Genomic DNA, 228406 nt, shown 5'->3' with positions numbered 1-228406 from the left:
CAAGATTGCGTCTTCTCTGCTGGCTCCACTTAACCGTAGCGGAGATGAAGAAGGCTGCCAATGGAATGAGGGAGTAGTCACAACGCCGAAGGGCTTCAAAGAGGCTTACAACACCTTTATCGAAGGTGGTTGGTGTGGGCTGGGCGGCAATCCTGACTTCGGCGGCATGGGGATGCCGAAGATGCTGGGCGCTCAGGTCGAGGAAATGGTGCAATCCGCTAATATTTCCTTCGGTTTGTACCCTATGTTGACTGCGGGAGCCTGTCTGGCGATTGACGCCCACGCAAGTGAAGATCTGAAGCAAACCTACTTGCCCAATCTGTATTCAGGCGTATGGGCTGGCTCTATGTGTCTGACTGAGCCGCATTCCGGTACGGATCTCGGCATCATCAGGACCAAGGCTGAGCCAAATGGCGACGGTTCGTACGCCATCACCGGCACAAAGATATTCATTACCGGCGGTGAGCATGATCTGAGCGAAAACATTATTCACTTGGTGCTGGCTAAACTGCCAGACGCTCCAGCAGGTTCAAGGGGTATCTCCTTGTTTCTTGTGCCTAAATTCAAAGTCACTGCCGAGGGTGGCGCAGGTGATCGCAATCCTGTGTCTTGCGGCTCAATCGAGCACAAGATGGGCATCAAGGCGTCGGCAACGTGCGTGATGAATTTTGATGGTGCGCAAGGCTGGTTAGTGGGCGAGCCGAACAAAGGTTTGGCCTGTATGTTTACGATGATGAACTACGAGCGCCTGGGGGTGGGCGTACAAGGTTTGGCCGCAGCCGAACGGTCCTATCAGAATGCGGTTGAGTATGCGAAGGACCGTATTCAAGGTCGTTCCGCCACAGGTGTGGTCGTCAAGGAAAAAGCGGCTGATCCTATTATTGTGCATCCTGATGTGCGTCGGATGTTGATGACCATGCGTGCGTTTATTGAAGGTAGCCGTGCTTTCTCCACCTATGTGGCTAAGTATCTGGATATTTCCAAGTACTCGGACGACGACGCCGCTAAGCAGCATGCTGAAGCGATGGTCGCATTGTTGACGCCAGTTGCAAAAGCGTTTTTGACGGATCGCGGTCTGGACAGCACTGTGCTTGGCCAGCAAGTATTTGGCGGCCATGGCTACATTCGTGAATGGGGGCAGGAGCAGTTGGTGCGCGACGTGCGCATCGCCCAGATATACGAAGGCACTAACGGCATTCAGGCGCTTGATCTGATGGGGCGTAAAGTTGCGATGAACGGCGGTAAGTTCGTTGAGTTATATGCTGGCGAAGTGGCCGACTTTATCGAAGCCAACCGTGACAACAATGAGCTGCATGAGTTTTTGGAGCCGCTGGCGGCTGTATTTGAGCGTTTGTCCGATGTGACTGAATACATACTTGAGACCGTTGGGCAGGACCCTAATGCGGTTGGCGCTGCAAGCGTCGAGTATTTGGATCTCTTCGGCTATGCCGCATTTGCGCACGTATGGGCGATGATGGCTAAAGTCGCACTTGAGAAGCAGGCGAGCGACAGCTCCGGTTTCTATGACGCGAAGCTGAAAACCGCACGTTACTATTTCCGTCGTCTTCTGCCGCGCACGGTATCCCTGGCGGAATCCATAAAGTCCGGTAGCAACGATATGATGGCGCTGGATGTGGCGCAGTTCTAAGTTGTACTGACTCTTCGTGTAAAAAGCCCGCTCAGCGGGCTTTTTTAGTTTGGGGGTGAGAGTCAGCGGTTTAACGTCACCCGTTCGGCGGACTCGGGGTGCGTAACAAAAGGATTACTGTTGCCTTGCAGTTTGTGAATCTGCTCGTCTCGCCTGATTTCTTCAGGGGTTGGCGGGTCGGCGCGATGCCAGCGTTTCAGTTGGTCCAAATTGCCATACAAAGGCAGGTCGTAAGTGGTGTGCATATAGAGGATGCTGCGGGCGATGTCGCCTTTTATATCGTCAGGAGGGTCGATAATGCCAAACACCTGACGGATGCCGCACTCATCCGCTTTTACTTCGTTGCCTAACTCTTCGAATTTGGCTGCGCGACGCTCCAACTCAAAACGGGCGTCTTCTGGATAGATATTGTGTAGATCTGAAGCCATGCGCTGATAGGCTTCGTTGTTCTCTCTGCACTGTCGGGGCGTTCCGCACTCCAGGTTGTCTCTGATCCAGAGAGTGGAATAGATATAGCTTTCAGTGACCAGAATGTTTTTCTTACTGAACTCTTTTTTACAAAAAAAAGTTCTTCCTCCGTCGGCGTAAAGTTTGCCCCAGAATTCTTCCTTGAGCGTTTGTTTTGGGTCGTTGAACTTGGTCTGGGCGTGGGTGACGTTAAGTATGCCCGCCATGAAAACTACCAGCAGGATGGTGACAGTGTTCCTCATTCGCGGACCCGTAATCTGATTGTTTTTATTCGGTGATTCGCAGGGCCGCTGATATGCCCATCAGGGCTAAGCGGACCCGATTACACCTATATTACAAATTGTCAGCAAAGTACAGTGCAAACAGAGCTGCTTCCGCTGATTGGGAAGAATGGAGGTGGCAGGGACGAGTTTTCGCCCCTGCTGGAGTTACTTGAGACGGTTTTTGATGCGTTGATAGCCGCTAAGCAGTTCTTCACCCATTTGCTTGGCGGTTTCGCTGACTTCCTTGCCGGTCTGCCCGGCTTCTTTGCCAGCCTGTTGAAGTTTGCCGACAAATTTATCCCATTCTTTTTCAAGGTCTTCCCATTCGTCGCGGACCTCTGCTTTGGCCAGATTAAGCTGGACCCTCAGCTCATCCCGCTCCTGCTTGAGTGAGTCTTTCAGTCTTTTGATTTCGTCTTGCAGCGTGCTCATAGTTCATCTCTCCCGATGATTTAGGTTCCATTAATCATAGACAGCAGCGGTGTTGGGTGGTTGATCTGCATCAACGCGATTGCGGTTTTTCGGCGCTGGCGATTGAATCAGGCGGAGGGTAAACCAGCCCCCGCAAGCTCCAATGCAGCGTAAGTCAGGGTAGACCAAACCGGGGTGCTATCCAAGCCCTTTATAGACTTGTCTGCGGCCTGACAAGCTTGGTGAATGTTTCGGAGGCGAGCGGCGTTAAAGCGAGGGATGAAGCGTTTATAAAGCGCCCAGCGATTCTTGAAAACCCTCTCTTTCTGCAGCGCTTGTTCAAGGCCCTGAGATGTCTGTGAATGCTTATACAGTTTGGCGATCAGGCGTACTTCGCGAGCAAGTGACCAGAGTACGATGGTTGGTTCGAAGGATTCAGCCTGCAATGTTTGCAGGACTTTTAACGCTTGTTTGGGGTTTCGCTCCAGGCAGGCGTCCACCAAGTTGAAGACGGTGAACTTATTGCTATTGGAGATGCCACGCAGAACCTGTTCTTCATCCAGATTGGCGTCGTCGGACAGCAAGCGTAGTTTTTCCATTTCCTGCCGTGCGGCAAGCAAATTGCCTTCAACATGATCACATAATGCTTTCACTGCGCCGGATGTGGGCGTGAACCCTAATTTATGTAGGCGTTGGTTGATCCAGTTAGGTAACTGGTCATGGCTGACCGGCCAAACCTGGACGTGCAGGCTATGTGTCTCAATGGATTTGAACCACTTTGTGTTAAGAGTTGAGGATTCAATACGGTCGCTGATGATCAGCATTAAACAGTCTTCGGGGGGGGTTTCACTGAAAGCGGCGAGACGTTTTTTTCCGCCATCATTTGGGAGGTTGTCCAGATGGACTTCCAGTAGCTTCTTCTCACCGAAAAGAGAGAAGGACTGCGTGTGCTCATCGAGGGCGCTCCAGTCGAAGTTCTTGGGAGCGTGGAAGACGATACGCTCGCTGAATCCCTGTTTACGGCTGTATGCGCGAATCTCATCGCAGGCTTCCTGACGCAGCAGTGGTTCATCCCCGCTCACCACAAACACGGCGGGGGGATGTTTATTCAGGCTGTTTTGCAGCTGCTCAGGTTTGATGCGCATAGAAGCTCAGTTTGCCGTCTGCGCTGAAGCTTGTTCGCTATATACGGCGAGGCGATTGAGTATTTCCGTGGCGAGCAGTTTATCCAGATCGTCTCGGATGCCGTCTTCTTCCTTCTCCTTGCCAAGCACGCTCAGCTTATCGTACTGGTAAGACTGGAACTGCTGTAACGATGTTGGCTGAATCAACGGCTCGCCCTGTGCGTCAGCCAGACTAAAGGTGACTTTGCGGGAAAGCTCGTATTCTGCTGCGTTGGCGCTGCTGTCCAGGCTGACTGCGCGGCGATTGTTTTCAATGCCGCCTATCGTCAATGTGGGAGCGTCAGCTTCTCCATCGCTAACTTGAACAGAAGCTTTTTGCAAGCGCTCGCGGATCTGGCCGCAGAGCGCTCTGGCGTCGCCCTCCGGGCAGCTCAAGTTGAGCGCCTGGAGGGAAGGGGAGAGTTCCATCTGGCCGCGCAGGTGAAATCCGCAACCGCTGAGGAGGAGGCTGGCCATCCCCGCCAGCACTAAACTGATACCGATTCGCATCGCTTACTTCACCACGATGTTGACCAGCTTCCCTGGTACAACGATGACTTTAACGACGCTTTTGTCTTCCATGAAGCGTTGAACGTTTTCATCGTCGAACGCCAGTTTCTCCAGCTCATCTTTACCAGCGCTGGCTGAAGCCTGAATGCGGGCGCGCAGCTTTCCATTCACTTGAACGACGAGCTCAATGCTGTCTTTTTCGAGTGCTTTCTCGTCCAGCTCTGGCCAAGTGGCGTTCATAACGATTTCTTCATGCCCCAGCTCGCGCCACAGTCCATGACTGATGTGGGGGACAATCGGAGCCAGCACCAGTACTGCTGTTTCAAGCGCCTCCTGTACAACCGCCAAACCTTGAGGCGAATCGTCTTCAAAGCGGCTTAACTCATTCAATAGCTCCATCACCATAGCGATGCCAGTGTTGATCGCCATGCGGTGACTAAACTCGTCCGTCATCTTCTTGATGGTTTCATGAGTCTTGCGACGCAGTGTGCGCTGAGCTTCGTTCAGTTCGGCCACATTCAGCGGCGCAGCCCCTTTCTTCTCAACATGGGTATGCACCAGTTTCCAAAGGCGGCGCAGGAAGCGATGCTGTCCTTCAACGCCTGACTCTGACCACTCCAAAGATTGTTCTGGGGGGGCGGCGAACATGGTGAACAGGCGGACTGTATCGGCGCCGTACTTATCGATCAGCTCTTGCGGGTCAACGCCATTGTTTTTGGACTTGGACATTTTCTCCTTGGGTCCAATGACAACAGGCTGGCCGTCTTCAATCAAAAAGGCTTTTTGAGCATCGGGCTCTGAGCGAACATCCTTGGGATTGAAATAGGTTTTCTTGCCGGATGGATCTTCGCGATAGAAGGTTTCCGCGATTACCATGCCTTGGCACAACAGCTTTTTGAACGGCTCATCGCTGTCGACTAAACCTTCGTCGCGCAATAACTTGTGGAAGAAACGTGAGTACAGCAAGTGCAGGATGGCGTGTTCAATTCCGCCTACGTAGTAGTCTACGGGCAGCCAGTAGTTGGCGGCTGCTGGGTCCAACATGGCGGTTTCCAGGTTAGGGCAACAGAAGCGCGCGTAATACCAGGAAGACTCCATGAAGGTGTCGAAAGTGTCCGTTTCCTGGGTGGCGGGCTGGCCGTTGTAGCTGCGCTTGCTCCAGTCAGGATCGGCTTTAATGGGGGATTTGACGCCGTCCATTTCCACATCTTCAGGCAGTCTGACAGGGAGATCGCTCAGAGGAACAGGAACTTCCGTTCCGTCTTCCAGCGTCATCATGGGGATAGGCGCGCCCCAGTAACGCTGGCGGGAAACGCCCCAGTCACGTAGACGATAGTTGATTTTTTTCTCGCCGATTCCCAGAGCGCTCAATTTTTCAGCAACTGCATCGAAAGCTTCCTGGGACGTCATGCCGGTAAACTCGCCGGAGTTGACCAGTATGCCTTTTTCGGTAATGGCTTGTTCCTGTATGTCCACTTCATCGGCGCCAATGACTGAGATCACTTGCTTGATGGGCAAGCTGTATTTCAGTGCAAACTCGTGGTCGCGTTGATCATGGCCTGGGACTGACATCACCGCGCCTGATCCGTAGTCCATCAAGACAAAGTTGGCGACCCAGATGGGCGCGGGCTCATTAGTCAGTGGGTGGATGACAAAGAAGCCAGTGTCCATGCCGCGTTTTTCCATGGTAGCTATGTCAGCTTCTGCGACCTTGGTGTTTTTGCACTCATCCAGGAACTTCGCCAGCTCGGGATTATTAGTGGCGGCTTCCAGCGCCAACGGATGTTGCGGCGCGATAGCGACGTAAGTGACGCCCATGACGGTATCTGGACGTGTGGTGTATACCTGCAAATCGCCATCGTGGTCTTTCAGTTTGAAGCGGAACTCAACCCCTTCTGACTTATTGATCCAGTTGCGCTGCATGGTTTTGACTTGTTCGGGCCAGTTTTCCAGCTTGTCCAGATCGTTCAGCAGTTGTTCGGCGTAGTCCGTGATCTTAATGAACCATTGCGGGATTTCGCGACGCTCGACATCTGCTCCGGAACGCCAGCCTTTGCCATCGATAACCTGCTCGTTGGCCAATACGGTCTCATCCACCGGGTCCCAGTTGACCGTGGACATTTTTTTGTAGACCAGCCCTTTTTCGTAAAGACGTGTGAAGAACCATTGCTCCCATTTGTAGTATTCCGGGCGGCATGTGGCTAACTCGCGATTCCAGTCGTAACCAAAGCCCAACAGCTTTAACTGGTTCTTCATGTAGGCGATGTTTTCGTAGGTCCACTTGGCTGGCGCGACGTTGTTTTTCAGCGCCGCGTTTTCCGCCGGCAGACCGAATGCGTCCCAACCCATGGGTTGTAGAACGTTTTTACCCTGCATCCGCTGGTAGCGGGAGATGACGTCGCCGATGGTGTAGTTGCGGACATGCCCCATGTGGAGCTTGCCGCTGGGGTAGGGGAACATGGATAGGCAGTAGAACTTCTCCTTGCCTGGCTCCTCGTTCACTTTGAATGCATCGGTTTCTTCCCAGAACTTTTGCGCTTCCTGCTCAACTTTTTTCGGGTGGTACAGTTCTTCCATCGGTCGTCTTTTTTCGCCTGATCGCTTTAATTAAGGTTTATCGCCCCGGATCAAAAACGTCGGCTTGCAAGCGTGACATAATCCGTACTGATGGACTCTGCGTCGGCAAGGCGCTGGGGCGTGTAAACACAATGGGTTAATGGCGGACTTTCCGCCATGAAAGCCGTTTATTCTAACCTAATAGTGTTGACTACAGATAGGGTTGGAGTAGGGTTGAAAACAAGATCTCGCATATCCGGGAGGTTAAGGTATGAAGCAGGAGGATAAAGCGCCTGAACATGTTGTGCAGGCGTACAACAATGTTCTGCAACGCGTTGAGAAGTCACTCGCTGACGTTGAAGTAAAGACATGGGAGACAGTTAAACAGGAGATTGATCAGGCTGTTGAGTTTGAGCAGGGACTGGCGAAACTGACCAGGGAGGAGTGGAGTCTGCTGGAGGCCTATGTCAAACGCGACATGAAGGAGCTTTACCATTTCGTCGCAGAAACTGGAAAGGGGCTACGTGAGTGGTTGCGGTTTGATCTTGACCTGATTGAGCAGCGCATCGGCGGCGCGCTCTTGTCCATCGCCGATAAAACCCTGGTGGATTTGGAAAAGCTGGACTATCAACTGCACCATGACCCGGGAACCTATGTCGCAGGAGAAGTCGCCTGCCCCGGCGTTCTTAAATGCGACCAGTGCGGCAAGATGGTCTGTTTGGTGGAAACCTCGCATATCGACAGCTGTCACCGGTGTCAGGGCATCTATTTTCAACGGCTTACTTCCCGATGGCCGTACGAGCCGGAACTTGACGGTGATGGTGTTGCCGAAGGCGGCGACTAACCCGCCTGCTCTGTAGCAATGGTGGGCGCGTGGGCCTGCTCGCGTCGCCCTAGGAGTAGCGCTCCAGCCAGTGTTAAGCAGGCGATGATCAGAATCGGCCAGGACCCCAGCCTGGAAAATGGAGTGCTTCCATTTCTCAGCGACACTTCTCCACTTAAAGTCGTGGCCTGAAATTGCGGAGCCCGTGAAACTATGCGGCCATGTGGATCAATAATGGCCGTAATACCGTTATTAGTTGAGCGCAGCATGAACTTGTCATTCTCCAGCGCTCTCATCTGTGCGTTCTGCAGATGTTGGTGCGGACCGATAGATGCTCCGAACCAGCTGTCATTGCTGACGGTCACCAATAGCTCAGGCTGCTGCGCCAGCTCGGCGACGAAGTCCGGGTAAACGACTTCATAGCAGATGAAAGGCATCAGGGTCGCGTCTCGAAAACGAATGGGGGCTTGTGTTGGGGAGCCTTTTTGCATGCTGGACATTGGCAAATTGAAGAAGTCAATGAGCCCGCGCAACCATGACTCTAAAGGAACATATTCACCAAAGGGCACCAGCTTTTGCTTGTTGTATACGCCTTCGCCCTGGCCTAACGCGATAAAACTGTTGTAAACGTTTAGTCTGGCGTCTTCGCCTCTTTCCGCGCTTAGAATACCCATCATCAAGGCGGCGTTCTCTTCTTTAGCTTGCTTGTCCAGCTGTTTGAGTAATGGCTCCGCCTGTCTGCGGAAATAAGGAAGCGCAGTTTCCGGCCAGATAATCAGGTCGCTACCCCAGAGTGGTTCAGTCAATGTCAGATAGGTGTCAGTGATGACTTCACGGTTTTCTTGTCGCCACTTTATTTCCTGGGCAATGTTCGCCTGCACCATGCTGACTTGTATCGGTTCGCCTCGTGGCGTTGTCCATTCAACCTGCTGCAGCAAGGCTCCTCCGCCCCAGACCCCGATGATCAGCGCAGCGCTGTAGGTCAAAGTGGTGAGGGATTTGCGGTTGTGATAACAGAGATTGAGTACGTGGCAGGTTGACAGTAACAGGAACGCCAGCCCATAGACGCCCAGTACCGGAGCCCAGCCAGCTAAAGGCGTTTCGATAAACGCGACGCCCAGGAACAACCAGGGAAATCCTGTAAGAAGCCAGGATCTGACCCACTCGAACAATATCCACATAGCGATGAATATCAGCCCTTCCAGGCTTGGCGATAAGCGCTGACGGGTTAAGCGTGCGGTCAGAAAGAATTGGAGTGTGGGAAACAGTGCGATGCCGGCCACGAAGACGGCGGTCAGGATAAACGCCAGCGCTGAGCTGGCGTTGCCGTGATCATGAATGCTTACGTAGACCCACGAGGCGCCAGATCCGAACAATCCAAGACCAAACGCCCAACCTTGCGCCAGGGCCTGTTTGACCTTGCCGAACTGGAAGACGTTCAGCAAGATCAAAGCCGCGGGAAAGGCGCAATACCATAGGTTGTACGGGGCGAAGCAAAGTGTGAACAACCCGCCTGCGGCGGCCGGAGCCACCCAGTTTCTCAGTAAGGCGGACTTCATGCCGTACGGCTGACCTGAATCAGGCGAATCTGGCGGCTGTCCGCATTGAGTATTTTGATGTCGAAGCCATTGAAGGAGACGGTTTCGCCTCGCTTCGGCAGACGGCCAAACTGTTTGATGACCAGTCCGCCGATGGTGTCGAACTCTTCTTCGTCCAGATTGGTGGTGAAGTACTCATTAAACTCTTCCACTGGCGTCAGTGCTTTGACGACATATTGATTGTGGCCGGTGCATTTGATGAGGCTTTCTTCGTCAAAGTCATGCTCGTCTTCTATTTCGCCAACAATTTGTTCAAGCACGTCCTCAATGGTGACGAGGCCGGCTACGCCGCCATATTCGTCCACCACAATCGCCATGTGATTGCGGTTTTCCTTGAACTCTTTCAGTAGCTGATTCAAGCGCTTACTTTCAGGAATAAACCATACAGGGCGGAGTATGTCCTGAACTTTGCTTTTGTTTAATTCGTTTTTCAGCGCCAGCCCGAGCAAGTCTTTGGCCAGTAGAATGCCGACCACTTCATCTTTGGATTCACCGATGACTGGGTAGCGAGAATGGGCGGACTCCAGAATTTCCTCCATGTATTCCTGCGGGCTCTGTGCGGCCTTGACGACGCTCATTTGGGCGCGAGGAATCATGATTTCCCGAACCTGCATGTCCGTGACCTGCATGGCGCCTTCTATCAGGCTCAGGGAGTCGGGGTCTATGATGTTACGGTTTTCCGCTTCCCGCATGATCTGCAGGAGTTCTTCCTTGTTTTGCGGTTCATCGGAAAAGGCCTGGGTTATACGGTCAAGCCATGAGCGAGAAATTTGCTGGCTACCCGAATGATCGTCACTCATTGATGTTGTGTTACCCTTCAGCTAACGAACTGTTGGTGGCGTAGGGAGGGGGAAAGCCCAGACTGGTCACCAGTTCTGTTTCGAGACTTTCCATAACCTCTGCTTCCTCGTCAATTATATGGTCGTATCCCTGTAAATGCAGCATCCCATGAATGACCATGTGCGCCCAGTGCGCGGCGGCGGTTTTTTGTTGCTCAACGGCTTCGTTGAACACTACCGGCGCGCAAATAACCAAGTCGCCCAACAGGGGCAGAGTTAGTCCAGGCGGGTTTTCAAAAGGGAAGGACAGGACATTGGTTGGCTTGTCTTTGCCACGATACTGCGCGTTCAGCTCCTGGCTTTCCTCCGTATCGACGATGCGGATGGTCACTTCACGGTCGCTGGTTTCGCGCAGGGCAGTCTGCGCCCACAGAATCAGCTGTTCTTCGCTTGGAAGGTCAGCCTCTTCCGAGGCTATCTGGATATCGACGTCGAGACTCATAAACTGCTTTATTTAGATGCGTTTGCTTCGTTTATATGGGCTTCGGCGACGATTTTCAAATGGAATTTTTGTTAAATGCTTCGTACGCATCAACAATTCTTTGTACAAGGGGGTGGCGTACGACGTCTTTGCTCAGGAATTTGGTGACGCTTACGCCTTTGACGTCCTCTAGCACCTTTAACGCTTGAACCAGTCCGGACGGAACGCCTTTCGGCAGGTCGACCTGTGTGGGGTCCCCAGTCACTACCGCGGTTGAGCCGAAGCCGATCCGGGTCAGGAACATCTTCATCTGCTCTGGCGTGGTATTCTGGCTTTCATCCAGTATGATGAACGCGTTATTAAGGGTGCGGCCGCGCATGAACGCCAGTGGTGCGATTTCAATCAGCCCTTTTTCCAGCAATCGATTGACATGCTCGAAACCGAACATTTCATATAACGCGTCGTACAGAGGGCGTAGATAAGGGTCCACTTTCTGCGCCAAGTCGCCGGGTAGAAATCCAAGTTTCTCTCCCGCTTCAACCGCAGGGCGCACCAACAGAATGCGTTTTACCTGATCATCGGCCAGGGCTTGCGCTGCGCACGCAACCGCCAGATAAGTCTTGCCTGTTCCAGCGGGGCCTACGCCGAAGTTGATGTCGTGCTGCAGTACGGATTTTACATAGTGAATCTGATTCTGACCGCGCGGCCGGATATGTAACTTGGGTGTACGGATAACAACGCCGCCAGAAGAGTTGCTGGCGTCGTCTTCTTCCTCTGCGCCAGACTCCCGAATAAACAGATGTACTGTGTCGGGTTCAATAGACGAGGACGCTTCTGTTTCTCTGTAAATGTGGCGAATGATTTCCGCCGCCGCCTGGGCGTTTTTTTCTTCCCCAAACAGGGTGAATGAGTGCCCGCGATAGGCGACGCGCACCTTCAGGCGGCGTTCAATTAAGCGCAGGTTTTCATCAAACTGCCCGCATAGGGCTTGCAGTCTGATGGGGTCAGCTGGTTCCAGCTTAAAGCTGATGGCTGGCTCGTTCAAAATTTACCGCCTGATAGTGTGATTCGGGCCTGAGACTTAATAGTCCAGGCTGTCAATGCGTTCACCACGTAGTGAATTGGGCAGGGCTGCGGTGATGGTGACATCGACAAAGCGCCCGATAATGTCATGATTGTCGCTACGGAAGTTCACTACACGGTTGTTCTCCGTGCGTCCCTGTAGTTCGCCAGGGTCTTTTTTGGAGACGCCTGTCACCAGAATGCGTTGGGTGGAGCCGACCATTTTGCGGCTGATGTCCTGGGCGAACTGCAAGATGCGTTGTTGCAGGATCGACAGACGCTGCTTCTTGGCCTCTTCGGAGACGTTGTCCTCCAGATTGGCGGCGGGAGTGCCCGGACGTGCGCTGTAGACGAAACTGAATGAGTGGTCAAAGCCTATCTCATTGATCAGGTTCATGGTGTGTTCAAAGTCTTCATCAGTTTCACCAGGGAAGCCGACAATGAAGTCCGAGGACAGGCTGATGTCGGGACGAATTTCACGTAGGCGGCGCAGTTTGTCTGTGTACTCGGCGACCGTGTGACCGCGCTTCATCAGGTTCAATATGCGGTCGGAGCCGCTTTGCACGGGTAGGTGCAGGTGGCTGACCAGCTTGGGAACGCTGGCGTAGACTTCGATAAGTGAGTCGGAAAATTCGACCGGGTGTGAAGTAGTGTAGCGGATGCGATCAATACCGTCGATTGAGGCGACATAAGTGATCAGCTCCGCCAAGTCCATGTAGTCGCCGTCGTGAGTCAGACCCCGATAAGCGTTAACGTTCTGTCCCAGCAAATTAACTTCGCGCACGCCCTGTCCGGCCAAATGCGCGATTTCCGCGATCACGTCGTCCACTGGGCGGCTGACTTCTTCGCCGCGAGTGTAGGGCACTACGCAGAATGTGCAGTATTTGCTGCAGCCTTCCATGATGGAGACGAAGGCGCTGGCGCCTTCGCTGCTGGGCATGGGCAGGCGGTCGAACTTTTCAATTTCGGGGAATGTGACGTCCACCATTGGGATCTTTTGATGGGCGACGGAGTTGACCATTTCCGGCAGGCGGTGCAGGGTCTGCGGGCCAAACACCATGTCTACGTAAGGCGCGCGGTCGCGAATGGCGTCGCCTTCCTGGCTGGCGACGCAGCCGCCGACGCCAATCAGCAGATTAGGATTCTTTTCTTTAAGCGTTCTCCAGCGGCCTAGCTGATGAAACACTTTCTCCTGAGCTTTTTCTCGGATAGAACAGGTGTTCAGCAGTAAAATGTCCGCCTCATCGGGGTTGTCGGTGAGCTCAACGCTATGACTCTCACCTAATAAGTCAGCCATGCGCGAGGAGTCATACTCGTTCATCTGACAGCCATAGGTTTTAATAAAGAGTTTTTGCGCCATTCAAAACCACCCGAAGAATCTGCGAACTTAAAAATTGGGACCGCGTATTATACGTTTTAGGCGGGCTCTAGTGTAGGGGGGCGTTCAAAAAGTTGGCAGTATGGGCTCCAGAGCCCGGTGGCGGCTGTGATATGATTGCGCCGGTTTTCAGCGTTTCCCCTTTGTTCTCAAGGCTTACGAGGGCGATACGGATAGTTGAGCGATTGAATTTACAGGTGTGTTTATGTCGAATAAGACGAGTAAAAAAGTTTTTCGGGTCGTTTACTTTAATCAGGATGAGGTATTCGAGCTGTACGCGAGTAAAGTCTATTCCAGCGAGCTGTATGGGTTTATTGAGGTGGAGAACTGGTTGTTCGGTGAGCGCTCACAGCTACTGGTCGATCCTGCGGAAGAGAAGCTCAAAGGGGAGTTTGCAGGGGTAAGCCGTTCCTTTATTCCCATGACCTCCATCATCCGTATCGACGAAGTGGAGCAGCAGGGAACAGCAAAGATCTCTTCCGGTAAGTCCGGAGGGACCGTGGCCAGCTTTCCCCGTCCCCCAGTGAAAACGGATCGCTAGCTCTGATGGCGGCGCCGTATTCCCGGCGCTGCCGCTATCTTCTTAAGCTTTCGTATCAGTCCCTAGTTTATTCGCCGTTGTCGTCCTGATTCTGTGCTTGCTCGTCTTGCGGGCTCAAATAGCGTTTTAACTGGGCTTTCAAAGACTTGGGAATTTCCATAATAATGAGGGCGTCTTTCTCGCTGTCGTAAATAATGCTTTCATTGATTGCTTCGGAAGAGAACGACAAGCTCATGCCGGAGCCTCTGCCTGCAAAGCGAACGAGCTGTTTCAGCTTGCGGCTGTCCGGGCGCAGCGCCGCTGGAGCTTCTGGTATGGCTTCACGCATAAAGTGAGCGAACTTGTCGGGGTTTTGTTCATCCATAGCGATGGACAGCTCTTCAATTTGTACCGCTTCCCCTAGCTTTTCTTGATCTGAGCAGAATTCAACCGCCTTTTTCTTCAGCTTGGCTGCGCTTTTCGGGTCCAGTGACTCCGCGAAGCGCTCCAGACCACTTAACACCACTTCTGTTTCTTTTGCGGTGTCCACGTGGGTAGCGAAACCAAAACTATGGCAGCCCGCTTCGCCTATTTTGCGCAGGTTGCGTTGTAGATAGACGGTGGCGCAGTCAGGCTGATTACTGGCGAATAGAGGATCAAGCTCGATACGCAGGGCGAAAGTGATGGCTTGCGGGTCCAGATGCTCAATGGGCTCGATTTGCAATTCGTTGGTGACGACATTGGTGACGCTGCTTTCCAGGACAAAAATATAAAGTGTGCGGGCGTCGCCCTGCTGGTCGTGAATCCACAATAAATAGCTCTGTGTGGTGAGGGGGATGACGTCCAGTTTTTCTTTGAAATCGGCCAGGCCTTTTTCGGTTAACTGTTGGAAGGACATTTTCCCTTCGTACCAATCTTTTAACCTGGGACCGAAACTTTGACCCTCGGCGTGAAGATTGATGCGGCCAAAAGCCTTACCGGTTTTGGCTGCGAACAATCGACGTAAAGTATGAAAAACGGCCTCATTGTCCGCGCCTGTCTTGGGCAGTTGTTGCGGAATTCGGGTCTGGCTGGCGTCGTCTTCGGAGAATTTTTCCAGTACCTGAATGCTGAGTTCGCTGATCGCCATAGTAGGTAAGCCTTAATCGAGCTTGAGTGTGCGGAGAGACGCCGGACGAAGCCGTGTCCTAGTTAAAGGCGGATTGTAATCGCCCCAGTAAAGAGTGCAAGGCTGCTGTGCGGACATTCTGAGTTTTACTCAGCAACCGTGAGATATGTTGCGTTGTCTTGTAGACTTCTTTTATCCATAACAATGAGTCAAGGAAACAAGCATGAGCACGGGCTTTACCATTCCCAAGCGGCTGCTACTGGGTCCCGGGCCTTCGAACACGCCCGCCAGCGTACTCGCGGCGATGTCGCAACCCACTATCGGACACCTTGATCCGGTCTTTATCAGTATGATGGATCAGATCAAGCAGATGTTGCAGGCGACATTCAAGACGCAGAATAGATTGACGATGCCTGTTTCGGCGCCGGGTTCCGCTGGCATGGAAACCTGCCTGGTTAATTTACTGGAGCCGGGAGATCAGGCGATTGTCGCAATCAATGGCGTGTTCGGCAAACGTATGGTGGAGAACGTCGTTCGTGCGGGCGGTGTGCCGATTGTCGTTGAATTTGAGTGGGGGAGCCCGGTTGATCCGCAGCGTATTGAGGAGGTTTTGAACGAGCACCCCAATGCGCGGCTATTAGCGTTTGTGCATGCGGAAACCTCCACAGGCGCGCGTTCCGACGCTGAGGCGCTCTGTCGTCTTGCGCATGAGCGTGGCGTGCTGTCTGTCGTCGATATGGTGACTTCCTGGTGTGGTATAGAGGTGGATATAGACGGTTGGAAAGCCGACGCGGTATACAGTGGTGCGCAAAAGTGTCTTTCTGCGGTGCCAGGTATTGCTCCAGTGTCATTCAGTGAAGCGGCGGCGGAGCGCATTCGCTCCCGCACCAAGCCTGTGCAAAGCTGGTTTCTGGATATGAGTCTGGTGATGGCGTATTGGGCTGAAGGCGGGCAGCGGGCGTACCACCACACCGCGCCGGTCAATACTCTGTACGCTATTCATGAGGCGCTGCGCCTGGTTTTGGACGAAGGGCTGGAGAATCGCTGGGCGAAGCATAAAACTGCGCATGAAGCCTTGGTGAGAGGCGTGGAGTCGCTGGGGCTGTCCTTTCTGGTGGAAGAGCCTTACCGTCTGCCCATGTTAAATGCGATTAAAGTGCCGGAAGGTGTTGATGAGGCGGCGGTGCGAACCAAGCTGCTGGCGGATTACAACATGGAGATTGGCGCTGGGCTTGGGCCGCTACAAGGGAAAATCTGGCGTATTGGACTAATGGGAAATAACGCTACGATAGAATGTGCGAATCGTGCGGTTAGCGCTTTGGGCGAATGCTTGCAGGCATTGAAATAACCGCATACTAAAAAGGCTCCAGGGCGAAAGTCACCCTGGAGCCTTTGAATTGACTAAGAAAGTCTTACACGAAGTAGTGCTTTTCCACCAGCTCACCGATGACACGGTTAACCTGTGTTGAAAGCTCTTTCTCATCTGCCGCGCTTACCGTCGCGGCGACTTCACCTTCGTATGACTCAATGCTTTGGGTGGCGATGACTAGCAGGCCGGCTTTTAGAAGAGCGGCTAATGTGGCTTCAGCCAGAGTTTCCTCAACAACCACTACAGACTTGCCGCGCTCAAACAGGTTGCGCTCCAGTGCGTACGCCAGTTTGTCCGCCAGCTCGCCTTCGACTTTAATCAGGCCAGGCTTGTGGCCGTTACGGGCTTCGCGTTCTGCGTCAGTAATGGGAGCGAAAGCAGCGATGTCCGCATCGTCAACAGCGCTTTCAATCATGCCTGCGCCGATGGTGACGTTGGTCAGACGGTCGATGATGATGAAGGCGCCGGTAGTGCGGTTGCGTGAATAGGGGTCAAACACCAGTGGCTGGTTGAGCGTGACTTCACAGGAGCCGATTTCATTCAGCTGCAGCGTGTCGGTTTCGCTCTTCTCCAGTGTATTAACATCGATCTGATGATGGATGCGGCTGACAGAACCGGTCGCCAGATGCGTAGCCTGCTTGATGTAGTATTGACGGCCAGGTAGTAGCGGCGCTTCGCTCATCCAGACGATATGCGCCCGCATCCGGTTGGATACGCAGGGAACATTGTCTGGGCGAACCAACACGTCGCCGCGGCTGATATCAATCTCGTCGGCTAATGTCAGCGTCACGGCCTGATCAGAGAAAGCTTCTTCCTGCTCGCCCTCAAAGGTGACGATGGACTTGACCGTACTGGTTTTGCGGGAAGGCAGCGCCATGATGGGGTCGCCTTTGCGGATAATACCCGAGGATACCGTACCGCTGTAACCGCGGAAGTCCAGGTTCGGGCGATTGACATACTGCACGGGCATACGGAAATCAGACAGGTTTTTGTCGCGGGAGATTTCCACTGTCTCCAGGATTTCCATCAGAGGCTTATCTTTGTACCAGGGCATCGTCGGTGCATTGGAGACCACGTTGTCGCCATCCAGTGCTGAAATCGGTACGAATTTCAGGTCGTGTAGAGTCAGGCCCTTAGCGAAACTCAGATACTCCTGCTTGATCTCTTCGTAACGCTCCTCGCTGTAGTCCACCAAGTCCATTTTGTTCACCGCCACCAAAATGTGCTGAATGCCCAGCAGTGAGGCGATGAAGGTGTGGCGCTTGGTCTGCTTCAAAACGCCGTGACGGGCGTCGATCAGGATGATGGCCAGTTGCGCAGTGGAGGCGCCGGTGGCCATGTTGCGTGTGTACTGTTCATGGCCAGGGGTGTCGGCGATGATGAACTTTCTCTTGGCGGTGGAGAAATAGCGATAAGCGACGTCAATTGTAATGCCTTGCTCGCGCTCCGCCTGAAGTCCGTCCACCAGCAGGGATAAGTCGAGCTTCTCGCCCGCATTGCCGGATTTGGCGCTGTCTTTTTTGATGGCTTCAAGCTGATCTTCATAGATCATCTTGGAGTCGTGCAGCAATCGACCGATCAGGGTGCTTTTGCCGTCGTCAACGCTGCCGCAGGTTAAAAGGCGAAGCAGCTCTTTATGCTCATGCTGCTTCAGATATTCAAGAATGTCTTCGCTGATTAGGTTTGATTGATGTGACATGGACCGTACTCAATTAAATTCTGCTAAATGAATGCTTCCCTGAGGGCGCTTCTTTTCTCGATAGATTAGAAGTAACCTTCGCGTTTCTTTTGCTCCATGGAGCCAGCCTGGTCGTGGTCAATAACGCGGCCTTGACGCTCAGAGCTGGTGGTTAGCAGCATTTCCTGAATAATTTCCGGCAATGTGGTCGCCGTAGATTCGATAGCTCCAGTCAGCGGGTAGCAGCCCAGAGTACGGAAGCGCACGTCTTTCATCATCGGGGTTTCGCCCGGCTTTAAAGGCATGCGGTCATCGTCCACCATGATCATCGTGCCATCGCGCTCTACAACTGGGCGTTTGGCGGAGAAGTACAGAGGGACGAGCTCAATGTTCTCCAGATAAATGTATTGCCAGATATCCAGCTCGGTCCAGTTGGATAGAGGGAATACCCGAATGCTTTCGCCTTTATTGATCTTTCCGTTGTATAGGTTCCACAGCTCAGGACGCTGATTTTTGGGGTCCCAGCGGTGGTTGGAGTCGCGGAAAGAATAGACGCGTTCTTTGGCGCGGGATTTTTCCTCATCGCGGCGGGCGCCGCCGAAGGCGGCATCGAATTTATATTTGTTGAGGGCCTGCTTCAAAGACTCTGTCTTCATTACATCGGTGTGTTTGGCGCTGCCGTGCGTGAAGGGGCCGATGCCTTGGCGTACGCCGTCCTCATTGATATGGACAATCAGGTCCAGTCCGAATTTGGCGGCCTGTTGATCACGGAAAGTGATCATATCCTGAAACTTCCAGGTTGTGTCCACATGCATCAAGGGGAAGGGCGGCTTGCCGGGAAAAAAGGCCTTGCGCGCGAGATGCAGCATCACCGAAGAATCTTTTCCGATGGAGTAGAGCATGACGGGGCGCTCAAACTCGGCGGCGACTTCTCTGATTATATGGATACTTTCAGCTTCCAGCTGTTTTAAATGGGTGAGGTTGTAATCAGTCATTTTTTCAACTGCACTCCTTAGTAAGGGGTCTCCGGTAAGGCTGATGTCCGAGGAGGATTGGGTTAAATAGCTACACTTACTATACCAAACACTTGGTGATTATAAGAAGAATGGCTTTTAGAAGAGTTTATTATGACGATATGGTTTTCTATGGCCTTTTAGTAGCTTCTGTTTCACGCAAGTAAGCGGCGCTGCTTATAGCTGGCTGTTTCTGGCGGACTTTTCGGGGTTCCATCTTACTTTGAGCCGTTGGCTCCAAACAGAAAGCTCAAGATGAAAACCTGGAAAATCCGGGCGGTGACTTCTAACGCAGTTTATTCTCGGCGATATACTGCTCAAGCTGGTGGGTTTGCTCTGGCGTCAATTCTTTAAATTGTAAGCCTACGTGGAAGGCGTTGCGAGCCAGTCGACGAGTGTAAATGACCAGCATTTCTGTCTCTACTTCAACAACATCTTTTTTGCCCATAGGCAGAGTGAAGCGAATGTTGATGCAGACCGGTCGTAATGGCGCGAAATTTAAGGCGTTTGGCGTCAATGTCTCCAAGATGCAGCGGTCGCACTCAAGCATAAGGCCTGTTCTGGAAATGTTGTGGATGGCCGCGTCGCATTCCCGTTGGTCGCGAGTGGTGATATGAGCGACGAAATCCGTTGGGATACGCAGGTGATGCCTCAGATTTCTTTGCATGACGCTTGGACTGCTTTGAATCATAATCGGTTAAGTAATGATACTAACATTCAACATGGAAGGCTAAGTGTACCAAATTGAATTTGATTTAAAATTAATCTTTTTGGCATAGAGAGCACGTTTTTTTTGTAACAGTGTGGTTATTTTGTTACCGATTGTAATCTTTGTTGCTGGTTGAAGTTTGAGCGATATTTGATCTATTTTCTCGGGCTGAGCTTAGGTAGAATGGCGGCCTTTTTCTGAATAGACAGGTGATGGTAGATGTCCTCTTCTAGCGGCAAAGTTGGTTTTGTTAGCCTTGGCTGCCCTAAAAACACAGTAGACTCGGAGCGCATTCTGACGCAACTGCGTACGGAGGGGTACGAGATATCGGCCAGTTATGAAGATGCGGATGTCGTTTTGGTGAACACCTGCGGCTTTATCGACAGTGCCGTGCAGGAGTCTTTGGACGCGATTGGCGAAGCGTTGCGTGAGAACGGCAAAGTTATCGTGACCGGATGTCTTGGCGCCAAAGAGGATGTGATCCGTGAAGTGCATCCAAAGGTGCTGGCGGTAAGCGGCCCGCACGCTTATTCGGAAGTGATGAACCAAGTGCATCAAGTGGCTCCGAAGCCTGAATACAACCCCTTCCTCAACCTTGTGCCCGATACTGGGGTTAAGCTCACGCCCAAGCATTATGCCTATCTGAAGATATCTGAAGGCTGTAACCACCGTTGTACGTTTTGCATAATTCCGTCCTTCCGCGGTGATTTGGTGAGCCGTCCTATCGGTGATGTGCTGGGCGAGGCGCAACGTCTAGTGAAAAACGGCGTCAAAGAGTTGTTGGTGATCTCTCAGGACACCAGTGCTTACGGGGTGGACACCAAATACCGTACCGGCTTCTGGGAAGGGCGTCCGGTCAAGACGCGTATGAAAGAGCTTTGTGATGAGCTCGGGCGCATGGGCGTTTGGGTGCGGTTGCACTACGTTTACCCATATCCTCATGTCGATGACGTTATTCCGATGATGGCGGAAGGTAAAATTCTTCCTTATCTGGATATTCCTTTTCAGCATGCCTCTCCGGCCGTGTTGAAAAATATGCGTCGTCCAGCCCATGCAGAGAAAGTGCTGCACAGAATTGGCAAATGGCGTGAGCAGTGTCCGGATATTACTTTGCGTTCGACCTTTATTGTCGGCTTTCCCGGAGAAACCGAAGAAGACTTTCAGACACTGCTCGACTTTCTTGAGGAGGCGCAGTTGGATCGTGTTGGGTGCTTCAAATACTCTCCGGTGGAAGGCGCGACGGCGAACGAGCTGCCTGATCCTGTTGAAGAAGCGGTCAAACAAGAGCGCTGGGAGCGCTTTATGGAAGTGCAGCAACGTATCAGCGCCAGTCGTCTGCAGGCGAAAATCGGCAAGCGCATGGATGTGATTGTGGACGAGGTAGTGGAAGAAGGGGCGGTTTGTCGTTCCAAAGCGGATGCGCCGGAAATCGACGGACAAGTATTTTTAGATAATCAAACTCATCTGAAGCCGGGCGATTTAGTTTCGGTAGAGATAGAGGATGCGGACGAGTATGACTTGTGGGGGCGTCCAGTATAACTGACGCATGCAGCCGGTATGAAAAAGAGCCCGTTTAGGGCTCTATTATTGGGCTTAACTCAGCTTTTTGGCGAGTATTTCGTTCACCTGTTGTGGGTTGGCCTTGCCTTTTGAGACCTTCATTGTCTGACCGACAAAGAAACCGATCATTTTTCCGCGTTTGGCTTCATCTGCAGCTTTATATTGTTCGACCTGGGCGGCGTTATTGGCCAGGACCTCATCAACAAAAGCCTCAATAGCGCTGTCGTCAGTAACGGATATCAGGCCTTTCTTCTCAATGATTTCATCGGCTTCGCCTTCGCCATTCCACATGGCTTCAAGTACATCCTTGGCGGCTTTGCCGTTGATAGTGTTGTCTTTCAGACGCAGCAGCAGCTTGCCAAGCCCTTCAGCCGTGACGGGAGATTGAGAGATATCCAGAGAGTTCTGGTTCAGGCGTTTGGCCAGTTCTCCCATCACCCAGTTGGCTGTCAGTTTGGCGTCGCCGACGATTTTTGTTGCGGCTTCAAAGTAGTCCGCTTGCGCGCGGGAGCTGGCCAGTACGCCTGCGTCGTAGTCAGACAAGCTGTACTCTGAACAGAAGCGGGCCAGCTTTTGTTCCGGTAGCTCTGGGAGGGCGTCACGAACAGCTTCTATGTAGGCTTCGTCTATTTCTATGGGCAACAGATCAGGATCTGGGAAATAGCGGTAATCGTTGGCGAATTCCTTGCTGCGCATGGAGCGGGTGTTGTCTTTGTCCGCGTCATACAGGCGTGTCTCCTGTGTGACCTTACCGCCATCTTCTATTAGGTCGATTTGCCTTTCAATTTCACCTTGAATGGCTTTCTCGACGAAACGGAAGGAATTGACGTTTTTAATTTCGGTGCGAACGCCAAACTCTTTCTGACCTTTCGGGCGAACGGAAACGTTGCAGTCGCAGCGCATGGACCCTTGGGACATGTCGCCGTCGGAGATGCCCAGGTAGGTAACGATAGAGTGCAGCTTCTTCAAGTACGCGATGGCTTCTTTGGCGCTGCGCAGTTCCGGCTCGGACACAATTTCCAGCAGAGGCGTACCGGCGCGGTTCAAGTCGATGCCTGTCATGCCATGAAAATCTTCATGGAGACTTTTTCCGGCGTCTTCTTCCAGGTGGGCGCGAGTGATGTTAATTGTCTTCTTCTCGCCATTTTCAAGCTGGATGTCCAGTTTGCCTTGCTTGACGGTAGGGTGATCCAACTGGCTGATTTGGTAACCCTTGGGTAGATCAGGGTAGAAATAGTTTTTGCGGTCGAAGACCGAGCGTGTGTTGATTTCGGCGCCGATGGCCAGGCCAAACATCACCGCCATACGCACGGCTTCTTCATTCATTACCGGCAGCATGCCAGGCATGGCCAGATCTACAGCGCAAGCCTGAGTGTTTGGCTCTGCGCCAAAGGTGGTGGCTGCGCCGGAGAATATTTTGGATTTGGTGGCGAGCTGAACATGAACTTCCAGCCCGATAACCGCTTCCCATTCCATGATATGACCTCTTCGCTAATGGTTGCGTAATCTTTGAGTAGTGCGGGTGGGCTTATTCGCCCAGGGCCGGACTGCGTTTATGCCAGTCAGTGTTCAACTGATATTGATGTCCCAGGTTCAATAACCGGGCTTCAGTAAAGTAGTTGCCGATCAACTGCATCCCAACGGGCAGACCGCCCTTGAAGCCGCAAGGCAATCCAAGCGCAGGCAGACCAGCCAAGCTGGCGGGGATAGTAAAGATGTCCTCAAGATACATCTGTACTGGGTCTGACGTTTTCTCGCCCAGTTTGAAGGCGACATCGGGTGTGGTCGGGCATAACAGCGCGTCGACTTCGTTCAGCGCGGACACGAAATCGTTTTTGATCAGGCGGCGGATTTTTTGCGCCTGTCGATAATAGGCGTCGTAGTAGCCTGCAGACAGTGCATAGGTTCCGATTAAAATGCGGCGTTTTACTTCGTCCCCGAAACCTTCGGATCGAGAACGTTGATACAGGTCTTCGAGATCTTTGGGGTTCTCGCAGCGATGGCCGTAGCGAACGCCGTCGAAGCGCGACAGGTTGGTCGAGCACTCCGCGGGGGCGATAACGTAGTAAGCGGGTACGGACAGCTCTGTATGGGGGAGGGAGACCTCTTTAAAGGAAGCGCCCAGCGACTCATACACTTTTATTGCTTCCTGCAACGCTTTTTCAAGCTCTGCGTTGAGCTGGCTGCTGAAGTATTCTTTTGGCAAGCCGATAGTGACGCCAGTCAGCGGTTGCGCCAGCGCTGAAGTGTAATCTTCAGAGGGGTTCTGGGCGCTGGTGGAGTCCATGGGGTCGTGTCCGGCCATGACGTTCATTAGCAGCGCCGCATCTTCCGCCGTGCGGGCGAAAGGACCGCCCTGATCCAGACTTGATGCGAAAGCCACCATGCCTAGGCGAGATACGCGTCCGTAAGTTGGCTTGAGTCCGGTCAGGCCGCAAAATGCGGCAGGCTGACGAATCGATCCGCCTGTATCCGTACCGGTCGCCGCCGCGCAAAGTCCGGCCGCAACCGCTGCTGCGGAGCCGCCTGAAGAGCCGCCGGGCGCGCGCTCGGTGTCCCAAGGGTTACGTACCGGGCCAAAGTAGCTGTTCTCATTGGATGAGCCCATGGCGAACTCGTCCATGTTGGTCTTGCCCAGTGTGACGGCGCCTGACTCCATAAACTTGCGGGTGACGGTGGACTCGTAAGGGGGAACAAATTTCTCCAGCATTCTGGAGCCGCATGTCGTCGTCACGCCTTCAGTGCAGAAGACGTCTTTGTGCGCGAGAGGTACGCCATTCAGAATCGAGGCTTCTCCTGCATTGAGACGAGCGTCGGCTTGTTCCGCCTGAGAGAGAGCCAGATCTTCAGTAATGGTGATGAAGCAATTCAATTCTGGATTGAGACGTTTGATTCTGGTCAGATAATCCTGGGTGATTTCACGGGATGAAAACTGTTTATCCCTGAGTCCGCTTATGATCTCGCTAATAGTATGTGGCAGCATGCGTATCTCTTACTTTTCTATAGCCGGCAAGGCGTTCGCAATAAGTTCTTTGGGAGGCGGGCGTTCCAGTTGCGTCAATCGATGACTTTGGGAACCAGGTACAAACCATTTTCAGTGGCTGGCGCGATGGCCTGAAATTTTTCACGCTGATTACTTTCCGTCACTTCGTCTTTGCGTAGCCGCTGCGTCATTTCCAGCGGATTGGACAGTGGCTCGACGGCGCTGGTGTCCACTTTCTGCATCTGTTCGACGAAGTCCAGAATCTGGCCCAGATCGCGGGTCAGTTTCGCCACTTGGTCGCCGGGCGTTTCCAATCTCGCTAGCTTGGCGATGGTCTCCAACTGTTCCGACTGGATAGTCACATTATTCTCCTGCTGGGCGTTGCGGTTGGCTTGATTCGGATCTGATCCGATAATTCGATGTTGAATCCGGGCTGGCGAACGCCATTGCAGCGCTCCTGATCGCACCAGAAACTAAAGAGGGCTATTATAAGAGGGTTTGCGTACAGTCTGTAAATGAATTGGCGATTTTTTCCCTGTAAAACGCCCTAAAACAGGCCTTTCTGATGACAATTTTTTAATGGCTTGCGGCTAGGCGCGGGCGGGGCTAAATGATTCTTGCCCTGACCCCTCGCCACTGTTAAAGTTGCCGCAGCATGCCTAACCCTAAAAAGAATACGGATTCAAACGTTCAATGTTTAAACGATTACGTGGTTTGTTTTCCAGCGATCTTTCGATCGATCTGGGGACCGCCAATACTTTGATTTATGTTCGTGGAAGAGGAATTGTGCTCAATGAGCCCTCTGTGGTCGCAATTCGTAACCAGGGCGCACAGAAAAGCGTTGCGGCGGTAGGCGCCGAAGCGAAGAGGATGCTGGGACGGACGCCGGGCAACATTACCGCGATCCGACCTTTGAAAGATGGCGTCATCGCCGACTTTCACGTTACCGAAAAAATGCTCCAGCACTTTATCCACAAAGTGCATGAAAACAGTTTCATCACCCCCAGCCCTCGTGTACTGGTCTGTATTCCCAGCCGATCCACTCAAGTTGAGCGTAAAGCAATTCGAGAGTCCGCCCTTGGCGCGGGCGCCAGAGAAGTATTTTTGATTGAAGAGCCTATGGCTGCGGCGATTGGCGCCGGTCTGCCTGTTGAAGAGGCGAACGGCTCCATGGTGGTGGACATCGGTGGTGGTACGACGGAAATCGCCATAATTTCCCTGAACGGCATAGTTTACGCTGACTCGGTGCGAGTTGGCGGAGATAAGTTTGACGAGGCGATTACCGCTTATGTGCGCCGCAATTACGGCAGCTTGATCGGCGACGCGACAGCAGAACGTATCAAGCAGGAAATCGGTTGTGCATACGAAGGCTTGGAGCTGCGTGAAATCGACGTGCGCGGCCGCAACCTCGCAGAAGGGGTTCCCCGTAGTTTTACCCTGAATAGCGAAGAAATCCTTGAAGCGCTGCAAGAGGCGCTGGCTACCATCGTACAGGCGGTGAAGAGCGCATTGGAGCAGTCGCCCCCCGAGCTGGCGTCTGATATCGCCGAACGGGGAATTGTATTGACGGGCGGCGGCGCCCTGTTGCGTGGCCTGGATAGTTTGCTAACGGAAGAAACTGGCTTGCCAGTGATCGTCGCTGACGATCCGCTTACCTGTGTCGCAAGGGGTGGCGGACGTGCATTGGAAGTTATCGACAAACGCGGCAGTGGTCTATTCTTTATGGAATAACAACTCTTTAACGGAGTTGGCCACTTGTTTTCGCCATGTTTTATGGTAGCTTTCTGTGTTTGTAGATAAATTCCTTTCCGGACTGTTGGGGAGATTGCGACATTAAAAATATCTTCGTTGAAGGCCCATTTTTAGGCGCACGAATGATATTGGTGGCTGTGCTCTCCATCGCCATCGGATTTGCGGATTATCACCTCAATCTCTTATCTTCGTTACGCGAAACGCTGGCGACTCTCGTCGCCCCTGTGCAATGGGTTGTCAGCGCTCCTTCCGACGTGGTCGACTGGACTGAAGACGCGGTTAAATCGCGCCGCGATTTACAGCAGGAAAATGATGCGCTGCGCAACAGGCTTTTGATTCTTGAGGCGAAGTCGCAGCGTCTGGCGTCTTTGACTGCTGAAGTTAATCGTCTGCGTGAGTTGCTGAATGCTTCGTCTGTGGTGGATGACTCTGTGCTGGTGTCCGAGATCATCGGCATCAACCCTGATCCATACATGCATGAGGTGGTCGTCAACAAAGGTTCTGACGATGGCGTTTATGTCGGGCAGCCTATGCTCGATTCGCAGGGGTTGATGGGGCAGGTGACGCAAGTATCGCCCTTGACCTCCCGTGTTCTTCTGATTTCCGATAGCAACCATGCCGTGCCGATTCAGGTTAATCGCAACGGTGTGCGCGGCATTCTCGTCGGCTCTGGCGTATTGGACCGACTGCAACTGATAAACGTGCCCGATACGGCTGATATCGTTGTTGGCGACTTATTGGTGAGCTCCGGCTTGGGTGGAAAGTTCCCGGCAGGCTATCCCGTAGCAAAAGTGACTGCGGTGGTGCATGACCCGGGTGAACCCTTTGCGCGAATCGAAGCGCACCCGTTATCCGAATTAAACCGCAGTAGACACGTTTTGTTAGTATTCAAGAAGAAATCGTCGGAGGTGGGAGACAGGGTTTCCGACGAACCTTCGCCTGAAGAAACTCAGTAGGCCTTATGCCCAGAGATGAGTTTCGTCCAGTCTTGTTCGTATTCACCCTGTTCCTGGCGTTTTGCGTCAGTCTGATTCCTTTGGGTGGATACGCAGCTTACTTTAGGCCTGAGTCCATATGCATGGTGATGTTTTACTGGACGTTGAAGCATCCCGGCGCGTGCGGCATTCTAGTCGGATGGTGCGTGGGACTGTTGTGGGATGTGTTGATGGGAAGCACGCTGGGGGTGCATGCCCTGGCGTTGGCGCTACAGGCTTATCTGGTGCTGAAGATGTTGCAACGACTGCAAATGTTCCCTTTGATTCAGCAGTCTTTTGTTGTGTTCATTATTGTAGGCATTGTGCTGATGCTGTTTCGCTGGATTAATGGCATGCTCGCCCAGCCCGCGACGGATATGGCTTATTTATTGGGCGCTCTGAGTTCTGCGCTGCTGTGGCCGCTGTTTTCGCTACTAATGGAAAAACTGGAAAATGTTTGACGGTAACCCTGGTGGGCGGCGCCTTGTGCTGGCGTCGGGATCTCCGCGTCGGCGCGAAATGATCGCCGGGCTGGGGTGTGAATTTTCTATCGCCAGTGCGGATATTGATGAAAGCGTTCTGCCTTCTGAGGCGGCGGCGGATTACGTGGAGCGCCTCGCCAGAGGGAAAGCGAAAACAGTATTTGAAGCGCGTAAGGATCAACAGGATATAGTGGTGTTGGGCGCTGACACTACTGTTGTGGCGGGAGGCGATATTCTCGGCAAGCCGGTTGATTTTGAAGACGCCCAGGCCATGCTGCGCAGGCTGTCAGGGACATGGCATGAGGTACTGACCTCAGTTGCGTTAGTGGCTGCGGATGATTGTAAAGTGACGACTACCCTGAGCAGAGTGCGATTCAGGGAGTTGTCTGAGCTGGAAATTCAGCGTTATTGGGATTCCGGTGAGCCGGTCGATAAGGCGGGCGCATACGGCATTCAAGGGTTGGCCGGGAGTTTCGTGGAGCGCGTAGAAGGCAGCTATTCATCCATTGTCGGGCTGCCTCTTTGCGAGACCGTCGTGCTGTTAAAGGAATTCGGAATCAAAGTCTGGTCGGATTAACCGCATGAGTGAAGAAATCTTAATCAACGTGACTCCGGTGGAAACTCGCGTTGCTGTCGTTGAAAACGGCATGTTGCAGGAAGTCTATATCGAAAGAAGTCAACGGCGAGGCATTGTCGGCAATATCTACAAAGGCAAAGTCATCCGAGTCTTGCCGGGCATGGAAGCGGCGTTTATTGATATTGGGCTGGAGCGCGCGGCTTTCATTCATGCTTCAGATGTGACCACGGTGAACCCCAGCGAGGAGCGCAACGGCGGTAATAAGCATCCCGATATCAGTTCTCTGCTGCGCGAAGGTCAGTCTCTGGTGGTGCAGGTCACCAAGGACCCGATTGGCGCCAAAGGCGCGCGTCTGACCACTCAGTTATCTATTCCATCCCGCTATTTGGTCTACATGCCGGATAACAACCATATTGGGATTTCCCAGCGCATTGAAGACGACGCCGAGCGTGATCGCTTGAAAGAGCTCATTCAGCTTTGCGTCACCACGGAGGATGCGAATTCTGCTGATGGCGCAGGATTTATCATTCGCACGGCGGCGGAAGGCGTTGGGTCAGAAGAGTTGAAGTCCGACATTCTGTTTCTGCAAAAGCTTTGGCTTTCTCTGCGGGAGAGGATCAAGACGTCTCCAGCGCCGGGTCCAATATATGAGGATCTGCCGCTTTACATTCGCACCTTGCGTGATCTGGTGCGGCCTTATACGGAGAAGATTCGAATCGACTCTAGAGAAAGCTTCCATAAGGCATTGAAGTTTGTGGATGAGTTTGTCTCTGAGATTCGCAACAAGCTGGAGTACTATCCCGGCGAGCGCCCGATTTTTGACTTGTACAGTGTTGAAGATGAGCTGCAGAAAGCGTTGAGTCGTAAAGTACAGTTGAAGTCCGGCGGCTACCTGATTATCGATCAGACTGAGGCGATGACAACCATTGATGTCAACACTGGCGCCTTTGTCGGTCATCGAAACCTTGAAGAAACTATCTTCAAAACCAATCTTGAAGCGGCGCGGGCTATCGCGCGACAACTGCGGCTACGTAACCTGGGTGGAATAATTATCATCGACTTCATTGATATGGAGGACGAGGAGCACAAGCGTCAAGTGTTGCGAATGCTGGAAAAAATGCTGGAGCGGGATCACGCTAAAACCAAAATCAGTTGCGTGAGTGAGCTGGGGTTGGTGGAAATGACGCGCAAGCGCACCACTGAAAGTCTGGGGCAAATGCTGTGTGAGCCTTGTCCCGCCTGCGATGGACGCGGCGCTGTCAAAACTGCGCAAACCGTATGCTATGAAATTTTTCGAGAGATTTTGCGCATTAATCGCACTTATGACGCGCAGGGGTATTTGGTATTGGCGGCTCAGACCGTGGTGGACCTGTTGCTGGATGAGCAGTCCGACAGCGTTGCGGACTTGGAGACCTTCATCGGCAAGCGTATCCGTTTTCAGGTGGAGGTTATGTACACCCAGGAGCAATTTGATGTTGTTCTGCAATAGATTGCAGCGCACACTTTCTGTAGACGTTACCCGCCGACGATAACTCTGAACTTTGTCGTCGGCGCAGATTAATCAAGCATAGACGTATATCGCCGGCGGCCCGATCCAGTCATGACCATCAAATCCGTGATAATCAAGTTCACACAGTGGGTATGGTACGTGGCTATCGCATTGCTGGTCCTGGTGGCGACATACTTGTCGCTGGGGCGCAACTTTTTCGACGCCGTGTCCGTGTTCAAGGAAGACCTGGAGCTGCGTCTGTCTGAGTCCCTGGGCGCGACGGTCAGGATGGATGCGCTGGAAGGAAGCTGGGATGGATTCGATCCGGTCGTCACCCTCAAAAACATCACCCTAACTGACCCGAACAAAGTCGATAGCGCAATGACGCTGGACTCCTTGGTTGTTCAACCGGATGTCATTAAATCGCTGTTCTCACAAAAACTGGCCTTGCGTCGGGTGGAGATAGGGGATGTCTCCGTCAACCTGGAGCAGAGTTTGAGTGGCGGATGGCGTCTCCCGGGGCTGGAGCGGCAGGAGAGCGAGGGCGGCGTTTTGGATTGGCGGCGGCTGGCTGATTATATGGCCTCCCCGGTGTTGGAGTTTCGCGAGATCCGGTTGCACTGGCGTTATCGTAACAGTCAGGTGGCGGGCTGGTTGATTCCGGTGTTGACGATCAGGGTTGAGAATAATGATGTGGCCGCATCGGGGCGTATTCTTCGAGCCAGGGATCAAGCTGACTTGGGACTCTTCTCCGTCAAGGCGCGTGAATTGTTGAAATCGGGAAGGCTGAATGGCGACGTTTATTTGAGCTGGCGGAGAGGTGAGGCGCTGGACCCGTTGTTAAGCTTGTTCCATGACCAGAATGTACAGGCTACGGACATTGACGCGTCGGGCGCGATCTGGCTGAGGTTGAAGAATAATCGCGTTATCGATGTTACAGGAGACTTTGGCGTTTCTCGGTTGGCGTGGGCGAGTGAGCAGACCACTATGGCTCCTTTGCAGAACATCAAGGCCCGGTTTCACGCTGCACTAAATGATCAGGGCGGCTGGCGGGTGACTGGATATGATCTGGGGCTTGATTGGGCGGGAGAAGGCTGGAGCGATGCGCGAGCGATTATAAATATCGACTCAACGGGCGCTGTTCAGGTTGAGTTGGACAGTCTGAACTTGGGGCTTCTCAGCCGTTTGAGCGTCGCCACCGGTATGTTGCCCAGTGACGCATCAAGGCGCCTCGCCAGTTACCAGCCGGAAGGCATGTTGCGCAATATTGGATTCGACCTTGATGCTGAGGGGCGGTTTGAGCTGAATGGGCAACTGGATCAGGTCCGAGTGACCCCGCACGGCGGGGCTCCGGGAGGGGCTGGCATTGATGGCCTGCTTCAGATTCGCAACCATGGCGGCAAGGTAATTTTCAAAGGCGCGGGGATGCAGTTGAACTTCCCTGAGTTGTTCCACTCTGGTTGGACATTCGGCTTCAGTGAGGGGCGCGTAGAGTGGAGAAGCAACGATGAGTTTGTGTATGTGTTTGGAAATGGCCTGCGATTGCAGGGCGTTAATGATATGCAGGCGAAGCTCAATGGCGCATTCAGCGTGCTGTTGCCTCACGATGGAAGCCGTGAAGTCAATCTGGAGTTAGCGATAGGAGTGGAAAGCGCCGACGCCAGAGTGGCCCCATTGTTGGCGCCTGGACATGTTATTCCACTGGAGCTTGATCGCTGGTTGCGGCAAGCGGTCAAAGGCGGTCAGGTGACGACCGGCGGCTACTTCTATTCTGGTGTGGTGGGGCCTTTGGCGACCGCCGCCAATCATCGCTCACAGATGTTTTTCAATTTGAAAGACGGACGTTTGCATTATGCAGACGGCTGGCCGGAGTTGGAAAATTTTGACGCGCGGCTCGCTATCATTGGAGGTGAGTTGAGCGCCATCGTTGGAGAAGGAACGGTCGCAGGAACTCGGGTTAGCTCGGTGAAAGTGAAGCGGGACGGCGGTGACAACGCTGATTCGCTGCTTCATATCAGCGCAAATATTCGCCCGCAGAAAAGTGACTGGGATTATTGGCTTAAGAAATCACCCATTGCTGACGTAACTGCGCCGGTTGTGGAAGACTGGTCTGTCAGTGGGAGCAGTTCGGGCGTACTGGACTTGACGTTAAACACAGTTGGCGCTGGTGCGCCACGCGTGGACCTTAAACTGAAGGCGGCGGGTTTGAGCTTGCGATCTGATCGTAACGACCTGGCGCTGACGGGGCTGCGGGGGAACCTTTCTTTCAGCACGGTTGACGGCATCCGCGCGACAGGCATGCAAGGGGCGATATTCGGAAAGCCCGCGAATCTGGATGTAACGACTTCAAACTGGTCTGAGCAACGCAAAACGCTGGCGTTAAAGTTGGCGAGCAAGATTGAAACCCCTGCGCTTCTGGAGTGGCTCAATGTTGAGCGTGATGTGCCGTTATCAGGACAGTTACCCTATCGCTTCGTCTTAAACCTGGATCACACAGATAAAAGTCGTTTCCGGTTGCGGTTGGACAGCGAGTTGTTGGGAGCGAATATTCAGGCGCCGGCGCCTTTCGGCAAAACGATTCAGGATAGTGTTCCTTTGTCGGTCGTGCGCGACTGGGAAACAGAGGGAAGTACTGAAAACTGGTCCGTATCCGTAAAGAATTTGCTGAAGGCGCGTTTTGAGGTCAGCAAGGGAGCGGTCAGCCGCGGGGCGCTGGCGTTTGTATCAGGGGATCGAGCGCCGGAGGGGCTTGAGCTTCCTGAGCGAGGCGTTAATGTGTCTGGGCATTTGTCGCGGCTGTCAGTAACTGAATGGCGCACGTACTTGCAAGAGGCGCTGGATGCGGGCTATGGGGGGGCGTCAGCTGGCGCGCCGGACTGGCTTAATCGGGTCTCCATGCAGGTTGGGAAACTGGAAGTCGCTGGTGAATGGTTCAGTCAAGTGGATGTCCGCCTGAACAAGCGTTTGGGGAGCGTTGATATTGCGCTGGATGACGGTGAGAGGCTGACGGGAACTCTGACGATCCACGATGACCCGAATAAGCCGCCTTTCGCAAAATTCCGGCGCTTGTACATTTCCGACAGCGCCACGTCAGTAGTAGAAAAACGCATGACGCCTGCGGACGTGCCCTTTGCGCAGGTGGACATTGAAGACCTTCGTTTGGGGGGTAAAGAGCTTGGGAGTTGGGCGTGGGTGACGCAGCCGCGGGAAGATGGCGTGGTGTTCAGTAATATGTTCGGTCGTCTCGCCGGGGCCACTGTGACCGCCAGACTGAGTTGGCTGATGGATGCTCAAACTGGTCACCAGACATCGATTCTCACGGGAGACTTGAAAGGCGCCAACTTTGACCGTTTCTATGAAAATCTGGCTGAAGAGGCCCCGCTGACCGCCGAGGATTATCGTTTTAATACCGGTATTGTCTGGCAAGGCGGCCCGACGGAGTTTCAGTGGAAAGACGTAACAGGGCAAATCAGTTTCAAAATGAGCAATGGCGTTTTCCGTGAGGCGTCTAACTCCGCCAATATCTTCCGCGTTTTCGGTATTCTCAATACAGACTCCATTACTCGGCGGCTGCGTTTGGACTTTTCCGATTTGTATCGAAAAGGCCTGGCCTATGACCAGATTGAGGGTGGGGCGCGCATCGAAGAGGGCGTGATGGACTTTGAGAGCCCGCTCGCCATCCAGACGCTTTCCAGTGGGTTTAAAATTACCGGTAAGACCAGTCTGGTGGATGACAGTCTGGATATGCAAATGGTAGTGGTGTTGCCGGTAACGAAAAATCTGCCGCTGGCGGCGGTGTTGGTGGGAGCGCCTCAAGTAGGGGGCGCATTGTTTCTGATCGACAAGCTGCTGGGTGATCCGCTCAGCAGGATGACCAGCGCCACATACAAAATCAAAGGTACACTGGATAATCCAGAGGTCAGCCTGCAGCAAATCTTCGATAATAGCAGCGGCGGGACGGCCTCTCAGAGAAGGAGAGCGGATTAATGAGCGAGTTTAAGCTTGCGGTGGTGCAGCTGGTCAGCACCAGTGATATAGAGCAGAATCTGGTCCGAGTGGAACACTGGGTGGCGGAAGCGGCTAATGGCGGTGCGCGGTTGGTGCTACTGCCGGAGAACTTTGCTTTGTTCGAAAGCAAGCGTTCGTTGGATATTGGCGCTGCGGAGGCGGACTCAGAGGGCCCAATACGTCGGTTTGTCGCTGGATTGGCGAAGCGTTTTGGGGTGTGGATTATTGCGGGATCGTTGCCCTGTGCGCGACGTCCTGACGGCGCTCCCATTGATGGGCGCGTGCGCTCCGCCTGCTGGGTGTTCGACGATAGCGGGGCCACGGTTGCCCGTTACGATAAGATTCATCTATTTGATGTGGATGTAAAAGACGCTTACGGCGCCTATCGCGAGTCCGCAATCTTTGAGCCGGGCGAGAAAGTCGTTGTGGTTGAGACGCCCTGGATCAGGATTGGACTGTCGATTTGCTATGACTTACGCTTTCCCGAATTGTTTCGGGCGATGGCGGAGCAGGGCGCAGAGCTGGTGACAGTTCCCTCTGCATTCACCTACGTCACGGGAGAGGCGCACTGGGAAACATTGTTACGGGCGCGGGCGATTGAAAATCAGGTGTTTATCGCCGCGGCCAATCAGGGAGGGCGTCATTCGGAGTCCCGACGCACATACGGACATTCCATGGTTATCGATCCCTGGGGTAAGGTCGTGGAAGGAATGGAAGAAGGAGAAGGTGTTATTTTCTCTACTTTGGATAAGGCGGAGCTGCAGGAAGTACGGACCAGAATGCCCGTACTTGCACATCGCAGACTCAAGTAGGTTTCTTCACTCAGGCGTCGTCGACGACTTCTTTCAAATAGCGATATAGCTTTTTAGCGGCGCCGCGGTTCTTGTTCTCTGTAATATCTTTTTGCGCGGCGCGGATTAATTGACGTAAATGCTGCGCTTCACTATTGGGATACTGATTCATGAACTCCGTCACCGCCTGATCGCCTTCGGCAATCAGCGACTCTCGCCAACGCTCAAGGCGATGGTGTTCCGCCGCCTGTAATGCGGAACCCTGGTCGAACTTGTCGAGAAAAGTACGAATCTCTTCTTCGTCCACATCCCGCATTAACTTACCGACAAACTGAAGCTGTCGACGCTTGGCTTCATGGCTGGCTATCTTATTGTAGGCCTGTATCGCTTCATGCAGGCGTTCAGTGAGCGGAACCTGACTGAGCTGATCGGGTTTGAGCTCCGCCAGCTTTTTGCCCAGCTGCTGCAAGGCTTCCATCGCCCGTTTACGACTGGATTTACTGGGCGGAAGGTCTTCTTCGTCGTAATAATCGTCTTCGAATTCGTCGTCGTGATGTGAATGGTTCATTGAAATGCTCAAATCAATTCTCGGAAACTAAAATAGTAACACAGCGCTTAAGTAAGATAAGAATAGTCAGGCATTCGCCATTGCGCATGGTCAGGCGTAGGCGATTGTAGCGAGCCCTAGAAATGACATGAATCCAACAACGTCTGTGACGGTGGTCAGAATGACGCCTCCAGCCAGGGCAGGGTCTATTTTCAGGGTCTTTAGTATCAGTGGTAAGGCGGTGCCGGCGATTGCCGCTACCGTCAGGTTAATCAACATCGCTGAGGCGATAAGGACGCCAATTGTGACGTCGTTGAACCAGACCATGGCGGCTGTCGCGACCACAAAAGCCCAGAGTACGCCATTAAACGCGCCTACCAGAAACTCACGGTTCATCAGCCAGCGAATGTTGTTTGAACCGACCTTGCCCGTCGCCATCCCTCTGATTACCAGCGTGAGCGCCTGGCTGCCTGCGATGCCGCCCATGCTGGCGACAATAGGCATCAATACGGCCAGAGCGACCACCTTTTCAATGGTCGCTTCAAAAATACCAATAACTGCTGAAGCGAGAAATGCGGTGATCAGGTTTATTCCCAGCCAGACCGCCCGGCTCTTGGCGGTTTTCATAATGGGGGCGAACATGTCTTCTTCTTCGTCCAGACCCGCCATGCTTAAGATTTCGTGATCGGCGTTTTCACGGATAACGTCAACCACGTCATCGATGGTGATACGGCCTACGAGTTTGCCTTTGTCATTGACGACAGGGGCCGAAACCAGGTCGTGGCGCTCGAATAGAGTTGCGACCTCTTTGTCGGAGACGGTCGCTGGGATCGGCTCCACGTCTGTCCGCATGATTTCGCGCACCGTCGAACTCAGACTGGACACCAGCAAAGTGGTCACAGGAAGTACGCCTATGAAATCGTCTTTTCGGTTTACCACCAGCAGGCTGTCGGTCATGTTGGGCAGGCTTTTGTGGCTGCGCAGATAGCGAAGCACAACATCGACGGTAATATCCGGACGCACGGTAATCATGTCCGTGTTCATCAGGCCGCCGGCGGAATCCTCAGGATAGGCCAGGACTTCTTCCAGACGCTGACGGTCCTGGGCGTCCATGGTCTCCAGAACTTCCTGGATGACCGCTTCCGGTAGCTGCTGCAGTAAGTCAGCGAGGTCATCGACCTCGAAATCCTCGGCGATCTCAATAACATCCTGTGCGTTCATTTCGCTCAGGAAGTCAGAACGGATTTCGTCGCTCAGATATTGCAGGACTTCGCCGTCCAGCTCGTCATCGACTAACTGCCAGAGTAACTTCCGCTCGTTGGGCGGTGATGACTCCAGTAAGTGAGCAATGTCGCTGGGGGAAAGGCCGCCGTTCAGTATGCGCGCGACCTGCTGTAAAGATCCGCTTTCGAGCGCTTCCGCAATGGAGCGCATACGGACCTTGGCAGTGCTTTTTTCGGTCGCTTGAGGCATAGATTACATCCGCGTTTGGGGCGGCCCGCAACGGGCAGCGAAGAAATTGCCGGATTTAAATTACAGAGTCGGACTCTGCGCCGTTGTGGCGCCAGTATAAGCGAGCCCAATATAAAGTGTAAGTTAAGACGAAAATTAGTCTAAGGAAAATCAGGGAATTGTCTTACTTTATTCAAGCGGTTTGTATTGTTTGAGAGGTTTGATGAGATGGGGCGGGACGCCCCGAAAGCAGTGAGGGGTTATTCGCCTTCTCCGAAATAATCCTCGATCAGAGTCTTGATGGCGTTAAGCGCCTCTTCTTCGTCGGGGCCGTCTATTTTTAAAGTAAGAGGGGTTCCCTTGCTGGCGGCGAGCATCATGACCGCCATTATGCTTTTTCCGTCAACTTCCTGGCCTTCTTTGGCTACTCTGATCTTACTGGCGAATCGGCCGCTGGTGGATACGAATTTGGCCGCCGCTCGGGCGTGCAGGCCAAGCTTATTAATAATAGTGACTTGTTCCTGGATCATGGGGCGCGATGAGCATAAAAGATTGAAGTTTCCTGAATGTTGGATTCAGGCCGGTTTAATTGTTAAGCGACTGTGGCTTCTTATTGTTAAAACCTTATTGCGCCAGCTCTTTGTGGCGCACTTGGACATTATCATATTTTTTCTTGAAATGCTCTCCCAGGCACTCGCAGATATAGACCGAGCGATGCTGCCCGCCAGTGCAGCCAATGCTGATGGTCATGTAGGTGCGGTTACTGTTCTGGAAGTGTGGAATCCAGGTCTCAAGAAAACTGATGATGTGTTGCAGCATCTGTTCCGGTTCCGGATGCTGTTTTAGGAACTCAATGATTTCCTGGTCGGTGCCTTTGTAGCCGCGCAGCGCTGTATCCCAGTAGGGGTTGGGGAGACAACGAACGTCGAACACCATATCTGAGTCTGAGGGCACGCCGTGTTTGAAGCCGAACGATTGGAAGAGTAGGGCGAGTTCCTGGGTCTTGTGCCCGATAACTCTGATTTTGACCTGATCCCGTAGTTGGTAAATCGAGAGATCGCTGGTGTCTATATAGAGATTCGCCAGTGTGGCGATTGGCTCCAGCAACTGCTTCTCTTTGGCGATGGCTTCCTTCAGGGACGTGCTTTTGCTGCTAAGCGGATGCTTGCGGCGCGTCGCATGAAAGCGTTTGATCAAGGTGGCGTCATTAGCGTCAAGATAGATGATTTCCACATCGATATTGTGCGCTTGCAGGGTGGCGTAAATGGACGGAAAATCTGATAAATCCCTATAAAGATTTCGTGCGTCTATGCTGACGGCGAGTTGCTGATTTTGGGTTTTTCCCTGGTCCAGCACCTCTTGGGTGAGAGGCGAGAGGAGACCGATAGGCAGGTTATCAATGCAGTAATAGCCCATATCCTCCAGGACATGGAGCGCCGTACTTTTTCCGGAGCCTGAACGACCGCTTACGATAATCAGCTTCATGTCTTCCTCTTTCCATCGAAGCTGGATTATTTTTCCAGCACCCTCCTGAACAGGGTTTCGTCGTTGTCGCAGTCGCGCAAATGTTCGCAGAAGCGACGATCATTGAATTTCTGGGCCAGCTGGCTCAGCAGGTCAAGGTGTTCGCTGGTGGCTTCCTGCGGAACGATCAGAACGAACAGCAGATCCACGGGTTCATTGTCGATCGCGTCAAAAGGAATTTTATCCTTCAGTGTAATCAGGGCTCCTATGATGCGATCACAATTTTCCAGGCGACAATGGGGTATCGCTATACCTTGGCCGATACCGGTGCTGCCGAGTCTTTCACGGCATATCAGGTTGGTAAAAATGGCGTTCTCGTCCAAAAATGGAAAATGCTGCGCAATCAGATTGGCGATATATTCAAGAACGCGCTTCTTACTCGAGCCCGACACCCCACAGCGTGTGAGGGCGGGCGAGATAATGGACTCAATAGTTAGTGTGGTTTGGGCCATGTTCTGTTATCTGGCGGATGCGCCATGCATCCGATCAACGTGCTTCTCTTTATGTTTGAGGATCTGGCGATCTAGTTTGTCCACCAGTGCGTCGATTGACGCGTACATATCTTCGTGTTCAGCATTGGCATGCAGGTCAGCGCCGCTAATGTGCATGGTTGCTTCCGCAATCTGGCGCTGTTTTTGAATGGAGAGCGTTACTTGGACATTACTGATGCTGTCGAAGTGTCGTTCGAGCTTGTCGAACTTGTTGTTAACGTAGTCCTTCAGTGCTTCAGTTAACTCGACTTGATGTCCGGTGATGTTCATTTGCATACTTTGCTCCTAATGCCAATATACGGTGCATTATGAATTTTGCACTTCCATGAAAAATACTAGCACATCCATTTTGTGACTATTTGATTTAAGTCTTATGCCTGTATTCCTCCTTTTAAATTAGACGCTTACGTTCGTTTGAAGGCGGAATGGAAAGCGCCTCCCGGTATTTTGCGATCGTACGTCGGGCGACATTGATGCCCTGGTCGCCAAGCAGCGCAGCAATCTTGCTGTCGCTCAATGGTTTTTTTGGTGACTCTGCTGCGACTAACTTCTTGATAATAGCTCTAATGGCGGTGGAAGAACACTCGCCGCCGGTGTCTGTGCTGACATGGCTGGAGAAAAAGTACTTCAACTCAAATACGCCGCGGGGAGTGTGCATGTATTTTTGCGTGGTCACCCGTGAAATTGTTGACTCATGCATCTCCACAGCCTCGGCTATATCGTGCAGCACCAGCGGCTTCATCGCTTCCTCGCCATACTCAAGAAACCCTTGTTGATGTTCGACTATTTGTGAGGCGACTTTCAATAGGGTTTCATTACGGCTTTGCAAGCTTTTGATAAACCAGCGCGCTTCCTGTAACTGATCGCGTAAATAAGTGTTATCGGAGCTGTTGTCCGCGCGTCTTACCAAGCCGGCATAGCCAGGGTTAATGCGGATTTTGGGGGCGATTTCCGGGTTGAGCTCCACCAGCCAGCGACCGTTGGCCTTCTTGACGATTACGTCAGGAACGACATATTCGGTATTGCTTTCCTGAATGCCTTCGCCTGGCCTTGGGTTCAGGCTCTGGATCAGTTTGAGAACCTCCCGCAGGTCGTCCTCCTTCAGGCGACTGCGGCGCATCAACTGTGCGTAGTCGCGATTGCCAAGCAAGTTGATGTAGTGGCTGACCACCAGTTTGGCCTGCCCCAGCCAGGGGGTGTCTTTGGGCAACTGATTCAGCTGGCTCAGCAGGCAGTCCTGCAGATTGCAGGTTGCGACGCCTGGCGGGTCGAATTGCTGAATGCGTTTTAGCACCGCACGCACTTCGTCCAGTTCTATCTCTTCTTCGCCTTCTGTCTGCAGGCCGCTGTGAATTTCGTCAGGCGTAAGGGAGAGATAACCGTCGGAGCTGACCGCATCAATGATCGCAACGGCGATCATACGGTCGATATCGGACATGGGGGTGAGATTCAGTTGCCAGAGAAGGTGGTCTTGCAGGGTCTCGCCCTTGCTGTTGCGGGACTCGAAGTCGTATTCGTCATCCTCGCCTCCGCTGTAGCTGCCTGAGCTGCTCTGAAACACGTCATCCCAGGCGGTGTCTACGGGCAGGTCGTTGGGGATTGAATCGGACCAGTTGTCCTCCTCGGCGAACCCTCCCTCTTCCATGCCCGACTCTTGCGTCCTCTCCTTGCTGGAGTTGTTGGCGAGCATGTCGCTGATCGTATCATTCTGAACGTGATTGGGAGACTCGTCCTCTTCTGACACTTCCAGCATAGGGTTGGACTCAAGCGCTTGTTGAATCTCCTGCTGCAAATCCAGTGTTGAAAGCTGCAAAAGTTTTATTGCTTGTTGCAGTTGCGGGGTCATGGTCAGTTGTTGACCCAGCTTTAACTGCAATGAAGTTTTCATAACCATCTGATGCTTACCACCGATTCAGGCACAGATCTTGTGAGTTTTTCATAATTATTAAGTGCTTTTATCCTAAGCTCTTGAGCCTTGAGGTCCATCCGGGATGGAGGCCGCCGGTTAAACTAAAGTTTGAACTGGTCACCCAGATAGACCTCCCTAACCTTTGGGTTGGCAAGAATATCACCTGGCGTGCCGCTTGCGATAATAAATCCTTCACTGACAATATAGGCGCGTTCACAAATATCCAAGGTCTCGCGCACATTATGGTCGGTAATTAAAACGCCGATGCCGCGTTTCTTAAGGTGCTCGATTATCTGCTTGATATCGTTGACGGAAATAGGGTCTACCCCGGCGAAAGGCTCATCCAGCAAGACAAACTTTGGTTCAGTGGCCAGTGCGCGGGCGATCTCGACGCGTCGGCGTTCGCCCCCGGACAGGCTCATGCCAAGGCTCTTGCGGATGTGGGTAATGTGAAACTCCTGCAACAGCTCTTCCATCTTTTGCTTGCGCTCCTTGCGGCTCAGATCGGCTCTGGTCTCAAGGATAGCGTATATGTTGTCTTCCACTGACAGCTTTCTGAAAACTGAGGCTTCCTGCGGCAGGTAGCCTATGCCCTTGCGCGCTCTGCCGTGCATGGGTAAAGCGGTGATCTCCGCGTCGTCAATGTATACGCCGCCTTTGTCGCTGGGGATCAATCCCACCACCATGTAGAAGCAGGTGGTCTTACCTGCGCCGTTAGGCCCGAGAAGTCCGACAATCTCGCCGCTGCGGATTTCGACGGACACGTCTTTTACTACTGACCGTTTCTTGTAGGCCTTGGCCAGATTTTTGGCGGTGAGGGTGCTCATTGTTTATTAGATTTGGGCGGATGGTAGATGATTTCAACCTGTTCGGCCTGATTGCCTGAGGTTGCTCCCTTCGCTGTCACCAGGCGTTTGTCAGTGAAATAGATGATTTCTTCTCCTTCCACGGAACTGTTGTCCTGCAGAATCCGCGCATGGTTGCGCATGATGACTTTACTCTGGCTGCGATCATAATCCATGCTTTCTGCGTAAGCGTGAGTTTCAGTTTGTTTTTCTGCGTCAAACTGCACAAGGTGGGCGGGCTTGCCGGTTGCTTGAAAACGACTGATGCCTTGATCGTCAGTGTAAAGGACGACTTTATCCGCTTCGATACTGGATTTGCCCTGAGTGATGACGACATTGCCGATATACGTGTCGATGCCTTTCTGACCGTCTCTCTCCCAGCGTCCAGCCTTGATGCGTACCGGTTCGTCACTACCGTTAAGAAGGTCCAGGGCGTAGCTCAGCGGGGCGAACACGATGCCCAGCAATAACGTCACTGTGAATAGTTTACTTGGGTTGCGCATAAACACCGATTACCTGAGAAAGTAAGACAATAAGCTTTTTATCAATATCCGCCTCCATTCCGACAGCGGTTAACTGATTGATATTTGAAGTTATCTTAACGGGTTGATCTGTACTGATAAAGCGTGACTTGTTGTTGTAGTCCAGTGCTTCCGTTTGCATGAGGATTGGCGCGCCATCATTGGAGGCTCCGTTGACCTTTACATCGCCGCGGAGTTTCAGAGTGTCCTGCTTGATGAGCAGCTCGCCTTCGAGGGACTCCACGCGCCAGCTTTTTTCTCCTTGTTGATATATCTCCAGATAGGGTTGGGTCAGTACGCCGGTATCCGTATCTGGATAATGCTTGGCCAGTTGGCTTTGCAGGCGGCTGGTGAGCGCGCCCTCTTTGTTGTAAGTGGTATAAACGGCATTAATGACGAAAGCGTCGGGCTCATCCTTCAGTAGAGGCTCTTCCTCGAAAAATGGGACAGCCCCGTCATCCTGGTAGGCGACCAGATAAATGACCAGGAACGCCGCCAAAGCGGCGTAGATCCATTTGCTATATTGTCGGAGCAGATCTGTCATGAGGTTATAGGTAGGCTTCCAATGAGGCGTGCAGCACACCTTTGGCGTCTAGTATCATATCGCACACTTCTCTCACTGCGCCTTTTCCTCCGTGCGCGGATGTGCAATAAGCCGCATGCTGGCGAACATACCAGTGACCATTGGGAACGGTGACGCCAAAGCCGCAGCTGCGAATGGCCGCCAAGTCGGGCAGGTCATCGCCGACGTATGCGCACTCACTGAGTTCCAGACCCAGCTTATTGCGAATTTCATTCAGACCGACAAGCTTGTCTTCTCTGCCTTGCAGTAATTCAAGGATGCCCAGGTCGCCAGCTCGTTTGGCGACCATGGCGGATTTGCGTCCTGTAATGATGGCGACAGTGACGCCCGCTTTTTGCAGGAGTTTGACGCCAAGGCCATCGAGTATTGAGAAGGGCTTGAATTGTTCCCCTGACTCTCCGAAGTAAAGGGCGCCGTCTGTCAGGACTCCATCCACGTCCAGCGCCAACAGCTTAATCGGCGTCAGTGCTTGCAATTGTTGTTCGGTCAATGAAGGCGACATTAAATGACTCCCGCGCGCAGCATGTCTTGAGTATTGAACGCGCCAATGACCCTTTTGTCTGCGTCAACAACAGGGAGGGCGTTGATTTTTTTCTCCTGCATCAGGCCAAGAGCTTCGGCGGCTAGCATATCTTTGGTCACAGAGCGGCAGTTGGCGGTCATTACTGTGTCTATGGTGCAGTTTCGTATATCAATATTCTTGTCCAATGTGCGGCGTAAATCTCCGTCAGTGAATACGCCTAATAGCTTGGAATTCTGGTCAACTACACAGGTCATTCCCAGTCCTTTTTGGGACATTTGTAATAAAGATTCGCTTAGAGATGCGTTTTCTTTGACGACAGGGATGGATTCGCCTGTGTGCATAATATCGGACACTTTTAAGAGTAGTCTGCGACCCAAGGCTCCGCCGGGATGAGAAAAAGCGAAATCCTCCGCTGTAAACCCGCGAGCTTCCAGAAGAGCAATAGCAATAGCGTCTCCTAGCACCAGGCATACTGTAGTGCTGGAAGTTGGGGCAAGGTTAAGCGGGCAGGCTTCGGTGGAGACGCTGGCGTCAATATTGGCTTCAGCAATTAGAGACAATGTAGAGTTCGGATTGCCTGTCATGCTGATCAGCGGCACACCCATACGTTTGAGAAGCGGTAGTATAGTGACAATTTCCGCTGTATTTCCTGAGTTGGAAATTGCTAAAACTACATCTTTAGGCGTCACCATACCCAGGTCGCCATGGCTGGCCTCGCCGGGGTGCAAAAAAAATGAAGGCGTTCCTGTCGATGCTAGAGTGGCGGCAATTTTATTTCCTATGTGGCCTGACTTTCCCATGCCTGTCACGACAACCCGGCCCTCACACTCAAGCATTAAATCACATGCTTTTATAAAGGCCTCATCTATGCGATTGCTTAACGCCTGAATCGCTTCAAGCTCCATTTCTATTGTGCGCTTAGCGGCTTTTATATACTCGTGATCGTGGTGGCTCATTAATGCAGCGTTCCAGAGTCTGTTTCTAGGGGTATCTGCTTGCAGCAGACAGGGTATGGTGTTGAGTCCAATGCTCTGCGGCGAGGCCAGCGTATTATACGACGCTCAAGGCCTGCTGCAACTTGCCGGGAAAGATGTGGGCAGTTAAAACATCTTCTGATATATTCCGCACCTGTTTAGGCTATTTTTGGCAAAACGCCAAAGCCGCCGTAAGGTTATGTTTTTAGGATACTTAATGCTTCCGGGAAGGGGGCGTTTACGCTGGCTGGGCGATTAAGGTGATTTCAGATGACGCAAAACCCCTCCAATTACGTGGAAGTCAGGGGGCTTACCTTCGCCAGAGGCGACAGGCTCATCTACGATAACGTAGACATCGATATACCCAAAGGCAAGGTCACCACCATCATGGGGCCCAGCGGTACGGGTAAGACCACGCTACTGAAATTAATCGGCGGCCAACTGAAGCCCGATAAGGGCGATATCTGGGTGAATGGGTTCAATGTGCCGAAGCTGAAGCGCAAGGAGCTATATGAGTTGCGCGAACGCATGGGGATGTTGTTTCAATCCGGTGCACTATTTTCTGATCTCAGCGTCTTTGAAAATGTCGCATTTCCTTTGCGCATCCACACACAACTACCCGAAGCAATGATTCGCGACCTGGTTTTAATGAAGCTTCATGCGGTAGGTCTGCGCGGCGCTCGTGATTTGATGCCTAGCGAATTATCTGGCGGCATGGCTCGTCGTGTGGCGTTGGCGCGCGCTATCGCCATGGACCCGGAAATGGTTCTGTATGATGAGCCATTTACTGGACAGGACCCCATCGCAATGGGCGTTATTGTCCAGCTTATCCGTTTGCTTAATGACGCCTTGGGGCTGACTAGCGTGGTCGTGTCCCATGATATTCAGGAATCATTGAGCATTACGGATCACTTGTGCATAGTCGCTGACGGCAAAGTGATGGGGCAGGGTAGCCCGCAGGAGCTGCGCTCCAATGGAAATGCTTTCGTCAAACAGTTCCTCAATGGCTTGCCGGATGGGCCGGTGCCCTTTCACTTTCCCGCAACAGACTATGCGGAGGATTTATTACGGGGAGACCAGGATGCTGGATTTTCTGCAAAGGCTTGGTAGGAATGGCCTGTTGTCGCTGGGCGCACTAGGCCGGGCGGGAATGTTTCTGGTGGGGGCGCTGGTGGGCGCGCCGCGTATGAAAGGCCTGCCGCTCTTGCTCAAACAGCTATATTCAGTTGGCGTCCTGTCGCTGGTGATTGTTGTAGTCAGTGGTTTGTTTATAGGCATGGTGCTCGGGCTTCAGGGCTACAATATCCTGGTGGATTATGGGTCGGAGCAGGCCATAGGTCAGATGATCGCCCTGACGCTGGTGCGTGAGCTGGGGCCGGTGGTTACTGCGTTATTATTTGCAGGGCGCGCTGGTTCGGCCTTGACGGCTGAAATTGGCTTGATGAAAGCGACTGAGCAACTATCCAGCCTGGAAATGATGGGAGTCGACCCTTTGCGGCAGATTATAGCGCCGCGGCTTCTGGCTGGTTTTATTGCTATGCCTATGCTGGCCATGATCTTTAGCGTGGTGGGCGTTTGGGGCGGTAAAATGGTGGGCGTGGAGTGGCTTGGCGTCTACGAAGGCTCTTTCTGGAGCAATATGCAGGCGTCAGTGGACTTTTCCGACGATATTCTCAACGGAATAATCAAGAGTATTGTTTTTGGCGTCGTATGTACCTGGATCGCCGTGTTTCAGGGGTATGATTCAGTTCCCACCTCTGAAGGCATTAGCTCTGCGACGACTAAAACGGTGGTTTACTCATCGCTGGCTGTCTTGGGGCTGGATTTTATTTTGACCGCCGTAATGTTTGGAGACTTTTAATATGCGGATTCGTACGCTGGAGATATCTGTAGGGGCTTTTATTGTCGCCGGCATTGGGGCGTTGTTCTTGTTGGCGCTTGAAGTGAGCGGATTGTCGTTGAGCCCAACGCAGGATACATACAAATTGTATGCGGAATTTACTGATGTAGGGGGGCTGAGAGTGCGGGGTAAAGTGTCCCTGTCAGGCGTGACTATCGGGCGCGTTAACGGCATCTCGTTAGACCCCAAGTCGTCCAAGGCGGTTGTTGAGATGGATATCGACTCGGATGTGAACTATTTGAGCGCAGACAGTGTCGCAGTTATTAGTACCGCAGGCCTTTTGGGCGAAAAGTATATTAACGTCTCCATTGGTGGGGACGAGGAAGCTCTGAAGGACGGCGACTTCTTTTACAGTACGCAAAGTGCGCTGAATCTGGAAAAGCTGATCAGCGACTTTGCAACCAGTAAGTAAGCGGCGGTTGGTTCTGTATTCAAAGTAAAGCTGTGTTTTTTGGGGTTTGAAAGTTATAAGGTTAAAAAGTTAGGCGAAGAATATGATGTTAGCGATGAAGAGTTTAAGGCGTTTGCTTGCAACGATGGCGTTGCTTGCTTTCGCTGTCATGGCGCAGGCCAATGCGCAGCAAGATGTTTTCAACGTGGTGCAAGACAGCACCAAAATGCTGGTTTCCAAACTGCAGTCTGAAAAGCAAACCTATTATGAGAACCCGCAAAAGTTCTACGGGGCGATGGAGGAAGCGCTGCAGAATCTTGTGGACTTTGATCGTATCGCTGCTCGTGTGATGGGGCGGTATCGCAGAGATGCTAGCGATGAGCTTAAAACGAAGTTTGTAGGCGTGTTCAAAAAGAGCTTGTTTGACGCTTATGGTAAAGCGTTGGTGGAAAGCGGTGAATTCAAAGTTAACGTATTGGCCGCAACCGTTAATCCAAGAGACGACGGGCGCGCAAGCGTGGATTTGGAAGTGATTTCCGCGTCTGGAAACAAGTATCCGGTAATCTATTCAATGTATAAAAATCGCGATAACCAATGGCTGCTTGAGAATGTCATTGTTAATGGCGTGAACATAGGTCTTGCATTCAAAGACCGCTTTGAGCAGCAAGTTAACGTGCATAAAGGCGATATCGCCAAGGTTGTAGATAGCTGGTCCAGTCGGATTGAAGAAGGTGAATTGACTGGCGAGGCGAAATAATGTCGGCGAGATTGACCTGCGCCAAGGATGCGCAATCCAGAGAGGTGGCGCTCAGTATTTCGGGGGCGGTTGATCTCTCTAATGTGGTTGGCTTGTTGGCCGAAGGCGAAAAGGCGGTGCAGGCCGCCGACGCGGCTTTACCGCTACGCATCGATGTCTCTCTTGTCGAAAATGCGCTAAGTGTGCTGATATCGCTGCTACTGCGTCTGGTTGCTGCGGCGGAAGCCAAAGGCTTGAAAGTCAGCGTTTCAGGTCTGTCTGGAAAGATGTTTGATATAGCGCGGGTCAGCGGTGTTGAGACTGTCCTGCCTTTGGCGGATGAGGCGGTCTAGCCCATAAATGCTCCACTGAAAAGCCATTTGCGGTAACCACTGCAAATTGTTTCCAATCGATAACTTGGGCCCGGCGCCGGCTTGGGTTAAAATGCTTCGTTTAGTTCAGCCAACGAATAACGAGGAGTGGGCGCATGCAACCCGAAGCATTGCAAGAAATTTTGCAAGAAAAGCTGTCCGACTGTGAGGTCCGAGTAGAGGGTGACGGCTATCATTATCAGGTTGTTGCCGTCGGTGAGCGTTTCGCCGGCCTTTCTCCCGTCAAAAAGCAGCAAACCGTGTACAGTTGTATCCATGATCTGATCGCAGATGGCACTGTGCATGCTGTTTCCATCAAAACATATACTCCCGATGAGTGGGCCGCCGCGAATAAATAATTCGTTTTCCAACCCAGGTAAGTTTAATGGACAAATTATTGATCGGCGGCAGCAAGCCGCTTAATGGGGATATTCGCATCTCCGGTGCGAAAAACTCCGCATTACCAATTCTTGCTGCAACATTATTGGCGGATGAGCCCGTCACTATCGGCAACCTGCCGCATCTTAACGACATCACCACCATGATTGAGCTGTTAGGCCGCATGGGCGTTGAGCTGATGATCGATGAAAAAATGTGCGTGGAAGTGCACGCTAATACTATCAAGCATCTGACTGCGCCTTATGAGCTGGTGAAGACTATGCGGGCCTCCATTCTGGTGCTGGGTCCGATGCTGGCCCACTTTGGCGAGGCGGAAGTTTCCTTGCCGGGCGGCTGCGCCATCGGCAGTAGGCCCGTCGATCTGCACATTCGCGGTTTGGAAGCCATGGGCGCTGATATTCTTGTCGAAGGCGGCTATATCAAAGCGAAAACCAATGGTCGTCTGAAAGGCGCGCATATCTATATGGATACCGTGACGGTGACCGGCACGGAGAACCTTCTGATGGCGGCGACGCTGGCTGATGGTAAAACGGTAATTGAAAACGCCGCTCGTGAGCCCGAGGTCATTGATCTTGCTGAGTGTCTGATTGCAATGGGCGCTGATATCCGCGGCCATGGCTCTTCAACGATTGAAATTAACGGTGTGCCGCGTCTGCATGGTTGCCGCTACAACGTACTGCCGGATCGAGTGGAGACAGGGACCTATTTGGTCGCCGCTGCAGCGACCCGCGGTCGGGTTAGAGTGAAAGACACGCGTGAAGACATTTTGGAAGCGGTCCTGTTGAAGCTGGACGAAGCGGGCGCGCATATCAGCACCGGTCCCGATTGGATTGAGCTGGATATGAAAGGCGCAAGGCCCAAAGCCGTGAGCCTGCGCACCGCGCCTTATCCCGCCTTCCCAACAGATATGCAGGCGCAGTTCGTCGCTATGAACACCGTGGCCGAAGGCACAGGAGCCATTGTTGAGACCGTATTTGAAAACCGCTTCATGCATGTGCAGGAACTGCGCCGCATGGGGGCGAAGATCAAGCTGGAAGGCAATACGGCTATTGTGGAAGGCGTGGAATCTCTGACTGGTGCGCCGGTTATGGCGACCGACTTACGCGCCTCCGCCAGTCTGGTTATCGCCGGATTGGTGGCGGAAGGGGATACCCTTGTAGACCGCATTTACCATATCGACCGTGGTTATGAGTGTATTGAAGAAAAGATGCAGCTGTTAGGCGCGAAGATACGTCGGCTGCCGGGTTGAAGTAATTCACCAATATCCGGAATCCTGTAATGAGTGCGATCATCACCATCGCCCTGTCCAAGGGGCGTATCCTGGACGACACATTGCCGCTGTTGGCGGCGGCCGGTATTGAGCCGGAAGACGATATCAAGAAAAGCCGCAAACTGATCTTCACCACCAACCAGCCCAACGTGCGGCTGGTGGTGTTGCGCGCCACAGATGTCCCAACCTACGTGCAGCATGGCGTGGCGGATTTGGGCGTGGCGGGTAAGGATGTGCTGATGGAGCACGGCTATGATGGCCTCTATGAGCCGTTAGATCTCAAAATCGCCACCTGTCGTTTGATGACGGCGGCGATGAAAGGCGCAACGCCTAAGTCGGGACGTATCAAAGTGGCGACCAAGTTCGTCAATATCGCCAAGCGCTATTACGCAGGCAAAGGTATCCAGGCCGACATCATTAAACTGTATGGCGGTATGGAGCTGGCGCCGTTGATGGGGCTGGCGGATGAAATTGTAGATATTGTCGATACAGGCAATACCCTTGTGGCCAATGGCTTGGAGCCGCGCGAGAAGATATGCGACATCAGCTCAAGACTGATCGCCAACAGCGCCTCGATGAAAATGAAACATGCCAGTTTGCAGCCAATACTCGATAAACTGGCGCAGGCTGTGGGCGCAGAGTGATTTGATGAGCTCTTGATTTGGCCAAGGGCGGTGTGGGCGAACACTAATGAAGTAGCGGATGAGGCGAACTGCAGATATGCGTGAATTAGATAGCAGTCAGGCGGATTTTAGGCCGCAGCTGGAAGCTTTGCTGGCTTTTCAGGAAGACGATAGCGCGGAAGTGAATCGCGTTGTGGAGAACGTGCTCAAAGATGTGCGCGCTCGTGGTGATGAAGCGGTTCTGGAATATACAAACCGCTTTGATCATATGCATGCAGCCGCAATGAGCGCTCTGGAAATTTCGCACCATCGCCTGCAACAGGCGCTCGCCTCCATTAGTCCTGAGCTGAGAAGCGCTTTGGAAAAAGCCGCCGAGCGTATTCGCCGTTACCATGAAAAGCAGGTGCAGCCATCCTGGACTTATGAAGAAGATGATGGAACTGTCCTGGGGCAGCAAGTTGTTCCGTTGGACCGGGTCGGTATTTATGTCCCAGGAGGCAAGGCTGCTTATCCCTCTTCTGTGCTCATGAACGCGATTCCTGCGAAAGTGGCGGGAGTAGGCTCCATTATCATGACTGTGCCGACGCCACGCGGCGAAGTGAATGAATTGGTGCTCGCGGCGGCGGCGGTAGCCGGCGTTGATAAGGTGTTTACTGTCGGTGGCGCGCAAGCCGTGGCGGCATTGGCCTATGGCACTGAGACGGTCCCCAAAGTCGATAAAATTGTCGGCCCCGGAAATATATACGTGGCTACAGCAAAACGAATGGTATTCGGAACCGTGGGCATCGATATGATCGCGGGTCCCTCAGAAATCTGCGTGGTGTGCGATGGGGGGACTGATCCTGACTGGATCGCCATGGATCTGTTTTCTCAGGCGGAACATGATCAGGACGCACAGGCGATTCTGATTTCTCCTGACGCCTCTTGTTTGGCGGCAGTGAACGCGTCGATCGATAAACTGCTGCCGGATATGGAGCGTAGTGAGATTATATCCGTCTCCTTAAAGGAGCGTGGCGCTTTCATTAAGGTCGCAGATCTTGATGAGGCGATAGAGGTGGTTAACCTTATTGCTCCGGAGCATTTGGAGTTGTCAGTCGCTGATCCTGATGCATTATTACCCGGAATCAGGCATGCCGGCGCCATATTTATGGGGCGTTATACGGCGGAAGCTTTGGGTGACTATTGCGCTGGTCCGAACCATGTGTTGCCGACTTCTGGCACTGCGCGCTTTTCCAGCCCTTTGGGTGTGTACGACTTTCAGAAGCGCTCGTCCTTGATCAATTTCTCCAGTCGCGGGGCCTCAAACGCCGGGCGTGTCGCTTCCGTGCTTGCGCGTGGCGAAGGGCTGACGGCGCACGCTCGCTCTGCTGAATACCGCATAGTGAAGGAGTAGGCCTATGTCCGTCAAAGACAGAATTGTCCAGTGGGTGCGTCCAGAAGTGCAGGCGCTTTCCGCGTATCATGTTGCGGATGCTTCAGGTCTGATTAAGTTAGACGCCATGGAGAATCCTTTCGACTTTCCGGCTGCGTTGAGAGCTGAATTGGGCGCGGATTTGCGCGACGCTGCAATCAATCGTTATCCAGATCCAGATGCTGAAGCGATAAGGGCTGCTTTGCGGGAACTGTATGATTTGCCTGCCTCCGCAGATATGTTGTTTGGGAACGGTTCAGACGAAATTATTCAGATTCTCGCTATGGCGGTAGCGGGGCCGGGACGGACAATACTTTCCGTTGAGCCAAGCTTCGTCATGTACAAGATGATTGCAACCTTTATTGGTGCGGAATATGTGGGCGTTCCACTGAATGACGACTTTCAGATAGACGCTCAGGCGACGCTGGAGGCGATCAAGCGTCACCAGCCTGCGCTGGTTTTTATTGCTCAACCCAACAACCCGACAGGCAATCTGTTTGATGATGAAACGTTACGCCGGATTGTCGCCGAAAGTCCTGGCCTCGTAGTCATTGATGAGGCCTACACGGCTTTTACCGATGCGGACTACATGGGATGGATTGGCGAATACGATAATGTTGTGGTAATGCGCACGTTCTCCAAGGTGGGGTTGGCCGGATTACGCTTCGGTATGTTGTTTGGCGCGCGCGAATGGATTGAGCAACTGAACAAGGTGCGCCTTCCATACAATATCAACTGTTTGACTCAAGGCGCGGTGCTAACCGCAATTCGTCATTTTCCTGAATTTGTGAAACAAACCGAGGCTTTGAGAGAACAGCGTAGCTGGTTAAGCGCTCAGCTTGACGCATTGAGTGGGGTAAAAGTCTTTCCGAGTCAGGCGAACTTTATTTTGGTGCATGTTGAGCAGTCGGCTAAATCTGTGTTCAGTGAGATGAAGAAGCAGGGCGTTTTGATTAAGCTGCTGGATGGCGGACACCCGAAGCTCTCCGGCTGCTTGCGACTGACTGTCGGAAGTCGCGAAGAAAATGAAGCTATGTTAAGAGCCTTGATAGAAGCCTTAGAAATAGCGAAAGGCTAATTTGGCGTTAGCCTCCTTCATTACCTGCGCGCTGTTGTAAGGTGGCGGTTAAATTAACAGTTTGACCGCGCCTGAACAGAGTCAGCCTGATTTGAGCGCCAGGCTTGTTGTGTGAAACAAAGTCTCTGGCCTGTTGTGATGTTCTCATCGGCATATCGTTGATCTTTAAGAGGACATCACCTGCTTCCAATCCTGCTTTACTGCCCGGACTGTCCGGCTGGACTCCTGTGATCAGTAAGCCATTGGTGTCGGTTAGACCAAAAAAGTCTGCTTCATGGCGCGCCAACTCGTGCATTTCTACCCCCAAGTAACCGCGGATGACTCGTCCATATTGGATCAGGTCCTGCGCAATCGCCATAGCGGACTGTGACGGGATGGCGAAGCTGATGCCTTGATAGCCGCCAGTGGTGGAGAATACGGCTGTGACGATGCCCACCAGTTCGCCTTTGGCGTTGATCAATGCCCCGCCGGAATTGCCTGGATTGATGGCGACATCCGTTTGAATGTAGTTTTCGTAAGTAGCCAATCCCAGGTTTGATCTACCCAGGCCGCTAATAATGCCTTGCGTTACGGCTTGTCCGACGCCGAACGGATTGCCAATGGCAAGTACGATATCACCTACTCGGGGTTGGGAGTGGCTGACCGGGATTGGCTGAAGCCCGTTCTGTTTGGGTTTTAGCACTGCAAGGTCTGCTTCACTGTCCAGCCCCACGATTTCAGCAGGGGTTTCCCGACCATCGGAGAGCATAATTTTGATCAGCTCCGTCGACTTGACCACATGGTAATTGGTCAGAATATGGCCTTGGTCGTCTATGATGACCCCTGATCCCAGTCTACTTAGTGTGGGTTCGGGGGGCGTGATGTTTTTGGAGTAGCTCGAGAATAAGGGGTTCTTCCAAATGGCGTCGGACAGGGCGGGATTGGGTTCCTCGCTATAGATGTTGACGACAGAAGGCAGCGTTTGAGCAACCGCATCGGCGAATGAAGTTATCACCAGCTGCGGCTGTGCGGTGGGGGGCTTCATCAGGAAAAGGTAAGCGCCTGCGGCTAATAAACCAATTGCCACGGCGATTCCATAGGCTGCTAACTGTCTCATTTTTCTCGTTCTTTGGCGACACTGGCGCGGAATGTTAACATAACTGCAACGACTGAGGAGTAGGCCATGACTGATATCTCGACAATAATGACACTGCTGAATAACTGGTTACAACCGGATCGGGTCAGGGACTACTGTCCTAATGGTTTGCAGGTGGAAGGGCGCAAAGACGTGCGTAAGATACTGTGCGGCGTCACCGCCAGCGAGCAATTGTTGGATGCAGCAATCGAGCAGGGCGCTGATACGATTTTGGCGCACCATGGCTATTTCTGGAAAGGCGAAAATGCGACGATCGTAGGGATGAAGCGTAGGCGTATCGCTAAGTTGTTGCAGCACGACATTAACTTGATTGCATACCACCTCCCGCTTGATATTCATCCTGAGTATGGCAACAACGCAGCGCTGGCTGCGCATTTGGGGTTGATGGTTGAGAGTCGAGTGAAAGCGGGGGATGTGGATGGGCTGCTATGGTGTGGCGCTTTGGCCCGCCCAATGCCAGTGAGTGAACTGTCTGAGCATCTTGCTAATCGGCTGCAGAGAGCGCCTTTGGTTATTAGTGAGGATCCGGGCAGGGTAGTCAGCTCTATCGCGTGGTGTACTGGGGGCGCGCAAGGCTTTATTGATCAGGCTGTAAGTCTGGGGGTTGACGTTTACTTAAGCGGCGAGATTTCAGAGCAGACTGTTCACAGCGCCCGAGAGCAGGGAATTGTCTATGTGGCGGCGGGACATCACGCTACAGAGCGATATGGCGTACAGGCTTTAGGCAAGGCGCTGGCGGAAAGCGTGGATGTGGAAGTTGGTTTCTTCGATGGCGATAACCCGGTGTGACCGGATTATCGCCAATTGAGGGCTGGCGCTAGTACTTCTCGCTCTCAGACGTCGCTTCCGGCGAATTATTGTGGGAGCGGCTTTCGAAGCCATAATCCTCAGACAGAGTACCTTTTTGTTTCGGGTCTGCTTTGGGGGCGTAATCCCGGGGCGGCTCAAAGACCGTATCTTCTGCTTTATTTTTGCCCTCTTTACGCTTTACTGATAGCGAAGGAGTGGCGGACGACACCAGCGATTTGAACTCGCTGTCGCTGCACAGGCGCTCGGCGCCGACAGCCAGATGATTGAATATGTCGCGATAATTGGCGTTGAGTTTGCCCAGCATTTCGGCTGTGCGGGAGAAGTGTTCGGCGACTTCAGCCTGATAGCGGGTGTGTTGATCTTGCAGATGATCAATCTGGCGTTCCAGGCGCCGGTTTTTAGCGGTTTCAGAGTGCAACAACTTGTGCAGCAGAACGCCCAGGCCTAAACCGACCAGAAAAGTTACCGCCGCTATAACAATGGTAGATCCCATAATTCTTTCAACACTTAAATTTGCAAGGAATTGTGAACCGGAGGAGTGAGCTAGTATACCGATAAAAGCGCTCCGATTTCCATTGCCGACAGGTAGCTTTTGGTCGCACTGGACGCTGGGGCTGACGCGGTGGGAGAAGGTGTCGGGAATAACCCTTACCCATGTGGTCAATATGTGGAGAAAAAGGCAAAATAAGCGCGCAATTTCGACCAACTATAATCGTTGGCGACTTGAAAATCATTTATCAGTGAGGCGAGTCAGGCAGTGACGACTCCTATTGAAAAGTATAGACAAGATCTTGAGCGTCAGGATTTCTCCTATGATCCCGCTCAGGAAATGGCGGTTGAAAAGCTGCAGGTGCTGTTTGAGCGGCTGACGGCGGCGGAAAGCAAGCGTCTCCAGGCCAGTCGTATTCAGCGTCTGGCTCGGAAGATCGGATTGACGAAAGCAGATACGACTCCCGAGAAAGGCCTTTATTTCTGGGGGGGCGTTGGGCGCGGCAAAACGTATCTGATGGATACTTTTTATGAATGCCTGCCCTTTAAGCGCAAGATGCGCGTGCACTTTCATCGCTTCATGCAAAGAGTGCATCAGGAGTTAAAGCAGCTTAAAGGAGAGAAGAACCCGCTGGAGATTGTCGCTGACCGTTTTAGCCAAGAAGCACAGGTAATCTGCTTCGACGAGTTTTTTGTCACTGATATTGGCGATGCGATGATTCTGGCTACTCTGCTCGAAGCGTTGTTTGAGCGTGGTGTTTCGTTAGTGTGCACTTCCAATATCGTACCTGACGGACTGTACAAAGACGGCCTCCAACGGCAGCGGTTCCTGCCGGCGATCGCATTATTAAACCAGCATACGGAAGTGGTGAATGTTGATGGCGGAACAGACTACCGTTTGCGGACGTTACAGCAGGCGGAACTCTATCATTATCCGTTGGATGAAGAGGCTCAGCTCAGCTTGACGCAAAGCTATGAGAGGCTGGCTGTGGAAGCGGGGGCGCATCAAACGGGCATTCTGATCAATGGTCGAAAACTGAATGCGATTCGCCGCGCAGACGATGTTATCTGGTTTGATTTCAAGGAGCTATGCGACGGCCCTCGCAGCCAGAACGATTACATTGAGCTGGCGCGAGAGTTTCATGCCGTACTCGTAAGCAATGTGCCGCTATTGGAAATGAATAAAGAGGATCAGGCGCGAAGATTCATTAATCTTGTTGATGAGTTTTATGATCGGCGCGTTAAGGTGATTATTTCCGCCGCCGCAGCGATTAACGAGATTTACCAGGGCGAGCGTCTCAGATTCGAGTTTGAGAGGACGGAGAGTCGCTTGCTGGAGATGCAATCTCAGGAGTATCTGGCGTCTCCACACAGGCCTTGATGCTTCAAGGATTTTGCAAGGGGCCGCATGCGGCCCCTTCCTACATCAAGCCAATGAAGCTTTCTAGATAAGTTCGATGGCGACCGCAGTTGCTTCGCCTCCGCCGATACAAAGCGCCGCCACGCCGCGTTTCTTGCCCAAGCGCTTCAAGGCATGCATAAGCGTAATTATGATTCGGGAGCCGGTTGAGCCTACAGGATGTCCTTGGGCGCAGGCGCCGCCGAATACATTGACTTTGTCTTCAGCCAAGCCCAATTCCTGAATCGCCAGCATGGTCACCATGGCGAAAGCTTCGTTGATCTCAAACAGATCAACTTCATCTTTGGACCAGCCGGCTTTCTGCAGTACCTTTTGAATAGCGCCGATAGGTGCGATGGTGAATTCAGACGGCGCTTGAGAGTGCGTGCTGTGCGCGACGATTCTAGCGAAAGGCTGCGAGCCGCGGCGGTCCGCCTCTGCTCGGCTCATCAGCACCATGGCGGAAGCGCCGTCAGAGATAGAGCTGGAATTGGCGGCAGTGATAGAGCCGTCTTTCTGGAAAGCAGGACGCAAGGTTGGAATTTTTTCCAAGTTAGCGGAGCCTGGTTGTTCGTCATGCTCTACCAGGCTGTCGCCTTTGCGTGTCGATACCGTGACTGGGACAATTTCGTCCTTCAATGCGCCATTTTCAATCGCTTCCTGAGCAAGCTTCAATGATCTGATGGCGAAATCATCCATGCGTTTACGAGTGATGCCGAATTTTCCGGCGACTTCTTCTGCGAAGGAGCCCATCAAACGACCTGTTTTGGCGTCTTCCAATCCATCGAGAAACATGTGGTCTTTTACTTCGCCATGGCCCATGCGATAGCCTGAGCGCGCCTTGGGCAGCAAGTAAGGGGCGTTGCTCATGCTTTCCATGCCGCCTGCAATCATGACTTCGTTGGTTTCGGCGACGATCAGGTCATGAGCGAGCATAGTGGCCTTCATGCCAGAGCCGCAAAGCTTGTTGATAGTGGTGGCGCCAGTAGAGTTGGGGATGCCTGCGTCAAGCATCGCCTGTCTTGCAGGGCCTTGTTTCAAACCTGCGGGAAGAACGCATCCCATTATGACTTCCTGTATGTCGTCAGGTTGCAGATTGGCGCGGGAGATCGCCTCTTTAATGGAGGCCGTCGCCAGATCTACGGCCGTCAATGAACTCAAGGAGCCTTGAAAGCCGCCCATTGGCGTTCTGGCTCCAGACACAATCACTACCTCTCTCGCATTCATGTTTTTCTCCTGTTTTTGGTGTGCTTCTTTTGTTATTTGCTGACGGCGAAACCGTCTGACCTTGATTTCATCATGTCTCGCTTACGATGCAAATGCAACGTGGCTGCACGGGATACTTTTTCGTTAGGGCGAGCGTATAAATAGATTGAATACAGAGTGAGTAATGAGACCTGTTTAGCAATTCTTATATAACGTGAATACCGTAAAAAACACCCATGTAAAACCGGACCGAATTTGATAACTGTTTACGTCCTGAAAATCCTGGATAAAAGCCATAACTTTCTTATTTTTTCATAACTTGCGTTTTTTATTTAGACTGTTGGTGAATCCGGGCAATAGCGTCTATAGTGTATGAGACTTTCATCGTAGAAGATCCCGCCGTGTTTTCACGTCTTTTACATCTTCTAGGGGTCGACATTAAAACAAAAAATTGGGTTTACACAGAACGTCTTCCTGCATGGCATGAAGATCTAAGAAAAATAACGGAGTAGCGTTCGATGATAAATAAAAATAAACGTTGGCGTCAGTGGACAAAATTACCGTTGGCCGTCGCAGTGGCGGCGACAATCTCTGCTCCGGCACAAGCGTTTCAATTTTATCTGGGCGATATTGAAGGCTCGCTGGACACCACCATCACCGCTGGAGCAAGCTGGCGGATATCCGATCGCGATAAGAATCAGTTGAGTCCTGGCAACCAGGGGCTGACTCCTCCGCCAACAGGCTCCTATTCAAACGCAGCGTCTTCCCATAATAGTGATAATGGCAACTGGAACTTCAAACAAGGCGAGACGTACTCAAAAATAATAAAGGGCACATCTGACTTGATGTTGCGCTATGGCGACTACGGCGGCTTTACTCGTTTGCGTTATTTCTACGATAAGGAGTTGATGGATGAGGGGCGCGCTTATGATGAGGCTGGCCAGACACGCCCGATTAATAAACAGGGACTGGAGCAAGCTGGGGCGGATGTGCGCTTTCTGGATGCCTATGTCTGGGGGGACTGGTATGTGGGCGATACGCCTGTCAATGCACGTTTAGGCAGGCAGGTGGTCAGCTGGGGAGAGAGTACGTTTATCCTGGGGGGGATTAATATTATCAACCCTATTGACGCCGCGGCGGCGAGAGCGCCCGGGGCCGAAGTAAAAGACGTGCTATTGCCGGTTAATATGTTTTATATGTCGGTTGGGATAACAGAAGACCTGACTACTGAGTTATTTTATCAATTAGAATGGGAAAAAGCGGAAGCTGATCCCTGTGGAACGTTTTTCTCCAATAGCGACTCGGGTCCAGATGGTTGCGGAGGAGTCGTGACCACTGCGCAGTCGCCTGAGTCCGTAGTAGTCGACTTAGAAGAAAGGTCAGGGATTGATACAGTTAATGAGCGTTTAGCTGACAACGAGCCTGATAACAATGGCCAGTATGGTATTGCTGCACGCTGGTATGCGGCTGACCTTGGGGATACGGAGTTTGGCTTCTATTTCGTGAATTATCACAGCAGGTTACCCTATGCATCCTTTCTTGTTCAGGACCCCTCTACTGGACAGGGGGCGAAATACTTTGTTGAATTCCCAGAAGATATACAGCTGTTTGGCGTAAGCTTCAATACAAGTACTGATAGTGGCTGGTCTATTGGCGGGGAAATTACTTACAGGCCAAACCTGCCAATTCAAAAGAACTCTTTTGAGTTGACTGCAGCCAGTCGCCAGGCCCCATTTAGCGCTTTTGCCGATGAAGCCGTGGCTGGGCAGATTCTGCGCGGCTACGATGAGTTTGCGGTTACACAGGCGCAAGTAACGTTCATCAAGTTTTTTGATCAAATCATGGGCGCCAGCCGATTAACTTTTGTCTCAGAAATTGGCGCTGTCTTTGTGCATGACTTGCCTAATGACTCACGATATGGGCGCGACAGCACCTATGGAATTGGTCCTGTGAAGAATGGCTCCGGCTTAAGCTGTGAGAATCCCGCTGTAAACCTGAATCCCAGCTTTTGTGAAGACGAGGGCTATGTCACCGACTTCTCCGCTGGCTACCGTATGCGCTTCACGCTTGATTATCCCAACCTCTTTGCAGGGATTAACTTTGAGCCTTCTTTAGCTTGGAGTCATGATGTTAAAGGCTATGCGCCGGAACCTGGCGCGCCCTTCAAAGAAGGCTCGAAAGCAGTTGGCTTGACTCTTAAAGGCGTCTACCTGAATAAATATACCGCTTCCGTCGGTTATACCAACTTCTTTGGAGGCGAGCCGTACAATTACCTCAATGACCGGGACAACGTTTCTGCGAGCGTATCGGTGTCATTTTAGGGTTTAGTTAAGTTATTTAAGGTTTATGAGGTAGCCTCAATGAGATTGAATTCAATAATAAAACTCAGCGCTTTGGCGCTGGCGATATCTTCCTCTTTCGCCTGGGCCAAGGCGCCGGCGAGTGAGGTCGCTAAATTAGGCGATACTTTGACGCCTATCGGTGCGGAAAAAGCAGGCAATGCCGACGGGACCATTCCAGCCTGGGATGGCGGGCTGAAGACGATTCCTGCCGGTTACGACGGCATTGACTACATTAACCCGTTCGCCGCTGAAAAGCCCAAGTTTGTGATCAGCGCTTCGAATGCGGATCAGTACAAAGATAACTTGTCCGCTGGCCAGATGGCGATGCTGAAGAAATATCCGGGCAGCTATAAGATTAAGGTGTACCCCACGCATCGCACATCAGCCTATGAGCAGAAGATTTATGATGCGGCCAAGAACAATGCGACTTCCGTCGAGCTGGTGGCGGACGGCAACGGCATCACTGACTACCAGACTGCCGTCGCGTTTCCTATCCTGAGCGGCAGCTCTTCCGATCAGGCCAAGCAGATCATTTGGAACCATATTACTCGTTGGCGCGGAGGCTCATTGAGCAGGCGCGTGGCGCAGGTGACGCCGTTGGCGAACGGTGATTTCACGCCAGTTATTTTTTCTGAGCAACTGAGTTATGTCAGCTCGTTGTCTGATTATAAAAGTGGCGCTGATCCCAACGTTATTTTCTACTTCAAACAAGAAATAGAGTCTCCTGCGCGACTGGCGGGGAATGTTTTGCTGGTCCATGAAACGCTGAACCAAGTGAAAGAGCCTCGTCGGGCCTGGATTTATAACGAAGGCCAGCGTCGCGTGCGCCGGGCGCCTCAAGTCGCCTATGACGGTCCAGGTACTGCTTCAGATGGGCTGCGCACCACTGATAACTTTGACATGTTCAACGGCGCTCCGGATCGCTATGACTGGAAGGTCTTGGGCAAAAAGGAAATCTATCTGCCTTACAACGCTTATGATCTAAGCTCGAAGAAGGTGAAGTATTCAGATCTGGTGCAGCCAGGCCACCTGAATCAGGATATGGCTCGCTACGAGCTGCATCGCGTGTGGGTGGTGGAAGGCGTCTTGAAGTCCGGCTCCAGGCATATCTACGCCAAGCGAGTTTTCTATGTGGATGAGGATACCTGGCAAATTGGTCTGGCGGACCATTATGACGGTCGTGGCGAGCTGTGGCGCGTTGCGGAAGGACATCATGTTTACTTCTATGATCAGAAGATTTCCTGGTTCTCCGCAGAAGTGCTGTATGACCTGCTGTCAGGGCGTTACTTGGCCCTGGGCCTGACTAATGAGGAGCCGAAAGGATATGAGTTCAACCTGGAGGCCAGCTCTCAAGATTTCACTCCTGCGGCGTTGAGACGGTCGGGCAGAAAGTAAGCGTGTAAAGACGTCTTATAAGACAAGTATAGAAAGGAGGGATGCCCCTCCTTTCTTCGTTTTAAGTGTTGAATAATGTACGAAGTTCAGGAGGCGTATTGCTGGTGGAGACGTTCCAGCTGCTCGTCTTTCCTTTGCCAGAGTTGTGCGATCCACTCCTGAAACTCTGCGCGGAACGCCGCATCATTCATATAATCTCTGTTCAGGAACTGACTGGGGATGCGGATTTTTTCAATGCGGATAACTACCTTTTTGATTTGCCCTGACGCCAGTCCCCAAAAGCCCAATGCTTTGCCAGGATAGTGAATCGTGATGTTGAGCATGGTGTGAAGATGTTCTCCCATTGCGCCGAGCACAAACGCGGCGCCGCCCGCCTTTGGCTTTAACAGGTGTTTGTAGGGTGATTGCTGGTGGTCATGCTTGGCTTGAGTGAAGCGTGTTCCTTCCAGGAAATTAAAAACGGTGACAGGAGTATATTTGAACTTTTCACAGGCCTTTTTTGTGGTTTCCAGGTCTTTGCCTTTCAGGGCTGGGTTACGTTCTATTTGCTCCCGGGTATAACGCTTCATAAATGGAAAATCCAGCGCCCACCAGGCCACTCCGATCAACGGCACCCAAATCAGCTGCTGCTTAAGGAAGAACTTCAGCATTGGAACCTTACCATTCAGCACCCTCTGAACAATGGGAATATCAGCCCAGGTCTGATGGTTGCAGGTGACCAGATACCAGTCGTTGGGCTTGAGGTCATCATCGCCTTCCACATCCCACTGAATATCGTGAAGGAAATACAGCAGTCCGTTATTGATATTGATCCAAAGCCCGGCGATGCCTATCAGCGCAATGGTGCAGTATCTCCGCACAACGCTGATGGGTGTGAGCAGCTTGACGAAAGCCAGCGCCAGCACAAAAGGAAACAGGATGGAGGTGGAGAGCAGGATTAAGCAGATGGCTAAAACGCCTCTTAGCCAATGAGGAAGAAAGCTCAACATTACTTGAAATATCTCGTTTTTGTGTTTTCAGGAAGTCTGTTTATTTGTTGTTCAGGCGCATAACTGAAGCGCCCGGCGCTCTTGTCGGCGTTGAAGGCTCAGCGGACAGATGGCTCGCCAGAGACCTAAAGTGGGTGAATCAATTGGGTCTTGATACGGCTGTCAATCACTCCCTTGCTGAGGTGTGTCCTTATTCGCGGACTTAAACCACGTCGCTGTTTTTTCCTGCGCCCGTCGTCTGATCTCCGGTGTGATATGGGCGGCGATCGTCGCAATGGCCCCCGCCATGACGGCCAGATCGTCTGTATAGCCGAGAATAGGGGTAAGGTCGGGAATGCCGTCGACTAGTGAGATGAAATAACCCAGAGCGCCGTAAATGACGGTTTTACACCAAACCGGTGTATTGGGCGACGCGGCAGTGTAATAGAGCGTCAGTGCGTGCTCGACGGTCGTTACGCCCGCGGAGGCGGCGGCCGCCCCCAACTTTTTCCATAGCTGGGCCCCAGATACTGATGGGGGATTTTCCGTCTCAAGACGGGGTGGCTCGGAGAGGCGATGGCGGGCTAGATTGATGCTCATAGTTCGTCTCCTGGTTTAGATGGAGTCCTTTTCATTTTACGCAACACCACCGGGATTTTCTGAATTAAATAACGAGCGCTCACGTTTTAATCGTCAGAGTGTGGCGGCGTCAGTGGGCTGATCGTACCTTTCCAGACCATTGGCCCGTATCATGCCCTGTATTTCTGCAATATAAGCATGCCCCCGGCTGGAGTACTTCGCCAGACCGGGCGCCAGGCTCTGTCCTGTTACGGTGGCGCCCTGCGAGCGCAATTTCTCTCTGGTCTTGCGAAGCTCAATATAGTGCAGGTTCCGGTTGAGGTTGCGCATGTAGCTCACCACTGAGTGATAAACGGTGTCGAAGCGCGCCACTTCATGTTGCAGGTTGGATGCTCTTTGAGCGGGTTCAATGCCGCAGCCAGGTTTGAAACACCACTGTCCGAACAGGTTGTTGCCTTCACGGGCGAATCTGGAGCCTCCCCAACCGGACTCATTTGCCGCCTGCGCCAGCACCAGGGAGGGCGGAATGGTATCCACTCTGCGCAGCATGAGCTTGAAAAAGTCGTTATTGAAAGCATCATCAAACGGAACGCGATAAGTTTCCGCCAAGCGTTGTAAACGGGCGGTATTCTCAGTCGAAAAAGTGGTCTGTCGCTGCATTTTCGTGATGAACTGGCGCTCTTCTCTGATCTGCCGATTGGCTTGCTGCACCAGCGGCAACAGATAAGAGAAAAACGCTTCTTTCTTTTCGCCGACATCCTGGTAGCGGCTGAAATCAGGAAGTGGGGCGGCAGGAATCAGGTTGACGCTTTGGGACTTGCGCTCTTTTTTGTTTTCTTTGCCCACCAGAGCGTGCAAGTCATACCAGAGAGTAAACGTAAAAAGCCAAACTAATGCGCCGCTAAAGGCAATAACGGCATAACTGCGGTAATTCTTCATGTACTACCCATCGTTTTTGCTAGCAGATTTTATTTTGCGTATTTAGTTTAGCTGATTCAACACTTTGGTCTGGGCGGTGAGCGCGTGCTGGCCCCTCCCTTCGCTGGAAGAGCGCGGGGAGGGACAGTGAAGGAATGTTCTTAATCGGAGTTGGCGGTCAGCGCCTGGCGCTTGAAGCCGTATACCAATCCGATGCGATCGCCGTAGCGCACTAGTAATACCAGCAGGTTGCCGCCGCTGGCGGCGAAACCTTCCAGTGTCAGTGTCTCTCCGCCAGCAGGCTGAGGATCGCTGAAGTCCAGTTTGAGCAGGTTTCTGGCGGCGCCGGTATTGGCGGCTGGAGATGCCTGTGGCGTCAGAGAGTAATCCGCATCGTGATTTTCGATATCACTGAGGGTTTGGCTGCCAATGGTTTGCGTTACCCTGCGTTCGTTCAGGTGCAAGGTGGCGACAGACGCGTCGTCAAACGTCAAGGTCGATAGATTGTGGTTGCCGAACAAAGTGGCGCTTCCGCTGATGCTCAGACTGTTGCCGTACAAGACATAACTGGCGCCCGCATAATTGATATCCGTGTCAGAAAGCCTCACGGCATGGATGATGCCTTGGCCTTCTGTGTCGCTATCGATGTTGAATGACAGTACATTGCCGGAGGGATCGCTGACGCCGGTGGCCGCGCCGGCTTTAACTCTGCCGGTGTACTGCGTCTCATAGGTTTTATCTTTGTTGTTGTACTTGATCGTGGGCAGCCGCTCCAGCGGCAGAGACTCTGGGGCTTCCGTCGATACGCCCACGCCAGACGCCGAGCCGTCGGCGCTGCGGCTCATTTGATAGGTGTGATATATATCGGGATCGCCCGCAATGGGTGCAGGCTGGGTTTGCGCTATGTCGCCCGCCGTCGCTCGCCAGTGGTGAATCGCTCCGGTGACTGTCATAACCGGGTCTGTATCGAGCTCCTGGCGCAGACTGACTACGCCATAGTCGCCGCCGTCAATAACGGCGGTGCTGAAATTCGAAGATTGCAGGCTGTGGAAGAGCCAGCCGAAAGTATTCAGCTTTTCCAGCGTCTGCTCCCTACTGTATCCCCCCGTCGACTTGGCGGCCAGTTCTATCGCGAATCCATCGCTCAGGTATGCGGAAGCCATGGAGGGAGAGGATGAGCTGTCATCGTTTGTCGACTTCGTTGTGTAAAGCCGGGTATAGAATGGGTTGGTCAGCCAGCCGGATGGGCTGACGCTGTCCTCCCTCGTAATGTATTGAGTCTGCAGGCGCGCCATATCGAAAAAGCCGGCTGGAGACAGATAGGTCAGGGTTGAACCGACATGGGCGTTGATATCGTCTTCTTCCGCTGGCGCCCCTGGATTGTAAACATCATCCGAGACTTGCGTCAGGCTATGACGTTCCCAGGGGACTTGCTCTACGATAATGTTGTTGATGATGCCCAATACGGTCGCGGTAAAGCTGGCGATGGGGTAAGAATACGTCGTGACTTCTGCTGAAGTGTTGGTTTTGATAGTGGCGATGCGATTGGAGAACACAACGGTTTTGCTCCCATTGGGCTGCCCCTGATTCAGGCCAGCGGCGAATAAAACGGAGTTATACAAGCCTGCTCTGTTTTCCAATACGGGGGCAATGCTGGTTGAGGTTGTGCCGTCGATCTTTGTTTCGCGAATGGTGGCGATGAACTGATCGACAAAGTCGTTAAATAATACGTTTTCGCCAAGAAACGCCATTGTTTCTTCCAGATCTGCGCTATCTGGCAGGGTCACTTCAAAATCCTGCACCCCGTTCATCAACGCAGCCCAGTTCAGCATGCGCGCGGCCGCCTGTGAGCCACAGGAATCCGAACCGTCATTGCAGGGCATCATGCCGTCAAGCTCGGCCTGTGAACTCAGGCTGCTGAAGAAGTCCCTGACCGCATACTCTGACGCGGCGGTGATCAGTATCCCTTTGTTTGCGTTGGGCAGACCGGTGCGAATCACTGAGCCGTTACTCAGCTCCGCTGCAATAACCAAGTCAATTCTCTGAGGGATAGAGCCGTCGAAGGTGATGGTGTAGCTGCCGTCGCTAGAGCGATTGACGGAATAATCATTGCCTGAAATCACGCCGCCGGAAATGGCGTTGCCGCGATAATCCAGCTGTTGGACGCTCAGGTTAGCTGCAACTTTGTCTCCTGCGGAGATAGCGTAGGCCGAAGCCGGCAGGAAGGCGCCTAATATTTTTTGAGCAATTGTGGCTTCCTGCATGCCGGGCGTGGCGAGGACGGCGACGTTGACTTGTCTGGCGTCGATTGGGTCGGGAGGCGTTTCGCCACTGGCGTCGCCCGCAGGAGGATCAACTTTGTTGTCGTTCTTGGGGGGCGTATAGCCGCCGTTGCCATCGAGAGACTCATCACCGCCCCCGCAGGCGGACAGTAAGGACGCAAGCAGCAGGAGCGCGGAAATTTTTTTCAGCTCACGCAATGACATAGGCAATTCCATTGTTGATTTTTATTGAGGTTGTTGGCGCTAGTCTAAGGGTTTTTACGGAGGGCGGAAAACCCTGGGGTGAGGAATCTGTGAAACAGTCCCAGCCGGGGAGGCGCAGGAATGGAGGAGAAGAAATCGCCGCAGAAGACGAAAAGCGCCCTCTGCGGCGAGAGACTGTCTTGGTGAAAGCCGTGCGCTTTCTATAGAGACTAGAACTGTAGAGCGAAGCCGACGTTCAAGCCTTCATCCAGCGTGATGTCGTTATTGCGTTCAATGTCCGCTTTGATGACGCGGTATCCCAGATAAATATCGGCGTTGGGAATCACGCGGTAAGTAGTTTTAACGTCAAAACGGGAAAACTGCTCGGCGTCCTGAAAGGAAGTAATGGACGGCGCGAAATGGCCCGCTAGTTTGAGTCCCAACCCTGGAACGGCGGGAATTTTGATGTGCGCGTATCCGCCCAAGGCGATAGCTGAGCCGTCTACGTCGCTCTCTGTGAACACGTCCAGTTGCGCGCCGATTCCAACCGTCGTCGGCAGATTACCGATAGCGGTTTGCCCCCGCGCATGTAGATCGCCATTGATCAGGTGGCCGCCGCCTTTGTGGTACAGATAGCCAAGACCTGTTTCAAAATCTCTGGATTGCGGCAGCATATTGACCTGCGCATTAACGGATTCATCGCCAATGTTGAAGTCAAATTCGGAAGCGGTTGCGATGTTGGCTCCCAACAGTGCGGCGGCGCCGATAGCCGCGTTAAGCCCTAAAAATCTCATGGATATGATTGCTCCTGGTTTATTCATGCTGAGAAAAAGTTTCCGGCGAACTTCCGTTAGCGGAATGCGTCCATCTACGAAATAGCAAGTAGCGGATTGCGGAAATACGCCCTCAGGCGCTAAAGGCGACAAGCCGACATCTTAACCACAGGCGAATGTCGGCTCAAATTAATAACCGGTTAACTGGCGGTCACAAATAGCTCACCAACCGTAGGTCATCCCCAGAAGGGCGACAAAATCCGGCGTAATAGTGGTGTTGAGGTCTTCAGCGATAGCGATGTTCAGGGTTAGCGCCTCGCTGAGGGAGATTTGTCCGCCAGTGGTCAATTGCAGCGAAAAGTTACTCAGCTCTCGTAATTGACTATGGTAAAGCCCGGAATGGCTGTCTAATTGCGCGGTCAGCGTAAGATAGGGAAGGGCGCGCCAGTGCCCGCCGGCCCGAAGGGAGAGCGCCCAGTTCTTCTGTAAAGGCGCCAGATCAAGATCGCTGTCGCCAAGGTAGCTGACCGCCGCGCCGGCGAATGGAGTGAAGCGTTGCTCAGGCGTATTCTGTGCGCCCTCCCAGCCTATGCCAGCGGACCAATCCCAGGCGCCGCTGCCCGTGAGCTTGTCAGCGCTACCCGTGGGCGCCTTTACTTCCAGTTGCGCGAGCCAATCCTGCTCCCAGAAGTGTAACAATTGCGAGTAGCCGACACGGAGATCGCCGAAGCCGGACACTTCTTCGCGAAAGTTAAGCAGCCGTTCACCATCCCGTTGATAGACGTAGGCGAATTGGTCATTGGAGTTCTGCGTTCTTCCCCCTTGCGGCAGTCCGAACCATTCGTGCCAGTCATAGATGAAGTCGTCCCAAAAGCCTTTGCTGTGGTCAACATAGGGGGCTCTTAACGTAAGTTCTGCGTCGCTTGCAAAGCGCCAGCGCAACGATAACGAGGTAATCGCTACTTCTCCGTCAAAGTAGGAAATCTCACTGGTGTTTTCATGGGTGACGAAGGTGTTAGCGGTGGCGTGTTGCAGGCTGATCTCGAAACCAGAAGGCGCTTTATTCAAGGCCGTTTGGATAGAAGGGAGTCCAAAGGTTTGAGCGAGCGGAGAGAAATTCCCAACTTCGAACGGTGTTGGCGGCAGCGCTGACGCCTGAGTGGACACAAGAGCACAGGCGCAAGTGACGAGCGCCCTACAGGATATTTTTATATTCAACGTCATCGGTTGGATGACTCCTTCATGTCATGCCAAGTTGTTTGAACTGCCTTGCAGAGGCTTCGCTCTCGGCAGAGAGGAAGCCTTAAGGCGACTCAGAAAGTTTAGCGGCAGGCGCTAGCCGACGAGACTGATCAGCACCTGTCCCGGCTTGGGCTGCAGGTTCTTCTTCACAGTAAAGAAGGTCAGACCTCCATTTTCCCCTACCAGACACAGAGGTAAGGGGTCCTGGTCCTGGTTTCTTTCTTTAAACTGCTCGTAGGTAAAGTCTTTGGTGAGCGGAGTGCGCTTGATGACGGCGCCATGATTTAACCGCTTCATGATGTGGTTGTAGGTGGCCTGAGTGGAGAACAGGGCGACTCCAGAGAGGTCTTCAGGAATCCACTGAGCGGGCTTGTCTTTGTCTTCAGGTTCGCCGAGCTGGTATACCTCTTTGACGCCAAAAATGTCGGAAAACCGGATACAGGCGAGTGAGTTCAGTTCCAGGTTGGGCGTCAGCGCCAGAAAGCGTCCCATGCCGGTGTAGTTGACGCGCTCCAGTAATTGTTCAGAAAGCACATTGCCCAGCAATGTCGGCGTTCCCTCCATGCGGGCTTCTTTTATGTTGCTCCAGCGGGCGTCGACGATCAGCACGCTCACGTTTTCATTTTTCAACGCTTTGGCGAGCGCATTGGTGAAGGCGTTGGAGCCGAGAATGATGCAGCCTTGCGGGTTGTCGTCGGACAGCGCCAGCTTTTTCGCCAGCGGTCTGGCGCCTAACCCGTAGATCAGTATTGTCCCCATAATGATCAGGAACATAGTGGGAGGCAATGCTTCCGCTTCCTCGTAGCCGATGCCTTGAAGACGTACTGCGAAAAGCGACGCCACTGCCGCCGCGACAATACCCCGGGGGGCCATGGAAGACAAAAATAGCTTTTCCTTCCAGCTTAGATTGCTTTTCACTGTTGAAGCCCAAACCGCCGCCGGGCGCACCAGAAATACCAGCAGTAACAGGAAGGCGAAGCTGCCGGCGTGGATATGCTCCAGATCCTGGACATCGAGGCGTGCGGCGAGGACGATAAACATGGAGGAGAGCAGTAGAACCCGCAGGTCCTCTTTAAAACCGACCAGATTGCGGATCGAAACCAGGCGCTGGTTGCCCAGATATATCCCCATGATGGTAACGCTGAACAGGCCGCTTTCATGCTGAATCAGGTTGGACGCGGTGAACAGGCACATCACCATCGCCAAAGTAAAGGTGTTGCCCAGGAACTCAGGTATCCAATGGTGGCGCAAAGCTGTGGCTACCAACATGCCTGCAATCAAGCCCATTAATCCGCCAACCACGACCGTCAGCAGAAAGCCGGACAAGAACAAGGTGGTGGCTTTCCCGACGCTGGTGGACACCACCGCCTCGTAAACCAATACAGTGAGAAGCGCGCCAATGGGGTCGTTGAGGATGCCTTCCCATTTCAGGATAGAGTTAACCTGACCTTTGGGGCGAATCAGCATTAACAGCGGCAGCACCACGGTGGGGCCGGTCACAGTGAGTATGGCGCCGATCAGCAGGGCGAGAATCCAGGGGACGTCGAGAGTGATCCAGGCCAGCAGGAAGGCGAGAAACCATGTGATCAGGATGCCGACGCTGACGAGACTGCGGACAGCGATTGAGCTGGTTTTTAGTTCCGTCAGCTTGAGGCTGAGGCCTCCCTCGAACAGGATGATGGCGACAGCGAAAGAAATGGCGGGAAACAGAAAGTCGCCGAAAATTTCGTCAGGGTTCAACACGCCCGTAGTCGGCCCCAGCACAATACCGCTCAGCAACAATAAGAGTATAGAAGGCAGTTTCAGTTTCCAGGCTATATACTGAGATGCGACGCCGAAAAACAGTATGGCGGCGAGGGCTACGACGACATGTTCGTTCAAAGGGGGAACTCCGAGCCGGAAGGATTGAGTATTAGCAGTCAGTTTTTCCGCTAAAGATAGCAGTTGATCCCTGGTGTGGCCAGCTTAACGCCAATGTGGACATTGATTGATCGACGTCCTTCTTCATGCTTTTCATTGCCGCAGAATACGTAGGCGGGATGGATTATTGACGGGAACATATATAGAGTTGTCGCTGTCCCAGGGGCGGGCGGCGGATGCGTGACTGGACGTCGCAAGTGTCAAAGTATGGTTTTGCTACAATATCGATAGCGCTCTCAATGGTAGTAGGCAAACAGGGAGTTTAGGAGTTTGTGGGGTAAATTTAGTAAACGGCTGCGAAAGTATCCTTTAGGATCGAAGGTCGTGGCGAGCGTCCTGCTGTTCAGCACAGCCGTCGCCCTGGTCTCCACCGGCGTACAGTTGTGGCTGGATTACCGTGCCGAAGTGGCGGCGCTCAACACCAGGCTGGATGACGTAGCCAGCACTTTCGAACCAGGACTGGCGAACAGCCTGTGGAGCATCAATCACGATAACCTGGATGTGTTATTGCGTGGATTGCTGCGCCTGCCGGAAATCTACAATGTATCTCTGGTCACCAACTATCAGGACGTATTTACCGCTGGCGCGCCGCCATCCGGAGAGCCCTCGTTCAGTAAGGTTTACCCTATTTATCAACCGGGCATGGATAACTACTGGCTTGGAGACCTGACGCTGATCGCCACATTGGAGCCGATCCAGCACAAAATCTGGGATCGGCTGCTTATCATTCTGATCACTCAGAGCGTCAAAACCTTTGTCGTCGCTATTTTCTTCCTGCTCATATTCTGGCTATTGGTCAGTCGGCATCTGGAAAAAATGTCTCAATACTGCCGCAGGCTTGAGATAGATAATCCAACGGCGACGTTGACCCTGGATCGAAAACCGCCGTCTTCGTCGGACGAGTTGAGCCAAGTGGTCACTGCTATCAATAATCTACGCATCCGCATGCTGGAACAGACTCGGATTCTGCGACAGTCCGAACAACGCTCACAGGTGGAGCGATCTCAGGCGGTAAAGGCGAATCAAAGCAAGAGTGTATTTATCGCCAATATCAGCCACGAATTACGCACGCCGATGAACAATATCCTCGGCTATACCGGCTTACTTCTGGATACGCCAGTCTCGCAGGAGCAACGCGAATATTTATTGGCGGTGCAGCAGAGCTCTGAGTCACTGCTGACGTTGTTTAACGATATGCTGGATCTTTCCAAGCTTGAGGCGGGCACCACCCAGGTGGACTTGGCGCCGACTGAACTGCGCGCCTTGTTGCAGGCGGCGGTGGCGCGCGTCTCAACGGTGTCGGAAGCCAAAGGCCTTAACGTGGAGACCTTTGTTGACGCCGGCCTGCCTACTCGAGTCCTGACGGACCGCAATATTCTTTTGCGCGTGCTGGAAAGCCTGCTGTCAGTTGCGATTACTGTCACTGTCAAAGGGCAGGTAGTGCTGCATGTGCATCCAGTGGCGTTTGACGAAGATCGCGTGCGCATTCGTTTTACGGTGGAGGATAGTAGTCCGGGGATCAGTCCGAATGAAATCGACACACTCTTATCCAATACCTTCGAAGCGCCGGTATCGCAAGGACTCAATGAGGTTGGAACCGGGTTGCGGCTGGCGTTATGCAAGCAGTTTGTCGAGCTGATGGGCGGCTCTTTTGGTATAGAAAGTGAAGAAGGTAAAGGAACCACCTACTGGGCTCAGTTATCCTGTCAGCGCGTGCAGAGCTACAGTCCGCAGATTCTGAACGAAGAGAATATCTTCAGAGAAAGTCGTATTTTGGTGGCGGACGCCAATGAGCTCAGTCTCAAGGCGACCTTGGATATTTTCTCTGAGGAATCACTGTTGCATTGCGACATTGCTAAGACTGAAGAAGAGGTCAGGGCGTTGGTGAGTCAGGCGGTGGACTCCAAAGCGCCTTACAATGCGATGATTCTTGACGAGTCTCTTCCCGGCGGTGAGTTGATAGACCTGGTAAGGTCTATCAAATCGTTGGACCTGCAAAAAAGCGCGCCGGTTTTGGTGCTGTCGTCCCATCCGCAAAGGGAGCATGTATCCGAGTTGAAGGGCGCTGGCGTGTCCGGCTATCTCAGCAAACTGGATAGGGAGTCGCATTTGCGGGACGCCTTGTATACAGTGATGGTTGAGGAACCCAATGAAACTTCAATCATCCTCTCTCCCAGTTTGATGACATTCGAAGACCGAAGAGACTCCAGGCGTTCAGGGCTGCGTGTTCTATTGGTTGAAGACAATACCGTCAACCGTAATCTGGCGCGAAAGATGTTGGAAAAATGCGGGTGTCGAGTGGACTTTGCTGAGAATGGTGAAATTGCGATACAGCAGCTGGGTTCGACCCATTTTGACCTGATATTTATGGACTGCTGGATGCCGGTGATGGATGGCTACGAGACAACCAAACGCATTCGTGAGAGCGGGCAAAGCTTCTCGCATATCCCTATCGTAGCGCTGACGGCGAATGCATTTCCTGGGGAAAAAGAGAAATGTATGCAATGCGGCATGGACGATTTCTTGACTAAACCTATTCGTTTTGAAGAGCTTAGCGGCATTGTGCGTCACTTTGAGGAAAAGGTCCTGGAGCAGGCTTGATGTGGCCTTTTTGTGACACGTAAGGGATGGCGCTGTTAAATTTTGAAAAATTAACCTAAAAAAGCCATCTTCATGGGAATGAGCGGTTGAAAAAAAGGGCTTTTTCCCCTAAATCTTAAATTAAGGAATATTGTAGTGCGCTTGGGGTTGTGTTCTATGGGCCTTCAGTTTCAAGCGCCAAGAAGTGGGAGCGGTAAAGCGAAGGAGAGTGCGCAGAACTCTTTATTGAACACAAACGCCAATGGATGAGCTGTAGGAAGGTCGACTAAACGCTGACATTGAATAGGCGATGTGCTTATGAACATGTTTGTGACTGGAGATACAGCGATGCGTCAGTTTATACGCCATCCTACAGATATCCCTATTCTGCTCGAAAAGAAACATCCTTCCAAAGAAACTGGGCTTTCTCAGCCCCGGCTTCAAGATGACGCTTTAATTCATAAAAGTCCCGCTACCGTAGGCGTCAGTTGCTGTCCCGCCGCTTCTTCGCACTGTATGCAAAATATAAGCTGCGGCGGTGTTTGCTGTATGTCGCCAACGCCTTATGAGGTAGGGGAAAAAGTGATCGTGGTGATTGCTTTTGTACGTCCAACCTTCAGAACGCCAGCCCAGGTTATCTGGTGCAAGGCGGTGGATAACGGTTTTGAAATAGGGCTGCGTTTCATGAGCGAAAGAGACGCTTTCGCTGCCCGCATGGTTGAGCAGGTGTGCCATATTGAGCACTACAAAAGGGAGGTGCTTGCGACAGAAGGACGTCGTATGTCAGGAGAGGAAGCAGCGAGGGAATGGATTGAAAAATATGCGCCAGACTTCCCTGAGTTTGGCTCTGGCCCGGAAGTAACTACTCATTAACCTCTAGAGGCGCGACAGCGCTAATAAGCGCGTAATTGTCATAAACACGCCAGGAAACATTCAGGTCGTATAAAGCCAGGCCATAAACTTTTGTGTCCGCTTGGCTTTTTTTATAGCTTGGCCGTGGGTCCAGGCCGATGGTTTCAATAATGAGCGCTTGAAGATCAGGATACCTTGATTCATACCCGCGTATGCTGCGCTTAGCCTCCTCCGTAAAACGTACTTCCAGGCTGGGCCCAGGTCTTTCAACGGCGTAACCGCCACCAGCGTTTGCTATCGCGTCGACGTACGGAATGTAAGGCTTAATATCCAGCACCGGCGCGCCATCAACAAAGTCGCCTCCTTCCACACTGATGACTTGCAGGCCGTCCCGCTCCTGAACGGATAGTAGGCGTACGGCGGAAAGCCCGAGAGGATTGGGGCGAAAAGGGGAGCGAGAGGCGAATACGCCAACAGACTTGTTGCCGCCCAATCGCGGGGGGCGCACTTTGGGCTTCCAGCCTGAATCAGCGGTTTTGTGGAAGTGGAACAAAACCCAAACGTGGCTGAAAGCGGTCAGGCCAGACACTGCCTCTGCAGACGAAAACTCCGACGCAAGCACGATTTCCGTAACGGCATGTTTGATAAGCCCAGGTTGACGCGGCGCCCCGAACTTTTCAGGGAAGCAGGAACGGATATGGCCGATTGGGCGATAGGTTAGATCTGCCATCAAAGCCACTTACTCGGAAAAGATTATCTCAATCCCTAGCGTGAGCGAAGGGTTGGGTTTGAAGTTATCGTCTCTGGGAAACAGCAGCTCCGGCGTACTCTCAAGGAACAACCAGTCACTGTAAAGCCGCTGACGATAAGTGGTGTTTATGAAATAAGCGCTGGTGCGCGGGCTGGGGCGGCTCTCTCCCAGCCATCCCAACTGATGATTCATCGCTCGTTTTTCATCAATCTTTTGAGAAAGAGAAAAGACTTGCGCAAATTCCCAGCCGTCTCGATTGTCTACCCATTGAGCTTCCGACTTGGAACGGAAGAACCAACGGTCTGAAATGTCGTTCTCAAAGTAGAAGGCGCTGGTATGGCCCCAGCCTTCGGAGTGGTAATAATAAATCGACTCGTCTACCCGGAAGGCCCAAGTGTCAGAGAGCGCCCACTCTTTTTCTGCTTTTGCTCTGGCGAAGGGGTCCAGTGGGATTTCCAACTTCACCCCCAGGTCGCCTTTGAACTTCCACTCTTTCAGTGCGGCGACTAAACGAAAAAAACCGGTACTGGTGGTATTGGTGGTTTCGTCCTCCTTTAATACCCGGTTCCGGTTCTTTTCCGCCAATGTTTTGGTTTCATCCGGATCGTTTTCTATCACCAGTTTGAATCGGTCCTGGGTGTAAGGGAGATCCAGGCGGAATTTAAAGCGAGGTTCTGGATCAATGCCTTCTTCCTTTCGCCAAACGCCAAACAGGCCTACCTTCATGAAGCTGCCGTTGGCGCTCAGTTCGGCCTCTTTTCCGCCAAAAAAGCCATCTATATTGCGTCCCATAGAGCCAATCCGGTTTGACCAGGCGTTGCGCTGATCGACAATCCAGCTAAAGGAGCGCTCGCTAATCGTCTCATCCTGTGCTGCGGCTTCTTCTGGTTCTAATGGCTGAACCTCCTCCTCTAAAGGAGTTGGACGTTGACTTTCAATCGCTTCCTTTACTTCTTCTGCATAAGAAAGTGAGGCTGACATGAATTGAAGAGAGGAGGCGGCAAGAGCCGCACAAAGGGATTTGCACGCGAACGTCACCGGCTAATGCATCCTGATAAATGATTGGAAATGTCTATGGAGAGTGGTCGTCAATGGGAATCCTTTGGCCGCTCGTCTTCGGCTTCAGACCACTTGTCTTTCTCCTCGGCCTCTGGAATTCGGTATTCTTCGGACGCCCAGGCGCCCAAGTCAATCATCTGGCAACGCTTGCTGCAAAATGGACGAAACTCATTATCCTGAGTCCATGGAACTTTCTTTCCACATGTCGGGCAGTCCACTTTCAGGGATGTGCGAGTGGCTGAAGAGGTAGTAGTTTTATCGATCATGCTGCGCCAGTTCTAAATATGATTCATGCAACTTGACGACCTCCTGATTCAGGTGGGCCAAGTCCTTATCGTTCAGGATGATATCATCCGCATATTGGCGTTTATACTCTCTGCTGCTCTGAGTCGCAATAATCCGGCGGACCAGATCTTCACTATTTTGATCTCTCTTCATCGCTCTTGCGATTTGTACGGGCTCAGGAACATCAATGACCAATACACGGTCTACCAGTTCGCGTTGCTGAGTTTCCAGTAGCAAGGGGGATGCGAGAATACAGTAAGGCTCCTTGCACGCGGTTAACCAATTGCGAATACGCTGATTGATCAAAGGGTGCAGCAGGCCTTCAAGCCATTCCTTTTGTGCGGGGTCATGAAACACTAACTTGCGCAAGGCGATGCGATCCAAGGCGCCTTCCGCTGTAATCAGTGTTGAACCAAAATGGTCCGCAATCTGCTGCAGCGCGGATTCTCCGGGGGCCACCACATCACGCGCAACCTGGTCAGCGTCGATGCAGGGCGCGCCCAGGCTGATAAATTTGTCCATTGCAGCGGACTTACCGCTGGCGATACCGCCAGTAAGTCCGATGATTAATGACTTTTGTTGGTTTGAGTGCTTCATACACTGAAAGATACTGCGACTAAAGCGCAGGATACATCCCCAAATAGGCGGATACGATGTCATTCCCCCAGATCATAGCGATCCAGCCAGCGATCGCGAGAAAGGGACCGAAGGGGATAGGAATATTTTTATCTCTACCCAGGATAATGATCATTGCTATCCCAATAACAGCTCCAACCAGTGAGGAAAAAAGAATAATAAGGGGCAGCATTTTCCAGCCCAACCAGGCGCCCAGAGCGGCGAGCAGCTTGAAATCGCCAATGCCCATGCCTTCCTTGCCGGTCAAAAGGCGGAATAAGTGGTAAACAGACCAGAGTGCGAGATACCCTGCCGCAGCGCCAATCACTGCTTCAGAGAGAGGGGCGAAAGTACCTTGAACATTAATTAATAGTCCCGCCCACAAGAGGGGTAATGTCAAATTGTCGTAGAGGTACTTAGTGTCGAAATCGATCAAAGAAAGGGTGAGAAGAGTCCAGCTCAATCCTATTGCCGCTAATCCAGCCCAGCTCAACTTGAAGTAATAAATCACAATTACGGCAAGCAGAGCTGTAGCGATTTCTACCAGAGGATAACGGATAGAAATACCTGTTTTGCAGGACGAGCATTTGCCCCCTAAAACTATGTAGCTTAGGACAGGAATGTTCTCCCAGGCTCGAATTTTATGGCCGCATTTAGGGCAGGTGGACGCGGGAGTGGACAGCGTAATTTTGGGGGCGTTTTTTGCAGGAGGATCGCAGCCGAGAATTTCTGAACATTCGAACTGCCACTCCTGTTCCATGATTTTGGGCAGACGCAGAATAACCACGTTCAAGAAACTGCCGACAATCAGGCCGAAAACAATGACCGTAACATAAAGCAGTACGGGGTTATGATTAAACTGATTAAATATATCTAACATCGGTTATATGAGCACTATTAAAAAAAGACCTCGCAGGAGCGAGGTCTTTAAGGTATATGTGTTTGATTAGACCACGGAGCCCAATTGGAAAATGGGGAGGTACATACCTATAATTAGACCGCCAACTAAAACACCTAAAACCGCCATAATCATTGGTTCCATAAGAGCAGTAAGGTTGTCTACAGCATCGTCTACTTCAGCCTCATAGTGATCGGCGACTTTCTCTAACATGTCATCAAGAGCGCCTGACTCTTCGCCGATTGAAGTTAGCTGTATTGCCATAACAGGGAATACGCCTGTAGTTTTCATGCTGTATTGCAATTGTGTTCCCGAGGATACGTCGTCGCGTATCTTAATTACAGCTTTTCTGAACACCGCGTTTCCAGTGGCTCCGGCTACTGATTCCAAGGCGTCAACAAGCGGCACGCCAGCGGCAAAAGTCGTTGATAGAACCCTGGCGAAGCGAGCGACCGCTGACTTATGCAAGATGTCGCCCATGATGGGAAACTTTAATATATATTTGTCGACTGCATCGGAAAATGCTGGTGATCTTCGTCTAGCTTCACTGAAACCAAATAACAACGCAATAATGATGCCGAGAATGATGTACCAAGATGCCTGTAGGTATTCTGAAATATTAATAATCATTTGAGTAAAGGCGGGTAAGTCCGCGCCGAAACCTTGAAACAGGTCTTGAAACTGAGGCACGACTTTAACCAGCAATATACCTGTTACAATTACTGCGACAACAAGTACTGCAATAGGATATGTCATTGCTTTCTTGACTTTTTTCTTCAGAATCTCTGTTTTTTCGAGATACGTTGCGACTCGAGCCAGCATTGTTTCGAGAGCCCCCGATTTCTCGCCGGAATCGATTAGGTTACAAAACAGGTCGTCAAAGTACTTAGGATGCTTTTTCAGGGCTCCAGCAAAGCTATTCCCTGCTGCAACCTCGTTTTTAATATCTAAAACCAGCTCTTTTAGAGAGGCGTGCTCCAGCCCATCTGCGACGATATCGAACGATTGTACTAAAGGAACTCCGGCTTTCATCATCGTCGCCATTTGACGAGTGAATACGGCAATGTCAAACGGGGTTATCTTCTTGGTTCTTTTTCCTAAAATACTTTCTGCTTTCTTTTTGACCCTAGTGGGATTGATTCCTTGTTTTCTCAGCTGTGCTTTCACAAGGGCAACATTTGACCCGCTCGTTTCTCCCTTGGTCTTGTTTCCCTTTCGGTCAGTGCCTTCCCAGACAAAGGTTGAATGTTTTTGTGCTGCTTGGGCCATATTTTAATCCTTCGTTACCCGGTTTGCGTCTTCTAGGCTGGTTACGCCTTCAATAACTTTCCTCAGCGCCGACTGTCTGAGATTGCGAAAACCTTCTTTTTGAGATTGCTTAGCAAGCTCCAGTGAACTTGCTTCATTCATAATGAGCTCTTGCATAGGGGGAGTGACTCTCACTACTTCGTATATGCCTACACGGCCTTTATACCCACCTTTGCATTTATCACAACCTTTAGGGCTGTACAATTTAAAGCCCGTTTCAATTTGTGCATCTGTGAATCCCTCCTCCTTTAAAACTTCTTTGGGGACGGTGATCACTTCTTTACACTCCGCGCAGAGCCTTCTCGCAAGACGCTGTGCAATGATTAGGCTTACCGAGGTTGCAATATTGAAGGCAGGCACACCCATATTGCGTAGGCGCGTCAAGGTTTCTGCGGCGCTATTCGTATGAAGCGTTGATAGCACTAAGTGTCCTGTTTGAGCCGCTTTGATCGCGATAGACGCAGTATCTAAATCCCGTATCTCACCCACCATAACAACGTCTGGGTCTTGGCGAAGAAACGCTCGCAAAGCCGAAGAGAAGTCTAAACCGACCTTGGTGTTCACGTTAACTTGGTTAATGCCCTCCAAGTTGATTTCCACTGGGTCTTCTGCAGTAGATATGTTTCTTTCTGTTGTGTTCAGAATATTTAGGCCTGTATAAAGCGAGACAGTCTTACCACTTCCAGTAGGCCCGGTAACCAGGATCATGCCTTGTGGCTGAGCAAGAGCGTCCAGATACATTTTCTTCTGATCTTCTTCATACCCAAGGGCGTCTATGCCCAGTTTTGCGCTACTTGGGTCTAATATTCGTAAAACGATTTTTTCTCCCCAGAGCGTGGGGAGAGTATTCACGCGAAAGTCAATGGCTTTGGTTTTGGACAGCTTCATCTTGATGCGGCCATCCTGGGGAACTCTTCTCTCAGAAATGTCCAGTTGCGACATTACTTTTAAGCGCGCCGACAGTTTGGCTGCGAGTTTTATAGACGGCTTTGATACCTCATGCAATATGCCATCTGTCCTAAATCTGACTCGATAAGTTTTTTCGTAAGGTTCGAAGTGTACATCTGAAGCGCCACCCTTGATTGCATCCAACAGCATCTTATTGATGTATTTGACAATGGGCGCGTCATCTTGCTCCGTTCCTGCGTCATCCTCTTTGTCACTATCGTCGCCAGTTTCTATGTCAACATCTTCTAAATCGCCGCCGTCAATATTGCCCAGAGGCTGCTCTTGGGCTTCAAGATATTTTTCAATAGCCGAAGAAAGTTTGTCATCTTCGACAAGGACTGCATCAGTGCTTAGTCCTGTGTGGAATTTTATTTCATCAAGCGCCTGAAGGTTTGTAGGGTCGGCTAATGCCAAAAACAGCCTGTTACCTCTTTTAAATAAGGGCAAGGCGTGGTGCTTTCTTATTAGCTTCTCATCTACAATTTTTTCAGGTACTTGATCTAGGGCGACAGAATTTAGATCGATCAGAGGTACGCCAAACTCCGCTGATGCTGCGTAAGCCAGTTGAGTCGCTTTAGCCAATCCCTGTTGCACCAGATAGCTTACAAAAGGGAGTTTTGCTTTGCCTGCATTATTCTGTGCATCGCGCGCAGTGCTTTCTTCGATAATTCCGTCTTGAACAAAACGGCGTGCTAACCCTGTAAGGGGAGTGGTCATTTGAGTATTCATACTAAGGGGTCGACTAAAAAAATAAACATCCTTTCAAAAGTTTAGATTTAATTGGTTGAGTTGGAAAGTTGCATTGTAGGTTTTGTGCGGGGTGACAAAATTTGTCACCAACTGGCGATAATGGTCAGCACTTGTTTCACTGCTGAGATGTAAAGGTGGGGACATGTTGTCGTAGCGCTAGGCTATCTGCTTGAAATACAAGAAATAGCGTGGCTGGAGAGAAAGTTGGCACGCTGGCTGCTTTTAGTTTTCGCAAGGTGTCGGCAGTGGCCCCTCTAACAAGTTAAATAGTCGAAAGACGATTGAGGAGAAGAGTTGATGAAAAGCATACAAAAAGGTTTTACCCTGATTGAGTTGATGATCGTGGTTGCGATCATTGGTATTTTGGCTGCAGTAGCTATTCCCGCCTACCAGGATTACATTGCTCGCTCCCAGGTTAGTGAAGCTGTTAGCCTGACCTCTGCGGTAAAAGGGTCTATGGCTGAGGCGTTTCAAAATACTGCTGTGAGACCAGGGCTGAATGAAGTTGGCGCAGTTACTTCTGGTAAGTACGTCGCAAGCATGACTGTGGTTGACATCTCAACTAACCAGTGGGCGGTAGTAGCGACAATGAAAACTAATGGTGTAAATGCAAATATTGCGACAGCTACCTTTGCGACAGCTACCTATGACGGTGGTCAGCACTGGACTTGCGGTTCTGTAGCGGTTGAAAATGATGGTGCGACAGCGTTCACTGGCGCTTCAGCTAATACAACTGTTAATAACCAGTATCTGCCAAGCTCCTGTAAGTAACCGGTAAGCAGCTTTTGCTATAAGCCTCCCGTAGGGAGGCTTTTTAGTTGGAGGGACTGCATTGGCTAATCGTGAAAAAGGGTTTACCCTGATTGAGCTTATTGTTGTCGTGGCTATTATTGGAGTTATTGCTGCGGTTGCTATTCCGGGCTATACCGACTATGTGGCTAAAGGACAAGTTTCTGAAGCAATTACTTTGACAGAGGGGTTAAAAGTTAAAGTTGTAGAGTTTGTCCAGAGTAATGGTCGCCCACCTTCGACGTCTGAGGTGGTGGGTAGCTCAGTTGGAAAGTATGTGTCCTCTGTTACAGTATTCAGCCCTGCCATAGATCGCATTGTAATAATGGCTACCATGCAAACCTCAGGTGTAAGTCCGAATGTTAGCGGAAAAACGTTCGCTATAGTCACTGAGGATAATGGCCATAGTTGGAATTGTGGCGTATTGTCGCCTGTATCTAGCGCTCATACGTCTGTAAGTGAGCATTACTTACCAGCATCCTGTAAATAGCGGTATTAACTGCTATTCTGCTTTTGGCCAGTAATTTTTTTACTTTTATACTGGCTTTATCCTCCTACCTGATTGTGAATAGTTGATACTGAATGATAAATAATAGGCTGTGTTTCTTTATTCTCATGGCTCTGAGTGTTGGGCTGCTTCTGTTGTTTTATATAGGGGCGGAAGGTGGTATCCCTATATTAGACGATCAGCATGTGCTGCAGAGATTAGCTGGCTCGGAAGGAATGTCATGGCTGGATGGCTTTCTTCACTATACCTCTGGTGATGTTGGAGACTTAAAACGCCCAGTTTCCTACTTGTCTATCTATCTTCAGCGTGGCTCGCTAGAACAAGGGTTGCTTCCTTTTAAATTGTTCAACATTGTGCTTCATGCGCTTAATGGGCTGTTGGTATTTTGGCTTGCACGAAGATTGATGCTGATAAAGCTTCTGCCTAATACCGCCAATGTAGTTGCTATTGGGTGCTATGTTCTCTGGTCATTTGCCCCTATTCAAGTGTCAACGGTGCTCTACGTTACGCAAAGAATGGCCGAGTTATCAGCGTTTTTCACATTCTCGGCTCTAATCCTTTGGACATACTTCAGAGAAGCTCAAGGAGGAGTTAAGCAAGCAGGAGCTCTGTTTCTTGGTGTTGGGGGGCTTACTGTTTTGGCGACTTTGAGCAAAGAGAATGGCTTCTTGACAATTCTTTTAGTCCTCGTGTTAGACCTGACTGTTTATCATAAGGCGCCAAAAAGTAAAGTCTATCAGACATGGGCGCTTCTCGTTATTTATGCTGGCCTTGCCATCTTTACACTTCATATTTTGCTTAATGCAGATAAATATTTTGTAAGAGGCTTCTCTGGGCGTGACTTCGATGTATATGAGCGTGTACTGACAGAAAGTCGTATTCTTGTAGAGTATGTGCTGAAGTTTATTTTTCCAAGCTCTTTTCAGTTCGGTGTTATTAATGAAGAGGTAGCAATCTCTAAAGGGCTATTGAGCCCAATTAGTACACTTTTCTGCTGTATAGCATGGGTGGGAGTAATTGCTGGTGCTTGGTTTGCTAGGCGCAAAGCACCTTACTTGTCGTTTGCCGTTTTCTTTTTCCTTGGCGCTCACTCTATGGAGTCAACAGTTCTCTCGCTAGAGCTGTATTTTGAGCATAGAAATTACGTCCCCACATTTAGCTTGTCGCTTCTTATTTCATATGCAATTGTATGTCTCATCAAAAATAAGGCTGTTAGTGATAAAGTAAAAGCCATTGCCGCTGCGTCTGTGATTGCTTACTTTTCCTTAATAATTTTAATTGCAAAAAACGAGGCTTTGCTGTGGTCCAAGCCTGTGCAGCAAGCCCTGAGATGGTACCAGCAAGCACCATTGTCCCAGAGAGCCTATTCCCACCTCGGGTCAACGCTTTTTCGGTTCGGACTTTACAAAGAAGGGGCTAACTTTTATAAGGGAACCCACCAGGATTTTCCCGATGACCCAACAAAAGAATTGCTGTGGTATGAGCTAGTTTGTGTTGATAGTAGTTTACCTGCACCAGATATGGAAGAGTTTTTGAGTAAGGCTCATAAAGCTAAATTCTATAACCAAACTATTGTGCTACTGAATGCTTTGCTGGATCTAAAGGAGCAAGGCCATTGTGATAATATCGCGGTAGAAGATCTTAACTTAATTGCGGATGCTTTCTTGACTAACCCTAGCTACAAGCGGAGGTATAGATCAATTTATGTTTATAAGTCTCGATTGAGCCAGTATGTAAATGATATGTCTGAGGCGGCAAATAATTTAGAGAAAGCAATTTCTATCCACTGGCGATTAGATATTGCATTAAGCTTGGCGGAGAAGTATCTTTTTCTAAGGGAAGTGGAGAGCGCTGAGAAGTTAATTGAGGATATTGAAAGGTACTGCTCTGGCTTGGTGTTGAGCTGCAATAGTAACTCTAAAGATATTGCCTATTTGCATCAGCTATTGAAAAAAATGAGAGACAAAGATAAGGCTTTATTATGATAAGTGTAGTAATACCTGCTAAGAATGAGCTGGCTAACCTAAAATCGCTGCTCCCTGAACTATTAGCCTCTCATCCTGGTGTTGAAGTTATAGTTGTAGACGATGGTTCATCAGATGGTACAACAAGCTATTGTATCGAGCTCGGGATAAGCGTGGTCACCCATAAGTATAGCAAAGGCAATGGTGCGGCTATTAAGGCGGGAGCAAGGGCGGCTGCCGGCGACACTCTTGTATTTATGGATGCGGATGGGCAACATTCTCCAGCTGATATTAAAGTACTTCTGAACAAGCTTGACGAGGGTTATGACATGGTAGTTGCGGCAAGGTCCCGTGACTCTCAAGCAAGCTTGGGCCGCTATCTTGCGAACACGCTCTATAACAAGCTGGCCTCTCTTATGGTTGATCAAAGAGTTGAAGACTTAACTTCTGGCTTCAGAGCTGTTCGGGCCGATAAGTTTAAGCAGTTCCTCCATTTGCTGCCTAATGGGTTTTCTTACCCTTCAACCATAACAATGGCCTTCTTCCGAATGGGGTACTCAGTAGGATACCAGAAAGTGAATGTTGGGCAGAGGGAAGGGAGAAGTCATATAAGGCCGCTTCACGACGGGTTTCGCTTTCTTCTAATTATTTTTAAGATTGGTACGCTGTACTCACCGTTAAAGTTTTTTGTTCCTATTAGCCTCTTTTTCTTTTTTACAGGGCTTGGTTACTACAGTTATACATACTATAACTTCCATCAATTTACTAATATGAGTGCTTTGCTCTTAGTAACTAGTGTCATCGTATTTTTGATCGGGTTAGTTTCTGAACAAATTTCTGGGCTTCAATACTCGGTAGGCGAATCTGAGAGAGGTAATAATTCTGAGTAAATTTTTTTGTATAGCTTTGCTGTATTTTTCCAAGAGAATGATGCAGCTTTTTCTCTTGCGCGACGGGACATATCTGATCTTAGCGAAGGAGTTTGTAGCAAAGCCTCTATATGTTCTCTTAGCTCAGAGTCTGAGCCTCTTGAAAATATAAATCCATTTTCACCACTCTCAACCAAATCTGTTGCTGCCGGATAGTCGGCGAGGATAGGAACATTGCCGCAAGCCATACCTTCCAATACTGCCAGCCCTAATCCCTCATGATTAGAAGCCTGGACAATAATATGGGTATTTTGGAGGAGTCTACAGAGCTCTGAGTGGCTGAGGTGACCGTGTATGGTAACGTAATTATTTAGTTTTAATCTTTCTATTTCGCTTATCAGCTTTTCCATCTCTGGCCCTAATCCTGCAAAGTGAAGACGAACCTTATCTTTCTCTGCTATTAGTGAAAAAGCTTTAAGTACAAGAAGTGGATTCTTTTCTTCTACCAGCCTACCTACACATATGATGGAAATTACAGAATTTTGTTTATGGGGAGGCGTGTGTAGAAAGAAATCATCTATCCCCATCGGCGCTGTTATTACATTATTAGCTCGATTTAATAACTGCTGAATCTCTTCTGTTATCGGATTGCTCACTGTTGTAATTATATCAAACTTTCGTAGAACTATTCTTTTGAAGCTGGACAAAAAGCGGGAGCTGCTAACTCTTTGGTCGGTGCCGTGGATAGTCAAAATGAGTTTTGTATTCTTAGGTAACGCCCAAGAACAAGCCCATAAGCTAACTCCTTGAGGAATTAGCCAGTGTGCATGGATGATACTGAATTTCTTAGTGTGAGCTAGCTTAATGATATTGAATACTTGAGCTAATACAAAGAAAGGGATTAAAAATGAAAGATGTGGGTTTGCCTTGATATTAGGTAGAATGCCGGCGCCATAAGCTAGTCTTTCCAGTTTTTGTGGGGCATACCTATAGCGGACTATCTCTACTCCATTCATACATTCTTGCAGTCTCGCCCCGGTATGATGTGGCGCCAATACAGTTGAACGAATTCCGCTCTTTTTTAATTCCTTAGTAAGGTCAAAGATAAATCGAGGCACTGAGTCACGCTCGAATCTAGGGAATGTCGAGGTAAGCACTAAAACTTTAGTCATGTTCTTTAAATATACTCGATTTTCTATCTAGTGTTCCCTTGAAGTAACTAATTGCCAGTGCTATCTTGACGAAATGCTTTTTTATAAAGTATGGAAATAATGAGTTTAAGATTATGATATCCAGAAAGAATATCAGGACGGAGGAGAAGGGCGCAAATAGTTTTAGTATTGCCCGGGAGAGGTCAGATATAAACTCCGCATCAAATTTGGCGTAAACGGTCTCTCTGTAGGCTTCGGGGTGTTGGTTAAAAAAGATCACACTTGACTCTTTCCCCGCCACGTAAAATTTTTCGCCCATACCCTTTACAGTAAAGCCGTCGATTGTGTGTGTTGCGATACAATCTGGAGCAACTACCATGCTTTGGTCGCCATATTCGTCTATCAGCCTGGAAATTAGGTCTCTATCTTCAAAGCCATATGAGTGGTAACGACTAGAAAAGTATCCAACTTTAACTAAGGCCGTCCTTGTTATGGAGAAATTGGCTGTGGTCTGGTTCTTTACTTTACCTGATCTCCTTTCGTTATATATATCCTTTAAGTATCTTGCCCAAAAGCCAGATTCCTTGCAAGAAGATGTAGTTAGGCCGAAGCAAGCGATTTTTCCATATTGAAGCAATGGGTTAATTAAGTCATTCAAGGCGTGTGGGGTATTCCATTGGCAGTCACAGTCCAGGACGACTATGAATGATCCACTTCCTGCTTGCACGCCTGTGTTAATGGCTGAGCTTCGGCCTTTATTCTTTGAGTGTTGAATGATGTTGAGAGGAATATTTCCAATATATGACTTAAGGTACTCATAAGATCTATCTGTGGAGCTATCATCTACAGCAATAATATTGATCCTATAAGAATCGTGATAGAACTTCTGGCTACCTATTGTCTTAAGGCATTCTAGAATATGCGCCTCTCCGTTGAACACGGGTATCACAATGTCAATATTTATACTAACCTTCATGACCTTTTGCTAATGTGCTTACTATCTTGTTATGGATGGTTGGGTAACGGGATAGGAAATACAGGCTTGTAAGTCTTTTCAAGTTGCTAATGGACTTGGTGTGCTTTAATGCTTCAATAAATCCAATTTTCACTTTTCTGTTATATAAATCATTTATTGATTGGCAGTTTTCTTCGTAAGGCGATAGAGAGTTATGATGCTTCTTTATAAATTGCAAATAGCCTTGATAAGCTTTGCTTGATGTAGATATGCGTGTGAGCTCACTTTCTTGATCAACAATATAAGAGCTGCCCTCTAACCTAAAGCCTGGTCCAAAAGACTCGATTAAGCGTAACTTTAAGTCATAATCTTGCCATGCATCTAAAGATTCATCAAAGCCGCCTATTTTTATAACTTTTTCTCTCTCAGTGAAAACTTGTATGCCAGAATAGTTTTGTATTTTTATATCATGAAGGGTTATGAGTTTAGAGGAGGACGAGTAGAGTGTTGTCTTTCCATTGGAATAAGTTCCGTGGCTGTCACATACAAAACTATAATTTTCACTATACTTGGCCGCTAGCTTCTCAACTCTATTTTCTGTGAAGAAGTCATCATCGTCCAGATAAGTAATGAACTTGGATTTTGAAAGTTTAGTGGCTTGATTCCTCGCTTTGCAAGCCCCAAGAGAACTCTGGTTTATTAGTGCGACTAGCTTCCCTTTTCCTTCAAGTAGTTTAAGGTAGTCAGGGGTTCCGTCACTAGAGCCGTCATCAACTACTATAATTTCTATAGATGGATAGGTTTGATTAGTGGCCGAGCTTAGGGCTCTCTTAAATAGCTCTAGCCTATTCTTTGTTGTAATAACAATACAGACTTTTGGTAACATGTGATATGGGTGTTAGTCTAATTTTTGTGAGTTTAGAAAACTATCTAGTGTTATTGCTTTACCTGTCGAAAGTAGTGGTCTCATGTACTCACAGCCAGGAAGCTCCATAATGATAGGCTTTGAGTCTAAATCTATACCTTCAAATATTGCCGTAGAAAAGACCCCGATATGATACTCTGAGGTGGCCAGTAGCTCGTATAAATCACAGTCAGTGTGGAATGTCACGTTATGATATTTATTTAGTTGTAAAAGTTCTGGCTGATTTTTCCATCTATTATACTCTGATGGGTGCAGCTTATAATGTAGCTGGTAGTTATGGAAACGCTCTATGTTATATAAAATACATTTTGCAATAGAGCTGGTTAGGGCTCCCTGTGATAGGATTACTATTCTTCCAGGAGTCTTATCTAATAGACTATATCTTTTTTTAATTCTATCAAAGTACGGGAATCCGTAGGGTTTTATTTTGCTTCTTGCTATGGGGAAGTCTATTCTATTTTTCCAAAATCTATTCCATGTGTATATTTTGTTTGGATAGTAAGGTGGAGTGAAGATAGAGTCAGGATAACTGTAACCTAAGTGGTATTCGCTTATAGTACCATGTTGAAGCTCTATTGATTCTATATTTAAAGATCTGGCTGCAGAAATAACAGATGCGTAGTCATAAGCAACTACAATATAAAGCTTTTTTGGAGATATTTTTTTTAATATAGTTGAGAATAGAAAGTGCTCTATTTTGAATTTTATTAAACTTGAAATTAATATCTCTTTGAAGTCATGATTGGTGTTGAAGTGCTCCTTTAGTGATTTTGAAATTTTTGAAACAGAGTCTATAGATTTACTCTTTAAGAAGAATATGACAGGGAGTTTGGAAGCTAGTCCGGAAATTAGGTATATCCAGTCTACATATAGACGTCTTTCATCGTGCTCTTTGTCAAAGTTATTGTTGTAAGATGTGCTCAGTAATGTGGCGCTTCTTCTCTTTAGCTGCTCTGTAGATAAATAATATGTATAAATATCCACTTTTTTCCCATTGATATCTTTGTGGCGAGGATGCTCAAATACGCATAGCTCAGACCTTCTTAGTGATGCCCTGATACTCTTTAGCGCCTTAAATGTGTACTTCAAGGAAGACCATATTCGTTTTGCGATTGGCCCATCTTTTTTGCGAGAGCTGGGGTCCTCAAGTATATTGAATTGTTGACATAAAGAATAATATATCTTCATCCTCGCTGCAGCCCAGTAGTAAACCCCTTCTTCATTAAGGTTGTTTAAGTGATATCTTTTTTCGGCACTCCATATGGCTTGGCAGAGGGACTCAACGGAGTTTATTTTACTTTTAGTGTCCATGGCATAGGTACGGATCTATTAACGATAAAGAATAACATTACTGTGACGACTGTATATGAAATGAGTGTGGAGTAGGCGGCTCCAACAATTCCAATATTTGGGACCAGGATTATGTTTAAGATAATGTTTATGATGCCAGATGAGACGGAAACAGCCGACAAAGCGACAGTTTTTCCTTTGTGTACCAAGAATGGAAATAATAGTTTATAAAGGCCATATGAAAAGAATGAAATCGAAATGGGAAGTAGTATATTCTTGGCTTCTATATAGCTCTTGTGAATAAAGTTTTCTATAAAAATTAATCCGAATATATAGCTCAATAGTGAGACTGTTAAAAAAAGGCTTATCAAAAAGTAAATGTACTTCGTGATTAATTCTTTGTTGGAGTCAATGTTTTTGTAAAAAAATGGGGACCACGCTAGTATTAGTGAGTCAATGATAATGTTTGTAATGGACGCTACCTGATAACCTAGTGAGTATATGCCCACGTTAGACTCGCCTAGATAGTGGCTTATTATTAATCGATCACTGTATGTGATGATTGAACTGGAAATAGAGTGGGGTATTAACGTGACTCCAATAAAAAGAGCGCTTTTGATTGTTGACGTCTGCAGCGAAGAAAAAGATAGTCGCAGTAAATTTGACTTGTATAGACTGGTGATCCCAACGAGGGATAAGGCTGCTGTGGATAGTAGGTTTGCTATGGCTACTCCCTCCCATCCATGAGAATATATCGATATGAGTATTATGGATATGCTGGCGTTAATGATAGTTCTGGCGACTTCGGATAGTCCATATTTTAGTGCTTTTTCCTGGTTTCTATAAACGGAAAGATTAATTTGATTTATAGCTAGAAAACCGCAAATAATAGGTGTTATTGTTAGCCAACTAGAGCCAATAGGTTCCCATATGGAAAAGTTGGTCATTGAAATGAAAAAATATATGAAAGTGAACATCGTAGTTGATGTTGTCAGAAGAGCTAACATGCAGGTTATCAGCTTTGCTAGTGCTTCATTGTCCAAGGCGTAGAAGTTTCGTGTTATATGGGTAGGGAGGTTAAGCCCAACTATTGGTGTGCTAAATGATACAAAAACTTGAAAAATTGCCAAGGCACCATATTGGGCAGTTGTTAAGTGCTCAGTAAAATAGGGAATTAGTAGAAATGGAATTGCCTTGTTAATTATATTGGCTGCTAGGTAAAAAATAGTGCTTCTAAACAATGGAGAGCTACTCTTTTTGTATGACCAGAAGTTCATGGTAATTGATCTAAAAAGCTCTTCATAAATTCAAAATGCGTACGAAGGTTGTTGGCGACTTGTAATGTTCGCTGACTTTTAGCATTTTTCTCATATGCTAGATTAGCCTGAATCTCGCCCCACAACTCTGATTTGGCTTGGCGGCTTATTATGCCTGATGCTTTGAGTGCCTTATGGACAAGCCCTTTTCCTTCTTCTTCATAGGCGTTTAAGACCATACCGCCCATAACATCTTTCATGTTAATAGCTCTACCATCTTCCGCTAAGAGCAGCGATGGCTTTCCAAGGCTTGACATGAGTATGTGGGCGTGAACCCTATAACCAACATGAAGTGAGCAGCCACTATAAAGGGCTAACATTTGCTCGGCTGAACCAGATACGTCTACGTATTCTATTTTATGCGCCTTTAGCCACTCAATAAGTTTGAGTTGTTGCTCGTATAAACGAATATTAGGACTGTGCGTATTTAGGAATTGGGGGGTGGTAGAGTGATGGAAGGCTACTTTTACGGACTGACTTAGGTGTGTAGTTAATTGATATATAATCTCTTGTGCTTGAAGTAGCATACCTGTTTCTCTCGCGAAGTTGACGCCCAATGAAAAGATTATGCTGTTAGATGATGAGTTTTTTGATAGTGTTTGACCTTCGTGTAAGTAAAAGGCGGGGCAACCAGTTGTAATAAAATTATCATATCCGTATGTTTGCACTACAAGCCCTGAATAGTAATCCCTCAGGCTACTTTGATAACTTTCTCCGTTAATTCTTACTAATAGTTCGTGAGTTTGCTTTGTTAGAGGGTAACGATGAGGCGCCTCTGGATAGGTCGACTTAGGTTTAGCACCTATCCCCATTGTAATGATAGGTGCTTTTATATCTTTAAGATTTCTAGTTAATGGGTATATGCATGGGTACATCTGCGGTTGTAAGGCTGGGCCACCCAGAAGAATTAACGCGCAGGACTCATTAACCAGACGCAATCGTTCTTTGTTTAGCGGCTCCCAAGCTGGAACTGTGGTGAAAGTTCGATCTGGCCTGTGTTTATTGAGAAGATAAAGCCCTGCCTTTTTAATCAGATAATCGCCTGAATTGTTCTTGTCGCCGGTGAGTACGACATAATTGTTTTTTAGATTGCTCATGAGCACTATTCGAAATGAGGCCAAGTAAGTGGTTCGTCGTTATTTATGCTCGCCCGCATTTTTTTTCCAACAACCTGATCCCAGAAGATGGGGCTTATGCCAAGGCCGGGACGTTTTGCAATAATATCATTTTCTGTAATAGTTTCACCGGCGTTAATATCTCTTGAAGCATAGATAGACCTGCGAGCATTTTCCCTGGCTGACTGCTCTAGATTCAGGTCTTTTACTCCATTGCCATATAAGTTGCGATAAACGATGAGCCTTGAGACGAAATTCTTTAGATCGGTTTTGTCCATCGCATGGTAGTGGTCATTGCCTGGTAGACTTTTATCATAGGTAAAGTGTTTTTCTATAATTAACGCGCCCGACATGACTGCAACCTCAAGAGCTGGCATACCTTCAAAGGGGGTGACATGGTCTGAGTATCCTATGCAGTGCTGTTGGAATATTCTGGAAAGATAGGGAACCATGGATAGCTGTGCGTGCTCTATTGCTGTTGGGTAGTTTAGTACACAATGTAAAAGAGCGATTTGTTTTGCTCCTGACCTCCTAAGTTCCTCGACGGCAAATGCGATTTCAGGTAATGACGCTGCCCCAGTTGAAACAACAACCGGTTTTTTGCATGCACCGATTTTACGAATTAACGGTAAGTTTGTAATATCTGCTGAAGCTATTTTGAAAGCTGGCATCAGGTTCGATAAAAAGTCTACAGACTCAAGGTCGAAAGGAGTGGATAGGAAGTCTATACCTACCTTGCCACAGAAGTGTGAAAGCTCTGTATACTCTTTTTCCCCGAAGCTGTCGTACTTTTGGAAAAGCTTATATTGGCTCTGGGTTTTCTCCTTGCTGGTATCCCAGTATGCCGGGCTATGTTTAGCTGAGAGCTTTTCTGCCTTATAGGTCTGAAATTTTGCGGCATGGGCTCCTGCCTCTTTTGCGTCCATAATTAACTCTTTAGCTTTTTCTATAGAGCCTTCGTGGTTTACGCCAATTTCAGCAATGATATAGGGGGAAAGAAATTTAGGGCTGAAACCGCCAATGCTAAACTCATTGCTCATTTTTATTCTCATTGTTCAGTAGGTTAAGTATTTTATTGACAACTAACGATTTTCCTTTGGTCAGGTCAATCTCTTCTAATGATCGAATCATTGCATTAACACTGTCAGAGTTTGTTAGAAGATTTCTTATTACACTTTTTAACTCTGCATCTGTTAAAGTCGAGCCTAAACCCATATTAATTATTCCATTATTTTTTCCAAGTAAAAAGTGGCTGGCTTCTCTATTGTTCTGGCAGATAGTAATGGTTGGAATTTTTAAAGACGCAAGCTCAAGAACAGTTCTTCCCCCGGATGTAAGGGCTAAGTCTGAATTGTTCATGTAGTGAGAGATTCTCTTTGTGTGCTTCACTAGTTTTATAATTATGCGTTCTTTGCTGCTTTTAAGGTAATTGTTAAGTTCTTCGTTGTGTCCGTAGCCTGACCCGATAATGATGGTTATATGGACTTCCAGATTTGGGGGGATAGTAGCTTCAAGTATTTTAAGTGCTCGGAGAGTGATGTTGTTCTCGTCAACGCCGCCGAAAGTGAGTAATATTGACTTTATTTTTCCTGTTTTCTCTCTGGGGCGAGTGTGGATGAACTCATCCCTCAAGCAGAAGTAGGTAGGTCCAGATAATATATTTGAAGTGCTTTTTTCAGCTGGATATAGTGCGTTAAATACGAGGTGTGCAGCGTTTGCGCCTGGCCCTAAGTCTTCGAAGTTAACTACCTTTATGCCCCTATCTTTTATGCTCTCTATATATTCGAGAGACGTATCGAGTATATCGTTGATTACCATGTCCGGATTGTGCTCAATCACCTCTGATGTGAGTCTGTGCTTTGGGACACAGTATAGTGGGTAATTGTTCTCCTTTATCAGCTGTTTAGCTATGGCGTCGTCTTCTGTAATGATGAAGGATACCTCATGTTTTACAAGTTCGTTGGCAAGCATTAAGCTTCTGTATATATGCCCTGTGCCAGTGTTTTTATTTCCAGTGACGACAAAGGTGATTCTTTTTCTTTTTAATATACTCTCACATAAGAAAAGGTCGGTTACTGTGTCGATATCAATGCTAATATTTGGTGGTGTTATATAAAGAGAGACTTTTTTTCCTATTCTAGTTCCTTTTTCCATTACATCTCTTCTACAAGCTATTATTGCCCCTGTTTCTTTGTATCTAGGGGGGAGTTGTTGCCTGTTTACTCTTTCCAAATATTCTGGAATATAGTTATTGTTTTTTGTTGTCCAGCAAAGGTGGCGATCATCTGTTGCGCTAAGTATTGTGTCATAATCGCTTTTACATAAGCTTTCTATGACTTGATCAATATCTAAAGGTCGAATTAGCGGCGAGGTTGGCTGAACTGTTATAACGAAGTCGAAGTGGATGCTATCTTCTTTTTCTATATTTTTAACTGTTTCAATTATTACAGGGTCAAGTGTAACTTTGTCTCCGCCCAGAGAGCTACTTCTTAGGTGAACTTTGGCTCCAAACTTTTCTGCTAGCAGAGCTATTTCATCATCATCTGTACTAACAACTACATAGTCTAATAGAGGTGAGTTCAAGCAACTATTTATCGCATAATAGATAAGTGGCATCCCAGCAAGTGGACGGAGATTCTTTCGAGGGATGCCCTTCGAGCCTCCTCTAGCAGGAATAACAGCAATTGTCGTTTTTTTTGTAGTGGGCGAGTTACGCTGTGTTATGTCCAAGTCTTTACCTTTTTACGAATAGGAAAGTCAAAAAGCCTGTTTAACATTATAAATGGCGGTGGATATACACTGAAGTAACAAGATGTGAATGAAGCATATGGCAGCTGCCGATGTTGGGGGTTGCGGCTGAGGGTTGATTTAAGAGGCTCAATAATGCGGAGGAGGCCCCTCATCCCCGTCTTCAGGCAGCAGTTCTCTCACGCTTTCAAGCTGCTCTCGAAGGTTGTCCAGCTGGCTTTCCAGTTTTCCTATCCGTTTGTCTTGTTGGTAAATCGTGTCGTTGAGCGATGCGATCAGGTCGTCCAGGAAAGCAATTTTGGTTTCCAAATCGGTGACTCTTTGTTCCATTCGTTAGCCCTTAGCGTCAGTCGAACGTCGGATAGGTGCGGGAGGCCAAAAAATATAGGCCATAAGTCATAAAGTTGTACCCGCGTACTACGTAATATATGTCTCGATTTGCTATTATAAGGACTTCTTAGATGATTTCGATTCTAAATCATCGAGAGCGGAGCGTTCGGAGAAGCCTTTTTTAATTTTGTCGGTCGCTTTTTAGTCTAGCTGGTTTTCTGAAGATTTCCGCCTGGGTCTATGGGCTGACCGAACCGGCGCTCTGATGTTTAGGCTTGGTGGAGGGGGGCTTTCGGTATCATCCATGCCGTATTCGGAATGATATGAAACACACTCGTAAGTCTCTCCATCTCAGCCATTGGGGTGTTTTTTTGTTCCAAAATAATTATTTGTAGAGTTAATAAATGAAAGATAATAATTCAGTAAAAATGATGATTGCAGTGATTGCCGGTCTTATTCTTCCTATCGTGCTTGGCGTTGCGCTGAGTCTTTTCGGTATGCAGCCCACTTTTTCCTTCTTGGCGGACGGCAGTGGATTAACCAGTCTCTTAACTTCTGGCGCAGGTATTGGCGTTTACCTTATTACTGCAGCGCTATTTATTCTGGCTGGTTTTCTGCCGGCGATATTGAGTGGGAGCTCAGAAGAGTCTTACGAAGAAGACAACGCCAATGACGAGCGCGAGTCGGGAATTGTAAAGTGGTTCAACCCGAACAAAGGGTTTGGCTTTATTACCCGTGAAGCTGGCGACGATATATTTGTTCACTTTCGTTCTATCCGTGGTAGAGGTCATCGTTCTCTGCGTCAAGGGCAGAAAGTGAGATTTCGTACAGTAGAGGGCGATAAAGGTCTGCAGGCGGAGGATGTCTCTCCCGTTCGCTGATACGGATTTTACATCTCAAGCATGAAAAAGGGCGGTTTATCCGCCCTTTAATCTTTCCAGTTACATTGTTTTTCGCCGTTTTGGTTGATTTTCCACCATAAGTCCGGCGCATCTTCTTCTTCATCTTCTATCCATCCGCTGGCGGAGCAGCGTACTTCCTTGTTAAGGCTGGAGAATGCGCAGCGAGCGCAATCAAGATCAGTTTCCCAGGGGGTGGAGGAGGAGTCAAACCAGACGCTGGTAAAGCGTTTACCGGACGCCTTCTCGACAATGATGACAGGAATGCTGGCTCCGTTGTAATTGGTGCGAATCTTGTGTGTATTCCCCTCCACCAGAGGCGCTCCCTCAATGGTTAGATGTTTTTTTAGCCATTCGCATATATCTGGAATGTTAGTGTCCAGAATATAGATTTCGATATCGGGATAGCGGGGGGCATTTTGCATATATCAGGGCTCTTTCCGGTTGCCATTATCATTGGCGAAATTGGATAAACGTATAATAAGTAAGCGAATATAGCCATACGCCGCCATTACCAGGCCAACAATAAGGAGCGCAAGCACAATCAGGTTGAACAGGTCCTGAGCCAGTGTTGCGGCATGCGCCGCATTGGATATCACTAGCGTCGCCATTGCGCATATAGCGGTGACGCCCCCGCACAGAAAACACTGAAAGGCGCGAGCTTGGTCATAGTCCCGCTTTTTCAGTAAGCGCATCAACCGCTTTATGGCGCTGGGTTGGGGCGAGGGCATATGTTTAGCTCCGGCCTGCTTATTATTGAATCTATTTTGATTCAACTACCAGTAATTCTTCCAATACATGTTCATAAATGCTGCTGAGCTGGTCAATCTCGCTGACCAGGACTTGCTCATTGATTCGATGTATGGTTGCGTTACAAGGGCCTAATTCCACAACTTGCGCGCCAGTCGGCGCAATAAAGCGACCGTCGGATGTTCCGCCGCTGGTTGAGAGTGTCGTATCCGCGCCGCGAACATGTTTGATCGCTTTCTGAGTCGCTTCAATCAGAGCGCCTTTACTGGTTAGAAAGGGCTCTCCATATAAGCGCCACTCAATGTCGTAGTCCAGCCCATGCTTTTGAAGAATGGCTTCGCTTCTTTGCTTGATGATGTCAGCGTTCAGCTCGGTGGAAAAACGTAGATTGAACATGACGTTAAGCTCGCCTGGTATCACATTGGTGGCGCCGGTTCCGCCATTGATGTTGGAGATTTGCAGGCTGGTGGCGGGGAAAAAGTCGTTGCCATCGTCCCACTTTTCATTCGCTAACTCCGCGAGGGCGGGCGCTGCTTTATGAATTGGATTGTCGGCCAAGTGAGGATAAGCGACATGGCCTTGGACGCCTTTGACGGTCAGGGTGGCGCCAAGTGAGCCTCGGCGACCATTCTTGATGACGTCGCCTACAGTATGGGTGCTGGAGGGCTCGCCGACAACGCACCAGTCAATGACTTCGCCTTTATTGACTAAATACTCCACGACCTTAACAGTGCCGTTTACAGCATGGCCCTCTTCATCACTGGTGATCAGCCAGCCGATAGAGCCTCTATGGTTGGGGTGCTTTTCAACGAAGCGCTCGCAGGCAGTCATAAAAGCGGCCAGACTGCCTTTCATGTCTGCAGCGCCTCTACCATGTAGCACGCCGTCCTTCACCTCGGCGGCAAAGGGAGGGTGTTCCCACTTTTCTTCGGGTCCTGTCGGAACGACATCGGTGTGGCCAGCGAAAACGACCAGAGGGGCTTGGGAGCCGCGTTTAGCCCAGAAGTTTTGAACCTCGCCAAAAGGAAGGTCGGTAATTTCAAATCCAATGGCTTGCAATCTTTGACTTAGTAGCTCTTGGCAGCCTGCGTCATGAGGGGTGACGGAGGGGCGCTTTATAAGGTCTACGGCCAGCTCCAGGGTAGGGGATAAGGGGTCGGTCATGATGCGCTCAACGAGTTAGGGGTTGCGTCTAAAAATAAGGCGGACGACTGGGGGTCAATCCGCCTTGCTGCATTTTATATCATTCAAGGGGCGGGTGGTCCCCCGCCGCACTGCTATCAGTTGTTTGCGTGCAACGCTTCGTTCAACTGAACCGCGGTTTTATTGGTGACGACTTCGATTCTGCCTGTTTCAGAGTTGCGGCGGAACAATAGGTCGTTTTGTCCTGCCAGCTCGCGGGCTTTGACGATTTTTGCAACCTCGCCTTTGTCGTCCATTACCGCCACTTTGGAGCCTGCAGTGATGTAAAGGCCTGCCTCAACTTTGCAGCGATCACCAAGGGGGATGCCTATTCCTGCGTTGGCGCCGATCAACGAGTTCTTGCCGACGGAGATAATGATAGCTCCGCCGCCGGACAGTGTGCCCATGGTGGAGCAACCGCCGCCAAGGTCAGAGCCTTCGCCAACCATGACGCCGGCGGAAATGCGCCCTTCGATCATGGATGCGCCTTCTGTGCCGGCATTAAAGTTAACGAAGCCCTCGTGCATGATGGTGGAGCCTTCGCCGATGTATGCGCCGAGTCTGACCCGCGCCGTATCGGCGATGCGTACGCCTTTGGGTACGACGTAATCGGTCATTTGGGGGAATTTGTCCACGGAAAATACACGCAGTGTTTCGCCATTGGCGCGTGTATTCAGCTGGCGGGCGGATAGCTCTTCAATGTCGATAGCTCCTTGTGAAGTCCAGGCCACATTGGGAAGTAGCGCGAAAATTCCTTCCAGGTTAATGCCGTGAGGCTTAACAAAGCGGTGAGATATCAGTTGCAGCTTTAAGTAAACTTCAGGGGGGGAAGAGGCTTTGCTGTCTTCCTCAATGATGACGGCTACCGTGGGGCGTTTGGAGTCACGTAGCGCCTTGGCTACTTGAGCCTGGGCAGGTTGATTTGCTTTGTCGAACGCAGTCGCCAAAGCCTCCAGTTTTTGCGGATCAAGTTCCTGCGTCTGGTTGCCGCCGGCGTAGCCCAGTGTATCCTGCAGCAGGCTTTTCACGTCCGCCGCCGGATTCCACAGTGGGGCGGCGTAATAGGTTTCAAGCCAGTCTCCCTTGCTGTTCTTGGTTCCTACGCCAATGCCAAATGCCAACATGATGGTACCTTCTTTTGCTTAATGTTTAATGTCGTGGAGTGTCAGTTGCTTCAATACTGAAAGATTGCGATTTGCTCAGGCGTATTGTTCCAGCTGAGACGGGCTAAAGCCTGTAATGACCTCTCCAGAGGGAGTTTCTATTACTGGACGTTTGATAACAGAACTATGCTCCATTAATAGCTCAGCCGTCCTGGCTCCTGATTCAATGTCTGCTTTGTCTGAGTCGGAGAGTTTGCGCCAAGTGGTGCCCCGTTTATTGACCAGTGTTTCCACGCCTGCGGCGTTAAGCCAAGTGCTCAGGTTGCCTAGTGGAACGCCTGATTTTTTAAAGTCGTGGAAAGTATATTCAATATTATTGGCTTCCAACCATTTCCGGGCTTTTTTTACGGTGTCGCAGTTGCTGATTCCGTACACTTTCAAACTCATTGGGTCTGTTCACCTGTTGCTTTGCGGTAATTCTGACATTGAGCGATATGGCTCATGGCGATTTATCTATAGAGATTCTATGAATGATTTGATGCATTGGGCGGCCTCAATACACTCGTCCTCTGAGGCCACCAGCGCCATACGGACGCGCCCTGCTCCTGGGTTGACGCCATCTTGCTCTCTCCCTAGATAACGTCCGGGTAAAACGGTGAGGTTTTTCTCCGCATAAAGACGTTGTGAAAAGGCGTCGTCAGAGATTGGCGTTTGGGCCCAGAAGTAAAATGCGGCGTCAGGCATTTCCAGTGGCCAGCAGGGGGTAAGTATTTCCTTGAAGCTGTGGAATTTTCTTGCATACATGGCGCGATTTTGCCGTACATGTTCTTCGTCGCTCCATAGCGCTATGGAGGCGAGTTGCGTTGGAATGGGCATTGAGCAGCCATGGTAGGTGCGGTAACGAAGAAACTCCCGAAGTATATTGGCGTCGCCAGCCACAAATCCTGATCGTAATCCGGGAACATTGGAGCGCTTTGACAGGCTGTGAAATACGACGCAGCGGCGATAGTCATTGCGTCCCATATTTGCGCAGGCCTCCAGCAGGCCGATTGGCGCAGTGGACTCGTCGAAATAGATCTCCGAGTAACACTCATCTGATGCAATGATGAAGTTGTGCTCGTCAGCCAGGGCGATCAGTTTTTTCAATGTCTCTGCAGGGATGACGCGTCCAGTTGGGTTCCCAGGGCTGCAAAGGAATAGAAGCTGGCAGCGCTTCCAGACAGAGTTTGGGACGGAGTCGAAATCAGGAATAAAGTTGTTGCTCGCGTCACAAGACAAATAATAGGGTTCCGCACCAGCAAGATAAGCTGCGCCCTCATATATTTGGTAGAACGGATTGGGGGTGACGACAAGGGCTTGCTGACTGGAATCGATAACTGCTTGAGCAAAGGCGAACAGGGCTTCTCGAGTGCCATTAACTGGCAGCACTTGAGTTTCTGGGTCTACGCCCCCCTCCAGGTTGAAGCGCTTTTCAAGCCATGAGCCAATGGCGCTGCGCAGTTCTGGTTCGCCTTTAGTGGTGGGATAGCGGGAAAGAGCATGCATATTTGCCTGCAGCACATCCAAGGCAAATTCTGGCGGCGCATGTTTGGGTTCGCCTATAGAAAGAGCAATATGTCGCAAACTCGCTGGCGGCTGGGCTGATTGTTTCAATTGCGCCAGCTTTTCAAAAGGATAGGGCTGTAGACGGGATAGGTTCGGGTTCATATCTTTGCCGTTACTCCAGAGCCTGTCGCCAACAAAGTGTCGGGCGACTATAGTTCTTTGCTGTTCTGTTGATCCAATTGTCCGCAGATGTCGTCCCGTAGTGTTTGACAGAGTTCTGGGTCGCTCAGCGGTGCGCCATTAATGTCTGTCAGAACGAAAACGTCCTCTACGCGTTCGCCAAGCGTCGCGATGCGGGCGGTGACCAGCTCCACTTCGTGTTCCAGCAGAATGCTGCCTATGCGGGCAAGCAGGCCTGGACGGTCGGGAGTGATGATCTCCATAACTGTGCGTTGGTTGACAGTGTCATTACTGAAGGTGACTTCTGTAGGGAAGTAAAAATGCTTCAGTTGCCGAGGAGTGCGTCGCTTGATGACGTCGGGGTAGTGCTCTGGGTTGCTTAACTCTCTCTCAAGGCGCTGAGAAATCTGCTTTTTACTGACAGCGCCGCTCGTACCCGCGTCGGCGCTGCTGACGACGAATGAGCCCAGACTGAACCTGTCGGTGGCGCAGTTGATACGGGCTTCGGCGATGTTAAGACGCAATTGTTCTAAAGTGGCGGTCGTGGCGGCGAATAAATCATCGCGGGCGCGCTGATATACCATGATCTGCATATAGCCTTCCGCTTCGCCGCCTTTGGCGTCCCGAATTAATACGAGCGGTTCGGTGGAGTCGCCATGGCGGATGATGGCTGCCGTCTGCCATGCGATCTCGCCAGTGGAATCCTGCAAAAAGTACTCTTCTTCTAAGGCGACCCAAATGGCGTCGATATTATCGTCGCTGAAATCCTGTGAATGTAATATTTCGCGTGCTTCCGCCTGGGTGTCCGCAACCCATTGGCTGCGGTCGGGCGGCGTATCCAGCCCGCGACGTATTGCCCGCTTGGTTTCGCTGTAGAGCTGGCGCAGGAGGGCGGCGCGCCAAGTATTCCACAGCTTAGGATTGGTGGCGCTGATGTCGCAGACAGTGAGTGTGTAGAGGTAATCCAAATGTATCTGCGAGTCTATCTTACTGGCGAACTCATGTATCACTTCCGGGTCGGAAGGGTCTTTGCGCTGCGCCGTCATAGACATTAACAGGTGATTGCGAACCAGCCAGGCAACCAGACTGGTATCCCGTTGGCTGAGGTGGTGCCTCTTGCAGAACGCCTCGACATCCTCGGCCCCAAGCTCGGAATGGTCGCCACCGCGCCCTTTTGCGATGTCATGATAAATGCCGGCGATGTATAAAAGCTCCAGTTTGGGGAGTCGATATACCAGCCGGGTCGCTAGAGGGTAGTCTTTAACGCTTTCAGGGTTGCGTAGACGGATCATGTTACGAATAACGTGAATAGTGTGGGCGTCTACGGTGTAGATATGGAACAGGTCGTGCTGCATTTTGCCGACGATGCGGCCAAACTCAGGGAGATATTTTCCTAGCACGCCATATCGTTTCATGGACGAAAGCGTCCGGTGCAGGGCGTGAGGCGTCTTCAGAATTTCCATGAACAAGGATGTGTTCGCCAGATCACCGCGGAACTTGTCGTCAATGAGGTGTCGGTGAGCTCTGATCGCCCGTATGGTATTGGCGCGAATGCCCCTGACTTGAGGACTTTGCGCCATAAGCAGAAAAACTTCCACCAGGGCGAAAGGTTGATAGGCGAATATCTGATTGTTTATGGCTTCAATGTAGTCGTTGCGAATGTGAAAGCGTCGGTTAAGCGGCACAATGACTTCTTCATCATCGGCATGCAGTATGATTTCATCAAAGTACTGTAAGACCACATCGTTGAGTTCGCCTAGCGCCATAGCATAGCGGTAGTACTCCTGCATCATCTGCTCAACGCCCAGTCCCTCCTCACGATCAACGTAGCCCAGCAGGTTGGCCAGTGAGCGCTGGTGGTCGAATAGCAGCCTGTTTTCGTTGCGCCCCGCCAGCATTTGCAGGCCGTATCTTAAACGCCAAAGGTAGGCTTCTCCTTCCCGTAATGTGCTGTGTTCGTCTGCAGTCAGAAAATCGTAAGCCGTTTCGCTGTTGCTGCTCTCGTTACAGAAGTGGCGCTTGGTGATCCAGCCTATAGTCTGGATGTCGCGCAATGTGCCTGGGGAGGTTTTGATATTGGGCTCAAGGTTGTATTCCGTATCGCCGTACTTCTGATGCCTTTCCAGCTGCTCGTCGCGTTTGGCGCTAAAGAAGCGCTGGTCGGTCCAGGACTCGTCCGAGTATGCTCTGCGGCTGAGTTCGCTGCGAAGGGCGGATGCGCCAGCGAGCGCGCGAGTTTCAAGCAGGTTGGTGGCGATCGTTATGTCTGTAGAGGCTTTGGCGATAGACTCTGAAACCGTGCGGACGCTATGTCCAATGTCGAGATTTAAATCCCATAGCAGTGTGATGAAGCCTTCTATGGCTAGGCCAAACTCCTCAATATTGGCGTCATCGTCAAGCAGGATCAGTAAGTCGATATCCGAGTGAGGAAGGAGTTCACTGCGTCCGTAGCCGCCTACGGCCAGCAGGCATATTTGCTCTGGGGACGACCAGTCTATGCCTGACCATAAAGCTTTCAGCACTTGGTCTATATATGCTGCGCGACCTGCGACCAGTTCTCTAATGGCGGAACCCGACTTGAATCGTTCGTGCAGCCGTTCTGTGGCGCTCTGTAATGAGTGTTTCAGAAAGCCCAGGGCGGGCTTTCCTTCTTTCAGAAGCTTGGCGTAGGCGTCCGCGTCAAAGATAAGACGCTTATCAAGCCTTGTCGGCGGCGCTTCCGTTAATGCTTGGTCGCTTTGTGCAGTCATAAATCGGATTTATTGACTAGAAAGACTCTTCGCTGCGCTTGGTTAGAACTTCGTACCCATCTGCCGTCACCAGAATGGTGTGTTCCCATTGAGCTGAAAGCTTATGGTCCTTAGTGACGACTGTCCAGCCGTCGGGCAGCAATTTGCAATGGCGTTTGCCCTGATTGATCATCGGCTCAATGGTGAAGGTCATGCCTTCTTTGATTGTCATGCCAGTTCCCGGCGCGCCGTAGTGCATAACCTGCGGCTCTTCGTGAAAAACTGCGCCGATGCCGTGGCCACAGTATTCTCTCACTACTGAATAATGCTGGCTTTCAGCATACTGTTGAATTACATGGCCAATATCGCCAAGGCGAACACCCGGCTTTACCAGCTCGATGCCTTTGTAAAGGCACTCCTGAGTCACGCGCACCAGTCTCTCTGCAGCGATAGTAGGCTTGCCGACAAAGAACATTTTGCTGGTGTCGCCGTGGTAGCCATCCTTTATAACAGTAATGTCAATGTTAACGGTGTCGCCGTTTTTCAGTACTTTTTTCTCGCTGGGAATGCCGTGACAAATTACGTGATTGACGGAAGTGCAGATGGACTTTGGAAACCCCTTGTAATTCAGCGGAGCAGGAATGGCCTGTTGGACTTCAGTGATGTACTTGTGGCATATCTCGTCCAGCTCGCCTGTGGTGACGCCTGGCTTTACGTGCTCTTCAATCATTTCCAGCACTTCGGCCGCCAAACGGCCGGCGACGCGCATCTTTTCGATTTCTTCAGGGGTTTTGATGGTAACTTTCATGCTCGCTTCTGAGGTTTCCAAATGCCTGTATCGGCAAACTGTGATTCTGTTGATTGTAAACGCTGCCGTATTGTAACTGGTTCGTAGAGTGAAGAAAAACCCGAGTTCCCTGCTGGGCTATCGTTCTTTTCGCTTCAACCATAGGGCGGCGGCGAGATGAGCGAGTAGTGCGGGCGCTAATAGCTGCGGGTCTATTTTTGCCTTTAAAAAAGTGGGGCTTTGTGGTATAAAGCGCGCCGGATTGAAATGCATCCTGAACTCAGGAGCTTCGATACCGTAAAAACACACATGCGTCGACACATGTTTCGGGTGCCGCTTAAATGAGGTTGGAGCATGGGATGCATGGAGGTTAAACCCAAAACAGCATAAAAGAGTAAAAGATATGTCAGAAGTTTCAATGAGAGACCTGCTGAAGGCAGGCGTTCACTTCGGTCACCAGACTCGTTTCTGGAACCCAAAAATGCGCAAATATATCTTCGGTGCGCGCAACAAGATTCATATCATCAACTTGGAGCATACTGTACCTGCTCTGAACGACGCCCTGCGGTTCGTTTCTAACTTGGCTGAAAAGAAAAATAAAATTCTTTTCGTTGGCACTAAGCGCGCCGCCGGTAAGATTATTAAAGAAGAAGCCGATCGCGCCAGCATGCCTTACGTTAACCATCGTTGGTTGGGTGGTATGCTGACTAACTACAAAACCATCCGTCAATCCATCCGTCGCTACCGTGACCTGGAAACTCAGAGTCAAGACGGTACTTTCGACAAGCTGACCAAGAAAGAAGTGTTGATGCTGCATCGTGAGATGGACAAGCTGGAAAGAAGCATTGGCGGTATCAAAGACATGGGCGGCCTGCCTGACGCATTGTTCGTGATCGACGTGGATCACGAGCGTATCGCAATCAAAGAAGCCAATAAGCTGGGTATCCCTGTCATTGGTGTGGTTGACACCAATAGCGATCCAGATGGCGTTGACTATGTAATTCCTGGTAACGATGACGCTATTCGCGCTATCCAGGTGTACGCCAAGGCTGTCGCCGACTCTTGCCTGGAAGGTCTGTCCTCTGCGGCGGGCAATGGCGATGAGTTCGTAGAAGTTAATGAAGCAGCTGCTTCCGCCGAAGAAGCTGCCGAAAAGTCAGAGTAATCTTAGGCATATAGAATGATCAAAAAGGGGACGATCTCCCCTTTTTTTTCAATTTTTCTGAACCTGACAAGTGAGGATTAAAAAATGGCGGCTATTTCAGCATCCATGGTAAAAGAACTGCGCGAGCGCACCGGTCTGGGCATGATGGAGTGCAAGAAGGCGCTTGTTGAAGCGGATGGCGACATCGAAAAAGCGATTGAAGATCTTCGTAAAAGCAGTGGCATGAAAGCAGCTAAAAAGGCTGGTCGTGTATCCGCTGATGGCGTGGTTGCGGTTAAAGTCAGTGACGACAATAGTTATGCGGTTGTCGTTGAAGTCAATAGCGAAACTGATTTCGTTGCCCGTGATGAAAACTTCCTTGGCTTTGTAGGCGGCGTTGTAGGTGAAGCCTTCGATAAAAAGACGGCTGACGTTGCGGCTCTGATGGACTCTGGTCTGGAAGAGAAACGTCAGGCTCTGGTGCAGAAAATTGGTGAAAACATCAATGTTCGTCGTGCGTCTATGCTGTCGTCTGATGTAGTTGGCGCATATGTTCACGGGAATAACCGTATCGCTGTGCTTGTTGCTCTGAATGGCGGTAGCGCTGAGCTGGCCAAAGATATCGCAATGCACATCGCAGCAGTTAATCCTCAGTACGTTTCTCGTGATGACGTTAGCGATGAAGTTATCGCGAAAGAGCGCGAAATTTACAAGGCGCAGGCCGACCAAAGCGGCAAGCCGGCAGAAATCGTCGACAAGATGGTGGATGGCCGTATCAGCAAGTTCCTGGCGGAAATCAGCTTGTTGGAGCAGGCTTTCGTTAAAGATCCAGACATCAAAGTTGGTGATCTGGTGAAGAAAGCTGGCGCTCAAGTGGTCGCAATGGTGCGCTACGAAGTTGGTGAAGGTATTGAAAAAGAAGAAGTGGATTTCGCTGCAGAAGTTGCTGCTCAGCTGAAAGGCTAATTTCTTCTTTTTGTGTGAATTTGTGGCGAGAGCGGTATACTCTGCTCTCGCCACTTTAGTATCTGGAGGTTGGAAATAGCCTCTCTGCTTCTCTTCAACTTGCCAAGCAAGCGTGCAACACAGGTGAAATGATATATGCCCCCGTCCGCTCAAACTCAGCCCAAATATAAGCGTGTACTGTTAAAACTCTCAGGTGAGGCGCTCATGGGAGAAGAGAACTTCGGAATAGACCCGAAAGTGCTCAATCGCATGGCGTTGGAAATTGGCCAGCTAATAGGCATAGGGGTTCAGGTTGGTTTGGTCATTGGGGGAGGGAACCTTTTTCGTGGTAAGGCGTTGCAGGACGCAGGCATGGATAGAGTGACCGGCGACCATATGGGAATGCTGGCGACTGTTATGAATGCGTTGGCTATGCGTGATGCGCTGGAACGCTCCAATATCGCCACTCGGGTTATGTCCGCTATTCCAATGAGCGGAGTTGTTGAACATTATGATCGTCGTCGTGCGATTCGCGATTTAAAAGAAGGCGACGTGGTGATATTTTGCGCTGGCACAGGCAACCCGTTTTTTACAACTGATTCAGCGGCGTGTCTGCGCGGCATTGAAATTGACGCTGACGTCGTCTTGAAGGCCACTAAAGTAGATGGCGTATATTCCGACGATCCAATGAAAGTGTCCGACGCGGTAAAATATGATCGTCTCACCTATGATGAAGTGCTGGAGCGGAAGCTTGGCGTCATGGATTTAACCGCTATTTGTCTGTGTCGCGACCATAATATGCCTGTGCGGGTTTTTGACATGAACAAGGCTAGCGCGTTGATCAATATCGTAGTGGGTATGGAAGAAGGTACATTGATAGAGCGAGGGTAAAGCCGTGATAAATGATATTAAGAAACAATCTGAGCAAAAAATGAAGAAGTCTATCGAGGCGCTGGGGCATGCCTTCGCTAAGATTCGGACTGGTCGGGCTAACCCTGCGATTTTGGAATCGGTTATGGTTCCATATTATGGTTCTGACACGCCTTTGACTCAGGTCGCCAATGTAGTTGTGGAAGACGCCAGGACTCTGAGCGTGACGCCTTGGGAAAAAAACATGGTGCCACAAATCGAAAAGGCTATCCTGAAGTCTGACTTGGGTCTTAACCCATCTACCGCTGGTACAGTCATTCGGGTGCCAATGCCTGCGTTGACGGAAGAGACGCGTAAGGAGCTGGTGAAGACAGCTCGCGGAGAGGCGGAAAACACCAGGGTGGCGATTCGTAATCTGCGCCGTGATGCAAACGCAGATATCAAAACACTGCTGAAAGACAAAGAAATTTCTGAAGACGAAGAGAAGCGCGGACTGGATGACATCCAGAAGTTGACTGACAAGTATATTGCTGAAGTCGACCGTGTTCTTGCTGAAAAAGAAAAAGACCTGATGGCTGTGTAAGTCATGAAGGGCGGCTGGATGTTGGAGGGCTAAATGTCGACGGCTGATATTCCTTTGGTTGGGACCAGCAAACCTCGCCATGTGGCGATCATCATGGATGGTAATAATCGCTGGGCGAAGCAGCGTCGACTTCCCGGTGTGGCTGGCCACAAAGCTGGCGTCGATTCTGTGCGGGCGGTTGTGGAAACTTGCGCCCGGCATGGCGTTGAAGTTCTCACTTTGTTTGCGTTCAGTAGTGAAAACTGGCGGCGTCCCGAGGAAGAAGTGGGCGCTCTGATGCGCCTGTTTCTCGTCGCATTGCAGCGAGAAGTCCGTAAGCTTAATCGCAACAATATCCAGCTGCGAATCATTGGCGATCGTTCAAAGTTTAACTCTACTTTGCAGCAGCATATGCAGGATGCTGAAGGGTTAACCTCCGGCAATACTGGCATGACGCTGGCGATCGCCGCGAATTACGGCGGGCATTGGGATATTACTCAAGCCGCTCGTCGCATCGCTGAAAAAGTGGAGCAAGGCGTTATTCGCTCCGAAGATATTGATGATAACCTGATGCAACAATATGTTGAGTTAGGCGACCTCCCACCTCCTGACTTGTGTATTCGCACTGCTGGCGAGCAGAGGATCAGCAATTTTCTACTATGGCAGCTGGCATACACAGAGTTGTATTTTGCAGATGTTTTCTGGCCTGACTTCCGTACAGAGCAAATGGAGTTAGCGTTGGCGGCCTATAGTCACAGGAAAAGGCGGTTTGGTCAGACCGACGATCAGGTTGACCGTCGCTTAGCTGAAGATGGTGGGGTTCAAGCAGAGCGCCCGTCTTCTTTTGAATTCGCCACTAACCCTTCTGCAAAGCGTTAATCGTGCTAAAACAAAGAATAATTACCGCGCTGATTCTCCTTCCTTTATTTTTGGCGGGGGTGGCGCTGACCGATGTGTTCGGCTTTTCTCTCTTTATCGGAGCGATTGTGACTTTAGCTGCGTGGGAGTGGGCGCAAATATGCGGCTTGACCTCACAAACTTCTCGCGCGAGTTACGCTGCGATGACTGCGGTGGTGCTCCTGGCATGCTCTCATCTGCCCGCAATTCTTATTCTTTCCATTGCGTTGCTTTGGTGGGTTGGCGCCTTGGCGATTGTTTTGACTTACCCTGCTTCTAAGGCTTTCTGGACCCCTCCTGTGACTAGGGCGGTAACGGGGCTATTGATATTGGTCCCGGCGTGGAAGGCGTTAGTGTCGATCCGCGGCGGAGTTTTTGTTCTTGAGCCTGGCTTTGATACCAAATGGGTGATTCTCTATATCTTTCTCATCGTATGGTTTGCTGATATCGGCGCCTATTTCGCCGGCAAGACTTTTGGCAAGAATAAGCTCGCTCCTCACGTTAGTCCTGGGAAGTCATGGGAGGGCGCTATTGGCGGTTTATTGGCTGTTTCGGTTTTGCCATTTGCCATTAACTCATTTCTAAATCTCACACTGCCGCAACTTGTCGTGCTTTGGATGATGACGTTGTCAGCGGCGATTTTTTCAATAGTTGGCGATTTAATAGAGAGTCTGGGTAAACGTTTTGTCGGCTTGAAAGATAGCAGCCAGATTCTCCCGGGGCATGGCGGTATCTTTGACCGTATTGACAGTGTTACTGCCGCTGCCCCAGTGTTCCTCGTGTTGGCGATGTTTTCAGGCTGGATGCAGGGCTAGGGTATGAAGCGAGTTACGGTTTTAGGGGCGACAGGCTCGATTGGGCGCAGTACTTTGGATGTGATCGCCCGTCACCCTGACCGGTATGAACTTTATGCGGCGACGGCGCATAGCAATCTGGACGAGCTTTTTTCTATCTGCGTTAAGTATCGACCCGCGCTCGCTGTGGTCGCCACCGATGTGGGGGTAGCGGGACTAAGGCGGCGGTTGCTTGATGCGGGAGTGCCTACTGAGGTCAGGAGCGGGGTGGACGCAATGTGCGACGCCGCCTCTGTTAGCTGTGTCGATATTGTCGTTGCGGCGATTGTTGGCGCGGCTGGCCTGGCTCCGACTTTGGCTGCAGTTACTGCGGGGAAGCGGATTCTGCTTGCTAATAAGGAAGCGTTGGTGATGACGGGCAGCCTGTTCATGGAGGCTGTGAGACGGCATGGCGCCGAACTCCTTCCTATTGATAGTGAGCATAATGCGATTTACCAGTGTCTGCCGGGGGCTGCGCAGCGTCTGAGTGACTCTGCGTTACTGGCGGAGTGTGGCGTTACTCGTGTTTTACTGACTGCGTCCGGCGGTCCCTTTCGACATTTTTCTCCGCAGCAGTTGCGGCAAGTGACCCCAGAGCAGGCCTGTAAACATCCTAACTGGTCAATGGGGCGCAAAATTTCTGTTGATTCCGCAAGTTTGATGAACAAAGGGTTGGAATTAATTGAAGCGTGCTGGTTGTTTGATTTGAGTCCCGAATCTGTGCAGGTGCATCTGCACCCAGAATCAATTATTCACTCAATGGTTGAATATGTAGATGGCTCTATTCTGGCTCAGATGGGCAACCCTGATATGCGCACGCCTATTGCTTATGGGTTGGCTTGGCCAGAGAGGGTTGATGCTGGCGTTCAGCCGTTAGACCTGTTTTCCGTTGGTAGTTTACATTTTGAAAAGCCGGACAGAGAGCGCTTCCCTTGTCTGAGGCTGGCTGAGGAGTCTTTTGCCCTTGGCGGAACAGCTCCCGCTGCGGTGAATGCAGCCAATGAGGTGGCGGTGGACGCCTTTTTGCAAGGCGCCATCCGGTTTGTTGATATCCCGGTTGTTATTGAAAAGTGTTTGCGCAAAGGCGTAATTGTGACTGCGGATTCTGTCGAAACTGTAATTGAAGCTGACAGAGTAGCCCGTCAATATGCCTCGGAAACCATAAATGAACTGGCTGGCGGAGTTGTTGTTCCGTAAGTCTCACTAGTAGGTCGCTCGGATATATTTACAATAGAGAGCATGGAATTTTTTCAAAAAGCCTTAGCGTTTATAGTTACATTGGGGGTGCTGGTCACCATCCACGAATTCGGTCACTTTTGGGTGGCGCGGCGCTGTGGCGTCAAAATTCTGAGGTTTTCCGTCGGATTCGGGTCCCCACTGTTGTCATGGAAAGATAAACAAGGCACTGAGTTTGTTGTTGCGGCCTTACCTTTAGGCGGCTATGTCAAAATGCTGGATGAGAGGGAAGGTGACGTACCTATTGAAGAAAGGCATCTGACTTTCAATCAGCAAACCGTAGGCAAGCGTATCGCTATCGCGGCGGCGGGCCCAATTGCAAACTTTATATTCGCTGTTTTCGCCTACTGGTGTATGTTCGTTCTTGGCATACAAACACTTGCGCCAGTTGTTGGAGGCGTCGTTAATAACTCTCCTGCGCAGCAGGCGGGGATTGTAGAGGGAGCAGAGCTGACTAGCGTTGATGGTTCACCGGTGTACAGCTGGGGGGACGTTAACATGCAGCTCGTCGGCCGCCTTGGGGATTCCGGCGATATTAAGTTTGGATATCGCTTACCTGATGAAAGCCTCCCTCACGACGCGTCAGTGCCAATCAATGATTGGTTAGTTGGCAAAGTTGAGCCGAATCCCGCCTTTGAGCTTGGATTGAGAAGCTTTGTTCCCGATGCGCCTGCGATTGTTCATGGCGTAATTCAGGGGGGGCGCGCTCAGCAGGGAGGAATCGAGCCGGGAGATAAAATTCTGGCTGCTGAAGGTCGTCCCATCAGTAACTGGTCTGACTTTGTTGATGTGATTAAAGCATCTCCAGAGAAGTCGCTGACACTATCTCTTGAAAGAGCCGGGCGGTCGTTGGAGGTTAGTGTCCGCCCTGAAGGCAGAGAACAGAATGGACAAACTTATGGTGTAATTGGCGCGGAGGCGAGAGCAACGGAGTGGCCGCCGGGAATGCTGCGCGACGTGAAGTATTCACCATTGGTGGCGGTTGGCAAGGCGTTGGAAGAGACTTGGGACATGTCTGTATTGACGCTGACTGCACTGAAGAAAATTGTAACTGGACGGATTTCGGTTGAAAACCTTGGAGGGCCCATCACTATTGCATCGGCTGCAGGGATCTCCGCTAAGTCCGGATTTGAGGCTTTTCTAGGTTTTCTTGCTTATTTAAGCATAAGTCTGGGTATCCTGAATTTGTTGCCAATTCCGGTATTGGATGGCGGGCATTTATTGTATTATTTTGTCGAGCTTATTCGGGGCAAACCCTTATCTGAAGAAAAACAACAGCTTGGGATAAAAGTCGGGATGGCCCTCATTGCATTCGTAATGTTGTTAGCGTTCTATAACGACCTCTCCAAATTGTAGTAAATAATGCTGAACCTTCGGCTCCCATCACGTGTGTTGATTACATGAGAGTATTGCTTTTTATCTTTGTTTGGCTGACGGCCGCTTTGTCTTACGCCGCAGATTATCAGTTCGAAGTATCCGACATTCGAGTGGATGGTTTGCAGAGGGTGTCCGCTGGAAGCGTATTTACCGCGTTTCCAGTAAATGTAGGGGAGGAGGTCGACTCAAGGAAGTTGGCGGACGCAACTCGCTCTCTCTTTAAGACCGGATTGTTCACGGACATCAAACTGAGTCGCGAAGGCGATGTGCTAATCATCAATGTGGTTGAGCGTCCATCGATAAGCAAAATTGAGGTGGAAGGAAATAAGAACCTCCCCACAGAAGATCTTATGGAAGGTCTTAAGTCCGCCAAGCTTGCGGAAGGTGAGGTTTTTCAACGCTCGACACTTGAACGAATCGAGTTGGAGATTTTGCGTAGCTATGTGGCGCAAGGCCGTTACAACGCTTCTGTAAAAGCGGAGGTAGAGGAACTGCCGCGAAATCGAGTGCAGCTGAATATCAAAATCAAAGAAGGTCCGGTATCAGCGATTCAGCATATCAACTTTGTAGGCAATAACGCTTTTGCTGATGATGAGCTGCGTGACCTTATGCAGCTGAAGCTGACTGGGTTTTGGGCGTCTATTTTCAGCAGTGATAAGTATTCCAAGCAGAAGCTGAATGGAGACCTTGAGCGTATTCGCTCTCATTACCTGGATAATGGGTATATCAAGTTCAGCATTGAATCCACGCAGGTGTCCGTTTCTCCTGATAAGGAACAAGTGTTCATCACGGTTAACGTAAATGAGGGGCCGCAGTACAAAATTCGCGATATCGCCTTAAAAGGCGATTTAAAAGTCGAAGAAGAAGAGCTGCGCAAGTTAATTGTAGTAAAGCCTGGCGATACGTTTTCCCGTCAGCTCCTCACCGTCACTTCTGACATCATTTCGAAGCGCCTGGGTAACGACGGTTATACATTCGCCAGTGTGAATGCGATTCCTGAGCCTCACGACGACAACACGGCTTCCGTTACTTTCTACGTTGAGCCGGGCCGTCGCACTTATGTGCGCCGCGTTAACTTCAGCGGCAACACCTCCACCAGTGATGAAGTATTGCGTCAGGAAATGGTGCAAATGGAGTCCGCAGCGGCCTCTACAGATTTGATAGAAGCTTCCAAGTCGAGACTGGAGCGCCTGGGGTTCTTTAAAACTGTGACGGTGGAGACTCCTATTGTCCCTGGAACCAACGATCAGATCGATGTGAACTATTCCGTGGAAGAGCAGCCTACAGGCAGTCTCTCCGCCAGCTTGGGATATTCACAGGATGGCGGCGCTACAGTTGGCGCCAGTGTCGCGGAGAAGAACTTTCTGGGAACTGGTCGTCGAGTGTCTTTTGGCGTCAACAAAAGTAAGAGTGTGCAGAGTGCGAACTTCTCCTACACCAATCCTTACTATACTGTTGATGGCGTAAGTCGGGGCTTTAGTCTTTTCTACAAAGAAACGGACTATGACGAAGATGACGACGACGTCGCCGCATACCTGAAAGACAGTATGGGCGGCTCTGTTAACTTTGGTTATCCGATAGATAGATACTCCAGGCTCACATTCAGCACAGGATATACCCATACTCGGGTTAAATTACCAAAGTATCCTGTTCAGGAAATTTCTGAGTTTGCTGACGAATTTGGTTCAAGTTATAACTTTTTTGATCTATCCGCCGGGTGGAGTCGTTCCACCTTGAACAAAGGTTTGTTCCCAACATCTGGCAACTCGCAATCTTTATCTATGAAGGTGACGTTGCCTGAGTTGAGTGATTACAACTTCTACAAGTTGAATTACAACAACACTCAGTATTATCCATTGTCAGAGGACCAGGAGTGGGCGCTGAAATTGCGTGCTGACTTGGCTTATGGCGATGGCTACGGCGACAATGACCGATTACCGTTTTTTGAGCATTACTACGCTGGTGGGTTTGGCTCAATTCGAGGATTTAAAGCCAACACGCTGGGACCAAAGAGTACGCCGCACGCAGATAATCCCGATAGAGATAGAGATCCCTTTGGCGGCAACGTGCAGGTTGAATCCAGTCTTGAACTGATAGTGCCTTTTATATTTGTAAAAGACCGTTCACAGATTCGTAGTGTTGTGTTTCTGGATGGCGGCAACGTATTTGACTCTGCTAGAGGGTATGACCCCTCTTTCGACGAACTTCGTTTTTCCGCTGGCGTCGCAATGACCTGGGTGACGCCCATAGGCCCCTTGTCCTTCAGTCTTGGTAAAGCCTTGAATGACAAAGAGGGTGATAAAACCCAGTTCTTCCAGTTCTTGCTGGGACAGACGTTCTAAATAAAGTAGCTGCTCCATAGCGTGTCGGTGCTGACGCGTCATGGAGCTTTCGTAATCTTAGCGGCTGTTGACCGGAGTAGAAGGGCGTGGCGTTAGCCAACTTGCGCAGAACTCGATAAACTCTGCGTCCTCTCTGGCGGCTTCCAGTTAGCCGGTAATGATGAAATTTAAGTATAAGGAGCCCAACATGAAACTAATTCGAATTGCCGCTTTGGCGCTGGCGTTAATCACTACAGGATACGCTGGTATGGTGAGTGCGGCTCAGAAAGTGGCGGTAGTTGATTTACGTACGGCGCTGTTGTCATCGCAAGCGGCTAAGAAGTTTGGTGAGAACCTGAAGAAAGATTTTGCTGATGAAGAAGCCAGATTGAGAGAAGTTGGCGAGCAAGCCCAGAAAATGCAGGAGCGTTTGAAAAAAGACTCCGCCATCATGAGTGAGACTGAGCGCACCAAGCTAAACACGGAACTGGAAGAGAAGGCGCAAGAGTTCAACTTTCTGAAGAACAAATATCAGTCTGCAATTTCCAAACGGGAAGAGCTGTTTTTGCAAGAGTCCAAGCCTAAAGTTGATGATGCGCTGAAAAAGATTGCTGAAAAAGAGAAAGTGGATGTCATCCTGCCAAGCAAGCTGGCGGTGTACGCTAACCCTTCTCTGGATTTGACTGCGAAATTAATTGAAGCGCTTAACAGCGCCAAGTAGAACTCTTTGAGGCCGGGTTTCATGGGCAAGACAGACCTTTCATATACGCTTGAGGACATAGCATCCCGTATCGGCGCGGAATTGCGTGGTGATGGCGATGTGATGGTGAAAGGGCTGGCGACGCTACAAACGGCGCAAGTGGGGCAGATAAGCTTTTTAGCTAACAAGAACTATCTGAAGCACTTGAAAGACACCCGCGCCTCGGCGGTAATAATCGCACCCAGTCTCGCTGATCAATGTTCGACGAATGTACTGATGATGGAAAACTCCTACTTCGGATATGCTCTCTGTAGTCAGTTGTTTTCTCCTAGGTGGTCGAACATGAGCGGGATATCTCCCGCCGCTGTCATATCCCAAAGCGCTGTGCTTGGCGAAGGCGTTACAGTTGGCGCTAACACTGTGATAGAAGACGGCGTGGAGATAGGCGATGGGGCCGTCATCGGCCCTGGTTGTTATATAGGCCCAGGCTCTATTGTTGGCGCGGGCGCTCAGCTGCGGCCAAATGTTACTGTCTATTATGGCGTGAGTATTGGCGCGAGAACGCTCATCCATAGTGGCGCAGTCATTGGCTCAGATGGATTTGGATTTGCGCCGAACAAAGGCGATTGGGTCAAGATCGCTCAGTTAGGCGGAGTAGTTATCGGCGACGATGTTGAAATCGGCGCTAACACCACTATTGATCGTGGCGCTTTGGATGACACTGTCATTGAAACCGGCGCGAAGCTGGATAATCAGATACAAATCGCCCATAACGTCAGAATTGGCGCTTATACTGTTATTGCCGCCTGCGTAGGCGTTTCGGGAAGCTCGTCGATAGGCAAGCATTGCATGATTGGTGGCGGGGTAGGAATTGCCGGTCACCTGGAAATAACGGATCAGGTGCAAATTACGGGAATGACATTGGTGACTCACAATATCAAGGAGTCAGGGGTTTATTCTTCTGGTACTGCAGTAGAGCCCAATGCATCCTGGCGAAAAAATGTGGCCCGCTTCCGACAGTTGGATCAGTTGGCGCGCAGGGTCAGGGTGCTGGAGCAGGGCGACCGCCGAAAATCCGATACGGATTAAAGGCGATCAGTAAAGGATCGAGAATCCGGGCCGGCGGCCCTGTATAATCGAATTCATAAACTTTCCGGCATTGTGCAATCATGTTGTTGAGGCTTTCCAAATATGGAAATTAATGAAATTAAAGAATACTTACCTCACAGATACCCTTTTCTATTAGTGGATCGGGTGCTGGAGATTAAGCCGGGCGAGTTTATAGCAGGTTTGAAAAACATTACGTTCAATGAACCTCAATTTACCGGACACTTCCCTGACCATCCAATTATGCCAGGCGTACTCATTATCGAAGCAATGGCTCAGGTGGCTGGTATTCTAGGGTTTGTCACCACGGGTAAGAAGCCTGCGGATGGTTACACCTATTACTTGGCCGGGACGGATAAAGTCCGCTTCAAGAAGCCTGTGGTGCCTGGCGACCAGTTGCGTCTGGAAGCAGAAATTGTGACGGATAAGCGCGGAATCTGGAAGTTCTCCTGCCGGGCGCTGGTTGATGGGGACGTTGTGTGTAGCGCGGAAATATTAACTGCTGAGAGAAGGCTTTAATGTCCATTCATCCTCAGGCGATTGTTGAACAGGGAGCCAAAGTCGCCGCCGATGCGGAGATTGGGCCATGGTGTTATATCGGAGCCGATGTTGAAATCGGCTCCGGGACAGTGGTCAATTCTCACGTAGTGATCAAAGGCCCCACAAAGATTGGGAAGAACAATCGTATATTTCAGTTCGCCAGCGTCGGTGAGGCGTGTCAAGACAAGAAATACAATGGCGAGCCCACTGTATTGGAAATCGGCGACAACAATATAATTCGCGAGAGTTGTACGATACATCGCGGTACTGTTCAGGACCTTGGCGCAACAAGAATCGGCAGCAACAACCTGTTTATGGCTTACGTTCACGTCGCGCACGACTGTGTGGTAGGAAATAATTGCATTCTGGCCAATATGACCACCCTTGCTGGGCATGTGCACATTGGCGATTGGGCGATTCTCGGCGGCGGTACGATGGTGCATCAGTTTTGCAAAATAGGCGAGCACAGTATGTGCGCCGGCGGTAGCATCGTGTTGAAGGATATTCCAGCTTACATTATGGCGGGCGGGCAATCCGCCAAGGCTCATGGGCTGAATATTGAAGGGCTGAAGCGCCGTGGCTTTTCCAGCGAGACGATATTGGAATTGCGTCGCGCGTATAAAACACTGTATCGGCAAGGGCTCACGCTTGAGCAGGCAATCGAAAAATTAGAAGCGCCTGCGGCCGAGTATTCGGTAGTGGATACTTTTCTTCGCAGTGTTCAGTCGTCCGCAAGAGGCATCGTTAGATAGTTTTCAATTATGACCCCCATATCACAACGACCGATACGCATCGGCATAATCGCTGGAGAGGCTTCTGGCGATCTGTTGGGAGCGGGGTTGATGCAGGAGATAAAGAAGCTCTATCCTCAAGCCGCTTTTGAAGGTATTGGTGGCGAGAGAATGCTGAAAGAAGGGTTTACCACCTTTTTTCAAATGGAGCGCCTCTCGATAATGGGGCTGGTCGAGGTGCTAGGCAGGTTGCCTGAATTACTAGCTATGCGCCGCCGTATAGTCGAGCACTTCACAGCGAATCCTCCTGATCTTTTTCTCGGTATAGACTCCCCAGACTTCACTATTGGCATTGAGTTAAAACTGCGTCAGGCAGGCATCAAGACTGCGCATTATGTCAGTCCATCAGTGTGGGCCTGGCGGCAAAATCGAGTGTTCAAGATCGCTAAGGCCGTTGACCTGATGCTGACCTTGTTGCCTTTTGAGGCTCGCTTCTATCACGCTCATAATGTGCCGGTAAAGTTTGTCGGCCATCCACTAGCGGAAATTATTCCACTGCATCCTGATAAAGCCGAAAAACGCCGTGAGCTTGGTATTGAGGAGCAGGGAGAGGTGATCGCTGTGCTGCCAGGTTCAAGAGGAGGAGAGGTCGCCCGTTTGGGAATGGTTTTTATAGAAACCATTGCCTGGTTGCACCAGAGACGACCGGACATCCGCTTTTTGATTCCAGCTGCAAATCAGGCGCGAAGGATGCAGATCGAGCAGCAGTTACAATCATACGGGGCCAACCTGCCTATCACTCTGGTCGATCAACACTCTCGTGAATGTATGATGTCCGCGGATGCTATTTTACTGGCATCCGGTACTGCAACGCTTGAGGCCATGTTAGTGAAGCGCCCTATGGTGGTGGCGTACAAGCTGGCGACGCTGAGTTACTGGATTATGCGGCGTTTATTGAAAGCTAAATACATTTCTTTGCCAAACTTGCTCGCAGATAAAGCTTTGGTTCCCGAATTGATTCAACATGACGCTACGCCCGCGAAGATGGGGGCGGCCTTGCTCAAGGAGCTCGCAGTGGAGCGGCGGAGGTATTTGGAAGGCGAGTTTGAGGGGCTGCATAAGCTGATACGTCAGAACGCCAGTGTGGCGGCCGCGCAGGCTGTTGCCGAGTTGATTGAGAAAGGCCGCGCCACGGGCCAAGACTTCAGATTAGGGTAGAGCCATGAATAATTTTGCTTCTCAAATCCATTTGTTTGATCAAGAGAGCCCGCAAGCTGATCTGGTTGCAGGTGTCGATGAGGTTGGCAGGGGCCCCTTGGCGGGCCCTGTGGTGGCGGCTGCGGTTATTTTGAATCCAGAGAAGCCTATTGAGGGGCTGAATGATTCTAAGAAACTGAGCCATCGTCAGCGGGTGGCGTTGGCGATGGAGATCAGAGAAAAGGCCTTGGCTTGGGCGACGGGGTGGGCCACTGTCGAAGAGATTGATCAAATAAATATCCTTCAGGCATCGCTGCTGGCGATGCAGCGAGCAGTCGCTAGTTTACAGGTTACGCCGAATCTGGCTTTAGTTGATGGTAACAAAGTACCCAGGCTGGACATGCCTGCGGAAGCGATAGTCAAAGGCGATAGTAAAGTGGCGGCCATTGCAGCGGCTTCTATACTGGCTAAGGTAGAGCGTGACGAAGAACTGGATAGACTGGATGTGATATTCCCCGGCTACGGGTTGGCGGGCCATAAAGGCTACCCGACGGCTCAGCACTTATCCGCGTTGAAGGAACTGGGGGTGACGGAAATTCATCGGCGTAGTTATAAGCCGGTGCAGCAGTTGTTGCAAGGTGATTAAAGTGGCTAAGCTTTTCTTTCGCAATCTTTCCCCCGGCGTCACGACCGTTGTGCTGCTATTCTGCTTCGGGTCATATTCACAGGCGGAGATATACAAGTGGGTAGACGAACACGGAGAGGTGCATTTCAGCGATACGCGGCAGCACAAGGACGCCAAAGTCATAAAGGTGCAGCCGAACGTCACGGATGCGCAAAAGCGGGATGCGGAGCAGGTCGGTCAGCGTTATCAACGCATTTATGAGCAGTACAAGGTTGAAGAAGCGGCGAGAGTCGCTCATGAAAAAGAGCGAGCCGCTCAAAAAGCGAAGCTGGATAATTACTGTTCTGAACTCAGGAAGGATATCAATCAGATCGACCAGGGGTACGCATTCGCCCGCATTAAAGACGATGGTTCGCCAGAGTATGTTTCTGACGAAGAGATTGCTCAGCGACGTAGTAAACTGCAGGCGCTATATCAGGAAAAGTGCGCGCCATAAGTAATGGACTGGAAAAACTAAAAAGAGGGCATTGAGCCCTCTTTTGTGTTTGAAGTCTGACGAGAACGAGATTAGCGCGCCAAGTCTTTAAGTTTATCCTTCACGCCTTTCCAATCATCCGCGTCCGCAGGAGCATCTTTTTTCTCCGTAATATTTGGCCAGACGCGGCATAATTCTTCATTCAGCGCGATAAATTCCTTCTGATCTTCTGGCAATTCGTCCTCGGAAAAAATTGCTTCGGCAGGGCATTCCGGCTCACACAGAGCACAGTCAATACACTCGTCTGGATCGATAACGAGGAAGTTGGGCCCCTCGTAAAAACAGTCCACCGGGCACACTTCGACGCAATCGGTGTATTTGCATTTGATGCAGTTTTCGGTAACAACAAAAGTCATGGTCTGATCCCTTATTATGAAACTCTGCGCGATTGCTCAGTGACCGTTGGGCCGCGCGATTTAGTATTGTAGAAAACCCTTTCGGCGCAAGCAACCCGAGCGTCCTTGCAACGCCCGGGAGACTTGAGTTTCAGGCGTTTTTACTTAGCGTCTTCAGCTCATACAGCATATTCAGCGCCTCTCTCGGCGAAAGCGAATCCACATCAAGCTTTTGCAAGCGGGTCTCTACTTCGCTGGGTTCGGTGCGGGCGAACAGGTCGTCTTGCAACGACGGCGTCGGCGCAACCAGCGCGGGTTTGGAAGTTGTCCCGCTTTCCAGCTGTTTCAGTTGTTTTTGTGCATGGTTAATAACTTGAGGGGGGACGCCCGCCAGTTGCGCCACTTGAATCCCGTAACTTTTGCTCGCTGGGCCTTCGTGTACGGTGTGGAGAAACACAATGCTGTCGTTGTGTTCTGTGGCGGTCAGATGCACGTTGGCGACATTGGCGTGTGTTTTGGGGAGCGCCGTTAGCTCGAAGTAGTGGGTGGCGAACAAGGTGAAAGCCTGAATCTCCTTCGCCAGATGCTCGGCGCAAGCCCATGCCAATGAGAGTCCGTCAAAGGTGCTGGTGCCGCGCCCAACCTCGTCCATCAGGACCAGACTTTGGCGAGTGGCGTAATGAAGAATATTGGCGGTCTCGGTCATCTCCACCATAAAAGTCGAGCGTCCGCCAGCAATGTCGTCTGAGGATCCCATGCGGGTGAATACGCGATCGATGGGGCCGATGACAACTTGCGCAGCAGGCGCGAAGCTGCCGCAGTATGCCAGAATGACAATACAGGCGGTCTGACGCATATAGGTCGACTTACCGCCCATATTCGGCCCGGTGATGATCAACATGCGGTGTTTGTCCTGCAAGTCCAGGTCATTGGGAACAAAAGAGTCCTGACTGACCTGCTCAACGACCGGGTGGCGACCACCCTCAATATGCAGCATGTGCTTATCAGAGAGCTCCGGGCAGACGAGATTCAATGTCAGCGCTCTTTCCGCGAAGTTGGACAGCACATCAAGTTCTGACAAGGCGCGAGCGCTGTCCTGCAAAGGGGCAAGCTGATCTGCAATGGTTTCCAGAACCTGATCGTAGAGCATCTTCTCCCGGCTCAATGCGCGGCTCTTGGCGCTTAATGCTTTATCTTCAAAGGTTTTTAGTTCTGGGGTAATGAAGCGTTCAGCATTTTTCAGCGTCTGACGGCGAATGTAATCTACGGGCGCTTGATCGGACTGTGTGCGGCTCAGCTCAATATAATAGCCATGAACGCGGTTATAGCCGACCTTTAATGATGACAATTGGGTGCGTTCTTTCTCACGCTTTTCAATTTCCAGCAGGTAGTCTCCCGCATTCTCACTGATGCCGCGCAGCTCATCCAGCTCTTCATCGAAGCCTTGACGGAGCACGCCGCCATCCCGGATGACAACGGGCGGATTTTCCTCGATAGCGCGGGTGAGCAGATCGGCAATATCTGGAAACTCACTGATTTGCTCGGCCAGGCGACGTAGATGGCCGTCGCCAAGGTTCGCCATCTGTTTCTGCAAGTCTGGCAGAAGCGTTAGCGTATCCCGCAATCGCGCCAAGTCGCGAGGACGTGCGGAGCGTAAAGCTACGCGAGACAGAATGCGTTCACTATCGCCAATTTGCTTCAACGTCTCGTGTAGTGTTTCGAACTGATAACCGTCCAGTAACTCTTTGACTGCGTTCTGACGCTGACGCACCGCTTCCTGGCTGCGTAAGGGGCGATTTAACCAGCGGCGCAACATTCGGCTTCCCATTGCGGTGGCGGATTTATCCATGACCCAGGCCAGCGTGTGTTTGGCGTCGCCAGCCAAATTAACGTCGATTTCCAGGTTTCTGCGGCTTGCTGCGTCGAGAATGATGGAGTCTTCTCGTCGTTCGCGAATCATGGTGCGGATATGGGGAAGCTGTGAACGCTGTGTTTCCTGAGCATACTGGAACAGGCAGCCGGCGGCCTCGATGGCGACGCTCATGCCTTCGCAATCGAAGCCTGCCAGATCTTTGGTGCGAAACTGCTGACATAGCAGGCGCTGTGCGGACTCCTGTTCGAAATACCAGGGCGGCTGCTTTTGCACGCCAGTGTAGTTTTCCAGCAGGGGGAAAAATGGAAACTGCTCGCTGACGAGTATCTCCGCAGGTCGTAAGCGTTGCAGTTCGCTGGCTAACGCTTCGGCGCCGCGCACTTCCTGGATCAGGAAGCGACCGCCGGCGATATCCAGTGTCGCCAGTCCGAACAGGTCTTTGTAAGCGCTAACCGCTAATAGTAAGTTATCCGACTTCTCTTCCAGAAAGGCTTCGTCGCTGAGCGTTCCAGGAGTAACAACCCTGACGACCTTGCGTTCTACAGGCCCTTTGCTGGTGGCGGGGTCGCCAACCTGTTCGCAGATAACAACGGATTCACCAAGGCGAACCAAGCGGCCAATGTATCCCTCTGCGGCATGGAAGGGAACGCCCGCCATTGGAATAGGTTGTCCGCCGGATTGGCCTCTTTGAGTCAAGGTGATATCCAGTAACTCAGCGGCGCGGCGGGCGTCTTCGTAAAAAAGCTCATAGAAATCGCCCATTCTGTAGAAAACGAGCTGATGAGGGTGTTTCGCCTTGATGCCAAGATACTGTTGCATCATTGGCGTGTGTTGGGGTTTGATTGCGGGTTCAATAGCGGACATGACAGAACAAAAGGATTGTGTAATTTTATGAGTGAAGGCGGGATTGTAAGGGAAAGCCATGGCCATAATAAAGAAGGCCGGTTACTGTCTCGGATCTTATTGGGCGGCCTTCCTGTATTTGGGGCGGTGTTGATGGTGGCGGAATGAATGAAGAAATCGAGAGTCTGGCGGTTCGTTTAGGAAAAATTCTTAACGAGCGTGGCGTCAGGGTGACAACGGCGGAGTCCTGCACCGGCGGTGGAATCGCCTATGCGATTACCTCTGTTGCGGGTAGTTCCAATTGGTTTGAGGAAGGTGTGGTTACATACTCGAATGCCGCCAAGCAGTCTCGTTTACAGGTGCAATCTGAGACTTTAATGCGCTGCGGCGCTGTCAGCGAAGAGGTTGTTAAAGAGATGGCGCTCGGCGCCCAACAACGCGCGCAAGCGGACCTTGCTATCGCCGTAAGCGGGATTGCCGGGCCTGGAGGCGGGACTGCTGATAAACCGGTAGGTCTGGTCTGGGTTGCATGGAGGTTGAGGGATAGTGTCGCTGCCCGAAGCTTCCATTTTTCTGGGGGACGGGAGCAAGTGCGCCTGATGTCCGTGGCGGCGGGGTTGCGGGGGGCGGTAGAGTTACTGGAAAGCAATTTGTAGAAAATATAGGCGTGACTTTGGCTGTGGGGTTGTGAAATAATGCTGTCAATTTATACAGTAATTCTGGGTTGGAATAGCAACTCGTACCGGTTAATCGAAATAAAGGGTGTTTAAGAATGGATGACAATCGTAAGAAGGCGTTGACGGCCGCTTTATCACAAATTGAGCGTCAGTTCGGCAAGGGCGCAGTAATGCGGATGGGGGAGCAACCGAGAGAAATTATCCCCTCTGTTTCTACCGGCTCTCTTGGCCTGGATATCGCTCTCGGTATTGGTGGCCTGCCATACGGACGTATTGTCGAAATCTATGGACCTGAAAGCTCCGGTAAAACTACGCTGACCCTGCAGGTGATTGCAGAAGCGCAACGCCAGGGCAAAACCTGCGCCTTCGTGGACGCTGAACATGCGCTGGACCCTATTTATGCTGAAAAGCTTGGCGTTAATATCGACCAACTGCTGGTTTCCCAGCCCGATACAGGCGAACAGGCTCTGGAAATCGCCGACATGTTGGTTCGCTCCGGCGCTGTTGACGTCATCATTATCGACTCTGTAGCGGCATTGACGCCCAAGGCGGAGATTGAAGGTGAAATGGGAGACTCCCATGTTGGCCTACAAGCCCGTCTGATGTCTCAGGCGCTGAGAAAGCTGACAGGCAGCGTCAAACAGGCTAACTGCTTAATGATTTTCATCAACCAGATCCGTATGAAAATCGGCGTCATGTTCGGCTCCCCTGAAACCACTACCGGTGGTAACGCACTTAAGTTCTATGCCTCCGTCCGTCTTGATATTCGTCGAGTTGGCTCCGTGAAGGAAGGAGAAGAGGTCGTTGGTAACGAGACTCGTGTGAAGGTAGTGAAAAACAAAGTATCTCCACCTTTTAAACAAGCGGATTTCCAGATCATGTATGGACGCGGCATCTACCGCACTGGAGAGATTATCGATCTGGGCGTGAAGGAGGGGTTTGTTGATAAATCCGGCGCCTGGTATAGCTATAAAGGCGACAAGATCGGTCAAGGTAAAGCGAACTCTTCAAGATACTTGGAAGAACATCCTGAGATCGCAGTCGAAATCGAAACTTCCATTAGAGAGAAAATGATGCCGAAGACGCCGGCGAAAGAGAAAGAAGCGCCAGTCGCTCCTGTTGAGGCCGAATAAGGTAGGCGTTTTTAGAACGTATTCGCTGTCATACAAAAATATAAGGGCGGCCTTTGAGCCGCCCTTATTGCGTTTCCTTGTCCATATTCCTTCTCTCTATTTCTCCGTATCGAGTATTGTCCTTTGTCGGATGGCGGGCTGATCGGCGTTAAAGAATCTTCTTGGTCATAATGCTGGATGGCTCGCTTTCCAGTCCGTTTATATCCAGCACGGTGACAGCGAAATAGTGAACGCCTTTTGTCAAGTTGGAAAAGGCATACTCAAACTGCTGGTCCCCAACTTCTACGTATTGCCAGTCATTGTCTGATTCATGTTGGTGATAGACGCGATAACCTTCCAGTTCGTATAGCTCGATATCACTGCCATCTTCCCGAGTATATGGCGGCTCCCAAAAGATAAAGGCGCTACGGGCGTAATTGGTTGACTGCTTCGCAGCGGCGACTTGAGGGGCGCCCTTATTGGTCCCTGAGGACTCACCTCCAGTTCCTCCGCCGCCACATCCCGTTAAAAGGGCGCTTGCCAGAGTGAAGCCAAAAATGGCGGTGATGGATCTACAATTTGATTTGGCGCGGTGAAAAATACTTTTTAAGTATGAAAGGGCTTTGAGCTCAAAGTTAACTTGATTCAAATCATTCCCCTATTAGTAGAGTTAGAGTTATAAGTTGACGTTATAAACAGATAACGCCCCGCGCTCTTAGTCAGGATTCATGCCAGAAATGACGGGTTTTTATTAAGTCTTTTAAAAACAAAGGGTTAAGTTGTGTGTTTATCTCTTTCTAGAATTGGACTATTGTGAAAAGGGTTGCCTTTTTCTTACCAGAACGCCGGTGTTTGAAATTATTTCTATAATTTTCAAATGGTTAAGTTGTCTGCAATTGGCGACAGCTATTGTAGAAACGAAAATGTAACTAAAGCTGTTGTGGATAGGGAGAACAAACATGAAATGGGTCGTATTGCTAGCTATCGTGGTCGCAGTCGTGATTTGGGTGATTAATAGCAGGAAGCGAAACCCTGTCAGCGATCCTGAAGTCAAAGAGCTTGATCAAAAGCGCTATTACGTGACGCCACCTAAGCCGGGTGACCTAGAACCCGAGGATAAAAGCGGTACGCAATACTAATTTGGTGAGCGGGTTTAAAGCGTTACAGGCCAGCTGCTTTTGCTAAGAGCGACCATGACGATATAGGCGAAAGCCGCATAAGCGCCAAGCCCGAACAGGGCGCGAGACCTTTTTGTCGGGCCTCTTTTAAGCGCCATAACGCCGAGGGCTATGTAGACAATCAAACCCATCACCTTGGCGGTAAGCCACCCGTTGTAGAAAGGGTATTGCTGAAGCTTGAGCGCGAGCCCGATGGCGCTTAGTAGTAGCATTGTGTCAATAATGTGCGGAAGAACCCTGCACAATTTATGCTGTAAAAGCGGACTCCCCAGGATCATCCAGATATAGCGCAAAGTGAAGGAGACGAAGGTCAGCGCAACGCAAGTCAGATGAATGTGCTTGAGCAACATGTAGCTCATGATGGGCTCCTTTCACAGCTTCTTTATTATTGAGGTTTGTTTGAACAACGGCCGCCTATTAGAAATTCTTTCCTTAAAAACTTAAAGTGTTAGTCAGCATTTCTTTATCCATTACGCGTCATGCGCAGCCTTCATTGGGTGATTTCTGAACGATGAGTAACAACATAAGAGTTGATGTGACAACGGACGATTTTGACCTCGGAGAGGAGACGCGTCGATTGACGGGTAGCGATACCAGTGTCGGCGCGGTTTGCAGTTTTGTCGGCCTCGTGCGCGACTTCAGTGATAAGCCGGATGTGAAGGGGCTTTATCTGGAGCACTACCCGGCGATGACTGAAAAGTCGCTGACTAAAATTGCAGAGGAGGCGTTCCAGCGCTGGGACTTGAATGGGGTGCGAGTTATTCATCGCGTGGGGGAACTTTGGGCGGGAGATCAGATTGTCTTAGTGGTCGCCGCCAGCGCCCATCGTGGTGATGCTTTCGCAGCCTGTGAATTCATCATGGATTACTTAAAGGTGCAGGCGCCATTCTGGAAGAAGGAATTGACGGCGGAAGGGGAGCACTGGGTGGAAGCCAAGGAAAGCGATCAGTCCAGGGCCGGGGAGTGGGCCTCTGAGTCTGAATAGCAGCAGTGGCCTGGGTCGAAACAGGTAGTGGGAGTCTTTCTATTATTGCTTTTGAGACTTGTCCAGATACGCCAGTTCTTCCAGAGTGTTGATGTTGTAGAACATCTCTGGGCGGTCGCTGAAGTCGATTTTTTGCAAGGGGCGTGAATCAAGCCAGCGCTTGACGCTACGTCCATCGCTTTGTAGATAGCGTAGGATATCTACAAAACTGCTGGCGTGAAGCAGGCAGTGCAGATATTGCAGTCGCTCTCCATCCCAAGCGATGTTTATCAGGTTGTCACGCCTTTCGGCAAACATTCTAAGCGCATATTCAGGTGTAAGAAGAGGCGTATCGCAGGGGCTGACCAACAGCCACTCTTTATTCATGTACGGCTGTGCGGAGTAGATGCCCGCCAGAGGGCCGGCAAACTCCCCCCAGGCATCGGAAAAAGTAAAAGGCGTCATGCGCTGATATTGCGCTGTATTGCGATTACAGCTGATTAAGATCCGCTCGCAGGTTTGGCTGAGTGTGGAGTGAATATGTTGGGCGAGAGGCTGGCCGCGCCAGGAAAGCAGCCCTTTGTCATTGCCGCCAGCCCGCTGTCCTTTGCCGCCTGCGATGATTAACCCATCGCAATTCAACTTCGTTGACGGCTCAGTCATGAAGCCCTTGAGCGACAGGCTTCCTGTGCTTTGCTGAATAGACCTTCAATACGAGATAAAGCATTATCGACTTCTCTGGAGTAATCCCTGCTGGAGGCGCAGTAGGCGAACTGGATGCCGTACCTGAAGCCATGCTCATGTTCGCTGCAGTTAAGAATTTGCGCCTGAATGCCATTTTCCGCAATGTAGCGGCCTCGGAAACAAAGTTCAATCTTCTCACCGAGACGAAATTTCTGGTTGCTGTGGAACGCCATGCCGTAGCGATTGAAATCTATGCAGTTGATGACGAGCCGGTTTTTTGAACGATTGAACAGGCCGGACAGACAAACTGTCGCAGTCAGGGATTCAATTGCATGTCGCGTTTTGATGCGGCGCTCTGATGGATAGGGAGAAGTCACTTCCTGCATGATCGGGTGCTGAGTCTGTATCTTTGTGGTTATAGCGCTAAGCCCAATGGATTCCCTTTATCGGGCTTTATATTTTATAAATTCGACTTGGATAATAAATGCTCAGTTTCGCGTTTTGTGAGGTGGCGCAACCAGGGACGCTATTTGAGGGAGGGTTAAACTGCGGTGTTTACCAATCTTCCTGTTCTGCTCTCTAATTCTTCTGGTTGTCCGTCTTTTGCTCCAAGTAGTTTCGGCGCGCGTCTATCCCGCCTTCTACGGCGCTCATGGCCATCGTAGTTGTTTTCGTCACTGCGTCTGCGGTCAGGGCGCATGCGGCGGTCGCGTAGTTCACCATCGGTCAGTGGGGCCTGCGCCGGCGTGGCTTCAACCTGCGAAGCCTGTTTTATAGAGGTGGAGGAGGGGGGCGAAGGCCTGTTTCTGGCGTCATTAATGTACATGTTTGGAGTTCCTCTAATAGGTTGTCTTTCATTTTTTCAGTCATTCCCTATTATTTTTGTTTTATCTTGCCTTGATTTATTACAGTGGCGCTGATTCCGGTATGAGTCGCCACATTCGGAGTTACGCTAAACTTATAACGGCGGATATAAAAAATACTTTAATTCACAGAGCGAGGGCATGGCGTTTTTATTGATCTTTAATGTCGAGTGGCGTGGCGGCCCCCTCAGGGATAATTCTGTAAAAGCGGTTTTGCGCCAAAGCTGATTTGGTTAAACTTGACCCTTTTTGGGAAGTCGCAGGTGAGCCGGCGTGGCGAGCAGCGATCTATTCACGCATTTTGACGCCCCGGTTTAGCGCCGGGCGGAGTCTATGAGTAAGAAAAAGCCCCTACCAATCCAATCGCTCTACAAACCCTGTCTGACAAAAGATTTCAAATTCAGCAGCACGCGCGCGCTGGAGCCTCTGGAAGGCATCCTTGGGCAAAATCGCGCCCAGGAGGCGGTGCAATTCGCTATTTCCATGGCTGACGCCGGCTATAACATATACGCCATCGGTCGCAACGGTCTGGGTAAGCGGACTATGATTATGCGCTACCTGGAAAAGAAGCGCTCTGACGCGGTGGCCAGTGACTGGTGTTATGTCAATAACTTTGATGACGTACGCTCGCCGAAAGTACTGCGCCTCCCCGCCGGTTTGGGGATGCCGCTAAAGAAAGACCTGGAGCAGTTGCTGGTGCGTCTGCAGAAGGGGATTCCTCAGGCGTTCGATAATGAGTCTTACTACGAGCGCGCGGAACAGATAAAAAACGAGCTGAGTCAAAAGCAGGAAAAGTCGCTCAGTCGCATCGCCAACGCCGCCAAAAAACAGCAAATCAGCCTGACTGTGACGACGCCAGGAGGCTATCGTCTGGTAGCTACAGACGGTGAGAAGCCTTACAGCGCGGAAACTTTTGCGGAGCTTCCTGAAGCGCGCCAGCAGGAGTTCGAAGACGCTATCAACAAGCTGGAAAAAAAGCTCCGCACGGTGTTGCGCCGACTCAGTCAGTGGGAGCAGGACTATGCGGACAAGCAGCAGGCTCTGAACGAAGAGATTGCGTTGGCGGTTTCTAAACACCTGATTGATAACCTGAAGAAAAAGTATCGCGAACACTCCGAGGTCGTTACACATCTTGATCAGATTCAAGCGGACCTGCTGAAGAACGTCGAGATCTTCCTGGATGATGGCGAGGAGCAGGCGGCCCTGGCTGCAGCCACTATGGATAACAAACTGCCCAGGCGTTATCAGGTGAACGTGATGGTGCATCATGACGCCAACGGCAACGCGCCGATTGTGGTGGAAGACAACCCTAATTATTTCAACCTGTTTGGGGCGGTGGAAAACGTCACATACAAAGGCACTGTATTTACTGACTTCACTCTGATCCGTCCAGGCGCTCTGCATCGGGCTAATGGCGGCTACCTTCTAATGGACGCCGTCAAAGTGCTGGAGCAACCTTTTGTATGGGATGCAATTAAGCGCACGTTGCGTTCAGGCAATGTCGCCATGAATGCGTTGGAGAAAGAAATCACTCTGTCCGGTACGATTTCACTGGAGCCTGAGCCTATGCCTCTGGAAGTGAAAATTGTACTGTTTGGTGATCGCGACACTTATTTGCTGTTGCAGCAGTATGATCCGGACTTTGGCGAGCTGTTTAAGGTGACGGCGGATTTCGAAAGCGAAATCGCACGCACTCCTGAAACGCAAATGCATTACGCCCGCTTCATTACCAGTCTGGTGCGTGAAAAGGGACTGATGCCTTGTGATCGCTATGCGGTGATGAGAATCCTTGAGCATAGCGCTCGTGTGGCGGAAGATCAGAACAGGCTGTCCCTGCATGCGGCGGATATCGCCAACCTCTTGCGTGAGAGTAATTACTGGGCCAATGACGCCAACGCAAAAATGATCCATTCGGAACATGTGGACAAGGCGCTGCGCAGCGCGGAGTACCGCTCCAGCCGCATTCGCGACCAGGTGTTCGACAGCATTCGCGATGGCACCACGCTTATTTCCACGATTGGCGAGAAAGTCGGGCAGATTAACGCCTTGTCGGTGCTGAGCACGGGGGATCATGAGTTTGGCGTGCCGAGTCGTGTGACTGCAACGACGCACTATGGCGATGGAGAAGTCATCGATATCGAACGCGACGTCAAATTGGCTGGCGCTATCCACTCCAAGGGGATGATGATTCTATCCGCTTACTTGGCCTCTATTTTTGGCAAAAACGGCCCGATCAGGATTTCCGCCAGTATCGCGTTCGAGCAGTCGTACAGCGAAGTGGATGGCGATAGCGCCTCCATGGCGGAGTTCTGTGCGATCATATCTTCTATCGCCGATGCGCCGATCAGGCAGAACATTGCGATTACCGGCTCGATGAACCAATTTGGCGATTCGCAACCGGTTGGCGGAGTCAACGAGAAAATAGAAGGCTTTTTTGAAACATGCTGCATTAAAGGGTTAAGTGGGGAGCAGGGGGTCATTATTCCGGCTTCCAACGAGAATAATCTAATGCTTAACAAGCGTGTGGTGGACGCCTGCAAGGAGAAGAAGTTCTTCATCTATTCCGTGAGGAACGTTGGCGAGGCCCTGGAGATTTTAACTGGACTGCGCGTTGGGCAGCCTAATGACAAAGGGACCTATAGTCGAAATACATTGTTTGGAATGGTCCAACAAAAGTTGAAGCAGCTGAAAATTGCGGAGAGGCGCCACTAAGGCGCACTCCCGCGCTGACATGGAGGCGGAGGCGTGCGGCGGCTTTAGTCGCGCGTCTCAGCTTTGGACCTTGGTTGACTTCAACACCACTGCCCCTAGAGGGAGCCGAGCGCCGCAATGGCTGCAGAAACGGGCTTCCGCTTCATGTAGATCTTTCTCGCAGGAACGACAGGCTAAGCTCAGGTAGTTATTGCGCAGGACATTAGAGAGCTCGGCGGTAAAAATACCCGTCGGGACAGCAATGATGGCGTAGCCCATGACCATGACCATTGCAGCCATGCCCTGTCCAAAATCCGTCCGGGGCGCAATGTCGCCATATCCGACGGTGGTTAATGTAACGATTGCCCAGTAGATACTGCGTGGAATGCTGGTATAACCATTGGCGGGCCCCTCAATCAAATACATCATGCATCCGAACAGGGTCACCAACACCAGGATGGAAAACAGAAATACTGTGACCTTTTGCCGGCTCTGGCGAATGGCGTGCAGCAACAGGTTGGCTTGAGAGACATACTTCGCCAAGCGCAGGATTCGGAATACCCGAAGCACTCTCAGCACTCTGATGACCAGCAGATAGTGAGCCCCGCCAATAAACAGGCTCAGGTAAGTTGGGATTATCGACAGCAGGTCAACGACGCCATAAAAGCTGAAAATATACCGGACAGGCTTGTCTACACAGTAGATTCGCAATAGGTACTCGATAGTGAACAGGATGGTGAAGAGCCATTCAACCGCTACGAACCATTCTCCATATTTGAGATGGAGCTCACTGACGCTGTCCAGCATGACGGTCAGAACGCTGATGAGAATGCCTCCGATCAATGCTATATCGAAGGCTTTACCGGCTGGTGTGTCGGCGTGGAATATAATGATATAAAGCTGCCTGCGCAGCTTGTCGTTAATAGACATGTTTTTCTCGAAACCGGTTTAGCGGATAACCACGCCGCAGATTCTAATTCATCAATGAGGATGCGCAACCGTTACTGACGGGTTGTGATAGTTATCCATACTGAGAGGCGATATATCAAGGACCAAGTATATATCGGTAGGTCAGGTTCACCCGGGGGCCTATTGGCGCTTTTGTTTTGGGCAATTGATGACGCCAGTGGCGCTGCATGTCCCCTGACATGATCAGCAGTGAGTTGTGCATTAATTCGATAGAGAGGGTCTCTCCGCCGCGCCTGGGTTTGATCTGAAATTTGCGCGTTTCGCCAAAGGAAAAAGAGGCGATGATTGGGGCTGGGCCCAGTTCTGGCTCATCATCCGCATGCCAGGAAACGCTGTCCTGGCCGTTTCGGTATAGGTTGCACAGGGCGCAGTTGAACTCAGCTGATGAGAACTCGGAAGCGATGTCTCGCAACTGCTGTAGTAGTGGAGGGAAGGGAGTGGGGCTTAGACGCAAGCCGGAATAGGCATAATAACAATGCGGCTCACCATACCAGGCTTGCAGGCGTGGTATGGGAATGGTGCGTCCCTGTATGCGGAGATGATCCTGGCGCCAGGCCAAGTGTCGGGTTAACGCCTGCAGAGTATGAGTCGCATCCGCTTCTTCCAATACAGAGTGAATGAGCGTGAGAACCCCGTTGTCGATGGTAAGCGGCTCAATCTGAAGCTCTGGATGTCGGCGTAACTGCATGTGTCTTAGTTAATCCTTACAGGCTGGCGACGAGGGCCCCAGTTTCCTGGGCGCGGCTCAAATACTCCTGGCGCTGTGGCTCCGCAATGGAGGCACTCTCCATGCTCTTTCAGCCGCCATGCTCCGAGGCGATACCAGTCTCGCTCTATTAATAAGTTTCCACAACTAGCGCACCAGGTGCTGCCTCCTTGGCTGTCATGAACATTGCCCGTATAGGCGTAGCGCACTCCATTCTTCATGGCTATTTCTCGGGCGCGGGTCAGTGTTTCCGGCGGCGTATGAGGCTTATCCCGCATTTTCCAATCAGGATGAAAGGCTGAGAAGTGTATTGGGACGTCTTGACCAAGGTGTTCAACCACCCACTGGGTCATAGTTTCCAGCTCTTGGGACGAATCATTTTCGTCTGGAATCAATAATGTGGTGATTTCGAACCAAACAGATGTCTCTTGCTTTAGATAAAGCAAGGTGTCCAGCACCTCCGCCAGGTGCGCGCCACAAATTTTATGGTAGAAGCGTTCCGTAAATGCTTTCAGGTCAACATTGGCGGCGTCCATGTAGCGAAAAAATTCCTGGCGAGGCTCTGGGCGCATAAAGCCAGCCGTCACAGCGACTGATTTTACGCCGACTTCATGACAGGCTTGGGCCACATCAATTGCGTATTCGTGAAAAATCACGGGGTCGTTATAAGTGAAGGCGATACTGCGGCAGCCGTAATGTCGGGCGGCCTCAGCCAGCTGTTGTGGCATAGCGGTGGCGGCGAGAGTATCCATTTCTCTGGATTTGCTCATATCCCAGTTTTGACAAAACTTACAGGCGAGATTACAGCCAGCGGTGCCAAATGACAGTACAGGCGTGCCTGGCAGGAAGTGATTCAACGGCTTCTTCTCTATAGGATCGATGCAAAATCCACTGGATCGGCCGTAGCTGGTTAGAACAATTGCGTCATGCTCTCGCGCTCTCACAAAGCATAAACCTTGTTGTCCTTCATGAAGCTTGCAGGCGCGAGGGCAGATATCGCACTGAATGCGGCCATCATCCAGTTGATGCCAATAGCGAGTAGGGTGACTTTGGGGCGGTTGGAGTTGGGCCATCATTAAAATCAGGTTAGAAACGCCTGCCTCCGCTTAGATTTGTCAGCTATCGGGCGGATAAACGGTTTTACCCGCTTCCACTAACGGCTATGATAATGAGAATACCACAAAGTGGTTCGCCATTTGTTTTGCGCGCGGTCTAATCGTTAAAAATGATGTTAATCAGACTTCTGCGAAGCCTTCCGCAGTGGATGCTTCTTCTTTCTCTTACTTTCTGCGCCCGCGTATGGGCGGCGTCTCCTATTGAGCTCAAGGGCGACTTGACCCAGGGTGGTCTGGTAATTGGACAAACCGCTGCTGATGCTCAGGTCTGGTACGACGATCATAAGCTTGAGCTGACGCGGGATGGCCACTTCGTCTTCGGTTTTGAGCGAGATGATGGTTTGTCGCACATGCTGAAAGTTCGCTTGGCGGATGGACAGGAGTGGACGCAGCCCGTCAATATTTCCGCCAGGGAGTATGACATACAGTACATTGAGGGCATTCCCAAGAAGTTGATGGAGCCCGATCCGAACGATCTGAAGCGGATTCGTGAGGAAAACGCCCAGGTGGCCCGTGCGCGTGGACGTGATTCACGACTAAACTACTTCTTACAGGAGTTTATTTCTCCTGCAAAAGGACCAGTTACTGGTGTGTATGGCAGCCAGCGTTATTTTAACGGTGAGCCGCGCCGTCCCCATTATGGTTTGGATATCGCTGCGCCGAGAGGCGCTCCCGTGATTGCGCCAGCCTCGGGGGAAGTGACGCTTACGCACCCTGACATGTTTTTTTCAGGCGGGACCCTGGTAATTGATCACGGTTATGGCGTGTCTTCCACCTTCATTCATCTGGATAAGATACTGGTGAAGGTGGGCGACAAAGTGGAACAGGGACAGGAAATCGCCAAAGTCGGTTCTACCGGGCGGGCCACAGGGCCGCACCTGGACTGGCGGATAAACTGGTTTCAGACCAGGCTCGATCCGGCGTTGTTACTGGCGTCGGAACCTAAAGTGATGAGCAATAAGAACCTGCAAGAAAAATAGGTAAATAGCCAAGATGAATGTAATGAACCAGATAGTCTATGTGGTCGAGGACGACGAAGCTGTTCGCGACTCTCTGCTGCTCCTGTTGCGGGCGGAAGGTTACAGTACGAAAGGGTATTCCAGCGCCCAAAGCTTCCTGGAAGAGGAGGTCGCCGACCTGAATGGTTGTCTGGTTCTGGATATCCGTATGCCTGGAATGACGGGCATGGAGCTGCATAAGAAGCTGCTTGAGCTGGGGTGTGCGTTGCCTGTCATCTTTGTAACCGGGCATGGCGATGTAGCCATGGCGGTGGAGGCGATGAAGCTGGGCGCTGTGGATTTTGTGCAGAAACCCTACCGCGAAGAAGACTTGTTGGAGAAAGTGAAGGGCGCTCTGGCGATGGACGCCGAACAGAAAGAGGCGCTCCGACACAAAGAGAAGCTGAGGCAGAAGATAGAGTCGCTGACGCCTCGTGAACTGGAAATCATGGAGATGATGATCGAGGGGAACGCCAATAAGGTCATCGCCATTGAGCTGAACATTAGTCAGCGGACTGTGGAAATCCACCGCTCTCGCGTCATGCAGAAGATGGGAACGCACTCACTGGCGCAGCTGGTGCAGATGGTGCTGGCCGCACGAAGCTGATATCTGTGGCTTCGGCCGCAGTTTTTCTGAGAGTGAAAGTCGCTCCAAGTGTGTAAGGGTTATCGCGTATTATACGGGATGATACGGCTGTCTATAGTCGCAAGTTCCGGCATTTTTCTCGGTGGAGCATGGCGACGGTAGATAACAAAGCAGTATCCAAGCTATCCAGACAGGACCAGATTCTGCTGGTGGATGATAATCCGGCTAACCTGAAAATCCTTTACGAAACGCTGGATGGCCGCGGCTATAAGCTTTTAGTGGCGGATAGCGGTGAAAAAGCGCTTAGTATCGTTCGTAAATCTCACCCGGACTTAATTCTTCTTGATGTCATGATGCCTGGCATGGACGGCTTTGAGGTGTGTCGCACCTTGAAGCAGGACCCAGCCACCGCCTCTTCTTCTATTATTTTTCTTTCTGCGCTGGACGACACCGACTCCAAGGTGATGGGCTTCGACGCGGGCGGCGTGGATTACATTTCCAAGCCGTTCCAGGTGAAAGAAGTGATCGCAAGGGTGGAGACTCACCTGAAGATCCACCGCTTGGAGCAACAACTAGAAGCCCGTAATCGCGAGCTGCAGATAGACAAGGCGAGCATCCTGTCCGCCATGAGCGAGGGCATATACGGGTTGAGCCGCCGTGGTGAAATCATTTTCGCTAATTCGGCGGCGGGACGCATGAATGCGTGTGATGAGGCGAGTCTTCTCGGGCGTTCATTCGTGCAATTACATTTCAGTCAGGCGGAAAACCCCCAGGGAGAGAATGCATTTGATTTGGACCGGATGACAGAGCGTTTACAGCGCGTGTTGAGCAAAAATGAAGCATTGCGCATCGGCAACGCCTTGTTCACGCGTCCAGACGGTTCCGTTTATCCAGTCTCCTTCACCGTTACGCCAACGGCGCGGGACGATCACGCCACTCATGCGGTTGTGGTGTTTCATGATACTTCAGATGAGATTCGGCAAGCGGAAGAGCTGGAGGCTGCGCGGCAAAGCGCAGAGGCTCAGCGTTCTCAGCTTGCCCATATCTCCCGTTTGAGCATGATGGGTGAAATGGCGGCTGGAATCGCTCATGAGGTGAATCAGCCTCTTACCGCTATCGTCAATTACATCCGCGTCGCCAATCGAATCGCCAAGGCGGAGCAATTGGATAAGGCGCTGATGGACGAAACCCTGAAAAAGATAGAAAGCCAGTGTTTGCGCGCCAGTCAGGTGATTCAGCATATTCGCGATTTCGTTAAGAAGCCTTTGCAGGGCAAAGAGATGCTGTCCGCCAACACGCTCGCCAGAGATATTTTGGAGCTGGCGGAGATCGAAGCTAAGGAGCACGGCATTGAGTTGCGTGCGAATATTGAGCCCTCATTGCCGGAGTTATACATTGAGCCGGTGCAGGTGCAGCAGGTGGCTTTGAATCTGTTGCGCAACGGTATGGAAGCGATGGGACACGCGAATATGCGTGGCGCTGTTAAGTTCAAGGTCGCTCAGGCTAATGGTAAGGGTATTTTATTCGAAGTGACGGATGAGGGACCTGGTGTTGCGGAAGAGCATCAGAATAATTTGTTCAGCCCTTTCTTCACTACGAAAAAGTCAGGAATGGGAATAGGTCTGACGTTATGTCAGTCCATCATTCACTCTCATGGTGGAGAGATTGGTTTCAGGCCGGGGGAAAGCGGCGGCAGCACTTTTTATTTTACGCTGCCGGTGCGCAACAAGCCGGTTGGCAAGCGGGATCAACCCGCTGAATCAGCTTAGTAGCATTGCAGGCAAAGGCCTGACTAATAGTCCCGCGCGTTGACCGGGCCCTACCTTGGAATTAGGGAAGACAATTCGCACGGGGCTGTCGGAAACAACGTACTCCGTCTCCTCATCCGTCCATACAGAGTAGCCTACATCCAGCTCAGTAAAGTTGGGCGTGTCCTCTGCGATGTTCAGCTGAAAGTTCTTGCCCGTATTAATGATTTCCTCAATGACCTGAAACTGCTCGGGCAGTTTTCCGCTATAGGACTTGATGGCGGCGTCATCGCCGGCAATCAGCGCCAGTAACTGTTCTTTAAGGCTGGCGAGTCCCGTCAGATCGTTTTCACCAAATGGGTGTACCTTGCCTAGTTCCACTGTGAAACTCTCTGCGGCGTATTCCGCAGCGCTCCAGCCCGAAAATGTCGCAGCGGGTTTGTTTTGCAGCAATACGGCTTCCACGCCGCTGGCGGCTAACAGCTTGAGTTGTAGAGTGGGGCACTGTCGAGCCGGCAAGAACGGATAAACAGCGAACTTTTCGATCTGCGAGCGTCGAATCGCTGTGTGCAGGTCATAATGCCAGCACGTCTCTCCAGGCGAAACAAAGTCTTGCGCCTGTGCGATGAGTTCCGCCGCCCGGTTGGGCTCATATCCAGGGCCTGAGGTGGCGCTTTCTTTGAAGAGGCGGTTGAGGTTGATGTCGATAAAGCGCTCCTGCGCCCTCATGGCCGGAGGATTTCCGAGGAGAAATAGACACTCTCTGCGTACAGGGTGAAGTCCTTCCAGTAGCTCAGAAACCACTTCGTTCACGATTTCTATTGGCGCAGTCTCGTTTCCATGAACCCCTGCTGAAAAAACCAGCTTTGGGCCGACTGGAGAGGGGGGCGCGCACGTCAGTGCGCCATGCCCTGTGAGGCGGAAGACCACACCATTATTTTCTACGACTTCCCTTTCTTTTGCGGCTTCCCGCCCCTCGGGGATGTCGGCCAGCGTGGCGGATAAGAAGTCCTTGTGAGGGGCGAATAAAGCGCTCATAGATAAATCAGCTTCCTACAGGTCTTAGGTGGGCCATGAGTTTGTGCTCCAGACGTCTAAAGATATAAATAATGGTAAAGGTCAGGCACAAATAAATCAGGGCGACAAAGGTGAAGGCCTCAAAAGGCGCGTAGTACTTGGAGTAGATGTAGCGAGCGGCGCCGGTCAGGTCGATTATCGTCACCACGCTGGCGATTGCGCTGGCGTGAAGCATGAATATGACCTCGTTGCTGTATGCCGGCAGGGCTCGGCGGAACGCGTTGGGCAGAATGATGCGGCGCATGCTCAACCACCACGACATTCCATACGCTTTCGCCGCCTCAATTTCCCCCTGAGGGGTTTGCTGAATCGCGCCGCGAATGATTTCTGTCGTATATGCAGCTGTGTTCAGAATGAAAGCGAGCAGAGCAGGGTAGAAAGCGTCAGCCAGCAAGGGCCAGATGAAAGACTCTTTCACGCCGGGAACCGCCGGCAAACCGTAATAGATCAGGTAGAGCTGAATCAATAGCGGCGTTCCGCGGAAAATATAGGTGTAAACCCAGATCGGTTTGTTTATCCAGGGGTTTTTGCTGGTGCGCAAAATGCCCAGCGGGACGGCGATAGCCAGGCCGATCAGCAGTGACAGAAACACCAGTTGGACCGTGACCGTCAGCCCGTCCCAGTAGTATTCCAAAGTGCCGACGTTGAATATTTTATTCTGGTTGAGCCAGGTAGTAAGAGTCTCGATCACTGGGAGGTTCTCCTGGAGTCAACATGATAGTGAGTTTCCAGTTTTTTGAAGAAAAACTCGGAAATAGAGGTCAGCGCCAGGAATATTAAAAGCACCGGAATAAAAAACAGGAATGGAGCCTGCAGTGCGGCAGAGGCCTGATGCGCTGCCCGCACCATGTCTTCCATACCGATAACAGAAACCAGGGCGGTAGTTTTCAGCATGACCAGCCAATTGTTGCCCAGGCCGGGAAGGGCGTGACGCATCATCTGTGGAAACATAATGCGCCGGAATATTTGCCAGCGACTCATGCCATACGCCAGGCCGGCTTCGATTTGTCCGCGCTCGACGGCGAGGAAAGCGCCGCGAAAGGTTTCTGACATGTAGGCGCCGAAAATAAAGCCTATGGTCAGGACGCCTGCGACAAAAGCGTTGATATTGATATAGGTGTCGATTTCAAACTGGTCGTATAGCCAGTCTGAAAGGCTGTTCATCAGAATCTGGCCGCCGTAAAAGATCAGCAGCATCAGAACCAGATCGGGCACGCCCCTGATCAGTGTGGTGTATGCGGTGCCTACTGCTTTGGAAATCGGGTTTCTGGATAGTTTTGCGGTTGCGCCCAACAATCCCAACAGCAAGGCGAGCAATAAAGAAAGTATGGCTACTTCGATGGTAACCAATGATCCTTTGAGGATAGTGGGGCCGTAACCTTTCAGATCTAACATAAATTCGCCTGATCGATTGATGGTGAAGGGAGGCCGGAGCCTCCCTCATGATGCTTACTTGCCGTAAACGTCGATTTCGAAGTATTTGTCGTTGATTTTCTTGTATACGCCGTTGCTGCGGATTTTCTTGATAGCGTCATTGAACTTGTTCGCCAGTTCTTTGTCGCGCTTGCGAACCGCTACGCCTGCGCCTTCGCCGAAGATGCGGACGGGCTCAGTGATCATGGGGCCTGCGAATTCGAAGTCCTGCCCGGTTTCTTTTTTCAGGAAGCCGCCGTCGGCAGCCAGCGCGTCAACGAACAGAAGGTCCAGACGACCGGCCTTCATATCCAGATAAGCTTCGTCCTGGCCAGCGTAACGTTTGATGTTGACGACATCTTTAAGTTCTTCGCTGACATAGGTGTCCTGAATGGTGCCGCGCTGAACGCCAACAGACTTGCCTTTAAGCTGATTTGTGTCGGAAGGATCAATGCCAGCGCCTTTCTTGGCGACCCAGCCGGAAGGCGTGTTGTAGTATTTGTCGGTGAACAGAACTTTTTCACGACGCTCTTCGGTGATGGACATGGAGGACAGGATAGCGTCGTATTTACGAGCCAGCAGTGCGGGGATGATGCCGTCCCAATCTTGCACTACCCATTCACATTTCGCTTTCATTTCCGCGCACAGCGCATTGCCGATTTCGATATCAAAGCCTTCCAGTTCGCCTGCGGCGTTTTTGGAGGCGAAAGGAGGATAGGTTGCGTCAACGCCGATACGGATTTCTTTCCAGTCTTTAGCTTGGGCTGACGAAAAAGCCAGTACGGACACCAAGGTAATGAGTAACTTTTTCATGAAATTTCCTCAACATTTATTATCAGACTGATGGCTTGGCCACCGTTTTCTAAACCCCATTTTCTGCGAAAGTGCGGCGATGAACAGAAGGACGTCGCGCACGGTTTAATTGGCCCTGTATAGGATTAATACTTTGGAGCCAAAAACTGTCGAACCCGCTCGGAATCCGGGTTGTTGAATACTTTATCAGGAGAGCCTTGCTCCTCGATTTTGCCTTGGTGCAGGAACACCACTTGGCTGGAAACGTCGCGGGCGAACGCCATCTCGTGCGTTACGACGATCATGGTGCGGCCTTCTTCCGCCAGCGAGCGCATGACTTTCAGTACTTCGCCGACCAGCTCAGGGTCAAGCGCAGAGGTGGGTTCGTCGAACAGCATGACGTCCGGCTCCATGGCAAGCGCTCTGGCGATGGCGGCGCGTTGCTGCTGTCCCCCGGACATTTGGGCGGGATAATAATTGCGTCGCTCCCAGATGCCGACTTTCTGGAGATACCGCTCGGCGCTTTCCAGCGCTTCTTTTCTGGGGACGCCAAGTACGTGGATGGGAGCTTCAATAATGTTTTCCAGAACGGTCATGTGCGACCAGAGGTTGAAGCTTTGAAACACCATGGATAGTCGAGACCGCATGCGCTCCACCTGCTTGATATCGGCGGGTTTGCGCTCTCCGTGGCGGCTGGTGGTGAAAGTGATCTGTTCGCCGTGAACCGCTATTTCACCTGAGGTGGGTATCTCAAGAAGGTTGATGCACCTTAAAAAAGTACTTTTGCCTGAACCGGACGAGCCTATCATTGATATCACGTCACCTTTTACGGCTCTAAGCGAAACCCCTTTCAAGACTTCCAGGTCATTAAACTTCTTATGTACGTCTGTGACTACCAGGGGGGCCTTTTCAGCCATGTAAACCTCCGGTTGAGAGTGGGCGATGCCGACAAATCGACTTAATAATAGTAGTTAGCTCCGGCGACCACCTATTCTTTGCTTGTGGTGAGAATAGAGTGTGGCGTTTGAGCCTTTCATGCCAGGGTAGTCTCTTAGAAGCTACTCATCTAGAACTTCGCTAAGGGATAGGCGAGTGGCGAGGAAATCATCGAGGTAGGACATACAGATCCCAATAAGTAGCGAGCTGCAGAAGCGTACGCAAATTTGTTGGGAATATTCTGTAACCATCATATGAGCCAGACCGCTTTAACTTCTATTTGATCCATAGTGCTTGCTCGTGCACAGGATACTTTCTTGTTTTTAGAACTGAGTCTTGTTGTTCTGTCTGTTGTTATTATCACAAATCACGCTTTTTGAACTAGCGGTTCCTCCGTATTCCATCCGAAAAGAATTTTAATGTCAACCAAGCTCTGTCTGCGGAAATTACCTATAGACTTGTCGTTATTTTGATTTGTTTGTTTGGTTTTGGATCTTGTTGATTTTTGTATGTTTTTGATTTTCATGAGGTTTATAAATCACGTCGAGCGCCCGAATTTTTTCGTTAAATCGGCGTCTCGACGGCGTAATCGGTCAAATGGAGGATTGTTGAAAAAGAGATAAGAAGGAGAAAAAGCGCTTGAGTAGAGAATGCTACTTCTTTTTTCGCTTCTCTGTGGGCTTGGCGGGAATGTGAACAACTCTGCTAAGTGAAAAGCGATCATGCCAGCTTAGTTTATCCTTATCCCACAATACCCATAGATAACCCAGCCCCAGACATACGCCGGAGGCGGCGGCGCCGAAGAAGCGCAGCAGGCATTGGCTCCAGTTGACTTTAAAGCCGTCCGGATTCTGTATGCGGATGCGCCAGACTTGCATTCCCAGGGTTTGCCCTATGCGGCGCCAGAAGTAAGCGAAGAAGAAAAATGTCGCCAGAAACAGGCAGCTGGAGAGCAGCGGGTCCCCGATGTTTTTACCTGCCTCGGCTTCCGCCTGCATGGTGTCTGCGCCGATTATCATGCCTCGGAGAAGCATGTAGCCCATGGTGGTGGCCATCCATACCGCGATCAACAAGATAGAGTCGTAAAACATCGCGGCCAAACGGCGCCATAGCGGAGCGGGTTGAAGTTGCGCGGGGTCTTCCGGGAAGCGGTTCGATAGCATAAAAGTGAGGACTCTCAAGGCGACTGAAAACTGCGGCGGGACTATACCACAGGTGACTTTTTCTGTCCCGGCGCGATCAAATGGAAAGTACGTGGCACAGCGCGGTGACGCCTGTCAGTCTGCCCGCCAATTGCGGCAGGTTGTGGCGGGACATGACGCTTTGCATTTGTACGAGTCGGTACGCGAGGAGCAGGGCGAAAACGAGCGAGCCCGACATCCATAGCGGTGTGCTAAGTCGATCCAGTGAAATCAGGGCGATATATCCGGCGGCAGTTAATCCGAGAAGGGTCAGAAACGCCATTTTGGCTCGGGGCAGGCCTAATATAGATGAAAGCGTGCGGTCGCCATGGCGCAGATCTTTTTCTATGTCCCGGATTTCATTCGCCATTAACACCAGGGAAATCAAAGGGCCGAAGGCGATCGAGTCTAAAAGTAGCGTTTGCGACCAATTTCCTGTCGCGCTGAATCCCGCGCTGGTAATCAGAAGCGGCCCCATCAATACGAATACTAATATTAACCCTAAGCTGCGGCGTTTCAGGTTAAAGGGCTCAATGGTATAACCAAGGCATCCCGCAAAACCGGCCATGGCCAATAAGACGATTACCGGCCCTCTCATAAGCATAATGGCGCTTCCTAAAATCGCGGCGAAGGCGAAACAGATCATTCCCAGGACGAAATTTTGACGAATGGCGTGAATTTGATTGGAGCTCAGGCGCAGCTTGGGCTGGCGTTGGTCGCTCCAGTCATTGATAAGATTGACTCCGCATTGCGCCAACAGGGTGGCAATGAATGTCAGGGTAGAGAGTAGTGCTGAGAAGTCGGCGTCAGGGTAAGTGCGGGCGAAAGCGATGCTGCAGCATGCGACGGCGATAATCAGGGAGAATGGCCGCAATGCTGAGGCGAAATTGTATTTGTCAGTAGCTCTGGAGGTGTCGGTTGTCATAGATGTCGGGTAATCAAATGCTTACCAGCAAGCATAATCAAAAATTCCTAAAAATTAACTTTTAATAATGTAAAGTCGTTAAAGAAATCGGCTTGCCTGACGCTAACTATATTGCCCTCGCTGAAAATGACTTTGCGGGAGGCGTAAACAGGTTTGGGGGAGGGCGTTTAAATGCACTTTGCAATGCCGGCGATAAACAATCTGCTTTCTGGTTCCAATCATGGCTCAGGCTCTGAAGCGTCGGAGAGGATGCGTCACGGCAAGGGAGTGGGCGGCAATGTCGTCGCATATGATTTCAGTTACTCCAGCACAGAAGTTTCCTACAGCCAAAGCGGCGGCGGGCGGGATTTTTCCGTCCGGGTTTTTGAAGCCAGAATGTCAGGACGCTTGGCCAGCTTTGGAGTAAGGCCCGCCAATGATTCTTATCAACCGCAAGTTCCCACTCCGCAAGATGTCGCCAACAAAGTGCTGGGCTTTGTAGAAAAAAGAATTGAAAACGCCGCCCGTAACGGCGCTTCGCCGGAAGAATTGGAAAGCCTGTTCGCTCAAGCCGCCGAAGGCGTTGATCGCGGCTACGCGGAAGCGCTGGAGGAATTAGATGCTCGCGGTTTGATCACTGATGAGCTGCAAGAAGATATCGACGCCGGATACCAGCTGATTCAGGATGGTCTGGCGGGGCTGCGGGAGCGTTACCTGCCTTCAGAGACCCCTGCTGGACCACAGTCTCAGACTCAAGAGCCTGATGTGGTCTATGTGCCGCCGGGTTATGGCGAGCCGGATGTTATTTATGTGCCTGAAGGGTATGGCGAGCCAGACGTCATCTATGTTCCAGACGGGTACAACGGCGCTCAGGGCTCAGGCTCCAGTGCGTCTCAATCTGGCGGCGATACGCCATCACGTCTTGGCGGGATTGCTGAAGCGCTGTCCGCCAGACGCTCTTCGTTCTATGCGGCGAATGTCGGCATAAACGTGCAGACTCAGGATGGCGATAACGTTCGCATTCGCATGCTGGAAGCATCCGGCTCGCAATCTGCGTTGAACTATCGGCGCGGCGAAAACGGCGAAGCCATGCAGTTTTCCAGTAACAGCTTCAGAGTTGGGTCTTTCGAGTTCTCCGTTGAAGGCGAGCTGGACGAAGATGAGTTAAATGCGCTGGCGGATATGTTGCAGCAGGTAGAGGGTATCGCCGCCTCCTTCTTTGGGGGGGATATGAATGCAGCTTTTTCTGCGGCAATGGAGATGAACGTAGATAGCAGTGAAATTGCTAACTACGCCATCAACATGCGCAGCCTGCAGTATGAACGTGTGGACGCCGCTTACCGTCGCACCGAGGGCTCCGGCGACGCCTTCCAGTCACTGGCCAAACATCGTGATATGCTGGCGGAATCTCTGAACAAAGCCTCTATGTTCACCGATCCGGCTCGTCTGGTGCATGAGTTCCTCGACCAGATGTTGCAAAGCCGTCAGGACAGTGCGCCAGCCTATCAAACTCAGTATGTGGATTTCGCTAAAGAGCTGCTGGAACGTATGTCCGCCTAAGCAGCTCCGGCCTTTTAAGACGGCGCAGTTTGGTTCAAACTGCGCCGTTTGCGTTTTGGTTTTTCGCTAATCTCCGCTATATGTAAAATTGCGCATTCCATAATCTACGGCGCCGTTTTTACCCCGCAGGTTCTATGGTAGAGTACGCAGCTCAGCCTTTTGCGCGCAATTCAGTCATCGCGCGGGTCTCACTATCGAAATCACCCAGAACGGAACAGGTATGAAGAGTTCAGAAATACGCAGCGCCTTTTTAAAGTATTTTCAGCGTAACGGGCACGAAGTTGTCGCCAGTAGTTCGCTGGTTCCGGCGGATGATCCTACATTGCTGTTCACGAATGCTGGCATGAATCAGTTCAAAGACGTGTTTCTGGGTAAGGATAAGCGTAGCTATAACCGGGCGACGACCTCACAAAAGTGCGTGCGCGCAGGCGGCAAGCATAACGATCTGGAGAATGTCGGGTATACCGCTCGTCACCACACCTTCTTTGAAATGCTGGGTAACTTTAGCTTTGGCGATTACTTTAAGCGTGAAGCGATCAATTACGCTTGGGAATTCCTGACTTCATCGGACTGGCTCAATATCGACAAGAGCAAGTTGACCGTAACGGTGTACGCTTCCGATGACGAATCCTATGATATCTGGGCCAATGAAATTGGCGTGCCGAAAGAGCGCATCATCCGTATCGGCGATAATAAGGGCGCGCCCTATGCGTCGGACAACTTCTGGCAGATGGGCGACACTGGCCCTTGCGGCCCATGCACCGAAATTTTCTACGACCACGGACCGCATATCGCAGGCGGGCCTCCTGGCAGCCCGGATGAAGATGGCGACCGCTTCATTGAAATCTGGAACGTGGTTTTCATGCAGTTCAATCGTGCCGCTGATGGCGAGATGCATCCGCTTCCCAAGCCGTCTGTGGACACAGGAATGGGGCTTGAGCGTATCTCAGCCCTGATGCAGGGCGTGCATTCCAACTATGAAATTGATCTTTTCCAGGAATTGTTAGCTGAAGCTTCCAAGGTGCTTGGCGGGGCTTCTACAGAAGAGCCTGCGCTAAGGGTTATCGCTGACCATATTCGTTCCAGCTCGTTTCTGATTGCTGATGGCGTGCTGCCTGAGAATATCGGGCGCGGTTCTGTATTGCGCCGTATTATTCGCAGGGCTGCTCGCTACGGTAATAAAGTCGGAGCAACCGAACCATTTCTATATAAATTGGTTGGCAAGCTGGTAGATCTGATGGGCGATGCTTATCCAGAGTTAAAAGCTTCCCAGAGTAAGATTGAAAGAGCCTTACAAATGGAAGAAGAGCAGTTTGCAAGGACATTGGGGAGAGGTTTGCGCCTTTTGGAGCAAGAGCTAAAGCAGCTTAAAGGTACGACTATTCCCGGTAAGACCATTTTTACTCTCTATGATACCTATGGATTTCCTGTAGAGCTGACCAACGACATTGCTCGTGAAAGAGGTTTGTCGATGGATATGGCTGCTTATGAAGAAAAAATGAGTGAGCAGCAAGATATGGGGAAAAGGGGGCACGGGTTTACAGTCGACTATAACGCAGGGCTGCAAATCGAGCATTCCTCTGAATTCACGGGCTATACCGAGCTTGCCGGCAGCTACAAGGTGCAGGCTTTGTTCGCTGGCTCAGACAAGGCTGACGCCCTGGTTACTGGTCAGCAAGGCGTAGTCGTGTTGGATAAGACGCCGTTTTACGCAGAGTCGGGCGGTCAGGTGGGCGATACCGGCGTGCTGAAAACCGATACCGGTGTATTTATCGTTAAAGACACCAAAAAAGAAGGCTCGGCGATTGTGCATATTGGCGCGGTCTCTGAAGGTGAGATCAAAGCGGATCAAACCGCAACGGCGGAAGTGGATCGTCATAAGCGCAAAGCGACGGCGCTTAACCACTCCGCCACCCACCTGCTGCATGCGGCCTTGCGTAAAGTATTGGGAGATCATGTCGCCCAGAAAGGCTCTTTGGTAGATCCTGAGCGTTTGCGTTTTGATTTTGCGCATTTTGAGCCAATGACGCAGGAGCAGGTTCGTCAGGTGGAATCTATTGTTAATGCGCAGATTCGCGCCAATACGCCGGTTTCCACGGAGGTTATGGGAATGGATGCTGCGCGGGAGCGTGGCGCTATGGCGCTCTTTGGTGAAAAGTACGGTGAGACAGTGCGCGTTCTGGCGATGGGCGAGAGCGACTTTTCTATTGAGTTGTGCGGCGGCACCCATGTTGAGCGCACCGGCGACATCGGTATGCTTGTAATCACCAGTGAGGCGGGAACAGCCGCTGGCGTGCGTCGTATCGAAGCATTGACCGGTCAGCACGCAGAAAGCTGGGTTCAGTCTGGCGATGCATTACTGCGGGACATTGCTTCTCTGGTGAAAGGTAACCGTGATACAGCGGCGGATAAGGTGCGCGCGCTGATTGAACGCACCCGCCAACTTGAGAAGGAAATGGACCAGCTCAAGGCTAAACTGGCCAGCTCCGCGGGCAGTGATCTGGCGGCTTCCGCTGTGGAAGTAAAAGGCCTCAAAGTGCTGGCGGCTAAGCTGGATGGCGTTGATCGCAAAGCGTTGATGGACACTGTTGATCAATTGAAAAACAAGCTGGGGCAAGGGGTTGTGCTGCTTGCGTCTGTTGAAGACGGTAAAGCTTCGCTAGTGGCTGGCGTTACCAAAGCGGAATCCGCGAAAGTAAAAGCCGGAGATCTGGTGAAGATGGTAGCCGAACAGCTGGGTGGCAAAGGCGGCGGACGTCCAGATATGGCTCAGGGCGGTGGCGTGGAGCTGGACAAGCTTGATGCGGCGCTGGCCTCTGTCAATGCGTGGGTGGAAGGACAACTGGGTTAACGCCCGCGCATCCGAAAGACGGAGACAGGGAGAACAAGTGGGCGCTGCTTGTGCGACGCCCCGAGCAAAGGGAAGTGTGTGACGAAAAAATGTAATTACTAAGACGGAAAGATAGAAACATTATGGCCCTACTGGTTCAAAAGTTCGGAGGCACTTCTGTCGGTAGCGTGGAGCGTATCGAGAAGGTCGCGGACAAAGTAAAAAAGTTTAGAGAAGAAGGTCATGACTTGGTGGTGGTGGTGTCGGCGATGTCCGGCGAAACCAACCGGCTGATCGGGCTGGCCAAGGACATAATGGATGAGCCGACTCCAAGAGAGTTGGACGTTCTGGTCTCTACCGGCGAGCAAGTGACCATAGCGCTGCTTTGTATGGCGCTGCACAAACGCGGCTGCGAAGCGCGTTCGTATACTGGCGGGCAGGTTCGCATTCTTACGGATAACGCCCACACTAAGGCCCGTATTCTTGAAATTGACGAGAACAACATTCGGGCCGACCTCGATGCAGGTCGTGTGGTTGTCGTGGCGGGCTTCCAGGGCGAAGACGAGAGCGGCAATATCACCACGCTTGGTCGTGGCGGTTCGGATACCACAGGCGTTGCACTGGCGGCGGCGTTAAAAGCGGATGAATGCCAGATTTATACCGACGTGGATGGCGTTTACACCACTGATCCGCGCGTTGTGGACAGTGCGCGCAGACTTGACAGCATTACCTTTGAGGAGATGCTGGAAATGGCGAGTCTGGGCTCCAAAGTTTTGCAAATTCGCTCGGTGGAGTTCGCCGGCAAATATAACGTTCCCTTACGTGTCCTTTCATCGTTTGAAGACGGTCCGGGCACGCTGATAACAACAGAGGATGATGAGAATATGGAGCAACCCATAGTATCGGGCATAGCTTTCAACCGCGATGAAGCCAAACTGACCGTATCCGGCGTGCCGGATATCCCTGGCGTAGCGTCAAAGATCCTGAAGCCGATCAGCGACGCCAACATTGAGGTGGATATGATCGTGCAGAACGTGGGTGAGGATAATCACACCGACTTCACTTTCACTGTGCATCGCAATGACTTCAACAAGGCCAAAGCAATCCTTGAGAAGCTCTGCAAGGAGCTTGAGGCCAGAGAAGTGAAGGGGGATAGCAAAATCGCCAAAGTGTCTATCGTCGGCGTTGGCATGCGCTCTCATGCAGGCGTGGCCACTACGATGTTCGAGGCGCTTTCCAAAGAAGGCATCAATATCCAAATGATCTCCACTTCAGAGATTAAAATCTCTGTTGTTATCGATGAAAAATATCTGGAATTGGCGGTTAGAAGCCTGCACGGCGCTTTCGAATTGAGCGAAAAACCGGCGTAATTTTGGATAAAACATTGGCTTTTGCCTGGAAATAACTAAAATAGGCGACCTGTGTGATGCAGGTCGCACGAAAATATAGAAAAAGATCAACCGGAATTCGCAATTTCTTAACGGCGGTTATTAACCGTCCTTTTAAAAATCGGATTCTCGATAATAATAAAAAAGTGCAGTAGGTTGACGAAGGGCTTGTGGAGCGCAGTACATCTACAAGTAATCGACAATTAGGTCATTTTTTGGAATAGGTCGTTCTTTAAGGAGAATAAGATGCTAATCTTAACCCGCCGCGTAGGCGAAACTCTGATGGTTGGTGATGATGTAACCGTTACCGTTCTGGGGGTGAAGGGTAATCAGGTGCGTATCGGCGTCAATGCGCCGAAGGAAGTAGCTGTACACCGCGAAGAAATTTATCAGCGTATTCAGCGTGAGAAATCTGCTCAGGCTGGCGAGTCGGACCATCAGGACGATTAATTGACGGTACCACAAACTTTTTTTGAATAAGGACTATCATTCATAAAATTTTGTGGTACTATACGCCCCGCTTTTGCGGAGAGATGGCCGAGAGGCTGAAGGCGCGCCCCTGCTAAGGGCGTATGGGGGAAACCTCATCGAGGGTTCGAATCCCTCTCTCTCCGCCACTTTAAGTTTTGATGCGCGCTCGTAGCTCAGCTGGATAGAGTACCTGGCTACGAACCAGGCGGTCGGAGGTTCGAATCCTCCCGAGCGCGCCATTTAAATCCTTAAAGTTTCCAATTTGTTGCGCGCTCGTAGCTCAGCTGGATAGAGTACCTGGCTACGAACCAGGCGGTCGGAGGTTCGAATCCTCCCGAGCGCGCCATCTCCTAACTGTTTTTCTGCAGTATCTAAAACAGTAGATGTTAGGAAGTCGATTCGGCTTCAAATATGTGATGTCTACAGTTCGATTTTCCCATTTTCGACATCGTTCATTTCCATCTTATCTAATGCTGTTTTCCTTCACCGGCGCATCGTAATTTTCTACGCTATGGTGTTGAGTTCTCAGTTTTTTTGGGTTTTTTCGTCAATAGGGGAAAACCGAAGTTTTACGGTTGCGCACCCCTAGTTTTATCGGTATCTTACGCAAGATTTGCCGCCGAGAAGCGGCCCTGCGTTTGTTCTTTAAGCACATGAAGCGCGTCTAAGCACCTCCTTCATGCTGGTATATCAAAGACAGGTATCGATCATATGAGTGAGCTTTTTCAGCAGGCAGTTACCCTGATGGCGGCAGGAATGGGATTCGTGTTCGTATTCCTGGCCCTATTGGTTGGCGCAACAAATCTGATGTCGAAAGTCGTCAATCGTATTGCGCCGGAAATTCAGGTAACGCCTCCTCCTTCCGCAGGCAATCCTACGCCTCCCCCGAATAACAATAATGACATTATGGCTGTTATCACGGCCGCAGTCGCCAAACACCGTTCACGCCACAAGAAGTGAGCGCCAGGAAATTCGCGAGAGTAAACGAAAGGCTAATAACCCATGACAACAACGAAAAAACCACTAGGTATTACGGACGTAATATTGCGTGATGCGCATCAGTCGCTGCTGGCCACGCGCATGCGTTTAGACGATATGCTCCCCATCGCCGAGAAACTCGATAAAGTCGGCTATTGGTCCATTGAGTCCTGGGGCGGAGCCACCTTTGATTCCTGTATCCGCTATCTGGGGGAAGATCCATGGGAACGCATTCGCGAGTTGAAAAAAGTGATGCCGAATACGCCGCAGCAGATGTTGTTGCGCGGGCAGAACTTACTGGGTTACAGACATTACGCTGACGATGTTGTAGAGCGCTTTGTTGATCGCGCCGCAGCAAATGGAGTGGATGTTTTCCGGGTTTTCGATGCGATGAATGATCCTCGTAATCTGGAAACAGCAATCAAAGCTGTGCTGAAAGTCGGCAAGCATGCGCAGGGCACCTTGTCCTATACAGTCAGCCCGGTCCACACCATCGAAATGTGGGTGGAGCTGGCCAAAAAGATTGAAAGCATGGGCGCTAACTCCATCGCCATCAAAGACATGGCGGGGCTGTTGAAACCTTACGTCGCGTATGAGTTGGTCAGCCGTCTGAAGAAAGAATGCTCAGTGCCCATTCATATGCAATGTCACGCCACTACCGGCATGTCTACCGCGACTGCGCTGAAAGCGGCGGAAGCAGGCATCGACAATGTCGACACCGCAATTTCATCCATGAGCATGACTTACGGTCACTCCCCCACAGAAGCCCTGGTCGCCATCCTGGAAGAGACTGACCGCGACACAGGTCTGAACATTCACTTGTTGGAAGAGATTGCAGGCTATTTCCGCGAAGTGCGTAAGAAATACGCCAGGTTTGAAGGCAGCCTGAGAGGCGTAGACTCCCGTATCCTGGTGGCGCAGGTGCCAGGCGGCATGTTGACCAATATGGAAAACCAGCTGCGCGAGCAGGGCGCTATCGACAAGTTGGATGCGGTGCTGGAAGAGATTCCGCGCGTGCGTGAAGATCTTGGCTTCATTCCTTTGGTGACGCCCACCTCACAAATCGTTGGCACCCAGGCGGTGCTGAACGTGTTGACTGGCGAACGTTATAAATCGATATCCAAAGAAACGGCAGGCGTGCTGAAAGGCGAGTATGGCGCAGCGCCAGCGCCCTTCAATGCTGAGTTGCAGGCGAAAGTGCTGGAAGGCGCAGCGCCTATTACCTGTCGTCCGGCTGATTTAATCGAACCGGAAATGGATAAGCTGACGGACGAGCTAAAAAAACTGGCTGTCGAGAAAGGCGTAAAGCTGGCGGCCGAGGCGGTCGACGATGTGCTCACCTATGCACTGTTCCCGCAGGTTGGGCTGAAGTTTCTGGAGAACCGCGGCAACCCCGCAGCGTTTGAGCCGGTTCCCAGCGCCGATGACGTCAAGCCGGCGGCGCAGGCTGCGAAAAATGCAGCGCCTGCAGGCGGCCCTGAGGTGTACACCATTGTCGTCAACGGACAGACCTATGTGGCGCAAGTGTCTGAGGGCGGCGATATCACTCAGGTAGCCCCTGTCGGGGCGGCGCCGGCTCCTGCCGCGCCTGCTCCAGCCGCGGCGCCGACGCCAGCTGGTGGCGGCGTGTCAGTTCCTGCTCCTTTGGGTGGAACAATTCTGCGTCTTGTCGTTCAAGCGGGACAAACCGTTCAGGAAGGCGACGTACTGCTGTACTTGGAAGCGATGAAGATGGAGACGGAAATCCGTGCGCCGAAAGCCGGACATGTCGCCAGTATCGATGTCAAAGTGGGCGATGCAGTCTCCGTCGGCCAGTCTCTGTTGAAACTGGCTTAAGAGGTAGCGTTGTATGAACGGATTGTCCCAGCTGGTATACGGCAGCGGCCTGTATAACCTGGAATGGGGGCAGGCGGTCATGATGGCCATCTGCCTTGGTTTGTTATTCCTGGCGATACGCAAAGGTTTCGAGCCTTTGCTTCTCCTGCCGATTGGTTTCGGCGGTTTGTTGGCGAATATTCCAGAAGCCGGACTGGCTATGTCGGCGGTTGAGAATGCGATACACCTTGGTTCTCCGGAACAGTTGGTCAATCTGGCGGCTGCGTTGAATATTCCTTATGACGTCACGCAGGCAATAACGCCTGAAATCCGGCATGAGTTCATATTGGCTTATAAGAGCTCTAATGCGGCGATGCATCAGGCGGTTGGGTTTGCGGCTCAGGATATGGGCTTCAGCAACGGTATGCTGTATCTGTTCTTTGATGTCGCCATCATGAGCGGTGTAGCTCCTTTGCTCATTTTTATGGGCGTTGGCGCGATGACTGACTTTGGTCCCCTGTTGGCTAATCCCAGAACACTGATGCTTGGCGCGGCGGCGCAGTTCGGTATCTTTGGAACCGTCCTCGGTGCGGCGGCTCTGGACGCCACTGGCCTGATTCCATTCTCTATCAAGGAAGCCGCGGCAATCGGCATTATTGGTGGTGCGGATGGCCCGACGTCGATCTATGTCTCCACCTTGCTGGCTCCCCATCTATTGGGAGCAATCGCTGTGGCGGCATACTCCTATATGGCGTTGGTGCCATTGATTCAGCCGCCTATCATGAAGGCGCTGACCAATGAGGAAGAACGCAAGATCAAGATGGAGCAGCTCCGTCATGTGTCCAAAGCGGAGAAAATCGTATTCCCGATTATCCTGCTGGTCATGGTTGCGATGTTCCTGCCTGATGCAGCGCCGCTGCTGGGTATGTTCTGCTTCGGCAATCTGATGCGTGAGTGTGGCGTGGTGGACCGTTTGAGCGATACTGCGCAAAACGCCTTGATCAACATCGTCACCATCGTTCTGGGTCTTTCTGTCGGCAGTAAGCTTTCTGCGGACAAGTTCCTGGACGTGCAGACCCTTGGCATCCTGGTGCTGGGTATGGTGGCCTTCTGCGTAGGCACTGCATCCGGCGTACTTATGGCGAAACTGATGAACAAGCTTCCGGGCTCGAAGGTCAACCCGTTGATCGGTTCTGCCGGGGTGTCCGCTGTGCCAATGGCGGCGCGGGTGTCTAATAAGGTTGGCCTGGAGGCGAACCCGCAAAACTTCCTGCTGATGCATGCGATGGGGCCGAACGTGGCTGGCGTTATTGGATCGGCGGTAGCTGCGGGCGTGATGATCAAGTTCTTGAGCTGATTCCGCTATTTTGAAATTCCGGCGCGCCAAATAAAAATAATAACCGCGCCGGAAAATCAATCCTCGGAGTGCTACACTAGGCCCAGAGAGGCGTATCACAGTCCAGCACAGGTCGAATTCTGAATGTCGCAGTTGGCAAGCGCGTTGAAAAAGTTAGCGGAACAGATAGAGCAGTTGGCGGCCCAGTCCAAGTGGGATGAGCTTATTGCTCTTGAGCCTACGCTACGCGAACTGGTGCAGGCGACCGTAACGCAGGCAGGCGAAGAGGAGAAAACCCAACTTATCGCTACGTTGACCCGACTGCGCAGTATCTACGCTGATGCGGTTGAGCACGCTGGCTCCAATCGCTCCGAATCCGCCCAGGAGTTAACCAGCGTTCGTCGCAGTCTGAAGGCGGCGCAATCCTACCTAAACACCTCCAAGTTTTAACTATCCAATTCAGCGGTCGTCTATTTTTAATCGTCTTGACGACAATTTTTTGAACGTTTTTTATCCGTATATCTAAATTCGACTATTTGCGTCATTTATTTGACCACTCCCCGAAAGCGTACTTTAATTCTTGGGAAAGAAAAGGTTACTCCTTGCAAGATGGAACCGGGTGACCGAGATGGAGGCTCAGGACATTTCAACAAATGTAGTACTGAGGTTACATGACAAGTAAAGACAGCACTGTCCTCTTGGTCTGCGATGACGACGCACGCAGACAGGCCATAGAAGTGATACTGGCGTTTCTGGGCGAGCCTGCTCTGGCCACGGATGCGGACAACTGGGTAAAAGCGTGTAAGGACGCCTCATTGAACGCTACGGACATGGCTGTGGCGTTGATGGACGCCAGTGTGACGAAGGTGGAAGATTTTCTGGCGAAGCTGGAGGAATGGGACCCGGGCCTGCCTGTGCTGATGGTGGGGGAGCGTGACCTGTCTGAAATAGACGAAGACCTGCGCCGCAAGGTGATTGTTCAGCTTGAAGAATTACCTCACTACAACAAATTTATGGATAGCCTGTATCGCGCACAGGTTTACCGCGAACAGTACGCCGCCAAGAGTGGGCGCGGCAAGCAGCGTGAGATTCTGCTGTTTCGCAGTCTGGTCGGCACCAGCCGCAGCGTGCAGAAAGTCCGCGAACTGATGTCCCAGGTGGCGGACAAAGAAGTCAGCGTGTTGATTACCGGTGAATCCGGCACGGGTAAGGAAGTCGTCGCGCGCAACCTGCATTACAACTCTCACCGTCGCAACCAGCCTTTTGTTCCTGTTAACTGTGGAGCAATCCCTGCGGAGCTTCTGGAAAGCGAACTTTTCGGTCATGAAAAAGGGGCTTTCACCGGCGCCATTACCTCTCGCGTCGGACGTTTTGAACTGGCGCAGGGCGGCACTTTGTTTCTGGATGAAATCGGCGATATGCCGTTGCACATGCAGGTGAAAATTCTAAGAGTACTGCAGGAACGCACTTATGAACGGGTTGGCAGCAGCAAAACGCTGGAGGCCGATGTCCGTATCATCGCCGCTACCCATAAACACCTTGAGGATATGATCGAACGGGGCGACTTCCGGGAGGATCTGTACTATCGCCTTAATGTTTTTCCCATCGAAATGCCGCCATTGCGAGAAAGAGCGGAAGACGTGCCGCTGTTGATCAATGAGTTGATCTCCCGTATGGAGAAGGAAAAACGCGGCTCCATCCGCTTTAACTCTGCGGCGATCTTGAGTCTGTGTCGCCATGAATGGCCTGGCAATGTCCGAGAGCTGGCTAACCTGGTCGAACGTTTGGCCATCATGCATCCTTACGGTGTAATAGGCGTGCAGGAGCTGCCGCTGAAATTCCGTCATGTGGAAGATATAGAGCAGGGCATGGAAGATCTGGAGGAAGGCTACTCAGGCGAGCCTGGTTTGGTGGGACTCAACTCTCCGGCAGTGTTGCCCGTTAATGGATTGGACTTGAAAGAGTATCTCGCCAATCTGGAGAAAAGTCTGATCAAGCAGGCCCTGGATGATTCCGGCGGCGTGGTCGCCCGCGCGGCCGAACGTTTGCACATTCGTCGCACCACCCTGGTGGAGAAAGTGCGGAAATACAATCTGAATGCAGATGAATAAGGCAGGCTAGACCCTGAATCACTTCTGATTTCTTTTTCTGTTGAGCCCGGCGTTGTCCGGGCTCTGTCATTTTAACTCTCCGCGTTTTATTTGCTCCATAAATCCGCCTGCGTACGGGCTTGATGACTCACGCCGAACCTTGGCGCGGAGCCACTGGCTCGTCAATTTTCTGTCGTGGCGATTAGTCCTTTTGTTCTAACCCCATGAAACTCCGGCGTTAATCAGGGCTGGCATAGAAAATGATTGATTACGCTTCAAACAGGTTTTTCGTCAATGTTCCAGCGATACGGACAAGTGATCGGAGAGGCAATATGAGCGTACCGAAAATTTTGTCGGCGGCGGATCAAGAGCAGTCGGTAGCGGTGATCCACCATCTGGCCCCTAAACATGTCGGGTTTGACGATGCGACGCAGACGGCGTCCGCAGACCCGGGTTTGGATCGGGCGATGAGTATGTTCGGCGCAATCGCTGATCAGATTTCCCAAACCTACCAGGATCTTAGTGGACGAGTGAATCGACTAGCCAGTGAGCTGGATTCCGTCAGCGTTAGCCGGCAACGAGAACATGAAGACAAGGCGCGCATCGCCAACCGTCTGAAAACGCTGCTACAGGCGCTGCCAGTCGGGATTGTAGTGCTGGATGCGCGGGGCTCAGTGCAGGAGTGTAATCCCGCCGCGGTAGACCTGCTGGGCGAGCCGCTGCAAGGCGAGCGTTGGGTGGCGATCATCCAGCGCTGTTTCGCCCCCAAGGCGGATGATGGGCATGAGGTCTCTTTAAAAGACGGCCGTCGCCTGAGCATTCAAACCTGTTCGCTGGAAAACGCGCCTGGCCAGCTGATCGTGTTATCAGATTTGACCGAAACCCGTGAACTGCAATCCCGTTTGTCCCGCAGCGAACGTCTGTCTTCCATGGGCAGAATGGTGGCGTCTCTGGCGCACCAGATTCGCACGCCGCTGTCCGCCGCCATGCTGTATGCCGGCCACCTTTCCCAACCTGAGCTGGATGGTTCGCTGCGAGTGAAGTGCGCGCAGAAACTGATGTCCCGTCTCACACATCTGGAGCAGCAAGTCCGCGACATGCTGATTTTCGCCAAAGGCGACGCGCCACTGGCGCAACGTATCGCCTGTGCGGAACTGTTCTCAGAAATTCAGGCGGGGGCGGAGCCCGAAGCGCAGCGGAAACAGGTCTCTGTGCAATGGAGCATCGACTGTGGCGAACTGGAAATTCTGTGTAATAAAGACGCTTTAGTCGGCGCAGTATTGAACCTTTTCAATAACGCTCTGGAAGCGGTAAAAGGCGCGGATCATCCCCAGGTTGAAGTGAGTTTGAGCGCTCCGGGGCAGGGGTTTCTCTGCCTGGAAGTGCGCGATAACGGCGTGGGATTTGACCCTGAAGAGAGCTCCCGTTTGCTGGAGGCGTTCTATACCACCAAGTCCCACGGCACCGGCCTTGGCTTGGCGGTGGCGCAAGGTGTGGCTCAGGCGCATCACGGGCGCTTTTTCATCACTTCCGGCGGTCCAGGTCTGGGCGCCCGGGCCATTCTCACCCTGCCGGTGCGCCATTCCGCCTGACTCATGAATCTTTGAAGGAGACATACCATGAACAAACCGACACTGCTGATAGTGGAAGACGATCTGGAGTTACTGGATGCGCTTACTACTACGCTGGAAATGAACGGGTATGACTACATCGGCGTCGATTCCGCCAGAGAAGCCTTGAGCGTTCTGGAACAGCGCGCCGTGGACATGATTATTAGCGACGTCAACATGCCGGGCATGAACGGCTTTGAGTTGATGCTGGAAGTACGGCGTCAATATCCCGGCGTCCCGGTCGTACTGATGACCGCCTATGGTCAGATCAGTCAGGCGGTGGCCGCCATGCAAAGCGGCGCTGCGGACTATCTGGTCAAACCCTTTGAACCACAGACGCTGTTGGACACCATCGAGAAGTACATGGGCGGCGCCGGCGGCGATTCCAGCGCAGACGAACCTGTGGCGGTGGACGGCGCCAGCAAGCGGATTTTCCAATTGGCGCAGCGTGTGGCGATGACGGACTCCACCGTTCTGATCTCAGGCGAAAGCGGCACTGGCAAAGAAGTGCTGGCGCGCTACATACACCGTAAGTCCGCCCGCAAGAATGCGCCTTTCGTGGCGATCAACTGCGCCGCCATTCCAGAAAACATGCTGGAAGCGATTTTGTTCGGCCATGAGAAAGGCGCGTTTACCGGGGCTTACGCAAGTATGCCGGGCAAGTTTGAACAGGCGGACGGCGGCACCATTCTGCTGGATGAAATTTCCGAAATGGACCTGGGGCTGCAGGCGAAACTGCTGCGGGTGCTGCAGGAGCGGGAAGTGGAGCGCATAGGCGGACGCAAGAGCATTCGGCTTGATGTGCGAGTGCTGGCCACCACCAACCGGGATCTGAAAACCTACGTACAGGAAGGGCGTTTCCGGGAAGATCTCTATTATCGCTTGTCCGTATTTCCGATTCATTGGCGCCCGTTGCGCGAACGTCGCGCCGATATCGTACCCTTGGCGGAGCACCTGCTGGCGAATCATGCGCAGAAAATGAAGCTATCCTTCGTACGCTTTGATGACAGCGCGCGTCAGGCGCTATACAGCCACGACTGGCCTGGTAATGTGCGTGAGCTGGATAACGCCATTCAGCGCGCACTGATTTTGCAGCAGAACGGGCTAATTACTGCGGCGGATGTCTGTCTGGAAGGCGTCAGCATGGACAGTCTCTCGGTGCTTGGCGCCCCTTCTGCCGCCATGCCTGAGCCGATGGAGGAAATGGACGATCTGGATGATGTCAGCGGGCTCGGCCAGGAAATGCGGATGCGCGAGTTTCAAATCATTCTCGACACACTGAAAAGTGAGGGCGGACGCCGCAATAAAGTGGCGGAGAAACTGGGCATTTCGCCACGTACTCTGCGCTACAAAATCGCCCGTATGCGCGAGTCCGGCATTGATATCGACGAACAAATGGCGCGGGCTTGCTGACGTCTTTATCGTCATGTCGAAGGCGCTGAAACTGGTATGTTTTCTGCAGAACTAGTTTAAACGAAACGGCTCTCGACGACATTTTGACAAGACGTTTCGATAGCTTGGGAATGTGGAGGCGGTTATGACAAATCGGGTCGATATCAACAACGTGCTGGCGGACATCCGTAACCTGCGCTCGCAGATGCGGCAGTCGGCGCGCGTCGAGCAGGAGCTGTCCACAGAGCAGCTGAATCCTACCCGCAAGCCTGAAGAAGTTCCCGAATTCAGTCAGATGCTCAAGCAGGCGGTGGATAACGTCAGCGATTTGCAGAAAACCTCGTCAAACCTCAGAACCGCCTATGAGCAGGGCGACCCCCAGGCGGACCTGGCCAAGGTGATGATCGCCTCGCAGAAGTCGTCAGTGGCGTTTCAAGCGCTGACTCAGGTGCGCAATAAGGTGGTCCAGGCCTACGAAGACATCATGAAAATGCCTATCTGATCGGCTCAGTCATTCTAATTAAGCAGTAAACAAGCATCGAGGTGGACAATGGCTAGCGTTCCCGCACAGGTCGACGCCCAGGGCGGACAGAATAATGACGTGGATCTGGTGGAAAACCGCAGCGACATGATGCTGGGGTTCAACCGTTTATCACTGTTGCGCCAATTGGTGTTAATGGTCGGCGTCGCCGCCAGTATCGCGATGGGAGCGGCCATCATTTTGTGGGCGAATGAGCCTGCTTATCAGCCGTTGTATCCGGACATGAGCGTTTACGACAGCACGGAAGTATCAGACATCCTCAGTCAGAACAATATTCATTTCAAAGTGGAGCCTAAATCCGGCGCGTTATTGGTGTCGGCGGAAGACGTGAGCGTCGCCAGAATGCGCTTGGCCGCCGCCGGCGTCACCCAGGACAGAACTTTGGGCTATGAGTTGCTGGATAAAGATCAGGGGCTCGGAACCAGCCAGTTCATGGAATCCACTCGCTACCGCCGGGGCCTGGAAGGTGAGTTGGCGCGCACTATTTCGAGTCTGCGTAATGTGAAAACCGCACGGGTGCACTTGGCGATTCCCAAGCAGAGCGTGTTCGTGCGCGATAAGCGCAAACCATCCGCTTCTGTTCTGGTGGAGCTGACGGGGTCGCGCAGTCTGCATCAGGACCAGGTGGAAGCTATCGTTAATCTGGTGGCCGGCAGCGTGCCGGAGATGGACCAGCGCGACGTCACCGTCGTGGACCAGCGCGGCAACCTGTTGTCACAAAACAATCTGACCGAAGACGATTTGAGAACCTCCCGAGAATTCCAGTATGCGCGCCGCATGGAAGAAGTGCTGACTGGGCGGGTCAACAGCATTCTGGAGCCGATATTGGGTTCGGGACGGTTCCGCGCGGAAGTGTCTGCGGATGTGGATTTCACCGCCGTGGAACAGGCGCAGGAAACCTTCAATCCCGATCCGCAGGCGGTGCGCAGTGAGCAGGAGATTGGCGAACAGCGCATCGCCGGCAGCAATCAGGGGATTCCCGGCGCTCTGTCCAACCAGCCTCCCGGGGTGGCGGCCGTGCCGGAACAGGCGGGCGTTGCGGGCGCCGCCGCCAATGCGACGGCCAACAGCCAGGCGACGGATATCCGTAAACAAACAGTGCGTAATTACGAGGTCGATCGTACTGTCAGCTACACTAAACAGCATCAAGGTAAAATTCAGCGTCTCACCGTCGCGGTAGTGGTGGATGACCTGCGTCGGGTCGGCGCGGACGGCGCCGTCACTACGGCGGCGTGGCCGGAAGCGGAGTTGCAGCGTCTGACCGTATTGGTGCGGGATGCCGTGGGCTACTCCGCTGCGCGCGGCGACAGCGTCAATGTCATCAATACGCCGTTCATGGCGGAGGAAGTCGAAATTGGCGACTATGAAACGCCGCTTTGGGAGCAGCCCTGGATACGGGAGCTGATCAAGTGGGGCGTGGCCTTCCTCATTGTGTTGATTCTGGTTTTCGGGGTCATTCGTCCGACCTTCAAAAACCTGTCCAGCGGCGGCGCTGACGCCAAGAATCTGGCGCTGGCGGGCGATGAAGAGGGGCTGGCGGAGCTGGAAAGTCTGGGCTCTGGCGTAGGTGAGGGAGAAAGTGTAGGCTTAAACGCAGCGGGCGATTTTTTACTGCCCGGCTCCTCTGAAGGATATGAGAAAAAGATTAACGCGCTCAAAGGACTGATTGCTGAAGATCCGGGGCGAGTGGCCCAGGTTGTTCGTCAATGGGTAATGGCTGATGAGTGACGAGAAAGGTGAGAAAAAACCGGTACGCAAAGTCTCCCGCGTGGAATCTGCGGCGATTTTGCTTATGTCTCTCGGTGAAGCGGACGCCGCCCAGATTCTAAAACACATGGGGCCCAAGGAAGTGCAACGTGTGGGCGCGCAAATGGCGCAATTGCAAAACGTAACCCAGGATGTGGTAGAGCACGTCACCACGGAATTTCTTGAAGCCGTCGGCGGCCAGACCGGCCTGGGCATCGGCGCCGACGATTATATCCGCACCATGCTAACCCAGGCCCTGGGGGAGGATAAAGCCGCCAGCCTGATCGACCGGATTCTTCTGGGCGGCAACACCACTGGTCTGGATACGCTGAAGTGGATGGAAGCGCGGGCGGTATCAGACATCATTCGCTACGAGCATCCTCAGATACAGGCTATCGTCATCTCCTATCTTGACCCTGACCAGTCTGCGGAAGTGCTATCCAATTTCGATGAAAAAGTGCGGTTGGACATCATCATGCGGGTGGCGGCGCTGGAGACCATTCAGCCCCAGGCGTTGCAGGAACTCAATAATATTCTGGAAAAACAGTTCTCCGGTGGCTCTTCGGCGCAGACCAGCAGGATCGGCGGCGTCAAACGCGCGGCGGATATTATGAACTTCATGGACTCCAGTCTGGAGGCGCCCTTGATGGAATCCATCAAGGATGTCGATGCGGATCTGGGCAGTCAGATTGAAGACCTTATGTTCGTGTTCGACAACCTCAAGGATGTGGATGATCGCGGCATCCAGTCCCTGTTGCGGGAAGTCTCCTCCGACAACCTGATTCTGGCTTTGAAAGGCGCCGACGAAGACTTGCAGGAAAAGATCTTCCGCAACATGTCGAAGCGCGCGGCGGAGCTGTTGCGCGACGACCTGGAGGCGCGCGGCCCGGTGCGCATCAGCGAAGTGGAAACGGCGCAGAAGGAAATACTCACTATCGCGCGGCGCATGGCCGAAGCCGGCGAAATCATGCTGGGCGGCGGTGGCGAAGAAATGCTGTAAATCCGCCGCCTGCGCAACGCTACACTAACAGAGCCAGCCGATGAAAGATCAACCTGAAACCATCCCCAAAGAGAAACTGACGGCCTACGAGCGCTGGGAGCTGCCGGTTATGGGGGAAAAACAGGATGCTCCCAAGATCAAGCCTCCTACCGCTGCGGAGCTGGAGAGTATTCGCCAAAGCGCCTATCAGGACGGGCTGGAGCAGGGCAAGGAAGAAGGCTTCCAGAAAGGCTTTGAACAAGGTCTCGCTGAAGGTCGGCGCAAAGGTGAGCAGGAGGGGCTTGAGCAAGGGCGCAAGAAAGGCGAAAGCGAGGCGGTGAAGAGCAAGAGCGCTGACATCGAAAAAGCATTGGAGAACTTCGAGGCGCTGGCGGTGGAGCTGGAGTCGCCGATCCGCAAACATCAGGATGAGGTGGAGGAGGCCTTGCTTAACTTGGTGTTGGCGATCTCCCGAGCCGTTGTGTTCCGGGAGTTGAAAGCAGATCGCTCACAAATACTGACAGTATTGCAGGAAGCCCTGGCGGCGCTGCCAAACACGGAAGAGCTGGTGACTATTTACCTGAATCCTCAGGACCTCGCCTTCGCCAAAGAACATTTACCCCTTGAAAAAGGGACCCGCTTTCAGCAGGACGCAGCGCTGATGGAGGGCGGCTGTCGTGTGGAGACCCGCCACACCTTATTGGATTTCACGGTGGAGAAACGCTTCCAGACCACTGTCCAGCAGATGCTGTCCCGTCACAGCGACGATGTCGCCTTGCAGGAAACCAAAGACTTCACTGACCAGATGGGAGAAATGAGCGATCTGCATCGTGACTTGCTGGAGAAAAATGCGGAGGAGCTACAGGCGGCGGCCGACTCAGGCGCGGAGCAACCCAGCACCGAAGCAGCAGAGGCTGAAAAGCTGAATCAGGCGGCTGCAGAGAGCCCGGATACGCCGGAGGGCGATGATGAGTCTGGTTGAGCGCTTGCGCAACTATGAACGCTTCGTGCCGACGCAGGCGCGACCGGAGCTGAATGGGCGTCTTACCCGCGTTGTCGGGCTGACTCTGGAAGCGGTGGGCTGTCCGATGACCCTGGGAGAGCGGTGTCTGATTGAAGTGCGCGGCGGCCGCATGGTCGAGGCGGAAGTGGTTGGTTTCTCCGATGACCGGGTGTACCTGATGCCGTTGGCGGCGGTGGAAGGCCTGCAGCCTGGCGCCAAAGTGAAACCCATGGCGGGCGTTGGCCGCATTGGCGTAGGCGCCTGCCTGTTGGGGCGGGTATTAGATGGCGCGGGCGAGCCGTTGGACGGCCGCGGTCCACTGCAGGCGGAGCATCACGTCGAACTGTTCGGCGCGCCGATCAACCCTTTGCACCGCGCGCCCATTCGGGAAAAGCTTGATGTGGGCATTCGCACTATCAATTCCTTGTTAACGGTGGGTATTGGTCAGCGTTTGGGATTGTTTGCAGGCAGTGGTGTGGGCAAGAGTATGCTGCTGGGCATGATGACCCGCTTCACCACGGCGGACATTATTGTGGTCGGCCTTGTCGGCGAACGGGGTCGCGAGGTGAAGGAATTTATTGAGGACATTCTTGGTGAAGAAGGTCTGCATCGCGCTGTCGTCGTTGCGTCACCCGCTGACGATTCGCCTTTGATGCGTCTGCGTGCGGCGGTGTTGACCACTCGCATCGCCGAATATTTTCGCGATTTGGGCAAGAACGTACTGTTGTTGATGGACAGTCTGACGCGCTACGCTCAGGCGCAGCGGGAAATCGCCCTGGCGGTGGGCGAACCGCCGGCCACCAAAGGCTATCCGCCCTCTGTGTTCGCCAAACTGCCGCAACTGGTCGAGCGGGCGGGCAACGGCAAGCCCGGCGGCGGCTCCATTACGGCGTTCTACACTGTGCTGACGGAAGGCGACGACCAACAAGACCCCATTGCTGATGCTGCGAGGGCGATTCTGGACGGGCATATCGTGCTGAATCGGCGACTGGCGGAGGAAGGGCATTATCCCGCCATAGATGTCGAAGCTTCCATCAGCCGGGTCATGCCTCAGGTGACGACGCCGGACTACTTGCAAAGGGCGCAGCGTTTCAAGCAGTTGTACGCTCGCTACCAGCAGACGCGCGACCTGATCAGTGTCGGCGCCTATGTGCCCGGCTCGGACAAGGAAACCGATTACGCGATTGAAAGATTTCCCCACATGCGTAAATTTTTACAGCAAAGTCTGCGGGAACGCGCTACGCTGAATGATAGCGCACAAGGGTTGAACCAATTGTTCACCCCGGCTCCGGCGCAAGGCGCCGCGCCCAGAGCCCCGGCGAAACCATAGGGTTTACTCCACTTTAGTTCAGGTGCTTTAACGTGGCGGAGAAAAAGAAGTCGCAAAGGTTGTCGCTGGTGCTTGATCTGGCGGAGCGGGACGAGGAGAGCGAGCGCAAGAAAATGGGCGATATCCGACGCAGAGTGGAACAGGCGGAAGGTAAGCTGGAGCAACTGGTCGCCTACCAGCGGGATTATCAGGATGAATTAAGGGGTACTCAGAACGGCGTACGCTCAGTGCGTCATATCCAAACCTATCATGTCTTCATCAGCAGGCTGGGCTCGGCCATCGAGCAGCAGCAACAGCAGTTACTGTTGCTGAAACAGCAGTTGTCGCAACAAACGGAAGTGTGGCGGGCGGCGTATCAGAAAAAAAATAACATGCAGGACTACATTGATCGTTGCAAGAAAGAGGAAGCCTATTACGAGGACAAGAAACAACAGCGCAATCTGGACGACGCTGTCGGTCGCCGCGCCTATCACAACAGACATTAATACATTGTTAAAAAAGTTTTTTGGTTTTAGCGAGTTAGCTGGAACAGGCGGAAAATGCGTCTGAAAGTCAGTTTTTGTCCACGGCCAAACAGTCGTCAAATAAATGAAAACTGGAAATTTAGTAAAAATCAGCTATTGATGAATTAGTAAGAATATGAGTATTGAAATTCATAGCGTACTATTCGTAATATCCTGAATTTCATATAAAAAGAACACTGATTGGATTTAAACGATCCAGATGGTTTGATTAGGGGAGCGCCAACAGAAGGAGGCAATATGTCTATAACGACAAGCCGCTCTGACGATAATGCCGAACTGACCATTCGCATTAAAGGGCGATTTGATTTCAGTTCCCACCAGGAATTCAGGGATGCGTATGAAAACCCTGAGGGACCGTTCGAGCAGTACAAGATCGACATGACGGAGACGACGTATCTGGACAGCTCCGCTTTGGGGATGCTCCTGTTATTGCGGGATTATGCGGGCGGCGACAACGCCAAGATCTGCATTACTAACTGCAACAATGACGTCAGGAAGATATTGACGATTTCCAACTTTGAACAATTGTTTGTTATTCAATAAAGCGCCCATTGTCGTCGGGCGCCTGAAACGGACTTTCCGCCATTTATGCGCCTATCGGGTATTGCTATGAAACAATCCCTGGACTCAGAAATGGCCTCGTCCGTTCTCGGGTCCCAGAAAACGCTTAAAATTCTCATCGCCGACGACAACCAGTCCGACCGCATGATCCTGCAGAACATCGTCAAAAAGCAGGGGCATGACACGGTGACGGCGGTGGATGGCGTGGACGCCATCGAAAAATTCTCAGAATTTCGTCCGGATATTGTGCTTCTGGACGCATTGATGCCTCGCATGGACGGCTTTGAGGCGGCGCGGAAAATCAAGTTGCTGGCGGGCGAAGACTTGATTCCCATTATCTTCCTCACGTCTCTGAGCGACGCTGAATCTCTCGCCAAGTGCCTTGAAGCCGGCGGTGACGATTTTCTGTCGAAACCCTACAACCGCATTATCCTGCAAGCCAAGATCAACGCCTTCAATCGCATGCGGATCATGCATAAAACCCTGTTGCGGCAGCGGGATCAGATCGCTGAACACAACGACCATATGGTGCGCGAACAGCAGGTCGCCAAAACCGTGTTCGACAACGTTGCCCATGTGGGCTGCCTCGGCGCCAACAACATCAAACATTTGCTTTCGCCTCTGGCGGTTTTTAACGGTGACGTGCTGTTGGCCTGCCAGAAACCATCCGGGGGCATGCATGTGTTGCTGGGCGATTTCACCGGCCATGGTTTGCCTGCTGCGATAGGGGCCATGCCGTTGGCGGAAATCTTCTATGGCATGACCAGTAAAGGTTACGCGCTGGGAGATATCCTCCGCGAGTTAAACCAGAAGCTGCGTAAAATTCTGCCGGTGGGTTTTTTCTGCTGCGCCTGTATGGCGGAACTGAATTTTGAGCAGGAAGAAATCGAGATCTGGATTGGCGGCTTGCCGGACTGTTATCTGGTGCAGGGCGACCAGTTGGTCAAGGTCGCTTCCAACCGGTTGCCTCTGGGCATCCTGAAAGGCGAAGCTTTCGATGCGCGCACCTATCGTTTTGAAATGAAGCACGGCGACCGGGTGTATCTATGGTCGGACGGCATTGTCGAGGCGACCAACGCCAAAAGCGAGATGTTCGGTGAGCAGCGATTGCAACAGGTCTTCCAGGACAACCTGCATGAGCCTAACCTGTTTGAAAAAATCCGCCGCTCCGTAGTCGACTTTATGGGGGAAGGCGGTCCCAGCGACGATCTGACGCTGGTGGAATTGACCATGATGCCGGAGAAGGAACTGGGGATAGAGAACAACTATCTCACCAACACCGGCCTCAAAGGGCCTCAGCACTGGCGAATGGCTTATGAACTGCGCAATGACTCTTTAGCGATCTTTGATCCAGTGCCCTTGTTGCTGCAGATCGCTATGGAGGTGCCCGGCCTGCGCACGCGCAACGGCGAAATGTTCACCATTCTGAGCGAACTGTACACCAATGCGCTGGAGCATGGCGTGTTGGGCCTGCATTCAAAGCTCAAAGCCAGCCCGGACGGATTCGCGGAATACTATCGCCTGCGCGAGGAACGCATCCGTCAGCTGGACGGCCATTTCGTTAAAGTGGACGTGGGCCATAAAGGCGCCGGCGCCGGCGGCGTGTTGACGATACGCGTGGAAGACAGCGGAAAAGGCTTTGATTATCAGAAGCTCGACGGTAAATTACCGGGTCCGACCTGTTATAGTGGTCGTGGCACAGCCCTGTTGCTCTCCATGTGCAGCCGCGTGGAGTACTTTGGCCAGGGCAATATCGTTGAAGTGGATTATGAGTGGCAAGCTTGAATATGAGTTCGAACGATCTGTCTCACCTTGATATGGGCGCCCTGGCGGAATTGCGGGAAGTAATGGAAGACGATTTTCAGATATTGGTGGAGACCTTTATCGGAGATACCATCGAACGCATGCGCGCCATTCGCGCCACCCTCGATTCTAATGACGCCGACGCTTTCAGTCGAGGTTGTCATAGCGTGAAAGGCAGCGCCACCAACCTGGGCTTGCCCGCGCTTTCCGAGCTGTGTCGGCAAGGGGAGTTGATCGGCAAGTTCAAGCAAATGGACAAAGCGCGGGAAGTGTTCGCCTCCATTGAGCAGGAGTTCGAGACTGTCCAGTCCTTGCTGCGGGAGCAGGTATAGCCGGGGCCGCTCAAACAGTGGGGCGTCCCTACTGGACCGTCCCCCTTCGTTGTCACTGACCTTTCAAGTTTCCCTTCCTTCCAGGCGCCACTTGGCCTGATCTGTGCATTCATCCTTTAAAACCCAGGTTTTGCCGCTTCTGCGATGGCGTTTGCCGCGCTGGTGACGGTGAGACCTATTGCATCCGCAGGTAAGTTGTAACTTGGATTTGAGGACAGTAAATGGACAGCTCAGTGGCATTTATTGATGTACCCAAAGTCGCGCCGAAACCATCTCCCAAGCCTTCAGGCAATCAGAGGGGTGAGGCTAACGCTATGAATGATAAGGAAGATCGATTCTCAGAGGTGTTGGATAGGGAAGTCGCGGACAAGACGGATAAAGTGGACAAGAAAGACGCTAAAGCGGAAAAAAGCGATGAGAAAAAAACGCCTGACGACGATAAATCAACAAAGGATGCGGAGACGGTTGCGCAAGTCGCGCTGGCGGACATAGAGCCGAATGCGACACAGGGCGGAGTGAAATTGCCGTCAGGGGAGCAATCCTCGGCGGAAGACAATGAAGAATCTATCAAGGCAATGGTCCTGGCCGAGTTGTCAGCAGATGCGCCAATGGAAAAGGAAGGGGAAGCGGACCCTACCGGACAAAACGCTCTGACGCCTCTGGCGCGGGCGGTGCATGACGCTGTTGAGGGCGATGAGGAGGCAGTGGGTGAGAAAAAGAGCGGAGAGCTGGTCAAGCTGACTCAGGCGCTTGCCGCTCAAGCTAAGGGCGGGGAGCAGGAGGCTGGCGCAGAGGGTGAAACTCTGGACGCAGCGCTGGTGAAACTGGCGGAAAGCCAGAACTCGGCTAAGCCCAACGCTTTGCACGGAGTCGCCGCCAACCTGCGTGCGGAGTTCAAAGTTGATGCGGCCGCGCCGCCCTATGTCACGACCTTGCAACAATCAGTACAGGGCGATGACTGGAGTGAGGGGATGGCGCAGAAAGTAGTCTGGTTCGTGGGACAGAAGATTCAATCCGCCAGCGTGCATCTGAATCCGCCGGAGCTGGGGCCGATTGAAATGAAGATCCATGTGCAGAAAGATCAGGCTCATGTGCAGATCCAGAGCCCACACGCCATTGTTCGGGATATGGCGGAAGGTACCGTGCAGCGACTGCGGGAATTGCTGGCGGAGCAGGGGCTGCAGTTATCCCAGTTTGACGTATCCAGTCAGCAGCAACAGGCGGGAACCGGAAATGGCCAGGAGTCCGGTGGCGCTGATGGCGGTGTGCTCGGAGAGAGTGACGAAGAGGGCGCAGCGACGATGGGCGTTGAGCAAGCGTTGGCCACTGAGCGCATGGTGGATTATTACGTCTGATGGTTTTTTACTGAAAAATCAAAGGAATGAACTACACTTATCGACAAGGAGGCGGTGACCTCCACAGTAATCGGATTATCTGTCGATAGTGGAAGCAGAGATATGGCGAAAGATAACAGTGAAGAAGGCGGAGAAGAATCTGGTAAGTCAGGCGGCTTAAGCAAAAAGCTGATTATTATTGTCTCGCTGGTTTTGCTGATTGCTGTGGGAGCCAGTGTAGGAGTGACCATGATGTTGCTCAAGTCTTCTCCGGATGACGGCTCGGATACGTCGGCGGAAGGCGGCGAGCAGGCTGCGCCGGTGAAAGCGGAAGCTATATATTACGATATGCGTCCGCCTCTGGTGGTCACTTTCGATTACAAAGGCAAACAACGATTTCTGCAGGCGAGCATCAGTTTGCTGACTCGGAATCAGGGCGTGCTGGACGGGGTGGAGCTGCATATGCCCGTCATCCGTAACCGCTTGATAAATTTGTATAGCGGCAAAGATTTTGAAAACGTGCAGACGGATGAAGGTCGGCTGGCGCTGCTGTCTGAGTCGCTGGAAGCCATCAACACTGCTCTGAAGGAGCAGAGCGTGAACGGAGAAATTGAGCAGGTGCTGTTCACCAATTTCGTGTTGCAGTGACCTTTGGGCGCGGAGCCGCCGCGCCAAAACGCTGACGGACCTGTGGCGGGACTTGTTATGTTCCTGCTTCAGGTGATAGAACTAGACGCATAACATTTCCTGTTGGACCCTGGGTCAAGGTGTAGGGCTGTGCAAGATTTATTATCCCAAGACGAAATTGATGCGCTCTTACATGGCGTGGACGATGGCGACGTCGACACCGAGGAGGATGTCGATGCGGCGGGGGTGCGCAGTTACGATCTGACCAGTCAGGACCGTATCGTACGCGGTCGCATGCCCACACTGGAGATGATCAACGAACGTTTCGCCCGTTACACTCGCATCAGCCTTTTCAACCTTTTGCGCCGCAACGCCGATGTCGCTTCCGGCGGCGTGCAGATTCTGAAGTTTGGTGAATATATTCACACCCTTTACGTGCCGACCAGTCTTAATCTGGTGAAGATCCGGCCGTTGCGGGGGACCGGGCTGTTTATTCTGGACGCCAAGCTGGTGTTCAAGCTGGTGGATAACTTTTTCGGCGGCGACGGCCGTCACGCCAAGATCGAAGGGCGCGAGTTCACGCCGACGGAAATCCGCATCGTGCAGATGGTGCTGGAGCAGGTCTTCCATGATATGAAAGAAGCCTGGAATGCGGTAATGAAGGTGGATTTCGAATACGTCAACTCAGAGGTTAACCCGGCCATGGCGAACATCGTCAGCCCCAGCGAAGTGGTGGTGGTGAGCACCTTCCACATCGAGCTGGACGGTGGCGGTGGCGATATGCACGTGGCCATGCCGTATTCCATGATAGAGCCCATCCGCGAGGTGCTCGACGCTGGCGTACAGAGCGATGTCGACGATGTCGACGAACGCTGGATCAGCGCTCTGCAGCAAGACATTCTGGAAGCCAGGGTGCCGCTCAACGCCGCCGTGGTCAGACAAAAGATTTCCCTGCGCTCCCTGTCGCGGTTGAAGCCGGGTGATGTGATTCCGGTTGAGCTGCCGGAAACCATTACGGTGACCGCGAACGGCGTGCCGATATTCATCGCCAAGGTAGGGCAGTGTAACGGCAATCTGGCGCTCAAGATTGTAGACAAGATCAAGCGGTCGGCGGCGACGCCGACTAAGGAGGCGCAATGGCTGAAGACGACGACAATAAAGAAAACGATTTAGACGATACGAAGTCGGAAGAAGAGGCGCTGGCGGACGAATGGGCCGCTGCGCTGGGTGAGCAGGAAACGACTGAAGACGGCGACAGGGAGGACGAGTGGGCGGCTGCGATGGCGGAAGCTGAAACGGCGGAAGTCAAAGGCAAGGCTGCTGATGACGACATCCGCGCCGCTTCTTTTGAAACTTTCGACGAAACCATGCCGACCAGCGCGCCGGGTGCGCCTGATCTGGACGTGATTCTGGATATTCCTGTCACCATTTCCATGGAGGTAGGCAATACCCAGATCGCCATTCGCAACCTGCTGCAGCTTAACCAGGGGTCGGTCATCGAGCTTGACCGGCTCGCCGGGGAGCCCTTGGACGTGCTGGTCAACGGCACCCTGATCGCTCATGGCGAGGTGGTGATGGTTAACGAAAAATTCGGCATTCGTCTGACGGACGTCATCAGTCCCTCCGAGCGCATCAAGAAACTGCGGGGGTAGGGTTGAAACGTAACGGACTTAACCTGACTCGCATTTATGTCGCCCTGGCGACAGGCTTGTGGCTTTGGGCCCCGGCCCTGGCGCGAGCGGCGGAGGAAGCCGCCGCCAAGAAGCCGGTGGCCGGCGTGGAGACCGGACAACTGCTGCAGGTCGGCGGGGCCCTGGTGCTGGTGCTGGCGCTGATCGGCGGAGCCGCCTGGGTGATGCGCCGGTTTACCGGTCTCGCTCCCCAGCAACATCAGCATTTGAAAATGCTGGCGGTGCTGCCCGTAGGAACCCGGGAGCGCATCGCATTATTGCAGGTCGGCGATCGTCAAATAATCGTCGGTATCACTCAACATCAAATCACCAACCTGCTCACACTGGACGAGCCGCTAGAACTGTCGCCACATAGCGGCGAGTTTGCACGGAAGTTGCAGAGCCTTATGCGTCGTACTGAAAACGAAGCAAAAGGCGAAGCGAATGGCGCGCAATAGGGTCCTGCGATTAACTTACCTGATCTTGTTTTTGATGCTTCCCGGAGTCGCCTGGTCGGCTCCGGACGCTATCCTGCCGGCGGTCAAGCTGGTGACCAACCCGGACGGCACGCAGGAATACTCCGTTACTCTGCAAATTCTGGCGCTGATGACGGCGCTGACTTTCATTCCCGCTTTCTTGATGATGATGACGTCCTTCACCCGCATCATCATCGTGTTTTCCATCCTGCGTCAGGCCCTGGGTTTACAGCAGGCGCCGTCTAACCAGATTCTGGTGGGCATCGCTCTGTTTCTGACATTTTTCATCATGGGGCCGACGTTCAAGCAAGCCAACGAAATCGCGCTGCAGCCTTATCTTGCTGAGCAACTGACAGCGCAGGAAGCGGTGGCCAAAGCCAGCGAACCCTTTCGTGAGTTTATGCTGCTTCAGACCCGCGAAAGCGATCTGGGGTTATTCATTCGCCTGGCGGGAGATGAAAATAAATACGCCAACCCGGAGGAAGTTCCGTTCACGATTCTGATGCCGGCGTTCGTCACCAGCGAGCTGAAGACCGCTTTTCAGATCGGCTTCCTGATTTTTATTCCCTTTCTGATTATCGACATGGTAGTGGCCAGCGTACTGATGGCCATGGGGATGATGATGCTGTCGCCGATCATTATTTCACTACCGTTCAAGATCATGCTGTTCGTGCTGGTGGACGGCTGGGCCCTGATTATGGGAACGCTGGCCGCCAGTTTCGGGGTGTAACCCGGATAACCGAGGAGAACGATTATGACGCCGGAAGTGGTGCTGGATATTTTTCGCGAAGCCCTATGGCTGATCGTCACCCTGGTGACGTTGATTGTGGCGCCGAGTCTGGTGGTCGGGTTGATCGTCAGTATTTTTCAGGCCGCCACCCAGATCAACGAGCAGACCTTGAGCTTTCTACCCCGTCTGTTGGTGACGCTGATCGTGATTATCATCGCCGGTCCCTGGATGCTGACGCAGTTGATGGAGTACACCGATATGCTCATCACCAGCATTCCTGACGTCATCGGCTAGGGGAGTCGCAGGGTGTTCGAGTGGACGGACGAACAGATCGGCGCCTGGGTGGGCATGCACCTGTGGCCTTTGTTCCGTATCTCCAGTTTTATGATGACCACGCCGATTCTCGGAACCCAGATTGTGCCCGCACGCGTGCGCCTGACGTTGGCGTTGTTGATGACGATACTGATTGTTCCCTCGTTGCCGCCAGTGCCGGAAGTGGACCCGCTATCCGTCAACTCAGTGGCGATCATTATTCAGCAAGTGCTGATCGGTTTGGCCATGGGGTTCGCCGTACTGCTTTTGTTTCAGTTATTCGTGGTGACCGGGCAGATTGTAGCGATGAATATGGGGCTGGGCTTCGCATCCATGGTGGACCCGACCAATGGCATCACGGTTACAGCGTTGAGCCAGTTCTATCTGATGTTGGTGACCTTGTTGTTTCTGGCTATGGGCGGTCATCTGGTGATGTTCGAAGCGGTAGTGGAAAGCTTCCGCTTTCTGCCGATTTCAGCACAGGAGGTCGATGTATGGTCCTGGTGGTATCTGGCCTCGCGCATCAGCTGGATGTTCGCCAGCGCATTAATGATCGCCCTGCCGGCGGTGACGGCGCTGCTGATTGTGAATATTTCTTTTGGCGTGATGACCCGCGCCGCGCCGCAGATGAATATTTTCTCCATCGGCTTTCCGATGACGGTGCTGTTCGGACTGATCGTGTTCTGGATCAGCATTGGCGGCATATTGCCGCAATTCACCGTACTGAGCGAGAGCACCTTTGATTTCATGCAGGTCATGCTGCAACCCCCTCCGCCATAATCCGGAGGGGAGAACCTACGCCACGGACGCGGCGTCAGACATGTGTGTTGGATGCGTAAACCGAAGTTAAGACGAGCGTAACAGGCGATGGCCGAAAACGACACCAGCCAGGAAAAGACCGAGGAACCTACCCCCCGAAAAATTGAGAAGGCGCGGGAGGAAGGGCAGATTCCCCGATCCCGCGAACTGAACACGACGGCGGTATTGCTGGCGGGCGCAGTAGGTTTGTTGGTATTTGGAACTTCCATTGGCAAGGCGCTGGAAGACGTTTTCCGCGCGGGCTTTACCCTGACCCGGGAAGAAATATTCGATGCGCACCAACCGATGATTCATCTGGGGATGGCGGCGCTGGAAATGGCGATCGTCCTGGTTCCTTTCATGGCGGTGCTGTTGGTGGCGTCGGTGCTGGGACCCATTGCGCTGGGCGGCTGGATGATGAGCGCCAAAGCGGCGGCGCCGAAGTTCAGCCGCATCAACCCGCTGGCGGGACTCAAGCGGATGTTCTCCCTGAAATCATTGATGGAGCTGTTCAAGGGGATCGCCAAGACGCTGGTGGTGGGCGGCGTCGCCTTGGTTATTCTGAATCACTCTATTCCTGATCTGCTGGCGATGGGAGCGGAAGATACGGCAGTGAGCATGGCGCACGCCTGTACGCTGTTGGCCTGGAGTTTCCTGTTTCTGGCCAGCTCAATGATCCTGATAGCGATGGTGGACGTGCCTTTCCAAATGTATGACCACCAGAAGAACCTGCGCATGACAATGCAGGAGATCAAGGACGAGTACAAGGACACGGAAGGCAAGCCGGAAGTGAAGCGACGGGTGCGGGAAGTGCAGTACGAGATGAGCCGGCGACGTATGCTGCAGGACGTGCCCAAGGCCGATGTGGTCATCACTAACCCGACGCATTTCTCCGTTGCTTTGAAATATGACGCCAAGAAAATGGCGGCGCCAATTGTGCTGGCCAAAGGCGCGGATCACATGGCGATGAAAATCCGGGAGATCGCTAACGCCCACAAGATAGAGCTGGTGTCAGCGCCGCCCTTGACCCGCTCCATCTATCATCACACGGAAGTGGGCGAGGAAATTCCCTCTGGCCTGTATCTGGCGGTGGCGCAGGTGCTGGCGTATGTCTTCCAGTTGCGTCGTTATCGCGGCGGCTACGGCAAGAAACCCCAGGGGATGCCTGACTTCAAGATTCCTTCTCATCTGCGCAGGGACCAGTAAGTTAAGCTGGGCTCCGCCCAGGCTTACTTTTCCCCGTAGCGGCACAGTTCCTGCAGACACTCCAGGGAAACGGTTTTTTCCGTCAACCTTTTGTCGTTTGGAGTGTTATGGAACGAGCTGCCGCGATCAACAACCTGAAGAACCTGGCCCAAGGCAACCTGGGCATTCCGGTGCTTCTGATGGTGTTGTTGGGCATGATGACGTTGCCGGTGCCGCCGTTCCTGCTCGACGTCTTCTTTACCTTCAATATTGCATTGTCCCTGGTGATCCTGTTGGTGTGCGTGTACGCCATGCGCCCCATGGAGTTCGCCATTTTCCCGACTGTGCTGCTGGTGGCCACGTTGCTGCGGCTGGCTCTGAACGTCGCCTCCACCCGGGTGGTGTTGCTGGAGGGCCATGAGGGCGGCGATGCGGCGGGGAAGGTTATTCAATCGTTCGGTGAAGTACTGATCGGAGGCAACTACGCGGTCGGTCTGGTGGTGTTCGCCATTCTCATGATTATCAACTTCGTGGTGGTCACCAAAGGCGCAGGGCGGGTATCCGAAGTGAGCGCACGCTTCACTCTGGACGCTATGCCCGGTAAGCAAATGGCCATTGATGCGGACTTGAACGCGGGCATTATCAATCAGGAAGAAGCCAAGGCGCGTCGGGCGGAAGTATCGCAAGAGGCTGACTTCTACGGGTCCATGGACGGCGCCAGCAAATTCGTACGGGGCGATGCGATTGCAGGGCTGCTGATCCTGGCTATCAACCTGATTGGCGGTCTCTCCATTGGCATCATACAGCACGATCTGGAATTCAATGACGCTGTGCAGAAATATGCGCTGCTGACGATCGGTGACGGTCTGGTGGCGCAGATCCCCTCCTTATTGCTCAGCACCGCGGCGGCCATCATGGTGACACGCGTCAGCACCCAGCAGGATATGTCCAGCCAGGTGATCAACCAGATGTTTGGGTCTCCTCGGGCGCTCGCCATTGTCGCCGTTGTCCTGTTCATCATGGGAGTGATTCCGGGGATGCCGCACATGGCGTTTCTGGGGCTGGCGACGGTGTTTGGCGCAGCGGCGTACTTCATGTGGAAGCGCCAGCAACAGTCTGAAGTCGTGGATGAAGGCGTGACGCCTGGGCCCAGACGTCCTGGCGCGCCCTCTCAGCCCGGCGGCGGTCCCGCGCTGGCGCCGGGAGAAAGCGCGCCGGCGGTGCGTGGACCCGAGACCAAGGAACTGGGCTGGGACGATGTGGCCAGCGTGGATATCGTCGGGTTGGAAGTGGGGTATCGCCTGATTCCGTTGGTGGATAAATCGCAGGGCGGGCAGTTGCTGGCTCGTATCAAGGGCGTACGTAAGAAGCTGTCCCAGGAATTAGGCTTTCTCATGCCTTCCGTTCATATCCGTGACAATCTGGATTTAATGCCGAATTTTTACCGCATCACCCTGATGGGCGTCACCATTGCTGAAGCGGAAATTCATCCGGACCGGGAAATGGCCATCAACCCCGGTCAGGTTTTCGGCAAGCTGGACGGCATTCAGACCAAGGACCCCGCCTTCGGGCTGGAGGCGGTGTGGATTGATCCGTCCCAGAAAGAGCAGGCGCAGACGCTGGGCTATACCGTGGTGGACTCCAGCACGGTGGTGGCGACGCACCTGAATCAGGTGCTCAGCCGTCACGCCTATGAATTGATCGGCCATGAAGAAGTACAGCAGTGGCTGGAGCAACTGGGCAAGAAGGCGGCGAAACTGGCGGAAGAACTGGTTCCCAATACCGTTTCTCTCAGCACCCTGTTGAAGGTGCTGCAGAATCTGCTGCAGGAAGATGTGCCGGTGCGGGATATGCGCAGCATTGCGGAAGCCATCGTCAACTTTACGCCGAAGACCCAGGACGCCGGTATTTTGACGGCGGCGGTGAGGGCGTCTCTGCGTCGCCTGATCGTCCAGAACATAGTGGGGGCGGAGCCTGAGCTGCCAGTGATCACGCTGGACCCCGGGTTGGAACAATTACTGCTTAAATCCATGCAACAGGCGCAACAGGCCGGCGGCATGGATGATATCGGCCTGATTCTGGAACCGAGCATGATGGAGAAACTGCAGCGCTCACTGGCGGAAGCGGCGCAGCGTCAGGAAATGCTTGGTAAAGCGGCGGTTCTGCTGGTGTCCAACAGCCTGCGCCCGGTGTTGGCGAGGTTTATTCGACTCAGCGTGGAGCGCATGCATGTTCTGGCCTATCAGGAAGTGCCGGACAACAAACAAATCACCATCGTGGCGACAATCAGTGGGTAATCCCGTGCGGGCTCGTGGAGCCGGGAGACTAACATTATGAAAGTGAAACGTTTTTTTGCAGCATCAATGCAACAGGCTTTAAAGGATATTCGTGATGACCTGGGCGCGGACGCCGTCATCCTGTCCACCAGTAAAACTGGCGATGGGGTGGAGGTGATCTGTGCACTGGATTATAACGAGGAAGACCAGCGCACCAGTATGCCGCAACCGGAGCAGGGCCCTCGTCCCACGCCGTCTGCGGTGGCCAGGGAGACCGCGGACCGTCACCGTCGTTTGGAAGACGAAATGTCGCGGGTGCGGGAACGTCTGGAGACGTTGAAAAGCAACGCCAAACCGAAGGCGGAGCCCGCGCCGGCATTTGCCGCAATGGAACCGGCGACGCCGCCGTCCCGGCAAATCGGCGCCGAAGAACCGGAAACCTCGCGTATGCTGGCGGAAATGCGGGAAGAGATCATGCAGCTCAAAAACATCATGCGCCAACCCGCCGCGGCTCGCCTGGAAGAGAACGAAGGGCTCCGCGAGTTGACTGAGCGCATGCAGGAAATGGGCGTTTTCCGGGAACTGCAAACTGCGCTCACCGCCAAGGCGGACCCTCGCAAAGGCGTGCAGGAGCAGTGGCGTAATCTGATGGCGCGCCTGGCGCATGGCTTGAAGGCGGAGAATGAGGAACTGATTCACCAGCGCGGCGTATGTGCGTTACTGGGGCCGACTGGTTCCGGCAAGACCACCACTCTCGCAAAGCTGGCGGCGCGTTTTGTCGTTCATTATGGCGCCGAAAAACTGGCGCTGATCACCACTGACCGTTTCCGGGTGGCGAGTCAGCAGCAACTGCAGTCCTTTGGTCGCTTACTGAATGTGCCGGTATACGTGGTGGATGAAGAGAACAGTCTGGACAACTTGCTCGACCGTCTCGCCAACAAGCGTTTGGTGTTGATTGATACCGCCGGATTGACGCCGCAGGACCCGAACTGGGAACGCCAGCAGAAAGACTTGAAAGTGACCCGTCACCGCATCAGAAATTATCTTGTATTGTCGGCAGTTAACCAACCGCAGGTCATGAAATCCACCTATCATTACTATAAGATGTTGGGGCTTTCCGGCTGTATCATGACCAAACTGGATGAAGCGTTCAGTCTGGGGGAAGTGTTGAGCATGGCCATCCTGAATCGGCTTCCGGTTGCTTATGTCACTGACGGACAGAAAATACCCGATGACATTCATCCGGCGAAAGCGCATGCGCTGGTGGCGCGCGCGGACGCACTGTGGCGGCGGACCCGGCGGGAGACCAGACAAACTAATAACACCAGTCGCTTCGCTGCGGAACTGGTGGTCTAAACTATTGAGTGCGGGATCAACGCCGCGCCGTCTAATAACAGGAGATATCTACCGGTATGAGTAAAGTACATCCGGTTCAAGTTATTGCAGTCACCGGAGGAAAGGGGGGTGTCGGCAAGAGCAATGTTTCCATAAATCTGTCCCTTGCGTTAGCGGACCTGGGACGTCGCGTGGTGCTGCTGGATGCGGACCTCGGACTGGCCAATATTGATGTGCTGCTCGGCGTCACCGCCTCGCGCAATATCGGGGACGTGCTGGCGGGGGATTGCACCCTGCGGGAAGTGATGATCGAAGGGCCGGGCGGAATTAAGATCGTTCCGGCTTCATCCGGCACCCAGCATCTTACTCATCTGTCTCCTCTTGAACATGCGGGCCTGATCAACGCCTTCAGCGACATCAGCGACGACCTGGATGTGCTGGTGATTGATACGGCGGCGGGTATCTCCGAACAAGTGCTCTCATTCGTGCGCGCAGCGCAGGAAGCTCTGGTGGTGGTGTGCGACGAACCGACTTCGATTACCGATGCATACGCGGTCATCAAACTGCTGAACAAGAACCACGATATGTACCGGTTCCGGGTGCTCGCCAACATGGTTCGCTCCGAGCAGGAAGGGCGGCACTTGTTCGGTAAATTATCCAAGGTCACCGAACGTTTTTTGGAAGTTGCGCTACAATATGTAGGAAGCATTCCATTCGACGAAGCCGTACGCAAATCGGTGCAACGGCAACGTCCTGTGTACGAAGCCTATCCGCGCGCCAAAGCATCGCTGGCGTACCGCCAGCTGGCGCAGAAAGTGGATAACTGGCCGTTGCCGACGGCGCCGAGAGGCAATCTGGAATTCTTTGTGGAGCGTCTGGTGCACGGTTAGACATGCGCCGGACGGAATGCGAGGGCCCGCCCGGCGGCTATATCCCGGGCGCTTGCGATAAGGCGTGATGGCTGCGCTGGACATATCCTCAAACACCCATGAGAACGTTTTTGTTGAAATCATCCGGTTCATTGCAGGCCTTGCGCGCAAATTCATGTCACTGGCGAACACTTATATGATGTACAGCGAGACGCGGGCGGAGCGCGCCGACACTCTGGTCAGGCAATACGCGCCTCTGGTCAAGCGCATCGCGCATCACCTGATAGCCCGCCTGCCGTCGAGCGTGCAGGTGGATGATTTAATCCAGGCGGGCATGATCGGCCTGCTGGAAGCTGCGCAGAAATATGACGCGGGCAAAGGCGCCAAGTTCGAAACTTACGCAGGCATCCGCATTCGCGGCGCCATGGTGGATGAAATCCGCAAAGGCGACTGGGTGCCGCGCTCCGTGCACCGTAACGCCCGCAACATCGCGGAAGCGATACACAGTATAGAAGCCCGCACCGGCAGAGACGCGTCGGATGCGGAAGTGGCGGCAGAGCTGGGTATACCCCTGGAGCAATACCACGCCAGCCTGCGCGACGCCAGTTCGGGGAAGCTGTTCAGCCTGGAAGAGCTGGGCTTTCACGGGGAGGGCGGTGCTGATGACGAGACATTGACCGCGGACAACCCCCTCAGCGACATCGAACAAAACGCCTTTCTGGAAAAATTGAGCGCCGCAATAGACGGATTGCCGGAACGGGAGAAGCTGGTGCTGTCTCTCTACTATGACGAAGAACTCAACCTCAAGGAAATCGGCCAGGTGCTCTCAGTCAGCGAGTCCCGGGTCAGTCAGATTCATTCCCAGGCGACACTGCGGCTGCGATCCCGTCTCTCAGACTGGAAAAACAGCTAAATCAAGCCATTGCCTGCGTAGGTTAATGTTTTTTCGAAATCAGCAGCCTGCGGTCATGTTTTCTAAAACAACTTGTATCAAAAAACTGGATAGTACGGCGCGACCAGCTAGACTTACTCAGTAGAGTAATGAAATCAAAGGGTTTCCAGCGTCGCCATTGTGGAGGTTACATTGGACAAAAACATGAAAATCCTCGTTGTAGACGACTTTTCAACAATGAGGCGGATTATTAAAAACCTGCTTCGGGATTTGGGCTTCACCAATACCGATGAAGCGGATGACGGGTCCACCGCGCTGCCGATGTTAAAAACCGGGAAGTTTGATTTTCTGGTCACCGACTGGAATATGCCTGGTATGACGGGAATCGAATTACTCCAGGCTGTTCGCGCTGATGAGAGTCTGAAAAACCTGCCGGTGCTCATGGTGACGGCGGAAGCCAAACGGGATCAGATTGTCGCAGCGGCGCAAGCGGGGGTTAACGGGTATGTGGTGAAGCCGTTTACTGCGGCCGTGTTGAAGGAAAAGATAGATAAGATCTTCGAGCGGATCGACTCATAATAAAACCGCAGGAATTACTATGACCAATGAACAGCAGCCACCATCCTCCTCCCAAGAGGACATCGAGGCGCGCTTGAGCGAGCAGGCGGCGAGCTTGATGGAGCACGTCAGCAAGGGGGACTTTGGCGAAGCGTTGCGGGTAATTTCCGATCTTAATGACACCCGGGACCGCACGCTGTATCACGAAGTGGGCAAGTTGACCCGTTCGTTGCACGAAGCCATTCGCAATTTCAATATCGACATGGGCAACGTGAAGATGAATCAGGAGGAGGAAATGTCGAAGATCGCCGACGCCTCCGATCGTCTTTCCTATGTGGTCGATATGACTAACAAAGCCGCCAACAAAACCATGGATATGGTGGAGGCGAGCATGCCCGTGGCGGTGGAGATGAAGCAGGAGGCGCACGAACTCAAGGAAGCCTGGGCGCGGTTGCGGCGTCGGGAAATGGACCCCTCGGAATTCCGCGAGCTATACAAGCGCATCGATAAGTTTCTGGTGGATCTGGCTGCTAACAGCGACAAGGTGTACACCAACCTGTCGGAAATTTTGCTGGCCCAGGACTTTCAGGACCTTACCGGACAAGTCATCAATAAGGTCACTGGTCTGGTCAGGGAAGTAGAAGTGAATCTGGTCAAACTGGTCGCCATGGCGGGCAAGGTTGACCGCATAACAGGCATTCAGCATGAGCTGAAAGCTGAAGAAGAGTCTATTACAAAAGGGCACGGCCCGCAGATCCAGACCGAAGGACGCTCAGATGTCGTCGCCAGCCAGGACGACGTGGACGACCTTCTTTCCAGCCTTGGTTTCTGAGGAGCACATGAATGGGGTTTGAAGCGGACGAAGAAATCCTGCAGGACTTTCTAGTCGAAGCGGGAGAAATTCTTGAACAGCTCTCAGAGCAGTTGGTGGAACTGGAGCAGAACCCGGACGACCGCGATCTGCTGAACGCCATTTTCCGTGGGTTTCACACCGTCAAAGGCGGCGCCGGCTTCCTGCAGTTGGAGGCTCTGGTGGAATGCTGCCACGTGGCGGAAAACGTCTTCGACCTGTTGCGCAACGGCCAGCTTAGCGTCGACTCCGAATTGATGGATGTCGTGCTGCAGGCGCTGGACGCCGTCAACGAGATGTTTTCCCAGGTGAAAATGAGGGAGGAACTTACCCCGGCTGCTCCCGAACTGATGGCGGCGCTTGAACGATTGGCCAGCGGCGAATCCGCCTCGGCGGGCGGCGGCGAGGAAGAGTCTCTCGAAGAAACCGTCGAAGAGCATGAAGACGAGCCCGAAGATGAAGTGGAGGTGCCCGTCGCTTCGGCGGAAGGCGACATCACTGACGATGAATTCGAGAATCTGCTCAACGCCCTGGATGACGAAGAAGGCGGCGCCAAGGCCGAAGCATCGGGTTCAAAAGAAGAAGGTGATGAAATCACCGAGGATGAGTTCGAAAAATTGCTGGATCAGCTGCACGGCCCCGGTAAATTCGGCGAAGCCAAAGAAAGTAAATCAGCCAAGGCCGCTCCTGAACCGGCTCCGGTTCCCCAGGACGATTCTGCTGAAGCCGTGTCCGCCGGCGACAGCGATGAAATTACCGACGATGAATTCGAAGCCTTGCTGGATGAACTGCATGGCAAAGGTAAATTTGACGGCGCCGTAACCGATGGGGCTGAGCAGAAGAAAGCCCCTGCCGCAGAGAAGAAAGAAAAGCCTGCGGCGAAAGCCGAGCCGAAAAAGGACGTAGAGAAAAAAGAGGGCGCCGCCAGCGACTCCGAGCTGATCACCGACGACGAGTTCGAAAAGCTACTGGACGAATTGCACGGCTCAGGCAAGGGACCAAGTCCTACTCCGGGAGCGAAGCCAGCCGCCGTAAAACCGGCGGACAAGGCTGCCGCCAAAAAAGAGCCCGCCAAGAAGGAACCTGTCAAGAAGGAGCCAGTAAAAAAAGAGCTGCCCAAAGTCGTCAAACCCGCGCCAGCCCGCGCCGAGCCGGACGAAGAGCGGCGTCAGCCCGCCCCGAGCGCCGCCAGCGCTGCGAAAGAAGCACAGGCCAGCATCGCGACGGAAACCACGGTGCGGGTGGACACCAAGCGTCTCGACGACATTATGAATATGGTGGGCGAGCTGGTACTGGTGCGTAACCGCCTTAAGCGTTTGGGCGAAGAGTTCGCCGACGAGAGCATGAGCAAGGCCGTGTCTAACCTGGACGTAGTCACCAGCGATTTACAGTCCGCCGTCATGCAGACGCGGATGCAGCCGATCAAGAAAGTCTTTGGCCGCTTCCCTCGTGTGGTGCGGGATTTGGCGCGTAACCTGCGTAAAGAAGTCAACCTGGTGTTGCGCGGAGAAGATACCGACCTCGACAAAAACCTGGTGGAAGCCCTGTCAGATCCGCTGGTTCACTTGGTGCGCAACGCGGTGGATCACGGGATCGAATCCCCCGAGGCGCGCGAGCAAAAAGGTAAGCCGAGAGTCGGACGCGTGGTGCTGGCGGCGGAGCAGGAAGGCGATCATATTCTACTGTCCATCGAAGACGACGGCGCCGGAATGGACCCGGTGGTATTGCGTCAGAAAGCGGTGGAGAAAGGTATTTATGACGTGGACGCCGCCGAGCGTCTCACTGACAACGAAGCTTATAACCTGATATTCGCGCCGGGATTCTCCACCAAGACGGAAATATCCGATGTGTCTGGGCGCGGCGTCGGGATGGACGTGGTGAAAACCAAGATCACCCAGTTGAACGGCACCATTCACATTGAATCGGAGTTGGGACGCGGCTCCCGCATTGTGATTAAAGTGCCGCTGACGCTCGCTATCATGCCGACACTGATGGTGATGCTGGGGGATCAGGCGTTCGCTTTCCCATTGGTGAGCGTGGTGGAGATTTTCCATCTTGACCTGACGCAGACCAATATCGTTGACGGTCAGGAATGTATTGTGGTGCGCGAGAATGTGTTTCCGCTGTTCCACATCAAACGTTGGCTGGTGAAAGGGGCGCAGTTCGAGCCCACTGATGAAACCGGCCATGTGGTGATTGTCTCCGTGGGCACCAAACGGGTGGGCTTTGTGGTCGATCAACTGGTTGGTCAGGAAGAGGTGGTGATCAAGCCTTTGGGCAAGATGCTGCACGGTACGCCGGGTATGGCGGGGGCCACCATCACTGGAGATGGACGCATTGCGCTGATACTGGACATTCCCAGCATGCTCGGACGCTACGCCAAGTCCAGCAAAGTTTACGGTCGGCCGACGTTCAGGAAGAGCCAGTTGGTGACGGACTCTGATGAAACGGAGCCCGCGGCTTCCGCAGGCTGAGCGCCTGACGCAAGGCGCAGCGGCGGAGTGATTTCCAAAAACGGGAGACCGATGAATGGCCTTAAAGGTCCTGGTAGTAGATGATTCGGGATTTTTCAGACGTCGCCTTTGCGAGATCCTGAACTCCATAAGCGATGTCAATGTCGTCGGCACGGCCAGCAACGGCCGCGAAGGCGTGGAGATGGCGCTTAAGCTGAAACCCGACGTCATCACCATGGACTACGAAATGCCGGTCATGGACGGCATTACCGCAGTCAAGGAGATCATGCGGTCTCAGCCCACGCCGGTATTGATGTTTTCCTCTCTCACTTATGAAGGCGCCCGGGTGACGTTTGACGCCCTGGAAGCCGGCGCGGTGGACTTTCTGCCCAAGAGCTTTGAGGCTATGTCCGGCGACGCCTCTAAAATCAAACGCTTGCTGCATGATCGTATTAAAGAGGTCTCACGGGCCAAATATCGCATGTCCGGCGCGTCCGCGCCCGCTGCCGCGCCTGAACCCGCCAAGCCTGCTGCGCCGGCGCCGGTAAGAGAGCCGCCCAAACCTGTCGCCCCGGTCTCTCGTCCCGCCGAACCCCGCGCCAAAGCGCCTCCCGCCAAGCCTGAAGCAAGGGCGGAGCCAAAGCCGGAGGCGAAAGCGACGAAGTCGCGGCGGACCCCGCGCCAGGATTATAAAGTGGTGCTCATCGGCACCTCCACCGGCGGTCCGGTGGCGCTGCAAAAAATTCTCACCCGCTTGCCCGCCGCCTTCCCTGCGCCGCTGGTATTGGTGCAGCATATGCCGGCCTCTTTTACGCCAGCGTTTGCTGAACGTCTGAATCGTTTGTCGCAACTTTCCGTCAAACAGGCGGAGAACGGCGAAATCCTCAAGCCCGGATGGGCCTACATCGCTCCCGGCGGCAAGCAGACGCTGATTGAGCGCGTCGGCGCCCAGGCGCGGGTCAAGATCCTCGACGGTGATGAGCGGCTGCACTATAAACCCTGTGTGGACGTGACATTCGGCTCCTGCGCCAAGATGTTTCCCGGCAAAGTACTGGGCGTCATCCTGACCGGCATGGGCGCGGACGGCCGCGAAGGGTGCCGGATGTTGAAGGAAAGCGGTTCTGTGGTCTGGTCTCAGGATGAAGCGACCAGCGTCATTTACGGTATGCCGATGGCGGTGGCCACCGCCGGTCTGTCGGATGAAGTATTAGCTCTGGATGAATTTGCGCCGCGGTTGATTGACGGTGTCGGCTAATGGATCTACTCAGCATCGTGGGCGTCCTGATCGCCCTGGTGGCGATCATCGGCGGCAACCTGATCGAAGGCGGCGATGTTTCCTCCCTAATGAACCTGCCGGCCGCTCTGATCGTCATCGGCGGCACCCTCGGCGCGATAGTGCTGCAACACTCCGGCAAGGTGTTGAAGCGCTCGTTCAAGCAATTCCTCTGGGTGTTTCTCCCTCCCTATATCAGTTTTGAAGACGGCATTCAGAAAGTGATTTCCTGGAGCATGGTGGCCCGTAAAGAAGGGCTGCTGGGGCTGGAATCGGTGGCGGAAAAAGAGCGTGATCCATTTTCCCGCAAAGGTCTGCAACTGCTGGTGGACGGCGCGGAGCCGGAGTCCATCCGCAGCGTCATGGAACTGGAGCTTAATAGCCGTGAACAACGTGAGCTGGACGCGAGTAAAGTCTATGAAGCCATGGGCGGCTACGCGCCGACTCTGGGGATTCTGGGCGCAGTGCTGGGATTGATCCAGGTGATGAGCCATCTGGAAGACCCTTCCATGCTGGGTCCGGGCATCGCCACCGCCTTCGTCGCCACCATTTACGGAGTAGCCCTGGCGAACCTGTTTTACTTTCCCATCGCCAATAAACTGAAAGGCATCGTGCATGAGCAATCGCTGCTCAGGGAAATGATGATCGAAGGCATTGTCGCCATCGCCGAAGGGGAGAACCCCAAAGCGATAGAGCTGAAGCTGAAAGGTTTTCTGTGATGACGTCAGTTGTTAACCCTCCATCTCGCTGAGCGGGAGTCGCCATCTATGAGAAAGCGCCGCCGCAATCGAGAAGAGTCCCATAACCATGAGCGTTGGCTGGTGTCCTATGCGGACTTCATCACTCTGTTGTTCGCCTTCTTCGTGGTGATGTATTCCGTGTCTTCCGTCAACGAGGGCAAATACAAAGTACTGTCTGAAACTCTGGAGGGGGTGTTCAACGCCACACAACGCAGTATTAACCCCATACAAGTAGGGCAGCAGACAGCGGCCCCTCCGCAAAGCGATGCGCCAGCGATACAGCCCTTTAACAGTCCGGAGGACCCAGCTGGCGAAACGTCGGAAGAGCAAGCCGGCGAGCGGCTGCGGGAAATTTCCAATCGCTTTAATTATCGGCTGAAAGGGTTGATTGGGCAGGGCATGGTGTCCATCAACGAAAACGATAACTGGATCGAGCTGTCCCTGCGCAACAACTTGTTATTCAACAGCGGCGACGCCGTACCGGTGGACGCAGCCTTCAACCTGATCGACGGCATCGCCGGTATTCTCAAAGATTACCCCAACGCTATTCTGGTAGAGGGGTTTACCGATAACGTGCCTATTCGCAGTTCAGTTTATCCTTCCAACTGGGAGCTATCCTCTGCGCGCTCGGCGGCGGTGGCGCGCCTGTTGATCATTGGCGGCGTTGACCCCAGGCGTCTGGCGGCGGTGGGGTACGGCGAATATCAGCCGGTCGCCCGTAACGATACTTCGGAGGGGCGGCAAAGAAACCGTCGGGTTGTCCTGCTGGTGGCCAAAGACGCCAAAGTCCGTCTGACCATGAGGCGCTGACTGATCTGGCTAAATGCGCCGTTTCCCGTCTGCTGACGACATATCCTGCTGAAATAGGCTGTTGGATGTCAGCGTTGGCATACATCGTGCAAATTTAACATGACGAAAAAGGAAACAGGATTGCGGCGCTGGCTTGCCGTTAATCTGCACAAGAATTGTCATTAATGACCGTCACTGTGAGCTTCTATACTGTCATTAGCAGCTCTGTTGAACGCAGGTAAATGAGCGTAGCAGTCACTCTGTGACGAGTCGTCATCAAACTGGTTATCAACGCGGGGAGTATCGACCGTGCGAATCTGGACCGTCGCGAATCAAAAAGGAGGCGTGGGTAAAACCACCACCGCCGTCGCCCTCGGCGGGATTCTGGCGCAACAAGGCAAACGGGTGCTGTTGCTGGACCTTGATCCGCACGGCTCGCTGACGTCTTATTTCAAATATGACCCGGACAGTATCCGCGGCAGCGTATACGACTTATTCATGCATCAGGGCAAGGTGCCGGCGGATTTGCCGCGCACGCTGATCCGCGATACCAGCCACCCCAATCTCAAGCTGTTGCCTGCGTCGACGGCGCAGGCCACTCTGGAGCGCAAAATGGTAGGCGTGGAAGGCATGGGGTTGATCATTTCCAAGTCTCTGGCGCATTTGTGGGATGACTTCGATTACGCTTTTCTGGATAACACGCCCGTGCTTGGCGTATTGCTTATCAATGCGTTAGCGGCCTGTCAGCATATTCTGATTCCGGTGCAGACGGAGTTTCTGGCGCTGAAAGGACTGGAGCGTATGCTGCATACCCTTGGCATGGTGATGAAGAGTCAGAAGAATCCACTTTCCTATACCGTCATTCCCACCATGTTTGACCGCCGCACTCAGGCGTCGGTGCAGACCTTTCGCACACTGCGACACCAGTATGGCGACGTGGTCTGGCGCTATGCGATTCCCGTAGACACCAAATTCCGCGACGCCAGCAGGGCGGGTGTGATTCCTTCCATGTACGACGCCGCCACTCACGGCGTGCGCGGCTATGAAAAGCTGTTGCATGACCTGTTGGAAGCCAACGTAGGGTTCAACCCGCCGCCCCAGGCCCAGGCGGGCGGCGCGGCGTAACGTAAGGGCGGCGATAGTCGCCGCAGGCATTAAAGGATATTAGTTGAGTAATGGCAGATAAGCAGTTCGCCGATCCTGATAACTACGATAAGGCAGTCCTCGATTACATTGACGACCTGCTGCGTCCCCCTGCGCCGGAACCGGCCGAGCAGCCGGAAAAGGGTAAGGGGGATGAAGCCCTGAGCGCAGCGACGCCCTCGCAAGCGGAAAAGGCCGTAACGACTGCTTCTTCGGACGACTCCGAAGCGGCGTCGCCGCCTGCACGGGCCAGCGAAGGCGTGAAGCCGCCTTCGACGCAGACTGAACCTCAACCGACAACGCCGCAACCGGCGAAATCCCGGGAGCAAAGTGCTGAGATGACGCCCTCCCGCGATTCGGTATCGCCAGGGAAGGAGGTGAACATGAACACGGTGGAGAAAGAAAGCCCATCGTCGCACTCGGCGGCGGAGGCGCTACTGGAGCAGGGGCGCATGACTCTGGCGCGGCAGCGCATGCTCGCCCGGCAGGCGGAGCAGGCGCGATTGGCGTTGCAGGAGCCGCCCAGGCTGGTGATGCCGATGCCAAAAGTGGCTCCTCCGCCGCCAGCGCAGACGGAGAAAAAACCGTCTGTGGCGGAACGAAGCGCGGCGTTGCGGGAAAAGCTAAAGCAATGGCGTGGCCCGGAGCCGAAAGAAGAAGCGCAGGAGCCGCAGTCGCTGGCGCGTCAAAAAATTGAGGCGAGGCGTCAAGAACGTGACGCGCCGAAAGAGGTGGCGCCGGAGGTGACGGAGCAGGTGGTCGCCGCTGTCGCGGAAGGCTCTGGCGGCTCTTCGGAAGGTAGGGCGGCCAACGGCAGACCGGCGTGGGCGCAAGAGCGTTTTGAGTGCCTTCTGTTCAACGTGGCGGGGCTGAAGCTGGCGGTGCCGCTGACTTCCCTTGGCGGCGTGCATGCGATGAATCATGAAACCACGCCGTTGTTCGGCATGCCTTCCTGGTTCGTGGGGCTGATCCCCGTGGCGGGAATGAATGTGCGAATAGTGGATACGGCGCAATGGGTCATGCCCGATCGCTATAAAGCGGAATATCGGGAAAATATACGCTATATCATTCGCTTGCATGATTCCGAATGGGGCCTCGGCTGCGATTTCATTGCGGAGGCGTTCACGCTGGACCCGGATCAGGTACGCTGGCGCAGCGAAGGTTCCAAACGGCCGTGGCTGGCCGGTACGGTTGTGACGCATATGTGCGCCTTGCTGGATGTGGACGGGCTGGAGCAACAGCTGAATCAATCCTCGGCTAAAGCAGGCAAAAAGGCCTGACGCTGTTTTTGTCCACAGCGAGGGAGTCCAAAATCCGCTGGCATAGATCCTGCGTTGTTCTATATTAATTAAGTACAAATGCTAGAAATTTGACGCTCGGCGTCGGGATAAAGAGGTTAATCGCTATGGCATCCTATTCAGGGCAGGGCCAAAGTTCAGAAGATCCGATTCTGCAATACGTGACCTTCAAGTTGGATCATGAAACTTATGGCATCAATGTTATGCAGATCCAGGAGGTGTTGCGCTATACGGAAATCGCCCCGGTGCCTGGCGCGCCGGACTACGTTCTCGGCATCATCAATCTGCGCGGCAATGTCGTCACTGTTATCGACACCCGCAAACGGTTTGGCTTGTCGGAAGCGGAAGTGAGCGACCACACCCGGATTGTGGTGATTGAGGTGGATAATCAAGTCGTGGGTATTCTGGTGGATTCCGTGGCGGAAGTGGTTTATCTGCGGCAATCGGAAATGGAAACGGCTCCGAATGTCGGCAACGAGGAAAGCGCCAAGTTCATTCAAGGCGTGTGCAACAAGAATGGAGAGCTGATAATTCTGGTGGAATTCGAAAAAATGATGTCGGAAGAAGAATGGTCCGAGGTGGCGTCCTTGTGACCGGTCTTGTCCAATAGCTGGCGCGGGAGGGTAGGTTATGAATCCGCAATTCATGAATTGGGAGCTGCTTGTATCCCTGTGTTTCGGGCTGTTTGTCGCCATCGCCTGTTTCACGATATGCCGGATGCAGGCCAAGCGCATTGTGCGTCTGGAAATTGAAGTCGGTCAGATGCGGGATAAGCTCAATATGCTCTCCGACAGCGGCATAGGCGTAGGCCGCAAGGTGGTCTCAATCGATCAGCGCCTGAAGGTCGCAGAGCTCAAACAGAAAGAACTGCAAACCATGGATGTGCAAAAGGTGTCCTATAACGAAGCGGCCAGGCTGTTATCGTTGGGCGCGGAAGTGGAGGATTTGGTGAAAGCCTGTGGGTTGACCAAAGCCGAAGCGGATCTGATCAAGGCATTGCACTCCAGTCAGAGCGGGGCGCAGAAACCAGCGCGACATTGACGTCGACTCACTCTGTCTGAACGAGTCCATCCGTCTGGAACGGACGGGTACGATTTTTTTTGGCCCGGCTGTGGCGCTGTCGCCGCAGCCGGGTTTGTCGTTATAGCGTTTCTTTATTTTCCTTTTCCTGTTTCAGTAAGGCCACCGCCAGTTTCACATCTTCTGACAGAGAACTCTCTTCGCCCTTTTTTATCACCGGCAATACCATAAAATGCACGCCTCCATCCGCAGTGATTACGCTGGTGGCGATGATTGCGTCGCCCTCGGTGGCGGCGCCGTAGTAGTTGGCGATAATGTCCGCCGGTTTTTCCGTCAGGCCGCCCAGCCGCTCCGCTTCGGTGTTGTCGAACAAGAGTATCTCACCGGATTGAGAGAGCTTCTGCAGTAGCTTTTCCGTCTGTGGGTCGAAAGGGAAATTGCTGGTGTCGACGTAGCGCACTCCTTCCGTCTCAATAAAGTCATACAACTCGGCGCTGAGTGATGTGGAGGCCTGCGAGACCCAGGGGCCGCTATCCTGAACAGGTTCTTCCGCATCTTGAGGGGGGGCCGCACTCGTCTGCTGGGTGGTCTCCTCCAAAAAACCGGGAGATACGCCCGTTTGCATTCCATCGTGACTCTCGATCTGTATTCCTGCCTCAGTGGATTGCGGGGCGGCGTCAGAGGCTGCGCTATTATCGCCTGCGCTGGATAAATAGACGCCCACAGCCAGGCATATAGGCGCGCCCCATAAAACCAATTTTTTTACTGACATAATGATCACCTTCTACTTGTCATGTCCGCTGGAAGTGGCTCCCCTTGGGGGAGCCGTCAGCCTGATGGGGTCCGTTAGTGGTACAGGCCGTCCTTCCATGAGATAGACACGACGCGATTGGCTTTGGTCCACTCGCTGTAGTCGTGGTAGCCCTTCCAGCTGAAATTGGAGTGGAAAGAGCACCAGTCGCGAGCGAAGTGGTAATGAGTCTTCTGCCAGTTCGCTTCCAGCTTCAAGCGCGTGTAGTCGACGCCGTCGTTCAAATCGTATTTGCGGTACAGCACCACCGCTTCCGGTTTGAAGTCTGACGTCATCACTGTCGGCAATTCGCTGGTCGGGATGAGGTTGTTGATGCCACAGCCCCAGAACAGATAAGTCCATGCGTAAAGCAGGTTATCTTTCGGCGGAGTACGGTGTTTGATGGTCTGGTTGACGATATTCCAGGTTACGCCCTCGTTGCCCTGGTCAAAATCCGTCACCGTCTTGAACTCTTCCTGATTGTAGGTAATCCGTGTGCTCCAGGAGACGCCGCCGTTGATGCTTGGCGATTCCTCGTTGAGCGTAAAACCCAGGTTGAAGTCCGTTGATTCGCTCACCTGAGCGCTGGAGATAGTGTTGGAGGGAGCGTGACTCAGGTGGCGCAGTCTGGAGCCGTCCTGATATCCCACTTTTAGCTGGAACGCCGTCGGCACCGTATAACGGTAGTCCGCGCTGGTTCCTGACTCATACAGAGTCTGACGGGAAGGCGCGTTGCTCATGTCGAACCCCGAGCCTCCGTTGAGCACCAGTTTCACTTCCTTGATCCCTTCAGGATAGTGCGACTGGTTCCAAGCGTTTTGTACAGTGTAAACGAGCCGGATGCGTTTGCTCCTGGCGTCGCTGTCGTCCAATTCGTACAAAGTGCTGGTGTAAGATTGAATAGTGTCTCCCGCGTGGGCGAGGCCGGCTGTGAAACACAGCCCGGTTAACACGTTTGCATACAGCTTTGCGGTTCTCATACTTATTTTACCTCGCGTCAGCTTTTACTATTTTTGTTGTTGGCCTATGCAGATTGAATTAAGAAAAATTCAAAAAGAACAGGTTTCTGTATCGTATAAGTAGGTTTTTTGACCTGCAATTGGCTCATGATAAGTTGTCATGTTGAGCCCTGATGATGGCGTGAAAAGATAACCATAAACCTAACCGACAAAGGTGTTGCGGCGTTTGTCTGGCTTATACTGGAAGAGGTGGGAAGGCTGAAACGCCAGACCTGGCGCGGTGTTTCGCCGATTAGGCGTTACGTGATGGAAAAGGACGGCGCGGGTGCGCCGTCACTGATGAAAGCTGAACGTTATTTGGTCTCTTCTGGCGCCGTGTTGGGTGTGGCGGCGGTATCCGCTTTTTTCGCACGAGGAGCGCGGGGCGTTTTGGCGCTACTTGGTTTTTTGGGCGCAGCGGCTTTGGCTGGTTTACTTGCGCCTGCAGCGCTGGATTTTGACGCTGGCGCCTTACGGGTAGTGCTTTTGGCGGGTGTTTTCTTTGCAGCTGGTTTTTTAGCTGTGGTCGCCGTAGTGGTTGAGCCTGTCTTTTTGGCGGCGGTTTTGGGTGTCGCCGGTTTGCTGGCGGTTGTTTTTTTCGCCGCAGGCTTTCTGGTGGTGGTCTTAGCTGAAGAAGCCTTCTTGGCCGTGGATGTTTTCGCTGGCGCTTTTGCCGTTAGTGCTGCAACAGGCGCTGGTTTTTTCAATGTGGCCAGACCCAGACGATCCATGAACTGTTCTTGCAGCGCGTTGATTTCATTGACCACCTTCTGATATTCGGCCTGGATTTTCTTGAGCTCTTTTTCTCTCAGCTCTTCCAGCTCCTTGATCAGCTTCATCACCGGCTCTTTAATCTGCTTTTGAATTTCTTCCGCTTGCTTATAGAAATCCGCAAGAATCGCCTGTATCTGCTCGGTGGCTTTATGCAGTTCTTTGGAAACTACATCTCCCAACTTCTCGATGTTCTTTTTGACGATGCCCTTCTCTTTTTTTGCCATTGTGTTACTCCAGTGTGATAAGCCAAGCGTTATATATTATTTATCGTTGAAACCGGCAGGCAGTTGATGCATCCGGAATCCCTTTCGCGACAGGTTATTTCTCTATCGTTCAGCACAAGAAATAACCTGATAATGTCCTGCAACTATTATGGGAAATATTTGAATATTCAACCTAATTCCAGGGCTAATCGCTGTTTTTTTGACCTTTAACGGCGCCCATAACACATTTCTCAATTTCGGTGATGACAAAGACGCTGGAGCCTACGACGGTGATAGCGAGCCAGTCGTACAGCGATAATGCGGTGGAATTGAATAGGCCCTGCATCGGTGGCGCGTAGGTGAAAAAAAGTTGGAAAATAATCAGAACTGCGACGGAATAGAGCGCCATCCGGTTGCTGGTGAGCTGGCGCCAGGACTTGATGTTTTCCATAAGCATGCGCGTGTTGAAGAGATAAAAAATCTCAAACATTACCAGCGTATTGACCGCCATGGTTCGGGCGTGGTCCAACGTTGCTCCAGAGGATCGCGTCCACTCGAATAGCCCGAAAGAACCGAGCACCATGATCAGGGAAACGCTGAGCACCCGCCACAGCAGCAGAGGGTCCAGCAATGACTCTCCCGGTCGTCGTGGCGCGCGAGCCATGATATTGCGCTCCGCAGGCTCGAAAGAGAGCGCCAACGCTAACGTTACCGCAGTGATCATATTGATCCAGAGGATTTGCACTGGCGTAATCGGCATGGCGACGCCGAGTACGACGGCGGCGAGTATCATCAACGCCTCGCCGCAACTGGTGGGCAGCACAAAGACGATCGCTTTCTTGAAGTTGTCAAAGATGCGGCGACCTTCTTCTACGGCGGCGGTTATGGTGGAGAAGTTGTCATCCAGCAGAATGATCTGTGCGGCCTCCTTGGCGACCTCGGTTCCTTGCCGCCCCATAGCGACGCCGATGCTCGCGCGTTTCAGAGCAGGCGCGTCGTTGACGCCGTCGCCAGTCATGGCGACGATTTCTCCCGATTGTTGCAGCGCCTCCACCAAACGCAACTTATGCAAAGGCGTCGTGCGGGCGAATATATTGCAGCGTAAGGCAACGGCTCTAAGCGCATTATCGTCCAGATTGTCGATTTCAGCGCCAGTGATTACGCCGTCGCCTATCGGAAGCTGAATAGACTCCGCAATGGCTTGAGCCGTTTTGGGGTTGTCTCCAGTGATCATTTTGACCACGATGCCCGCCTGCAATGTTTTCGCCAGCGCGGCAGCCGTTTCCTCGCGGGGTGGGTCGATCATGGCGACCGCCCCGATAAACTGAATACGCTCAGGCGGCAGCTGGGGCGGCAGGGCGGGCAAGGCTCCCGGTAACTCAATGTAAGCAAAGGCCAGCAGACGCTGTCCCTGCCTCGCGCGTTGATTGAAACGTTCGCTCCAACGCTGAGTGTCTTCTGCGGATAAGGTCTTGGAGCATAGTTGCAATACCTTTTCCGGCGCGCCTTTAATGCAGATAAAGTGCTGGCCGTGACTATCGTGATGCAGGGTCGCCATGTAGAGGTTTTCTGCACTGAAAGGAAGAACATCCAGCCGGGGATGTTCTTTGCGGGCTTGCTGGCTGTCCCAGCCGGCTTTGGCCGCGAATGTTACGAGAGCGGCTTCTGTCGGGTCTCCCTGGGGCGTCCAGACGCCGTCATGTTTATGAATGTCTGCGTCATTACAGAGCAGGGCTGTCAGGCTGAGGCGCGCCAAATCCGGTTCACTTTGTGCGTAGACGACCAGCTCATGATGGATGATTTCTCCATGGGGATCGTAACCGGCCCCGGAAACATTCATGCTTTTTTCGTGTAGATCGAGACTGACCACGGTCATCTCGTTTTTGGTCAGGGTGCCTGTCTTATCGGTGCAGATGACCGTAACGGCCCCCAGGGTCTCCACCGCAGGCATGCGGCGCACGATCGCGTTGCGTTTCGCCATCATTTGAACGCCCAGCGCCAATGTGATGGTGAGTATCGCAGGCAGTCCTTCCGGGATGGCGGCGACGGCCAATCCCACCGCCGCCAGGAACATGTCGTCGGCGCTGTAGTCCCGCAGCCAATAGCCGGTGATGAAGCAAATCACTGAGAGTAAGAGTATCCACCAGGACAAGCTGGCGCTGAACTCCGCCATTTGTTTCAGCAAAGGCGTCTCAATGGCGCTGACCTCGCGCAGCAGCGCGCTGATTTTACCGAATTCGGTGTTCTCTCCGGTGGCCACCACGACGCCATGTCCCTGACCGCGAGTCACCAGAGATCCCGCGTAGGCCATGCAGGTGCGGCCAGCCAGCTCAGTGTCGGGTGCGGTGGGGTGGATTTGTTTATGAACCGCTTCTGACTCGCCTGTCAGCACCGCTTCACTGATGAGCAGGTCGCTGGTTTGTGTCAGTCGCAAGTCTGCGGGCGCGCGATCGCCTGCTTGCAGCAGCACGATATCGCCAGGAACCAGCGCGCTTGCGGGTATCGACTGCAAGCGTCCGTCTCTGCGTACGCTGACAGTGAAGGTCACCATACGCCTGATAGCCTGGAGGGCTTTTTCGGCGCGACCTTCCTGTAAATAGCCGATCAGCCCGTTAATAATCACCACCATTAATATCACACTGGCGTCAACCCAGTGTCGCATGAGCAGCGTGATGGCGGCGGAGAGCAGCAGAACATAAATAAGCGGGTTGTTGAACTGGCGCAGAAGTCTTTTCCAGGCCTTTTCTCCTGACTGCGCCGCAATGATGTTTTCACCGTGGCGCAGCAGACGCCTCTCCGCTTCGCTGGCGCTTAGACCGTCCGCATTGGTCTTCATGGCGGCGAGCGCGGTGTCTGCAGGCAGCGCATGCCAGCAATCCGGCGGTGTATTCTGGGGTGCTCTAGAGAGGGCTTCAGGAGTGGGGGCAGGGCATTGAGGAGTCTGAAGTCCGTTCATTGTATCGCCTTTATCTTTTGGTCACGCTGATCTGCGTCTCTGTTTATCCGGCGGACAAACAGCTTCCTTCTATTTGTCTGCAACTTGTCTGCAACTTGTCTGCAACGACAGGGGCTGCATATGTCTGGCCCTGTCTCCCGCGGCTGGCCGCCGCGCAGGCGCATCCATGCGCCTGTGTATTAACATGCCAATATCATTGCCATGTTAATACTATGCATAGGGTGTGCTGACGAGTATCTGTCAGGGATCAAGTTTTCCTATAAGTATGGGATTGTTACCTTTGCCATCCTTCCCTACAATTGGCGACGAAATCACTTCGTCAGCGAGGAAACCATGCGCCAGGAAACGTCCGCTCTGATCGACGAGATATATCAATTGACCTTGGATATGAGTAAGTATTCTCCCGAGCTGGAGAAAGATAAAGCCGAACTGGAGTTGAAGCAGGAAGAAGTTCGGATTTTATGGGAGCAGCTTGCAGAGTTGGTTTGCGCCGAGCACGTCTGATTTACGACGGCTGAATTTAAGTCGTTTCAGATTGAAAAGTAGGGCGGTGGAGACCGCCCCAAAACGCTAAGGATATAATTTCTTAACGTAATGTGGCTTCAGCGGATCGCCTGGACAGTTTGTCCGTTTGACGCCCGTTGCGGCGTATTTCACACATAAACCCGGTGTGAGCCAACTAGGGAAATCCCCAGTTGCACTTGAGTTACTCAGGGTTTAAACCTTCCACTTTTGATTCATCATTCATCTCTTTGCGTGTAATTAGTTCCACCTAGATTGAACATGCCGCTGTCCTTCTTGTTATTGTTCGGGAAAAAGAAGAACCCCATTCGTTCCTGGCGGCCATTATCGAAGCTGAATACCGCCTGATAGCCGGCCAAACGGTATGCGCCTGAATGCTCTGAATCGCTTTTGGCGACGGTTGTCTGGCTGACGCCGCCTGCGGACTTATTCAGTTCGAAGCGTCCATTAGGGTAGAAAGTGATGTCCCTGGCGACGAATACTTGGCTGCTATAACCGCTCACACTCTGTGCGCCAAATGTTCTCAGCATCTTCCAGGTCCCCTCCAGCTTTTCGTCGGCGTCGGCGGGAAAGACGGGATAGGTGGCGTCCGCCTTGACTTCTTTGGTCTTACCGTCCGCTAACTGAAACTGGTATCCCGACCCTTGAGCCCGCCACTGGCCCCAATCTTTTTTTCGGGCCTGTTTACAGGCGGCAATGTCGAGGTCGACGATCGCCGCGTCCATGTCTCGATACAGCTCACCATTTTTAAACAGGGTATAAGGCTGGAAATGAATCAGCATCATGCTGCCGTTATAGCGGTACTCCCGGACGGCGAAAATACTCTCAATATCGCTGTCGTCTGGTCCTGCGTTACTATTCATACAGGATAGGGCGCTCTGGGACAGCAGAATTGGGGAGGCTGGCTTTGACGTCGCTGTCTGGTTATATTTCCGCCCGGGTGAATCTGCTTGCGGTCTGGCATGTTTCGCGCCTGCAATGACTGCGTACATCTCTGGGTGGGACACCATCGGATTGAAGCGCTCGTCTTCAAGCACGCCTGAATACGTCGCACAGAGCGAGTGACTGTGCTCCTTCAGTTTGGTCCGTAGCTTATCCTCTACCTCCCGCAGGCTTTCAACCACGGCTGGAGAGCGCTGCTTCAGTCTGTTTGCGGACGCCTCAATCAAATCTACCTGATTGCGCATTCGCCAGGCTTGGTAATCAGGTGAGTTCGCGTCAATGCTGCACAGACGGCGCAGAGTCTCCACCGTCAACACAGGGGGGTAGAGCGTCACTACTGCTTTTATTTCTCTGTTCTCTGACTCTGAAGCGACCGCGCGAGTAATGTAAATCACGCATAGAAGCGCGCAGAGCAGCGTTGCGACAGGCGTAGGCTTGGCGTGGTTCTGCATGTTTATTTCTTGTCGGAGCATTGGTTTAGGAGAAAACACTGGCAAATGATGATTTTGCAAAGCTAACCAATAGAGAAGCGATAGATAACTAGGGTATTTCCTAGGTGTTTTCCCTTTGTTCAAATCGATACCGTAACGGTTTTCATCAAAACTCTGGCGTGTGGGCGATTAATAGCGATGCGTGACTTTATGTGGCTGTTGTGTTTCTCTTGCGAATCATCGCCGGATTTGCGCCAGCCTGATTAAGGAGACCTTAAATGAGAGTTTCTGGAATTCTATATTCCGTTGTTTTACCGCTGTTGTGCCTTTGGGGACAGGCAGCCCAGGCGTCCAGTGAGGCATTGGACGATATCGCTGGTTCGATGAATTCTGCGTTTGAAATGGCGTTAAGCGAATCGAGTGATACAGCCCCGGCTTCTGACAGTGGGTCTGTGCCAGACAAGGGCGCTATCTTTACTACGTCAAAGGAAATCAGCGCAGAGGTCAAAGAAAAAATGATCGCGGAAATGCTGAAAAAAGTTCCCGCTGACAAGGAAACTGAGCTGCGTGCGGCATTCGCTGAGATTGACATCATGCAGTTGATGGGCAATGCGGTGAAGAAGGACGGTTATCAGGCCAATGACCTGGCTTTGGCCATGGCCGCATGGGTCACCACCTCCTTTAGCATCCTTAATGACCAGGAAACGTCTGATGCTGAAGACCGTGCAGTGTGGAAACAGTTCCGCCAGGTGATCGCGACAAACCCTTCTTTAGGAGAGTTATCAGATCGGGAAAAACAGGTTACTGCGGAAACGCTCTATTGGTATTCGGCATTCGCCGCCAGTGATTACCAGAAAGCCAAAGCAGGAACTCCAGGCTGGAAGCTGGACGAGGTCAAAGACTACGTAAAGCGTAATCTCAAAGCGCGAAAAATTCACCCGGAGCTGGTGACGGTTTCTGCTGAGGGCGGTCTGGTCGCTCGCAAGTAGGTTTCGCTGTGCATGGATGCACCGTTTTTATTCATAGCCCAGAGACAGCCTCACCAGGTCCTGTACGTTTCGAGCGCCTAATTTGCTCGCCATATTGGCGCGATGTAACTCGACGGTTTTCACGCTGATGCCGAGGATATCTGCGATGGTTTTATTTAGTTTTCCGGCGCAGACATGGGTTAACACTTGGCGTTCTCTGGGAGATAAGCGTCCCAGTTTTTCTTTTGCAGCCTGTGGGTTGCGTAGCGCCGATCCGGGCTCTGAAATGGCGCTCTTTACGGTTTCAACCAACGTGGAGTTGTCGAAGGGTTTTTCCAGAAAGTTGGCCGCGCCCATGCGCATGGCGCTGACCGCTAAAGTGACGTCGGCGTGTCCGGTAATAAGTACGACAGGAATGGAAAAGCGGCGTGCGCGCAATTCCTCCATTAGCTCCAGCCCGTTCATGTCAGGCATGCGCAAATCGGTCACTACGCATTTATCGCTTAGCGGGATTCCAGCGCTTTCCAATTGCTGAAGTCTGGTCAACAGGCCCGCGCCCCGGTTGAAGTCTTCCACTTGTAATCCTGCCGCTTCCAGCATCCAGACAGTGGAGCGGCGAAACTCTTCGTTATCGTCTACTAATAATATTTGTGCTGCGTTCATGCTTGTCTCTTCGAAAAGATTTATCCACAAAAGTGACTTGGGGAGCCGCATCCATGCCGGCGCGGGGCCGCTTAATCAGGAGGGTGTCTGGTTTTTGCTGTTGACGCTAATGGCAGAGTAAAAGTGAAAATGGCGCCGCCAGCAGGGTTATCCTTGAATTGCAGGGCTCCGTTGTGAAGCTCTATAAAGGATTTGCTAATAGATAGACCGGCGCCCATACCATCCGACTTGGTAGTGAAAAATGGTGTAAACAGGCGGCTACGACAGTGCTGCGGAATGCCGCAGCCTCTGTCTGTAACGCTGACCTCCACCCAATCTTCAGAGATGATTTGGGCGTCCACAATAAGCTCCCGATCCCCCACCGGGGTGTCGCGCATAGCGTCAATGGCGTTACGAATCAGATTGGCGAGGGTTTGCTCAATCATGATTTTGTCTACGCAGACATTTGGTAAATCCCCGGATACCAACAAACGAGATTTAACCTGGCGTCTGTGAGTTTCCAGCTGGAGCAACTCCAGTACGCCGCAGGTCAGCTGGCGCAATGAAATCTCGTCTTTGCGCGGCTCTCGTGAAGTTACGAATTTGCGTATGCGCGAAACCACAGCGGCGGCTTGATGGGCTTGGCGGATAGCCAGTTGCACGGCTTCTTCCGGCTTGTCGACGCCGGCATGCTTTTCAAGTAGTAATTTGGCGGCGTTAAGATAATTGAGGATAGCCCCGATAGGCTGATTCAATTCATGAGTCAGCGCCGTCGCCATCTCGCCGATCGACATACTTTTAGAGGCTTGTTGCAGTTGGGCGTGCATGGCCTCTGGCCGCAGCAACAGCAAGGACGGCTCTTCCACTTTCTGCAGAGAGAGCAGAACGCTCACCCCTTTGGATGAATCCTGAAACGGGGCGCTGTGTATCGCATAAAAAGCGCCGTTGTCCGGGAAGTGGGCTTGTAGTGAGAATGCATCTCCTTTCAGATGACCCTCTATGGATTCCACTGGTTGAAATAACTGCAGGAAAGCGTCGCGGTGGGAAGCTGGTCGGTTTTGAGGCTTGCTATCGCTGCTAAACTCACGTAAGAACAAGGTGTTGCATGCGATGAACTCGCCTTGACGGGAATATACGGCGGCGGGGTAGGGGAGCGCGTTAAGGAAAGGGTGCTTGTCTTCGCCACGGGAGGCGTTGGCGGCGCTGGATTTTTTGTAGGCGACAATATCAGGCTGATAGGCGTTGGCTTCAAACCTGTTTTTTAACATAAGCATCTTTCTGTCCTCCCTGCACTGTCAGATACCTGGACTAAACCTCACATTCCCTTGTGCTGATGAGCGGGAACGCCGCTTAGTCCGAACGTCAAACTGGCGGATATCCTAAATGCCTTATGCGAGGGGGCGCAATCATATATTCGGACTATTACCATTTGGTTATCTCTTGTGTTTGAGGTAAAAAATGCTCTGTAGCGCCTTTATTTTCAGATGGTTACTGTGTTCGGATGAATCTTGTGTGATGCTCTTGACCTGACTCTTAAACTGTATGAATATACAGAGGCTAATTTTAGGAGGCGACAAAATGGCCGTAGTGACCCTGTATATGAGTGACAGAGACCCATCCCAACAGATGTTTAAATCCAAGAAAGAAGCTGACGATCATGACAAAAAGCTTGAGCTCGCCGAAGGCGTGTCTCATTTCCTGGCGCAACGCCTGACTTCTTTGAATGAAGGTTTGGCGGAAGAAATCGGCATGCTGGTCGCTAATCACAAAGAAGCGTTCGCAACCGCGTTCAAAGGCAAGGTTGATGTCTTGTTTGAAGAGTCGCCAGAATCTGCTCCCAGCGTGGAAGAAGAAGCTAAAGAGAGCGCCAAGGTCAAAGACAGCGGCAAAGTGCGGGCGATAGCAGGCAAGGGCTGATGCCCAAGGGATGTTGTCAGCATCCCATGGGTGTAACCGTCTAAAGCTGAATGTTTTGCGTTACCAAAGCCGGTGTTTGTTGCATGATGATGTCGCCTGCGCGAATGGAGGCCGTCACCACGCTTTGGCGGCGCAAGACTTCGTAGTCATCAGGTCCGTCCAATAGGATGAAGTTGGCGGGTTTGCCGATTTCTACCCCGTAACGGTCTTGAATGTTCAGCACTTTGGCGCTGTTATGACTGATCAGGTCCAGCGCATTGCGGTAGTCGTCATAGCCCATCATATGGCATATGTGCAGCGCGAAGTCCAAAGTGCGCAGCAGATTGCCATTGCCCAGGGAGTACCATGGGTCCTGAATGGAGTCTTGACCGAGGCCGACATTGAGGCCCGCTTCCAGCAGCTCCTTCACCCGAGTAACGCCGCGACGCTTGGGGAAGTTGTCGAACCTGCCTTGTAAATGAATGCTCTCTGTTGGGCAAGATACGAAGTTTATCTGTGACATCTTCAGCAGACGAAACAGGCGGCTGCAGTAAGCGTTGTCGTAGGAGTGCATTGCGGTGGTATGGCTGGCGGTGACCCGATGCCCCATATCGCGCTTCAATGCTTCCGCCGCCAGTACTTCCAGGAATCTTGAACCGGGGTCGTCTATTTCATCGCAATGCACATCGACAAGGCGATCATATTTTTGCGCCAGATCCATAAGGATTTTGACCGACTCCACGCCATAGTCGCGGGTAAACTCGAAATGGGGGATGCCGCCGACGACATCGACGCCCATTTCTACGGCTTTTTCCATCAATTGGACGCCATTGGGGTAGGAGAGAATGCCTTCTTGTGGAAACGCCACCAGTTGCAGTTCAATCCATGGCGCCACTTCCTGTTTAATATCAAGCAGAGCTTCCAGCGCCGTCAGGGTTGGATCGGTGACATCTACATGAGAGCGTACCGCCTGTACGCCGTATTGGGTCAGCATTTTTAAGGTGCGGCGCGTGCGCTGTTTAACGTCCTCATGGGTGATCATGGCTTTGCGTTCCGCCCAGCACTCAATGCCTTCAAACAGCGTGCCGCTCATATTCCAGCGAGGTTCGCCAGCAGTGCCTGTTGCGTCCAGATGGATATGGGGTTCGACAAAGGGTGCGCTGACAAGACGCTCGCCGGCGTCCAACAATATTTCCACGTCAGTTTGCGGAAGCTCCGCCATGGGCAATATAGCGCTGATATCGCCTTGGTTAATCTGAATGGCGTACAAACCGTCCTGGCCGCGTAAACGGACGTTGGTGACGTATTTCATTGATGGACTCACCTGATTATTTATTCTGAAGCGGACATTTTCCGTCAATGACCATCGACTGTCGACCGCTTCTAGCAATGTCAGACGCCAGAAGTATTAGGTGATGGTCATGAAAGGTTTTGGCGAAAGCGGAGCGTTTGAAGAGGAAAAAACCGGGGCCATAAAAAAGGGCCCTGAAGCAGGGCCCAATGGGGTATAGGGTTAGACGGCCTCCCTTTGGCCGTTATCAGCGGTGACCTGGGCGCGTCTGCCCACGGCCGACAACAATGCCTGCAACGTGGCGGTGGTGGTGTCTTCCGCCAGCGCGGCGGCGCTGAACGGCTCCCCGTTGATCATTACCTTGATGCAGGCGAGGGCGTTGGCGTCGGTGCCTTCGCCAAGGGCGAATTCATCATAGGCCTCTACTGCGATGCTGATGCGGTAGCGACTCTCCAGCGCGGCGGCCACCGCCTCGACGCCGCCGTGTCCTTGGCCGCGGATGCCGGAGATAATGGCGTCGTCGCCGAATTCAATTTGCACCTGCACGGCTTCGTCAGTTCTATGCATATCGTAGGTGCGCAACCGCCATCCTTTGGGTGTGTTCAGATATCGTTGTTCAAACAAACGATGAATAGTGCGGGAATCAATTTCACCGCCTTCGGACTCCGCTTCATGCTGCACGACTTTGGCGAATTCGATTTGCAGCCAACGCGGCAGGCTGATGTTGTAATCGCGTTCCAGTACGTGAGCGACGCCGCCTTTGCCGGACTGGCTATTGATGCGCACGACTTCTTCATAACGTCTGCCCAGGTCCGAGGGATCGATAGGCAGATACGCCACATTCCAGACGTCGTCCTCTTTACGTTTGTGCAGGCACTTACGGATGGCGTCTTGATGACTGCCGGAGAACGCAGTGAAAACCAAATCGCCAGCATAAGGATGACGCGGGTGTGTGCTGATTTCAGTGCAAGCTTCGACAGTGTCGGTAATCTCTGACATATCGGACAGATCCAGCATGGGATCAACGCCCTGGGAATACAGGTTCATGGCCATGGTGACCAAGTCCATGTTGCCGGTGCGCTCGCCATTGCCCAGCAACGTGCCTTCGACTCTGTCGGCGCCCGCCATCACAGCCAGCTCCGCAGCCGCTACGCCACAGCCGCGATCATTGTGAGTATGCACGCTGACAATAACGTGCTCGCGCTGATGGATGTTCTCGCACATCCATTCGATCTGGTCGGCGAAAACGTTAGGGGTCGCCATTTCCACTGTCGCCGGGAGGTTAATGATGACCTTGCGCCCATTTTCAGGACGCCATACGGCGTTAACGGCATTGATGACTTCGATGGCGAAGTCCAGCTCCGTGCCAGTGAAGCTCTCTGGAGAGTATTCAAAACTCCACTTGGTTTCAGGATGCTTTTCAGCGTGCGCCAGGACTTCCTGGGCCCCGCGTACGGCGATGGCTTTGATGCCTTCGCGATCCAGGCCGAAGACCTGCTCGCGCTGTACGGTGGAGGTAGAGTTATAAACGTGAACGATCGCTTGCTTGGCGCCCTGCAGCGCTTCATAAGTGCGTGCGATCAGCTCGGGACGCGCCTGGGTCAACACCTGGATGGTGACGTCGTCCGGAATGCGGTTTTCTTCGATCAGCTTGCGGCAGAAGTCAAAGTCCGGCTGACTGGCCGCAGGGAAGCCGATTTCAATTTCCTTAAACCCGCACTTCACCAGTAGATCGAACAGTCGCTGCTTTTGGCTAACGTTCATTGGCTTGATCAAAGCCTGGTTGCCGTCACGCAGGTCAACTGCGCACCAGATGGGCGCTTGTTCGATAACCTGATCCGGCCAGCGGCGGTCCGCTTTACGGATAGGAGTGTATGGACGATATTTGCGGTGGTCGAAAGCCATGGAAATCAGCCTCGTAAATCTTCCTGTTCGAATTGAGCGGGCGTGAATGTTTCCCGCATCCATTTAGGTTTTGAGCGCGATGGCTCTGGTTCGCTTGAGCTTGTGGCCCGTTAAGCCGCCAGGCCTTGTGAGCCAGGCCGCCTGACGTTTCGTACTAAGGCGGGTGCGCTATAAAGAAACGTGCAGTCAGGGAAGCAATCATACCGGGAATGGCGCGCAATGAGTTTGCGTTGTTGATTTGATTTTTAGAAAAAATAGCAGATAATTCCAATAATTTATATATAAGTGAAATTAAGTGTCCCGATGAAAGAAAAACTTGTCAAAATAGATCGCATTGATCGCAAAATATTAGAGTGTCTGCAAAAAGATGGCGGGCTATCCAATCAGGAGTTGGCGGAAAAAGTTGGACTGTCGCCATCTCCATGCCTGCGTCGCGTGCGTGCGCTGGAAGAGGCGGGCATTATTCTGCGCCGGGTGACTTTGTTGGAGCGCAAGAAGCTGGGACTGTCTTTGACGGTGATTATCCAGATCAGCATGGATCGCCATACGCCAGAACGCTTTGAAGAGTTTGAAACTCAGGTTAAAGAGTCCCCGGAAGTGCAGGAATGCTATTTGATAACCGGGCAAGAGGCGGACTACATGCTAAAGGTAGTGGTGCCGGACATGGATGCGTATCAAGTGTTCCTTTTGAACAAGATTACCCGTATTCCCGGGGTAAGCGGAGTGCACTCCAGCTTTGTGCTGCGCAGGGTGGTGGACAACACGGAATTGCCGCTGGGCTATTTATAGAACCTCCGTTTAAGATTCGCTCACGAAAAAGTTTCTCGGCTAATACGCATGGCTTATTAATCATTCTGTTTTACACTAATAGTTAGCTAGCTAATTAATTTGAATCCACTAACAAGCGGAATAGCATGAGCGAGTTATTTTCCTTCACATTAGCGCGTCTGAACCGACGCTGGCGCAAACTGCTGGATGATCGGCTCAGTGACTTGGGGCTGACTCAATCCCGCTGGGTGACGCTGCTTTATCTGCAAAGGCTGGGCGGCGATCTGACTCAGAAAGAGTTGGCGAACGCTCTGTCCATTGAATCGCCGACGCTGGTGCGACTGTTGCACGGCCTGGAAGAGTCTGGGCTGGTGACCCGCATCGGGTGTGGGCAGGATGGACGCGCCAAGCGTATTCGCCTGACTCCCGCGGCGGAAGGCTACCTGGAAACAGTGAATGAACGCGCCGCCGCATTGCGGAGCGAGATGCTTGCTGGCGTTTCGCCGCAGGATCTTGAACTGTGCCTGCAGGTTTTTGCGCGGATAGAAAAGAATGCATCGGAAATAAACTGACTGACGCCTCGCCGATTGAATTACGCATCACTCACGTTTGCAAGGGGATTCCGAAGACTGATTACGGAGCATTTACATGTCTGATACGTTGCTGCAGGCTCTTTTTGACCGTCATGGACCCGCCTATCGCTGGCTGGCCATGCTCACTGTCATGATGGGGACGGTCTCCGCCGTATTGACGTCGACTATCGTCAATGTGGCCTTGCCGGACATCATGAACCACTTTTCCATCGGTCAGGGCGTCGCCCACCGGCTTTCTCGCCGCTATGACCACGACCATGCTGACCACCGCCTGGTTGACGCAGCGCTTTGGTCTGCGTCGCGCGCTGGGATTCGCCATGCTGCTGTTCGCCAGCGCTTCTGTGCTGGGCGGTCTGGGGCCGAACGCAGAGTCTGTGATCCTGGCGCGGGTGCTGCAAGGCGGCGCCGCGGGTATGTTACAGCCGATTGCGATGCATGTGTTGTTCAGGGTTTTTCCTCGTAATGAGCGCGGGCGCGCTATCGGAATATACGGGATGGGCGTGATACTGGCGCCAGCCCTGGGGCCGGTGCTGGGCGGCGTCATTGTGGATCAGCTCGACTGGCGTTATATCTTCTTTGCGCCGCTGCCTATTACGATGGTTGGTTTTCTGATGGCGTTACGTTATATGCCTCACAGGGAGTCGGAAGTCGTCCAGCATGGTTTTGATTGGACCAGCTTCTTTTATCTCTGCCTGTTTATCGGGTGTGCGCTGGATGGCTTGACCCGGTTGCAGCATGGTCTGGTGCAACCGCTCTGGCAGTCGATGGGAGCCCTGCTGGCCGTGTTCTCGCTGATATTGTTCGTGCGAAGACAGCAACATAGCAAAAGCCCTTTGCTGGAGCTTGCGTTGTTACGGGTTCCCAGCTTTCGCAGCGCCTTCCTGGTGTCGTTGGGGTTGGGCATGGCCTTGTTTGGTTCTACCTACATCATTCCCCTTTTTGTCCAGACTGCATTGGACTATAGCGCGACAGAGGCAGGCATGATGATGGCGCCGGCTGGCGTTGCGTTGGGCATCTTGTTTCCCTTCAGTGGACGGGCGGCGGATAAAGGGGCGCCTCATCGCCTGGTGTTAGCGGGACTGATTCTATTTGCCGGCGCGAGTCTGTTGTGGGTGTTTATCGGGCTTGCGCCATCGTTCTTCTATCTGGCTTCTCTGGTGTTGGTGGGACGCGTAGGGCTGGCGCTGATGATGCCGGCGCTCAGCACCGGCGGTTTGGTGGAAGTCAACGACGCGCAGTTGGGACAGGCGTCGGGAATGATCAACTTCGCCCGACAGTTTGGCGGCGCCATGGGTATTAATATCCTGGCGGTCATGCTTGAGTGGGGGAGAGTGACCGACGATGGGCGTCATGTCGCATCCATGCTGAGTTACACCGAAGCCTTTGTTTTGCTTGGCGTAATCGCTGTCGCTGCATTGTGGCCCGCAACGCGCATCGGAAAAATCGACGCCTCTGTGCGGGCCGCGCCAGAAGGCGCCTGAGCAGAACTAGGCGCCAATCAAGGCCTGCCCGCACACTCTTATGGTTGCGCCAGTGACTCCATAGGCGCTGGGAGTGGCGAGAAATGCGATCAACGCCGCGACGTCTTCGGGCTGACCGCCCTGTGACAATGAGTTCAGGCGGCGACCTGCCTCCCGCATCAATATAGGCATTTGCGCCGTCATATCGGTTTCAATAAAAGCGGGGGCGACGGCGTTTACGGTTACCCCTGTGGGCGCCAATTGGGGCGCCAGCGCCGCCACGTAGCCAATCAGCGCCGCTTTACTGGCTGCATAGTTGGTCTGCCCAACATTTCCTGCGACGCCGCTGATGGATGACAAACAAATAATACGACCGTTATCGCGCAATGCATCTGCGTTCAGCAACGCTTCGTTGATGGCGATGACAGCCCTGAAATTAACATCCAACACGCTACTCCAGGTCTCTTCGGACATCTTAGCCAGAGTTTTGTCGCGAGTGATCCCGGCGTTGTGAACGAGAATGTCGACACCGCCATATTGTTCCAGAAAGTATTGCATCAAGGATTGCGGTGCATCCGGCGCGGTAATATCCATGGGCATTGGAATGCCGTTAATCTCGGCGGCGAAGCGCGTCAGGGCCCGGCTGGCGGAAGGGATGTCCAGACATATCACCTTTGCGCCCCCCTCGGCGAACCGGCGAGCTGTCGCCAAGCCAATGCCGCGGGATGCGCCGGTCACCAGGGCGATTTTGTTTTGCAGCGGTCGGGAGGGCGTTAGCTGTGGTTGAGACGGCGGCGCTTCCACCGCTGCGCTTAGCCTGACCGCCTGGCCATCCACATAGGCGCTGGCGGGGGAGCAGAAAAACGCGAGCGGCCCTGTCAGGCGATCTTCCTGGCCGGGCGCCAGATAAATCAAATTGGCGGTGGCGCTGCGTTTGCCTAACTCTTTGCCCAGAGAGCGGGTGAAGCCTTCTACTGCCTTGGCGCACGCCGCCATGATGGGGTCGTCAGTGTGTTCAGGCGTTGACGCCAACAAAAGTGCGCGTCCGTGGCGGGGAAATTGCGCCATCAGGGGATGGAAAAAACGGTATAGCGCATCCAGGTCCTCACTACTGCGACAACCGGTGGCGTCGAAGAGGGCGATGACTGGCGCCGCCTGGTTTGTCTGTATGTCCTCGCATACCCGCGCTCCAAGTTCCTGTAGTCGGGCGCGCACGATGTTCAATGTTCCTTTTCCTGCGACGCCGCCGATCACGGCGGTGGCGCCCTGCAATGGACTATTGGGGGTCGTCTGCGCTGAGCGCTGAAGTGCAACCGGGGCAGGAAGCCCCAGCTTCTTCAGCAGTTTGTAGGCGCCTGGATGATTGGCGAGTGTGAGCAATAGATCGGACATGACGATTTCCTTTTTCGTAATGGCGAGGTAAGCGGCCCTTATTCGGCGCAGATCTAAAAATGGCGGCGAAAACGCTCTTTTCTTCACAGAAAATCGGCGTACGGCGGCTAAAGCCTATATTCTTCGCCGCAACAAGGCTAGGATATAACTCCTTTTCATGTCAGTAAGGGCAGTGCATTGAATCAGGAGCAGAAACTTGAGTCTGTCGCGACCAGGACGCCACAGGGACGCAAGGCGGTCATATCGCGGGAAGATGTAATTTCAGCTGCATTGAAGCTGGCCGGGCCGCATCGCAGCGTGTCCACCTTGAGCCTTCGAGAAGTGGCGCGTGAAGCGGGCATTGCGCCCAATAGCTTTTACCGGCATTTCAGAGATATTGATGAATTGGCGGTGACGCTGATAGAGCGCGCCGGCGCCTCGCTCCGAAAAATCATTGGTGAAGCCCGCAATCGCGCCAGCATGGACACCAGTGTGGTGCGTTCATCCGTCGAGGCCTTTGTCGAACAGTTGAGCGCTGATGAAAAGTTTCTGCATATTCTGCTCCGAGAAGGCAACGTCGGCTCCGACGCCTTTAAATACGCGGTAGAACGTCAACTGTGCTTCTTTGAAGAAGAGCTTTGCGTAGACCTGGTGCGCCTCGCCAAATCCAAAGGCACTGGCATCATGCAGCCGGAGCTGGTGTCCAAGGCGATCACTCGTCTGGTGTTTGCGGTGGCCGCCACAGCCTTGGATTTACCCTATGAAAAGCATGCCGGGATCAGCGACCAGCTGGAGCGTATGATTCGCATGATCATTGTCGGATCTCAGGTCCTGGCGGAAATCGAGCCAAACCCGGCGGTCGTCGCCACAGAAATGGCGAGCGTAAGAGCATCCCTGGAGCGGCCCGAACTCTGAGCGGATGCGCTTAACGCGCCTCCGCCCTCTTCAACTCCAGCTTTAGCCAGTCCTGGCCGTCTCTGCGTCCACCGTCGACCGCGTGGAAATGGCGTTTGTAAAACATCGATAGTTTGTCTGGAGCGGGAACCGGGCCGCCGTCCTCGTGCTCAACGCGCATTGCGGTGGTCACCAGCTTTCTGATGTCAGGCGCCTGCCGGCGAATAAAGTTCAGTAGCCATTTCATTTCCGCGAACGCGTTTCCCAGGCCGCCGCGGCGATTCAGGCGTTTATACAGAATAATCGTCAGCACGCCTTCTTCTTGGCGGTAGGTGATTTCCGCTTTCTCAAAACAAGCGGTTTCGCCAATGGGGCGGGTTCCGGGCAAGAGGGAATAGGGGCGTGTAGGGATGCCCTCGCGGGCTAGTAAATTCGAGAGCGGATACATATCGTCACCTTCGGAGGTTCAGGTTAACCCTGTTATTGTTGTTGGGTAACCGTGGCGCTACGAAGGTTGCGGCGATTAATTCAACGCCTCATCGACAAATGATGCTGAGACGCAGTTGGGGGGCGATTTTTATATTTATTAATTTTTCTATTTATTCATGCATGTTTGCGGAGCGAAGTTGGGCATGTTCGGCCCCAATCCGCTGTAAGGACTGAATCCCTCCTGTCTGATATCGCACTTCGGCGGGCAATGATCGCTTTTCATGGCGGTTTTCATTGCGATCTTACGGTACTCCTGACTGGCTACCACATGCCCCTTACTGAGCAGAATTTCACTATGTAGTTCGTACAGCTTGGCGCCCAGTTCATGCTGATGATAACGCTCCGTCAGGATTTCCGCGCAGTTCAGGGCGTGCAGGGCGTCTTCCGTGCGGCCGAGCTGATAATACATCTCAGCCAGAATTCGCCAGTCGTAGCTGGCGTCGCGCTCATCCGGGCAGTGATCGATCGCTGACAGAATGGCTTGTACGCCCTTGTCGGTTTCTCCCAGTGACTTCAGCGTCAGCGCCAGCATACGATAGGTCTTGCATTTACACTTGCCTTCCTGCAGGAAGGGCTCTGCAAGCAATAGCAACTGTTTGGCCTGTTTGAAGTGCTGATCCTGAATCAGGCGCTCCGCTGCTGCGAGCAATTCCGGTAACGCTTGGTCGCTTCCCGACTTGGCGAGGTGAACGGCGTGTTGTACCGGATCGCGATTACGCAACCACTCCGCCGCCATGGCGTGACGTTCGCGGCGAACCTGTTCCGGCATGGACTGGTAGACCGCTTCCCGTAGCAGATTGTGAGTGAAGAACCAGCGTTCGCCATGCGGGTGCAGGACTCCCAGGCTGAGCAAGGTGGCGAAGCGCTCCAGAGGGCCGTTCATCAGTTCTTCCAATTGCGGCTGTGTGAAACCGTCCTGGCTGACGGAAATCAACTCCAGAGCGCTCTTCAGGCGCGCAGGCAATCGCTCGGTTTTGGCGGCGATGATATGGGTGATGCTAAAGGGCAATTCGTCGCCCAAATGCTCGTGATTGAGTAAATCGATTAAGAATGACGGATGCCCCTGCGCCTTTAAAACACAGTGCTCGCGCCACTCCTCGCTGGCTGCGCCGTGGCCGTGCGCCAACTCTCTCGCCTGGGGCTGAGTGAGAGGGAAGAGACGGATTGTTTTGACGTCATGTTGGTCGAACCCGGCGATAAAGTCCGTATAACTGCTGGTGATCAGCAGCAGTGGACAATAAGGCGTCAGATTCGCCAAAGCCTCCAGAGTGAGGCGCATCTCCTCGTTGAGCTGGTGTATTTCTTCGATCACCACAATCAGCTCTCGCTGCCCCAGCAATGCAATGAGCAAGGTCTCCAGCGCCTGTTGACAACTCTTTTGGAACAGATAGGGTGACATGCTCGCCACCATCCAGTCATTGGGATGGGGATTGCTGCGCTTGACGCCGAACAGGTGGTAGATAAATGGATACCAGTGACTGTCGATACAGAAGTTGACCAAGAGGTTAAGTAGCCTGTCGTCGTCTACCTCCTGCATGTTCGCCAGGCGGCGGATCAACTCCGCGCCGGGATGCAGTTTGGGGTTGTCGTCGCAGGTATTGCGCAGGACGACTCGAGTGAGACTCTGTTTGGCGGCTTCCTCGACAAAGGCCAGCGCCAAGTGGGTTTTACCAATGCCCGCCACGCCGCTGATATTGCACCAGGCCCCTTCGCCTTCTGTTTTTAGCTGAGACAGAAGGGACTGGAAATAAGCCAGTTCCTGGTCGCGGCCAATGGTGTGCAATACCGGTGGCGCCGATTCTGTCAGCGCATACCAAGGACCAGGCGCGTAGGCGGGATTGGATTTATAGACAAAGCTGTATTCGAGACGACTGCAATGAAACAGCTCACTGTGCACCAGCACCACGCCGGACAGTTGCTGCTTGGCGAAACGCTCAATGCCGAGCCGTTCGCTCATTGGCAGGCGAGCCTGACAGCGCAAGGCGCCGTTTTGGCTGAATTCAGCTTGTATCGGTTTGACCAGCGCGACCATCTCTGGATGGCGGCGGGCGATCGCGCGGATTACTCTCATCGCATAAGCTGTCGGTTTTTGGTGGGCGTTTGCTGCGCCCAGCAATAGCACATGGAATGAAGGGGAGGAGTAGTGCACGGCGACATCCATTTCGTCCATCATGGGAGCCAGGCTTCTGAGGTCCAGCTCGCCGACCAGGCATAAGCCAAGCACTTTTTTCTGAATCGAATGCGTGGTCGCCTCGCTGTTTTCCGGCTGCGCCGGAATGGGGGTTTCCGTCGATGGCGCTTCCGGCTCTGTGGCGTCCTCCGCGATAATCAGCTCATCCACTGACACATTGTAGAAGCGTGACAAGTTGTGGGCTGTACGCAGCAATACAAAACGTTGTAATTCCGCCCGTTTCAGAGACGAAACGGACACGTACAGTCTCTGCTGTTGGCATTCGTCAGCGACCTGTTCCTGACTTAGTCCCAGGCCTTGTCTAAGCTCCAACAAGCGGTTTCGATGCAAACGGACCCTGCCGGGTCTGCAACTCTGGCGCATATTGTTATCCTTTACTACGTTGAGCGCTGACGACTGCTGTTCGGTATTTCTCCGATTCACCTCAAACGCTTCCTGTTTTTTGTGAGCTTGAAATTCCCATACATCATTGTTTTATAGGGACTTTTATCCTGTTATTCGAACGATTTATGAATACGCTTTCATTCGAAGTTATCAGGGTAAGCGACACGAGAACAACAAAAACGTCATTGACTTTTCCGATGTTCCCTTTCAATAAAAACTATCAATATTTCTTCAGAGTTGCGCCTCGAAATGCGCCTGTGTGAGGCGCTGATAACGCTTAGCTTTCCGCTATTTTTTTCTATCTGTTTTGCAGAAGGCGGAATGTGGCTGTTCCAGTGTAAAGCGACGCGAGTAATAGAGTTCCAGACATCAACGTCGCACAGAGATCGTATGAATGCGCTCCCTGTTATAGTTCGAAACAACAGACCTTCTTTGTGTAACGAAACCTAACAGTACATCAAGTTACTTAGGATACAAAAGGCGAAAAATACGTTTTTATACGAAGTCGACCTTACATTCCGTTACAAAGGCATAGAATTATCCCTCAGAGAGATTATTTAAATGCTTAATTTGGCCTATGCATTTAGACCACTGGTTAGACTTGCTAAGTCTATAGTACTAACCACATATCTATACGGCCCAGAAACTTCGCGGGTTTTCACGTTACTTAAGAAATATATTAATAATATGGCGGTAATGTTTTTTCTTATTCAATTACAAAAAGTTAAATGCATGCCGGTATTATTTGAAGTTTGAAGAGCGGTTATGTTTTTTAACTCTGACCGGCAGTCATTTATATCTTGTCTATATCTGTGCGCGCGTATATCGGTTTAAGTTCATTATGTCAGGTTCACTTTGCGTCGGGTAAGTGAACCGTCAGTGTCAGATCGGTTCAGTTCAAGGGATCAGATGCATCTGCGTCGAATCTGACGCTTATCTGAAACTGGTTCAAAAGGCCGTGTGACCGACCATCGTTTCCATCAACCCCCCGTCAACAAAAGGAATGGGAACGATGGAAATAAAATGCGATGAGACCAATCAGTTAGTTAGTCAGGCCAGAAGCGGTTGCCCGAATTCATTGGAAATGCTTTTTCGTGAACAGCGTCCCAAATTGCACAGATTTATCCGCAACCGGGTGTCGCGTCAGGAGGATATCGAAGATTTAGTGCAGGATACGTTCCTTTGGGCGCAGCAGGGACTCAGCTCTTTTGAAGGTAAATCCCGGTTCTCCACCTGGATTTTGGGTATCGCCAATAACCTGATCCGCAACCACTACAACCGTTCCCCTGAGTACAAATATGACTTTGTTTCAGACGATGTGCTGGATCAGGCGCATAACGAGTCCGATACGCCGGAAGCCAGCCTGCAGCAGGAGCATCGCATCAAGCAGTTGGAGTACAGTATCCGCATGCTGCCGAAAGACGTGCAGCAAATTGTTGAATGGGTGGCGATTGAAAACTATCCCTATCAGCGCGTCGCAGATGAACTCGGCATTACTGTTCCCAGTGTGAAAAGCCGTCTGTTCCGGGCGCGGACGTCGCTGAAGGAATCAGTCATGCCGTTGATGTAAGCTCTCTATCAAGGGCGCAGAGTGATCCTGCGATCATGGGCGTGGGATCACTCTGTAAGGCTTAACTCAATTTCTTGACTGCTTTTTCATAATCTTTCTGAATGCCCTCCTTGAAGTCGTAAAGGAACAGGCGGAATGCGCTCAAGGCTTCTTTTTTCAAATCGTCTGCTGTCGCAGATGAGCCTTCCTGCGGTCCCTGAGCCATTTTTTCGCATGCGACAAAGAATTCATCCCGCGCCTTTTCGGCTTTTTCCATATGTTCTTTTTGAGCGTGAGGCTGACAGGTTGCGAATAGCTCATCCACCTGTTTTCGCACCTTGCTGGAGGGATTCGCCATATTGGTCAGCATGGCGTCCAAGTGCCCATCAAACTTTTTCGTGAGCTCTTCCCAGCCATCTCCTTTGCGGGGCGTTTCCGCTATGGTTTTACGGCTTACCAGGCCGTCAAACTGGGTTTTGAAGTAATTGAGGTTGTCTTTACCAATGAACTCTTTGACGGGGCGTTCGCGGGTCGCGGCGACGCTGCCGCCTACCTCCACTGTTGCGGTGTCTGTAGGAATCGTTGCTTTTCCGCCGACCTTCAATTCACCGCCGACCAGTACCCTCCCGAAACTCATGCCCCCGTCTTTCAGTTCAAAGTAGGCTGAAACTGTGGCGGCTGCAGATGCCGTCGCTGCGCCTGAAGCTGATTCCGCAGCGCTGGAAAGTATCTCAGTGACTTCCGCATCTTCTAATCCCGGCGCTTTTTTACTGGCGAGTTCTTTGATTTTCTCAATAGTGTCCAGGCTTACGCCGCCCTTTATGGTAATTTTTATGTCGTGAAAAGCGCCGTTGTAGTTGATATTGGCGTTATTGCGCATTTTACGACGGGTATGCTCGATTGTGGCTGTCGCGGTTGAGGCGATGTCCAGGGTGAGGGTGGTTTTGTGGCTTCTCTCCTTCGGCTGGCTGTATTCCAGAGCGCGAATTTGCGTGAAGTCGCTTTTACTGAACTTCATTTGCGGCGTTTCAAGGTGTTTGCTGATGGTCTCAAACGCCAAGATGGTTTCCGGCGCCTGTTCACGCGCTTTCTCCAGCATAGTTTCCGGCGCTTCACCCGGCTTTTCTTGATAGGTTTTAACGAATTCGTTGAAAATATTGGCGTGACGGACGGTTAAGCCTTCCACCAGGGAGGCTCTGCCTTTTACGCCGACCTCTTTCTCCATCTCTCTTTTCATGGCGGACTCAAGATGCTTAGGCCCCATGCCAACCACTTTGCGCAGGTTATGCTCTACGCGCCCGAATCCCTTGGTCAACGTATCATGCGAACGTGTGTTCCCTTCGTACTGCAGCAGTTTGTCAAAGTTTTCCAAAGCCATGTCTTTGAGCTGGTCGCGAACCAGATCAATCGCAGGCTGCTCCTCTGAGCTTGCAATGGAACTGGTTTCACTGATGACGGAGGGGCTGCCCTGGCTGGCGGTGTAAAAGGATTCCCCGCTCACAACGGTTGGATTGCGGTTGACGACTACTTCGTTACCGGCCAACGCATCCATCGAGTTCAGCGACTCCGAGCTGACGCTGCCGGAAAGGCGGTCGGGGGAGGGAGGCTCCTGCAACGCGGTGTGAAAGCTTTCTTCGGAGGCGGCGGAATGGCTGCGAGTCAGAGGCCTGCCGAGTAGTTCGAGATTTTCTGCTGTCAGTGGAAGGGAATTGACCGGGTTTTGAGAATGAGTTTCTTCTGGTGTTATGGAAGCGCTTTCAATATGAGAAATGTGTTCCTTGAGCGCGCCGAGTCGCTCAAAAAAGTCGTCTTGGGCGCGATTTTCAAACTTTTCGGTACGGGCTTTGAGCAGGCCCTCGTTCTCCAGCATTTTTTCGGTTAGAGAGGCCTCTCCTTTGATGTGAAGATGCGTGTGTTTGTGCTCGTAACTGACTTTCACATCGGAGTCCTTGAATCCAAGCTTGCCGAAGCCGCCGTAGGAAAGAGAATTGACTTTATAACTCGCAGAGGCAGGTATGCTGCGCGGTTCCGGCAGGGCGAGTTCGACTGATCCGTTACGCCAGTCTCGCAACTCGTCTAAATTGGATGCGCCCTCGCCGTGAGCTCTCAGGAAGTCCTGCAGTTTCAGCTTCATTTGATCGCTTTGAGTGAGAATATCGCTATCGCTGGCCACCGCTTTCTTGAGCGCTTTGGCCGATTTGGCGGCCCCAGGTGAGCTTAAAGTGAGATCCAGCACGCTGTTGGTGAAGTGATCGACAAAATCGCTGACGTTATCAAACCCCCTGCCTGACGTGCGGGACAGGTTGGCCGTCGCCCCGACGGATGGACCCGCCTCAATGATTGGCAGCTTGATTTCAAATCCGAACTTGCCTGCATCGGTTCTTTCTCGCAGCACGCCAAGCGCCTGTGAGGTTTGCGCTGTCTCTTTGTGACTGAGGTTGACCGTTGCTTTGAGCGGCGTGTGCAGAATACTCACGCCCAGGTCCATTTCCACCGCCAGATTGTTGCTGGCTCCGGAATTGTTGAGGTACTTCAGTTTATCCAGCACCTCTTCTTTTATTTTTTCCCGCTCTTGCTGGACGATACGGTTGGCGACGTGTTTGGCGAGAGGCTTGGTCACTTCAGCTGTTTCCGCGCTGAACTTGGATGGTATGAGCTGGTTGACCTCCTTTAAAGCGAAGTTCATCTGATTCAACACTTCCAGATGATCCGTGGCGGTTTGGATTTCCCGGGGAGGGTTGAACTTCTCGTTAAAGACCCTTAGTTGCGACTCATCAAGTTTACTGGTCAAGATGTCCTGTAACGCTTGCGTGAGTTTGCCGATTTCTTTGGGCGTAGAGAGATCCAGGCCAGGGTCTGGCGTTTTGCCCATGAATTCTTGCAGATTAAGTTTTTCGAAAAGGTTCTTAACAATGGCTTCATTGCCGGCGGAGGACTTTGTCTCGTCCAGCACCTTGGCGAGACTTTTTCGCTCCAGATCCTGAATGATAATTTCGCTGTAGCGTTCTATTTTGGCCTGCGGGTAACCGGTAAGGTTTAGATCGTGATTTTCCGCCCAGGCCTTGAACTTCTCGGGGGTAGTGAGAGGCGGCGTTGCGGGACGAACGTTGTTTACCCCCAGCTGCACGGGCACGGATCTGGTGTTTTGCTGCGATACCTGTTCTGGACCGACATTCTGAGGGACTGGTACGGGGGGGCGGTTGACTTCCATTTCCTACTCCTTTAACCCTGAATCCACTGATTGTTGACCTGAGAATCGTCGCCAACCTGCTTGCGAGCGGGCGCAGGTTCAGGACCTTTTTCCGCGTAGGTTTTCACCGTTTCAATATGCTGGAGGAGGCGCTGGCTCAACACGCCGGCAGGCGCAATCACGCTGAACGGATACTTGTCCATCAGCCAGAGCCAGCCGGAGTCGTTATCCAGAGAAAGAGTTCCCCCTTCCGTCCCCTGCCAGAACAAATTGGCGCCCAGCAACATTTTTAACAGGGCGTTCTGCTTGCGTAGCGTCTCAGGTTCTTCGCTGTCGTCAGGCAGTTTGAACAGGGGAGAGAAGATAATCAGATGCTCGTCCGCTGCATGCCACTGCAGATTTACAACCAGGGTGTCGTTGACTTCCAGGGAGAGGTAGCCGTGTTCGTCCAGTTGCAGTGAGTCCTCTAACTGCAGCTGCTTCGCCAGGTCGGCGATCAGAGAGTCGATGTTCATAAAAGCGGCCTTTAGCAAGTAACGCCGGACCGCTGTTGCATCAAATACCTGCGGACCCGACTTGTCATGGGTTAGATATTCCGTTTGGAGTTACAACTGCTTCCGCAAGGTGAGTAACCGCAGCCTCAGTGAAGTTGCGCTGAGCGCGGGAAAATGTGGCCGCGTAAAAATTTTCGCAACCGTTCGCAATTCGCCGTTACCAATCCGATAGACCTAAGGCATCAGGCGAAACGGGACAGAACTATGAGCACGACACTCAACAAACTGATTGCAGAGTTTGCGAAGAAATACGGTATGCCGGATCTGGAGCAGACTCCGGAAGGCCATTTTGAATGGTATGTAGACGCCAATCCGGTGCGGTTTTTTGAGTCCGCCGGCAAGATCTACGTCGCCGCCCAGGTGCGCAAGCTACCTGAAGACAAGCGAGAGCGCGGCGAGTGCGTCAGAACCGCATTGAAGGCGGCGCTGGCCAATGCCGACTCCCATCGCGAATCCCTTTATATCGACGTCAATCAGGATGCGTTGTGTCTGTATCGCTGTATGGCTTCGAAAGAACTGTCCCTGTTTGATTTCGAAAAGCTGCTGGAGTCCTTCATGCACGCATTGGATTGCATGACTGAGATCACCGGCTCTATTGGCGGCTACACTCGCCGCGATATTCCCGTGCTGGCCCCGCATACCCGGTTCTGAATGGCATGACTTCAGAATAATCAGGCGCATGGATGCGCCTGCGCGGCGACCAGCCGCGGGAGACAGGGCCTGTCGTTGCGGACAAATAGAAGGACGCTATTTGCCTGCCTGATAAATAGTAACTAAAGACATTGATGGAAGTAAGGCATGAAATTTAAAGGCTTGATCGTTCTGTTGCTGACATTGGCTTGCTCCTGCGCATTCGCCGCTGAACCCCGCTGGAATAACTCGCCTTATGAGTTGTACGCCAACGGCGAATCGCTGACCGACGTATTGAAGAACTTCGCCGCCAGCTACGGTATCCCGGTGACAGTGAGTCCTCGCATTGCAGGGACGGTCAACGGCAGTTTCAAAGGGGAGTCGCCGCGCCAGTTCCTCGACATACTGGGCAAATCCTTTGAGTTCGAGTGGTACTACGACGGCTCCACGCTGCATTTTTTCCGCGGTGATGAAATTGTCAGCCGCATTATCACGCTGACCAATATCAAGACCTCGCAACTGCGTAATGCGGTGGAGAAAGTCGGCATCTGGGACGAGCGCTTCAGTTGGAAGGAAATGCCCGACAAAGGCATGGTCTATATCTCCGGTCCGTCCTCTATGGTGGATTTGATTCAGGAAACCGCGTCCGTGCTGGAAAGCCAGGTAGTGACCATGCCCCGTCGCGACCAGTACTCCATGCAGATGTTCCGCCTGCGCTACGCCACCGCAGCGGATCGCATACAAAGCTATCGCGGCAAAGAAGTTGTGGTTCCGGGTATGGCTTCCGTGTTGCGTGGCGCTTTGGCCGCAGGTCAGGGTAAAAGTGGAGAAACCAGCATTGGCGGCCCCGTTGGCGTTCTGGAAGGTAAGAGAACGTCCAGTCCGGTGACCTCGGATATGCCGGGAACCGGGGAGCGCGCCTGGGTGGAGGCGGATAGCCGCACCAACTCCATTATCGTGTATGACCGCCTGGAGCGCATGTCGATGTACAAAGCCCTGGTGCGTAATCTTGATCAGCCGTCTGAGCAGGTGGAAGTGAATGTCTCCATCATCAGTGTCAGCGCCACCAATCTGAAAGAGCTGGGCGTGAGCTGGCAGGCCCGTGATCAGAAGCTGGGCGAGTTCGGATACGGCGGTATTGATAAGCAGACTCCGGCCCCGAGCAAAAACCAGCTGGCCATCCTGGCTGGAGCGGACGCTTCTTTCTCAACGGTATTGGGCTCTGGCTTGGATTATTTCATCGCCAAAGTGAACGCGCTGGTGGAGGACGGCGATGCGCAGGTGGTGTCGCGGCCTTCTGTCGTCACCAGTGAACACCTTGAAGCGGTTCTGGATGACAGCACGACTTTCCATGTGCGGGTGCAGGGTAATGAACAGGTTGACCTGTTTCCAGTCACCGTCGGTTCTGTGTTGCGGGTGACGCCCCATATTCAGCGCGGTGAGGAGCAAAAGGGAATCAATCTGGAGGTCACCATTGAAGACGGTCAGCAAACTGGCGATGAAGTGGATCGCATTCCCGTTATCAAGACCAGCAGCATCAACACGCAAACCGTGGTGGGGTTGGGGCAGAGCCTGCTGATTGGCGGCTTCTTCCAGGATTACGAAAGCGAGTCTGTCGGCGGGGTGCCTCTGCTCAAGGATATTCCGCTGCTGGGCGTGCTGTTCCGCACGACAAATCATAACCGCAAGAAAATGGTCAAGTTATTCCTGCTGACGCCCAAAATCATTGATGTTCCCACCGGCGGTCTGGCTGCGAATGGCCGCAAAATCTCTGGCTACGCCTTCCAGGTCGGCAGCGCCAGCAAGGATGGCGCAGTGGCGATCCGTGAGTACTTTGACTCGCGCGGCTTCCCCACTCAGATGGAAGTCGAGAAAAACGGGGAGAAGCCAATTTATTCCGTCGCTATCGGAAACTATTCCCGCTGCGATGACACTCAAAGAGTAGCAAAGGCGTTCCCTGACGCACTGAAAGGCGACGCCAGCATGATCAACAGCTGCCACCCGCTGACCCATTAATAAAGGGGCGGCGGAGCGGCTAAACGAATGGGCGATTCAACGGTCAAGTCGCTGCAAACAGTGAACTGACCGGCAACAGGTAAATAACTGGTAAGAGCGCGTATGTCTGACTGGAAGCTGAAAATTCTCTCCGGAGCTCACGCAGGAAGCGAACTGGATCTGGCCGTCGGCAAATACGTCTGCGGCAGCGACGATAACGACGATCTGGTGTTTCAGGAACCCAACCTGCTCGCGGCGCACTTTTCACTGCAAGTTGAAGAACAGCAAATACGCCTGACTCTGCTGAGGGAGGGTAGCCGCTTGTTACTGAATGGCGAAGTGTCTGAGAAACGGGACTTGGTGGTGGAGGAGGTGGCGCCCGTAGCGGTCGACGACTTTCAGTTCGCCGTCGCCAACGGCCCGGCGGAATGGCCGCAGCCGATCGTTTCCACAGAGTCCGCCGCACAGGAGGAGACAAATGTGGATTCAGGCGCGCCGACATCAGGGAGGGATACGGAAACCCCTGACGCGACGCCGCCTCTGCCCAGCCGTAGCTGGTCCGAAACCTTTAATCGCATGAAAGTCGGCCTGGGCGTCATGGGCGCTTGCGCCGGCTTGCTGATGATGCTGGCGGTGGGGTCCATGTCCAATGCGGAGAAATCCAAGGCAGGCGTGGTCGCCGCGGACCGAGCCAATCTGCAAAGCGAACTGTCGCAAACATTGGGGTTACCCAATGTGAAAGTGCTGGCGCTTGCGGATGGAGTGAGCTGGTTGGTGGAGGGATATGTGAATGACGCCGGTGAATTGAATCGTCTCATGCGTTGGCTGGAAACGAAAAAGCTACAGGCCACGCTCAAGGTGAAAGTCACCGATGAGCTGATTAAAGGCGCGGAAATTGCGCTGACCGCCCTGGGCTACTCCAACGTCTCCGTGTTTAAAGGCGAACGCCCCGGCTTCCTGGTGTTGAAAGGCAATGTGGACGATGACGTGGCCTGGAAAAAGAACCGTGGTCGTCTGCAGGTGGACGTGCCTGGCGTTATCGGGTTCGAAGACCTGGTGACCGCTGACACCAAGATGGCGCTGGCGCCGTTGCCCAATCTGGTGGTGAAAGGCATTTACATGGGCAAAACCCCGTTCTTCGTACTCAGCAACGGGGAAAAGTACTTCGTCGGCAGCCAGCTCAATTACGGCTATCGGGTGGAGGAAATCACCCCGCATATGTTGCAGCTCCGCAGAGGAGACAAACTGATCCAATATCGATTAGGAGTGGACTAGGCATGTTAAATCCAATGTTAAGAAATGAACCCGTAGACACCGAAATCAATGCGGAAAATATCAGTAAAGACTCCGGCGGAGTGATGCTGAGAAACGTGATTAACGAGTTAACCAATGCGTCCGCCAGTGTGCGGCGCAAACTGAACTCCGGTCTGAATCAGGATGACTTCAAACGTCACAATGCATTCAAGGAAAGCATTGACTGCGCGATCGTCGTACTTGAGCAGACCTGGTCCAAACTTCAACGTTAGCGGCCGGAGCGGCCCTGGCTTGAAGACCGTCAGCGCCCTGCGGGCGGTTATACCAAACCAACTTATATTCCAATGAAATATTGAGGAAAACACTATGGCGAACGAGTTAAACATCAGCGATATGTCCATCAACGACACTATCAATGTGCCGGACTCTCCCTCTGCGATGAACGACATGCTGAAAGCCGCTTTCGCCGAAGCGCAAAAGCTGGCGTTGGAGCGGGAGATCATGACCATGATTCACAAACTGATCATGGACTCTATCAAGAAAATCGGTCAAGCGGCTTAACGGTCACTCGACTGCTCGGGCCCGGCTTTGTTTTGGGCCCGGTTATCCCCGCCGCAGGCTTTCTGGTGAGAGCGGCGGCGAGAATATCAGGAACACTGAGAGGATTTGCTTATGTTATATCCTGAAAGTCTCATCAAGCGGGTGTCGGAAATCGGCGTGCTGGCTTGTGAGCAGGGCAGGTTGCAGGACGCTGAAGTCATCTTTGGCGGCGTGGCGGCGATCGCCGACGACGTAACCAGCCATACTGCCGCAGGGCTGGGTATGGCGGCGACCAAGATCGCTGGCGGCGACTTTGAAAGCGGCGTCAAGCTGCTGTCCGATAATCTGGCGGCGCTGGACTACGAAAACATGGATGCGCTGGCGCTGCTGGTGTTCGCCATGAAACGGTCCGGACGCACCCGGGATGCGGAAGAGCTGATACCTCGTCTGACCTCCAATCCTGACTTCAAAGGCTCCCTGGCGGAAGAAATTCTGCAAGCGGCGGAGGGGTGAGCGATGGATGCAGCAATCGCCGCCGTCGCGCCGGATCAGGCGCTTCAGAAAGACTTTGCGCAGCCGGTCAGCTCCGGCGCTAACGCTCATGAAATCGCCCGCTTTACTGAGGTGATGGAAGCGGGGCGCCCGCAAGCGGCCAGCAATGTGCAGGTGGTGCATCAAACCTACGCGACGCAGAACGCGGAAAAACCGTTCATCAGTTTAGGCGACACCATTCTGAACAAGTTGCAGGCCATGGGCAAAGGCTATCAGGAGCGCATTCACGCGTTGGAGCAACGTATGAATCAGCCTGTCAGCTCGCCGGCGGAAGCCAACAAGCTGTTCTTTGAAGTCAGTCAGATTTCCATTCAGCAGCAGATGGCGTTGGCGGTGACCAGTAAGGTCAACAAAAATGCGGAAAGCCTGTTAAGAGCGCAATAGACTGAAGGGTAAGCTATGAAAAAGCGACAGATTTGGCGGTCCGGACTGTGTTTGCTGTTACTGCTGCTGGGCGGTTGCAAGACCGAGCTGTACAGTGGTTTGAGCCAGCAGGAAGGCAATGAGATGTATGCGATTCTCCGTTCCACTGGATTTAATGTGGAGATGGAAGTGCTCGGCGCCGGCAAAGACCAGAACGTGCGTCTGAAGCTGCCTGAGCAGCAGGTGGCTCGCGCCATCAGCGTGTTGCAGAGACAAGGCTATCCCAAGCAGCATTTCGCCACTATGGGGGAAATCTTTGCTAAAGATGGTCTGATTTCTTCGCCCACTGAAGAGAAAGCGCGCTTCATCTACGCCATTTCCCAGGAGTTGTCGCACACATTGTCGAATATCGACGGCGTGTTGGTGGCGAGGGTGCATGTGGTGATGCAGGAAGGGGATAAATTCGACAAGAATCCCAAGCCCAGCACCGCCTCGGTATTTATTAAATACGTCGAGGATGCGCCGATCGAAACCCTGACGCCGAAGATTAAAGCGCTGGTCTCCAACAGTATTCTCGGCCTGGAATATGACCAAGTCTCCGTCGCTTTGTTTCCATCCAGCCTGAAGCGGGTCACCTCTCCCGAAGAGACGTCAAGCGGCGCTTTGATTTATCTATGGATAGGCGTGGGCGCGCTGCTGGTGTTGATGATCGCCGCCGGCTTGTATTACGCCGTCAGGGCGGGTTGGATTCCACGTAAAATTCAGGCTCCGGCCATACAGAAGCTGGCATGAGCGAATTTACTCCCACTTCGGCCCGTTACCGCAGCATGATGTTGCGGCAGGTCCATGATTTCTATCGCTTTCCGGCGGATTATCTGGACGCCAGCTGGCTACGGGACGACCCTCACTGGGAGGCGATTGAGCGGTTGTGGCGACGGCCGCACAGCCGCAAGCCCATGTCCGATTTCATCTTGCGGCGCTGCGGTCTATCCAAGGCGATGGACTGCGACTTCGCCGCTGCGCATCAGCGCCTGCCGCTTTTGACAGGAGAGCAGATTCAGCATTTGATTCTGTTGGGAGGAGCCTTGGCCTATTCCGCGCGTATTCCCAAACGGGCGGAGGCGGTGGCGGCGCCGTCGGAACTGCACCGCTTCGCTGTCGCGAAAGCGCCGTTTCTGGCCAGAAATGCGCCGACCTTTTGTATTGATCTCGGGATTGCGGACTGGATGGATCAGGAGGCGGTTGCGCGGGGGCTGCGCTCGGCTGGTTTGAATATGCTGGCCTGCGCGCTGGAAGGCGCGCCGCCATCCGTTGTCCGGCGACTCGCGCTAAAACTGCCGTTTGCCTTGGGCCCATTATGTGACGCTGCATTCGCGCGTCAGATGCCGCCGGAGCAAATACAGGAAGCCCGGCGACTCATGCTAAAACTCTATCGGGAGATCGATCCATCATGCTCTCTGTTATTCGACTGAACGATACTCAGGCTGATTTTGGCCCGCAGGGCGTTGTTAAAGCGGACGATTACCGCGTAAAAAAGGATGCCGAGCAGATCGTGGGGGAGGCGCGACAGTCGGCTGACATGATCATGCAGCAGGCGCGGGAAGCCTATGAGGAAGAGAAGAAGCGAGGCTTCGAGGAAGGCCTGCGCGAGGCGCGTCATCAACAAGTCGAGCTGATGCTCGCCAACGCTGCGCAAATCATTCACTCCTATCAGGAAATTGAACAGACGCTGACAAATCTGGTGATTGAATCCGTGCGCAAGATCCTGAATGAATTCGACAAGGAAGAACTTGCTTATCAAGTCGTGCGGAAAGCGCTTTACCACATTGGCGAAGGCGCCCAGGTGACGGTCAAGATCGCCACCGACGTGGCGGCGCCGGTGCGCGCCAAGATCAAGGAAGCGCTGGAGTTTTACCCGGGTCTGGAAAAGTTCGAAGTCATCGCCGACCCCAACCTGGGGGACGGAGATTGCCAGATCGAAAGCAACTTCGGCGTCATTCGCGCCAATGTGGACGACCAGATGGAAGCCCTGACCCAGGCGATGAACAGTCGGATACAGGAAAGCCAGACCTTGTAGCTCTCTTCGACGCTAATTCACGTACTCTAAGCCGGCGGCGTCGCTAAATGCGCGGCGCTATATTAAAATCCCGCAGCAATAATCATAAATATCCGCACATGTTCCGAGCGTACAGGGTTGTATAACCCGCCGGCGATTGCGCCTGCGTTGTACTCCACTCAAAGCAATGGTTTGTTATGGAAATCAGGATTGATGATTTAAGCGGCCCTGAAGTGGCTGAGCTATTACAGGAGCACCTTCGTGGTATGGCGGAGAATTCGCCGCCGGAGAGTATTCATGCGTTGGATCTGACGGGACTCAAAAAGCCTGAGATCACCTTCTGGACTGTCTGGGACGACGCTGAGTTGATGGGCTGCGGCGCGTTGAAAGAGCTGGACGCTGGACACGCCGAGTTAAAGTCCATGCGCACGGCGACCTCGCACCTTCGTAAAGGCGTCGCCTCCCACTTATTACGTCATATTCTAGACGAAGCGCGTCAACGGAATTACCGCCGGATCAGTCTGGAAACCGGCTCCATGGCGGCCTTTCAACCCGCCCACCAGCTCTACGCGAACTATGGCTTCACCCTGTGTGGTCCTTTTGCGGACTATAGTGAAGACCCGAATAGTGTGTTTATGACCATTGAGTTGTAGATAGTGCTAATCGAGCCGTTGTGTCAGCGGCTCGCTTTCAATCCGGGCTGGAGAGGGAGGCGATCGCTTTGCGTGCGAGTCATTCAGGCATTTCCAACAGATGTTGCGCCAAGTCTGCGATCAGGTGGTAAGAATCCTTGGAATAGCCGCCGCTGGTCATAATGACCGTTGGAATCTTGTGTGTGGCCAGCATGTCCAGAACGAAATGGTCCCGCGCTTTCACTCCTTCATAATCAACGCTCAGGCAGCTTAGCGTCGCTCATTCCTCTCTCATATATTTCTCCAGCAAATATTCGCCTATTTCCTCTCGCGTTTGCGCCAGGGCGGCCCATAGGCTTTCTGCGTCCTGAGGGCGTTCTTCGTAGAATTTGTGAGAGATGACCAGATACCAGTCGGAGATGAGGAAGGGTTCCGGGAGGGTGGTGATGGCGTTGCTGAGCCCCATGTTGTTGGCCAGAGTGCGGCCGATGGATTGGTCGATGACGTAGCCGTCGAGTCGGTTGCGGGTAAGTAGTTCAAAGCCGATATCCGGCGTCATGCTGCTGGGTGCGAGCACGCCCATTTTTTCCAGTTTTTGATAGGCGACGTAGCCGACGGGCGCACCGACGCCGAATTTAATGCCCTGAAAGGCTCCATTGCTGTATTGGAGCTTACTGTCATTGGCGACGAAGATGGGATAGGTGGAGCTCCATAGCCGGCGGCTGGGGTCCAGCTCGCCGTTGATATTGGGGTAAACGCCCCAGGATTCCCTTTCTTTCAGCCAGATGGCGGCGAAGAGTGCGTCCAAGCGGTTTTCTTCCAGGTCGCGAATGCAACGCTTCCAGGGACGCCGATAGAATTTAAACAGCAATCCGACCCTGTCCGCAGCGACATGGATCAGTTCCGGCAGCACGCCAGCCCGATCACGCAGCGCATCCGCGTCGGAAAGAGAATAGGGGGGCATGGGATCTGATTCGTAGCAGATCCGGATTGGCGGCGGCTCCGCAAGTGCGGTTGGCGTCCACAATCCCTGTAACAGCAGCAGACCAATCGCCAGGAAGGTGGACTTGGGCATGACGCAGCTACATCAGTGAGGTTGGTAAGTTAAGTTTAGAAGGAATCCTGAAAAGCGCCCAATAGATAGGGCGCGAAAATGTACATTCAGTTGTTCCTGAGCTATTTCAGATATCAGCGTTGCTGTTTTTGCTGATCCAGGCTGTCCACCCATTGCAGCACCGCCGCGACGGCTTCGAACAGGTCGGGGGGCACGTAGTCGTTGACCTGGGCGCGTTTCCATAAACCACGGGCGAGAGGTACGTTCTCCATCATGGGGATGCCTTCTTCTTCGGCGATCTTGCGAATGACTTTGGCCATTTGGTCGGCGCCTTTCACCATCACCTTGGGCACGTCCTCCACGCCTTTTTCATAGTAGATGCCGACCGCCAGATGGGTGGGGTTGGTGACGATGGCGGAGCACTTCTTCACCTGGGCCGGAACGGAGGTATTCATCATTTCCCGATGAATCTGCTTACGCTTGCCCTTGATTTCCGGACTGCCTTCCATCTGTTTGTATTCCCGCTTGACCTCGTCCTTACTCATTTTTTGCTGTTTTATAAACTGCTGTTTCTGGATGAAAAAATCCGCCGCAGCGAGAGCGATGAAGGTAATGGCGGAATACAGGATGAGCTGCTTCAGCAACATCCCGACAAAATCCGGGATGCACTCCACTTCACAATAATGCAGTCGGGCGGAATCATTGAGATTGTTCTTAATCAGCATGTAGACCAGATAGGACAGAACACCCACTTTGATCAGAGATTTGATGAATTCGATCAGGTTTTTTACAGAGAAAATCTTTTTGAAGCCTTCAACAGGATTGAGCTTTTTAAGATCAGGCTTGATTGACTCTACGGCGAACAACGCGCCTACCTGCAGAAAGTTGGACAGAATAGCGGACGCCATAACCACGCCAATGGGCATCAGCGTGAGATAAATCAGCTCATAGATCACGTTATCGACCACCATCGGCAGCGCCTCCAGAAAAGGCTTGTCCATATATTGCGCCGGCAGTTCGATCAATATGCTCAAGTGTGAGAGATAGGTGTCAGAGGTAGCCAGCAGCAATAGAAACATGGCGCAGATAGTCGCGGTGGACACCACGTCTTTACTGTGGGCGACCTGGCCTTTTTTACGGGCGTCGCGCAGCTTTTTGGGGGTGGGCTTTTCGGTCTTTTCATCGCTCATGCGTCATGCCCCCCATAACACGTTGAGCTGTTTGAATAGATCAAAAGTGTGCAGATAACGCTCGTCGAAAATACGCATCAACACGCCCACATAGAACGTGAGCATCACCATGCACACCAGGCTTTTTATCGGCATGGACAAAAAGAAAACGTTCAACTGAGGCGCGAATCGACTGACCAGGCCCAGGCCAAACTCCGCCAGGAACATACAGGCGATCAGTGGCGCGGCGAATAACACCACAATGCCCATGAAGTAATCCAGTTGCGCAAAAAAGAAGCCCGCCGCGGACAGCTCGATTCTTGGAAAGAACGAGAAGATGGGCCAGGCGTGATAACTGGCGTAGATAGCGCCCATCAGGGTGAGAAAGTTCCCCCCCAGAAAGAATAACGTGGTGAAGGTCTGCACAAACAGGATGCCAACCGGCGAGGCCTGAGAGCCGGTCAGCGGGTTCATGGCGCTGGCCATGGTGGAGCCGCGCTGGTTGTCGATAAAGAACCCGACCGCCTCCAGCGCCCAGAACGGCAGCGCCGCCAGCCAGCCTAGACAGAAACCGATGATCACTTCTTTGAGGATGATGAGGGCGTACATAAACGGCGCCATGGTTTCCGGTTTGTAGCCTTCGTCCACGATGGGAAAGAGAAACAGCGACAGGCTGAGCACCACGCCGTTGCGGATCAATGTGCCGCCGAAGAAGCTTTTGCTCAGGAACGGCATGACCGACATGGCCGCCAGCAGACGCGGCACGGTGAACATGAACAGCGTCAGCGTGTCGCTCATCAAGTGGGTCATCATGAGGGGCCGATCAACTCAATGTGGTCGAGGATATTCATGGAGAAGTGATAGATCTCAATTCCCAGCCAGCGTGCGGTGAGCATGATAGTGATGGACACCGCGATCAGTTTGATGGCGAAGGACAGGGTCTGGTCCTGAATCTGGGTCAGCGACTGCACCAGACTCACCAGGGTGCCCACCACCGCCGCCACGATGACCGTCGGCATTGACAGCACCAACACCAGCATCAGTAGCTGACTGGCGTAATGAATGACTTCCGCTTCGCTCATTGGTAACTCAACACCAGGCCATGGGTTAATCGGGTCCAGCCGTCCAGGAGCACGAACAGAAGTAGCTTGAAGGGCAGGGAGATCGTCATGGGTGAGACCATCATCATCCCCATGGCCAGCAGGATATTGGAGACGATCAGATCGATGGCGATAAATGGCAGATACAACAGAAAGCCGATTTCAAAGGCGGACTTCAGCTCGCTGATGGTGAACGACGGCACCAGCACCAGCATGCTGTCGGTATCCAGACGCGCCGCGTACTCTTTGGGCCAGAGGGTTTCCGCACTTTCCAGAAAGAAGCCGCGCTCCTTTTCCGAAGAGTGTTTGGTCAGAAAATCAGACATGGGATCAATAGCGCTGTTGGCCAGCTCCTTGAGCGACTCCGATTGAGTGGGGTCGAACCCCTTCTCTTTCACCGTGTCCGCAATCTGATACCCCACCGGCGCCATGATATATATGGACAGCACAATGGCCAGCCCATACAGCGCCATGTTCGGCGGGATCTGCTGAATGCCCAGGGCGTTGCGCAGCAGACTGAACACCACGGCGAGCTTGATGAAAGACGTGGTCATGATCGCGATGAAAGGAATCAGCGACAGCAGGACCAGGGTCC

Annotated in this window: 220 protein-coding genes and 3 tRNA genes (2 of these 223 cut by a window edge); 122 read left to right on the top strand and 101 right to left on the bottom strand. The window is 52.3% G+C overall.

Going from position 1 to position 228406, the window contains the following annotated elements; genetic code table 11:
- On the top strand, positions 1 to 1648 hold the 3' portion of the coding sequence (locus AC2IBB_RS26950) for an acyl-CoA dehydrogenase C-terminal domain-containing protein (protein WP_486329783.1). It extends 143 nt beyond the left edge of the window; only the last 1648 of its 1791 coding nucleotides appear in the window; its start codon lies off the left edge, out of view; it ends in the stop codon at positions 1646 to 1648.
- A 62-nt stretch (positions 1649 to 1710) separates the two neighbouring features.
- Here the strand turns inward: AC2IBB_RS26950 and AC2IBB_RS26945 are convergent, their stop codons facing one another.
- From AC2IBB_RS26945 to leuS, 5 genes are all read right to left on the bottom strand, one after another.
- Entirely contained in the window at positions 1711 to 2358 is a 648-nt protein-coding gene (locus tag AC2IBB_RS26945) for an endonuclease (RefSeq protein WP_486329782.1), read from the bottom strand.
- A 186-nt stretch (positions 2359 to 2544) separates the two neighbouring features.
- Entirely contained in the window at positions 2545 to 2811 is a 267-nt protein-coding gene (locus AC2IBB_RS26940) for a hypothetical protein (RefSeq protein ID WP_486329781.1), read from the bottom strand.
- A gap of 107 nt (positions 2812 to 2918) precedes the next feature.
- Positions 2919 to 3935, bottom strand: a complete 1017-nt coding sequence (gene holA, locus AC2IBB_RS26935) for a DNA polymerase III subunit delta (protein ID WP_486329780.1) — start codon at positions 3933 to 3935, stop codon at positions 2919 to 2921.
- Positions 3936 to 3941: 6 nt separating this feature from the next.
- Complete coding sequence (locus AC2IBB_RS26930) at positions 3942 to 4463, bottom strand: LPS-assembly lipoprotein LptE (protein ID WP_486329779.1); 522 nt, start codon at positions 4461 to 4463, stop codon at positions 3942 to 3944.
- A 3-nt stretch (positions 4464 to 4466) separates the two neighbouring features.
- Positions 4467 to 7040, bottom strand: coding sequence for a leucine--tRNA ligase (leuS, locus tag AC2IBB_RS26925; protein ID WP_486329778.1), 2574 nt, complete (start codon positions 7038 to 7040; stop codon positions 4467 to 4469).
- Between the two features lie 250 nt (positions 7041 to 7290).
- On the opposite strand from leuS, the gene AC2IBB_RS26920 reads away from it, so the two are divergent.
- Complete coding sequence (locus tag AC2IBB_RS26920) at positions 7291 to 7863, top strand: zinc ribbon-containing protein (protein WP_486329777.1); 573 nt, start codon at positions 7291 to 7293, stop codon at positions 7861 to 7863.
- Here AC2IBB_RS26920 and lnt read toward each other — a convergent pair.
- The 5 genes from lnt to miaB are packed head-to-tail and all read right to left on the bottom strand — an operon-like array spanning position 7860 to position 13122.
- Positions 7860 to 9401: an apolipoprotein N-acyltransferase gene (gene lnt, locus AC2IBB_RS26915; protein ID WP_486329776.1), complete on the bottom strand. Its 1542-nt coding sequence runs from the start codon at positions 9399 to 9401 to the stop codon at positions 7860 to 7862. The genes AC2IBB_RS26920 and lnt overlap by 4 nt on opposite strands.
- On the bottom strand, positions 9398 to 10240 hold the full coding sequence (locus AC2IBB_RS26910; protein WP_486329775.1) for an HlyC/CorC family transporter: 843 nt from the start codon (positions 10238 to 10240) through the stop codon (positions 9398 to 9400). The genes lnt and AC2IBB_RS26910 overlap by 4 nt, the downstream gene beginning before the upstream one ends.
- 10 nt (positions 10241 to 10250) lie before the next feature.
- Positions 10251 to 10721: an rRNA maturation RNase YbeY gene (ybeY, locus tag AC2IBB_RS26905; RefSeq protein ID WP_486329774.1), complete on the bottom strand. Its 471-nt coding sequence runs from the start codon at positions 10719 to 10721 to the stop codon at positions 10251 to 10253.
- A gap of 55 nt (positions 10722 to 10776) precedes the next feature.
- Positions 10777 to 11745, bottom strand: coding sequence for a PhoH family protein (locus AC2IBB_RS26900; protein ID WP_486329773.1), 969 nt, complete (start codon positions 11743 to 11745; stop codon positions 10777 to 10779).
- 36 nt (positions 11746 to 11781) lie between these two features.
- Positions 11782 to 13122, bottom strand: a complete 1341-nt coding sequence (gene miaB, locus AC2IBB_RS26895; RefSeq protein WP_486329772.1) for a tRNA (N6-isopentenyl adenosine(37)-C2)-methylthiotransferase MiaB — start codon at positions 13120 to 13122, stop codon at positions 11782 to 11784.
- A gap of 223 nt (positions 13123 to 13345) precedes the next feature.
- Between miaB and AC2IBB_RS26890 the strand changes: the two genes are divergently transcribed.
- Complete coding sequence (locus AC2IBB_RS26890; RefSeq protein ID WP_011399083.1) at positions 13346 to 13681, top strand: DUF1820 family protein; 336 nt, start codon at positions 13346 to 13348, stop codon at positions 13679 to 13681.
- A 67-nt stretch (positions 13682 to 13748) separates the two neighbouring features.
- Here the strand turns inward: AC2IBB_RS26890 and AC2IBB_RS26885 are convergent, their stop codons facing one another.
- Positions 13749 to 14789: a nucleoid-associated protein gene (locus AC2IBB_RS26885; RefSeq protein ID WP_486329771.1), complete on the bottom strand. Its 1041-nt coding sequence runs from the start codon at positions 14787 to 14789 to the stop codon at positions 13749 to 13751.
- A 202-nt stretch (positions 14790 to 14991) separates the two neighbouring features.
- Between AC2IBB_RS26885 and AC2IBB_RS26880 the strand changes: the two genes are divergently transcribed.
- Entirely contained in the window at positions 14992 to 16116 is a 1125-nt protein-coding gene (locus AC2IBB_RS26880; protein ID WP_486329770.1) for a pyridoxal-phosphate-dependent aminotransferase family protein, read from the top strand.
- A gap of 64 nt (positions 16117 to 16180) precedes the next feature.
- Here AC2IBB_RS26880 and cysN read toward each other — a convergent pair whose 3' ends face one another.
- The 3 genes from cysN to AC2IBB_RS26865 all read right to left on the bottom strand — a co-directional run bounded on the left by cysN (position 16181) and on the right by AC2IBB_RS26865 (position 19495).
- Complete coding sequence (cysN, locus tag AC2IBB_RS26875; RefSeq protein ID WP_486329769.1) at positions 16181 to 17836, bottom strand: sulfate adenylyltransferase subunit CysN; 1656 nt, start codon at positions 17834 to 17836, stop codon at positions 16181 to 16183.
- A gap of 65 nt (positions 17837 to 17901) precedes the next feature.
- Positions 17902 to 18810, bottom strand: coding sequence for a sulfate adenylyltransferase subunit CysD (gene cysD, locus AC2IBB_RS26870; protein ID WP_011399078.1), 909 nt, complete (start codon positions 18808 to 18810; stop codon positions 17902 to 17904).
- 304 nt (positions 18811 to 19114) lie between these two features.
- Positions 19115 to 19495 (bottom strand): PilZ domain-containing protein, encoded by a 381-nt coding sequence (locus tag AC2IBB_RS26865; RefSeq protein WP_486329768.1) that lies wholly within the window; start codon positions 19493 to 19495, stop codon positions 19115 to 19117.
- 261 nt (positions 19496 to 19756) lie between these two features.
- On the opposite strand from AC2IBB_RS26865, the gene rimO reads away from it, so the two are divergent.
- Positions 19757 to 21076: a 30S ribosomal protein S12 methylthiotransferase RimO gene (gene rimO, locus AC2IBB_RS26860; protein WP_431688255.1), complete on the top strand. Its 1320-nt coding sequence runs from the start codon at positions 19757 to 19759 to the stop codon at positions 21074 to 21076.
- A 54-nt stretch (positions 21077 to 21130) separates the two neighbouring features.
- Here rimO and gatB read toward each other — a convergent pair whose 3' ends face one another.
- From gatB to gatC, 3 genes are all read right to left on the bottom strand, one after another.
- The gene (gene gatB, locus AC2IBB_RS26855; protein WP_486329767.1) at positions 21131 to 22573 is read right to left on the bottom strand and encodes an Asp-tRNA(Asn)/Glu-tRNA(Gln) amidotransferase subunit GatB; all 1443 of its coding nucleotides are present in this window, start codon (positions 22571 to 22573) and stop codon (positions 21131 to 21133) included.
- Between the two features lie 52 nt (positions 22574 to 22625).
- A complete protein-coding gene (gene gatA / locus AC2IBB_RS26850) occupies positions 22626 to 24080 on the bottom strand; it encodes an Asp-tRNA(Asn)/Glu-tRNA(Gln) amidotransferase subunit GatA (RefSeq protein WP_486329766.1) in 1455 nt (484 codons plus the stop codon).
- A 74-nt stretch (positions 24081 to 24154) separates the two neighbouring features.
- Positions 24155 to 24442, bottom strand: coding sequence for an Asp-tRNA(Asn)/Glu-tRNA(Gln) amidotransferase subunit GatC (gene gatC / locus AC2IBB_RS26845; protein ID WP_127968973.1), 288 nt, complete (start codon positions 24440 to 24442; stop codon positions 24155 to 24157).
- Between the two features lie 331 nt (positions 24443 to 24773).
- Between gatC and AC2IBB_RS26840 the strand changes: the two genes are divergently transcribed.
- The 7 genes from AC2IBB_RS26840 (at position 24774) to AC2IBB_RS26810 (ending at position 34174) form a co-directional block, all read left to right on the top strand.
- A complete protein-coding gene (locus tag AC2IBB_RS26840) occupies positions 24774 to 25811 on the top strand; it encodes a rod shape-determining protein (protein WP_011399070.1) in 1038 nt (345 codons plus the stop codon).
- Between the two features lie 143 nt (positions 25812 to 25954).
- Positions 25955 to 26788 carry a rod shape-determining protein MreC gene (gene mreC / locus AC2IBB_RS26835; protein ID WP_486329765.1) on the top strand — a complete coding sequence of 278 codons (834 nt, stop codon included), beginning with the start codon at positions 25955 to 25957 and terminating at the stop codon, positions 26786 to 26788.
- Positions 26789 to 26793: 5 nt separating this feature from the next.
- Entirely contained in the window at positions 26794 to 27267 is a 474-nt protein-coding gene (gene mreD, locus AC2IBB_RS26830) for a rod shape-determining protein MreD (RefSeq protein ID WP_216735065.1), read from the top strand.
- On the top strand, positions 27260 to 27865 hold the full coding sequence (locus AC2IBB_RS26825) for a Maf family protein (protein ID WP_486329764.1): 606 nt from the start codon (positions 27260 to 27262) through the stop codon (positions 27863 to 27865). The genes mreD and AC2IBB_RS26825 overlap by 8 nt, the downstream gene beginning before the upstream one ends.
- Positions 27866 to 27869: 4 nt before the next feature.
- A complete protein-coding gene (gene rng / locus AC2IBB_RS26820; protein WP_486329763.1) occupies positions 27870 to 29354 on the top strand; it encodes a ribonuclease G in 1485 nt (494 codons plus the stop codon).
- Between the two features lie 111 nt (positions 29355 to 29465).
- Positions 29466 to 33341: a YhdP family protein gene (locus tag AC2IBB_RS26815; protein WP_486329762.1), complete on the top strand. Its 3876-nt coding sequence runs from the start codon at positions 29466 to 29468 to the stop codon at positions 33339 to 33341.
- On the top strand, positions 33341 to 34174 hold the full coding sequence (locus AC2IBB_RS26810) for a carbon-nitrogen hydrolase family protein (RefSeq protein ID WP_486329761.1): 834 nt from the start codon (positions 33341 to 33343) through the stop codon (positions 34172 to 34174). Before AC2IBB_RS26815 ends, AC2IBB_RS26810 begins: the two co-directional genes overlap by 1 nt.
- Positions 34175 to 34184: 10 nt before the next feature.
- Here the strand turns inward: AC2IBB_RS26810 and yjgA are convergent, their stop codons facing one another.
- The 12 genes from yjgA to AC2IBB_RS26750 form a co-directional block, all read right to left on the bottom strand.
- Positions 34185 to 34721: a ribosome biogenesis factor YjgA gene (yjgA, locus tag AC2IBB_RS26805; protein WP_486329760.1), complete on the bottom strand. Its 537-nt coding sequence runs from the start codon at positions 34719 to 34721 to the stop codon at positions 34185 to 34187.
- Between the two features lie 90 nt (positions 34722 to 34811).
- A complete protein-coding gene (mgtE, locus tag AC2IBB_RS26800) occupies positions 34812 to 36173 on the bottom strand; it encodes a magnesium transporter (protein WP_486329759.1) in 1362 nt (453 codons plus the stop codon).
- 239 nt (positions 36174 to 36412) lie between these two features.
- Positions 36413 to 36682, bottom strand: coding sequence for an HPr family phosphocarrier protein (locus tag AC2IBB_RS26795; RefSeq protein ID WP_486329758.1), 270 nt, complete (start codon positions 36680 to 36682; stop codon positions 36413 to 36415).
- Between the two features lie 94 nt (positions 36683 to 36776).
- A complete protein-coding gene (gene rapZ, locus AC2IBB_RS26790; protein ID WP_127968982.1) occupies positions 36777 to 37637 on the bottom strand; it encodes an RNase adapter RapZ in 861 nt (286 codons plus the stop codon).
- A 26-nt stretch (positions 37638 to 37663) separates the two neighbouring features.
- The gene (ptsN, locus tag AC2IBB_RS26785) at positions 37664 to 38128 is read right to left on the bottom strand and encodes a PTS IIA-like nitrogen regulatory protein PtsN (RefSeq protein WP_305903514.1); all 465 of its coding nucleotides are present in this window, start codon (positions 38126 to 38128) and stop codon (positions 37664 to 37666) included.
- Between the two features lie 6 nt (positions 38129 to 38134).
- Complete coding sequence (hpf, locus tag AC2IBB_RS26780) at positions 38135 to 38443, bottom strand: ribosome hibernation-promoting factor, HPF/YfiA family (protein ID WP_011399058.1); 309 nt, start codon at positions 38441 to 38443, stop codon at positions 38135 to 38137.
- A 115-nt stretch (positions 38444 to 38558) separates the two neighbouring features.
- Entirely contained in the window at positions 38559 to 40055 is a 1497-nt protein-coding gene (locus tag AC2IBB_RS26775; protein ID WP_486329757.1) for an RNA polymerase factor sigma-54, read from the bottom strand.
- Between the two features lie 122 nt (positions 40056 to 40177).
- Positions 40178 to 40903 (bottom strand): LPS export ABC transporter ATP-binding protein, encoded by a 726-nt coding sequence (lptB, locus tag AC2IBB_RS26770; protein WP_486329756.1) that lies wholly within the window; start codon positions 40901 to 40903, stop codon positions 40178 to 40180.
- The gene (gene lptA / locus AC2IBB_RS26765; protein WP_486329755.1) at positions 40900 to 41424 is read right to left on the bottom strand and encodes a lipopolysaccharide transport periplasmic protein LptA; all 525 of its coding nucleotides are present in this window, start codon (positions 41422 to 41424) and stop codon (positions 40900 to 40902) included. The genes lptB and lptA overlap by 4 nt, the downstream gene beginning before the upstream one ends.
- Positions 41408 to 41986 (bottom strand): LPS export ABC transporter periplasmic protein LptC, encoded by a 579-nt coding sequence (lptC, locus tag AC2IBB_RS26760; RefSeq protein ID WP_486329754.1) that lies wholly within the window; start codon positions 41984 to 41986, stop codon positions 41408 to 41410. Before lptC ends, lptA begins: the two co-directional genes overlap by 17 nt.
- A 4-nt stretch (positions 41987 to 41990) precedes the next feature.
- Complete coding sequence (locus AC2IBB_RS26755) at positions 41991 to 42527, bottom strand: KdsC family phosphatase (protein ID WP_486329753.1); 537 nt, start codon at positions 42525 to 42527, stop codon at positions 41991 to 41993.
- A complete protein-coding gene (locus tag AC2IBB_RS26750; protein WP_486329752.1) occupies positions 42527 to 43504 on the bottom strand; it encodes a KpsF/GutQ family sugar-phosphate isomerase in 978 nt (325 codons plus the stop codon). Before AC2IBB_RS26750 ends, AC2IBB_RS26755 begins: the two co-directional genes overlap by 1 nt.
- A 288-nt stretch (positions 43505 to 43792) precedes the next feature.
- Between AC2IBB_RS26750 and AC2IBB_RS26745 the strand changes: the two genes are divergently transcribed.
- From AC2IBB_RS26745 to hisC, 10 genes are all read left to right on the top strand, one after another.
- The gene (locus AC2IBB_RS26745; RefSeq protein WP_486329751.1) at positions 43793 to 44632 is read left to right on the top strand and encodes an ATP-binding cassette domain-containing protein; all 840 of its coding nucleotides are present in this window, start codon (positions 43793 to 43795) and stop codon (positions 44630 to 44632) included.
- On the top strand, positions 44604 to 45383 hold the full coding sequence (mlaE, locus tag AC2IBB_RS26740) for a lipid asymmetry maintenance ABC transporter permease subunit MlaE (protein WP_486329750.1): 780 nt from the start codon (positions 44604 to 44606) through the stop codon (positions 45381 to 45383). The genes AC2IBB_RS26745 and mlaE overlap by 29 nt, the downstream gene beginning before the upstream one ends.
- 1 nt (position 45384) lies before the next feature.
- On the top strand, positions 45385 to 45834 hold the full coding sequence (mlaD, locus tag AC2IBB_RS26735) for an outer membrane lipid asymmetry maintenance protein MlaD (RefSeq protein WP_486329749.1): 450 nt from the start codon (positions 45385 to 45387) through the stop codon (positions 45832 to 45834).
- A gap of 82 nt (positions 45835 to 45916) precedes the next feature.
- A complete protein-coding gene (locus AC2IBB_RS26730) occupies positions 45917 to 46570 on the top strand; it encodes an MlaC/ttg2D family ABC transporter substrate-binding protein (protein WP_486329748.1) in 654 nt (217 codons plus the stop codon).
- Positions 46570 to 46902 carry an STAS domain-containing protein gene (locus AC2IBB_RS26725; protein ID WP_486329747.1) on the top strand — a complete coding sequence of 111 codons (333 nt, stop codon included), beginning with the start codon at positions 46570 to 46572 and terminating at the stop codon, positions 46900 to 46902. Before AC2IBB_RS26730 ends, AC2IBB_RS26725 begins: the two co-directional genes overlap by 1 nt.
- 134 nt (positions 46903 to 47036) lie before the next feature.
- Entirely contained in the window at positions 47037 to 47279 is a 243-nt protein-coding gene (locus AC2IBB_RS26720; RefSeq protein ID WP_011399046.1) for a BolA family protein, read from the top strand.
- 26 nt (positions 47280 to 47305) lie between these two features.
- The gene (murA, locus tag AC2IBB_RS26715) at positions 47306 to 48568 is read left to right on the top strand and encodes a UDP-N-acetylglucosamine 1-carboxyvinyltransferase (protein ID WP_216735049.1); all 1263 of its coding nucleotides are present in this window, start codon (positions 47306 to 47308) and stop codon (positions 48566 to 48568) included.
- Positions 48569 to 48597: 29 nt separating this feature from the next.
- The gene (gene hisG / locus AC2IBB_RS26710) at positions 48598 to 49233 is read left to right on the top strand and encodes an ATP phosphoribosyltransferase (protein ID WP_279503142.1); all 636 of its coding nucleotides are present in this window, start codon (positions 48598 to 48600) and stop codon (positions 49231 to 49233) included.
- A 76-nt stretch (positions 49234 to 49309) separates the two neighbouring features.
- Positions 49310 to 50605, top strand: a complete 1296-nt coding sequence (gene hisD, locus AC2IBB_RS26705) for a histidinol dehydrogenase (RefSeq protein ID WP_486329746.1) — start codon at positions 49310 to 49312, stop codon at positions 50603 to 50605.
- A 4-nt stretch (positions 50606 to 50609) separates the two neighbouring features.
- Positions 50610 to 51701, top strand: a complete 1092-nt coding sequence (gene hisC, locus AC2IBB_RS26700) for a histidinol-phosphate transaminase (protein ID WP_486329745.1) — start codon at positions 50610 to 50612, stop codon at positions 51699 to 51701.
- 7 nt (positions 51702 to 51708) lie between these two features.
- Here the strand turns inward: hisC and AC2IBB_RS26695 are convergent, their stop codons facing one another.
- The gene (locus AC2IBB_RS26695; RefSeq protein WP_486329744.1) at positions 51709 to 52797 is read right to left on the bottom strand and encodes a S1C family serine protease; all 1089 of its coding nucleotides are present in this window, start codon (positions 52795 to 52797) and stop codon (positions 51709 to 51711) included.
- A 66-nt stretch (positions 52798 to 52863) separates the two neighbouring features.
- Between AC2IBB_RS26695 and AC2IBB_RS26690 the strand changes: the two genes are divergently transcribed.
- A complete protein-coding gene (locus tag AC2IBB_RS26690; RefSeq protein WP_486329743.1) occupies positions 52864 to 53625 on the top strand; it encodes a Nif3-like dinuclear metal center hexameric protein in 762 nt (253 codons plus the stop codon).
- A 28-nt stretch (positions 53626 to 53653) separates the two neighbouring features.
- Here AC2IBB_RS26690 and AC2IBB_RS26685 read toward each other — a convergent pair whose 3' ends face one another.
- Positions 53654 to 54139, bottom strand: a complete 486-nt coding sequence (locus AC2IBB_RS26685; RefSeq protein WP_486329742.1) for a Z-ring associated ZapG family protein — start codon at positions 54137 to 54139, stop codon at positions 53654 to 53656.
- Positions 54140 to 54403: 264 nt separating this feature from the next.
- On the opposite strand from AC2IBB_RS26685, the gene zapE reads away from it, so the two are divergent.
- Positions 54404 to 55516 carry a cell division protein ZapE gene (gene zapE, locus AC2IBB_RS26680; protein ID WP_486329741.1) on the top strand — a complete coding sequence of 371 codons (1113 nt, stop codon included), beginning with the start codon at positions 54404 to 54406 and terminating at the stop codon, positions 55514 to 55516.
- A gap of 63 nt (positions 55517 to 55579) precedes the next feature.
- Here the strand turns inward: zapE and AC2IBB_RS26675 are convergent, their stop codons facing one another.
- The gene (locus tag AC2IBB_RS26675; protein WP_486329740.1) at positions 55580 to 56761 is read right to left on the bottom strand and encodes a thiolase family protein; all 1182 of its coding nucleotides are present in this window, start codon (positions 56759 to 56761) and stop codon (positions 55580 to 55582) included.
- 497 nt (positions 56762 to 57258) lie between these two features.
- Here AC2IBB_RS26675 and AC2IBB_RS26670 point away from each other — a divergent pair, with 497 nt between their 5' ends.
- Entirely contained in the window at positions 57259 to 59061 is a 1803-nt protein-coding gene (locus AC2IBB_RS26670) for a DUF1302 domain-containing protein (protein ID WP_486329739.1), read from the top strand.
- Positions 59062 to 59100: 39 nt separating this feature from the next.
- On the top strand, positions 59101 to 60477 hold the full coding sequence (locus AC2IBB_RS26665; protein WP_486329738.1) for a DUF1329 domain-containing protein: 1377 nt from the start codon (positions 59101 to 59103) through the stop codon (positions 60475 to 60477).
- Between the two features lie 86 nt (positions 60478 to 60563).
- Here AC2IBB_RS26665 and AC2IBB_RS26660 read toward each other — a convergent pair whose 3' ends face one another.
- The 7 genes from AC2IBB_RS26660 to AC2IBB_RS26630 all read right to left on the bottom strand — a co-directional run bounded on the left by AC2IBB_RS26660 (position 60564) and on the right by AC2IBB_RS26630 (position 69303).
- Positions 60564 to 61466: an acyltransferase gene (locus tag AC2IBB_RS26660; RefSeq protein WP_486329737.1), complete on the bottom strand. Its 903-nt coding sequence runs from the start codon at positions 61464 to 61466 to the stop codon at positions 60564 to 60566.
- Positions 61467 to 61628: 162 nt separating this feature from the next.
- Entirely contained in the window at positions 61629 to 62045 is a 417-nt protein-coding gene (locus tag AC2IBB_RS26655; RefSeq protein WP_486329736.1) for a YkvA family protein, read from the bottom strand.
- A gap of 93 nt (positions 62046 to 62138) precedes the next feature.
- Positions 62139 to 62963, bottom strand: coding sequence for a glucosaminidase domain-containing protein (locus tag AC2IBB_RS26650; RefSeq protein WP_486329735.1), 825 nt, complete (start codon positions 62961 to 62963; stop codon positions 62139 to 62141).
- A gap of 140 nt (positions 62964 to 63103) precedes the next feature.
- Positions 63104 to 65428 carry a hypothetical protein gene (locus AC2IBB_RS26645; protein WP_486329734.1) on the bottom strand — a complete coding sequence of 775 codons (2325 nt, stop codon included), beginning with the start codon at positions 65426 to 65428 and terminating at the stop codon, positions 63104 to 63106.
- Between the two features lie 209 nt (positions 65429 to 65637).
- A complete protein-coding gene (locus AC2IBB_RS26640; RefSeq protein WP_486329733.1) occupies positions 65638 to 66201 on the bottom strand; it encodes a YfaZ family outer membrane protein in 564 nt (187 codons plus the stop codon).
- Between the two features lie 201 nt (positions 66202 to 66402).
- The gene (locus AC2IBB_RS26635; protein ID WP_486329732.1) at positions 66403 to 67404 is read right to left on the bottom strand and encodes a DUF3187 family protein; all 1002 of its coding nucleotides are present in this window, start codon (positions 67402 to 67404) and stop codon (positions 66403 to 66405) included.
- A gap of 111 nt (positions 67405 to 67515) precedes the next feature.
- Positions 67516 to 69303 carry a cation:proton antiporter gene (locus AC2IBB_RS26630; protein ID WP_486329731.1) on the bottom strand — a complete coding sequence of 596 codons (1788 nt, stop codon included), beginning with the start codon at positions 69301 to 69303 and terminating at the stop codon, positions 67516 to 67518.
- A gap of 363 nt (positions 69304 to 69666) precedes the next feature.
- Here AC2IBB_RS26630 and AC2IBB_RS26625 point away from each other — a divergent pair, with 363 nt between their 5' ends.
- Together AC2IBB_RS26625 and AC2IBB_RS26620 are read left to right on the top strand one after the other, a co-directional pair.
- Positions 69667 to 71943: a response regulator gene (locus AC2IBB_RS26625; protein WP_486329730.1), complete on the top strand. Its 2277-nt coding sequence runs from the start codon at positions 69667 to 69669 to the stop codon at positions 71941 to 71943.
- A gap of 528 nt (positions 71944 to 72471) precedes the next feature.
- Positions 72472 to 72795, top strand: coding sequence for a PilZ domain-containing protein (locus tag AC2IBB_RS26620; RefSeq protein WP_486329729.1), 324 nt, complete (start codon positions 72472 to 72474; stop codon positions 72793 to 72795).
- Here AC2IBB_RS26620 and tsaA read toward each other — a convergent pair.
- From tsaA to pilB, 7 genes are all read right to left on the bottom strand, one after another.
- Positions 72785 to 73504 (bottom strand): tRNA (N6-threonylcarbamoyladenosine(37)-N6)-methyltransferase TrmO, encoded by a 720-nt coding sequence (tsaA, locus tag AC2IBB_RS26615; protein ID WP_486329728.1) that lies wholly within the window; start codon positions 73502 to 73504, stop codon positions 72785 to 72787. The two genes, AC2IBB_RS26620 and tsaA, sit on opposite strands and share 11 nt — an antisense overlap.
- A gap of 9 nt (positions 73505 to 73513) precedes the next feature.
- Positions 73514 to 74506: a hypothetical protein gene (locus tag AC2IBB_RS26610; protein WP_486329727.1), complete on the bottom strand. Its 993-nt coding sequence runs from the start codon at positions 74504 to 74506 to the stop codon at positions 73514 to 73516.
- A 107-nt stretch (positions 74507 to 74613) separates the two neighbouring features.
- Complete coding sequence (gene yacG / locus AC2IBB_RS26605; RefSeq protein ID WP_486329726.1) at positions 74614 to 74850, bottom strand: DNA gyrase inhibitor YacG; 237 nt, start codon at positions 74848 to 74850, stop codon at positions 74614 to 74616.
- Entirely contained in the window at positions 74840 to 75466 is a 627-nt protein-coding gene (gene coaE / locus AC2IBB_RS26600; RefSeq protein ID WP_486329725.1) for a dephospho-CoA kinase, read from the bottom strand. Before coaE ends, yacG begins: the two co-directional genes overlap by 11 nt.
- Positions 75467 to 75485: 19 nt before the next feature.
- Positions 75486 to 76364: a prepilin peptidase gene (locus tag AC2IBB_RS26595; RefSeq protein ID WP_486329724.1), complete on the bottom strand. Its 879-nt coding sequence runs from the start codon at positions 76362 to 76364 to the stop codon at positions 75486 to 75488.
- Positions 76365 to 76430: 66 nt separating this feature from the next.
- Entirely contained in the window at positions 76431 to 77651 is a 1221-nt protein-coding gene (locus AC2IBB_RS26590; protein WP_486329723.1) for a type II secretion system F family protein, read from the bottom strand.
- 3 nt (positions 77652 to 77654) lie between these two features.
- Positions 77655 to 79367, bottom strand: a complete 1713-nt coding sequence (gene pilB / locus AC2IBB_RS26585; protein ID WP_486329722.1) for a type IV-A pilus assembly ATPase PilB — start codon at positions 79365 to 79367, stop codon at positions 77655 to 77657.
- Positions 79368 to 79685: 318 nt separating this feature from the next.
- Between pilB and AC2IBB_RS26580 the strand changes: the two genes are divergently transcribed.
- The 4 genes from AC2IBB_RS26580 to AC2IBB_RS26565 all read left to right on the top strand — a co-directional run bounded on the left by AC2IBB_RS26580 (position 79686) and on the right by AC2IBB_RS26565 (position 83539).
- Positions 79686 to 80159, top strand: coding sequence for a pilin (locus AC2IBB_RS26580; protein WP_486329721.1), 474 nt, complete (start codon positions 79686 to 79688; stop codon positions 80157 to 80159).
- Between the two features lie 61 nt (positions 80160 to 80220).
- The gene (locus AC2IBB_RS26575; protein WP_486329720.1) at positions 80221 to 80667 is read left to right on the top strand and encodes a pilin; all 447 of its coding nucleotides are present in this window, start codon (positions 80221 to 80223) and stop codon (positions 80665 to 80667) included.
- Between the two features lie 125 nt (positions 80668 to 80792).
- Entirely contained in the window at positions 80793 to 82670 is a 1878-nt protein-coding gene (locus AC2IBB_RS26570) for a hypothetical protein (protein WP_486329719.1), read from the top strand.
- Positions 82667 to 83539 (top strand): glycosyltransferase family 2 protein, encoded by an 873-nt coding sequence (locus AC2IBB_RS26565; RefSeq protein ID WP_486329718.1) that lies wholly within the window; start codon positions 82667 to 82669, stop codon positions 83537 to 83539. The genes AC2IBB_RS26570 and AC2IBB_RS26565 overlap by 4 nt, the downstream gene beginning before the upstream one ends.
- Here AC2IBB_RS26565 and AC2IBB_RS26560 read toward each other — a convergent pair.
- From AC2IBB_RS26560 to AC2IBB_RS26520, 9 genes are all read right to left on the bottom strand, one after another.
- On the bottom strand, positions 83494 to 84690 hold the full coding sequence (locus tag AC2IBB_RS26560; protein WP_486329717.1) for a glycosyltransferase family 4 protein: 1197 nt from the start codon (positions 84688 to 84690) through the stop codon (positions 83494 to 83496). The genes AC2IBB_RS26565 and AC2IBB_RS26560 overlap by 46 nt on opposite strands.
- Positions 84683 to 85645 carry a glycosyltransferase family 2 protein gene (locus AC2IBB_RS26555; protein ID WP_486329716.1) on the bottom strand — a complete coding sequence of 321 codons (963 nt, stop codon included), beginning with the start codon at positions 85643 to 85645 and terminating at the stop codon, positions 84683 to 84685. The genes AC2IBB_RS26560 and AC2IBB_RS26555 overlap by 8 nt, the downstream gene beginning before the upstream one ends.
- Positions 85635 to 86510: a glycosyltransferase family 2 protein gene (locus tag AC2IBB_RS26550; protein WP_486329715.1), complete on the bottom strand. Its 876-nt coding sequence runs from the start codon at positions 86508 to 86510 to the stop codon at positions 85635 to 85637. Before AC2IBB_RS26550 ends, AC2IBB_RS26555 begins: the two co-directional genes overlap by 11 nt.
- A gap of 12 nt (positions 86511 to 86522) precedes the next feature.
- On the bottom strand, positions 86523 to 87860 hold the full coding sequence (locus AC2IBB_RS26545) for a hypothetical protein (RefSeq protein ID WP_486329714.1): 1338 nt from the start codon (positions 87858 to 87860) through the stop codon (positions 86523 to 86525).
- Positions 87839 to 89116, bottom strand: coding sequence for an oligosaccharide flippase family protein (locus AC2IBB_RS26540; protein ID WP_486329713.1), 1278 nt, complete (start codon positions 89114 to 89116; stop codon positions 87839 to 87841). Before AC2IBB_RS26540 ends, AC2IBB_RS26545 begins: the two co-directional genes overlap by 22 nt.
- Positions 89113 to 90252, bottom strand: coding sequence for a polysaccharide pyruvyl transferase family protein (locus AC2IBB_RS26535; protein ID WP_486329712.1), 1140 nt, complete (start codon positions 90250 to 90252; stop codon positions 89113 to 89115). The genes AC2IBB_RS26540 and AC2IBB_RS26535 overlap by 4 nt, the downstream gene beginning before the upstream one ends.
- 5 nt (positions 90253 to 90257) lie before the next feature.
- On the bottom strand, positions 90258 to 91310 hold the full coding sequence (locus AC2IBB_RS26530) for an N-acetylneuraminate synthase family protein (protein WP_486329711.1): 1053 nt from the start codon (positions 91308 to 91310) through the stop codon (positions 90258 to 90260).
- Positions 91300 to 93000: a cytidylyltransferase domain-containing protein gene (locus AC2IBB_RS26525; protein ID WP_486329710.1), complete on the bottom strand. Its 1701-nt coding sequence runs from the start codon at positions 92998 to 93000 to the stop codon at positions 91300 to 91302. The genes AC2IBB_RS26530 and AC2IBB_RS26525 overlap by 11 nt, the downstream gene beginning before the upstream one ends.
- Before the next feature lie 147 nt (positions 93001 to 93147).
- On the bottom strand, positions 93148 to 93348 hold the full coding sequence (locus AC2IBB_RS26520; RefSeq protein ID WP_486329709.1) for a SlyX family protein: 201 nt from the start codon (positions 93346 to 93348) through the stop codon (positions 93148 to 93150).
- 404 nt (positions 93349 to 93752) lie between these two features.
- Here AC2IBB_RS26520 and AC2IBB_RS26515 point away from each other — a divergent pair, with 404 nt between their 5' ends.
- Positions 93753 to 94229, top strand: coding sequence for a cold-shock protein (locus tag AC2IBB_RS26515; protein ID WP_486329708.1), 477 nt, complete (start codon positions 93753 to 93755; stop codon positions 94227 to 94229).
- Positions 94230 to 94276: 47 nt separating this feature from the next.
- On the opposite strand, the gene AC2IBB_RS26510 is transcribed toward AC2IBB_RS26515, so the two are convergent.
- The 8 genes from AC2IBB_RS26510 to map form a co-directional block, all read right to left on the bottom strand.
- Positions 94277 to 94672 (bottom strand): hypothetical protein, encoded by a 396-nt coding sequence (locus AC2IBB_RS26510; protein WP_486329707.1) that lies wholly within the window; start codon positions 94670 to 94672, stop codon positions 94277 to 94279.
- 3 nt (positions 94673 to 94675) lie between these two features.
- Positions 94676 to 94978: a hypothetical protein gene (locus tag AC2IBB_RS26505; RefSeq protein ID WP_486329706.1), complete on the bottom strand. Its 303-nt coding sequence runs from the start codon at positions 94976 to 94978 to the stop codon at positions 94676 to 94678.
- Positions 94979 to 95009: 31 nt separating this feature from the next.
- Positions 95010 to 96161, bottom strand: coding sequence for a succinyl-diaminopimelate desuccinylase (gene dapE / locus AC2IBB_RS26500; RefSeq protein WP_486329705.1), 1152 nt, complete (start codon positions 96159 to 96161; stop codon positions 95010 to 95012).
- Between the two features lie 116 nt (positions 96162 to 96277).
- Entirely contained in the window at positions 96278 to 97303 is a 1026-nt protein-coding gene (gene dapD / locus AC2IBB_RS26495) for a 2,3,4,5-tetrahydropyridine-2,6-dicarboxylate N-succinyltransferase (RefSeq protein WP_486329704.1), read from the bottom strand.
- Between the two features lie 75 nt (positions 97304 to 97378).
- Positions 97379 to 97729, bottom strand: coding sequence for an ArsC family reductase (locus AC2IBB_RS26490; protein ID WP_486329703.1), 351 nt, complete (start codon positions 97727 to 97729; stop codon positions 97379 to 97381).
- 66 nt (positions 97730 to 97795) lie between these two features.
- On the bottom strand, positions 97796 to 98989 hold the full coding sequence (dapC, locus tag AC2IBB_RS26485) for a succinyldiaminopimelate transaminase (protein ID WP_486329702.1): 1194 nt from the start codon (positions 98987 to 98989) through the stop codon (positions 97796 to 97798).
- Between the two features lie 47 nt (positions 98990 to 99036).
- Positions 99037 to 101757 carry a [protein-PII] uridylyltransferase gene (locus AC2IBB_RS26480; protein ID WP_486329701.1) on the bottom strand — a complete coding sequence of 907 codons (2721 nt, stop codon included), beginning with the start codon at positions 101755 to 101757 and terminating at the stop codon, positions 99037 to 99039.
- 16 nt (positions 101758 to 101773) lie between these two features.
- The gene (gene map / locus AC2IBB_RS26475) at positions 101774 to 102544 is read right to left on the bottom strand and encodes a type I methionyl aminopeptidase (RefSeq protein WP_486329700.1); all 771 of its coding nucleotides are present in this window, start codon (positions 102542 to 102544) and stop codon (positions 101774 to 101776) included.
- 382 nt (positions 102545 to 102926) lie between these two features.
- Between map and rpsB the strand changes: the two genes are divergently transcribed.
- From rpsB to AC2IBB_RS26395, 16 genes are all read left to right on the top strand, one after another.
- Complete coding sequence (rpsB, locus tag AC2IBB_RS26470) at positions 102927 to 103688, top strand: 30S ribosomal protein S2 (RefSeq protein WP_127969043.1); 762 nt, start codon at positions 102927 to 102929, stop codon at positions 103686 to 103688.
- Between the two features lie 84 nt (positions 103689 to 103772).
- Positions 103773 to 104633, top strand: coding sequence for a translation elongation factor Ts (tsf, locus tag AC2IBB_RS26465; RefSeq protein ID WP_486329699.1), 861 nt, complete (start codon positions 103773 to 103775; stop codon positions 104631 to 104633).
- A 135-nt stretch (positions 104634 to 104768) separates the two neighbouring features.
- Positions 104769 to 105503 carry a UMP kinase gene (pyrH, locus tag AC2IBB_RS26460; protein WP_486329698.1) on the top strand — a complete coding sequence of 245 codons (735 nt, stop codon included), beginning with the start codon at positions 104769 to 104771 and terminating at the stop codon, positions 105501 to 105503.
- A 4-nt stretch (positions 105504 to 105507) separates the two neighbouring features.
- Positions 105508 to 106065 (top strand): ribosome recycling factor, encoded by a 558-nt coding sequence (gene frr, locus AC2IBB_RS26455; protein ID WP_486329697.1) that lies wholly within the window; start codon positions 105508 to 105510, stop codon positions 106063 to 106065.
- A 33-nt stretch (positions 106066 to 106098) separates the two neighbouring features.
- Positions 106099 to 106923 carry a polyprenyl diphosphate synthase gene (uppS, locus tag AC2IBB_RS26450; RefSeq protein ID WP_486329696.1) on the top strand — a complete coding sequence of 275 codons (825 nt, stop codon included), beginning with the start codon at positions 106099 to 106101 and terminating at the stop codon, positions 106921 to 106923.
- A 2-nt stretch (positions 106924 to 106925) separates the two neighbouring features.
- Positions 106926 to 107756, top strand: a complete 831-nt coding sequence (locus tag AC2IBB_RS26445) for a phosphatidate cytidylyltransferase (RefSeq protein WP_486329695.1) — start codon at positions 106926 to 106928, stop codon at positions 107754 to 107756.
- Positions 107757 to 107759: 3 nt separating this feature from the next.
- On the top strand, positions 107760 to 108971 hold the full coding sequence (gene ispC, locus AC2IBB_RS26440; RefSeq protein ID WP_486329694.1) for a 1-deoxy-D-xylulose-5-phosphate reductoisomerase: 1212 nt from the start codon (positions 107760 to 107762) through the stop codon (positions 108969 to 108971).
- Between the two features lie 42 nt (positions 108972 to 109013).
- Positions 109014 to 110366, top strand: a complete 1353-nt coding sequence (rseP, locus tag AC2IBB_RS26435) for an RIP metalloprotease RseP (RefSeq protein WP_486329693.1) — start codon at positions 109014 to 109016, stop codon at positions 110364 to 110366.
- A gap of 44 nt (positions 110367 to 110410) precedes the next feature.
- Positions 110411 to 112729, top strand: a complete 2319-nt coding sequence (bamA, locus tag AC2IBB_RS26430; RefSeq protein WP_486329692.1) for an outer membrane protein assembly factor BamA — start codon at positions 110411 to 110413, stop codon at positions 112727 to 112729.
- 187 nt (positions 112730 to 112916) lie between these two features.
- Positions 112917 to 113429 carry an OmpH/Skp family outer membrane protein gene (locus AC2IBB_RS26425; RefSeq protein WP_486329691.1) on the top strand — a complete coding sequence of 171 codons (513 nt, stop codon included), beginning with the start codon at positions 112917 to 112919 and terminating at the stop codon, positions 113427 to 113429.
- 21 nt (positions 113430 to 113450) lie between these two features.
- Entirely contained in the window at positions 113451 to 114497 is a 1047-nt protein-coding gene (gene lpxD, locus AC2IBB_RS26420; protein WP_486329690.1) for a UDP-3-O-(3-hydroxymyristoyl)glucosamine N-acyltransferase, read from the top strand.
- A gap of 102 nt (positions 114498 to 114599) precedes the next feature.
- On the top strand, positions 114600 to 115034 hold the full coding sequence (gene fabZ, locus AC2IBB_RS26415) for a 3-hydroxyacyl-ACP dehydratase FabZ (protein ID WP_486329689.1): 435 nt from the start codon (positions 114600 to 114602) through the stop codon (positions 115032 to 115034).
- Complete coding sequence (lpxA, locus tag AC2IBB_RS26410) at positions 115034 to 115807, top strand: acyl-ACP--UDP-N-acetylglucosamine O-acyltransferase (RefSeq protein ID WP_486329688.1); 774 nt, start codon at positions 115034 to 115036, stop codon at positions 115805 to 115807. The genes fabZ and lpxA overlap by 1 nt, the downstream gene beginning before the upstream one ends.
- Before the next feature lie 9 nt (positions 115808 to 115816).
- The gene (lpxB, locus tag AC2IBB_RS26405) at positions 115817 to 117004 is read left to right on the top strand and encodes a lipid-A-disaccharide synthase (protein ID WP_486329687.1); all 1188 of its coding nucleotides are present in this window, start codon (positions 115817 to 115819) and stop codon (positions 117002 to 117004) included.
- Positions 117005 to 117008: 4 nt separating this feature from the next.
- Entirely contained in the window at positions 117009 to 117629 is a 621-nt protein-coding gene (gene rnhB, locus AC2IBB_RS26400) for a ribonuclease HII (protein ID WP_486329686.1), read from the top strand.
- Position 117630: 1 nt separating this feature from the next.
- Positions 117631 to 118104 (top strand): DUF4124 domain-containing protein, encoded by a 474-nt coding sequence (locus tag AC2IBB_RS26395; RefSeq protein WP_486329685.1) that lies wholly within the window; start codon positions 117631 to 117633, stop codon positions 118102 to 118104.
- A gap of 71 nt (positions 118105 to 118175) precedes the next feature.
- Here the strand turns inward: AC2IBB_RS26395 and fdxA are convergent, their stop codons facing one another.
- Together fdxA and mutS are read right to left on the bottom strand one after the other, a co-directional pair.
- Complete coding sequence (gene fdxA, locus AC2IBB_RS26390) at positions 118176 to 118499, bottom strand: ferredoxin FdxA (protein ID WP_486329684.1); 324 nt, start codon at positions 118497 to 118499, stop codon at positions 118176 to 118178.
- 130 nt (positions 118500 to 118629) lie between these two features.
- Positions 118630 to 121215 (bottom strand): DNA mismatch repair protein MutS, encoded by a 2586-nt coding sequence (gene mutS, locus AC2IBB_RS26385; protein WP_486329683.1) that lies wholly within the window; start codon positions 121213 to 121215, stop codon positions 118630 to 118632.
- A gap of 143 nt (positions 121216 to 121358) precedes the next feature.
- On the opposite strand from mutS, the gene AC2IBB_RS26380 reads away from it, so the two are divergent.
- Complete coding sequence (locus AC2IBB_RS26380) at positions 121359 to 121850, top strand: CinA family protein (RefSeq protein WP_486329682.1); 492 nt, start codon at positions 121359 to 121361, stop codon at positions 121848 to 121850.
- A 116-nt stretch (positions 121851 to 121966) separates the two neighbouring features.
- Complete coding sequence (gene recA, locus AC2IBB_RS26375) at positions 121967 to 123004, top strand: recombinase RecA (RefSeq protein ID WP_486329681.1); 1038 nt, start codon at positions 121967 to 121969, stop codon at positions 123002 to 123004.
- A gap of 148 nt (positions 123005 to 123152) precedes the next feature.
- Here the strand turns inward: recA and AC2IBB_RS26370 are convergent, their stop codons facing one another.
- A complete protein-coding gene (locus tag AC2IBB_RS26370; protein WP_486329680.1) occupies positions 123153 to 123632 on the bottom strand; it encodes a fibronectin type III domain-containing protein in 480 nt (159 codons plus the stop codon).
- Between the two features lie 310 nt (positions 123633 to 123942).
- On the opposite strand from AC2IBB_RS26370, the gene AC2IBB_RS26365 reads away from it, so the two are divergent.
- The gene (locus AC2IBB_RS26365) at positions 123943 to 124122 is read left to right on the top strand and encodes a hypothetical protein (RefSeq protein ID WP_486329679.1); all 180 of its coding nucleotides are present in this window, start codon (positions 123943 to 123945) and stop codon (positions 124120 to 124122) included.
- A gap of 14 nt (positions 124123 to 124136) precedes the next feature.
- On the opposite strand, the gene AC2IBB_RS26360 is transcribed toward AC2IBB_RS26365, so the two are convergent.
- Complete coding sequence (locus tag AC2IBB_RS26360; protein WP_486329678.1) at positions 124137 to 124520, bottom strand: SirB2 family protein; 384 nt, start codon at positions 124518 to 124520, stop codon at positions 124137 to 124139.
- 152 nt (positions 124521 to 124672) lie between these two features.
- Here AC2IBB_RS26360 and moaE point away from each other — a divergent pair, with 152 nt between their 5' ends.
- On the top strand, positions 124673 to 125146 hold the full coding sequence (moaE, locus tag AC2IBB_RS26355) for a molybdopterin synthase catalytic subunit MoaE (RefSeq protein ID WP_486329677.1): 474 nt from the start codon (positions 124673 to 124675) through the stop codon (positions 125144 to 125146).
- A gap of 42 nt (positions 125147 to 125188) precedes the next feature.
- Here moaE and mobA read toward each other — a convergent pair whose 3' ends face one another.
- The 3 genes from mobA to AC2IBB_RS26340 all read right to left on the bottom strand — a co-directional run bounded on the left by mobA (position 125189) and on the right by AC2IBB_RS26340 (position 126635).
- Positions 125189 to 125788: a molybdenum cofactor guanylyltransferase MobA gene (mobA, locus tag AC2IBB_RS26350; RefSeq protein WP_486329676.1), complete on the bottom strand. Its 600-nt coding sequence runs from the start codon at positions 125786 to 125788 to the stop codon at positions 125189 to 125191.
- Positions 125785 to 126195: a PilZ domain-containing protein gene (locus tag AC2IBB_RS26345; protein ID WP_486329674.1), complete on the bottom strand. Its 411-nt coding sequence runs from the start codon at positions 126193 to 126195 to the stop codon at positions 125785 to 125787. Before AC2IBB_RS26345 ends, mobA begins: the two co-directional genes overlap by 4 nt.
- A gap of 155 nt (positions 126196 to 126350) precedes the next feature.
- On the bottom strand, positions 126351 to 126635 hold the full coding sequence (locus AC2IBB_RS26340; RefSeq protein ID WP_486329673.1) for a hypothetical protein: 285 nt from the start codon (positions 126633 to 126635) through the stop codon (positions 126351 to 126353).
- 370 nt (positions 126636 to 127005) lie between these two features.
- Here AC2IBB_RS26340 and AC2IBB_RS26335 point away from each other — a divergent pair, with 370 nt between their 5' ends.
- Entirely contained in the window at positions 127006 to 129384 is a 2379-nt protein-coding gene (locus AC2IBB_RS26335) for a Lon protease family protein (protein ID WP_486329672.1), read from the top strand.
- Between the two features lie 57 nt (positions 129385 to 129441).
- Here AC2IBB_RS26335 and AC2IBB_RS26330 read toward each other — a convergent pair whose 3' ends face one another.
- From AC2IBB_RS26330 to amrS, 3 genes are all read right to left on the bottom strand, one after another.
- The gene (locus tag AC2IBB_RS26330) at positions 129442 to 130293 is read right to left on the bottom strand and encodes an ion transporter (RefSeq protein WP_486329671.1); all 852 of its coding nucleotides are present in this window, start codon (positions 130291 to 130293) and stop codon (positions 129442 to 129444) included.
- Between the two features lie 115 nt (positions 130294 to 130408).
- The gene (locus tag AC2IBB_RS26325) at positions 130409 to 131020 is read right to left on the bottom strand and encodes an alpha-ketoglutarate-dependent dioxygenase AlkB family protein (protein ID WP_486329670.1); all 612 of its coding nucleotides are present in this window, start codon (positions 131018 to 131020) and stop codon (positions 130409 to 130411) included.
- Positions 131021 to 131025: 5 nt separating this feature from the next.
- Positions 131026 to 132114: an AmmeMemoRadiSam system radical SAM enzyme gene (amrS, locus tag AC2IBB_RS26320; protein ID WP_486329669.1), complete on the bottom strand. Its 1089-nt coding sequence runs from the start codon at positions 132112 to 132114 to the stop codon at positions 131026 to 131028.
- 188 nt (positions 132115 to 132302) lie between these two features.
- Between amrS and AC2IBB_RS26315 the strand changes: the two genes are divergently transcribed.
- The 3 genes from AC2IBB_RS26315 (at position 132303) to AC2IBB_RS26305 (ending at position 135506) form a co-directional block, all read left to right on the top strand.
- Positions 132303 to 133133, top strand: a complete 831-nt coding sequence (locus tag AC2IBB_RS26315) for a M23 family metallopeptidase (protein WP_486329668.1) — start codon at positions 132303 to 132305, stop codon at positions 133131 to 133133.
- A gap of 22 nt (positions 133134 to 133155) precedes the next feature.
- Positions 133156 to 133758, top strand: a complete 603-nt coding sequence (locus tag AC2IBB_RS26310; protein WP_241567000.1) for a response regulator transcription factor — start codon at positions 133156 to 133158, stop codon at positions 133756 to 133758.
- Between the two features lie 128 nt (positions 133759 to 133886).
- A complete protein-coding gene (locus AC2IBB_RS26305; protein WP_486329667.1) occupies positions 133887 to 135506 on the top strand; it encodes an ATP-binding response regulator in 1620 nt (539 codons plus the stop codon).
- Here AC2IBB_RS26305 and astE read toward each other — a convergent pair.
- The 7 genes from astE to AC2IBB_RS26270 form a co-directional block, all read right to left on the bottom strand.
- Positions 135498 to 136523: a succinylglutamate desuccinylase gene (gene astE / locus AC2IBB_RS26300; RefSeq protein ID WP_486329666.1), complete on the bottom strand. Its 1026-nt coding sequence runs from the start codon at positions 136521 to 136523 to the stop codon at positions 135498 to 135500. The genes AC2IBB_RS26305 and astE overlap by 9 nt on opposite strands.
- A 7-nt stretch (positions 136524 to 136530) precedes the next feature.
- Positions 136531 to 137253, bottom strand: coding sequence for an ABC transporter permease (locus tag AC2IBB_RS26295; RefSeq protein WP_486329665.1), 723 nt, complete (start codon positions 137251 to 137253; stop codon positions 136531 to 136533).
- Positions 137250 to 137957 (bottom strand): ABC transporter permease, encoded by a 708-nt coding sequence (locus tag AC2IBB_RS26290; RefSeq protein WP_486329664.1) that lies wholly within the window; start codon positions 137955 to 137957, stop codon positions 137250 to 137252. The genes AC2IBB_RS26295 and AC2IBB_RS26290 overlap by 4 nt, the downstream gene beginning before the upstream one ends.
- Before the next feature lie 54 nt (positions 137958 to 138011).
- Positions 138012 to 138788, bottom strand: coding sequence for an ABC transporter substrate-binding protein (locus tag AC2IBB_RS26285; protein WP_486329663.1), 777 nt, complete (start codon positions 138786 to 138788; stop codon positions 138012 to 138014).
- Between the two features lie 125 nt (positions 138789 to 138913).
- Positions 138914 to 139684 carry an ABC transporter ATP-binding protein gene (locus AC2IBB_RS26280; RefSeq protein WP_486329662.1) on the bottom strand — a complete coding sequence of 257 codons (771 nt, stop codon included), beginning with the start codon at positions 139682 to 139684 and terminating at the stop codon, positions 138914 to 138916.
- A 672-nt stretch (positions 139685 to 140356) separates the two neighbouring features.
- A complete protein-coding gene (locus AC2IBB_RS26275) occupies positions 140357 to 140866 on the bottom strand; it encodes an RDD family protein (protein WP_486329661.1) in 510 nt (169 codons plus the stop codon).
- Positions 140867 to 140942: 76 nt separating this feature from the next.
- Positions 140943 to 141809, bottom strand: coding sequence for a UbiA family prenyltransferase (locus AC2IBB_RS26270; protein WP_486329660.1), 867 nt, complete (start codon positions 141807 to 141809; stop codon positions 140943 to 140945).
- A 171-nt stretch (positions 141810 to 141980) separates the two neighbouring features.
- Between AC2IBB_RS26270 and AC2IBB_RS26265 the strand changes: the two genes are divergently transcribed.
- The 46 genes from AC2IBB_RS26265 to AC2IBB_RS26040 all read left to right on the top strand — a co-directional run bounded on the left by AC2IBB_RS26265 (position 141981) and on the right by AC2IBB_RS26040 (position 188726).
- Positions 141981 to 143348, top strand: a complete 1368-nt coding sequence (locus tag AC2IBB_RS26265; protein WP_486329659.1) for a DUF5610 domain-containing protein — start codon at positions 141981 to 141983, stop codon at positions 143346 to 143348.
- A 220-nt stretch (positions 143349 to 143568) separates the two neighbouring features.
- Positions 143569 to 146199 carry an alanine--tRNA ligase gene (alaS, locus tag AC2IBB_RS26260; RefSeq protein WP_486329658.1) on the top strand — a complete coding sequence of 877 codons (2631 nt, stop codon included), beginning with the start codon at positions 143569 to 143571 and terminating at the stop codon, positions 146197 to 146199.
- A gap of 122 nt (positions 146200 to 146321) precedes the next feature.
- Positions 146322 to 147548 (top strand): aspartate kinase, encoded by a 1227-nt coding sequence (locus AC2IBB_RS26255; RefSeq protein WP_486329657.1) that lies wholly within the window; start codon positions 146322 to 146324, stop codon positions 147546 to 147548.
- 264 nt (positions 147549 to 147812) lie between these two features.
- Positions 147813 to 148016, top strand: a complete 204-nt coding sequence (gene csrA / locus AC2IBB_RS26250) for a carbon storage regulator CsrA (RefSeq protein ID WP_011398946.1) — start codon at positions 147813 to 147815, stop codon at positions 148014 to 148016.
- A gap of 77 nt (positions 148017 to 148093) precedes the next feature.
- Positions 148094 to 148183, top strand: a tRNA-Ser gene (locus AC2IBB_RS26245).
- 16 nt (positions 148184 to 148199) lie between these two features.
- Positions 148200 to 148276, top strand: a tRNA-Arg gene (locus tag AC2IBB_RS26240).
- 30 nt (positions 148277 to 148306) lie between these two features.
- Positions 148307 to 148383 (top strand) — tRNA-Arg (locus AC2IBB_RS26235).
- A 365-nt stretch (positions 148384 to 148748) separates the two neighbouring features.
- Positions 148749 to 148997 carry an OadG family protein gene (locus AC2IBB_RS26230; RefSeq protein WP_486329656.1) on the top strand — a complete coding sequence of 83 codons (249 nt, stop codon included), beginning with the start codon at positions 148749 to 148751 and terminating at the stop codon, positions 148995 to 148997.
- A 42-nt stretch (positions 148998 to 149039) separates the two neighbouring features.
- Positions 149040 to 150851, top strand: a complete 1812-nt coding sequence (gene oadA, locus AC2IBB_RS26225) for a sodium-extruding oxaloacetate decarboxylase subunit alpha (RefSeq protein WP_486329655.1) — start codon at positions 149040 to 149042, stop codon at positions 150849 to 150851.
- Positions 150852 to 150864: 13 nt separating this feature from the next.
- Positions 150865 to 152187 (top strand): sodium ion-translocating decarboxylase subunit beta, encoded by a 1323-nt coding sequence (locus tag AC2IBB_RS26220; protein WP_486329654.1) that lies wholly within the window; start codon positions 150865 to 150867, stop codon positions 152185 to 152187.
- Positions 152188 to 152310: 123 nt separating this feature from the next.
- On the top strand, positions 152311 to 152616 hold the full coding sequence (fliT, locus tag AC2IBB_RS26215) for a flagellar protein FliT (RefSeq protein ID WP_486329653.1): 306 nt from the start codon (positions 152311 to 152313) through the stop codon (positions 152614 to 152616).
- A gap of 221 nt (positions 152617 to 152837) precedes the next feature.
- On the top strand, positions 152838 to 154277 hold the full coding sequence (locus AC2IBB_RS26210; RefSeq protein WP_486329652.1) for a sigma-54 interaction domain-containing protein: 1440 nt from the start codon (positions 152838 to 152840) through the stop codon (positions 154275 to 154277).
- Between the two features lie 311 nt (positions 154278 to 154588).
- Entirely contained in the window at positions 154589 to 155848 is a 1260-nt protein-coding gene (locus AC2IBB_RS26205; RefSeq protein ID WP_486329651.1) for a sensor histidine kinase, read from the top strand.
- Positions 155849 to 155875: 27 nt separating this feature from the next.
- Positions 155876 to 157279 (top strand): sigma-54-dependent transcriptional regulator, encoded by a 1404-nt coding sequence (locus AC2IBB_RS26200; RefSeq protein WP_486329650.1) that lies wholly within the window; start codon positions 155876 to 155878, stop codon positions 157277 to 157279.
- Positions 157280 to 157403: 124 nt separating this feature from the next.
- Entirely contained in the window at positions 157404 to 157760 is a 357-nt protein-coding gene (gene fliE / locus AC2IBB_RS26195; RefSeq protein WP_486329649.1) for a flagellar hook-basal body complex protein FliE, read from the top strand.
- Positions 157761 to 157808: 48 nt separating this feature from the next.
- Positions 157809 to 159527, top strand: a complete 1719-nt coding sequence (gene fliF / locus AC2IBB_RS26190) for a flagellar basal-body MS-ring/collar protein FliF (protein ID WP_486329648.1) — start codon at positions 157809 to 157811, stop codon at positions 159525 to 159527.
- Positions 159520 to 160545: a flagellar motor switch protein FliG gene (gene fliG / locus AC2IBB_RS26185; protein WP_486329647.1), complete on the top strand. Its 1026-nt coding sequence runs from the start codon at positions 159520 to 159522 to the stop codon at positions 160543 to 160545. The genes fliF and fliG overlap by 8 nt, the downstream gene beginning before the upstream one ends.
- Before the next feature lie 40 nt (positions 160546 to 160585).
- On the top strand, positions 160586 to 161506 hold the full coding sequence (locus tag AC2IBB_RS26180; protein ID WP_486329646.1) for a flagellar assembly protein FliH: 921 nt from the start codon (positions 160586 to 160588) through the stop codon (positions 161504 to 161506).
- The gene (gene fliI, locus AC2IBB_RS26175) at positions 161490 to 162857 is read left to right on the top strand and encodes a flagellar protein export ATPase FliI (RefSeq protein WP_486329645.1); all 1368 of its coding nucleotides are present in this window, start codon (positions 161490 to 161492) and stop codon (positions 162855 to 162857) included. The genes AC2IBB_RS26180 and fliI overlap by 17 nt, the downstream gene beginning before the upstream one ends.
- 32 nt (positions 162858 to 162889) lie before the next feature.
- Positions 162890 to 163342 carry a flagellar export protein FliJ gene (gene fliJ / locus AC2IBB_RS26170; RefSeq protein WP_486329644.1) on the top strand — a complete coding sequence of 151 codons (453 nt, stop codon included), beginning with the start codon at positions 162890 to 162892 and terminating at the stop codon, positions 163340 to 163342.
- A gap of 276 nt (positions 163343 to 163618) precedes the next feature.
- Positions 163619 to 163924, top strand: a complete 306-nt coding sequence (locus AC2IBB_RS26165; protein ID WP_011398930.1) for an STAS domain-containing protein — start codon at positions 163619 to 163621, stop codon at positions 163922 to 163924.
- Between the two features lie 66 nt (positions 163925 to 163990).
- Complete coding sequence (locus AC2IBB_RS26160) at positions 163991 to 165727, top strand: ATP-binding SpoIIE family protein phosphatase (RefSeq protein WP_486329642.1); 1737 nt, start codon at positions 163991 to 163993, stop codon at positions 165725 to 165727.
- A 2-nt stretch (positions 165728 to 165729) separates the two neighbouring features.
- Complete coding sequence (locus tag AC2IBB_RS26155) at positions 165730 to 166077, top strand: Hpt domain-containing protein (protein WP_486329641.1); 348 nt, start codon at positions 165730 to 165732, stop codon at positions 166075 to 166077.
- A gap of 314 nt (positions 166078 to 166391) precedes the next feature.
- Positions 166392 to 167432, top strand: a complete 1041-nt coding sequence (locus AC2IBB_RS26150; RefSeq protein WP_486329640.1) for a flagellar hook-length control protein FliK — start codon at positions 166392 to 166394, stop codon at positions 167430 to 167432.
- 102 nt (positions 167433 to 167534) lie between these two features.
- Positions 167535 to 168059 (top strand): flagellar basal body-associated FliL family protein, encoded by a 525-nt coding sequence (locus AC2IBB_RS26145; RefSeq protein WP_486329639.1) that lies wholly within the window; start codon positions 167535 to 167537, stop codon positions 168057 to 168059.
- 129 nt (positions 168060 to 168188) lie between these two features.
- Positions 168189 to 169211, top strand: coding sequence for a flagellar motor switch protein FliM (gene fliM / locus AC2IBB_RS26140; protein ID WP_011398924.1), 1023 nt, complete (start codon positions 168189 to 168191; stop codon positions 169209 to 169211).
- Positions 169175 to 169690, top strand: a complete 516-nt coding sequence (fliN, locus tag AC2IBB_RS26135) for a flagellar motor switch protein FliN (protein ID WP_486329638.1) — start codon at positions 169175 to 169177, stop codon at positions 169688 to 169690. Before fliM ends, fliN begins: the two co-directional genes overlap by 37 nt.
- A gap of 2 nt (positions 169691 to 169692) precedes the next feature.
- Positions 169693 to 170166, top strand: a complete 474-nt coding sequence (gene fliO, locus AC2IBB_RS26130) for a flagellar biosynthetic protein FliO (RefSeq protein WP_486329637.1) — start codon at positions 169693 to 169695, stop codon at positions 170164 to 170166.
- Complete coding sequence (gene fliP / locus AC2IBB_RS26125) at positions 170153 to 170914, top strand: flagellar type III secretion system pore protein FliP (protein ID WP_486329636.1); 762 nt, start codon at positions 170153 to 170155, stop codon at positions 170912 to 170914. Before fliO ends, fliP begins: the two co-directional genes overlap by 14 nt.
- A gap of 24 nt (positions 170915 to 170938) precedes the next feature.
- Positions 170939 to 171208: a flagellar biosynthesis protein FliQ gene (gene fliQ, locus AC2IBB_RS26120; protein WP_011398920.1), complete on the top strand. Its 270-nt coding sequence runs from the start codon at positions 170939 to 170941 to the stop codon at positions 171206 to 171208.
- A 12-nt stretch (positions 171209 to 171220) separates the two neighbouring features.
- Complete coding sequence (gene fliR, locus AC2IBB_RS26115; RefSeq protein WP_486329635.1) at positions 171221 to 172006, top strand: flagellar biosynthetic protein FliR; 786 nt, start codon at positions 171221 to 171223, stop codon at positions 172004 to 172006.
- Between the two features lie 87 nt (positions 172007 to 172093).
- A complete protein-coding gene (gene flhB, locus AC2IBB_RS26110; RefSeq protein ID WP_486329634.1) occupies positions 172094 to 173230 on the top strand; it encodes a flagellar biosynthesis protein FlhB in 1137 nt (378 codons plus the stop codon).
- A 107-nt stretch (positions 173231 to 173337) separates the two neighbouring features.
- Positions 173338 to 175506: a flagellar biosynthesis protein FlhA gene (gene flhA, locus AC2IBB_RS26105; RefSeq protein ID WP_486329633.1), complete on the top strand. Its 2169-nt coding sequence runs from the start codon at positions 173338 to 173340 to the stop codon at positions 175504 to 175506.
- 36 nt (positions 175507 to 175542) lie between these two features.
- Positions 175543 to 176841, top strand: a complete 1299-nt coding sequence (gene flhF, locus AC2IBB_RS26100) for a flagellar biosynthesis GTPase FlhF (protein WP_486329632.1) — start codon at positions 175543 to 175545, stop codon at positions 176839 to 176841.
- A 56-nt stretch (positions 176842 to 176897) separates the two neighbouring features.
- The gene (locus AC2IBB_RS26095) at positions 176898 to 177710 is read left to right on the top strand and encodes a MinD/ParA family protein (protein ID WP_486329631.1); all 813 of its coding nucleotides are present in this window, start codon (positions 176898 to 176900) and stop codon (positions 177708 to 177710) included.
- Positions 177711 to 177888: 178 nt separating this feature from the next.
- Positions 177889 to 178602 (top strand): RNA polymerase sigma factor FliA, encoded by a 714-nt coding sequence (locus AC2IBB_RS26090; protein ID WP_486334000.1) that lies wholly within the window; start codon positions 177889 to 177891, stop codon positions 178600 to 178602.
- 183 nt (positions 178603 to 178785) lie between these two features.
- On the top strand, positions 178786 to 179160 hold the full coding sequence (cheY, locus tag AC2IBB_RS26085) for a chemotaxis response regulator CheY (protein WP_486329630.1): 375 nt from the start codon (positions 178786 to 178788) through the stop codon (positions 179158 to 179160).
- Between the two features lie 19 nt (positions 179161 to 179179).
- Positions 179180 to 179971 carry a protein phosphatase CheZ gene (locus AC2IBB_RS26080; RefSeq protein WP_486329629.1) on the top strand — a complete coding sequence of 264 codons (792 nt, stop codon included), beginning with the start codon at positions 179180 to 179182 and terminating at the stop codon, positions 179969 to 179971.
- An 11-nt stretch (positions 179972 to 179982) separates the two neighbouring features.
- The gene (locus AC2IBB_RS26075) at positions 179983 to 182463 is read left to right on the top strand and encodes a chemotaxis protein CheA (protein WP_486329628.1); all 2481 of its coding nucleotides are present in this window, start codon (positions 179983 to 179985) and stop codon (positions 182461 to 182463) included.
- A gap of 55 nt (positions 182464 to 182518) precedes the next feature.
- Complete coding sequence (locus AC2IBB_RS26070) at positions 182519 to 183697, top strand: protein-glutamate methylesterase/protein-glutamine glutaminase (RefSeq protein ID WP_486329627.1); 1179 nt, start codon at positions 182519 to 182521, stop codon at positions 183695 to 183697.
- Complete coding sequence (locus AC2IBB_RS26065; RefSeq protein ID WP_486329626.1) at positions 183697 to 184434, top strand: flagellar motor protein; 738 nt, start codon at positions 183697 to 183699, stop codon at positions 184432 to 184434. Before AC2IBB_RS26070 ends, AC2IBB_RS26065 begins: the two co-directional genes overlap by 1 nt.
- A gap of 48 nt (positions 184435 to 184482) precedes the next feature.
- Positions 184483 to 185265, top strand: coding sequence for a flagellar motor protein MotD (motD, locus tag AC2IBB_RS26060; protein WP_486329625.1), 783 nt, complete (start codon positions 184483 to 184485; stop codon positions 185263 to 185265).
- A gap of 288 nt (positions 185266 to 185553) precedes the next feature.
- Positions 185554 to 186369, top strand: coding sequence for a ParA family protein (locus AC2IBB_RS26055; protein ID WP_486329624.1), 816 nt, complete (start codon positions 185554 to 185556; stop codon positions 186367 to 186369).
- Positions 186370 to 186419: 50 nt separating this feature from the next.
- Entirely contained in the window at positions 186420 to 187667 is a 1248-nt protein-coding gene (locus AC2IBB_RS26050) for a chemotaxis protein CheW (RefSeq protein ID WP_486329623.1), read from the top strand.
- Between the two features lie 125 nt (positions 187668 to 187792).
- Positions 187793 to 188278, top strand: coding sequence for a chemotaxis protein CheW (locus AC2IBB_RS26045; RefSeq protein WP_011398905.1), 486 nt, complete (start codon positions 187793 to 187795; stop codon positions 188276 to 188278).
- A 37-nt stretch (positions 188279 to 188315) separates the two neighbouring features.
- Positions 188316 to 188726 carry a DUF2802 domain-containing protein gene (locus AC2IBB_RS26040; RefSeq protein ID WP_486329622.1) on the top strand — a complete coding sequence of 137 codons (411 nt, stop codon included), beginning with the start codon at positions 188316 to 188318 and terminating at the stop codon, positions 188724 to 188726.
- 100 nt (positions 188727 to 188826) lie between these two features.
- Here the strand turns inward: AC2IBB_RS26040 and AC2IBB_RS26035 are convergent, their stop codons facing one another.
- The 4 genes from AC2IBB_RS26035 to AC2IBB_RS26020 all read right to left on the bottom strand — a co-directional run bounded on the left by AC2IBB_RS26035 (position 188827) and on the right by AC2IBB_RS26020 (position 194426).
- Entirely contained in the window at positions 188827 to 189477 is a 651-nt protein-coding gene (locus tag AC2IBB_RS26035) for a hypothetical protein (RefSeq protein WP_486329621.1), read from the bottom strand.
- A gap of 74 nt (positions 189478 to 189551) precedes the next feature.
- A complete protein-coding gene (locus AC2IBB_RS26030) occupies positions 189552 to 190475 on the bottom strand; it encodes a leukocidin family pore-forming toxin (protein WP_486329620.1) in 924 nt (307 codons plus the stop codon).
- Positions 190476 to 190807: 332 nt separating this feature from the next.
- The gene (locus AC2IBB_RS26025; RefSeq protein WP_486329619.1) at positions 190808 to 191491 is read right to left on the bottom strand and encodes a hypothetical protein; all 684 of its coding nucleotides are present in this window, start codon (positions 191489 to 191491) and stop codon (positions 190808 to 190810) included.
- A 184-nt stretch (positions 191492 to 191675) separates the two neighbouring features.
- The gene (locus tag AC2IBB_RS26020) at positions 191676 to 194426 is read right to left on the bottom strand and encodes a cation-translocating P-type ATPase (protein WP_486329618.1); all 2751 of its coding nucleotides are present in this window, start codon (positions 194424 to 194426) and stop codon (positions 191676 to 191678) included.
- 333 nt (positions 194427 to 194759) lie between these two features.
- Here AC2IBB_RS26020 and AC2IBB_RS26015 point away from each other — a divergent pair, with 333 nt between their 5' ends.
- Positions 194760 to 194930: a hypothetical protein gene (locus AC2IBB_RS26015; protein ID WP_011398899.1), complete on the top strand. Its 171-nt coding sequence runs from the start codon at positions 194760 to 194762 to the stop codon at positions 194928 to 194930.
- 236 nt (positions 194931 to 195166) lie between these two features.
- Here AC2IBB_RS26015 and AC2IBB_RS26010 read toward each other — a convergent pair whose 3' ends face one another.
- Positions 195167 to 196342 carry a hypothetical protein gene (locus tag AC2IBB_RS26010; protein WP_486329617.1) on the bottom strand — a complete coding sequence of 392 codons (1176 nt, stop codon included), beginning with the start codon at positions 196340 to 196342 and terminating at the stop codon, positions 195167 to 195169.
- Positions 196343 to 196599: 257 nt separating this feature from the next.
- On the opposite strand from AC2IBB_RS26010, the gene AC2IBB_RS26005 reads away from it, so the two are divergent.
- Positions 196600 to 197310, top strand: coding sequence for a DUF6683 family protein (locus AC2IBB_RS26005; RefSeq protein ID WP_486329616.1), 711 nt, complete (start codon positions 196600 to 196602; stop codon positions 197308 to 197310).
- 27 nt (positions 197311 to 197337) lie between these two features.
- Here the strand turns inward: AC2IBB_RS26005 and AC2IBB_RS26000 are convergent, their stop codons facing one another.
- Together AC2IBB_RS26000 and AC2IBB_RS25995 are read right to left on the bottom strand one after the other, a co-directional pair.
- Entirely contained in the window at positions 197338 to 197952 is a 615-nt protein-coding gene (locus AC2IBB_RS26000; protein WP_486329615.1) for a response regulator transcription factor, read from the bottom strand.
- A 71-nt stretch (positions 197953 to 198023) separates the two neighbouring features.
- A complete protein-coding gene (locus AC2IBB_RS25995; protein ID WP_486329614.1) occupies positions 198024 to 199205 on the bottom strand; it encodes a sensor histidine kinase in 1182 nt (393 codons plus the stop codon).
- A gap of 304 nt (positions 199206 to 199509) precedes the next feature.
- Here AC2IBB_RS25995 and AC2IBB_RS25990 point away from each other — a divergent pair, with 304 nt between their 5' ends.
- Positions 199510 to 199848, top strand: a complete 339-nt coding sequence (locus AC2IBB_RS25990) for a YebG family protein (protein WP_486329613.1) — start codon at positions 199510 to 199512, stop codon at positions 199846 to 199848.
- 40 nt (positions 199849 to 199888) lie between these two features.
- Here the strand turns inward: AC2IBB_RS25990 and codA are convergent, their stop codons facing one another.
- Together codA and leuA are read right to left on the bottom strand one after the other, a co-directional pair.
- A complete protein-coding gene (gene codA / locus AC2IBB_RS25985) occupies positions 199889 to 201139 on the bottom strand; it encodes a cytosine deaminase (protein WP_486329612.1) in 1251 nt (416 codons plus the stop codon).
- A gap of 201 nt (positions 201140 to 201340) precedes the next feature.
- Positions 201341 to 203023 carry a 2-isopropylmalate synthase gene (gene leuA, locus AC2IBB_RS25980; RefSeq protein ID WP_486329611.1) on the bottom strand — a complete coding sequence of 561 codons (1683 nt, stop codon included), beginning with the start codon at positions 203021 to 203023 and terminating at the stop codon, positions 201341 to 201343.
- Between the two features lie 303 nt (positions 203024 to 203326).
- Here leuA and AC2IBB_RS25975 point away from each other — a divergent pair, with 303 nt between their 5' ends.
- Both AC2IBB_RS25975 and slyA read left to right on the top strand, forming a co-directional pair.
- Positions 203327 to 203812 carry an Lrp/AsnC family transcriptional regulator gene (locus AC2IBB_RS25975; RefSeq protein WP_486329610.1) on the top strand — a complete coding sequence of 162 codons (486 nt, stop codon included), beginning with the start codon at positions 203327 to 203329 and terminating at the stop codon, positions 203810 to 203812.
- A gap of 125 nt (positions 203813 to 203937) precedes the next feature.
- On the top strand, positions 203938 to 204363 hold the full coding sequence (gene slyA, locus AC2IBB_RS25970; RefSeq protein ID WP_486329609.1) for a transcriptional regulator SlyA: 426 nt from the start codon (positions 203938 to 203940) through the stop codon (positions 204361 to 204363).
- 61 nt (positions 204364 to 204424) lie between these two features.
- Here the strand turns inward: slyA and AC2IBB_RS25965 are convergent, their stop codons facing one another.
- Positions 204425 to 204643: a hypothetical protein gene (locus AC2IBB_RS25965; RefSeq protein ID WP_486329608.1), complete on the bottom strand. Its 219-nt coding sequence runs from the start codon at positions 204641 to 204643 to the stop codon at positions 204425 to 204427.
- Here AC2IBB_RS25965 and AC2IBB_RS25960 point away from each other — a divergent pair.
- Positions 204630 to 205865, top strand: a complete 1236-nt coding sequence (locus tag AC2IBB_RS25960; RefSeq protein ID WP_486329607.1) for a DHA2 family efflux MFS transporter permease subunit — start codon at positions 204630 to 204632, stop codon at positions 205863 to 205865. The two genes, AC2IBB_RS25965 and AC2IBB_RS25960, sit on opposite strands and share 14 nt — an antisense overlap.
- Positions 205866 to 205871: 6 nt before the next feature.
- Here AC2IBB_RS25960 and AC2IBB_RS25955 read toward each other — a convergent pair whose 3' ends face one another.
- Entirely contained in the window at positions 205872 to 207236 is a 1365-nt protein-coding gene (locus AC2IBB_RS25955) for a 3-oxoacyl-ACP reductase (protein WP_486329606.1), read from the bottom strand.
- A 177-nt stretch (positions 207237 to 207413) separates the two neighbouring features.
- Here AC2IBB_RS25955 and fabR point away from each other — a divergent pair, with 177 nt between their 5' ends.
- The gene (gene fabR, locus AC2IBB_RS25950; RefSeq protein WP_486329605.1) at positions 207414 to 208130 is read left to right on the top strand and encodes an HTH-type transcriptional repressor FabR; all 717 of its coding nucleotides are present in this window, start codon (positions 207414 to 207416) and stop codon (positions 208128 to 208130) included.
- 10 nt (positions 208131 to 208140) lie between these two features.
- Here fabR and AC2IBB_RS25945 read toward each other — a convergent pair whose 3' ends face one another.
- The gene (locus tag AC2IBB_RS25945) at positions 208141 to 208557 is read right to left on the bottom strand and encodes a hypothetical protein (protein WP_486329604.1); all 417 of its coding nucleotides are present in this window, start codon (positions 208555 to 208557) and stop codon (positions 208141 to 208143) included.
- A gap of 147 nt (positions 208558 to 208704) precedes the next feature.
- A complete protein-coding gene (locus AC2IBB_RS25940; protein ID WP_486329603.1) occupies positions 208705 to 211152 on the bottom strand; it encodes an ATP-binding protein in 2448 nt (815 codons plus the stop codon).
- A 1033-nt stretch (positions 211153 to 212185) separates the two neighbouring features.
- Between AC2IBB_RS25940 and AC2IBB_RS25935 the strand changes: the two genes are divergently transcribed.
- The gene (locus tag AC2IBB_RS25935) at positions 212186 to 212743 is read left to right on the top strand and encodes an RNA polymerase sigma factor (protein ID WP_486329602.1); all 558 of its coding nucleotides are present in this window, start codon (positions 212186 to 212188) and stop codon (positions 212741 to 212743) included.
- 61 nt (positions 212744 to 212804) lie between these two features.
- On the opposite strand, the gene AC2IBB_RS25930 is transcribed toward AC2IBB_RS25935, so the two are convergent.
- Positions 212805 to 215933, bottom strand: a complete 3129-nt coding sequence (locus AC2IBB_RS25930) for a hypothetical protein (RefSeq protein ID WP_486329601.1) — start codon at positions 215931 to 215933, stop codon at positions 212805 to 212807.
- Between the two features lie 11 nt (positions 215934 to 215944).
- Positions 215945 to 216427: a type III secretion system chaperone gene (locus AC2IBB_RS25925; protein WP_486329600.1), complete on the bottom strand. Its 483-nt coding sequence runs from the start codon at positions 216425 to 216427 to the stop codon at positions 215945 to 215947.
- A 243-nt stretch (positions 216428 to 216670) separates the two neighbouring features.
- On the opposite strand from AC2IBB_RS25925, the gene AC2IBB_RS25920 reads away from it, so the two are divergent.
- The 11 genes from AC2IBB_RS25920 to AC2IBB_RS25870 all read left to right on the top strand — a co-directional run bounded on the left by AC2IBB_RS25920 (position 216671) and on the right by AC2IBB_RS25870 (position 224509).
- Complete coding sequence (locus AC2IBB_RS25920) at positions 216671 to 217117, top strand: CesT family type III secretion system chaperone (protein WP_486329599.1); 447 nt, start codon at positions 216671 to 216673, stop codon at positions 217115 to 217117.
- A gap of 147 nt (positions 217118 to 217264) precedes the next feature.
- The gene (sctC, locus tag AC2IBB_RS25915) at positions 217265 to 219112 is read left to right on the top strand and encodes a type III secretion system outer membrane ring subunit SctC (RefSeq protein WP_486329598.1); all 1848 of its coding nucleotides are present in this window, start codon (positions 217265 to 217267) and stop codon (positions 219110 to 219112) included.
- A 102-nt stretch (positions 219113 to 219214) separates the two neighbouring features.
- A complete protein-coding gene (gene sctD, locus AC2IBB_RS25910) occupies positions 219215 to 220366 on the top strand; it encodes a type III secretion system inner membrane ring subunit SctD (RefSeq protein ID WP_486329597.1) in 1152 nt (383 codons plus the stop codon).
- A 2-nt stretch (positions 220367 to 220368) separates the two neighbouring features.
- A complete protein-coding gene (locus tag AC2IBB_RS25905) occupies positions 220369 to 220617 on the top strand; it encodes a hypothetical protein (RefSeq protein WP_486329596.1) in 249 nt (82 codons plus the stop codon).
- 94 nt (positions 220618 to 220711) lie between these two features.
- Positions 220712 to 220906 carry a hypothetical protein gene (locus AC2IBB_RS25900; protein WP_486329595.1) on the top strand — a complete coding sequence of 65 codons (195 nt, stop codon included), beginning with the start codon at positions 220712 to 220714 and terminating at the stop codon, positions 220904 to 220906.
- Positions 220907 to 221017: 111 nt separating this feature from the next.
- Positions 221018 to 221398 (top strand): hypothetical protein, encoded by a 381-nt coding sequence (locus AC2IBB_RS25895; protein WP_486329594.1) that lies wholly within the window; start codon positions 221018 to 221020, stop codon positions 221396 to 221398.
- A 3-nt stretch (positions 221399 to 221401) separates the two neighbouring features.
- Complete coding sequence (locus AC2IBB_RS25890) at positions 221402 to 221821, top strand: hypothetical protein (RefSeq protein ID WP_486329593.1); 420 nt, start codon at positions 221402 to 221404, stop codon at positions 221819 to 221821.
- Between the two features lie 15 nt (positions 221822 to 221836).
- Positions 221837 to 222592 carry a type III secretion system inner membrane ring lipoprotein SctJ gene (sctJ, locus tag AC2IBB_RS25885; protein WP_486329592.1) on the top strand — a complete coding sequence of 252 codons (756 nt, stop codon included), beginning with the start codon at positions 221837 to 221839 and terminating at the stop codon, positions 222590 to 222592.
- On the top strand, positions 222589 to 223272 hold the full coding sequence (locus AC2IBB_RS25880; RefSeq protein ID WP_486329591.1) for a SctK family type III secretion system sorting platform protein: 684 nt from the start codon (positions 222589 to 222591) through the stop codon (positions 223270 to 223272). Before sctJ ends, AC2IBB_RS25880 begins: the two co-directional genes overlap by 4 nt.
- Positions 223251 to 223877: an HrpE/YscL family type III secretion apparatus protein gene (locus AC2IBB_RS25875; RefSeq protein WP_486329590.1), complete on the top strand. Its 627-nt coding sequence runs from the start codon at positions 223251 to 223253 to the stop codon at positions 223875 to 223877. The genes AC2IBB_RS25880 and AC2IBB_RS25875 overlap by 22 nt, the downstream gene beginning before the upstream one ends.
- 176 nt (positions 223878 to 224053) lie before the next feature.
- Complete coding sequence (locus tag AC2IBB_RS25870; protein WP_486329589.1) at positions 224054 to 224509, top strand: GNAT family N-acetyltransferase; 456 nt, start codon at positions 224054 to 224056, stop codon at positions 224507 to 224509.
- Between the two features lie 79 nt (positions 224510 to 224588).
- On the opposite strand, the gene AC2IBB_RS25865 is transcribed toward AC2IBB_RS25870, so the two are convergent.
- From AC2IBB_RS25865 to sctR, 6 genes are all read right to left on the bottom strand, one after another.
- The gene (locus AC2IBB_RS25865) at positions 224589 to 224732 is read right to left on the bottom strand and encodes a hypothetical protein (RefSeq protein WP_486329588.1); all 144 of its coding nucleotides are present in this window, start codon (positions 224730 to 224732) and stop codon (positions 224589 to 224591) included.
- 36 nt (positions 224733 to 224768) lie between these two features.
- Complete coding sequence (locus AC2IBB_RS25860) at positions 224769 to 225563, bottom strand: substrate-binding periplasmic protein (protein WP_486329587.1); 795 nt, start codon at positions 225561 to 225563, stop codon at positions 224769 to 224771.
- 113 nt (positions 225564 to 225676) lie between these two features.
- The gene (gene sctU, locus AC2IBB_RS25855; RefSeq protein ID WP_486329586.1) at positions 225677 to 226732 is read right to left on the bottom strand and encodes a type III secretion system export apparatus subunit SctU; all 1056 of its coding nucleotides are present in this window, start codon (positions 226730 to 226732) and stop codon (positions 225677 to 225679) included.
- Between the two features lie 3 nt (positions 226733 to 226735).
- A complete protein-coding gene (gene sctT / locus AC2IBB_RS25850) occupies positions 226736 to 227524 on the bottom strand; it encodes a type III secretion system export apparatus subunit SctT (RefSeq protein ID WP_486329585.1) in 789 nt (262 codons plus the stop codon).
- Positions 227521 to 227793, bottom strand: a complete 273-nt coding sequence (gene sctS / locus AC2IBB_RS25845) for a type III secretion system export apparatus subunit SctS (protein ID WP_011398858.1) — start codon at positions 227791 to 227793, stop codon at positions 227521 to 227523. The genes sctT and sctS overlap by 4 nt, the downstream gene beginning before the upstream one ends.
- Positions 227790 to 228406 carry the 3' portion of a type III secretion system export apparatus subunit SctR gene (sctR, locus tag AC2IBB_RS25840; RefSeq protein ID WP_486329584.1) on the bottom strand. It continues 31 nt past the right edge of the window, so the window shows 617 of its 648 coding nt (coding positions 32–648); the start codon falls outside the window, past its right edge; the stop codon is at positions 227790 to 227792. The genes sctS and sctR overlap by 4 nt, the downstream gene beginning before the upstream one ends.

Source organism: Hahella sp. NS-SX17, assembly GCF_057367735.1.
This window is presented reverse-complemented; position numbering and strand designations above follow the sequence as displayed.

Bases quoted from the DNA above. Each gene is read 5' to 3' on its own strand.
- AC2IBB_RS26945 (WP_486329782.1), bottom strand. From the start codon at position 2,358: ATGAGGAACACTGTCACCATCCTGCTGGTAGTTTTCATGGCGGGCATA.
- AC2IBB_RS26940 (WP_486329781.1), bottom strand. From the start codon at position 2,811: ATGAGCACGCTGCAAGACGAAATCAAAAGACTGAAAGACTCACTCAAG.
- holA (WP_486329780.1), bottom strand. From the start codon at position 3,935: ATGCGCATCAAACCTGAGCAGCTGCAAAACAGCCTGAATAAACATCCC.
- AC2IBB_RS26930 (WP_486329779.1), bottom strand. From the start codon at position 4,463: ATGCGAATCGGTATCAGTTTAGTGCTGGCGGGGATGGCCAGCCTCCTC.
- leuS (WP_486329778.1), bottom strand. From the start codon at position 7,040: ATGGAAGAACTGTACCACCCGAAAAAAGTTGAGCAGGAAGCGCAAAAG.
- AC2IBB_RS26920 (WP_486329777.1), top strand. From the start codon at position 7,291: ATGAAGCAGGAGGATAAAGCGCCTGAACATGTTGTGCAGGCGTACAAC.
- lnt (WP_486329776.1), bottom strand. From the start codon at position 9,401: ATGAAGTCCGCCTTACTGAGAAACTGGGTGGCTCCGGCCGCCGCAGGC.
- AC2IBB_RS26910 (WP_486329775.1), bottom strand. From the start codon at position 10,240: ATGAGTGACGATCATTCGGGTAGCCAGCAAATTTCTCGCTCATGGCTT.
- ybeY (WP_486329774.1), bottom strand. From the start codon at position 10,721: ATGAGTCTCGACGTCGATATCCAGATAGCCTCGGAAGAGGCTGACCTT.
- miaB (WP_486329772.1), bottom strand. From the start codon at position 13,122: ATGGCGCAAAAACTCTTTATTAAAACCTATGGCTGTCAGATGAACGAG.
- AC2IBB_RS26890 (WP_011399083.1), top strand. From the start codon at position 13,346: ATGTCGAATAAGACGAGTAAAAAAGTTTTTCGGGTCGTTTACTTTAAT.
- AC2IBB_RS26885 (WP_486329771.1), bottom strand. From the start codon at position 14,789: ATGGCGATCAGCGAACTCAGCATTCAGGTACTGGAAAAATTCTCCGAA.
- AC2IBB_RS26880 (WP_486329770.1), top strand. From the start codon at position 14,992: ATGAGCACGGGCTTTACCATTCCCAAGCGGCTGCTACTGGGTCCCGGG.
- cysN (WP_486329769.1), bottom strand. From the start codon at position 17,836: ATGTCACATCAATCAAACCTAATCAGCGAAGACATTCTTGAATATCTG.
- cysD (WP_011399078.1), bottom strand. From the start codon at position 18,810: ATGACTGATTACAACCTCACCCATTTAAAACAGCTGGAAGCTGAAAGT.
- AC2IBB_RS26865 (WP_486329768.1), bottom strand. From the start codon at position 19,495: ATGCAAAGAAATCTGAGGCATCACCTGCGTATCCCAACGGATTTCGTC.
- rimO (WP_431688255.1), top strand. From the start codon at position 19,757: ATGTCCTCTTCTAGCGGCAAAGTTGGTTTTGTTAGCCTTGGCTGCCCT.
- gatB (WP_486329767.1), bottom strand. From the start codon at position 22,573: ATGGAATGGGAAGCGGTTATCGGGCTGGAAGTTCATGTTCAGCTCGCC.
- gatA (WP_486329766.1), bottom strand. From the start codon at position 24,080: ATGCTGCCACATACTATTAGCGAGATCATAAGCGGACTCAGGGATAAA.
- AC2IBB_RS26840 (WP_011399070.1), top strand. From the start codon at position 24,774: ATGTTTAAACGATTACGTGGTTTGTTTTCCAGCGATCTTTCGATCGAT.
- mreC (WP_486329765.1), top strand. From the start codon at position 25,955: ATGATATTGGTGGCTGTGCTCTCCATCGCCATCGGATTTGCGGATTAT.
- mreD (WP_216735065.1), top strand. From the start codon at position 26,794: ATGCCCAGAGATGAGTTTCGTCCAGTCTTGTTCGTATTCACCCTGTTC.
- AC2IBB_RS26825 (WP_486329764.1), top strand. From the start codon at position 27,260: ATGTTTGACGGTAACCCTGGTGGGCGGCGCCTTGTGCTGGCGTCGGGA.
- rng (WP_486329763.1), top strand. From the start codon at position 27,870: ATGAGTGAAGAAATCTTAATCAACGTGACTCCGGTGGAAACTCGCGTT.
- AC2IBB_RS26815 (WP_486329762.1), top strand. From the start codon at position 29,466: ATGACCATCAAATCCGTGATAATCAAGTTCACACAGTGGGTATGGTAC.
- AC2IBB_RS26810 (WP_486329761.1), top strand. From the start codon at position 33,341: ATGAGCGAGTTTAAGCTTGCGGTGGTGCAGCTGGTCAGCACCAGTGAT.
- yjgA (WP_486329760.1), bottom strand. From the start codon at position 34,721: ATGAACCATTCACATCACGACGACGAATTCGAAGACGATTATTACGAC.
- mgtE (WP_486329759.1), bottom strand. From the start codon at position 36,173: ATGCCTCAAGCGACCGAAAAAAGCACTGCCAAGGTCCGTATGCGCTCC.
- AC2IBB_RS26795 (WP_486329758.1), bottom strand. From the start codon at position 36,682: ATGATCCAGGAACAAGTCACTATTATTAATAAGCTTGGCCTGCACGCC.
- rapZ (WP_127968982.1), bottom strand. From the start codon at position 37,637: ATGAAGCTGATTATCGTAAGCGGTCGTTCAGGCTCCGGAAAAAGTACG.
- ptsN (WP_305903514.1), bottom strand. From the start codon at position 38,128: ATGGCCCAAACCACACTAACTATTGAGTCCATTATCTCGCCCGCCCTC.
- hpf (WP_011399058.1), bottom strand. From the start codon at position 38,443: ATGCAAATGAACATCACCGGACATCAAGTCGAGTTAACTGAAGCACTG.
- AC2IBB_RS26775 (WP_486329757.1), bottom strand. From the start codon at position 40,055: ATGAAAACTTCATTGCAGTTAAAGCTGGGTCAACAACTGACCATGACC.
- lptB (WP_486329756.1), bottom strand. From the start codon at position 40,903: ATGAGCACCCTCACCGCCAAAAATCTGGCCAAGGCCTACAAGAAACGG.
- lptA (WP_486329755.1), bottom strand. From the start codon at position 41,424: ATGCGCAACCCAAGTAAACTATTCACAGTGACGTTATTGCTGGGCATC.
- lptC (WP_486329754.1), bottom strand. From the start codon at position 41,986: ATGACAGATCTGCTCCGACAATATAGCAAATGGATCTACGCCGCTTTG.
- AC2IBB_RS26755 (WP_486329753.1), bottom strand. From the start codon at position 42,527: ATGTCGCCTTCATTGACCGAACAACAATTGCAAGCACTGACGCCGATT.
- AC2IBB_RS26750 (WP_486329752.1), bottom strand. From the start codon at position 43,504: ATGAGCCACCACGATCACGAGTATATAAAAGCCGCTAAGCGCACAATA.
- AC2IBB_RS26745 (WP_486329751.1), top strand. From the start codon at position 43,793: ATGACGCAAAACCCCTCCAATTACGTGGAAGTCAGGGGGCTTACCTTC.
- mlaE (WP_486329750.1), top strand. From the start codon at position 44,604: ATGCTGGATTTTCTGCAAAGGCTTGGTAGGAATGGCCTGTTGTCGCTG.
- mlaD (WP_486329749.1), top strand. From the start codon at position 45,385: ATGCGGATTCGTACGCTGGAGATATCTGTAGGGGCTTTTATTGTCGCC.
- AC2IBB_RS26730 (WP_486329748.1), top strand. From the start codon at position 45,917: ATGATGTTAGCGATGAAGAGTTTAAGGCGTTTGCTTGCAACGATGGCG.
- AC2IBB_RS26725 (WP_486329747.1), top strand. From the start codon at position 46,570: ATGTCGGCGAGATTGACCTGCGCCAAGGATGCGCAATCCAGAGAGGTG.
- AC2IBB_RS26720 (WP_011399046.1), top strand. From the start codon at position 47,037: ATGCAACCCGAAGCATTGCAAGAAATTTTGCAAGAAAAGCTGTCCGAC.
- murA (WP_216735049.1), top strand. From the start codon at position 47,306: ATGGACAAATTATTGATCGGCGGCAGCAAGCCGCTTAATGGGGATATT.
- hisG (WP_279503142.1), top strand. From the start codon at position 48,598: ATGAGTGCGATCATCACCATCGCCCTGTCCAAGGGGCGTATCCTGGAC.
- hisD (WP_486329746.1), top strand. From the start codon at position 49,310: ATGCGTGAATTAGATAGCAGTCAGGCGGATTTTAGGCCGCAGCTGGAA.
- hisC (WP_486329745.1), top strand. From the start codon at position 50,610: ATGTCCGTCAAAGACAGAATTGTCCAGTGGGTGCGTCCAGAAGTGCAG.
- AC2IBB_RS26695 (WP_486329744.1), bottom strand. From the start codon at position 52,797: ATGAGACAGTTAGCAGCCTATGGAATCGCCGTGGCAATTGGTTTATTA.
- AC2IBB_RS26690 (WP_486329743.1), top strand. From the start codon at position 52,864: ATGACTGATATCTCGACAATAATGACACTGCTGAATAACTGGTTACAA.
- AC2IBB_RS26685 (WP_486329742.1), bottom strand. From the start codon at position 54,139: ATGGGATCTACCATTGTTATAGCGGCGGTAACTTTTCTGGTCGGTTTA.
- AC2IBB_RS26675 (WP_486329740.1), bottom strand. From the start codon at position 56,761: ATGAATGCGAGAGAGGTAGTGATTGTGTCTGGAGCCAGAACGCCAATG.
- AC2IBB_RS26670 (WP_486329739.1), top strand. From the start codon at position 57,259: ATGATAAATAAAAATAAACGTTGGCGTCAGTGGACAAAATTACCGTTG.
- AC2IBB_RS26665 (WP_486329738.1), top strand. From the start codon at position 59,101: ATGAGATTGAATTCAATAATAAAACTCAGCGCTTTGGCGCTGGCGATA.
- AC2IBB_RS26660 (WP_486329737.1), bottom strand. From the start codon at position 61,466: ATGTTGAGCTTTCTTCCTCATTGGCTAAGAGGCGTTTTAGCCATCTGC.
- AC2IBB_RS26655 (WP_486329736.1), bottom strand. From the start codon at position 62,045: ATGAGCATCAATCTAGCCCGCCATCGCCTCTCCGAGCCACCCCGTCTT.
- AC2IBB_RS26650 (WP_486329735.1), bottom strand. From the start codon at position 62,963: ATGAAGAATTACCGCAGTTATGCCGTTATTGCCTTTAGCGGCGCATTA.
- AC2IBB_RS26645 (WP_486329734.1), bottom strand. From the start codon at position 65,428: ATGTCATTGCGTGAGCTGAAAAAAATTTCCGCGCTCCTGCTGCTTGCG.
- AC2IBB_RS26640 (WP_486329733.1), bottom strand. From the start codon at position 66,201: ATGAGATTTTTAGGGCTTAACGCGGCTATCGGCGCCGCCGCACTGTTG.
- AC2IBB_RS26635 (WP_486329732.1), bottom strand. From the start codon at position 67,404: ATGACGTTGAATATAAAAATATCCTGTAGGGCGCTCGTCACTTGCGCC.
- AC2IBB_RS26620 (WP_486329729.1), top strand. From the start codon at position 72,472: ATGTCGCCAACGCCTTATGAGGTAGGGGAAAAAGTGATCGTGGTGATT.
- tsaA (WP_486329728.1), bottom strand. From the start codon at position 73,504: ATGGCAGATCTAACCTATCGCCCAATCGGCCATATCCGTTCCTGCTTC.
- AC2IBB_RS26610 (WP_486329727.1), bottom strand. From the start codon at position 74,506: ATGTCAGCCTCACTTTCTTATGCAGAAGAAGTAAAGGAAGCGATTGAA.
- yacG (WP_486329726.1), bottom strand. From the start codon at position 74,850: ATGATCGATAAAACTACTACCTCTTCAGCCACTCGCACATCCCTGAAA.
- coaE (WP_486329725.1), bottom strand. From the start codon at position 75,466: ATGAAGCACTCAAACCAACAAAAGTCATTAATCATCGGACTTACTGGC.
- AC2IBB_RS26595 (WP_486329724.1), bottom strand. From the start codon at position 76,364: ATGTTAGATATATTTAATCAGTTTAATCATAACCCCGTACTGCTTTAT.
- AC2IBB_RS26590 (WP_486329723.1), bottom strand. From the start codon at position 77,651: ATGGCCCAAGCAGCACAAAAACATTCAACCTTTGTCTGGGAAGGCACT.
- pilB (WP_486329722.1), bottom strand. From the start codon at position 79,367: ATGAATACTCAAATGACCACTCCCCTTACAGGGTTAGCACGCCGTTTT.
- AC2IBB_RS26580 (WP_486329721.1), top strand. From the start codon at position 79,686: ATGAAAAGCATACAAAAAGGTTTTACCCTGATTGAGTTGATGATCGTG.
- AC2IBB_RS26570 (WP_486329719.1), top strand. From the start codon at position 80,793: ATGGCTCTGAGTGTTGGGCTGCTTCTGTTGTTTTATATAGGGGCGGAA.
- AC2IBB_RS26565 (WP_486329718.1), top strand. From the start codon at position 82,667: ATGATAAGTGTAGTAATACCTGCTAAGAATGAGCTGGCTAACCTAAAA.
- AC2IBB_RS26560 (WP_486329717.1), bottom strand. From the start codon at position 84,690: ATGACTAAAGTTTTAGTGCTTACCTCGACATTCCCTAGATTCGAGCGT.
- AC2IBB_RS26555 (WP_486329716.1), bottom strand. From the start codon at position 85,645: ATGAAGGTTAGTATAAATATTGACATTGTGATACCCGTGTTCAACGGA.
- AC2IBB_RS26550 (WP_486329715.1), bottom strand. From the start codon at position 86,510: ATGTTACCAAAAGTCTGTATTGTTATTACAACAAAGAATAGGCTAGAG.
- AC2IBB_RS26545 (WP_486329714.1), bottom strand. From the start codon at position 87,860: ATGGACACTAAAAGTAAAATAAACTCCGTTGAGTCCCTCTGCCAAGCC.
- AC2IBB_RS26540 (WP_486329713.1), bottom strand. From the start codon at position 89,116: ATGAACTTCTGGTCATACAAAAAGAGTAGCTCTCCATTGTTTAGAAGC.
- AC2IBB_RS26535 (WP_486329712.1), bottom strand. From the start codon at position 90,252: ATGAGCAATCTAAAAAACAATTATGTCGTACTCACCGGCGACAAGAAC.
- AC2IBB_RS26530 (WP_486329711.1), bottom strand. From the start codon at position 91,310: ATGAGCAATGAGTTTAGCATTGGCGGTTTCAGCCCTAAATTTCTTTCC.
- AC2IBB_RS26520 (WP_486329709.1), bottom strand. From the start codon at position 93,348: ATGGAACAAAGAGTCACCGATTTGGAAACCAAAATTGCTTTCCTGGAC.
- AC2IBB_RS26515 (WP_486329708.1), top strand. From the start codon at position 93,753: ATGAAAGATAATAATTCAGTAAAAATGATGATTGCAGTGATTGCCGGT.
- AC2IBB_RS26510 (WP_486329707.1), bottom strand. From the start codon at position 94,672: ATGCAAAATGCCCCCCGCTATCCCGATATCGAAATCTATATTCTGGAC.
- AC2IBB_RS26505 (WP_486329706.1), bottom strand. From the start codon at position 94,978: ATGCCCTCGCCCCAACCCAGCGCCATAAAGCGGTTGATGCGCTTACTG.
- dapE (WP_486329705.1), bottom strand. From the start codon at position 96,161: ATGACCGACCCCTTATCCCCTACCCTGGAGCTGGCCGTAGACCTTATA.
- dapD (WP_486329704.1), bottom strand. From the start codon at position 97,303: ATGTTGGCATTTGGCATTGGCGTAGGAACCAAGAACAGCAAGGGAGAC.
- AC2IBB_RS26490 (WP_486329703.1), bottom strand. From the start codon at position 97,729: ATGAGTTTGAAAGTGTACGGAATCAGCAACTGCGACACCGTAAAAAAA.
- dapC (WP_486329702.1), bottom strand. From the start codon at position 98,989: ATGAACCCGAACCTATCCCGTCTACAGCCCTATCCTTTTGAAAAGCTG.
- AC2IBB_RS26480 (WP_486329701.1), bottom strand. From the start codon at position 101,757: ATGACTGCACAAAGCGACCAAGCATTAACGGAAGCGCCGCCGACAAGG.
- map (WP_486329700.1), bottom strand. From the start codon at position 102,544: ATGAAAGTTACCATCAAAACCCCTGAAGAAATCGAAAAGATGCGCGTC.
- rpsB (WP_127969043.1), top strand. From the start codon at position 102,927: ATGTCAGAAGTTTCAATGAGAGACCTGCTGAAGGCAGGCGTTCACTTC.
- tsf (WP_486329699.1), top strand. From the start codon at position 103,773: ATGGCGGCTATTTCAGCATCCATGGTAAAAGAACTGCGCGAGCGCACC.
- pyrH (WP_486329698.1), top strand. From the start codon at position 104,769: ATGCCCCCGTCCGCTCAAACTCAGCCCAAATATAAGCGTGTACTGTTA.
- uppS (WP_486329696.1), top strand. From the start codon at position 106,099: ATGTCGACGGCTGATATTCCTTTGGTTGGGACCAGCAAACCTCGCCAT.
- ispC (WP_486329694.1), top strand. From the start codon at position 107,760: ATGAAGCGAGTTACGGTTTTAGGGGCGACAGGCTCGATTGGGCGCAGT.
- rseP (WP_486329693.1), top strand. From the start codon at position 109,014: ATGGAATTTTTTCAAAAAGCCTTAGCGTTTATAGTTACATTGGGGGTG.
- bamA (WP_486329692.1), top strand. From the start codon at position 110,411: ATGAGAGTATTGCTTTTTATCTTTGTTTGGCTGACGGCCGCTTTGTCT.
- AC2IBB_RS26425 (WP_486329691.1), top strand. From the start codon at position 112,917: ATGAAACTAATTCGAATTGCCGCTTTGGCGCTGGCGTTAATCACTACA.
- lpxD (WP_486329690.1), top strand. From the start codon at position 113,451: ATGGGCAAGACAGACCTTTCATATACGCTTGAGGACATAGCATCCCGT.
- fabZ (WP_486329689.1), top strand. From the start codon at position 114,600: ATGGAAATTAATGAAATTAAAGAATACTTACCTCACAGATACCCTTTT.
- lpxA (WP_486329688.1), top strand. From the start codon at position 115,034: ATGTCCATTCATCCTCAGGCGATTGTTGAACAGGGAGCCAAAGTCGCC.
- lpxB (WP_486329687.1), top strand. From the start codon at position 115,817: ATGACCCCCATATCACAACGACCGATACGCATCGGCATAATCGCTGGA.
- rnhB (WP_486329686.1), top strand. From the start codon at position 117,009: ATGAATAATTTTGCTTCTCAAATCCATTTGTTTGATCAAGAGAGCCCG.
- fdxA (WP_486329684.1), bottom strand. From the start codon at position 118,499: ATGACTTTTGTTGTTACCGAAAACTGCATCAAATGCAAATACACCGAT.
- mutS (WP_486329683.1), bottom strand. From the start codon at position 121,215: ATGTCCGCTATTGAACCCGCAATCAAACCCCAACACACGCCAATGATG.
- AC2IBB_RS26380 (WP_486329682.1), top strand. From the start codon at position 121,359: ATGAATGAAGAAATCGAGAGTCTGGCGGTTCGTTTAGGAAAAATTCTT.
- recA (WP_486329681.1), top strand. From the start codon at position 121,967: ATGGATGACAATCGTAAGAAGGCGTTGACGGCCGCTTTATCACAAATT.
- AC2IBB_RS26365 (WP_486329679.1), top strand. From the start codon at position 123,943: ATGAAATGGGTCGTATTGCTAGCTATCGTGGTCGCAGTCGTGATTTGG.
- AC2IBB_RS26360 (WP_486329678.1), bottom strand. From the start codon at position 124,520: ATGAGCTACATGTTGCTCAAGCACATTCATCTGACTTGCGTTGCGCTG.
- moaE (WP_486329677.1), top strand. From the start codon at position 124,673: ATGAGTAACAACATAAGAGTTGATGTGACAACGGACGATTTTGACCTC.
- mobA (WP_486329676.1), bottom strand. From the start codon at position 125,788: ATGACTGAGCCGTCAACGAAGTTGAATTGCGATGGGTTAATCATCGCA.
- AC2IBB_RS26345 (WP_486329674.1), bottom strand. From the start codon at position 126,195: ATGCAGGAAGTGACTTCTCCCTATCCATCAGAGCGCCGCATCAAAACG.
- AC2IBB_RS26340 (WP_486329673.1), bottom strand. From the start codon at position 126,635: ATGTACATTAATGACGCCAGAAACAGGCCTTCGCCCCCCTCCTCCACC.
- AC2IBB_RS26335 (WP_486329672.1), top strand. From the start codon at position 127,006: ATGAGTAAGAAAAAGCCCCTACCAATCCAATCGCTCTACAAACCCTGT.
- AC2IBB_RS26330 (WP_486329671.1), bottom strand. From the start codon at position 130,293: ATGTCTATTAACGACAAGCTGCGCAGGCAGCTTTATATCATTATATTC.
- AC2IBB_RS26325 (WP_486329670.1), bottom strand. From the start codon at position 131,020: ATGCAGTTACGCCGACATCCAGAGCTTCAGATTGAGCCGCTTACCATC.
- amrS (WP_486329669.1), bottom strand. From the start codon at position 132,114: ATGATGGCCCAACTCCAACCGCCCCAAAGTCACCCTACTCGCTATTGG.
- AC2IBB_RS26315 (WP_486329668.1), top strand. From the start codon at position 132,303: ATGCTTCTTCTTTCTCTTACTTTCTGCGCCCGCGTATGGGCGGCGTCT.
- AC2IBB_RS26310 (WP_241567000.1), top strand. From the start codon at position 133,156: ATGAACCAGATAGTCTATGTGGTCGAGGACGACGAAGCTGTTCGCGAC.
- AC2IBB_RS26305 (WP_486329667.1), top strand. From the start codon at position 133,887: ATGGCGACGGTAGATAACAAAGCAGTATCCAAGCTATCCAGACAGGAC.
- astE (WP_486329666.1), bottom strand. From the start codon at position 136,523: ATGAGCGCTTTATTCGCCCCTCACAAGGACTTCTTATCCGCCACGCTG.
- AC2IBB_RS26290 (WP_486329664.1), bottom strand. From the start codon at position 137,957: ATGTTAGATCTGAAAGGTTACGGCCCCACTATCCTCAAAGGATCATTG.
- AC2IBB_RS26285 (WP_486329663.1), bottom strand. From the start codon at position 138,788: ATGAAAAAGTTACTCATTACCTTGGTGTCCGTACTGGCTTTTTCGTCA.
- AC2IBB_RS26280 (WP_486329662.1), bottom strand. From the start codon at position 139,684: ATGGCTGAAAAGGCCCCCCTGGTAGTCACAGACGTACATAAGAAGTTT.
- AC2IBB_RS26275 (WP_486329661.1), bottom strand. From the start codon at position 140,866: ATGCTATCGAACCGCTTCCCGGAAGACCCCGCGCAACTTCAACCCGCT.
- AC2IBB_RS26270 (WP_486329660.1), bottom strand. From the start codon at position 141,809: ATGACAACCGACACCTCCAGAGCTACTGACAAATACAATTTCGCCTCA.
- AC2IBB_RS26265 (WP_486329659.1), top strand. From the start codon at position 141,981: ATGCACTTTGCAATGCCGGCGATAAACAATCTGCTTTCTGGTTCCAAT.
- alaS (WP_486329658.1), top strand. From the start codon at position 143,569: ATGAAGAGTTCAGAAATACGCAGCGCCTTTTTAAAGTATTTTCAGCGT.
- AC2IBB_RS26255 (WP_486329657.1), top strand. From the start codon at position 146,322: ATGGCCCTACTGGTTCAAAAGTTCGGAGGCACTTCTGTCGGTAGCGTG.
- csrA (WP_011398946.1), top strand. From the start codon at position 147,813: ATGCTAATCTTAACCCGCCGCGTAGGCGAAACTCTGATGGTTGGTGAT.
- AC2IBB_RS26230 (WP_486329656.1), top strand. From the start codon at position 148,749: ATGAGTGAGCTTTTTCAGCAGGCAGTTACCCTGATGGCGGCAGGAATG.
- oadA (WP_486329655.1), top strand. From the start codon at position 149,040: ATGACAACAACGAAAAAACCACTAGGTATTACGGACGTAATATTGCGT.
- AC2IBB_RS26220 (WP_486329654.1), top strand. From the start codon at position 150,865: ATGAACGGATTGTCCCAGCTGGTATACGGCAGCGGCCTGTATAACCTG.
- fliT (WP_486329653.1), top strand. From the start codon at position 152,311: ATGTCGCAGTTGGCAAGCGCGTTGAAAAAGTTAGCGGAACAGATAGAG.
- AC2IBB_RS26210 (WP_486329652.1), top strand. From the start codon at position 152,838: ATGACAAGTAAAGACAGCACTGTCCTCTTGGTCTGCGATGACGACGCA.
- AC2IBB_RS26205 (WP_486329651.1), top strand. From the start codon at position 154,589: ATGAGCGTACCGAAAATTTTGTCGGCGGCGGATCAAGAGCAGTCGGTA.
- AC2IBB_RS26200 (WP_486329650.1), top strand. From the start codon at position 155,876: ATGAACAAACCGACACTGCTGATAGTGGAAGACGATCTGGAGTTACTG.
- fliE (WP_486329649.1), top strand. From the start codon at position 157,404: ATGACAAATCGGGTCGATATCAACAACGTGCTGGCGGACATCCGTAAC.
- fliF (WP_486329648.1), top strand. From the start codon at position 157,809: ATGGCTAGCGTTCCCGCACAGGTCGACGCCCAGGGCGGACAGAATAAT.
- fliG (WP_486329647.1), top strand. From the start codon at position 159,520: ATGAGTGACGAGAAAGGTGAGAAAAAACCGGTACGCAAAGTCTCCCGC.
- AC2IBB_RS26180 (WP_486329646.1), top strand. From the start codon at position 160,586: ATGAAAGATCAACCTGAAACCATCCCCAAAGAGAAACTGACGGCCTAC.
- fliI (WP_486329645.1), top strand. From the start codon at position 161,490: ATGATGAGTCTGGTTGAGCGCTTGCGCAACTATGAACGCTTCGTGCCG.
- AC2IBB_RS26165 (WP_011398930.1), top strand. From the start codon at position 163,619: ATGTCTATAACGACAAGCCGCTCTGACGATAATGCCGAACTGACCATT.
- AC2IBB_RS26160 (WP_486329642.1), top strand. From the start codon at position 163,991: ATGAAACAATCCCTGGACTCAGAAATGGCCTCGTCCGTTCTCGGGTCC.
- AC2IBB_RS26155 (WP_486329641.1), top strand. From the start codon at position 165,730: ATGAGTTCGAACGATCTGTCTCACCTTGATATGGGCGCCCTGGCGGAA.
- AC2IBB_RS26150 (WP_486329640.1), top strand. From the start codon at position 166,392: ATGAATGATAAGGAAGATCGATTCTCAGAGGTGTTGGATAGGGAAGTC.
- AC2IBB_RS26145 (WP_486329639.1), top strand. From the start codon at position 167,535: ATGGCGAAAGATAACAGTGAAGAAGGCGGAGAAGAATCTGGTAAGTCA.
- fliN (WP_486329638.1), top strand. From the start codon at position 169,175: ATGGCTGAAGACGACGACAATAAAGAAAACGATTTAGACGATACGAAG.
- fliP (WP_486329636.1), top strand. From the start codon at position 170,153: ATGGCGCGCAATAGGGTCCTGCGATTAACTTACCTGATCTTGTTTTTG.
- fliQ (WP_011398920.1), top strand. From the start codon at position 170,939: ATGACGCCGGAAGTGGTGCTGGATATTTTTCGCGAAGCCCTATGGCTG.
- flhB (WP_486329634.1), top strand. From the start codon at position 172,094: ATGGCCGAAAACGACACCAGCCAGGAAAAGACCGAGGAACCTACCCCC.
- flhA (WP_486329633.1), top strand. From the start codon at position 173,338: ATGGAACGAGCTGCCGCGATCAACAACCTGAAGAACCTGGCCCAAGGC.
- flhF (WP_486329632.1), top strand. From the start codon at position 175,543: ATGAAAGTGAAACGTTTTTTTGCAGCATCAATGCAACAGGCTTTAAAG.
- AC2IBB_RS26095 (WP_486329631.1), top strand. From the start codon at position 176,898: ATGAGTAAAGTACATCCGGTTCAAGTTATTGCAGTCACCGGAGGAAAG.
- AC2IBB_RS26090 (WP_486334000.1), top strand. From the start codon at position 177,889: ATGTACAGCGAGACGCGGGCGGAGCGCGCCGACACTCTGGTCAGGCAA.
- cheY (WP_486329630.1), top strand. From the start codon at position 178,786: ATGAAAATCCTCGTTGTAGACGACTTTTCAACAATGAGGCGGATTATT.
- AC2IBB_RS26080 (WP_486329629.1), top strand. From the start codon at position 179,180: ATGACCAATGAACAGCAGCCACCATCCTCCTCCCAAGAGGACATCGAG.
- AC2IBB_RS26075 (WP_486329628.1), top strand. From the start codon at position 179,983: ATGGGGTTTGAAGCGGACGAAGAAATCCTGCAGGACTTTCTAGTCGAA.
- AC2IBB_RS26070 (WP_486329627.1), top strand. From the start codon at position 182,519: ATGGCCTTAAAGGTCCTGGTAGTAGATGATTCGGGATTTTTCAGACGT.
- AC2IBB_RS26065 (WP_486329626.1), top strand. From the start codon at position 183,697: ATGGATCTACTCAGCATCGTGGGCGTCCTGATCGCCCTGGTGGCGATC.
- motD (WP_486329625.1), top strand. From the start codon at position 184,483: ATGAGAAAGCGCCGCCGCAATCGAGAAGAGTCCCATAACCATGAGCGT.
- AC2IBB_RS26050 (WP_486329623.1), top strand. From the start codon at position 186,420: ATGGCAGATAAGCAGTTCGCCGATCCTGATAACTACGATAAGGCAGTC.
- AC2IBB_RS26045 (WP_011398905.1), top strand. From the start codon at position 187,793: ATGGCATCCTATTCAGGGCAGGGCCAAAGTTCAGAAGATCCGATTCTG.
- AC2IBB_RS26040 (WP_486329622.1), top strand. From the start codon at position 188,316: ATGAATCCGCAATTCATGAATTGGGAGCTGCTTGTATCCCTGTGTTTC.
- AC2IBB_RS26035 (WP_486329621.1), bottom strand. From the start codon at position 189,477: ATGTCAGTAAAAAAATTGGTTTTATGGGGCGCGCCTATATGCCTGGCT.
- AC2IBB_RS26030 (WP_486329620.1), bottom strand. From the start codon at position 190,475: ATGAGAACCGCAAAGCTGTATGCAAACGTGTTAACCGGGCTGTGTTTC.
- AC2IBB_RS26025 (WP_486329619.1), bottom strand. From the start codon at position 191,491: ATGGCAAAAAAAGAGAAGGGCATCGTCAAAAAGAACATCGAGAAGTTG.
- AC2IBB_RS26020 (WP_486329618.1), bottom strand. From the start codon at position 194,426: ATGAACGGACTTCAGACTCCTCAATGCCCTGCCCCCACTCCTGAAGCC.
- AC2IBB_RS26015 (WP_011398899.1), top strand. From the start codon at position 194,760: ATGCGCCAGGAAACGTCCGCTCTGATCGACGAGATATATCAATTGACC.
- AC2IBB_RS26010 (WP_486329617.1), bottom strand. From the start codon at position 196,342: ATGCAGAACCACGCCAAGCCTACGCCTGTCGCAACGCTGCTCTGCGCG.
- AC2IBB_RS26005 (WP_486329616.1), top strand. From the start codon at position 196,600: ATGAGAGTTTCTGGAATTCTATATTCCGTTGTTTTACCGCTGTTGTGC.
- AC2IBB_RS26000 (WP_486329615.1), bottom strand. From the start codon at position 197,952: ATGAACGCAGCACAAATATTATTAGTAGACGATAACGAAGAGTTTCGC.
- AC2IBB_RS25995 (WP_486329614.1), bottom strand. From the start codon at position 199,205: ATGCTTATGTTAAAAAACAGGTTTGAAGCCAACGCCTATCAGCCTGAT.
- AC2IBB_RS25990 (WP_486329613.1), top strand. From the start codon at position 199,510: ATGGCCGTAGTGACCCTGTATATGAGTGACAGAGACCCATCCCAACAG.
- codA (WP_486329612.1), bottom strand. From the start codon at position 201,139: ATGAAATACGTCACCAACGTCCGTTTACGCGGCCAGGACGGTTTGTAC.
- leuA (WP_486329611.1), bottom strand. From the start codon at position 203,023: ATGGCTTTCGACCACCGCAAATATCGTCCATACACTCCTATCCGTAAA.
- AC2IBB_RS25975 (WP_486329610.1), top strand. From the start codon at position 203,327: ATGAAAGAAAAACTTGTCAAAATAGATCGCATTGATCGCAAAATATTA.
- slyA (WP_486329609.1), top strand. From the start codon at position 203,938: ATGAGCGAGTTATTTTCCTTCACATTAGCGCGTCTGAACCGACGCTGG.
- AC2IBB_RS25960 (WP_486329607.1), top strand. From the start codon at position 204,630: ATGACCACGACCATGCTGACCACCGCCTGGTTGACGCAGCGCTTTGGT.
- AC2IBB_RS25965 (WP_486329608.1), bottom strand. From the start codon at position 204,643: ATGGTCGTGGTCATAGCGGCGAGAAAGCCGGTGGGCGACGCCCTGACC.
- AC2IBB_RS25955 (WP_486329606.1), bottom strand. From the start codon at position 207,236: ATGTCCGATCTATTGCTCACACTCGCCAATCATCCAGGCGCCTACAAA.
- AC2IBB_RS25945 (WP_486329604.1), bottom strand. From the start codon at position 208,557: ATGTATCCGCTCTCGAATTTACTAGCCCGCGAGGGCATCCCTACACGC.
- AC2IBB_RS25940 (WP_486329603.1), bottom strand. From the start codon at position 211,152: ATGCGCCAGAGTTGCAGACCCGGCAGGGTCCGTTTGCATCGAAACCGC.
- AC2IBB_RS25935 (WP_486329602.1), top strand. From the start codon at position 212,186: ATGGAAATAAAATGCGATGAGACCAATCAGTTAGTTAGTCAGGCCAGA.
- AC2IBB_RS25930 (WP_486329601.1), bottom strand. From the start codon at position 215,933: ATGGAAGTCAACCGCCCCCCCGTACCAGTCCCTCAGAATGTCGGTCCA.
- AC2IBB_RS25925 (WP_486329600.1), bottom strand. From the start codon at position 216,427: ATGAACATCGACTCTCTGATCGCCGACCTGGCGAAGCAGCTGCAGTTA.
- AC2IBB_RS25920 (WP_486329599.1), top strand. From the start codon at position 216,671: ATGAGCACGACACTCAACAAACTGATTGCAGAGTTTGCGAAGAAATAC.
- sctC (WP_486329598.1), top strand. From the start codon at position 217,265: ATGAAATTTAAAGGCTTGATCGTTCTGTTGCTGACATTGGCTTGCTCC.
- sctD (WP_486329597.1), top strand. From the start codon at position 219,215: ATGTCTGACTGGAAGCTGAAAATTCTCTCCGGAGCTCACGCAGGAAGC.
- AC2IBB_RS25905 (WP_486329596.1), top strand. From the start codon at position 220,369: ATGTTAAATCCAATGTTAAGAAATGAACCCGTAGACACCGAAATCAAT.
- AC2IBB_RS25900 (WP_486329595.1), top strand. From the start codon at position 220,712: ATGGCGAACGAGTTAAACATCAGCGATATGTCCATCAACGACACTATC.
- AC2IBB_RS25895 (WP_486329594.1), top strand. From the start codon at position 221,018: ATGTTATATCCTGAAAGTCTCATCAAGCGGGTGTCGGAAATCGGCGTG.
- AC2IBB_RS25890 (WP_486329593.1), top strand. From the start codon at position 221,402: ATGGATGCAGCAATCGCCGCCGTCGCGCCGGATCAGGCGCTTCAGAAA.
- sctJ (WP_486329592.1), top strand. From the start codon at position 221,837: ATGAAAAAGCGACAGATTTGGCGGTCCGGACTGTGTTTGCTGTTACTG.
- AC2IBB_RS25880 (WP_486329591.1), top strand. From the start codon at position 222,589: ATGAGCGAATTTACTCCCACTTCGGCCCGTTACCGCAGCATGATGTTG.
- AC2IBB_RS25875 (WP_486329590.1), top strand. From the start codon at position 223,251: ATGCTCTCTGTTATTCGACTGAACGATACTCAGGCTGATTTTGGCCCG.
- AC2IBB_RS25870 (WP_486329589.1), top strand. From the start codon at position 224,054: ATGGAAATCAGGATTGATGATTTAAGCGGCCCTGAAGTGGCTGAGCTA.
- AC2IBB_RS25860 (WP_486329587.1), bottom strand. From the start codon at position 225,563: ATGCCCAAGTCCACCTTCCTGGCGATTGGTCTGCTGCTGTTACAGGGA.
- sctU (WP_486329586.1), bottom strand. From the start codon at position 226,732: ATGAGCGATGAAAAGACCGAAAAGCCCACCCCCAAAAAGCTGCGCGAC.
- sctT (WP_486329585.1), bottom strand. From the start codon at position 227,524: ATGATGACCCACTTGATGAGCGACACGCTGACGCTGTTCATGTTCACC.
- sctS (WP_011398858.1), bottom strand. From the start codon at position 227,793: ATGAGCGAAGCGGAAGTCATTCATTACGCCAGTCAGCTACTGATGCTG.